Genomic DNA, 174,201 nt, shown 5'->3' with positions numbered 1-174,201 from the left:
CGCCTGCCCTGCGATACGCAGGGCAGGCGGGGTTTCTTGCATTCTTGGCTGGTTCCTCACAGGCCAGTGCGTGAATAATGCTCTCCATGACCAGCAAGGACACCGGCGGGGCGGACGCCGCCTTTGAGCTGCCGGAGGCCATGACCGGCCGTGCAAGCCCCGCGAAGGCGGCCGTCGGTGACACGCCGGTCTTCGCCTACATCGCCGGCCTTCCGCAGCCGCAGCGCGGCATCGCCGAAGCCATTGATGCCCTCGCGGCCAGGACGCTGCCCGGACTCCAGCGCTCGGTGAAGTGGGGCATGGCGTACTACGGCGTCGGCGACGGGTGGTGCTTCAGCTGCGGCGGCTTCGCCGGCCACGTCAAGCTCATGTTCATCAACGGCGTCGCTCTTGACCCGGTACCTCCGGTGACGCCGGTAGGGATGGGAAAGGCAACGCGAGGCGTTGAGCTCGAATCCCTGGACGACATCGACGAACAACAGATCGCGGACTGGATGAAGCAGGTCACGTCCGTGCCCGGGGTTGGCGGCAGGAAGCGCTGAACCAAGGGGCTAGCCTTCGGGGCAGGTTCAGTTCCCCGGCTCCTAGTTCTCCGGCTTCAGGCCCTCCCGCAGGCCCCGCAGTTCCGCGATCTCGCGCCGCAGCGCGGAGACCTCGTCCAGCAGTTCCGCCAATTCGCTGCGCATGGGCTCCTCGGAGGCCGTCACCGCGGCCTCGGTGTTCTCTTCGACGCGCTGCACCAGCCACGAGGCGGTCGACGCGGTGACCACACCGATCACGGCGATGCCGCTCATCATCAGGGCAGCGGCGACCAACCGGCCCAGGGGAGTCACCGGATACAGGTCGCCGTAGCCCACCGTGGTGATGGTGGTGATGGCCCACCAGGCGGCGTCGCCCAGGCTGACGATCTTCGCGTCCGGGGCATGCTGTTCCACGTCCAGCACCGCCAGCGCACCGACCAGGACCAGCAGCGCCGCCGAACCTGCCACATAGGTGGCCACCCGTCCCCGCAGCGTGTCACCCACGGTCCGGTGCAGCACGGACAGCACGGTCACGAGCCGGAGCAGGCGCAGCGGCCGGAAGAAGGGCAGGGCCACGATCAGCAGTTCGTGGAGATTCCAGATGAACCAGCGCCAGCGCTCGGGCGCGAGCCAGAGGTTGATGAAGTAGTCCACCACGAAAACCGCCCAGGTGGTCCACATGACCGCCTCGAACGGCGCGGCCGCGTCTCCCGCCAGGCGGCCGACCACCTGCCAGGCGTAGGCCGTCAGGAAAACCACGGCGGTGGCCATCAGCGGCCACTCGGCCAGTTCCCGGTAGCGTGCTTGCGTCATACCGGAATCCTAGGACCACTCCGGTAGCCAGGGTTCCCGCGATACGGACTGGCCCGCCAATGTTACCGACGAGTAGCATTGTGGCATGCACCTGCTTCTGCGAACCCTCCTGCTGCTGTTCACGTCCCGGCGGCGGAGCCGCCTGAGCGTGTGGGACGACGCCTCCCTCCGCCTGCGGGTCCTGCCCACCGACATCGACATCGCGCTGCACGTCAACAACGGCATGTACTTCTCGCTGATGGACCTGGGCCGCTTCGACCTCATGGTGCGCGCGGGCATTTGGGACAGGATGCGGAGCCGCGGCTGGACCCCCGTGGTTTCAGGCGAGACCATCGCCTTCCGCAAGTCCCTCCAGCTGTGGCAGCGCTACACCATCGAGACCCGGATCATCGGCCTCGATTCCAAGGCAATCTATTTCGAGCAGCGGATGGTGGCCGGCGGCGAAATCTACGCCCGCGCACACATCGCCACCCGGCTGGTCTGCAAGGGCACACCCGTCAGCCAGGAGGACATCCTGGCCGAGTTCGGCGCACCGCCGGCGTCGCTGGACCTGCCGGAGTGGATCCACGAGTGGCGGGAGAATAACGCCCTCCCAGGCGCCCGCAAGCCCGCCCCGCACGTCTGGAACTAACCTCCCAAAACGAACTCCCGACGTCGGGAACTGCTTTCAGCTGCCGACGTCCCGCCGCTGCAGCGCGAGCGAGCTGAGCAGCACCAGCGCGGCGGAGATGCCCCACAGCCAGCCGGCCGCGGCCCAGTCGGCACCGTTCGCCACCGGGGAGTTCCCATAGGCCCAGTGGTAGGGCGAGAGGTCGAGGAGCCAGTCCAGGTCGGGGCTCTGCCGTCCCACCGCGTTGAAGACGTACCCCAGGACCCCGACGGCGGCACCGGCCGCCAGCCCATAGGACTTGCGTCCGCTCAACGCACCGACGAACAGGGCCGCCGTCCCGCTCAGCAAGGCGAGGCCGGCGAACTCGACGGCGGCGCCGAACAGGTGCGTGGACTCGATCTGCAGCTGCGCCGAATCATTCAGGGCGAGAATCAGGACGAAGACCAGGACGGCCAGCAGCACCACGCGCAGCACCATCGCCAGCGCCCGCTCCAACACCAGCTGGACGCGGGTGACGCCGTGGGCGAGGGTGAGCTCGAGCTGGCCGGACTCCTCGTCGCCGCCCACCGCGGCTGCGCCCCAGGACACGGTGGCGATGGTCATGAGCAGGAATCCGATCAGCCCGAATACCGTGGCCTGGGTGTAGCCGGACCCGGAGGCGATCTGGTCGTAGTTCAGGGCCTTGGTCATCTCCGGCGGCAGGGCGTTGATCATCTGCTGCATCTCGGCACTTCCGCCGATGGACGGGTAGATGGGCAGGTAGAGCATGATCGCGGCACTGAGCCCGGCCGCCCAGCCCAGGGTGGATCGCCAGGAGTCGACGAACGCCCGCCTGAACAGCGGCATGGGACTACGCATGGCTGCTTCCTTCCTCCTGCGGCTCGCGCCGGCGGGACCCGTTGCCCCGCCGGCCGTTGCCGTTGTTGCCGTACAGCCTGAGCACCGATTCCTCCAGGTCCGGTTCCTCTAGGACGAGGTCGGTCAGCTGCAACCCGGCGAGCGCCTGCACCAGCGGTCCGATGCTGCCTTCCAGCACCGCCGTCAGTTCGACGCCGTCGCCCGCCGTGAGCACCTCAACACCGCCGACGCCGGGCACCCGTCCCAGCCGCGCACCGGCGTCGTCCGCTGTGATGCCGCTCGCCGCGAACCGCAGGTGCCGCACGGCACTTTCGCGCAGGGCGTCGACCGTGGCGATGGTGACGATCCGGCCGTCCCGCAGGATGGCCACCTCGTCCGCGGCCTGTTGCACTTCGCTGAGCACGTGGGAGCTGAGGAACACCGTTTGGCCGCGGTCCTTTGCCTCCCGCACCATGGCCAGGAACTCCTGTTGGACCAGCGGATCGAGGCCGCTGGTGGGTTCGTCCAGGACCAGGAGTTCGGGATCGTGCATGAACGCCTGAAGGAGGCCTAGCTTCTGCTTGTTGCCCTTGGACAGCTTGCGCGTGTGCCGGTCGAGGTCCAGGTTGAGGCGTTCGGCGAGTTCGTCGATCCGGCCGCGCTTCACCGGCCCGCTGACCGCTTCGTAGTGGTCCAGGAGTCGGCGTCCGGTGACCCGGGCCTCGAGGCTGAGCTCGCCGGGCAGGTAGCCGATGCGCCGGCGCAGGCCCGGTCCGCCGTGGCGGGGGTCCTGGCCTAGTACCCGCAGCGTTCCCGCGCTGGGCCGGATGATGTCCAGCAGGCAGCGCATGGTGGTGGTCTTGCCGGCCCCGTTCGGGCCGATGACGCCGAACACCGTCCCGGCCTGTACCTGGAAGTCGATCCCGTGCAGCACCTCGCGGGACCCGAAGCTCTTCCGCAGGCCCTCGACCGTGATTGCCGATTCCATGGTTTTCCCCTTTCCTTCAACCAGAGGTTCCGGTGCCGCCCGCGGACGCGTGCAGGGCCGTGCGGGCAGCATCGAGGAAGCTTGTGTCCGTGTAGAAGCCGTGGGTGTACAGGTCCAGGGCCGGAATGGTGAGCGAACGCAGCATGTCCGGGCCGAGTTCGCTGGTGCCGAGGACGCGGGCGGCGTGCTTGCCAAGGACCAGCATGGCGAGGCTGTTGCTGGCCACTACCACGGCGGTGGCGTCCACGTCGTCGAAGGCGCGGATGGTGCCGGCGTCGATCCCCGTCTCGATGATCGCCTTGGTCTGTTGCACGATCGCGGCGAAGAAAGCGTGGCCGGCTTCCGACTCGTCGCCGAGGGATTGCCGGATGTAGGCGATTTCGGTGGCGTACTGGCCGGGATCCGCAAGATAGTCCTGGATCTGCCGGCCGGCGGATTCGGGGTGCGCCTTGCGCAGCCCTTGTTCGCCGGTCTCGGCGATGACATGCCGGTCGCAGGCTTCGCGGAGCCCGTCCTTGCTGCCGAAATGGTGGATCACCAGGCCGGGGCTTACGCCTGATTCGGCGGCGACCCCACGGATGGTGGTGCGCGCGAACCCGTCCCTGCCGAACAGGCCGATGGCCGCGTCCCGGATGCGGGCGCGGGTGCTGAGATCCTCAGCAGCTGAACGCATGTTTAATATGCTAAACAGGCGTTCAATGAACGGCAAGAGGCCGCCGTCGGGCTTATTCCCGCTTCGCCGGGGAGCGAACAGGGGCGACGCGGGCGACCGTCTCGCGTACGGTGGAAGCATGGCTACAGTTGACATCACCGGTGAACAGTTCGCAGCAACCATCGAGGGCAACGATATTGTCCTGGTCGATTTCTGGGCGGAGTGGTGCGGCCCCTGCCGCCAGTTTGCGCCCACGTTCAAGGCCGCCTCGGAGAAGCACGAGGATGTCTTCTTCGCCAAGGTGGACACCGAAGCCGAGCAGCAGCTTGCCGCCGAGGCCGGAATCTCCTCGATCCCCACGCTCATGGCATTCCGCGAAAAGGTGCTGGTGTTCTCCCAGCCCGGCGCCCTGAACGGGCCGCAGCTTGAACAGGTCATCGAGGCCGTCAAGGGCCTGGACATGGAAGAGGTCCACGCGCACGTAGCGAAGATGCGCGCCGAAAACTCCTAGTTAAACCAATCGACTGCTCCGTTGTGGTCGTTTAGAGGGCCCTAAACGACCACAACGGAGCAGTCGATTGCGTTAAGGGGTCCTAGAGTCGCTCGATCTTGACTGGCTCGGCCAGGAGGGCGCTGAGGGACTCGTTGAGGTCCTGCACTGCGATGCCCTTGGAGTGCTTGTCCAGGTCTTCCTCGGACGCCCACTGTTCGGTGAGGACGAGTTTCTCCTCGGTGGCTTCCGTCAGCTCGTAGCGGATGCAGCCCGGTTCGTTGACGACCTCGTCGATCGCGATGTCCAGCGCGAGCTTCACGCGGAAGAATTCGCCGTCGTTGGGGATGAAGGTTGCCTGCAGGTCAATAGGGGAAGTCATGGCCTTCACTCTACCGGCGGTCACCAACGCGGGGTCACTTACGACCAGTTGACTTTGAGGCGCGAACATGGGACGTAAGCGACCCCGCGTTGGTGTGGAAAGGTCAGTGACCGCGGTGGTCCTGGATGGTCATCCGCGGGCCGAACGCCGGCTTCCGGAATCCGCTGAGCCCCAGCATCCGGACCACCCTTTGCCGGTGCCCGCGCCACGGCTCCATGAGGGCGAGCATGCCGGCGTCGTCGGTTTTCTTTCCCGTGAGCGCGTAGCCCACATAGGACGCCAGATGGTAGTCGCCCACGGCGATCGAGTCCGGGCAGCCGTGGGTGCGCTGCAGCACCTCGGCCGCCGTCCAGATCCCGATGCCCGGGATGGACTGCAGTTTCGCGCCGGCCTCCGCCGCGTCCAACAACGCCAGGCGTTCCAGCCCCGACGCCGAGCGTAGCGCCCGCATGACCGTCGCCGAGCGCTGCGGGCCGACGCCCGCCTTGTGCCATTCCCAGGACGGGATGCCCAGCCACTGCGCCGCGGTGGGGGCGACCAGTAGGCCCGACGGCGGTGAGGAACCAAAGGGGCGGCCCGCACCCGGAGCCGGGCTTCCGTAGCGGTACATGAGGTATCGGTAGCCGCGTCGGGCCTCGATGGTGGTGACCTTCTGCTCCAGGATGGTGGGCACGAGGGAGTCGACCACCCGCCCGGTGGCGGGTAGGCGCAGGCCGGGGTTCCGGCGTCGGGCCTCAATGACAAGGCGGGGGAGTCCCGCTTGGAAGGCTGGCTCGTCGAAACCGGACCAGTCGTCGTCCTGTCCCAGCAGTCGCGGCACCCCGGCGATCGCGGATTCCGCGCCGGGACCCCAGGCCTGGGCATCGACGAAACAGTCCGGGCCGGAGACGGCGGTGAGCCGCAGGGTGGCGGGCCCGTCCGGCGTCGTGAACGCCATCCAGAGCCCGTCCGGGCGGTTGGCGAACGACGGATCGCCGTTGCCGCGCATGAGGATTCCCAGGCTCTGCAGGAGGTTGAACGGGCCGCCGGGATGCCAGCGCACGGAGGCGTCCGCCGCGGCCGCGGTGGCGGCAGGAGCGCTGGCGATCGTCATGGTTCCATCGTCCCACGGGGTGCCGACGGTATGTTTCCGGGAACCCTTACGCCGCACGAAACGCGCCGCTAGACTCCCGGTGTGGCGCGGTGCCGCGCCTTCCCGAAACGTATCCAGGAGAGAACGCAATGGGTGGAATAGTACATTTCGAAATTCCCGCAGAAGACTCCGAGCGGGCCAACAACTTCTACCAGGGGGCGTTCGGCTGGACGCTCAACTACATGCCGGAGCTTGACTACACGATCGCCCTGACCACGCCCTCCGACGAACAAACGGGGGTGCCCAACTCGCCGGGCGTCATCAACGGGGCGCTGTTCACCCGCTCGGCCGAACTGCAGACCCCGGTCCTCACCGTGGACGTCGAAGACATCGACGCCGCCCTGGCACAGGTCGAATCCGCGGGCGGATCGGTCCACAAGGGCAAGGACGCCGTCCCGGGCATGGGCTGGTACGCCTACTTCAAGGACACCGAAGGCAACGTCCTCGGCCTCTGGCAGACGGACAATTCCGCGGGCCAGTGACGCCGCTGCAGACAACCACAAGGAAGCCCGGGCAGGTCCACGCCCGGGCTTCCTTGCCGAAGCGGTAACTTTGTATCCATGAAGTACGCCGAGTCCGTTTTGGACCTCATTGGCAATACGCCGCTCATCAAGCTCAACCACGTCACCGAGGGCATCAAGGCCACCGTCCTGGTGAAGCTCGAGTACATCAACCCCGGCGGGTCGATCAAGGACCGGATCGCGGTGAAGATGATCGAAGAAGCCGAGCGCACCGGCAAGCTCAAGCCCGGCGGCACCATCGTGGAGCCCACCTCCGGCAACACCGGCGTCGGCCTGGCCCTGGTGGCGCAGCAGAAGGGCTACAAGTGCATCTTCGTGGTCCCGGACAAGGTGGGCGAGGACAAGCGCGCCGTGCTGCAGGCCTACGGCGCCGAAGTGGTGGTGACCCCCACCTCCGTGGCCCCGGACAGCCCGCAAAGCTACTACGGCGTCTCGGACCGCCTGGTTACGGAGATCCCCGGCGCCTACAAGCCCGACCAGTTCTCCAACCCGGCCGCGCCGGGCAGCCACTATGAGACCACGGGTCCGGAAATCTGGCGGGACACGGACGGTTTGGTCACCCACGTGGTGATCGGCGCCGGCACCGGCGGCACCATCACCGGCACCGGACGCTTCCTCAAGGAAATCTCCGCTGACCGTCCCGAGTCCGACGGCGGCCGGGTCAAGGTGATCGGCGCCGACCCCGAAGGCTCGGTGTACTCGGGCGGAACCGGCCGGCCTTACTTCGTCGAAGGCGTGGGCGAGGACATGTGGCCCGAGAACTACGACAAGACCGTCCCGGACGACGTCATCGCCGTCAGCGACGGCGACTCCTTCGCCATGACCCGCCGCCTGGCCCGCGAGGAAGGTCTGCTGGTCGGCGGTTCCTCCGGCATGGCCGTGGTGGCCGCGCTCAAGGTGGCCAAGGACCTGCCCGAGGACGCCGTCGTCGTCGTGATCCTGCCGGACTCCGGCCGCGGGTACCTGGCCAAGATCTTCAACGACCAGTGGATGCGCTCCTACGGCTTCCTCTCCGGCGGCGAGGAAGTCTCCGTAGGTGAGGTCCTGAAGTCCAAGACCGGCGAACTGCCGGACCTGGTCCACATCCACCCCAATGAGTCCGTGCGCGACGTCATCAACATCATGAACGAGTACGGCGTCTCCCATATCCCGGTGCTGTCGGCCGAACCGCCCGTGGTCATGGGCGAGGTCGTGGGCGCCGTGGACGAGCGCTCGCTGACCTCCAAGCTGTTCCGCGGCGAAGCGAAGCTGACGGACAAGATCTCCGAGCACATGGGGGAGCGGCTGCCCGTGATCGGTTCGCTGGAGACCATCTCCGCGGCCCGCGAACTGCTCTCCGACGTGGACACCGTGATGGTGACCTTCGTCGGCGCCCCCGTGGGCATCCTGACCCGCCACGACCTGCTCGCCTACCTGAGCCACTGATTTCCCCACGCTGCTTTCCCCGAACCAGGAGGAGTACCCATGACTGCCCATGAAGCAGGTTTCAACACCCGTGCCGTCCACGCCGGCCAGGACTTCGAGCCCCGCACCGGCGCCGTGGTGCCGCCGCTGCACTTCAGCTCCACCTACGCCCAGGACGGCATCGGCGGGCTGCGCGACGGCTACGAGTACGGCCGCGGGGGCAACCCCACCCGCGACGCCCTGCAGGAACAGCTCGCCGCGCTCGAGGGCGGCAGCCACGCCTTCAGCTTCGGCTCCGGCCTCGCTGCCGAGGACTCGCTGATCCGGGCGATCGCCCGCCCGGGTGACCACATTGTGCTCGGCAACGACGCCTACGGCGGAAGCTACCGGCTCATCAACCGGGTGCTGGGCGAGTGGGGCATCGGCAACACCCCGGTGGACATGTCCGACCTCGACGGCGTGCGTGACGCGGTTGCCGCGCACCAGACCCGGATCGTGTGGGTGGAGACCCCCTCCAACCCGATGATGCGGATCACCGACATCGAGGCGCTCGCCGCCCTCGCGCACGACGCCGGTGCCCTCCTCGTCGTCGACAACACCTTCGCGTCCCCGTACCTGCAGAACCCGCTCGCCTTGGGTGCCGACGTCGTGGTCCACTCCACCACGAAGTACATCGGCGGGCACTCGGACGTGGTGGGAGGCGCCGTCGTCGTCAATGATGCGGAACTGGCCGAAAAGATCGGCTTCGTGCAGTTCGCCGTCGGCGCGGTGTCCGGACCGATGGACGCGTTCCTGACCACCCGCGGCCTGAAGACCCTCGGCGTGCGGATGGACCGGCACAGCGAGAACGCCCAGGCCGTGGCCGAATGGCTGCTGCAGCGCCCGGAGGTGGAGGCCGTGCTGTACCCGGGCCTGCCCGGCCACCCGGGGCACGAGCTCGCCAAGAAGCAGATGAAGAAGTTCGGCGGCATGGTTTCCGTACAGTTCAAGGGCGGCGAGGCTGCGGCCCGCAAGGTGGCCGAGTCCACGCGCGTGTTTACGCTGGCCGAGTCCCTGGGCGGCATCGAGTCCCTCATGAACTACCCCTCGGAGATGACCCACGCCTCCGTGAAGGGCACCGAACTTGCCGTGCCGGTCAACCTGCTCCGCCTGTCCTGCGGCATCGAGGACGTGGAGGACCTGATCGCGGACCTCGAGCAGGCGTTCGCCGCGATCAACGGCTAGGGATGGGGTCCGCTCCGACTGGCACGCCGTCTCCCGGTACCGCGCCCGAATCCGCACCCGCGCGGGCTGAGCAAGCGGGCCGCGGATGGGTCCTGACCGCCGTCGCCGGGGTGATCCTCGCGGCCGCCGTCTGGTTCCTCTACAAGGACTACGAGCCGTTCCTGAACGACTTCGAGGTGTACTTCTACGGCGGCAACCGTGTCCTGGAGAGCGGCGACAGCCTCTACGCTCCCCGCGACGGCCTGCCGTTCACCTACCCGCCGTTTGCCGCCCTGCTGTTTGCCGGGCTGGCGACGGCGGGCTTCGGGGCCGGCAGCATGGTCTTCATCCTCTCGGCGCTCCTGGGCGCCGCCGTCGTTGCCGGCTGGCTGTCCCGCCACTACTTCGGCATGAAGACCTGGCGTGCGGCGTTCGCCAACTACCGTTTCAGGACCACCGCCGCGCTGGGAACCGGCGCCATCCTGCTCCTCGGGCCCTGGCGCGACACCTTCGTGTTCGGCCAGATCAACATCATCCTGATGGGGGTCATCCTGGCCGACTTCGCTCTCTACGGGAAGGCGCGGGCGGGGGAGGTCCGCTGGCCGGCCGGCCTGCTCATAGGCCTGGCTGCCGGGGTGAAGCTCACCCCCTTGGTGTTCGGCCTGTACTTCCTGGTGCGGCGGGACTTCAAGGCCCTGGCCTGGATGGCCGCGGGATTCTTCGGATCCATCGCCGCCGCCTGGGCGATCCTGCCGCAGGCGTCCCTGGCCTTCTGGACGAAAATCCTCCCGGACACCGGAAGGATCGGGCAGCCGGAATTCGTGGACAACCTTTCAGTCAAAGGCATGCTGCTGCACTTCGGCCTGCCGGATTCCACGTTGACCAGCCTTGCCTGGGCGGGGCTTTCGCTCGCGCTGGTGGTCCTCGCCGCCCTGGTGGTCAAATGGGCCGTCGACGTCGACGAGAACTTCATCGCCGTCTCCGCCACCGCCGTGCTGATGCTGCTGATCAGCCCGGTCTCGTGGTCCCACCACTGGGTTTGGGTGGCCGTTGCCCTGCCCGGCATGGCGTTCGCGATGCACCGCGTGCCGTCGCAGCAAGGAAGGATGCGCCTGGCCGGCTGGGTGATCGTGGCCTGCTCCACCCTCGCCTTCTATCTCACCCCGAAAAACCTCGCGGTGCTGGCCGGTGCCAGGGAGTGGGGCAAGGGCGTGGAGACGCAGTTCCAGCTGGCAGTGTCCAGCCTCGGCGTGCTGTGCGGCATCGCCCTGCTCGTGTACTGGGCCCTCGCCTACCGCCCGGCCCGGGCCGGAATCGGCGCCCGGCCCGCCGACGTCGGCCGCCCTTCCTGACCTTCTTTGCGATGCGGGACGGCCGCGGCACCCCGGAAACCACCGGGATGCCGCGGCCGTGCTGTGCCAGACCGGATCAAACAGGGTCAGGAAGGCTCAGCCGGAGATGCCCGGTTTGCCGTTTTCCTCGCAACCGGTGAGCCGACGCCGGAAGGTAGCGTCCCCGTCCGCGGTGACCTCGATGTCGTACCAGCCCTTGAGGGTTTCCCACCCCAGGACCTTGGAGCCGCCGGGCTTGAGTTTCACCGTGGCGCTGAGCTCCTTGTACTGCAGGGACGCGAGCCGCAGGGTCACCGCAGCGGATCCGCTGTTGCGCAGCTCCAGCACCACCTCGCTGCCCTCGCGCGAGACAACCGAAACGTCGACGCCGGCCGCGGCACCCGCCGTCGAGCCCTTTAGTTCGTACTGGTAGCGGTTGGGTCCGGTGACGATCAGGTCGAAGCTGGCCGACGGCGCCGCGAGCGTCAGCGCCTTGGCGCCCTTCACGTCCGCGTGCAGCGGTTCGGCGAGCTCGCCCGCGTAGCCGTACACTGCGAAATGCGCTGAGCTGGTGCCGCCGTTGCGCAGGGACAGGGCGACGCTGTCGGCGGTCACGGAAGCGGAGGCCGCGGGCCGGTACGGCAGCGGACGTGCCGGGCGGGTGCCGTCTTCCTGGATCGGCGCCACCTGCACGGCCGGCGGGACCGGGCGCCAGCGGCTGATCTTCGCCGGCACGGGGCCCGGGTGGTCCAGCACCGGCGGGGTGCCGGCGGTGGCGAAGTTGAAGACGCCGGTGAGGTCGCCGCAGACTTCGCGGCGCCACGCTGAGATGTTCGGCTCCTGCACGCCGGTCCAGGCTTCCAGGAAGCGGAGCACGGAGGTGTGGTCGAAGACCTCGGAGCTGACGAAGCCGCCGATGGTCCACGGCGACACGACGGTCATGGGCACGCGCGGGCCGAGGCCGATGGGCCTGGCCGTGGTCCAGTCGGTGGATTCGCCGGAGGCCGGGCGGGGCTGCACGGGCGGCGGCACGTGGTCGAAGTAGCCGTCGTTCTCGTCGAAGTTGAGGAAGATCGCGGTGCTGTCCCAGGTGGCCTGGTTGCTGGCCACGATGTCCAGGAGGCGGTAGACGAAGTTGGCGCTGCCCACCGGGGTAGAGGCGCCGGGGTGCTCGGAGTCCGCCGCGGAGGGGACCAGCCAGCTGACCTTCGGCAGGGTGCCGCCATCGATGTCGGCGGCCAGGCGTGTCAGCAGGGTGTCCGGGCGGCCACGGAACATCGCCTTGTCGAAGAGGAGCTTCTCGGCGTCCGTGAGCAAGTCGCGGCCGGCCTCCAGCTGGGCAAGGAGCCGGTCCTGCTCCGCCGGGGCTTTGCTGTGGAGGGAGTCGTAGAATTCCTCGGTGGTGCGCAGGTCACCGTCGACGGCGGCCAGCATCTTGTGGCCGATCTCCTTGAAGGTATCGAAGTACTCCACCGCGTTGTCCGTGAAGTTGTCCCAGTCCTGGTAGATCTGCCAGGACACGCCGGCCTGCTCCAGGCGTTCCGGGTAGGTGGTCCAGTCGTAGCCGGCGTGGTCGTAGTTGTAGGCGGCGTTGGTGACGGCCCGCTTGCCGGTGGCCTTCTCGGTGCCGGTGGTGCCGCTCCACAGGTAGTTGCGGTTCGGGTTGGTGGAGCCGTTGACCGAGCAGTGGTAGGCGTCGCAGATGGTGAAGGTGTCCGCGAGTTCGTACTGCAGCGGAATATCGGAGCGCTCGTAGAAGGTCATGGTGGAGGCGCTCTTGGCGGGAATCCACTTGTCGCACCAGCCGTTGTTCCAGGCCGCGGTGGTGCCGTTGAAGGAATGGTCCAGGTCGCCGAGGTATTGGATGTCCGAGTCCGGCCGGCCGGCGAGCTCCGCGGCTTTGCGGAGCGAGAACGGCAGCACGGTTTCGCCGGTGGCGCGCGGCTGTTCAAACATGGATTTGCCGTTGGGCAGCCGGGTGATGGACTTGTCGCCGTAGCCGCGGACGCCGCGAAGGGAGCCGAAGTAGTGGTCGAAGGAGCGGTTCTCCTGCATCAGGATGATGACGTGCTTGATGGATTGCAGGTTCCCCGGCGGCACCGGCTTGGCCATGGCGGCCTGCACGGAAGGCGGCAGCAGCGAGCCGGCGGCGGCGAGCGCCGTCGCTGCTGCCGTGGCGCCGAGGAAGCCGCGGCGGGAGAAGCCCTTGGCGGCGGTGTCAGCAGAGGTGTCCGCTTCGGAGGTTGAACGTTTCATCATTTCAGGGTCATGCGTTGCCATAGTCGGGATTGCCTTTCGTCGATAGGGTCCGGCCCCACCAAGGTAGACGCTCCGGGTGAATCCTTGGTGTATTTCGCGTACATCGGCCGGCCACCCTGCGGTCACTGGAGGGTCGCGCGCCCTCCGGGCGTGCTGGCTTTCTTGAAGAAAGCCAGTTACGATCGGGCCATGCCTCTTCGTTCCGACTGGTCAGCGCGCACGTGCAGCCTTGCCCGCGGCCTGGATGTGCTCGGCGATCCGTGGGGGAGCCTGGTCCTCCGGGAGATCTTCTTCGGCAACGGCCGCTTCGATGCCATCAAGCAACGGCTCGGCTGCGCGGACACCGTCCTCAGCAAGCGCCTCGGCTGGTTGCTGGAGGCCGGGCTGCTGGCCCAGCGGCCCTACCAGGACGGCAGCCGCACCCGGCAGGAGTACGTCCTCACGCCCAAGGGCGAGGATTCCCTGCCCGTGCTCAACGCGATCATCATCTGGGCCGAGAAGCACCTGGACGCGCCGGACCAGGTCTCCCACATGCGGGTCATCCATACGGTCTGCGGGCGGCCGACGTCTTCCGCCGACACCTGTAGCCATTGCGGGGTCCCGCTGACGGCCGCCAACACCAGCTGGCACAGCCTCAAGCGCGGCACGCCGACGCCGCTCGCCGTCGCCCCCGTGGAGGCAGCCCCTGCAGCAACGCCCGCCGAACCCGCACCCGACAACAGCTCGACCAACGAAACGGAGATCCCCGCATGACTGCTCCCGACGTCACCGAGGCAACCAGCCAAACGCGCAAGCGCCGCCGCCTGCACCCCGCGTGGTTCGTGGCCGCCGTCGCGTTCCTCGCCCTCGTGGGAGCTGCAGGATTCCGGGCCGCTCCCGGCGTGCTCATGGTCCCGCTGCAGGCCGAGTTTGGCTGGTCCACCACGGTGCTGTCGCTGGCGGTCAGCATCAACCTGGTGCTGTTCGGGCTCACGGCGCCCTTCGCGGCCGCCCTCATGGAACGCTTCGGCATCCGCACCGTGACCTCGATTGCCCTGTGCCTGATCGGCCTCGGCTCGGCGTTGACCGTCTTCGTCAACCAGTCCTGGCAGATCCTGCTCACCTGGGGACTCCTGATCGGTCTCGGCACCGGATCCATGGCCCTCGTCTTCGCCGCCACCATCGCCAACACCTGGTTCGCCAAGCGCCGCGGCCTCGTGATCGGCATCCTCACGGCGGGCAGCGCGGCGGGGCAGTTGGTGTTCCTGCCGTTCATCGCGGCCCTGGCCCAGAGCCCCGGCTGGCGCGGGGCTTCGCTGCTGATTGCGGCCGGCGCGCTCGCCGTCGTCCCGCTCGTGCTGCGCTGGCTGCGGAACTCTCCTGCCGACGTCGGCGTCCGCCCCTACGGCGCCGAAGAAGCCGAAGCCGAACAGCCGGCGACGACGGCGGCACCCGGCGATTCCCCGAACGCTGCGGTCCGCGCGCTGCAGGTCCTGAAGCGGGCCAGCAAGGTGCGCACCTTCTGGGGCCTCGCCGCCGGTTTCGCGATCTGCGGGGCGACGACGAACGGACTGATCGGCACCCACTTCATCCCCTCCGCGCACGACCACGGCATGCCGGAGACGACGGCGGCCGGCCTGCTCGCCGTCGTCGGGATCTTCGACATCGTGGGCACCATCGCCTCGGGCTGGCTGACCGACCGCTTCAACCCCAAGATCCTGCTGGCCGTGTACTACCAGTTCCGCGGGATCGGGCTGCTGGTGCTGCCGCTGCTGCTGGGCTCCACGGTGGAACCGAGCATGATCGTGTTCGTGGTGGTCTACGGTCTGGACTGGGTGGCGACGGTGCCGCCCACCGCCGCGATCTGCCGCCGGGTGTTCGGCGCGGACGGTTCCGTGGTGTTCGGCTGGGTGTTCGCCGCCCACCAGCTGGGCGCGGCTGCTGCCGCGGTGCTGGCCGGCTTCGTCCGCGACGCCACCGGGCACTACACGTATGCGTGGATCGGTGCCGCCGCCATGTGCACCGTGGCCGCCGTCATCAGCGCCACGATCCGCAAGGACGCCGTGCACAAGGAAGCGTCGCCGGTGGCCGCCTGACTGCTTCTTCGCCTCGCCCTACTTCGCCGGGACTGTTTTAGCCGTGCCCTGATACTTCGCGGTGAAGTAGGCCCGGGTGGAAGGCAGGAAGCGGCACACGACGGCCAGCACCACGCCCAGGAGCAGCAGCACCACCCCGCTGACGAAGGCGCCGCCCACTCCGAAGATCCGGGTGTCGCCGTACTCCGGGTCCCACATCTGCACGGCCGAGATGAAGAACGCAGCGGCCAGCATCACGGCGCCCAGCAGCGGCAGGATCCCGCGGAACCACAGGTTCCGGGCGGAATCGCGCAACGTGCCGCGGAAGTACCAGACGCAGGCGAAGCCACTGAGGGCGTAGTAGAAGGCGATGAACAGGCTGATCGAACTGATGGAATCGGCCAGCAGGTTCTCGCTGAGGAACGTCATGGCGATGTAATAGGCGGCGGCCGCGGCGCCCATGAGCTGGGTGGAGAAGCCGGGTGTCTGGTAGCGCGGGTGGACTTTCCCGAAGCGCGGCGGCAGGGCGCCGTGCACACCCATCGAGAGGGTGCCGCGGGCCGTGGGCAGGATGGTGGTCTGGGTGGAGGACAGCACCGAGGCGAGGACCGCGACGACGATCAGCCAGCCCCAGGGACCCAGCGCCACGTCCTTCATGGCCAGGAACACGTCGGATTCGTTCTCGCTGTTGCCCAGGCCGATCCCCTCGGCGCCGGAGCCTGCGTACATCATCACCAAAAGGGCCACCGAGACGTAGATGGCCACGAGCACGAAGGCCGAGATCACCGCGCCGCGGCCAGGGGTCTTCGCGGGGTTTTCCGTTTCCTCGTTCAGGGCCAGGCAGGTGTCCCAGCCCCAGTAGATGAAGAGCGCAAGCAGGGCACCGTGCACCACGGCGCCGGGGTCCGTGAAGGCACCGGCGGGGTTGAACCATTCGAAGGTGAACGGCGTGGCGTTGCCGGCCCCGCCGTTGGCGATTCCGACCATGAGCGCCACGGCGAAGATGCCCAGGGAGATGTACTGCACGTAGGTCAGGGTGCGCTGGACATGTTCGCCCAGCCGGATGCCGCGGTGGTTCACGAAGGTCATCAGCGCTATGAACGCCACGCCGGTGCCGGTCACAAGCCAGGTGTTTCCGGCCTGGGACCCGTCGCCTACCAACAGCCACAGGTACTGCCCGGCCACCTGGGCCAGGTTCGCCAGGACCACCGTGCCGGCCAGGGCCACGCCCCAGCCGCCCAGCCAGCCCGCCCACGGCCCGAAGGTCTTCCGGGCCCACACGAACGTGGTGCCGCAGTCCGGCATGGCGCTGTTCAGCTCGCGGAACGCGTAGGCGATGAATAGGACCGGGATGAAGCCGAGGACCAGGATCAGGGGAGTGTAGTCCCCGTTGACGGCGACGATCAGTCCCAGGGTCGCGGCGAGCGAGTAGACCGGCGCCGTCGACGCCAGGCCAAGCATCACCGAATCGCCGAGATCCAGGATTCCGGCGCGCAGTCCCTTGCCCGGGACGGTGCCGCCGGGCAGCGGCTGGCCTGACGACGTCGAGGTTTCCATGCTCACAGGGCGGCTCCGTTCGCTGAGGTGGCGGACGCGATGGTCGGCGCCGGCGCGTCGATGGTGTTGGGCACAAAGCGGCAGAAGTAGTCGGTGACGGGGCCGTCCGATTCGCGGATGCCGCAGCCCACCGATTCCCCGTCAACCACCCACAGGCCCAGGACGGGATGGTTGCCGTCGAAGTCCGGCAGCTGCTGGTACTGCTGGAAGCACCAGCCTTCGCGGCCGTACTTGCCGGGCTGGTCGATCTCGATGCCGGGGGCGTGGATGCGGATGTTGTCGCCTTCGCGTCCGTGCAGGGGCTTTGCCACCCACTCCTTGAGCGGCCCGGGGTCACCCAGGTAGGCAGGCAGGAGGTTCGGGTGGTCCGGGTACAGGTGCCACAGCGCAGCCAGAAGCGCCTTGTTCGAGAGCAGCATCTTCCAGGCCGGTTCCACCCAGCGCGGGTTGTGGGCGCGCTGCAGCAGGCGGTGGCCGAAGGGCTCCTTCATCATCAGCTCCCACGGGTACAGCTTGAACATGGTGCTGATCATGAAGTTGTCCAGGTCCACGAAACGGTTCAGGTTCGGGTCCCAGCCAATGTCCGACATGTTGATGCCGATCGTGGTCCAGCCGCCCTGGCTGGCCACGTCCCGCATGTAGGCCGCCGTCATCCAGTCCTCGCCGGACTCCTCGGCCTCCGAATGGGCCACGTGCAGGGTGCTCATGCCGGTGCGGTACTGCAGCTTCTTCCACTGCCGGATGAGGGCCTCGTGGATGCCGTTCCACTGGTCCTTCTCCGGGAAGACGTCCTGCAGCCAGAACCACTGCGCCACGGCCGCCTCGATCAGCCCGGTGGGGGTGTCGGCGTTGTACTCGAGCATCTTCGCCGGCCCGCCGGCGCCGTTGTAGATGAAGTCGAAGCGGCCGTAGATGTCCATGTCACCGGCCTGCAGCGATTCGGCCGCGAGTTCCAGGGCCTGCTGGCCGATGCCGATCCCGCCCATCGCACCGGTGGCCAGGAACTTCGCCGCCTCCAGGCACATGAGGTGCATGTCCTCGGCGGTCTTTTCGAGCGTTTCCACCTCGTCCATGGTGAATTCGTAGTACGCCGATTCGTTCCAGTACTCGATCTTCCGGCCGTCGGGCATGGTGGTGGTGGAAAACACCAGGCCCTGTTCCTCGATCTTCTGCTTCCAGTCCGGGCGCGGTGCCACTGCCAGTCTCTTCATCCTCAGCCGCCCGTGCTTCCGCCGCCCTTGGAGCTTCCGCCGAAGCCGCCGCGGCTCACCGTTCCGCCCTTGGTGCTGTACCCGGTGGAGGCCTTCGCGCCGCTGGGCATGGTCCGGGTGTAGTTCGGGTACGTGCTGCGGTTTTGGCCAACAGCCGGGACGCTCGAGCCGCGCGAATAGAAGTACCAGGCATAGAAGCCCGAGCCCCGGCCCTCGGAACTGCCGCAGTTGACGTCCTCGACGCGCTCGCCGGTCTCATCGTTGAAGCACACCTGCGCGTAGTCCGCGTCGTTCTCCTGGCTGGCCACGATCGCCGTGATCGTTCCGGCGAGCAACGCGGTGACGCCCAGGCCCACCACCAGGGTGCGCCGCTGCGAGCGCTTCTTCCGGTGTTGGGCATCCGCGGCCCGTTTCGCGTGTTCGCGGGCAAAGGGATCGACGACGGCGGGCGGCTCCTGCGCGGATCCGTCCGGCGCCGCGCCGGGCTGGTGCAGCTCCGGCCGCAGTTCGGGTTGTGGAACCTGCCAGGGCGGCGGCTTGGGCGTGCCGCCGTCGGCGTCTTTGCCGGAATCCCTGTCCGGGCCGCCGGCGCCGGCCTGATTGCTGTTCGGGTCCATACTTCTTTATCCCCCCGGATTCCTTGACGGCGCGGAAAACCCGGCCCGATTGCTGAGGAAAGCCTAGCGCTTGCCCCGGCCGAACAGGCAGCACCCGCAGGAGTGCCAGAATTGGGGCATGGCCGCAGCTGACGCAATGAACGGAGCCGACGGAGGGAAGGGCGCCTTCCCCGGACAGCCCGCCGTCCCGGGCATCGGGCGCGGCCGGATCGTCGCCGGCCTCGCGCTCGCGGTGGTTCTGCCGCCCGCCGTCGAGCTCCTCGTGACGGCGGTGGGCTACCGCAACTTCGCCATGATCATGCTCTTGCAGCTCGCGGTGGCCGCTGCCGTGGCCGCCGTCGGCGGCCTCTGGCCCGCCGTCGTCGCGGCCATCCTGGGCAGCTCGCTGCTCAACTATTTCTCGGCCGAACCCGTGGGCTCCTTCTCGATCGCCGATCCCTCCACCCTGTTCATCCTCGTCGTCTTCCTCGCGGTGGCCAGCGGCATCGGCCTGGCGGTGGGCACGGCCACCCGGCGGGCGCAGGAAGCAGCGCACGCCGGGGCAGAGGCACGGGCGCTGAACGAACTTGCCCTCAGGATCCTCCGCTCGGACGGCAGCCTGGAATCGTTCCTCGACAAGATCCGCTCCAAGCTTGGCATGGAGGCCGTCACACTGCTGGAGGCCGCACCGCCCGAGGACCCGGCCAGCACTCCTGCCACCGCCCGGCGGGCGGAACCGCGCTGGCACGTGTTGGCCACCTCGGGCCCGCAGCCGCCGGTGGGCCACGCCGCGGCCGACCATGCCGCCGTCGTCGACGCCAATTACACCCTCCTGCTGCGCGGCGGGCCGCTGTCCGGCCAGCACAAACGCATGCTGGCGGCCTTCGGCGCCTACGTGGTGGCGGTGCGCGAGCGGCAGCAACTGGTGCGGAGCAGGCAGGACAACATCCGCCTCACAGAGGGCAACACCATGCGCACTTCCATCCTGCGCGCGGTGTCCCACGACCTGCGCACGCCGCTGGCCGGGATCAAGCTGGCCGTCAGCAGCCTCCGCCAGGAAGAGGTCAGCTTCAGCCCGGAGGACGAACGCGAACTGTTGGCCACCATCGAGGACTACACGGACCGGCTGGGCCACCTCGTGGACAACCTGCTGGACATGTCCCGCATCACTGCCGACGCCGTGACCCCGCACCTGCGCGGACTGGCCTGGGAGCAGGTCCTGCCGGACGCCTTGCGCGGGGTGCCGGAGGGCCGCATCCGCAACGAAATCGCCCCCAACCTGCCTGCCGTCGAGGCCGACGCCGGGATGCTGGAACGCGTCGTGGCCAACCTCGTGGAGAACGCGGTGAAGTACGCACCCGGGTCCGACATCGTGCTGCGGGCCCGCACCGCGGGGGTGGCCGTCGGCGGGCGTCCCGGTAGCGAACTGCGGGTGACGGACCACGGCGGGGGAGTGCCGCCGTCGGACGTCCTGGCGCTGTTCCTGCCGTTCCAGCGGTTCGACGACGCAGGCTCCACAAAGGACGGCCGTACCGGAATCGGCCTGGGACTCGCCGTCGCGAAGGGCTTCACCGAGGCGATGGGCGGCACCCTGACCGCGGAGCCGACGCCGGGCGGCGGCCTGACCATGGTGGTCACCCTGCCGCTGTGGGAAGGGGAGCAGCTGTGAACCTGGTGCTGATTGTCGAGGACGAGGCGCAGATCGCGCGGGCCATGCAGATCAACCTGCACGCCCACGGCTACCAGGCGCTCACCGTTTCCAACGGCTCCGACGCCCTCAAGGCCGCCGCCAGCCAGCCCGTGGACATCGTGGTGCTGGACCTCGGGCTGCCGGACATGGACGGCGTGGACGTGATCCGCGGAATCCGCGGCTGGAGCACCATGCCCATCATCGTGTTGTCCGCCCGGCACGGCTCCGAAGACAAAGTCGAAGCGCTCGACGCCGGCGCGGACGACTATGTGACCAAACCGTTCGGCCTCGACGAGCTGCTCGCGCGGCTGCGGGCCGCCTCCCGCCGGGCCGGGCCGCGGGACGAGGCGCCCACCCTGGAAACCGCCGACTTCGTGGTGGACCTGGCCGGCAAAAAGATCGTCAAGGACGGCGGCGAGGTGCGGCTGACCCCCACGGAATGGAGCATCCTCGAACTGCTGGTCCGCAACGCCGGAAAACTGGTCAGCCAGCAGCAGATCCTCACCCAGGTGTGGGGCCAGGCCTATGCCAAGGAAACCCAGTACCTGCGCGTCTACATCGCCCAGCTCCGCCGCAAGCTCGAAAGCGACCCCTCCGCGCCCAGGCACCTGCACACCGAGGCGGGCATGGGCTACCGCTTTGATCCGTAGACTGGTCCCATGGACACCGCATCGTTGATCGCAGTCTGCCGGGTACACCAGCTCCTGGCCGATCCTGAAGGCAGCGTTGGCGTCACCGCCATCGACAAACGCCCCGTCGAAGGACCAGTCAAGGTCCACAAGCTCGGTGTGCACGGCGACGTCCAGGCCAGCCGCGTGCACCACGGCGGGGAGGACCAGGCCCTCTACGCCTATTCGCAGGAGGACGCCGACTTCTGGGTCGCGCGGCTTGAGCGCGAGCTGCCGCCGGGCATCTTCGGTGAGAACCTGCGCGTGCGCGGCATCGACACCACGGGCGCGGTGATCGGCGAACGCTGGAAGATCGGCCTGGACCTGGAGGTCGAAGTGACCTCGCCGCGCGTTCCCTGCGCCACGTTCCAGCGCGTCATGGACGAGCCGCAGTGGGTCAAGCGCTTCACCGAGGCCGGCAGGGTCGGCTGCTACCTGCGTGTGGTGAAGACGGGCAGCATCTCCGCCGGCGATCACATCCACCGGATCTTCGTGCCCAAGCACGGCATCACGGTGGGAAAGTGGTTCAGCGATCCCACCGTGGAGGACGTCCAGACACTGCTCGACGCCGAAGCCGACGGCGAGATCCGCCTCCAGCCGGAGTACCACGACGAGTTCGAAAAGGTCATGCGCCGGGCCGGCGTCACCAGCTGACACCGCGCTCCCGACCGGGGCTTTTGTGCGCAAGCTCACCGCCGCCGTCGGGCCCTGTGTCACGGGCCCGCCGCGCCGTACCCTACAATGGATGTATCCCCCACTCCGGAAATCCCTTTTTCCTGCCCAATTTTTGAGGCAGGACTGGTCAGTGTTGGGGCCCGCGGAATTGAAGCGGGCATTTTCATAGGGAGAGCCGGGCGAAGAAAACGCTGTACAGACTGCCGGGATGGCAGCCAAGAGATGCAGCGCGAAGTCCTGCCATGGGATTGCGACAGCGCCGGACTTCTTTGCGTACGGCCGGGCCCAGGTTCAGCCGTGTGCGACGAGTACTGCGGCCAAGCCCAACCGGGCCGCGCCGACTGGCCACCTATGGATGAGGAAATCTTCCCCTATGCCCGAAAACCCGAACGAAACGCTCGACGCCGACACCACCGAGACCGTCGACACCGCGCCTGAGGCTCCCGCAGCGGAAGCCGCCGAGGCTCCCGCCGAAGCCGCCGCTCCCGCCCCCGCCCCCGCGGAAGCCGCCGCCCCCGCTTCCGCCCCGGCGGAGGACGAAGACGAAGGCGTCCGCTTCACCGACCTCGGCCTCGACGGCCGTGTGCTCGCCGCCCTGCAGGACGTCGGCTACGAGAAGCCGTCCCCCATCCAGGCCGCCACCATTCCGCTGCTCCTTGAGGGCCGCGATGTCGTGGGCCTGGCCCAGACCGGTACCGGCAAGACCGCCGCGTTCGCCGTCCCGGCCCTGTCCCGCCTGGCCGAGCTGCACGACCTCAACGGCCCCTCCCGCAAGACCCAGGCCCTTGTCCTGGCTCCGACCCGCGAACTGGCCCTCCAGGTTGCCGAGGCCTTCACCTCCTACGCCAAGCACATGGAGGACTTCACCGTCCTCCCGGTCTACGGCGGTTCCGCCTACGGCCCGCAGTTGGCCGGCCTGCGCCGCGGCGCCCAGGTGGTTGTGGGTACCCCCGGCCGCGTGATCGACCACATCGCCAAGGGCTCCCTGGACCTCTCCGAACTCCAGTATCTGGTGCTGGACGAAGCCGACGAGATGCTGCGCATGGGCTTCGCGGACGACGTCGAGCAGATCTTCCAGGAAACCCCGGAGTCCCGCCAGGTGGCCTTGTTCTCCGCCACCATGCCGGGCCAGATCCGCCGCATGTCCAAGCAGTACCTGAACAACCCGGCCGAGGTCTCCGTCAAGTCCAAGACCTCCACGGGCTCCAACATCCGCCAGCGCTACGTGCAGGTCATGGGCCCGCACAAGCTGGACGCGATGACCCGCATCCTCGAGGTCGAAGAGTTCGACGGCGTCATCGCCTTCGTGCGCACCAAGATGGCCACCGAGGACCTCGCCGACAAATTGAAGGCCCGCGGTTTCCAGGCCGCCGCCATCAACGGCGACATCCCGCAGCAGCAGCGTGAGCGCACTGTGGATGCCCTGAAGGAAGGCCGCATCGACATCCTGGTGGCCACCGACGTCGCCGCCCGCGGCCTCGACGTCGAGCGCATCAGCCACGTGGTCAACTACGACATCCCGCATGACACCGAGTCCTACGTGCACCGCATCGGCCGTACCGGCCGTGCGGGCCGCGCCGGTGACGCGATCCTGTTCATGACCCCGCGCGAGAAGTACCTGCTGCGCGCCATCGAGAAGGCCACCCGCCAGAGCGTGGAGCAGATGCACCTGCCCACCGCGGAGACCGTCAACTCGCTGCGCCTGGGCAAGTTCGCCGAGCGCATCACGGAGACCCTCGAGTCCGAGGACGTGGCACTGTTCCGCGACCTGATTGCCTCCTACGAGGAAGAGCACAACGTTCCCGCGGCCGAGATCGCCGCGGCCCTGGCCGTCATGGCCCAGGGCGGCCAGCCGCTGCTGGTCAAGGAACTGCCGGCTGCTCCGGAATTCCAGAAGCGCGAACGCGGCAAGGACGGCTTCGGCTCCCGTGGCCCGACCCGCCCGCTGACCGAGGGCAACGCCACGTACCGGATCGCCGTCGGACGCCGCCAGCGCGTCATGCCGGGCTCCATCGTGGGTGCCATCGCCAACGAGGGCGGCATCTCGTCCTCGCAGATCGGCGGCATCGACATCCGCTCGGACCACTCCCTGGTGGAGCTCCCGGCGGACCTGAGCCCCGAGCAGCTGCGCGCCCTGTCCCGCACCCGGATCGGCGGCGAGCTGATCCACCTGGAGCTGGACTCCGGCCGCAAGCCCAACCGCGACCGCGGCGGCTACGGCGACCGCGAGAACCGTGGCAACTTCAAGGGCAACGGCGGCTTCAAGAAGGACTTCCGCCGCAATGACGGCGAGCGTTCTTCCGCTGACCGCGGCGGCCGTTCCTACAGCGAGCGGTCCGAGCGCAGCTTCGGCGACCGCGACCGCGGCCAGGCCAGCGACTCCCGCTTTGGCGGCCACGGCAACGGCGCCCGCAAGCCCCGCCACGGCGGCGAGGGTGGACACCGTGATTTCAACCGCAAGGGCAAGTGGTAAAGACTGCTGCTGAAGGCTCCGTCCCCTCCGGGACGGAGCCTTCTTTGTCGATCCTCCGGAATCTTCCTCCGCTCGAGCCGTAGCTTCGGAAATCCGTGACGCTTGTCCGGTGTTGACGGGCAATCTCAAGGGCGGGCCGTATCGTGATGCTGTGGAACGATTGCTGCTTGACCAAATTGTCGAGACCGACTACGGACAGTTCGACCTCGTCTGGAGCGAGAGCGGCGGTTTTGATGGAAACTTTGACCGCTTCTTTGCTGGTCAGGTCATCGGCTTGGTCGGCGCTTCCGATCCCCATGGCGTGTACATCAACCTTGCCCGCCGGTCAGGCGGGTCGCCCGTAAGCATCGTCTTGATGGACGCTCCACCCGCGGACGATGAGGCCTCCTGGGAGGACGTCGTCGAGGTTTCCTTCATCTTCCCGCGAGGACATGAGTTGCGGTGGATCACCTGGGCCGGGGAGAACCGGGGAATGCTCGGCGCAATCCCACCGGGCGGCTACCGCTTGCGGGTCAGCGCCAGGGGACGGGATCAGGGGCACGCCGGTGAGTTCTCCGAGCATCCAGTCGATGCCTATCTCCTACAGATGTGGCCGGCGCATTCGCAGCCAGACACTGTCTTGCGCACCGGGAGCGAGGACGGGCGATACTGGCACGGCGAGGTCGGGAATCGGCGATAACCGCCGCAGCCCTTTAGCGCCCAACGGTGAAGGACACGCCGCAAGTAGGTGCGTTCCGCCTCCAAAGAGGGTCACGACGGCGGCGCTTCCGCCCCCGAATTTGAGGCCCCTGGAACACCGTTCCGGGTGCTTCGCAAATTGTGTCGGGGCCGGTATTTGCCCCCTTCGGCGCCGATTTGGTGTCAGGGGCGAACCTCCGGTAGAGTACTTACTCGTTGCCCCCTTAGCTCAGTGGTAGAGCGCGTTCTTGGTAAGAACGAGGTCGCCGGATCGATTCCGGCAGGGGGCTCTGAATGAGAGCCTGTGTCAAGGCGGTTTTGACCGGCTTGGCACAGGTTTTCCTCATTCGTGGCGGTGTAGCTCAGTTGGTTAGAGCGCACGACTCATAATCGTGAGGTCGGGAGATCGAGCCTCCCCACCGCTACCAATGAATGACCCCGCGGATTACGGTCCGCGGGGTCTTTTGTTTTCCCACCTGCTTGAATGGGTAAATGCCTCGGATCACGATCATCGGCGGCCACGGAAAAGTGGCTCTGCAGCTTGCCCGCATCCTCAGTGACGAAGGCCATACCGTCACGTCCCTCATCCGGAACCCCGGCCACGCCGCCGACGTCACCGCGAGCGGAGCCTCCCCGGTGATCCTCGACGTCGAGCATTCCACGACGGCGGAGATCGCCGCCGCGCTGGGCGGCAGCGACGCCGTGGTCTGGTCTGCCGGTGCCGGCGGCGGCAATCCGGCACGCACTTACGCCGTGGACCGCGACGCTGCCATCCGCTCGATGGACGCCGCGGCGCAGGCCGGCGTCAAGCGCTATGTGATGGTGTCCTACTTCGGCGCCGGTCCGGGTCACGGCATCCCCGAGAACCACAGCTTCTTCCCCTACGCCGAGGCCAAGGCCGCGGCGGACGAGTACCTGCGCGGCAGCAAGCTTGACTGGACCGTCCTCGGTCCCGGCACCCTGAACAACGATCCCGCCACCGGCCTGATCGACGTCAACCCGGCGGACCCCTCCACCGGCACCGGGACGTCGCGGTCAAACGTCGCGCTGGTGGCCGCTGCCGTGCTGGAACTGCCCGAAACCATCGGCCGGACCATCGAGTTCCGGGACGGAGCCACGGACGTCGTGGAGGCTTTGACGGGGGACTCCTGACGCATGGACCAGCTCGCACTCATCATCGGGCTGCTGCTCGCGACAGTGGCGGCCGTGGGCCTGGGGGACAGGCTGCGCCTGCCGTACCCTGTCCTGATGCTGCTGATAGCAGTGGCCCTGACCTTCATCCCGGGCTTCCCGGAGCTGGAGATCGACCCCGAACTGATCCTGCCGATCTTCCTCCCGCCCTTGCTGTTCGCGACGGCCCAGAAGAGTTCCTGGGCGGTCTTCAGGGTGCGCTGGCGGACGCTGCTGCTGATGGCGGTGGCCCTAGTAGTGGTCTCGACGGCGGTCGTCGCCGGGGCTGCCTGGCTCATGATCCCGGGCATCGGCATTCCCGCCGCGATCGCCCTGGGCGCCATGGTGGCGCCCCCGGACCCGGTGGCGGTGGAGTCCGTGGCTGGACGGGTGCACATGCCCCGCCGGCTCATCACGGTGCTGCAGAGCGAAGGCCTCTTCAACGACGCCGCGGCCATCGTGATCTTCCAGGCCGCGGTGGCCGCCACCGTCGCCGGAACGCACCTCGGTCCCAACATCGCGTGGGAGTTCATCCTTGGTGCCGCGCTGGCGGTACTGGTGGGCATCGCCATGGGCTGGTTCGGAAGGCTCATCAACAAGCTCGTCACCTCGATGGTGGCGCGTAGCGCCGTCACTCTGGTGATTCCGTTTGCTGCGTACATCCTGGCGGAAGAGGTGCACGCCTCCGGGGTGATCGCCGTCGTCGTGACCGCCCTGGAAACCCAGCGCCACGCCCGCCCGCAGGACGCCGCCGAACGGGTCACCCGTACGGCCTTCTGGGACGTCGTGGAGCTGCTGGCCACGGGCCTGGCGTTCGGCCTGGTGGGCCTGGAGATCCGGCACGTGATCCGGGACGAGGGGACGGCGGTGTTCGGGATGGTCGGCATGGCCGCGGTGGTCTGTGTCCTCGTGTTCGCGGTGCGCTTCGGCTGGCTTGGCCTGCTGGCGTTGTCCGCCCGGCGCAAGAGAGCGCTCCAGCCCACGTCCTTCAAGGAAGTGCTGATCCTCACCTGGTGCGGCATGCGCGGCCTGGCCACCCTGGCCCTCGCCCTCGCGCTCCCGCTGACCACCTCGGACGGCGCCGACTTCCCAGCCCGGCACGAAATCCTCGTGATCGCCTGCGCGGTGCTGCTGGCCACCCTGGTGTTCCCGGGCCTGACCCTGCCATGGCTCATGCGCGTGCTGAAGGCGGCCGAGGACGGTTCCCACGAGGCGAATGCCGCCAAGCTGTTGGCTGGCCGCGCCCAGAGGGCCGCCATTGCCGCCCTCAAGGACCACGAGCTCATGAAGGAGCTTCCGGCGGACAAGGTGGCGCTCGTGAAGCAGAAGATGGCCCGGCTGCACGCCGAACTGCTGGACGGCACGCTCAAGAACGAGAGCCAGGAGGAGAAGCGCCGGCGGGGACGGGAGCTCGCCATCACAGTCCAGACGATCGCACTCGACGCCGCCCGCCAGGAAGTGGTCACGGCGCGCGGCGAGCCGGGCACCGATCCGGAGGTCGCCGACCGCGTGCTGCGGCAACTGGACCTGCGAACCATGGCGATGCCGGAGTAGGGGCGGGTCTTCTCACAAACGCCTGGCGCTGCGGGGGCTAGTAATGTCCGACCCCCTTGCTTGAATGGGTTCATGGAGACCACCGCTGGGTTGAGGGAAGGGACGCCGCAGCCTGATGCGGTGTTCGATCCTGTGGTGGTGCTGGACGGTCTGGTTTCGACCTTGCAGGCTGTGGAGTCGGCGATCGCCGGTTTGCAGGCGCTACGGGAGTACACGCTCGCTCTGGCGTCCAAGGTTGCGGAGGTGATGGACGACGACGGCGGTCCCGGGCAGGGTGTTTCGGCGTGGGGTTTGCGGTCGGCTGAGCTGGCGCAGCGCGCGGTGGCGGCGGAGATCGCCACAGCGATCCGCGCGAGTGACCGGACGATCCAGCGGCAGATGGGCCAGGCAGTGGAGTTGTTGGACCGTTTCCCGGCCACCTTCGGTGCCCTGGCGGACGGGCGGATCAGCCTGGCGCATGTCCGGGTCATCCAGGACGCCGGAACCTCCCTGGACGGACCCGAGGCGTTGGCCGGGTTTGAGGCCGCGGTCCTGCCGTGTGCTGAGCAGCAGGCGCCGGGCCGGTTGCGTCGCCTGGCTGGCCGGGAGGCAGAGAAAGCCCGGCCCGAAGCCTTGGCTGCCCGGCATGAGCGGGCTGTCGCTGACCGCTGTGTGCGGGTGAGCCGCCGGGGGATCCCGGTGCATGGATCAGCTCCGTGCCGATCTCTTCGCGGACCTGTTGCTGCGCGGTGTCCCCACCGGGCATGACACCCCGGACGGTCTGCTCGCCGCCATCACCGCGCGGGTGGAGGTCACCGTCCCGGTGCTGACCCTGATCGGCCGCGAATGTCCCACGGCAAATGAAGGCCCCTGCGCGGACAATCCCGGCGCCGGCAGGACGACGGAGGCGGGCGGCACCGTTCTCGGCAGCGCCGCTTTCGACAACCCCGCCCACGTCCCGGCGGAACTGGACGGGCGCCACCCCATCGACCTCGCCACGGCACGAATCCTCGCCGGGCAGGCCGCCGCGTGGAACAGGGTCCTGACCAATCCGATCACCGGTGCAGTGCTGGCGGTGGACAGGTACCGCCCTGGTGAAGACCTCAAAAGCCTCCTGACCGCCCGGGACGCCAGATGCCGCTTCCCGGGCTGCGGGATCAAGGCCCGGGACTTGGATCTGGACCACACTCACGACGCAGCTCTTGGCGGAACCACCGAAACCGGCAATCTCGCTGGGTTGTGCCGGCGCCACCACTTGCTCAAACATCACTCACGATGGAAGCTCCGGCAGGCCAGTGGCGGCGTCCTGGAATGGGCCAGCCCCGCCGGCCGAAGCTACGCAGACCACCCGCCCATACCGCCAACCCATACAACCAGCGGTATCAACGCAGGAGGACAGGCCCGCGGTGCCGCCACCCCGGAGCCGGTGCCGGGCAATGCCTCAAACCCGCCACCGTTCTGAACCGCCATGCTGAATCGCGCACCCGGTCGCCCTGTGCTGAGTTGCCCTGCTCTGCTCTGCCCTGCCTTGCCCTGAAGGCGAGGCGGGTGTTCGATCGTTAGCCGTTCAGGAGGCATCCTCTTGCTTCGGCAGTGACGCCGGATAGACGTCAAGGGCGTTTTCCTCCACGTAGTCCAGGGCGTGCCGGACGGCGCCGATCGAGACGATCCCATCGCCCAGGGCTGAGGCTTCAATCCGCGGGGGAGTGTGGGTGAACTGCGGGAGATGCTTGTCGATGGCGGGGATAAGGGCAGCGGCCGAGGCTGCGACGGCGCCCGCGAGGACGACGAGTTCGGGGTTGACCAGGGTGCTCAGGGAGCCGACCACCCGGGCCATCCGGTGCGCAAGGCGTTCGAGGACTTCCTTCGCAGCCTTGTCGCCGTCCGCGGCCGCCGCGAAAACCATCTCGGGCGTGAGCGCGGAAGGATCGCCGTCGCAGAGCGTGCGGAGCCGGGACCGCGGATGAGCCGCGAGGGCCTCCTGCCCCCAGACGGCCGCGTAGTGGGCAATGCCGCGGGTGTCGCCGACGCCGTCCACGTTCTCGAGATACCCGAGCTCGCCGAAACCGCCGAGCTGGCCGTGGAGCAGACGGCCCGATTCAAGCACCCCGGAACCGAGACGGTCACCGGCCAACATGACCACGAGGTTGTCGACGCCCCTGGCCGTGCCCTGCCAGCGTTCGGCGAGCGTGGCAAGGTTAGCGTCGTTCTCCAGGAGCACGTGCCAGCCATGGCGCTCGGAGACAATCCCCCGGACATCGAAGGACCGCCAGAATTCCTGGGCGGTGAGGACCTCGCCGTCGCGGCTGACCGGGGCGGCGACTCCCACGGACACAGCAAGGACCGAGTCCGCTGAAACGCTCGCTTGTTCCAGGGCCTCCGCCGCGATCTGTTCCAGGGCATCGGCCCGCTCAGCGGCGGGCACGATGTACGCGCGGAAAGGCATGGTGATCTGGGACAGGGCTGTTCCGGCCATGTCGGCAACGATGGCGGTGACCTTGTTGGCGCCGATGTCGATGCCCAACACGCTGGCAGCGCGGTCGTCGAACCTGAACCTGCGCGCCGGCCGGCCCTTGACGTAGCCGCCGGCGCCCCGCTGGTTTTCCAGCTCCTGCAGCCAGCCGAGCCGGACGAGCTCATCGCAGATGGAAATGACGGTAGCGCGGGAAAGTCCGGTGGCAGCCATGAGGTCAGTGCCGGTCACAATGCCGGCCCCGCGCATCGCCTTGAGCATGGCACTCGCATTCACCCTGCGCACGATCTGCGTGGACGGTGCAGTCTCAACCATCCCAACCTCCCCATCTTGTACCCACCGCTAAGCGGCAGCTCACTCTCTCTAAATTTAGTCCATAAATTTACCTTTCCTTCCATCTTCCAATCTTCTTGACTCCGTGGCGAGCCTCACTCCATACTTGCGATAGGTAGTAAATTTACCTCCTAATTAAAATTGAGTGAACGGGCCGACGTTGGCCCAGCCGCTCTGATGAAAGGACCGACGCAGATGTCTGACTCCCTCCTCTCACGCACCGTCGACCGCCGCGCCCTCCTGCGCACGGGCATGCTGGGTGCCCTGGGCCTCGCTGCGGCGCCGGCACTGGCCGCATGTGGTGGCGGTTCTACCCCTGGCAGCTCCGGTGCCGGCGGCAGTGTCTCCTGGGCGGCATGGGCAAACCCCGGTGAGGGGGAGCGCTACAAGAAGTTCGCCGAGGAACTGTCCAAGAAGATCAACGCCAAGGTCAGCTTCCAGGCAGTCGTGGGGGACTACGAGGCGAAGCTCCTTTCCCAACTGGCCGGCGGGGCCGCGCCGGACGCTTTCTACGTCGGTGACGGGCAGATGGCCAAGTTCATCGCTTCGAAGCAGGTCTCGGATCTGAGCGACTATCTTTCACACGGGAAATCCCCGGTGAAGCTGGACGAATTCCCGGAAGGTCTGTACCAATGGTGCAAGGCTGCCGACGGCACCGGTCTCTATGGCCTTCCGGTCGACTGCAACCCCTCGGTTTTGTGGTTCAACAAAGACGTCCTCTCCGCTGCGGGCGTCAGCTCGGACCCCGCCCAGCTGTTCGACGGCGGCACGTGGAACTTTGACGCCTTCACCGATGCCTTGGACAAGGTCCGCGGCTCGGGCAAGAAGGGACTGATCCTGTCCAACTGGTGGTTCAACTGGGTCTGGGCCGTCACGGCCTTCGGCGGCAAACTCCAGGATGAGTCCGGCAGGATTGTCTTCGCCGACGACGCCAAGGCGCAGGAAGGCCTGTCCTGGCTGCTGGAGCAGTTCAAGTCAGGCAACATCACCTACGCGGGTTCGTTGCCGAAGGGCCAGAGCGGCGACGCCCTTTTCCTGGCCGGCCAGCTTGCCTTCAACAACGTGGGCCGCTGGGCTCTGCCCACTTTGAAGACCGCCAAGTTTGGCTATGACATTGCACCGCTGCCTTCGCCCACCGGCAAGGACATCATGCCGGTTCCCGTTGCCACCGCAGCGATTGCCCTGAACGCGAAGGCCAAGAACCGGGAAAAGGCACTCGAACTGATCGGCAACTACGTGTCCAAGGAGGGCCAGCAGTTCCGCCTTTCCGGAGGTGGCAACGCCGTGGCGTCGGTCAGGGGCCTGGATGGACTCGCCACCGAAGGCGGGGTTCCTGCCCACGGCAAACTGTTCAATGACGTTGTTGCGAAGGGCTTCGCGATGCCGAACGCCTTCGTGTCCAACGCCAAGACCGCCACGGAACTGCCGACGCTTGTTGACAAGCTTTTCAAGAACCCGTCGACCACCGCCGCCTCCTTCTCCGAAGCGGTCAGCAAGCTGGTGAACGGCTAAGCAAGATGTCACTGGACACACAGATCCGGGCCAGCGCAGATGCCGTACCCGCCCCGCCACGCCGCAAGGTGTCCCGGCGGCACCGTAAGGACACCATCGCGGCCCTCGTCTTTCTTTCGCCCCAGCTTGTGGGCCTGATCGTCTTCATGGTCGGCCCCTTGGGTTTTGCCCTCTATCTGGCCTTCAGCCACTGGGACGGGTTCGGCGCAGCTACCTTCGCGGGTCTCTCCAACTTCACCGAACTCTTCGAGAATCCCCGCATCCAGCGTTCGGCGATCAATACCGTGTGGTTCACCGTCTTGCAGGTCCCCGGTGTGATGATCACTGCTTTCCTCTTCGCGTTGTTCATGCAGAAGGCAGGGAAGATGACCAACGTCTACCGCCTTGGCTTCGTTGCCCCGGTGGTCACTTCCTCGGTGGCTGTCGCCACCATCTGGCTCTACCTGTTCAACCCTGAGATCAGTCCCATCAACAGCGCCTTGCGTTCCATCGGGATCCCGGCCCCCAACTGGCTGCAGGATCCGGCGTTCATCATTCCGTCCTTCGCCGTCGTGGCGATCTGGCAGGGCCTGGGCTACCAATTGGTGATGTTCATGGCCGGCCTGCAAAGCATCGGTGCCTCCTACCTTGAAGCCGCCGAACTGGACGGTTGCTCGGCGTGGCAGAAGCTGTGGCACGTCACGGTGCCGCTGATCTCACCGACCATCCTGTTCCTCTCGATCACCTCGATCATCGGCTCCTTCCAGGTCTTCGACTACATCTACGTCTTCATGGACTCAAGCGCGCCGGACGAGGCCCGCACCATCGTCTACGAGATTGTCCAAATGGCCTTCCGCGAGTTTAACTTCGGAGCCGCTTCAGCCCTGGCGTTCCTGCTGTTCCTGGTCCTGCTCGGCGTCACCGGGCTGCAGATGGCCGCCCAGAAGAGATGGGTTCACTACGCAGAATGAGCACCCTCACCCGAAACATTGCCCGCTCCCAGGAACCGCGGACGCGCCGCCGGCCGGTCCGCCCGGGAAAGATCATCCTGCACCTCGCGCTGGCCACCTGCGCCGCGCTCATGGCGCTGCCGTTCCTGTGGATGATGTTCTCCTCGTTCAAACCGTTGGATGAGATCTTCCGCCAGCCGCCCACCTTCCTGCCGGAGGCGTGGACCACCGGCGGCTATGAGACCGCCTTTGCCGGCGCTGACTTCGTCCGGGGTTTCTGGAACAGCACGTACATCGCCGTGACCGTCACCGTCGTTTCGCTGTTGACCAGCACCATGGCCGCCTACGCCTTTGCCAGGATCGACTTCCGAGGAAGCAAGCCCCTCTTCATGGTGTTCCTGGCCACCATGATGGTCCCGGCCCAGCTGACCATCATCCCGCTTTACATCATCATGGGATGGCTTGGTTGGATCGATACGCCGCTGTCACTGATCATGCCGGCTTCCCTGTTCAGCGCTTTCGGGGTCTTCCTTATGCGCCAGTACATCAAGGGCATTCCCCTGGAACTTGAAGAAGCCGCGGAACTGGACGGCGCCAGCCGCTTCAGGGTCTTCACCACCATGATCCTGCCGCTGCTGCGCACTCCGCTTACCGCATTGGGGATCTTCACCTTCCTCGGCCAGTGGAACAACTTCTTCGGCCCGCTGATCTTCCTCAACAGCGACGCCAACTTCACCCTCCCGTTGCTGGTGAACCAGTTCAAGGGCCAGTACGGCGCCGACTGGACCTCCCTGATGTCGGCCACAACGCTCGTGGCTGCACCGCTGCTGATCATCTTTGCCGTCGCCCAGCGGCAGATCGTGGATGGCATCGCGCTCTCCGGCTCCAAGTCCTGAGGCGCCCCGCCAAAAAGCAGGAACGACGACGGCGGGAACCCGCCGTCGTCGTTCCTCCCACCGCTTCTTACTACCTGAAAAGGATTCCCGGTTTGTCTACGCCCCCCTTTGCCGCATCTTCCGCTTCCGTTCCCGCCGGTGCGGACCCTGACTGGTGGCGGCAGGCCGCCGTCTACCAGATCTATCCGCGGAGCTTTGCCGATTCGAACGGAGACGGCATCGGGGACCTGAAGGGTGTTTCGGCCAAGGTGCCGTACCTGAAGGCGCTGGGGGTCGACGCCGTCTGGCTGAGTCCCTTCTATCCTTCGGCTTTGGCGGACGGCGGCTATGACGTGGATGACTACCGCGATGTGGATCCGAAGATCGGTACGCTGGCGGACTTCGACGAAATGGTTGCTGCCCTTCATGCTGCGGGCATCAAGGTGATTGTGGACATCGTGCCGAACCATTCGTCCAACCGGCACGCCTGGTTCCGGGAAGCACTTGCCGCCCCGAAGGGTTCGCCCGCCCGGGAGCGGTACCACTTCCGCGACGGACTGGGAGAGCACGGGGAACTGCCGCCCTCGGATTGGACCGCCTCGTTCGGCGGCCCGCGCTGGACCCGCGTTGACGACGGACAGTGGTACCTCAACACCTTCACGCCGGAACAGCCCGATCTTAACTGGGACAACCCCGAAGTCCGGGAGGACTTCCTGACGACCCTGCGTTTCTGGTCCGACCGCGGAGTGGACGGCTTCCGGGTGGATGTCGCCAACCTCCTGGTCAAGGACCTACCGGCCACGCTGCCCGGCAAGGCCGAACTGGCTGAGATGGACCGGAACTCCGGAACCCACCCCCTGATGGACCGCGACGAAGTCCACGAAATCTACGCAGAATGGCGCAAGGTCTTCAACGAGTACAACCCGCCCCGCTTCGCCGTGGCCGAGGCCTGGGTGGAGACCCCGGAGCGGCGGGCAAAGTACGCGTCCCCTGAAGGGCTGGGCCAGGCGTTCAGCTTCGACCTGCTGATGGCGGACTTCGACGCCGGACAGTTCCGGACCGTTATTACTGACAACCTGGAACAGAGCCGCCTGACCGGTTCCACCTCCACCTGGGTGTTCTCCAACCACGACGTCACCCGCCACGCCACCCGCTACGGGCTGCCCCCGCTGAACGGCCGCGCCGTCAAGGGCGGCGTGGAATGGGTCCGCGAGGGCGGACCGAAGGACGCCCTCGACATCGCCGGCGGCATCCGCCGCGCCAAGGCAGCCACCCAGCTCATGCTGGCCCTGCCGGGATCGGCGTACCTGTACCAGGGCGAGGAACTCGGCCTGCACGAAGTCGCGGACATCCCCGCGGACCAACGCCAGGACCCGTCCTTCTTCCGCGGCGCCGAGTGGGACGGGCTGGGCCGGGACGGCTGCCGCGTTCCGCTGCCGTGGGAGCCGGACGGCCCCTCGTTCGGCTTCGGCGCGAACGGGGCCCACCTTCCCCAGCCGGCTTGGTTCGCCGGGTATGCGGCCAGCGCCCAGGCGGCCGACGGCGGATCCACCCTCGCCTTCTACCGCACCGCCCTCGCGCTCCGGCGCGGCCTGCAGGCCGAGGAGAGCCTCGAGTGGATCGAGACGGGCAACGCAGACGTCCTGCACTTCGTCCGCCCGGGCGGCTGGCACGTTATCGCGAACTTCGGAACCGCCGCCGTCGAACTGCCCGAAGGTGAGCTCCTCCTGGCCAGCGTTCCCGTTGACGGCGGAAAGCTTCCGGGCGAGGCAAGCGCCTGGCTGCGTGCTTGACCCCACATCCGAAAGATCAACAGAGAGGTTGATGGTTCATGAAAAACCGCTGGAGTTTGAGCAGTATCGCCGGCGTGGCCGTACTCATCGGGGCCCTGCTGGCTCCCATCGCTCCCGCCACCGCAACGGATCCTGGCCCTGCCGCAGTGCCCGCAGCCCCGGCAGCTGTGGCTCCGCCCGCCTCGACTCCGACGCTGACCACTTGGGGTCACGACAACGCGGTTGCCACAACCGGGCCCGTGCCGGCGGACAAAGTCCGCGCCTCAGAGTTCTATGAGGCGTCCGTTGCGACGGCGGCACGCCCGGACACCGCTTATGGTTCCTTCGTCTATGCGAGCGTGCCCCGCAGCGGCAACGGCAAGATCGGCTACACGGAACAGGACGGTGCGGAGTTTTCGTCCGAAGCGGGACTGACCATGAGCTGGTCGAGCTTCGAATACGGCGAGGACGTCTGGGTCAATGTGCGCCTGAAAACCGGGCAGCAAATCACCTCGGCTGACCAGGTCACGATCAGGCCGACGGACCTCGGCCTGGAGAAGCAGCTGGTGGACAGTTCCACCATCCGTGTGAAGGTGCCTTTCAGCCCGGACGGGCTTCGCTTCTCGGTGGAATTCGAGCCGCAGCTGGTCACGGCGTACAACGACATGTCGGGCACCTCCGGTACCCTCACCACGAGTGCGGCAGCAGGCAACAGGCCGGTCCACACCGAACCGCGGAATTCGATGCTGGTCTTTGCGAACCCGGTCCTCTCCGCTACTGACACCGAGCGGTTCGTTCCCGGTGCGGACGCTGGGTCCATTCATTACCCGCAGCCGGGGCTGGTCAACAACCTGGGGGCGATCACCGAGGACATTGTCTACTTCCGGCCCGGTACCTACTACATGGGTTCGGACCACCACGCGGTGTTGCCCGCCAACGTGAAATGGGTCTATTTGGCCCCGGGAGCCTACGTCAAAGGCGCCTTCCGCTTCCTGCACAAGACCCAAAGCCACTACAAGGTGACCGGGCTCGGCGTCCTCTCCGGGGAACAGTATGTATACGAGCCGGACACCAGAAACGGTTACGCGCACAGCGTGGGCGAGAACTGCCATGCGAGCTGCGTGAAGATGCTTCAATTCGAATCGTCGAACACGGGCCAGGCACTGGACCTGCAGGGCGTCACCGTCGCCGACCCGCCGTACCACTCCTTTGTCGTGTACGCGCATGAAGGCGAGGGGGTTGACGAAGTTGAGGTCGGCGTCGAGAACTTCCGCATGGACGTGCAGGACTACAAACAGGTAGGAGGCTGGTACTGGCAGACGGACGGCATCGAGCTGTACGACGGAAGCAGCATGAAGAACACCTTCTTCCACTCCAACGATGACGTCTTGAAGCTGTACCACAGCAACGTCGACATCAAGAACACCGTGATCTGGAAAAACGAGAACGGCCCGGTCATGCAATGGGGCTGGGTTCCGCGGCAAATTGATGCAGTGTCCGTGGCCAATACGGACGTGATCCACAACCGGATGTACTGGAAGGACGTCAAATACAACACCTGCGTGTTCAACTCCTCCAGCCATTGGGAAGACATGGGCGCCACCGACCGCGCCGATGCCGCCACCACGGTCAGGAACATGCGGTTCACCGATACGCGGGTGGAAGGCATGGTCAACTGCGGCGTCCGGGTTTTTGCCCTGTCGAACACCGAGAACATCGAGATCGACGGGTTTTCCGTTGACGCCTGGAACGGCCTTGACTACACCTCGCAGGTGAGCCTGCTGAAGCGGTACCACGACAGTGCCGGCCGGAAGGTGGCCATCGGCAACGAAATGTCTCAGGGCAACGGAATCCTGCTGCACAACTACACCGTGGGCGGGGCCGCCATCATCAAAGCCGGCGACAACTGGTGGGACACCGAGCCCGGACGCTTGAACTTCGACGCCGACACCTGGGACGGCTGGAATGCCACCGCCGAAGGCCAGGCCGCCGGCCCGGCCCCGGAACTCGCCGTCGATGGTCCCGCGGACGGTTCCATCGCGGACTCCCGGCAGTTGACCGTGTCCGGTACCACGAACGCGCCCAGCGTGGCAGTAACCGTGAACGGGGAACGCCAGGATGCACCGGTCACGGATGGCAAGTTCGTGGTGGAAGTCGCCCTGGCCGGCATCACCAACCGGCTTGTGGTTACCGCCACCGGCGAAAACGGGGTCATGACTGTCGACCGGCGTACCGTGACCGCACTCGGCACCAGGGTCGGATCGCTCTCCGACCCCGCCGGGGACGACAAGGGCCCGGGCAGCTACACCTACCCCACTGATTCCGCTTTCAATCCCGGAAGCCTCGACCTGACCGGCATGGACGTCTACCAGGACGGTGACATGGTCCGCTTCCTGACGTCCACGGCCGGCCCCATCAACAACCCGTGGGGCGGTGCTGGAATGAGCACGCAGCGGCTGAACATCTACCTGCGGGACGGCAGCTCGACGCAGGCCACCGCCTTGTTGCCCGGCACCAACACCTCGGCCGCCGGGGCCTGGAAGTATGCGGTGGTTGCTGACGGCCGGTACGCAGAATCCCGCTTCGGCGGAGGTGTCTACGACGCGGGGCTGCAGCGCGTGGGGGACGTGAGTCTCGACGTCGACCCGTCCGGCAAGATCGTCGCCTCGGTCCCCGCCGCCGTCCTGGAGGGCGTTGACCTGCGGAACGCCGGCTACCAGGTGGCCATGTTCAGCGACGCCGAAGAAGGCGAAGGCATCGGCAACGTGCGTCCCGTGTACAGCGCGGAGTGCTCCAACGGCATCGGCTGCCCCTCCTTCGTCGGCCCGTACAGGGTGGGCGGCGGCGCCGGCTCCTGGACGGATGCGGACGCCTCGCATGACACGGACACGCGCGATTCCAACGCACTGGACATCATCTCCGGTGGTACCTCGCAGGCCGAAGTGATGGATTGGACCCGCGGCCCGGTGGTTGCGCCCTATGTCCGCCTGGATGCCGCGCAGACCGTCATCGATGCGGAATTCGTGGTCGGCAGCAAGAAGGTCAAGGGCACCCAAGTGCTGACGATCGACGCGGAAAACCACGGCGAAAGTTCCCTCGAGCTGAGGGTTGAGACTGTCTTCGGCGCCACGGAGCTCGGGTCGCTGCCGGCCGGCGGCTCCCGGGTGTATTCGATCGATACGCCCAGTCCGCAGCTGCCTGCAATGTCCGTGAAGGTCATTGCGACCGCCCCGGACGGCACCTCGAGGAGCTACGCCATTCCCTACGCCGGATCGAAACGGAACCAGGGCTGAGCCCCCTGTTGACCTTCCCGGGCTAGCGTCAGATACTAGTCCGGGAGATAAATTTAGATTCTAAATAAAAAGGAGTTTCGTGAGCACCATCGCCACCAAGGCAAACCGTACCGACGCCGAGCGCATGGCAGACCCCAACTGGTGGCGCCAGGCGTCCGTCTACCAGATCTACCCCCGGAGCTTCTCCGACTTCAACGGTGACGGCCTCGGCGACATCAAGGGCATCACGAGCAAGGTGCCGTACCTGAAGGCCCTGGGCATCGAGGCCGTCTGGCTGAGCCCGTTCTACCCCTCAGCCCTCGCCGACGGCGGCTACGACGTGGACGACTACCGCAACGTGGACCCCCGGCTGGGCACCCTCGAGGACTTCGACGCCATGGCCGCTGCCCTGCACGATGCCGGCATCAAGCTAATCGTGGACATCGTGCCGAACCACTCCTCGGACCGGCACGAATGGTTCAAGGAAGCGCTGGCGTCCCCGAAGGGCTCTGCCGCCCGCGAACGCTACATCTTCCGCGACGGCCTCGGCGAAAACGGCGAGCTGCCGCCGTCGGACTGGGACTCCGTGTTCGGCGGCCCGGCCTGGGAACGGATCACCGAACCGGACGGCACCCCCGGCCAGTGGTACATGCACATCTTCGCCAAGGAACAGCCGGACTTTAACTGGGACAACCCCGAGGTCCGCGAGGACTTCCTGAAGACCCTGCGCTTCTGGTCCGACCGCGGCGTGGACGGCTTCCGCATCGACGTGGCCCATGCCCTCACCAAGAACCTTGAGGGAACCCTGCCCACCAAGGCCGACCTCAAGGCCCTCGCCCACGGCAGCGACGGCTTCGTCGACGGCTCGCACCCATACTGGGACCGCGACGAGGTGCATGAGATCTACGCCGAGTGGCGCAAGGTCTTCAACGAGTACAACCCGCCGCGCACCGCCGTCGCCGAGGCCTGGGTGCACGCGGACCGCCGCGCCCGCTACGCCAGCCCGGAAGGACTGGGCCAGGCCTTCAACTTCGACCTCCTGCAGGCCGACTTCGACGCCGCCCAGTTCCGGAAGATCGTCACCAAGAACCTGGCCGAGGCGGCTGCCTCCGGTGCGTCCTCCACCTGGGTCTTCTCCAACCACGACGTGGTCCGCCACGCCACCCGCTACGGTCTTCCGGCCTCGGTGCCTGCCGAGGACGAGGAATCCGAGATCATGGCGGGCCAGGCCGGCAAGAAGTGGCTGCTCGAGGGCGGCCGCAAGGAGGACGTGGACGCGGAACTCGGCCTGCGCCGCGCCCGCGCGGCGTCGCTGCTGATGTTCGCCCTGCCCGGTTCGGCGTACCTGTACCAGGGCGAGGAGCTCGGCCTGCAGGAAGTGGGCAGCGAGATCCCCGATTCCGAACGCCAGGACCCCTCCTTCTTCCGCAACAAGGGTGTGGAGATCGGCCGCGACGGCTGCCGCGTGCCGCTGCCCTGGACCGCCGAGGGCTCGTCCTTCGGTTTCGGCGAGGCCGGTTCCCACTTGCCCCAGCCCGAGTGGTTCGCCGCGTTCGCCGCGGACGTCCAGGACGGCGTCGAGGGTTCCACCCTGGAGCTGTACCGCAAGGCACTCGCCCTGCGCACCGAACTGCGGTCCGGCGAAAGCCTCGAATGGATCCCGAACGCCAACCCGGAGGTGCTGCACTTCAGCCGCCCCAACGGCTGGCAGTCGGTGACCAACTTCGGCACGGAAGCTGCGGAACTCCCGGAGGGGACCGTCGTCGTCAGCAGCTCGGCGCTGGAAGGCGGCAAGCTGCCGGGCGCCACCACCGCGTGGCTGTTCGGCTAGCCTCCCCGTATTGATCACGACGGCGCCCCGCACCTTTGCGTGCGGGGCGCCGTTGCCGCGTGAAGAGTTCCAGCGTGAAAGGGTTGCAGAATGACTGCACAGAGTAATAGCCGGCTGAACGGTGCCAGCCGCCTCATCTATGGCTGCATGGGCCTGGGCGGGGACTGGGACCGCCCGGACTACAGCCCGGCGGACGTGGACAAGGCCGCCGCGGCCATCGAGGCCGCCCGCGGCATCGGCATCACCTTGTTCGACCACGCCGACATCTACACCCGCGGGAAGGCCGAATCCGTCTTCGGGGAGGTGCTCGCGGCGAGCCCCGGGCTGCGGGAGCAGATCCAGCTGCAGGGCAAGTGCGGCATCAGCCTGGCCGAAGGCGGGGTGCCAGGGTACTACGACCTCGGCCGCGAAGCCATCCGGGAACGGGTCACCGCCAGCCTGCGGCGGCTGCGCACCGACTACCTGGACATCCTGCTCCTGCACCGCCCCGACCCGCTGCTGGAACCGTCAGAGGTGGCGGCCGCCGTCGGGCAGCTCATGGCCGAAGGCAAAGTGCGGGCGCTGGGCGTGTCCAACATGTCAGCGGCGCAGATCGACTACCTGCAGGACGCGCTGGAGACCCCGATCATGGCCAACCAGCTGGAAATGAGCCTGCACAAGGCCGCCTGGGTCGAGAGCTCGGTGCTGGTCAACCGGCAGGAAGGCTTCGACGCGGGCTTCCCGCACGGCACCATCGAGCACTGCATCCGCAAGGGCATCGAGCTGCAGGCCTACGGCTCCCTCGCCCAGGGCCGGTACAGCGGTGCGCCGTCCGCGGCTGCCTCCCCGGAGGAAACCGCGACGGCGGAACTGCTGTCCCGCTTGGCCGAAGAGAAGGGCAGCACGCCCGAAGCCGTGCTCCTGGGCTGGCTCATGAAGCACCCGGCACGGATCTCGCCGGTGGTGGGCAGCTCCCGGCCGGAGCGGATCGCCGCCTGCGCCGGAGCCGCGGACGTGGCGGCCTCGATGACCCGGATCGAGTGGTACACGCTCTGGTCCACCGCCCGCGGTGCCGCGATGCCCTAACCCCTGTTGCAAAGCGGCCAGCTGTGCCACCCTCGTGCTTGGGGGCTCCAGCTGAGCGGCAATCCGAGGGAGGCGCGGGCCATGCGCAAGGTGATTGTTTCCGAATTCGTTTCGCTTGACGGCGTGGTCGAAGGCCCCGGCGGAGGGGAGCCCGACTACAAGCACGAGGGCTGGACCTTCGACATCGACCCGGACCCCGCCATGTACGAGTACAAACTCGAGGAACTCATGGAATCCGGCGCGCTGCTGCTCGGCCGGGTGACCTATGAGGGTTTCGCAGCGGCCTGGCCGGAGCGGGACGACGAGGCAGGCTTCGCGAAGAAGTTCAACAGCATGCCCAAGTACGTCGTTTCCACCACCCTGACGGATCCGGCGTGGAACAACAGCCACGTGCTGCAAGGGGACGCGGCCGGCGCCGTGGCCGCGTTGAAGGAGCAGGACGGCGGGCCGCTGCTGGTCAACGGCAGCCCCACCCTGCTCCGGGCCCTGTACGACGCGGACCTCGTGGACGAATACCGGCTCATGGTCTTCCCGGTGATCCTCGGCTCCGGGAAGCGGCTGTTCCCGGACGACGCCGCGGACAAGCAGAAGCTCAGGCTCACGGACAGCCGGTCCTATTCGAACGGCATCGTGCTGAACGTGCTGCAACGGATCAGGGACTGATTGCCCCCGTTAACCCAACTAGCTCGCAGTTGTTGTCGTTATGAGCGCTCAAAACGACGTCAACTGCGAGCTAGTTGGGTTGCGGGGCCTGCTACAGCTACAACAACCGGTACAGCTACAACAACACATGCGGGCTACTTAGAGCGGGGCCACGACGGAATAGGTCGAAGAATCACCCTGGATCGACTGGCTGGCCTTGCCGTCGATGCCCACCGGGACCTCGCCGGCGATCGTCACGCGGTTGAGCTTGCGGAGCTGGCCGTCGTAGTTGTCCGGGGCGTAGTGCTGGGTGATGCGGTTGTCGAAGAGCACCAGCTGGTTCGGCTCCCAGTTCACTCGCACGATGTTCTCCGGACGGGTCACGTAGGCCTGGAGCAGGCGCAGGATGTCACGGGACTCCGTGTTGGACAGGCCCACGATCCGCAGCCGCTGCGCGAAACCGCCGATGAAGAGGCCGCGCTCGCCGGTCAGCGGGTGGACGCGCACCACCGGGTGTGCCGTCTCGAACTTGATCCGGGTGAACTCCTTGCGGCGTTCCTCGGCGTTCTCGTGCTCGAGGTTCTTGGGCACCGAGTAGTCGTAGTCGTTGGTGTGGATCGCCCAGAGGGTGTCCGCGAAGTTCCGCAGCTCCTCCGGAAGGTCGGCGTAGGCGCCGGCTGAGGACGCGATCAGCGTCTCGCCGCCGTAGGCCGGCAGGTCGATGCTGCGCAGGGTGGAGGCCTGCGGCGGGTTCACCACGAAGGTCACGTCCGTGTGCCAGTTGTTGGCCGAGCCGTTCTCGCTGTCAACAGGTAGCACGTTGGCTTCGCCTTCCACGGAGGCCACCGTGGGGTGGGCCGTGGTGAGCGGGCCGAAGTGGCTGGCAAACTTCACCTGGGCTTCGTCCGTGAGGATGTTGGCCTCGCGGAACACCAGTGCCTTGTGCTCGTTGAGGGCCGCGCGGATCTGCGCCACAGTCTCGTCGCTGAGGTCCCCGCTGATGTCCAGGCCCCGGATCTCGGCGCCGATGCGGGAGCCCAGTTTGGCGAACTGGAGCTTGGTTTCAGTAATGGCGGTCATTTCTTTTTTCCTATCTGTTGTATTTCTGTTGTGTTTGCGGTGGAAGGGAAGTAGTCAGGCCCCGACGGCGGTGCGCCAGCGGGAGAAGTGCCGCTCCAGGGCGACGAGCAGGAAGTTGACGCCCAGGCCCAGCAAGGAGACGGTGAGGATGCCGGCGTACATGTCCGGGATGAGGAAGCTGCTCTGGGCGTTGACGATCAGGTAGCCCAGGCCGGCCTTGGCGCCCACCATTTCCGCGGCGATCAGCACCAGGATCGACGCCGTGCCGGCCATCCGGATCCCGGTGAAGATGGTCGGCACCGCCGAGGGCAGGATCACCTTCTGGAAGAGGCGGAAGCTGTTCAGGCCCAGCGACTTCGCCGCCCGGACGAGCAGCGGGTCCACGGTCTTCACGCCGGCGATCGTGTTCAGCAGCACCGGGAAGAACGCGGCGTAGGCCACGATGGTCACCTTGGATTCCTCGCCGATGCCAAGGAGCAGGGTGAACACCGGGAGCAGCGCCAGGGCCGCCGTGTTGCGGAACAGTTCGAGCAGCGGGTTCAGCACCGAATTGAGCCGGCCGTACCAGGCGATCAGCAGGCCGAGGGATACGCCGGCCACCACGGCGATGCCGAAGCCGGCCACGGAGCGGCTCAGGCTCGCCGCGAGGTGGCCCTGGATGGAACCGGCCTCGAAGAGCTTTCCCCAGGCCAGCAGCACCTCGTGCAGCGGCGGCAGGAACACCCGGGTGGACGGAGCCGCGAGGTAGAGCGGACCGAACTCCCAGAGCGCCAGGAACGCGAGGATGCCGGTGGCCTTCCACAGCCAGGACCCGGCGCGGAACGCCGCGCCCTTGGCGGCGTCCGCCACAGCGCCGGTCACGGAGGCGAGGGCCGCCGTCGCCGGCTTTTCCGCGGATGTAACCTCCCCGACGGCGGTCTCTAGGGCAGCGGTTTCCCCGCCTGCGGGGCGGGCTGTCTTGGTGAGTGTCGCGCTCATCAGGCAGCGCTCCTTTCGGGGGTTTGGTGCGTTGCCGGCTCGTCCGGGGCGCTGCCGTCCGGGAGGATCTTGCGGTGGCCCGCGTCCTGCGCGAGGCGGACCTCGTCGTGCAGCAGGGTCCACACCTTGTGCCGCTGCTCCACGAAGGCGGGCGTGGAGCGGATGTCCTCGGCGCCGTCGCGGTCCGGGATTTCCACCTCCACGATCGCCTTCAAACGGCCCGGCCGGGCACTGAGCACGGCCACGCGCTGGCCCAGGTACACGGCCTCGTTGATGCCGTGGGTGATGAACACGATCGTCTTGCCGGTGGCCCGCCAGATCCGCAGGAGCTCCTCCTGGAGCTGTTCGCGGGTTTGGGCGTCCAGGGCGGCGAAGGGTTCATCCATGAGCAGCACGTCTGGCTCGTAGGCCAGGCTGCGGGCGATCGCGACGCGCTGCTTCATGCCGCCGGAGAGTTCATGCGGGAACCGGTCCTCGAAGCAGGCCAGGCCCACCAGCTTGAGGTACTCGCTGGCCTTCGCCGCGCGCTCGCGGCGGCTGAGCTTCCGGCCGTCCGGTCCCTTGCCCTCGAGCCCGATGGAGACGTTGGCCGAGGCGGTGCGCCAGGGGAAGAGGGCGTATTGCTGGAAGACCACGGCACGGTCCTTACCCGGTCCCGTCACCGGCTGGCCGTCCACCAATACCTCGCCGGAGGTGGGCGTGGACAGGCCAGCCAGGAGGTCCAGCAAGGTGGTTTTGCCGGAGCCGCTGGGCCCCACCAAGGTGAGGAATTCGCCGTCGCGCACATCCAGGTTCAGGGAATCGATGGCGGTGAGGGTGGTGGCGGTCCCGCCGGACTTCTTGCCGGGCCGCACCGTGAACTGCTTGCTGACGTTGCGCAGGCTGATCTTGGCTGTCATCACTTCCCCTTTGCGAGGTCGTTGAACTCGTTGGTGTAGTAGTTGGCGGGGGTGAGGTCCTTGGTGACGATGCCCGAAGTCTTCAGCCATTCGGCCCAGCGGGTGAAGTCCTCGTCCTTGATCCGGCCGGCGTCCGGGACGCCGACGCTCTTCCAGTACTGCAGCGCCTCGGTGCTTTCGTTGCGGCCGCGTTCCTTGATGATCTTGGTGAAGCGGGCAATGACGTCCTTGCGGGGCGTGGTACGTTCCCACTCGATCGCCTTGGCAACGCCCGTGGCGAAGGTCTTGGTGGTGGTCGGGTTCTTCTCGATGAAGTCGGTCCGCAGCACGTAGGGGCCGCCCGCGAAGCTGCCGAAGAACTGGACATCGCTGAAGACGGAGCGGAGCCCGCCGGCCGCGATGGCCTTTTCCTGCAGCACACCGCCCAGGGCACCGGCATCCACCTGTCCGCGGCGGATCGCCTCTTCCGTGTCGTTCGGCGGCAGCGGGACCAGCTGGACCTGCTTGGCCTCTTCGGCGCTCAGGCCGCTCTTGCGCAGGTAGGTGTTGATCACGGCGTCGGCATGGGCGCCCAGGGTGTTCACGGCGATTTTCTTGCCGATGAAGTCCCTGGCGGAATGGATGGGGCTGTCTTCCTTGACGTAGAAGCCGTTGAAGGTCTTCTCGTCCTCGCCGTAGTAGTTGACCACGGCCTTGACGGGTGCGCCGGCCTCGATGAGCTTCACCACGGCACCGGCGAAGGCGCCGCCGAAGTCGGTCTGCCCGGTGGCCGCGGACTGGATGTCCTGCGGGCCGCTGGTGGTGTTGCCCACCCACTTGAGCTTGACGTCGCCCAGGTAGCCGAGGTCCTGCGCGAGCTCGGGCAGGGTGACCGAGTTCGCCCAGCCCTGGTAGCGCAGTTCCTTCACCTCGCTGCCGCCCTGGGGCTGTGCTGATCCGCCGGGGCCCGCCTCCGCGTTGCCGCCGCAGCCGCTCACCGTCAGCGCAAGTACGACGGCGGCCGCGACGCTCAACAGGGGCTGGTGCAGTTTCATGGGAGCTACTTTCCGGTTAGGGGTTTGGGGAGCCGGCCCGTGTTCGAAGGACCGGTGGGAACGATGTAAGCGCATCCGGGAAGGGGCTGGGAAGCCCGCGGGTAACGCTCGGAAACCCCGGGAAACCGGGGGAAATCCGGCGCAACGGCAGGCAACCACAGGCAATCCCGCGTCGCATTTCGGCGTACGTCGCGGGGTTAAGGTCCGTGACGCCATGGGTCCGGGCGGCCGGTCCCAACGGTGCGGAAATACGGGTTCGTACAGTCGATTGACATGGGGCTGGGCCGCGCGCATGATTCAGTCACGCGCCCGCGGTCTCCCCAGGGGCGAAGGACGAGGCACCCGGCTGGGGGTTGTCATGACGGCTCTACCCACACCTCCGCGTTTGACGCGCTGGCTCACGGCGACGCTCATTGTCTCGGCGGTGACCCTGTGGATCGCGATGGCCGAAATCGACCGGCTCGTGGCGGGGATCGTGACCCCGGACGGCCGGAACAGCAGCGTGACCATCCTCAGTGGCTTCGGGACGTGGGGCGTCCGGGACACGTGGTCCATCTGGGCCGGGCTGGATCCGGAGAAGCACGGGCAACTGGCGGCCCTCGTCACCCTGCACGCGTCCATCGACTTCGGCTTCGCGCTCCTTTACGGAGTCCTGCTTTTCCGCTTGGCGAAGGGGACGGTCCTCCCCAAGGTCATCGCGGTGACCGCGGCAGCCCTGGACGCCACCGAAGGCGTCCTCCTGCTGTTCGCGGTCCACGATCCAGGCTCCGTTCCCGCAGCGGCGGCCGTGATGGGCGTGGTGACCAACCTGAAATGGCTGATCCTCGCACTGTTCGTCCTCGGCATCGTTGCCATGCCGAAGCTGCGGAAACGCGTCTGGGGCCGCTTGATCCGGCTCGCAAGGACAATGCAGTTCCACCGGCTGACGGTCACCGCCGTCGCCCTGGTCGCCGTCCTTGCCCTGCTGCCGATCCCGGGGATCAACGACCAGATGCCGGACTCCCAGCGGCTGTGGACCGAAGGCACGCCGGTGCCCTTCATTGCCAGCTCGCTGGTGGTTCCCCTCATCGCCGCGGGGCTGCAGTACGTCGGGCGCCTGCGCTCCGTCCTTGCCTGGGAGCTGTGGACGAGGCGCTACACGCCGGACCAGCCGCCCAGGTGGCGGCTGTGGCTGGTGGGTCCCGCGCTGCTGCTTGCCGCACTGGCCATCCCGGCAGTCTTCGGATTCCCTGTGGTGGTGGGCAACTGGTGGCAATACTGGATCTTCCTCGCCGTTCCGCTGGTGCTGCTGGGGATCTCCTTCGTCATGAAGTTCCTTTCGGTGCTGGGCTCGCCCCTCGGTTTCCGCCGCACATGGGAGATGCGCGCTCACCGGCCGGACCGCCGTCGGGCCATGGACGCCTGGTGCGGCGGCGACAACCTGGCGGTACTGCTGATCGCCGTGGCCGGGATGTCGCTGGTGCGCAGCTTCATCGGACCGGCCGCCATGATCCTCGTCGACGGCGACCTGGCGGAGTCGATGCCTGAGGGCTGGCCCCTGAGGGTGGGAGGCCTGCTCCTGTTCGGCGTGGTGCTGGCCGGGGGCGCCTACCTGTTCCGCAGCATCCTGCTCCGCTGGATTCCCCGCCTGTTCGGGCCGGATCCGCGTTCGGGTTTCGAACAAGGGCAGTATTTGAAGTACGTCGTGCTCGCCATCGGAACCGTGCCGTTGCTGCTCCTGCTGTTCGCGCCGGCGTACTTCACCACGATCCTGGGCGTCTCGGCGACGGCGGTGCTCGGCATCGGCTGCTGGGCCCTGTTCTTCGGCGCGGTGGTCGTCTGGGCCCAGCAACGCCAGCCGCTGGAGATCTTCCACAGGGTGGGACTGCGCGCGAATCCTTTCCTGTCCCTCATGGCCGCGGCGCTCGCCCTCGGCCAGGTCAACGGCGGCGGCGACGCGATGCACGTGCCGCGCACGGACAAACCGTCGGCAGCCTCGGAGCGGAAGGCGGCCGACGTCGAATTCCGTGAGTGGCTCAAGGCATCGACGGCGTGCGACAGGACTGCAGGGAACGGCAAGACCGTGCGCCCCATGCTGCTGGTCGCGGCCGAAGGAGGCGGAATCCGCGCCGCCAGCTGGACCACCAGGGTCTTCGGGGCGCTGGCCGGCTCCACCTGCGGCAAGGCCGCCACCCTGCTGTCCAGCGGCGTCAGTGGCGGATCGCTCGGGCTGGCGCTCGTGACGCAGTACGCTCCGCGGGGCGGCGGCGCAGGGACGGACCTGGCCACCGCGGCGGGTGCGGTGGCGGCCCCGGACGCGCTCTCCGTCAGCGTCGGAGGCGCCCTCGTCCCGGACCTCGTCGCCGGAGGCACCGGCCTGCTGCTCCCCAACCGGAGCCGCGGCGATTTCGGCTGGCACGACCGCGCCGCCCTCATGGAACACGAATGGGAGCGCCAGGCGCCGCTCCTGAACGGGCCCTTCGACCCCGGAGCCCGGGGGTCCGCCGGCGCTGTCCTGCTCAATTCCACGGTCACCGGCTCCGGGTGCAAGCTGGTCATCAGCCAGTTGAAGCTTGCAGCCTCCGGGGGAGCGCAGCCGGGGTCGGCCCCGGAGTGCCTTTCGGAGGACGGACCGCCGGTGTCCATCGACTTCCTCGACGAGGCGAACGGCTTCTGCGACACCGCCCTCCGCTGGTCCACCGCGGCGATGATCTCAGCCAGGTTCCCCGTCATCTCCCCGGCGGGACGGATGCGCTACGGCTCCGGAAAGGACGGCTGCACCCCGGCCGGTGCCTTCCAGGCCATCGACGGCGGGTACGCCGAGGGCTCCGGCCTCGGAACGGTCGCCGATGTCTGGGGCGGCCTGCGGGAGGTGGTCCAGGAACACAACAACGGGTCCGGCGCCGGCACGCCCGGGCACCCCTACGTGGTTCCTGTGTTCGTCTACATCCGCAATTCGCCGGGCGTGGACATCGCAGCCAAGGTGCCGGCGCCGGTCGCGGAGCTTGCCGTTCCCCTGGCCGGACTCCAGGCGAAGGCGAACCAGGTCGAAGCCGGGGCCTGGCTGCAGCGGCTGGGCCAGTCGGCCGACGTCTGCCTCAGCACGGAGTGCGATGTGGCAAGCAGGGTGGTCTTGGACGCCTTGGGCGGCGCCCACACTGTGGTGGTCGCCGCGAAAAGCAAGCCCGCCGTCGATCCGCCGCTCGGCTGGACCCTTTCGATGCTCTCGCAGAACCTGCTGGAGCAGGCCCTCAAGGACGACCTGGCCCGGACGGAAAGCAGCCCCGGAGAAGAACCCGGCCTCGGAAAGCTCAACGCCGTCCTGTCCGCGGCGCAAGGTGAAGGCTCCAACTGAGGAACCGGCCGCCGTCGGGGGTCATATTCATTTTGTTCATAGTGAAGATCACATAGACGGCCGTTTCTTGGCCATTGCCCCCGCCGGGCGGATACGGTAGATGCATGACGTCCAGCATCACCACCGAATCCGTGCGCCCCACGCGCAGCATTCCCGCCGACATTGCCCGCTCCTGGCTCCTCGTGAACGCCATGAAGACGGAGCTTTTCGACCAGTCGGCCAGCTCGCGCGCTGACGCCATCATCCTGGACATCGAAGACGCCGTTGACCCCTCCCAGAAGGACCACGCACGCGAGAACGTGGTGAACTGGCTGTCCGGCGGCGGCCAGGCATGGGTCCGCATCAACGATGCAACCAGCCCCTTCTGGGCGGACGACCTCGCGGGCCTCCGCGGCACCCCGGGCCTGCTCGGCGTGATGCTGGCCAAGACCGAGTCCGCGGACCAGGTCACAGAGTCCTTCCACCGCATGGACGGCAAGACCCCCGTGATCGCCCTGGTGGAATCCGCCGTCGGCATCGAGGAAGCAAACCACATCGCCAAGGGCCAGGGCTGCTTCCGCCTCGCTTTCGGATCGGGCGACTTCCGCCGCGACACCGGCATGGCAGCCACCCCGGAAGCCATGGCGTACCCGCGCGCCAAGCTCGTCGTCGCCAGCCGCGTGGGCAACCTGCCGGGCCCTATCGACGGCCCCACGGTCGGCACCAACCACCCCATCCTGCGCGAGCAGACGGGCATCACGGTAACCATGGGCATGACCGGCAAGCTGTGCCTGGCCATTGACCAGACCGCCGTCATCAACGAAGTCATCAGCCCCACGCCGTCGGACGTCGCCTGGGCCACCGACTTCATGAACGACTTCGAAGCCAACGGGCGCGTCATCCGTGACGGCTCCGACCTGCCGCGCCTTGGCCGTGCGGAGAAGATCATGAAGCTGGCCGTGGCGTTCGGGGTCCAGCCTTCCCTGTAGCCATGCTGGTGCACGGCGTCGCCTGGGATGGTCCGGTGACACAGGACGCGTCGTCGGCGGGAATGCCCGACGGCGGGTCCCCGGCGCTGCGCCTGCGCGCACCGTCCGGAGAGGCGGGCGATGTTCCCCTGGCCGCCGGCGGCGGCCTGGGCTTCCGCGTGCTCGCAGGGCTCTGGTGCCTGGGCCACAGCAAGGTCCACGGACCGCAGGATCGCCGCCACGTGCCCTGCCCGGACGCGGCGCCCGCCGAACGGGGCAAGCAGTGCGGACCATGCTTTGCCCGCGACGACTTCCGGCTGATGCATGACTTCCACCGGGGCGGCTCCGTGCCGGCGGGACTGCGTTCCTACCTGATGCAGCCGCACTGGCTCTACCTGGCCACCTTCGCCGGCGGCGCCACGAAAGTGGGCACGGCCTCGGCCGTGCGCAAATGGCAGCGGCTCGCCGAGCAGGGCGCCGTGCGGGCCACCTACGTGGCCCATGCCGAGGACGGCCGCGTGGTGCGCATCCTCGAAGACCTCGTCACGCAGGAACTCGGGACGGTCCAGCTCGTCAGGTCCACCGCGAAGGCGGCGTCCCTGCTCGAGCCGCTGGCCGACGTCGAACTTTCCGCCATCAACAAACGGGCCGCCGCCCGCACGCGCGAGCTTCTGGACGGGCTCGCCCTGGGCGGTTTCTCCACCGTGGAGGAAGAGTGGCAGCGGCCCGCCTTCGCGGCCGAAGCCTGCGGGCTTTCCGGCTCCGGGAGGCGGCATCCTTATCCCGAGGCCTTCGACGGCGGCGCCCACGGCTTCACGGTCCGCTCCCTGAGCGGCGCCACCGCGCTGGTGTCCCTGCCGGGCGAAGAGTCAGGATTCATCGCCGGCCTGGGAGCGCTCAAGGGCCGCCGGATCGAATTCGGGGACTACCGCACGGACGTCCCGGCGCTCCAGGACTCCCTGTTCTGATCGCTAAACTGGCTGCGTGAACGAATTCTGGGCCACCGCCTCCACCACCTACAAGACGCTGGTCTTCAGCGCGATGGGCCTGATCGCCGTCGGGATCATCCTCACCATCGTTGGCAACACCACCCACAACAAAGGCATGGCCTTCGCCTCCCTCGGCGTGATCGGCCTGGGCCTGGTGCTGCACGTCGTGGGCCTCGTGGTGCGCGGGCAGCAGATCCGCAAGACGCTCAGGAAGTAGTTTCCGGGAACGCTCAGGAGGCAGCGGCCCGCGCTTCGGCGTTCCGGCGGACATGGCTCCGGGCATGCTCGATCGCCGGTTCCAGTTCGGTGAACAGGTGCTTGTGGTGCCGCAGCGAGCGGATCACCCCGACGTTCGTCACCAAGGACAGGTGCTCGGGCTGCACCCCCTTGATGAGTACGGTGACGCCACGCAGTTCGAGCGCGGAGACCACATCCACCAGCGCGTGCGCCCCGGTGGCGTCCAGCATCTTCAACTGCGACAGCCGGATGACGGCAACCTCGATGTCCCGTACCTGGCTGATGTCCTGCAGCACGCGTTCGGCGGCACCGAAGAACATGGCACCGTCCAGGGTGAACACGGCGATGTGTTCGTCGCCGTCGTGCGCGGTGCCCGGGATCTTCTCGCGCCGCACGCCCGTCAGTGACGCGACCTTCCGCAAGGTCAGGACCGCGGTGACGGCCAGGCCGATCTGGATGGCGACGATCAGGTCGAAGGCGACGGTGATGACGGCCGTGACGGCGAACGCCGCGGCATCCGAGCGCGTGGACCGCAGGATTGCAGAGACCGTCCGGCGCGACACCATCCGTGTGGCGGTGACCATCAGGATCCCGCCCAGCGCCGCCAGCGGGATGCGGCCCACGAAGCCGGCGGCGAAATAGATGGTAGCCAGCAGCACCAGCGCATGGACGACGGCCGCCGCCCGGGTGCGGGCCCCGGACCTGACGTTCACGGCAGTCCGGGCGATCGCGCCGGTCGCGGGCATGCCGCCGAAGAACCCTGCCGCGATGGAGGCCAGGCCCTGGCCGGCAAGTTCGCGGTCCGGGTTGTAGGGGCCGGTGGGCCTGCCGTCCGGACCCTTCAGGCCGGTCGCCACGCGGGCGGACAGCAGCGACTCGATAGCGGCCAGCACGGCGACGGCGACGGCGGGCATGAGCAAACTGCCCAACGCCGCCGGATCGACGGACGGAACCGCGGGGACAGGAAGCGAGTGCGGCAGTTCGCCAATGCGCGGGATGTCCAGTCGGAGCAATTCCGCGGCGGCGGTTGCCAGGACCACGGCCAGGAGGCTCGCGGGGAGCGAGCGGTGGATCCTCGGTACAAGGAGCATGACGGCGGCAACCGCCGCCACTACGGCTAGCGTCTGCAGGAGAACGGGCAGTTTCGCCGCTCCGGCGGCTTCCACGGCGGCCAGCAGCGTGTTGTGGCCGGGGATGGCGGCGGTGCCGGTGGCGAGCGGAACCTGCTGGAGGAAGATGATCGCCGCGATACCAAGCGTGAAGCCTTCCACCACCGGCCACGGGATGAGTGAAACGGCCCGTCCGAGCCGGCTGATTCCCAGCAGGCAGACAAGGATGCCAGCCAGGACCGAGACCACGGCGACAACCCCTGCGCCATGTGTGGCCACGATCGGCGCAAGCACCACCACCATCGCGCCGGTGGGGCCCGAAACCTGCACGTTGGAACCGCCCATCACCGCCGCCACGAGTCCCGCCACCACGGCGGTGATGAGGCCGGCCTCGGCGCCCACGCCCGAGCTCACCCCGAAGGCCAGGGCAAGGGGGAGCGCCACGATTCCCACGGTGATTCCGGAAAGCAGGTCCGCCCGCCAGGAGGTACGCAGGCCGGCGTAGTCGGAACGTGCGGGGAGCAGCCCACGCAGTTTCATGATGCGGCTTCCCCGGATGCGGCCGCAGCGGCTGCCGCGACGTCCGGCAGTTGCTCGGCGAGCTGCAGTTGCTCCCGCGAACCGGCAAGGGTGTCCAGGAGGAACGTCCGGGCAATGGCCAACAGTTCGGCGATCTTGGGATGTGCGAGCGTGTAATGCACGGCGTTGGCGCTCCGGCTGGACGTCACCACACCGTGCTTGCGGAGCGTAGCCAGGTGCTGGGACAGGTGGGAGGCCTCCAGGCCGGTTTCGGCCAGCAGGTAGCTGACCGGCGCCGTGGAATCGGGCGCAGCGGCGAGCAACTCCAACACCCTGATCCTCGCCGGATGCGCCAGGCCCTTGAACAGGTTGGCCTTGATCTCATACAAGGGCGCCTGCGCGGCTGAATACATGGCCTTGCTGTCCTTCGATTGATGGAATGATGGATTCATCATATCGACCTTGTAAACCCCGGGCCGCCTTCACAACTGCCGTTGCAGTTCCTTTGCCCGTTAAGGTTGATCCCATGACAATCAATCCCGACCTGCAGGGCCGCAGCTACCCTGCCGCTGAGGTGTACGACGTCGGCCGCGAGAAGATCCGGGAGTTCGCCCGGGCGGTCAAGGCCACCCACCCTGCCCACTTCGACGTCGAGGCCGCCAGGGCGCTCGGCCACAGCGACCTCGTGGCGCCGCCCACCTTCGCCATCATCGTGGCCCAGCGCGCCGACGCCCAGCTGATCGAGGACCCGGAGGCCGGCATCGATTTCAGCCGCGTGGTCCACGCCGACCAGCGCTTCACCCACCACCGCGCCATCATTGCCGGAGACGAGCTGCGCGCCGAACTGCATGTCGACGGCGTCCGTGCCATGGGCGGCGGCGCCATGATCACTACCCGCGCCGAAATCTTCACGCTGGGCGATGACCTGCAGCGCAACCCCGTGGCCACCACCACCTCGTCCATCCTGGTCCGCGGAGAGGGACAGTAAGCATGAGCCTGAAATTCGAAGACCTCACTGTCGGCCAGGAAATCGGCAAGCGCAGCATCGACGTCACCCGCCAGGACCTGGTGAAGTACGCGGGCGCCTCCGGTGACTTCAACCCGATCCACTGGAACGAAGCCTTCGCCACCGGCGTGGACCTGCCCGGGGTGATCGCCCACGGCATGTTCACCATGGGTTCGGCCGTGCAGTTGGTGAGCGACTGGGCCGGCGACCCGGCCGCCGTCGTCGATTACCAGACGCGGTTCACCAAGCCCGTCCTGGTCACCGACACCACCGGCACCGGCGAGCCCGGTGCCGTGATCGAGGTGGCCGGCGTGGTGGGAGCCCTCGACGCCGACGCCGGAACCGCGCGCATCGACCTCACCGTTACGTTCGAAGGACAGAAGGTCCTGATGAAGTCCCAAGCAGTTGTGAAGCTCGCTTGAACACCATCCTTGAACGAGGCGAAGGCGCCACCGCGGCAGACATTGCGCGGTGGCGCTTTGCTGTCATGGCTGCGTACGGGGCCAGCGGCATCGCCGCCGCGTCCTGGGTCTCCCGCCTCCCGGCGGTGCGGAACGGGCTGGAACTCACTCCGGCCGCCGTCGGGCTCATCCTGCTCTGCCTGACGGCGGCCTCCTTCACTTCTGTGTCCGTCTCCGGGCTGGTGGTGCTGCGGCTCGGTTCGGCCCGCGCAGCGCGGATCGCCTGCGTGCTGAGCGGCAGCGGCCTGTTCCTGCTGGGCCTGGGCACCTCGGTGCTCTCCAGCCTGGTGGTGGCCGCGTGCGGCCTTGCGCTGCTAGGCCTGGCGAACGGCTGCTACAACACTGCCCTGAACGTCGAGGGTGCGGCAGTGGAGCGGGCGCTGGGCAAGTTCGTGATGCCCTGGCTGCACGGTTCATTCAGCCTGGGCACGGTGGCCGGGGCCGCGTTGGGGGCCTGGGCTGCCGCCGCGAAGCTGTCCGTGGCGTGGCATCTGGGCCTGGTGGGCGCGGTCGCGATCGTCGCGGTGCTGACCGCCAGCCTGTCCTTCCGGGCGGACCGCGAAAGCGCCGGCCGGAGCGGAGCGGCCCTGCAACGCAAGCCCGTGCGCCCCCGGAAGACGGATACCTTCGAGGACCCCACCACGGGTCCGCTGCCGATCATCAACCCTGCCCTGGCCTCGGAAGCCGCGTCGCTGCACGGCAAGCGCCTGGTCGCCATGGCCTGGCGGGAACGCCGCACGGTGCTGCTCGGGCTGATGGTGCTTGGCCTGGCGCTGTCGGAAGGCGCGGCGGGCGACTGGGCGGCGCTCGCATTGGCTGACGGCCACGGCCAGAGCGAGGCGGCGGGTGCTGCCGGCTACGGCGTCTTCGTCACCTTCATGACCGTGGGCCGGTTCGCAGGGACCTTCCTGCTGGACCGCTTCGGCCGGGTCGCCGTCATGCGCTGCTGCGCGGCCACGGCCTTTGTAGGGGTGGCGACGTTCGTGTTCGCGCCGGTGCCGGTGATCGCCTTCGTGGGCCTTGGACTATGGGGCCTGGGCACGTCCCTGGGTTTCCCGGTGGGCATGTCCGCCGCGGCCGACGACCCCGTCCACGCGGCGGCCCGGGTCTCGGTGGCCTCGACCATTGCGTACGGCGCCTTCCTCTGCGGCCCGCCCGTGCTGGGCTTCCTCGGCCAGCACTTCGGGATCCTGCAGTCCCTGCTGGTGGTGCTGCTGTTCCAGGCGTTGAGCTTCGTCCTGGCCCCGGTCCTGCGGAAACGGCCGGTACCGGCCGCAGGCTAGACTCGATTGGTGACCCAGACGCTGCTTTCCGAACTGACCACTGCCGCCGTAGGCGGACCTGCCGCCCGCTATCTCGAGGCTCGCAGTGAAGCGGAAATCATCGAAGCCGTCCGTTCCACCGACGCCGCGGGGGAGAAACTGCTCATTGTCGGCGGCGGCTCCAACCTGCTGGTGGCCGACTCCGGGTACCCCGGCACCGTCCTGAAGATCGCCTCCGAGGGCTTCACGGTGAGCGCCGAGGACACGTGCGGCGGTGTGTCGGTGGTGGTCCAGGCCGGACACAACTGGGACGCCTTCGTGGAGCATGCGGTGCTGCACGCCTGGTCCGGCGTCGAGGCGCTCTCCGGGATCCCCGGGGCAACGGGCGCGACGCCGGTGCAGAACGTGGGTGCCTATGGCGCCGATGTCTCCCAGACCATCGCTTCGGTGCGCACCTGGGACCGCGAGAACAATGCCGTGAAGACCTTCAGCAATTCGGAGCTGAAGTTCGCCTACCGGGACTCGATCCTCAAGCAGACCACCACCCAGGGCTCGCCGCGGTACGTGGTGCTCACGGTCGAATTCCAGCTGCCGCTGGGCCGCATGAGCGCCCCCATCCGTTACGCTGAGCTCGCCCGTGCCCTCGGGGTCGAGCCCGGCAAACGCGCCTACGCCAACGACGTGCGGCGCGAGGTCCTGCGCCTGCGCGCCTCCAAGGGAATGGTCTTCGACCCCGCGGACCGCGACACCTACTCCACCGGCTCCTTCTTCACGAACCCGGTGGTCCCGGCCGCGGACGCCACGGCCCTTCCCGAGGGTGCCCCGCAGTATCCGGGCGGTGCCGACGGCCTGGTGAAGCTCTCCGCGGCCTGGCTGATCGAGCACGCCGGTTTCGCCAAGGGTTACGGGCTCGACGCCGGCAGCGTCTCGGGCGGCCGTGCGTCCCTGTCGACCAAGCACACCCTGGCCATCACCAACCGCGGCAACGCCAGCGCCGAAGACATGGCGGCCGTCGCGCGCGAGGTGCGGCGCGGCGTCGTCGAACGCTTCGGCATTGAACTGCACCCCGAACCGCTGCTGATCGGGCTGGAACTCTAGGGCTTTTCCGGTGTCCGGGCCCCTTTGCCTGTCGACTTGTTCAACAGCAGGAAGGTCAGGCCGCAATCCACGGCCCCCAGCAGGAAGACTTGGCTGAACGCGGTGCTTTGCGGCGACGGTCCCGTGGGGGAGACCCAGCCCGCGGCCGCGAAGCCTGCCACCGCCACCAGCATGACGACGGCGGCCAGCAGGAAGGCGCGTGCCTGTTCGTCCGTTCCGCTTCGCGCTGACCGGTCCTGCCGTTCCCTGCCGGGCTGGGTGCAGATGGCGAGGACAAGAAACAGGGCGGAGGCTGCGGTCCCGGCGAGGCCCGCGAGCTGTACGGCCTGCATCGGCGGGCTGAGCCGCACGCCCGAGCCGACGGCGACGGCCAGCCCGCAGACCAGCCCGACGCCGGCCAAAGCCCAGGCGAAGGCCGCCAAACGCCGGCTCAGGGGCCGTAGGAGCGTACCGCTCTCTCCGAAAAGCATGCTTTCACCCTAGGGAAAGCTGCTGTGCGAAGGCTGGAAGCCCGGTGGGCAGCAGCCCCTAGGATGGGGGCATGGTCTCCGCGAAAAGCCGTGTCACCGCCAAGACGATGGGCCGCCTCAGGCTTGCCGGCCAGGGCCTGCTGGCCCGGGCGCCCGGGGAGCCTGCGGGTTTCGCCTCGGTGGAGGAGTGCGTGCGCCACATGACGGCCATGCAGGCCCAGGACCTTGCCTCCGCCCTGTGGGCGGTGGGGCAACGGGTTCCCGGCAGCACGGCATCGGATGTGCGGGCGGCCCTGGACTCGGGCACCGTAGTGCGCTCGTGGCCGTTCCGTGGCACCTTGCACCTGGTCCCGCCACAGGACCTGCGGTGGATGCTGGAGATCACCGGCGGGCGCATGGTCCGGACCATGGCCGGCCGGCACCGCGAACTGGGAATCTCCAGTGAGGACATCGCCCACTGCCGGGACATTGCCGGGGAACTGCTGGCTTCAGGAGACGGAGCCACCCGCGAGCGGCTTTTCGAAGCCTTCGAGGAAAACGGCCAGATCACCAAGGCCCAGCGCGGCGTCCACCTGCTGGGGACCCTGTGCCTGCACGCCTGGCTGGTGCAAGGACCGATGGCGGGCAGCAACGGCAAGGCGGCCGGCCAGCAGCTTTTTATGCCGTTTGGGGAATGGATTCCGAAGTCGCGGGAACTGGACCGCGACGAGGGCATCACCGAGCTGCTGCACCGGTACCTGCGCAGCCACGGCCCGGCCACCGTGGACGACTTCTGCTGGTGGACGCAGATCCCCAAGGCGGAGGCGAAGGCCGCGCTCGGCCGGATCAGCGGGCAGCTGGTGGAGCTGGAGTTCGGGGGCACGTCCTATTGGGTGCCGCCGGAGACGGCTTCCCTGCTCGACGACGGCGTTCCCGGCGCCCGCACGCTACTCGCCTTGCCGGGATTCGACCAGTTCCTGCTCGGCTACAAGGACCGGAGCCTGGTCCTCGCGCCGGAGCACGCCCAGAAAGTTGTTCCCGGCGGCAACGGGGTCTTCAAACGCATGATCGTCGCCGGAGGATCGGTGGTGGGCACCTGGGCGAGGAGCGGCACCGGCCGCAATGCCGCCGTCGTGCCTGAACCCTTCGACGCCGACGGGCTGCCGCCGGCGGCCGTGCGCTCCTTCGAGGTGCAGGCAGCGAAGTACCTGAAGTTCATGGCGGGCTGAGCTGGTCCGGGAAAAGCCAGGTCCCCGTCGGAAGAATCCGCCGGGGACCTGGCTTGCGTGCTTTCGCTGGCAGCCTAGAGCGTGCCGGTGGCGATGTTTAGCATGCGGCGCAGCGGCTCGGCCGCGCCCCACAGGAGCTGGTCGCCCACGGTGAAGGCGCTGATGTACTCCGGTCCCATTTCGAGCTTGCGGATGCGGCCCACCGGGATGTCCAGGGTGCCGGAAGCAGCCACCGGGGTGAGATCCGCCATGGAGGCTTCCTTGGAGTTCGCAACCACCTTGGCCCACTCGTTGTCCTCGGCCAGGAGCTTCTCGATCTCCGCGACGGACAGGTCCTCGCGCAGCTTGAGGGTCAGGGCTTGGGAGTGGGAACGCATGGCACCGATGCGGATGCACAGGCCGTCCATGATGATGCGGTTCTCGTCGGAGGTGCCCAGGATCTTGTTGGTTTCGACCCCGGCCTTCCACTCTTCCTTGGACTGGCCATTGCCGAGGTCGGCGTCAATCCAGGGGATCAGGGAGCCGGCCAGAGGGACGCCGAACTGGGTGGCGTCGATGTCGGTGCGCTGGTGGGCCAGGACCTTGCGGTCGATGTCCAGGATGGCCGACGCCGGGTCGTCCAGTTCGGTGCTTACTTCGGCGTTGAGCGTGCCGAACTGGCTGAGGAGCTCGCGCATGTGGCGGGCGCCGCCGCCGGAGGCCGCCTGGTAGGTCATCGAGGTGCCCCACTCGACGAGGCCGTTCTTGAACAGTCCGCCGAGGCCCATCAGCATGCAGGACACGGTGCAGTTGCCGCCGATGAAGTCCTTGGTGCCGTTGGCGAGGCCCTTGTCGATGACGTCGCGGTTGATCGGGTCCAGCACGATGATCGAGTCGTCGTTCATGCGAAGGGTGGAGGCGGCGTCGATCCAGAGGCCGTCCCAGCCGCGGCTGCGCAGTTCGCCGTGGACCTGCTTGGTGTAGTCGCCGCCCTGGGCGGTGACAATAATCGGCAGCTTCGCCAGCGTCTCAATATCGAACGCGTTCTCGAGCTTGCCGGCCCCATCAGCGAAGGACGGGGAGGCACCTCCTGCGTTCGAGGTGGAGAAGAACACCGGGTTGATGTTGGCGAAGTCGCCCTCGTCCTGCATGCGCTGCATCAGGACGGAGCCGACCATGCCACGCCAACCGACCAGTCCAACGGACGGATTAGCTGCTGTAGTCATTGGACCAGTTTAGACTTCGCGAACGGCAGGGCGCAGTCGGTTACGTCACCCCCTGAACGAACGACGGCGGCGCGCACCTTCGTCGGTCAGGTTCCGTCGCTCGGGCTCGCGTTGTGGCTGGGAGCGTTGCTGTAAACCCGGCCCCTTTCGGACTGGAAGCTGCCGCGATGCCGCGGCGGTCGGATCGCCTTGCGCCTGCGATCCTGCCTGCTTCGGTAGAGGGCAAGGACAGTCATGAGCAGTGCAACGGCCGGGATTCCCAGGAGGAGCTCCATGGCACGAGCCTACGCCTACCGTTTATCCATCGGTTCGCTCTTCGCCCGGAAACGGACGGGCGCTGTTGGGGAAGTTTTCCCTGGTGATGGCCACGGTTCCAGCGCGCTGCTCGAACCAGTTCCGCGCCTGATCGTCCGTGACCGCATACCAGGGCTTTGGCAGTCCGCGTGCCTGCCTGAACTTCCGCGCACGAAATCTCCTCCCGGATGGCTTTCAGCACGAAGAACCATCCGCCTGTGAAGAGGACAGTGCAGAAGAGGCACAAGAGGACGACACCGATATTTAGGCGGAGGGCCCCGATAGCCAGCCAGATCGGGGCAAGAAGAGCCGGCACGGTAATTACGGCTCGATCAGGATGAGAACCACCAGACTGTGTGTGGAGTTGCTCGCGTTGGATGCCACCGATCCACCAAGTCCCCACTCTTCGGGAGTGTAGGCATGAATGGTGTCTCCCTGGCCGAAGCCGTAGAAGTACTTCCGGCGTGGACCTTTGCGGATTGTGGTTTGGAGATCAGGCATGCTTCCCAATTTCAAGTCTCACTCGACCGGTCGCGGGAGGTTGCGGGCTTTGCGCAGCTTCTCGGCCCGGCGTTCCTTAAGATAGCTGGCCCATGCGAAGGTGAAGGGGTATAGGCATGCAGGAAAAACCCACCACACTTCGCCCAGGATGTGCCAAGTACCCTGGACGGCGACCTGAATTACTCCGTAAACGAGACCTCCAAAACACGCCGTGAGTAGTAAAGCGAGGAAGAGCAGCCCTGCGGTAAACAAGCGCCTTGCCGGCACCCGACGACGGCACATAGGCCGCGTCCTGAGGGACCCCGTGACTACGCCTCGTCACGGCCGTCCGCGTTCACGGTCAGCAGAACAAAAGGCGTGGCATGCTCAACGTCGGGGCCGGTCGGTTGGCGCAAGACCTAATCCACCGGTCGCGGGAGGTTGCGGACTTTGCGCAGTTTCTCGGCCCGGCGCTCCTTGAGATAGCCGTACCAGGCTGCCACGGGCACGAAGATTCCCGCAGGCACAACCCACCAAACCTCGCCTAGTATTTCCCACGTGCCGTCGATCGCGATCCGAGTGATGCCGTACACAACTCCACCGGCAAGAAGCGACACAAAGACCGCGAGGAACAGAAGCCCGCCCGAACTATTAACCGGCTTGACCATTCCGCCGCCGTCGTCCTTGCGAACGCCGTACTCGGCTGGCGTGTAGCCCACCAGTTCTCCGTTCTCAGCCCGGCGATAGATCAGTTGGTCCCCGGAACGCTGCGGCGGCACGTAGTTTGGGTCCTGCGGAACTCCTTCACTGTGTCTAGCCACGGGCATCCTCAATTGCAACGAGCAGTCCGGCATTGTCCAGGCCTGGGGTTTCAGCGACCTCATCTTTGTCGAAATCGGGTACACCGGTAATCCAGGACGACTCCCCACGGCGGATCAGTAGGTGTTGCTCGGTAGCCAGGGTCTTGAAGACAAGGTATGCGGTGCCGCCATGGTTCCGCTCGACATGCTGCCGCACCAACCGCAGAGTTGCCTCGGCAGAACTAAGTTGCGGATCCTGCGCAAATGCGAACCAAGTGCCCAACAGTCGCGGCTGCAGCATTATGGAAACTCCTGGTGCCTCCAGAAGTACAACATTGTCAACCGCCTCGCTAGTCAGGAGCGAGATCTCTGTCCACCGGGTTGCCTGCCCCAGCGCCGAAGCGACAGCGGCTGCCACGCCCTTCACGCCGAGATCGCCGTCCGCGTCGATTGCGGCCAAGTCCCGAGCCAATAGAGAAGAGGCACCGGCCGTGGACAGTGTTACATCGTCGATCATCTCCTCAGCCCGGAAAGTGCTGACTGAACGGTCGCGTGCCGGGCCTTCGAATACGTTAAGCAGATAGGCGAACTCACCCACACCGAAGCCGATGACGTCGACGCCCAGGCGGGGTTCCTTTTGGGGCGGGTCCTGAACGGTCATGAATGTCTCCTAATCGCCGAATCCGAGGAACTTGCCTATGGACTTGCCCGCGTCGAACACGGCATCTTTCGTTTCGCTGACGAATTTCCCGGGGTCAGTCACGGCATTGACCACGCCTTCTCCGATATTCTTGCCGACGTTGCTGATGGTCTCCCAATTCTCGTAAATGGCAATACCGACGCTGGCGACTTGGCAGATGGTCCCTGCCGGAGGCGGCATGAAGCAGCCGACGCCAAGAATGGCCTTGCCCGCGCTCCCCAAGCCTGCCTTGATATCGCCGTCTGCGAAGCTCTTGACCGAGTCGTAGGTGCTGAAGCCAATTCCGGCCCACCCGAGTCCCCGTGCCAGGCCCGACTTGCCCAGCCATTCGACCTTGGTGCCGGGCCCAAGCCAAGGTTTTTCCTCCAAGATAGGGCCGAACTTAGACAGTATGCCAACGTGTTGATTCAGGTTCTTCAGCGATGCGATATCGGAGGCTTTGTCGATCAGCCCGAGCCCGCGGTTGGCGGTTCCAGAACCCTTCAGCAGGTCATCGAGGGCAGAGTTCCCAAGGATCCGGTGAGCGGCAAAGCCCGGTCCGCCGATGCGGTGGCGTCCCTGCGCAAACGACTCAATTAAGTCAGCCCGTTGGTTCTTCAGCACCCAGCCATACTGCCCGACGTGCTTAGCGAGGGTGAGCGGGGCCTTGATGAACTTTTGTGCGGTGAGGCCCGCCCTTAACGCGCTGACCCCACCCGCCAGCGCGCCACCGAGGATTGCCGGAGTTGCGTCGCTGGCGGCCCCGAGGGTGGACGGACTACCCCCGGAGCTGTTGCTGGCCTTCTCCTGCTCCTTTGCGTTATCGAGCAGTTTGCGGGATTCGTCCTTAAGGGCACGGGCCGTCCGTTGGATGAGTGCCCGGTGGTTGCCGTTCCAGTCCGAACGAAACCGTGTGGCGTCGCTGCCCTTCCAAGACGGGTTGTTGTTGATTTGATTCGTCAGCAGGGATGAGCTCTGCAACAGCGTGTCGGAAACCTGCCCGAATTGCTGCGCGAGTGTTCGAAGCTGCGCGACGTCCGCGCCCCAGATGTTGCCGGTCAAAGATCCCCCTGCGTCAAGAAGGTGTAAGTCTCGTCTTGACTCTAGGTTTTCCCGGTTTCGGCGTGCGATGGGGACTTCTTCCCCTGTGGATAAGTCCCTACTGTGCGCTGTCGCGGTCCTGCAGCTTTGGTGAGCACGAACAGGGTTCCTTCAGGAGCTACCGAAGCAATTCAGCCTATTCACCGGGGAAAGGGTGCGTACTCTCCGTGAAATTGTCCCTGACAATGGCGATGCTGCCCGGGTTTGCCGTGAACCACTGGCGGGCCTGGTCATCGGTCACAATCACATAGGGTTTGGGAAGCCCACGCTTATGCCGGAGTTTACGCGCGCGCAATTCTCCCCGCAGGGACTGGACGCCCAGCAGCCAGCCGCCGGTGAACAGGAGCGTGCAGACGAGGAACAGAAGTGCCACGCCAGGGTTCAGGCCGACCGCGCCGAGGACAAAAAGGACGGGCGATGCGAGTGCCGGGATGGTCAGGCCGGCTACGACGAGGCTCATAGTCAGCATGTTTCGTGCCGTGTAGTTGCCAAATGGCTGGGCACCGCCCAAGCCCCATTCGGCCTGTGTGTACGCGAATATCCTGCGATCTGAGTCCTGGGCGAAGTAGTACGCGCGATCGGCCCGACAAGCGCCCATTTCAGCAGCCCTGACCGCTGAGGACGGCGTACGTATCATCGCCGGCTACTGCGCGCTGTCGCTGTCCTGCAGCAGCGCCGCCTTGCGTGCCCGCAGCGCAAAGAAAGCGCCGAAGGTGAACACCTGGGTGACCACCACGAGCACAATGATGCCCACGATCTTGTTGCCGCCCAGGATCATGGTGAGCCCCACGATTGCGGACACGAGCGCAAGCAGGGGCAGCAGCATGTAGCCGAGCACGAACAGGGTTTCAGGTTTCTTCAGCATTTCTCAGTCTTCCGTCCGGCGCCATGTGGTGATCCGGTATTTGGTGCCGTTCTTCGACTCCAGCCAGCCTTCGGCGGGCTCCGTGGATTCAACCGCCCAGTGCTTTCCAAGCTCGGGCGCATAGGTGTCCCCGGCCGTCTCGGAATCGATGACGGTGATCACGGCGTGGTCGGCCAGGTCCATGGACTGGCGGTAGATTTCGCCGCCACCCACAATCCAGACCTGCGCGTTGCCGGGCGCGAACTGCGACTCCAGCAGCGCCTCATCCAGCGAGGAGACGACGACGGCGCCCTCCGCCTCGGGCGTGCCGGCCCAGCCTTCCTGCCGGGTCACCACAATGTTCGTCCGGCCGGGCAGCGGCCGGTACTTCTCGGGGAACGATTCCCAGGTCTTGCGGCCCATGATGACCGGATGCCCGGTGGTCAGCGCGCTGAAATGCTTCAGGTCTTCCGGGACGTGCCAGGGCATGGTGCCGTCGCGGCCGATGACGCCCTTGGTGGTCTGCGCCCACACCAGGCCGATCTGTGTGGCCAGCTCCCGGCCGTCCTGGGATTCCGCTTTGTGGGAGGGGTGGTCGCTCATACCGCCACCGGTGCCTTGATGGTGGGGTGATGCCGGTAGCCGTCCACTTCGAAGTCCTCGAAGCGGTAGTCGAAGATGGTCTCCGGCTTGCGGGTGAAGCGCAGCTGCGGGTAGTCGTACGGTTCGCGGCTGAGCTGCTCCGTGACCTGCTCCAGGTGGTTGTCGTAGATGTGCACGTCGCCACCGGTCCAGACGAAGTCGCCCGGCTCCAGGCCGAGCTGCTGTGCCACCATCATCGTGAGCAACGCGTAGGAAGCGATGTTGAAGGGCACGCCCAGGAACATGTCGGCCGAGCGCTGGTAGAGCTGGCAGGAAAGCTTCCCGTCGGCCACGTAGAACTGGAAGAAGGCGTGGCACGGCGGCAGGGCCATGTCCTTGATCTCGGCGACGTTCCAGGCCGAGACGAGGTGCCGGCGGGAATCGGGATTCTCCGCGAGGCCCTTCATGAGTTCGGCGATCTGGTCCACATGCCCGCCGTCGGGGGTGGGCCAGCTGCGCCACTGCGCGCCGTACACGGGGCCGAGTTCGCCCTCCGCGTCCGCCCATTCGTCCCAGATGCTGACGCCCTGCTCCTGCAGCCACTTCACGTTCGACTCCCCGCGGAGGAACCACAGCAGTTCCAGGGCGAGGGACTTGAAGTGCACCCGCTTGGTGGTGATGAGCGGGAAGCCCTGGCTCAGGTCGTAGCGGAGCTGGCGCCCGAAGACACTGCGGGTGCCGGTACCGGTCCGGTCCGACTTGTGGGTTCCGTTGGCCAGGACATCGCGAAGAAGGTCTTCGTAAGGGGTGGGGATGCTCACGGGTCCAGCTTACTTTAGCCGTCCGCGCAGGAGCCCGATCACGGCCTCGGCGTCCAGTCCCGCCTTGCGTGCCGCATCTGCCAAGCGGTCGACGGTGGCTAGCACCTCCGCCGTCGGCGTGTCGCCGGAAGCTCCCACAATGGGCGGCGGGCCGAGCACAATGGTGCCGTTCCGCCGTCGGGATTCAATCAACCCGGCGGCCTCGAGTTCCTTGTACGCGCGCGCCACAGTACCGGCGGCGATGCCGAGGTCCGCGGCGAGGCTGCGGACGGTGGGCAGCCTGCTGCCCGGTGCCAGCGACCCGACGGCGATCAGCGAACTGATCTGCGAACGGATCTGTTCGTAAGGAGGTACCGCCGAACGCAGCTCGAGCGAGATTCCGGCTGTCACGGCGTAGTGCTTTCTAGCCGCGGCCCGGCCTGCCGGGGGAGTGCGCCCAGGAGGGCGCGGACCGGCGTCACCGCGATGGCGACGCCCAGGGTGGCGATGATGGCTCCCGCCGTGATGACGGCGGGTTGATCCTGCGGAACAAAGCTCGTCGGATCTTCCAAAAGCGGAGTGAAGGCGTGGCTGAGCATCATCAGCAAAACACCGGCCTGAACCACGAAGTAAGCGGCGAGGGTACGGGCGATCCGGTAGACAGTGATCGCGCGCAAGGCACCATCCAGGCCGGCGGTTCCTTCGGATACGGGGATGCCCCGCCTGCGGCGCACCGACCACAGGGCCGCTGCTCCGGCAAGCAGGACGCCTGCCGTGAGCACGACGACGGCGGGCCAGGCGGGAGCTTCGTGCAGGATGCCTTGTCCCACGGCGGTGAGGACTAGGACCACGCAGAGCAGCAGGCCGCCGATGATCGCCGTGCCCAGCAGGCCGCGCGACACCGGCTGGCGCGGCCAGTCGACGGCGGTCTCGCGGCTGCCGTAGTTGTTTCCTGTGAGCCATTCTCCTGCGGCTACGGCTAACAGGATGAGTGCTGCGATCACCGCTACCCATGCCGGCAGGCCCCAACCGCCCGCTGCCGACATTGCCTGAATGAGGAACAGGCCGATGAACAGCGGGAGAGCTGCGACGAGGCCGAGCCATACGCCGATCGACGCCGAGAGCCGGGCCGCGGCATGGCCGCTCCTCGTGGGGGACGACGCTTCGCGCTGCTTGTCGATGGCGGCCAGGGAAGGCAGTTCGCCAGGACGCCACCACCACATGGCGAGGAGGACCACGATGTTGACCAGGGCGGGCAGGTTGAACATCGACGACGGAATGACGCCGGGCGGCGGCAACATGGCGAAGTTTCCGGCAATCGCCGCCAAACCGGAAGCAACGGTGGCCACGGTCCGCAGCAGCCGGTTCATGGCGAGCCTGCGCAGCGCGCGGTTGTCCCCGGCGTCGAGCGTTTCAAGCTGCCTGCGCCGGGCGATCAGCCACAGGACCAGCAGGGTTCCGAGCGCCAGCAGCAGCAGGGCGCCGCCCAGCCAGGCGGCCAGTTCGGCGCCGGGAATCCTGCCGGACTGCGCGGCGTGGCTGTAGCTTCCGTCGGGAGCCGTGATTGCCCGCACCGGATCAAAACCCGGAAGCCTGGACACCCACAGGATTGCTCCGGCGGAGAACACGAAGACCCCTGCGACCGTCCAGGCCAAGCCGCGCGGCAGGAAGTCGCGGATGCGGCGAACAGACAGCTCGGCGTGCCGCTGTGATTGCCGGGGCGCCGGGTAGCTCCACTGGCCGATGGCGTGCACGGCCAGGGTGGCGGCGACCGGCCAGCCGAGCGCCGTCAGGAGCTGCTCCGGCGCACTCGGAGCATGTGCGTTCATGAGATCAATCTGGCCTGCACGGATAGCCCCCTGCAGGGAACTGGCCATCCAGCCGATGATGCCAACCCACAGCGCATGCTGGGACACCGTAGCGGCGGTGCTTCCGGTGCGGGGTGCCCACACCACGAAGCGGAGGAACAGATAGACGATGGCCGCGCCGCCGGCCGGTGCCAGGAACGCCAAGGGCGGCAGATTGAATTCCATGATGACAACCCCCAACTTTGTATCAATGTACTAAGTGTTTGATACAAAGATGGGTGCCGTCAAGCGGCCGCGCGGCTGCCGTCAGTCGTCGAACGGTTTAAACTGCTCGACGGCGACAACCCGCCCGCCGTTGCTCCGCGACACGTGGCAGACGATCATTTCGCCCGGGGCGAGGTACGGGTCTTCGCCCGGAAGGAGCGCGCCGAGTTCGGGGCCCATGTGGCGGCCCAGCGTCTTGAGGATTGTCGGCAGCGCCGGCCGGTGCGTGCACACGGCAACGGGCTGCTGCTTGTCGAACAGTGCGGAGACGGTGTCGCCGGTCTTCTTCGGCTTACGCTCGTGGGCGTGCTCGGTCAGGGCTTCCACCAACTTCACTTTCGCACCCGCGGCCTTGGCATAGGGCGCGATGGTGGCTACGCAGCGGGTCCACGGACTGCTGACCACGCGCATCGGCTTCCACACCTCCAGCAAGCGCTGTACGGCGAGGGCCTGCCGCTGTCCGGTCGCGGCGAGCGGACGGCTGCCCTCTGCCTTGGTCCACGAGGACCGCGGCTTGGCCTTGGCATGCCGGACCAGGATCAGTGGCCAGGTCTCCAGTTCGCCGTTGGCGTGGGCCTTGGCGAGTTCCTTGAGCGGCGCCACGTCGCTCGGATTGCTTAGGTACTGGGCCGCCCGCTCGGGACCCGTCCACATCACGGCGTCCACTTCCTTGCCGTCGGGCTTGATCCCGTTGCCGTTGTGCAGCGTTGAGTTCAGGTGGACGGCCCAGTAGTGGACCACCTTCAGGCCGGCGGTGACGTGGTAGTGGATCGGCGGCAGCGGGATGCCCAGTGTCGCCTGGACCCCGATCTCTTCTGAGACCTCGCGGACCGCGCATTCGGGAATGGTCTCCCCGGGATCGATCTTGCCCTTGGGCCAGGACCAGTCGTCGTACTTGGGGCGATGGATCAGCAGCACTTCAAGGGCGCCCTTGTTGAGGCGCCACGGGATGGCCCCTGCCGCGGTGACTGCGACTTCCTCGCCGGGATGGTCCGTCTGGTCCGCGATCGGTGTATCGCTCTTCACTTCCGTTGCCTACCGCCGCGACACTGCCCGCTGGCGGGATCGCGAAGCCAAGAGCCAGGACTGGATGTCCAGCAGTGGCGTTCCGTCTTCGGCAAGGTGGTGCCGGGTCCAGTGGCCATCGTTGTCCAGGTGCCAGCTCGCGGTCTCGGGATCGAGGTAGCGCTGGAGCAGGTCCAGCACCTCCAGGGTGTCTTCACGGCTGGACAGCTGGACCAGGGCCTCCACGCGGCGGTCCAGGTTGCGGTGCATCATGTCCGCCGAGCCGATGTAGACCACGGGGTCGTTCCCGTTGGCGAAGGCGAAGACGCGGGAGTGCTCCAGGAAGCGGCCCAGCACGGAGCGGACCGTGATGTTTTCGCTCAGGCCGGGGACGCCCGGGCGGAGTGAACAGATGCCGCGGACCAGCACGTCCACCTTCACCCCGGCCTGCGACGCCCGGTAAAGGGAATCGATGATGGCCTCGTCCACCATGGAGTTGACCTTGATCTGGACCCGGGCGGGCAGGCCGGCGCGGGCGTTGCTGATCTCGGTGTCGATCCGGTCGATCAGACCGGAACGGACGGACCGCGGCGCCACCAGGAGCCGTTTGAAGGTGGACTTCGGCGCGTAGCCGGAGAGTTGGTTGAACAGCTTGGACAGGTCCTCGCCCACCTGGTCGTTGGAGGTGAGCAGGCCGAGGTCTTCGTAGTAGCGGGCCGTGCGCGGGTGGTAGTTGCCGGTGCCGATGTGGCAGTAGCGGCGCAGCCCGTCCACTTCCTGGCGGACCACGAGCGAAAGCTTGCAGTGCGTCTTGAGGCCCACGATGCCGTACACCACGTGCACGCCTGCCTGTTCCAGCTTGCGTGCCCAGGAGATGTTGGCCTGCTCGTCGAAACGGGCCTTGATTTCGACCAGGGCCAGGACCTGCTTGCCGGCTTCGGCGGCATCGATCAAGGCGTCCACGATCGGGGAGTCGCCGGAGGTGCGGTACAGGGTCTGCTTGATGGCCTGGACCTTCGGGTCCGCGGCGGCCTGCTCCAGGAAGGCCTGGACCGACGTCGAGAAGGAATCGTAGGGGTGGTGCAGCAGGATGTCCCGGCGGCGCATGGCCGCGAAGACGTTGGCCGCCTTGGACGTTTCCGACTCGTTCAGGTAGCGCGAGGTGTGCGGCACGTGCTTGGGGTAATGCAGGTCCGCGCGGTCGATGCCCGCGATCACGGACAGGCCGCGCAGGTCCAGCGGGGCCGGAACCGAGTAGACCTCCGACTCCTCGATGCCGAGTTCGCGGATCAGGAGCGACCGGATGTTCGGGTTGATGTCAGTGGTGACTTCAAGGCGGACGGGCGGGCCGAAACGCCGGCGCAGCAGTTCCTTCTCGAGGGCCTGCAGGAGGTTCTCGGCGTCGTCCTCCTCGACCTCGACGTCCTCGTTGCGGGTGACGCGGAAGCTGTGGTGCTCCACCACTTCCATGCCCGGGAACAGCTTGTCCAGGTGGACGGCGATGACCTCTTCGAGGGCGATGAAGCGGGCTACGCGGCCCGGGACGGCGCCGGCACGGGGGCCGTCGATGGAGATGAGCCGGGGGAGCTGGTCCGGCACCTTGACGCGGGCGAACAGTTCCTTGTCACTCACGGGGTTGCGGACGATCACCGCAAGGTTCAGGGACAGGCCGGAAATGTAGGGGAAGGGGTGGGCCGGGTCCACGGCGAGCGGGGTGAGGATCGGGAAGACCTTCTCGCTGAACATGGTGCTCAGGCGGTGCTGGGCCTCGTCGTCGAGTTCGTTCCAGTGCATGAGGTGGATGTGCTCGTAGGCCAGGGCCGGCCGGATCTGCTCGGCGAACACCCGCGCGTGGCGTTCCTGCAGCTTGTGCGCGGCCTCGCCGATCTGCTCCAGGACTTCGATGGGGCTCAGTCCGGCGGGGGAGGGCACGGCCAGTCCGGTGGCGATGCGGCGCTTCAGGCCGGCCACCCGGACCATGAAGAACTCATCCAGGTTGGAGGCGAAGATCGACAGGAAGCTGACCCGTTCCAAAAGGAAGAGGTCCGGGTCCTCGGCGAGCTCGAGGACGCGGGCGTTGAAGGCAAGCCAGCTCAGTTCCCGGTCCAGGAAACGGTCCGGCGAGATGTCGCCTTCCGGTTCCAGGGACGGGGCGAATTCGGGGATGTCGATGCGGTCCTGGGTTGCCCTGGATGCGGGCACCTCGGAGGAGCCGAAACGGGAAGGCAAAGTGGAGCCCTTGACTTCAGTCTTGGCCGCTCCTGCCGGTTCCGGATTCATCGGATTCTCCTTCATTCTTCAGCGGGTTTGCTTCAACCCTACAAGTATCTCCGCGATGCGGAATTCCGCGTGACCGCCGCATGAAGCGGGAATCCCGCGGCACGTTAATTCTCTGTTAACGGCCCGTACATGACGTCCGCATCCCAGCGGACGAACCCCAGTTTCTGGTATAGCGTCACGGCGGCCGTGTTGTCTGCATCCACGTACAACATGACCGCGTGGAGCTCGTGCTGTTCGAGGTGCCGGATCCCGGCCACCGTCAGCGATTTGCCCAGTCCCAGGCCCTGCGCCGCGGGGGTCACGCCCACCACGTACACCTCGCCGATCGGCGGGTGCCCGCCGTGCCCGGGGTGCACCTTGGTCCAGTGGAAGCCGAGCAGTTCGCCCGTGCTGTTTTCGGCCAGCAGGAACCCGGCGGGATCGAACCAGTCCTCGGCCATGCGGGCCTCAAGGTCGGCCAGGGTCATCGCGCCCTGCTCGGGGTGCTGCGCGAAGGCCGTCTTGTTGGCCGCCAGCCAGGCCGCCTCGTCCTGGCCCGGCACGAAGGCACGGATCGTCACACCGTCCGGAAGGCCGGCGTCGGGCATTTCCGCGGACGAGGCCATGAGCCGCATCCGCCACAGTTCCCGGACGGGACGGTAGGAGAAACGTTCGGCCAGCCGCGCGGCGGCGGCGTGGTCCCCGTGCGACCAGGCGCTCAGGCCATCCAGCCCGCGGGTGTCCTGAAGGTAGGCGAGCAGGCGTCCCGCCACGCCCTGGCTGCGGTAGCTGGGGTGCACGGCCATCTCGAGGACCCCGGTACCGCCTTTGTCTCCGACGACGACGGCTACGCCCGCCAGGTCCTCGCCGCTGGACGGGTCGCTGTCCTCATCCGGGGCGTAGAGGGCCAGGGTGCTGAGCGGATACTCCGATGAGCCTGCGCCGCGCAGGAGCACCAGGGTCTGTTCGGACAACGGGGGGTTGCCGTCCGCCTCTTCGGCGGCTGCGGCCAGGGCCTTGATGTCCCTGAGCAGTTCCGGGTCCGCGGCGCCTTCGACGGCGAGGACCGGCCATTTTTCCGGATGCGCAAGACTCATGCAGCAAGGCTATACGCCCTGCACGGGATTTCACCCGCGGGGCCCGTTTTGCCGGAACAGCCGCGGCCCTGTAGTGTCTATGTTTCGTCCGGCTCTTCGGAGCGGGGCTGCGAGGGGGATCCGCCAGTGGGGCGGCCTCGATACGTTCGACCCGTATGTCCTCCACCACGAAATACAGGGAAGGGCCCGGACTCAGTCCGGGCCTTCCCTGTTGTTGCGTATCGGCCTGGCCCGTTGGCGGCGCTCAGGCGTCCGAAAGCTCGTCGTCCGGAAGCCTGACCAGCGTCAGGCGGTAGCCGACGTTGCGCACCGTGCTGATGAGGTTTTCGTGGTCGGCGCCGAGCTTGGCGCGCAGCCGCCGGATGTGGACGTCCACCGTGCGGGTGCCGCCGTAGTAGTCGTAGCCCCAGACCTCGGTGAGCAGTTGCTGCCGGGTGAAGACCCGGCCCGGGTGCTGGGCCAGGTACTTGAGGAGTTCGAATTCCTTGAAGGTCAGGTTCAGCGGCTGCCCGCCAACGCGTGCGGTGTAGCTCGCCTCATCGATGACGACGCCGGCGGCCCTGATTTCGCTCTGCGTTTCCTCTTCTTCGGGTACTGCGCGGGCCATGGCCAGGCGGATGCGGGCCTCGACTTCCGCGGGGCCGGCCGAGTCGAGCACGATGTCGTCCACGGACCAGGCGGAGGACACGGCGGCCATGCCGCCTTCGGTAAGGATCAGCATGAGGGGTGCGCTGAGTCCGGTGGCCTTCAGGAGCTGGGTCAGCGACCGGGCACCGACAAGGTCCTTGCGCGCGTCGAGGAAGACGACGTCGGTGGGGTCGGTGTCGAGCAGCGCCGTGGGTTCTGCCGGCAGGATGTGCACACGGTGGTTCAACAGTTCCAGTGCCGGCAGGATGTCCACGGACGAGCCGGGGCTGTTCGTCAGGAGCAGGATGTGCGACATAGTTCCTCCAAGGGGCGGGCCGCGCATCATCGGGCGTCTGGACCGGGCTTCCACCGGCATCTGACTGCGTCGTGGAAGCCGGCTACCCCTGAGGGGGGACCTTGGGCAAGGACCCGGCAATGCGATCGCTGTTTGACAACTGAGTATACCCGCCGGGCGAATCCAGGACATGGATCAGGGCCGTCTGGGGCAACTTCGGCGACATATTTCGGCCGCATAGGGCAGGATGGGCGAAGGATATTCAACGCCGGGTCCGCCGCCGAACGCAGGCCGCAATGAAGTCAGGAACGCAGTGAAGTCTTGGAACATCGGGGTGGTCGGCCTCGCCACGCTCGCGGTCATCGTCGCCGGATCGTACGCCCCCGACGGGGTGATGGTCGGCGTCGGGATCGTGGCGGCCGCCGCCACCGGCATCGGCTGGCCGCACTTCCTGGCCGTCCCCGCGAAGAAGACCCTCGCCGCGGTCATCGCACTCAGCGGCATGGGCTCCGCCGTCGCCGCCGCCTACGCCCCGGCACCGGGGTTCCTCGACTATGTCCCCGCGTTCATCGCCGCCGGCGTCATCGCGGTGTTCATCGTGCAGCTGGTCCGCGGGACCGGCCAGGCCCAGCGCCTCGAATCGACACTCGGCAGCTGCGCAGGAGTCCTGCTCAGCTGCCTCGGGGCCGGCTGGATCGCCAGCGTCCGCTTCAACGGCGTGCAGGAGATGGTGCTGGTGGCAGGCCTGAGCGCCGCCGTCGCACTGCTGTCCGGGCTGCTGCGCTGGCCGGACCGGATCGTGGCCCCGCTTGGCATTGCCGCCGCCGGCCTGGTTGCCCCGCTCGCCGGGCTGGTCTTTTCCAACATCTCCGTCGCGGCCGCCGCAGTGGTGGGCGTGGTGATGGGGTCCGTGCTCCTGAGCTTCCGGCGCATGGTCACCCTGCGGCCCGGCCGCCTGAACCTGGCCGCCGTCCTGGGCATGGGGGTCGCACCAGTGTGGGCCGTCGGTTCACTTTGCTACTTCATCGACAAACTACTCATCTACTAACAGTTAGGATGGCATCATGTCTGTTCTTGCCTTTGAAATCTTCTTCCTTGTCCTGCTCGGCCTCGCAAGCATCTCCATGGCCTGGTTCGCCGGCTTCGTCGTTTACCGCCTTTTCAAGGGCCAGAAGTAATAGCCGTTTCCCCGTCGCGCTGAGGTAGAACTGCCGTGCCCATTGAAATTCCCACGGATCTGACACCCGAACTCGTCCCCCTGTCCTGGCTCATCGGTGAGTGGGAAGGCCGCGGACGCCTCGGAAGCGGTGAAGAGGATTCCGAACATTTCATCCAGCACGTCTCCTTTACGCACAACGGACTGCCCTACCTGCAGTACCGTGCCGAAAGCTGGCTCAGCGACGAGCAAGGCACCAAGTTGCGGCCCCTCACCGTGGAAACCGGCTTCTGGGCGCTTGAGCGTGAACTGGTCGAGGCCGACGGCGGCCCCGGGCTGATTCCCGCTGAGATGGTCCCCGTGCTGAAGAACGCCGACGACGTCGAAGCCCGCCGCAACGCCGATGGCGGCTTCGACCTGTCGGTCACCATTACGCACCCGGGCGGGATCACTGAGCTCTACTACGGCCAGATCAAGGGACCGCAGATCCAGCTCAGCACCGACATGGTGATGCGCGGCAGCCACTCGAAGGAGTACACGGCAGCCACCCGGATCTTCGGCCTGGTGGACGGCAACCTGCTCTGGCGCTGGGACGTCTCCGCCGCGGGCAAATCCCTCGAAGCCCACGCGTCGGCGTTCCTTAACAAGGTCTCCTGAAGAAGGCCTTCCAGGCGCCCGTTCCCTGGCGGGCCCTTCCCGGGCACCATGGTTCCATGGATGAACACAGCAAACCGGGCGGCTACGCCGGCCTCAAGGCGGTCTTCTTCAACGGGACCCTGAAACCGTCGCCGCAGCTCAGCCACACCGAGGGCCTGATCGGGCTCAGCCGCCGCATCATGGAGAAGCAGGGCGTCAGCACCCGCCTGATCCGCACGGTGGACCACGACATCGCCCCGGGCGTCTACCCGGACATGCGCGAGCACGGCTGGGCCACCGACGAATGGCCGGAAATCTACCCCGCCGTCCAGGACGCGGACATCGTGGTGCTCGCCGGTCCCATCTGGCTGGGCGACAACTCTTCCCAGACCAAGAAGGTCATCGAGCGCCTCTACGCGCATTCCGGCGAACTCAACGCCAAAGGCCAATGGGTGTACTACCCCAAGGTGGGTGGCTGCCTGATCACCGGCAACGAAGACGGCATCAAGCACTGCGCCATGAATGTGCTCTACAGCCTCCAGCACATCGGCTTCACGATCCCGCCCCAGGCCGACGCCGGCTGGATCGGCGCCGTAGGTCCGGGACCGAGCTACCTGGACGAAGGCTCGGGCGGCCCGGAAAGCGACTTCACCAACCGGAACACCACGTTCATGACCTGGAACCTCCTCCACCTGGCCCGCCTGCTCAAGGACGCCGGCGGCATTCCCGCCTACGGCAACCTCCCGGCAGAATGGAAGGCCGGAACCCGCTTCGACTTTGAAAACCCGGAATACCGCTAGGCCCAAAGGACTTCTACTGGATATGACTTACACAAGCCCCCTGTTGTCGCGCCCCGGCGCCGTCGAAGGCGGGGGCGCCGATGCCGGCGTCGCCGCCCACTACGGTGAGCCGCTGCGCGAGCAGCGCGCCCTGGCCGCCGGGACCGCCGTCGTCGACCTTTCGCACCGCGGCGTCGTCACGGTCACCGGACCGGACCGGCTCAGCTGGCTGAACACGCTGTCCTCCCAGCAGGTGACCAACCTCCCGCCGCGCGTCTCGAGCGAACTGCTCCTGCTGACAGTGCAGGGCCGGATCGAATTCGACGCGAGGATCGTAGACGACGGCGAAACGGCCTGGCTGCTGGTCGAAGCCGCGGAGGCCGCACCCCTCGCGGAGTGGCTGACCAAGATGAAGTTCATGCTGCGCGTCGAGGTGGCGGATGTCTCGGGGGAGTGGGCCACGGTGGGCTCCACCAAGCCGGTCGAGGCCTGGGCGGACCGGATCGCCTGGGAGGACCCTTGGCCGCACGTCGGCGCGGGCGGCTACTCCTACAGCGTGGTCGCAGAAGACCTGCACCCCGGACTGGAACGTCCATGGTTCGAATACCTGATCCCCTCGGGAGAACTCGAAAACGCAGTGGACGGCCTGGCCCTCGCCGGCACCCTCGCCTCGGAAGCGTTGCGGATCGCTGCCTGGCGCCCGCGGCTCGGCGCGGAAACCGACGACCGCGTCATCCCGCACGAACTGGACCTCCTGCGCACCTCGGTGCACCTGGCCAAGGGCTGCTACAAGGGCCAGGAAACCATCGCCCGGGTGCACAACCTGGGCCACCCGCCGCGCCGGCTCGTCTTCCTGCAGCTGGACGGTTCCCTGCACACGCTCCCGGTGGCCGGAAGCGATGTGCTCGCCGGGGACCGCAAGGTGGGCACCCTGACCTCCGTGGCCCAGCATTATGAAATGGGCGCGGTGGGGCTGGCCCTCGTCAAACGGTCGGTGGACCCGGCCGAGGTGCTGGCCGTGCAGGACGGCGACGAACGCTACGCCGCCGCCCAAGAGGTGATTGTCGCGCCCGATGCCGGCCAGGTGGTAGGGCGCCAGAGCGGATTCCTGAAGGGACCACACCGATGAGCGAAACCCCCGAAATCCAAAGCCCCGAGGACGAGGACGCCGCCATGGCGCAGGCCTTGTTCGACGCCGCCCGCGAGGGCGACGACCCCGTGCTGCGAAGCTATCTCGACGCCGGAGCGCCGGCCGGCCTCTGCAACCCCGCCGGTGATTCGCTGCTGATGCTTGCCGCGTACCATGGCCATCCGGAGACCGTCCAGCTCCTGCTGCACCACGGGGCGGACGCCTCCGCCCCCAACAGCCGGGGCCAGACGCCGCTCGCCGGTGCCGTGTTCAAGGGTTATACGGACGTCGCCCGGGTGCTGCTCGACGCCGGGGCGGATCCCGACGCCGGGTCCCCGACTGCACGGGAAGCCGCCCGGATGTTTGCCCGTACGGAGATCCTGCAGCTTCTGGGCTGACGCCCCTTTTCAGCCGGGGCTGTGGTGAAGGTACGGCCGGGCACGCTCTACCACGCGGTGGGGCGCCTGGAGGCGGACGGACTGCTTGAAGCCACCGGGACCGACCGCGACGGCCGGCGCCCCGAACGCACCACTTACCGGACCACCGACGAGGGGAACGCCGCCCTCGCGCAGCGGCTGGCGGGAATGCTCTCCGACGCCGTCAACGAATACCCGGTCTTCCCGCACGCCATCGCCGGGGCACACAACCTGCCCTCCGACGTCGTCCTCGAACTCCTCGACACGCGCCTCGGCGCGCTGGAGGAACAGCTCGCGTTCCTGGCACGGGACCACGAGGCGGCCTTCGCCAAAGGGGTCGAGCGCAGACGCCCGCCCGCACAACCTAAAAGGAACCCATGGAACAAGTAGCCAAACCCTGGCCCGCCCTATGGTCCCTCGTCATCGGTTTCTTCATGATCCTGATCGACTCAACCATCGTTTCCGTGGCGAACCCGCGGATCATGGAGGGACTCAACGCCGACATCAACGCCGTCATCTGGGTGACGAGCGCCTACCTCCTGGCCTACGCCGTGCCGTTGCTCATCACCGGGCGGCTCGGTGACCGCTTCGGTCCCAAGAACCTCTACCTGTCCGGACTGGTGGTCTTCACGCTCGCCTCGCTGTGGTGCGGACTGTCCGGCGACGTCGGCATGCTGATTGCCGCCCGCGCCGTCCAGGGCTTTGGCGCGGCCATGATGACTCCGCAGACCATGGCCGTCATCACCCGGATCTTCCCGCCGGACCGCCGCGGCGCGGCCATGGGCCTGTGGGGCGCCACCGCTGGCATGGCCATCCTGGTCGGCCCGATCCTGGGCGGCGTGCTGGTGGACGGCCTGGGCTGGGAATGGATCTTCTTCGTCAACGTGCCCATTGGCCTGATTGGCTTCCTCGCGGTCACCCGCTTCGTGCCGGCGCTCGGCACGCACAGCCACCGCTTCGACATCCCGGGCGTGCTGCTCTCCGCCGTCGGCATGTTCCTCCTCGTGTTCGGCATCCAGGAAGGCCAGACGTACCACTGGGGAACCGTCGCCGGGCCGGTCACCGTCTGGGGCCTGATCATCGCCGGCGTCGTGGTCCTGGCGCTCTTCGTGGTGTGGCAGTGGATCCTGGAGCGTCGCGGCGGGGAGCCGCTGCTGCCGCTGGGCCTGTTCAAGGAGCGCAACTTCTCCCTGGGCAACACCACCATCATGGCCGTGGGCTTCACCATCACCGCGTTCCCGCTGCCCACCATCTTCTACTACCAGGTGGTACGCGGCCTGACCCCCACCCAGTCGGCCTTGCTGATGATTCCCATGGCGGTGCTCTCCGGCGCCTTGGCTCCCTTCGTGGGCAGGCTGATCGACCGGATCAACCCCCGCTGGTTCGCCGCTTTCGGCCTGCTGTGCCTGTCCGCGGCGCTCTTCTGGACCGGTGCGCTGCTCAAGCCCGGGACTCCCATCTGGATGTTCCTGCTGCCCAGTGCCCTGCAGGGTGTGGCCAACGGTTTCATCTGGGGACCGGTTTCCAACGCGACCACCCGGAACCTGCCGCCGCGCCAGGCCGGTGCCGGATCGGGCGTCTTCAACACCACCCGGCAGATCGGCGCGGTGCTCGGCTCGGCAGCGATCGCCTCGCTGATCCAGGCTCGCCTCGCGGCGGAGTTGCCTGCCGTTCCGGGCGGCGCGTCCGCGGGTGAGGGCGCGGTGGGCGGGCAGTTGCCGGAGGTCCTGCACGCGGGATTCTCGACGGCGATGTCCCAGTCGGTGCTGCTGCCGGCGTTCGCGATCCTGCTGGGCGCCGTGGCGGCCCTGCTGTTCGGCAAGCCGAAGGCGGTCCAGGACTGGGGAGCCCCGGCGGCGCAGGGAGCGGAAACCGCGGGTGCCGCGGCTCCGCAGGCCGGCGCAGAGGAAGACGCTAGCGCAGCAGCACGGAAGTGACCGTGCCCCCGTCGGCGAATCCCAGGCTTCTGGCCAGGCCCAGCGCGCCGCGGTTGTCCAGCGCGGCGCGGCACTGCAGGGTCAGGCCGGACGCCAGGGCCTCATGGGATGCGATCGAGGCGGCGAGCGTGCCCAGGCCCTGGCGGCGCAGTTCAGGCCGGACCAGGACGCCCATGTCCGCCAGGATGCCCTCCCATTCGGCGTAGGCGCCACAGGCCGCGGGGCTGCCCCCGTTGCCCGGGCCATCCATCACCGTGAAGCAATGACTCATGGAAGAGAGCCGGGCTTCGTTGGCGTCGTCGGGCGGGCACATGCCTTCAAGCTCAATGGCCTCCGGGTGCCCATGGGAGACGGTCACCTCGCCGCGGGGCTGGGCGAGGGGCAGGTCGTCGGCGAAAAGCAGGGCGGAGGTGCCCAGGCCGTGACCGCCGTGCCCGCGGCTCAGGCGCATCAGGGTGGCGTGTTCGCTGAGTTCCTCGTCACTGTATTCGCCGGCCGCCTCGGTGGCCCAAGCCGGGCCGACGATCGCCGAGTGCCCGAAAAGCCGGACGAAGGTGATGGAATCCGAGCCGTTGTCCTCCCGGACCAGCCGTTCGTGGCCGGCAGTCGTGCTGGAGAAGCGCACGTGGGCGAAGGCGGCGTCGTCGAATCCCAGATGCCGCGCCCAGGCCAGCAGGACGATGTCGGCAGATCCTTCAGCAAATCCCATGCATCGAGTCTAGGCAAAGCGGGAACCGCAAACCCCTATCCGAACAGCACGGCGGCTTCGTCGTAGCGGTGTTGCGGGACGGTCTTGAGCTTGCCCAACGCGGCATCGAAGCCGACGTGCACGATGTCGGTGCCATTGAGCGAGACCATGGTGCCCCAGCGGCCTTCCACCACGGAGTCGATGGCGGCCATGCCGAGGCGGGTGGCCAGGACCCGGTCGAAGGCCGAGGGGACGCCGCCGCGCTGGATGTGGCCCAGGATGGTGGCGCGGGTTTCGATGCCGGTGCGGGCCTCGATCTCGGGGGCGAGCTGGTCGGCGATGCCGCCCAGGCGGGGCCGGCCGAAGGTGTCCAGGCCGCGTTCGGAGTGCGGTGCTTCCATGTGCTCGGGGACGAAGCCTTCGGCGACCACCACGAGCGGGGCGCGGCCACGGTCGTGGGCTTCCTTGACCCATTCGGTGATCTGGTCGATGGAAGTTTTTTGCTCGGGGATCAGGATGGCGTGGGCGCCGGAGGCCATGCCGGCGTGCAGCGCGATCCAGCCGACGTGGCGGCCCATGACTTCGGCGATCATGCAGCGGTGGTGGGATTCGCCCGTGGTCCGGAGTCGGTCGATGGCTTCGGTGGCGATCTGCACGGCGGTGTCGAAACCGAAGGTGTAGTCCGTGGCGTCGAGGTCGTTGTCCACCGTCTTGGGCACGCCGACAATTTTCAGCCCGGCATCCGTGAGGCGCTTGGCAGCGGCCAGGGTGCCCTCACCGCCGATCGCAATCATCGCGTCGATGCCAAGGCGCTTCATGTGGCCCTTGATGACCTCGGGTCCGCCACCGTTTTCGAAGGGGTTGGTGCGGGAGGTGCCCAGAATGGTGCCGCCCTGCTTGGCGATGCCGCGGACCATGGTGCGGGGGATGTCGATAATGTCGCCCTCGACCACGCCACGCCAGCCGTCGCGGAAACCGACGAATTCGTGGCCGTGGATGGCGATGCCCTTCAGGACTGCACCGCGGATGACGGCGTTGAGTCCGGGGCAATCGCCGCCGCTGGTGAGGATTCCAATTTTCATGAGCGCTCAAATCCTGGCTAGGAGGTATACGTGCCGAGCGCCACGCTGAGCTCCCCTAGATTGTAGGCGGCAATGTGGGGTAGGACACAAACCGCGTCCGCTGGCCGGGATGAGCCTCTGGAAACAATCCCGCAATATTCGCGGATCAGGAGCGGTTTCGGCCGCGTTCCTGGAGGAACGACTCCAGGGCGATGCTTCCGTCCTGTGCCGGGAGCAGCAGCCAGGCCAGCACGTACACCACGATTGCGGGTCCGGGCAGGAGGCAGAAGAGCAGGAATGCCACCCTCACGTATGCGACGTCGACATTCAGCTTTGCGGCGATGCCGCCGCAGACGCCGCCGAGCCAACGCTGAGGTCCTCGCTTCAGGCCGATGCTGCGGATGATGCTGAAGAATTTGGTCATGGTTCGAGCCTTCCTTGTTGGAGGTGTTTTGTCACGCCCCAGCGGACGCCGGAGTGGGCGCCCGCTGGGTGGTTTCGGTCAGCTGGTGTCAGCCGTGGTTGGTTCCGTTCCGGGGCTCCCCGTCGCTTTCCTTTTGCTTGGGGCTATGGGAACGGGCCGAGACGAGGCCTCCGATGATCAGCGCCGCTCCGGCTCCGATCATGAGCCCGATCAGGACATAGTTCGCGTTGAGGGCGATCAAGCCCAGTTTGGAGATGATGATCAGGGCAGCGAGGGCCACGATGACCAGGCCCCACACCACCGTGCCGACCCGTGGCCCGGGTTCTTGTCCGGTGCCGCTCCCGTTGGTGCCGTTCCCGTTGCTTCCGTAGAGCGGTCCGGGTTCCTGCGTTGCCATGTCAGTTCCCTTCCTGGATGGTGATGTTGCTGAAGGTGCCGTCCAGTTGGATGACCATGCTGGCCCCCGGTTTGCCGCTGTTGAAGAACTGCTGCGCCTCGGACTGGCTTGTGTTGTTGCCGGCTCCCTTGAGGTTTCCGAAGGTCATGTCTGCCTTGAGCTCCACGGGCACCGTGTCGGGGATGACCACCCTGATGTTGCTCGCGGTGATGTTGAGCGGCACCACCAGCCCTGATTCCAGGGGTTCGTCAAGTTCCAGCTTCGTGAGGTCCACGGTCCCGTTCGAACCGGTGATGTCGTAGCCGTTGTGCGCCTCCGCGATGGTGAGCGGAGTCCACTGCGCGTTCTGCAGGGCGAAGTGGTCACCACGCGGAATCACATTGAAGATTCCGCCGATCACCAAGGCCACCACGGCAAGGAAGCCGAGGAACCCGGAGGTCCTGCCGCGGAGCCCGGCAACGAGGATGCCCAGCCCGAGCACGGCGGCACCGCTCGCCCAGACCACCGCATTGGCGGCGTCGCCCAGCTGGATGCTGCCGCCGGCGTCGAGCAGTTTGAGGGTGCCGCCCACCAGCAGCGCTGCCCCTGCCGAGACCGCCACAATCGCTGCACCGGGTCCCTGCCGCCGCGGTCCGCGCGGCTGGCCGCCTTTCCAGTGCGGCGCTGTCGGAGCGCCCGGGAATCCGGGTCCGGCCGGAATGCCCGACGGCGGTGCCTCACCCGGGAGTGGGAGGCCCGCGGTGGGGGGAGCGGGGCTGCCGGGTGCGGGGGCGGCGAATGCCTGCGGGCCGCCGTGCATGCCCGGTGCGTCCGTGAAGGTTCCGCCCTGCGGCGCCGCCGGCCCTGAGTAGTACTGGTTTGCCACGGTGTGTCCTTCGTGCCGGTTCTTGTTCCGTTGGACCAGGTAGTAGACCAGGCAGGCAACCGCGCCCACCCAGAAGAGGGTCCAGAAGAGGCCGGGGAGGCCGTTCCAGCCCCAGCCCCAGACGCCCCGGCCGAGGCCGGGAAGGCCGATGATCGTGGTGATCACTGCGCCTGTCATGCCTGCAGTCCAGCGCCCGGCGCCGGCCTCCTGTGCGTGGATGCGCCCGTCCGGTTCCGGCAGCACGGCCCAGGCCACGCCGTAGAGCAGGACGCCGATGCCGGCGAAGAGGGCGAGGACCACGAAGATGCCGCGGACAATCAGCGGGTCGATGCCGAAGCGGTGGGCGATGCCGCTGGCGACGCCGCCGATCCACCGGTCCTGGCCGCGGGAGATTCCCTGGCTTCGGATCCAGTCGAAGAAGTTCTGTGTGGGCCTGGGGCCGGGTTCACCGCTGTGGCCGGTCGCTTCGCCCTGCCCGGGGTTTCCGGGCGTGCTGTTCTGGTTCATACCTCGATCCTGCTGTCCGGGCGGCAGTGTCCTCTACTGGGGGATACCCTGAACCGTCCCTGAGGGACCCCTGGGTTGCCCCGGTTCCAGGGCTCCCGGACCCCTGATCCGTGCTTGGATGGAGGCATGACAAGCCCTGCCCAACGCCCGCCGCTGTTCCGTAGCGGTGACCGCATGATTGCCGGCGTCTGCAGCGGCCTTGCCGCGCACTTGGGGTGGCCGGTGAAGTACCTGCGGATCGGCATGGTCCTGGCAAGCTTCGCGGGCGGTGCCGGCCTCATGTTCTATGCGTGGCTCTGGGTCCTGGTGCCGACGGCGGACGAAGGCGCCCGCCGCGCGGCCCGCAGGCCGGCATCGCCCATAGCCCCGGCGGTGAGTTCGCCCCTTCCCACGCCAAACGGTCCCGCTCCTGCGGGCGCGCCGCCGTCGGCCAGGCCTGCGGTTCCCTGGTTCAGCGGCCGCCGGTTCCAGTACGGCAAGGAGCTGCTGCTCGGTGCCGGCCTGATTTTCGTGGCGGGAATCCTGATCGCCCGCCAGCTGGGCGTGGACGTGCCCCTGGGCACGTTGATTCCGGCGGCCGCCATCCTCGGAGGTGCCGCGATCGCCTGGATGCAGCTGGACGAGACCCGCCGGGCCGGGCTGGTCGACAAGACGAAGGCCGACCAGGCAGGCGGCTGGGTCCGACTCGCCGCGGGCCTGGCCCTGGTGGTGGCCGGGGTGCTGGTCATGGTCTCCGGATCGGGTTCCTGGGAGCAGACCTGGCTGGCCCTGCTGGCGTCTGTGGCCGTGCTCGGCGGCGTGGTCCTGGTGCTCCTGCCGTGGGGCCTGAAGTTCTGGAGGGACCTGGAAACGGAACGCTCGGGCCGGGTCAGGGAAACCGAACGGGCGGAGATCGCCGCCCATCTGCACGACTCCGTGCTGCAGACACTGGCCCTGATCCAGCGCCGGGCAGGCTCCGAACAGGACGTGGTCCGCCTGGCCCGCGCCCAGGAGCGTGAGCTCCGGGGCTGGCTGTACCGGGACCAGGCCGCCGATTCGGGGCAGCTCGCCGACCGCATCAAGGCGGTTGCCGCCGAGGTGGAAGACACCCAGGGGCACGTAGTCGACGTCGTCAGCGTCGGAGACACCGTCATGGGCGAACGGCACGAGGCGCTGGTCCAGGCCGCCCGGGAGGCCATGCTCAACGCCGCCCGGCACGGTGGCGGAACGGTGTCCGTCTACCTGGAGACGTCGGACACGGGAAGCGAGATTTTCGTCAAGGACCGCGGCGCGGGATTCGACCTTGAGGCGGTCCCGAAGGACCGCCTAGGCGTCCGCGAGTCGATCATCGGACGCATGAAACGGCACGGCGGCACGGCGGCGATCAGCAGCGGTCCCTCAGGGACCGAAGTGCGCCTCAGCCTTCCGGCGGCTGGGCCTGACGAACGCAACGGAGAGGGAAGACCATGAATGATGCAGGCGCCGCGGGTGGTGGAGGAAGCCAGCGCAGGGTCCGCGTGGTGGTGGTCGACGACCACGCCATATTCCGCTCCGGCCTGAAGGCCGACCTTGATTCCCGGATCGACATTGTCGGCGAAGCTGGCTCGGTGGACGAAGCCCTCCGTGTGATCGCGGAGCAACGGCCCGAGGTGGTCCTGCTGGACGTGCACCTGCCGGGCGGCCTGGGCGGCGGCGGCCGGGAGGTCATCGCGGGATCCGCGCCGCTGCTTGGCAGCACCCGGTTCCTGGCCCTGAGTGTGTCCGACGCCGCGGAGGACGTGGTGGCCGTGATCCGGGCGGGTGCCCGCGGATACGTTACCAAGACCATTTCCGGGCCCGAGATTTCCGACGCCGTCGTTCGCGTTGCCGACGGCGACGCCGTGTTCTCGCCGCGCCTGGCGGGTTTCGTCCTGGACGCCTTCGGTACCTCGCCGGCGGAGATCGCCGACGACGAACTGGACCGCTTGTCCGCCCGGGAACTCGAGGTCATGCGGCTCATCGCCCGCGGCTACAGCTACAAGGAGGTCGCCAAGGAGCTGTTCATCTCCATCAAGACCGTGGAAACCCACGTGTCAGCCGTGCTGCGAAAGCTCCAGCTCTCCAGCCGGCACGAACTCACCAAGTGGGCGGCAGAACGCCGCCTGCTCTGAGCCTCGAACCGGCCCTGACATGACGAATGCCCCCTCCGTGGAGGGGGCATTCTTCATGCGGTGCTACTTGGCTTTGCCCAGGAAGTCCTGGAGGCGGCGCACGCCTTCGGCGAGGTCCTCGTCGCCCAGCGCGTAGGAGAGGCGCACGTATCCGGAGGGGCCGAAGGCCTCGCCCGGAACGATCGCCACCTCAACCTCGTCCAGGATCAGGGAGGCCAGCTCGGCGGAGGTCGACGGGCGGACCGGGCCGTTCGCCGTCGGGAACTCCTTGCCGAGCAGCGCACGGACGTCGGCGTAGACGTAGAAGGCGCCGGTCGGCGTCGGGCATTCGACACCCTCGATGGCGTTCAGTCCCGCCACGATCGCCTTGCGCCGGCGGTCGAAGGCGACCTTCATTTCGTCGACGGCGGTCAGCGGACCGGAGACCGCGGCGAGGGCGGCGATCTGCATGATGTTGGAGACGTTCGACGTCGCGTGCGACTGCAGGTTGGTGGCCGCCTTGATGACATCGGCCGGGCCGATCATCCAGCCGACGCGCCAGCCGGTCATGGCGTAGGTCTTGGCAACGCCGTTAAGGATGACCACCTTGTCGCCGAGCTCCGGAGCGGCGGTGGCGATCGACGTGAACGGCACGCCGTCGTAGGTCAGGTGCTCGTAGATCTCGTCGGTGACCACCCACAGGCCCTTGGCAGCGGCCCACTTGCCGATCTCGGCGACCTGCTCCGGGCTGTAAACGGCACCGGTGGGGTTGGACGGGGAGACGAACAGGAGGATCTTCGTCCGCTCCGTGAGGGCCGCTTCGAGCTGGTCCACGGTGACCAGGTAGCCCTGCTCCGGGCCGGCGAAGACCTCCACCGGAACGCCGCCGGCGAGGCGGATGGCCTCGGGGTAGGTGGTCCAGAAGGGGGTGGGGATGATGACTTCGTCGCCTGGATCGAGCAGGGTGGCGAAGGCGTTGTAGACGGCCTGCTTGCCGCCGTTGGTCACCAGGACCTGGGACGGGTCCACCTTGTAGCCGGAATCGCGGAGGGTCTTCTCCGCGATGCCCTTCTTCAGTTCGGGAAGCCCGGCTGCGGGGGAGTAGCGGTGGTTCTTGGGGTCGCCGGCGGCCTCGATTGCGGCCTTGACGATGTAGTCCGGCGTGGGGAAATCCGGTTCCCCTGCGCCAAAGCCAATCACGGGACGGCCGGCGGCCTTGAGCGCCTTCGCCTTGGCATCAACGGCAAGGGTGGCGGATTCGGCAATGGCGGAAATTCTCTGTGAAACGCGGGCGGGAGCTGTTCCGGCAGGCATGTGAGACCGTTCTTCGCTGGCAGCGTGAGCTGGATGATGGGAAACGACGTGATCTACTCTATGCTGTTCTGCGGACGCCCTGCGGGCCGGTCAACGAAAGTGACGGCTGCGGCGGGCAACCAGGATCTCCGGACACACCGGAATCGTCCTGGTTCGACTATCGCGGAGTTCTTGCGTAGACTGGTTCACCGGTGTTGGAAAACATCACAATGGCTTGCGCCTCTGGCGTGGCCAAATACATGGATTCGTTCCATAGGGTAGTGGCGCAATTGGTAGCGCAGCGGTCTCCAAAACCGCAGGTTGCAGGTTCGAGTCCTGTCTGCCCTGCGCAGGCTGTTCCGGTTTTCAGTCCGGGGCAGACGCGGCAACGGTTCTGATCAGAACCGGGTCAACAACGTTGCATGGATGAGTGAGGACCGGGTGACCGAAACAGCTGCAAGCAGCTCGAAGGGCCGACCTGCCAGGAAAGCCGACGCCGGCTTCCTCGCTCGAATCACCCTCTTTGTCCGCCAGGTAATCGGCGAACTCAAGAAGGTGGTCGCACCGACCCGCAAGGAACTGATCAACTACACCCTTGTGGTACTGGTTTTCGTGGCCGTCATGATGCTCATCGTCACCCTGCTGGACCTGGCCTTCGGAACCGGAGTCAGCTGGGTGTTCGGCGGGTCAGGCGCTGCGGACCGCTAAACGGATCACTCCGCAAGCCGTGCGGAAATCCCCGGAAATTCAAGGGATTTTGCAGGGTTTGCGGAATTGAGCCATTTAAATAGGCAAGTTAGGCAATGAGGAAGCAGGAGACCAAGTGTCTGAGCAGGAGCTCGAGGTAAACGAGACTGAGCTGGATGGAAGCACGGACGCGGCGGCGGAGGCCACCGAAACGTCCGAGGCTGAGTCTGCTGCGCCTGAAACCGCCGGAGAAGAGTCCGGCGACGACGCCCTTGCCGCCGCTGCTGCAGCCGCACCGGCTGATCCGGCCGAGGAATTCAAGGCCAAGCTGCGCCGCCAGGAAGGTGACTGGTACGTCATCCACTCCTACGCCGGTTACGAAAACCGCGTGAAGGCAAACCTCGAGACCCGCATCCAGACCCTGGACATGGAAGATTACATCTTCGAAATCCAGGTGCCCATGGAAGAAGTCGTTGAGATCAAGAACGCCCAGCGCAAGGTCATCAACCGCGTCCGCATCCCCGGCTACGTCCTGGTCCGCATGGACCTGACGGATGCCTCCTGGGGCGCCGTCCGCCACACCCCGGGCGTCACCGGCTTCGTGGGCAACGCCCACAACCCCGTGCCGCTGCGCCTCGACGAGGTCTTCTCCATGCTCGCCCCGGTCTTCGAAGAAGAGCAGGCCGAGAAGGGCAAGCCGGTCAAGCAGAGCGCCGCTCCGGTTGCCGTGGACTTCGAGGTCGGCGAGTCGGTCATCGTCAAGGAAGGCCCCTTCGAGACCCTCCCGGCCACGATCTCCGAGATCAAGCCCGAATCCCAGACCCTCGTGGTGCTGGTTTCGATCTTCGAGCGCGAAACCCCGGTCACCCTGGCGTTCAACCAGGTCACCAAGATCTGATAGACCCAAAGATTTCGCCCTGCCTCCGCCTGCTTAGCGGTGGCGGGACGGCCGGCCGCCTCGCCATGGCGGCCAACAACCTGAGGCACGCTCCTGTGTCCCAGGACGCTATTTAGAGAAGGACCCTACATTGGCTCCCAAGAAGAAGGTCACCGGCCTCATCAAGCTGCAGATCCAGGCAGGTGCCGCCAACCCGGCCCCGCCGATCGGTCCTGCGCTTGGCCAGCACGGTGTCAACATCATGGAATTCTGCAAGGCGTACAACGCCGCAACGGAAGCCCAGCGCGGAAACGTCATCCCGGTTGAAATCACGGTCTACGAAGACCGTTCCTTCACCTTCATCACCAAGACCCCGCCGGCTGCAGAACTCATCAAGAAGGCTGCAGGCGTTGCCAAGGGCTCGTCGACCCCGCACACCGTGAAGGTCGCCAAGCTCACCCAGGCACAGGTCGAGGAAATCGCTTCCACCAAGATGGAAGACCTCAACGCCAACGACATCGCGGCTGCTGCCAAGATCATCGCCGGCACCGCCCGCTCCATGGGCATCACCGTCGAAGGCTAAGCACAAGCCTTCAACCGCCGGGAAACCGGCAACTGAAATCATTGAAATGTTGGATATCCGGCACAAACGGCGGACTTCCAACCGTGGCAGGGCCCCGCGCGGTCCGCAGACCACAACTGCACAAGGAGAAACAAGCAGCATGGCAAAGCGCAGCAAAGCATATGAGGCAGCCGTAGCCAAGATCGAGGCTGGCAAGGTCTACGCCCCGTTCGAGGCCATCGCCCTGGCGAAGGAAATCAACCCGTCCAAGTTCGACGCAACGGTTGAGGTCGCTTTCCGCCTCGGCGTTGACCCCCGTAAGGCTGACCAGATGGTCCGCGGCACGGTCAACCTTCCCCACGGCACGGGCAAGACCGCCCGCGTCCTGGTCTTCGCGACCGGTGACAAGGCTGAGGCGGCAATCGCCGCCGGTGCCGACTTCGTTGGTTCCGACGACCTGATCGAAAAGATCGCAGGCGGCTGGACCGACTTCGACGCAGCCGTTGCCACCCCCGACCTCATGGGCAAGGTCGGCCGCCTCGGTAAGGTCCTCGGCCCGCGTAACCTCATGCCGAACCCGAAGACCGGCACGGTTACCCCGGACGTCGCCAAGGCTGTCAACGACATCAAGGGCGGCAAGATCGACTTCCGCGTCGACAAGCACTCGAACCTGCACTTCATCATCGGCAAGGCATCCTTCGACGCCATCAAGCTGGCCGAGAACTACGCCGCAGCCCTCGAAGAGGTCCTCCGCCTGAAGCCGTCCGCTTCCAAGGGCCGCTACATCCAGAAGGCTACCGTCACCACCACGTTCGGCCCGGGCATCTCCGTGGACCCGAACGTCACCAAGGTCCTGACCGAGGCCTAAGCTTCACCGGTTCCATTCAAGAAAGCCGCCCGGCCTGTGCCGGGCGGCTTTCTTGCACCCTCGGCCGGGGACCCCGCGCGGGTTAAGCTGGGGCCATGGTCGAAGCTGCGGACGCCACCATCCATGAACTTCATCTGCCGTCCAGCCTCAAGGGCCCGGAGGCCGCTGAGTTCCGCGAGTACTGCGAGGCGCTGGACGGAATCCTGCTGGAGCACTGGGGCAACCTGGACCTCGCGGCTTCCCTGCCCGCACGGCTCACGGGTTGGGCAGACAACGACTACCGCAAGCTCCGCAACTTCTACCTCCGTGCAGACGGGAGGGTCGTCGGCCGGGGATTCGTCGAACTCTCCCTGAAGGACAACCTGGGCAGCGCCTGGCTGCGCGTCGACATCTCAGCCCCGTACCGCCGTCGGGGACTCGGCAGCATGCTGCTCCGGCACCTCGAGGCCGTCGCCCGGGACGAAGGCAGGGCGGTCCTCATGGCGAGCTCGGGGGACCCGGAGCGGCCGGAATACGGGGCCGACGTCCTGCCATCCCCGGTAGGCGCGGGAACCGTGCCCAGGAACGCCCCCGGCACGGCGTTCGCGCTCCGTCACGGCTATTCCCTCGCCCAGGCGACGCGCTACAGCACTCTCCGGCTTGACGGCGCCCCCGATTGGTCCGGGCTCATGGCCGAAGCGGAAGCGGCCTCCGCCGAGTACGAACTGCTCAGCTGGACGAACAGCTGTCCCGAGGACCTGGTGGACGAATTCGCCGTCCTCATGGGCCGCATGAGCACCGACGCCCCAGTGGGCGGCCTGGACTACGAAGCCGAGGCCTGGGACCGGGAGCGCGTGCGTACCCTGGAGCAGGAGACGGCGGAGGAAGGCCAGGACTGCCTCGTGGCTGCCGCCCGGCACCGGGCCAGCGGGGTACTCGGCGGGTACACCGCACTTTATGTCGACCCCCTGAAGCCGTGGCTGGGCGAACAGGACGATACGCTTGTGGCAGCAGGGCACCGTGGCCATCGGCTCGGCATGAGGTTGAAGATCGCCAACCTGCGACGCTTGAAACTGGAATATCCCCGCGTTGAACGTGTGACCACCATGAACGCGGAGGAGAACCGCTACATGTTGGCAATCAACGTGGCGCTTGGCTTCGCACCCTCGGGTACTTACGGCGAATGGCAGAAGAGGACTGGATGACGGACAACGTGGAGATCGGACAGCTGTGGATTCCGGATTCGCTGGAGGCGGCCGACGCCAAGGACTTCCTCGAAGCCGTTGAGGTGAGCAGGAAGGTCCGCATGCAGCTGTGGGGAACCGACGACCTTGCCTACACCCCGTTGGAAAAGCTCCTCGAGCTGGGGGACCCGTACGAACGCCAGGTCATCCTGGTGGCGCGGATCGACGGCCGGATCGTCGGCACCGTGGACATTGCCCTGCCCCTGGCCGACAACCTCGACCTGGCCGAATTCACCCTCGACATCCTTCCCGAATACCAGGGGCGCGGCGCCGGCCGCCGGCTCCTCGAAGCCGCGGAGCAGCTTGCCCGGGCCGAAGGCCGCACCATGGCGATGGTGGACACCAACCACCCCGCGGCGTCCCTGCAGGGCGACGCCGGCGGGCAGCTGGTTCCGGGCAGCGGGCTGGGCTTCGTTCCCCAGGACAGCCGCGAAGTCGACTTCGCCCAGCGGGCCGGCTACACCCTGCAGCACATCGAGCAGTTCAGCTCCTGCGCGCTTCCGCTCGATACGAAGCTCGTGTCCGAGCTCGAAGCGGAGGCGGATGCCGCCAATGGTGGCAGGTACCGCATCCACCACTGGACGGACCGCTGCCCGGACGAGTGGCTGGACGCCGTCGCCGCCCTGGAGAACGCCGCCGGGGAAGCGGTCGACGACGACGCGGCGGCCGGTTTGGAAGAACAGTTGGTGTTCGACGCCGGGATGTTGCGTGAGGCGGAGGACGCCGCCATCGCGCAGGGCCGGCGGACTGTTGTCACCGCCGTCGAGCACGTCGCCAGCGGCCGCATTGTCGGCCTGACCACCATCGGGGTGCTCGCCCAGCGCCAGGACGTCGTGTTCCAGGACGACACCACCGTGCTGCAGGAACACCGCGGGAACAAGCTCGGCCTGCTCATCAAGGTGGCCAACATGCAGCGCCTGAGCGAACAGTTCCCCGACGCCCGGGTGATCTACACGTGGAACGCGCCGGAGAACCGCTACCTGCTCACCGTCAACAAGCAGCTCGGATTCACGACGGCGGGAGTCACCGGACTCTGGCAGAAGGAACTTCCGGCCCGGGCCGGCACCACGTCCTCGGAGTAGGCCTCCTCGGAGTAAGCCGGGATCCGGAGCCGGGCCGGTTCGGAATTGGCCTGATTTGGAGTTGTGCCGTGCCGTCCCGTAACCTTGAACTACCAAAGACCGTCGGTTGATGGGAATCCACTTTCCAAGGCAAAGCTCAACAATGCAGCTGCGCCCGGAAGGATCCGCGGATTCCCGGACGAAGGACCCTGACAAGGGCGGCCGGCGCAGGTGAACGAAGCAAGTCTCCGTGGTCATGGACCGCGTCGAGCCAAGCCCCGTGCATCTGCGCGGGGCGTTTTTCGTTGCAGCTCGTCTTGAGCGGGGACCCGGAAGACCGGCACTATTCCCCGGAAGGAGGGTTATGGCAACGCCCAACAAGATCTCCGCAGTAGCTGAGATCACGAACGATTTCAAGGAATCGACCGCCGCTGTCCTGACCGAATACCGCGGGCTCTCTGTTGCACAGCTCAAGCAGCTGCGTGTTTCTCTCGGCCAGGACACCAAGTTCTCGGTCGTCAAGAACACCCTGACCGCCATTGCAGCCAAGGAAGCCGGTGTCGAAGCATTCGACGGCCAGCTTGCAGGCCCCACCGCAATTGCGTTTATCAAGGGTGACGCGGTTGCCGCCGCCAAGAGCCTGACGGACTTTGCCAAGGCCAACAAGCAGCTGATCATCAAGACCGGCTACTTCGAGGGCAAGGCTCTGAACGCAAGCGAAGTTGCCGCCCTGGCAGCTCTCGAGTCCCGTGAGCTGCAGCTCGCCAAGGTTGCCGGTGTCCTCAAGGCTCCTGCTGCCGCTGCTGCACGCATCATCGACGCTCTGCGCATCAAGCTTGAAGAAGAGGGCGGCGCTCCGGCACCGGCCGCTGAAGAAGCTCCGGCTGCTGAAGAAGCACCGGCCGCAGAAGAAGCTGCTGCTCCGGCCGAAGCCGCCGAAGCTGCAAGCGAAGAGAACTAAGTTCTCCCCCCAATCAAAACTCCGGTGCGGTAGCGGGCATGGCCCGCGCAGGCACCACCTAAAGGAAGGACGCCAACCATGGCGAAGCTCAGCAACGAAGAGCTCATCGAAGCTTTCAAGGAACTGACCATCATCGAGCTCTCCGAGTTCGTCAAGCTCTTCGAAGAGACCTTCGAAGTTACCGCTGCTGCTGTTGCAGTTGCCGGCCCGGCCGGCGGCGCTGCCGCTGAAGAAGCCGAAGAGAAGACCGAATTCGACGTCATCCTCGAATCCGCTGGCGACAAGAAGATCGCAGTGATCAAGGAAGTCCGCGCCATCACCTCCCTCGGCCTCAAGGAAGCCAAGGACCTGGTTGACGGTGCTCCGAAGGCTGTCCTCGAAGGCGCCAACAAGGAAGCTGCCGAGAAGGCCAAGGCTCAGCTCGAAGAAGCCGGCGCTACCGTTACCCTCAAGTAACTCGCGTTTGCTCAAGGAAGCCCCGTCCGGTTCGCCGGGCGGGGCTTCCTGCGTTTAAGCCCTCGTTGCTAGGCAGGCTCGCTGATGTCCGCCACCACCGCATCCAGCGCGGCCGTCAGCGCGTCCGCTTCAACGAACGCACTGTAGCCGTGGGCGCCGGCGCCCATCGAGATCCGCCGGCCGGCAATGCTGGCGTCCGCGTAGACGGGCCACGCGGTGGTGCTGCCCAGCGGCGTGATGGTGCCGCGCTCGTAGCCGGTGGCTTCGAGCGCGACGTCGGCGTGCGGCAGGGAGAGCTTGTTGACTCCCAGCAGGGCCCGCAGCTTCGGCCAGGAGATCTGCCGGTCCCCGGGAATCAGGGCGAACAGGAAGCTGCCGTCCCGGTGCTTGACTACCAACGACTTCACGATGTCCGCGGGCGTTATCCCCAGGATTCCGGCGGCCTCCTCGAGGCTCCGCGCAGCCCGGCGTTCAACTATCTGGACCTCCAGCCCGCGGGCCAGGGCGTCGGCGAGGAACCGGTCGGTACCGTTCACGCGTCCTTCCTTCAGTCGCGGTAGAGCAGCAGAGCTTCACCCTGTCCGCCGCCGCCGCAGAGCGACACCGCGGCCTTGCCGGACCCGCGGCGCTTCAGCTCGTGGGCCGCGTGCAGTGCCAGCCGGGCGCCGGAAGCCCCGATCGGGTGGCCCAGCGCGATCGCGCCGCCGTGGATGTTGCACTTTTCCAGCGGGTAGGACAGGTCCTTCAGGGACTGCACGGCCACCGAACCGAAGGCTTCGTTGATCTCGATGAAGTCCAGCTCGTCGGCCTCCCAGCCCGCATTCGCCAGGGCCCGCTTGATGGCATTCGACGGCTGCGAGTGCAGCGAGTTGTCGGGCCCGGCCACCTGGCCGGGCTTGCCGACGACCGCGAGGTACTCGAGCCCCTTCGCCTCCGCATAGGCGCGTCTGCACAGCACAAGTGCGGAAGCACCGTCGGACAGGGGAGAGGAGTTGCCCGCGGTGATGGTGCCGTCGCTGGCGAACGCCGGCCGGAGCGGTGCCAGGGTGTCCAGCGTCGTGTCCGGGCGGATGCCTTCGTCCTCGGTCACCACCACCGGTTCGCCCTTGCGCTGCTTCACGCTGATCGGGGCGATCTCGCCGTCGAACACGCCCTCCTTGACCGCGACGCCGGCGCGCCGGTGCGAGGCAGCCGCCACCTCGTCCTGGGACTTGCGGTCGATGCCGAGCGTGACGTTCCGGGTTTCGGTGGACAGTCCCATCGACTGGCCGTCGAAGGCGTCGGTGAGCCCGTCGTGGGCGGCAACGTCCAGCGCCTGGATGGCCCCGTAGGTCCAGCCCTGGCGGGAACCGGGCAGCAGGTGCGGGGCCCGGCTCATCGATTCCTGGCCTCCGGCGACCACCACGGCGGCGTCGCCGCTGCGGATCAGGCGGGCGGCGTCGATCACTGCCGTGAGGCCCGAGAGGCAGACCTTGTTGATGGTGACGGCCGGGATGTTCCAGCCGACTCCGGCCGCGATGGCGCTTTGCCGGGCGGGGTTCTGGCCGGCGCCGGCCTGCAGGACCTGACCCATGATGACGGCATCGACCTCGCCTGCGGCAACCCCGCTGGCCGCGATGGCCGCCGAGATCGCGTGGGCTCCGAGTTCGACGGCGGTGAACCCTGCCAGCTGCCCGTTCAGCCGCCCCTGTGGGGTGCGTGCCGCGGCCAGGATGACAACGTCATTGTTGTCGTTTGCGTTGCTCATTTTCTCTCTTCCGTTCAGGAAACCAGTGAGCCAAGGCTACAACGCATGGTGTGCCTCACAATGTCAACGCTGGGAACCTGTGGTCCATTCCGGCAACCCGCCGGGGGCGCTTGGTAGGTGCCTGCGGCAACCTTGCTTGCAATCGGCGGGGAAGTGGGGTAGACACGTAGGGCGATTTGCCGTATTGTGGATATTTGCGTCTTCCCTGTTAACCTTCAGCCTTCATATAGCGGTGGGCTTTACCTCTCAGCTGCGCCATTGACGTGCCTTTGACCAGGCAAATCACGGCCGGCGGAGGCCCGGGTCATATAGCGGAACCGGATTGGTGCCCTGCGGACTTTTGCCCGTGGGAAACAAACGGGGGAGATCTGAAAACGCCTGAAGGTCTGTGGAAGGATCCCTCTTGGTCGCCTCGAGCACCTCTAATGTAAATAACGCAGGAACCGCTATCAATGCCGACAGCACCGACGGTGCTACTCGCCGGCTCTCATTCGCAAAGATTCACGAACCGCTTGATGTTCCGAATCTCCTCGCGCTGCAGACGGACAGCTTTGACTGGCTCGTCGGAAACGAACGCTGGCAGGCGCGGGTTGCGAAGGCCGTCGAGGAAGGCGACCTGAGCGTCGCCACCACGTCCGGACTCGCCGACATCTTCGAAGAGATCTCCCCGATCGAAGATTTCCAGGGCACCATGTCCCTGAGCTTCTCCGAACCGGAGTTCGCTGACCCCAAGTACACCATGGCCGAGTGCAAGGACCGCGACGCCACCTACTCGGCGCCGCTGTACGTCAAGGCCGAGTTCATGAACAACAACACGGGCGAAATCAAGCAGCAGACCGTGTTCATGGGCGACTTCCCCCTCATGACGGAGAAGGGCACCTTCGTCGTCAACGGCACCGAGCGTGTCGTCGTCTCCCAGCTGGTCCGTTCCCCGGGCGCCTACTTCGAGCGCGCCGCGGACAAGACCAGCGACAAGGACATCTTCACCGCGCGCATCATCCCGTCCCGCGGTGCATGGTTCGAGCTCGAAATCGACAAGCGCGACCAGGTCGGCGTCCGCCTCGACCGCAAGCGCAAGCAGTCCGTCACCGTGCTGCTGAAGGCCCTCGGCTGGACCGACGGCCAGATCCTCGAAGAGTTCGGCCAGTACGACTCCATGCGCGCCACGCTGGAGAAGGACACCACCGAAACCCGCGAAGACGCGCTCCTGGACATCTACCGCAAGCTGCGTCCGGGCGAGCCGCCCACCGTCGAAGCTGCCGAGGCCCTGCTGCGCAACCTCTACTTCGAGCCCAAGCGCTACGACCTGGCCAAGGTCGGCCGGTACAAGATCAACCGCAAGCTCGGCATCGACCGTTCCCTTGGCGACAAGGAAGCTTCGGTCCTGCACGTTGAAGACATCGTTGCCATGATCAAGTTCCTCGTCGCGCTGCACGCCGGCGAGAAGACGATCACCGGCAAGCGCGATGGCGAAGACCACGAGATCCGCGTCGAGATCGACGACATCGACCACTTCGGCAACCGCCGCATCCGCGCCGTCGGCGAACTGATCGAGAACCAGGTCCGCACCGGCCTGTCCCGCATGGAGCGCGTCGTCCGCGAACGCATGACCACGCAGGACGTCGAGGCAATCACGCCGCAGACCCTGATCAACATCCGCCCCGTGGTGGCAGCGATCAAGGAGTTCTTCGGAACCTCCCAGCTGTCCCAGTTCATGGACCAGAACAACCCGCTGTCGGGCCTGACCCACAAGCGCCGCCTCTCGGCCCTTGGCCCGGGCGGTCTGTCCCGTGACCGCGCCGGCATGGAAGTCCGAGACGTCCACCCGTCGCACTACGGACGTATGTGCCCCATCGAAACCCCTGAAGGCCCGAACATCGGTCTGATCGGTTCGCTGGCGTCCTACGGCCGCATCAACCCGTTCGGCTTCATCGAGACCCCGTACCGCAAGGTCGCCGGCGGTGTCGTGTCCGACGACGTCGAGTACCTGACGGCCGACGACGAAGCCGAGGTGCTGATCGCCCAGGCAAACGCACCGCTGGATGCGAACAACAAGTTCTCCGAAGAGACCGTGCTTGTCCGTGCCCGCGGTGGTGGCGGCGAGCCCGTGCTCGTTCCGGCGGACGACGTCCAGTTCATGGACGTTTCCCCGCGCCAGATGGTGTCCGTGGCTACCGCCCTGATCCCGTTCCTCGAGCACGACGACGCCAACCGCGCCCTCATGGGTGCGAACATGCAGCGCCAGGCCGTGCCGCTGGTCCGTTCCGAGGCCCCGTTCGTGGGCACCGGCATGGAGCGCGCCGCAGCCGTTGACGCCGGCGACGTCGTCATCGCCAAGAAGGCCGGTGTGGTCAGCGAAGTTTCCGCCGACCTCGTGGTCATGCTGAACGACGACGGCACCGAGTCCAGCTACCGGATCAGCAAGTTCGCCCGCTCCAACCAGGGCAACTGCTACAACCACCGGGTCCTGGTCAGCGAAGGCCAGCGCCTGGAAGTCGGCGGCATCATCGCCGACGGCCCGGCAACGGACCAGGGTGAACTCGCCCTCGGCAAGAACCTCCTCGTGGCATTCATGTCGTGGGAAGGCCACAACTTCGAAGACGCCATCATCCTGTCCCAGCGCATCGTGGCCGAGGACGTCCTGTCCTCCATCCACATCGAGGAACACGAGATCGATGCCCGCGACACCAAGCTTGGTGCCGAGGAAATCACCCGTGACATCCCCAACGTGTCCGAGGAAGTCCTGGCAGGCTTGGACGAGCGCGGCATCATCCACATCGGTGCCGAGGTCGAGGCCGGCGACATCCTGGTCGGAAAGGTCACCCCGAAGGGTGAAACCGAACTGACCCCGGAAGAGCGCCTGCTGCGCGCCATCTTCGGCGAGAAGTCCCGCGAAGTCCGCGACACCTCCCTGAAGGTGCCGCACGGCGAGTCCGGTACCGTCATCGGCGTCCGCGTCTTCGACCGCGACAACGACGACGAGCTGCCCCCGGGCGTGAACCAGCTGGTCCGCGTCTACGTCGCCGCCAAGCGCAAGATCACCGACGGCGACAAGCTCGCCGGCCGCCACGGCAACAAGGGTGTCATCTCCAAGATCCTGCCGGTCGAGGACATGCCGTTCCTCGCCGACGGCACCCCGGTGGACATCGTCCTGAACCCGCTGGGTGTTCCGGGCCGTATGAACGTCGGCCAGGTCCTGGAAACCCACCTCGGCTGGGTTGCCAAGACCGGTTGGAAGATCGAAGGCGAGCCGGAGTGGGTCAAGAACCTGCCGAACCTGCCGCGCGAGACCTCTGCCAACCAGACCCTCGCCACCCCGGTGTTCGATGGTGCCCGCGAAGAGGAAATCACCGGCCTGCTGGACTCGACCAACGTGACCCGCGACGGGGACCGCCTGATCGACTCCTCCGGCAAGACCCGTCTGTTCGACGGCCGCTCCGGCGAGCCGTTCCCGGACCCGATCTCCGTCGGCTACATGTACATCCTGAAGCTCCACCACCTGGTGGACGACAAGATCCACGCCCGCTCCACCGGCCCGTACTCCATGATCACCCAGCAGCCGCTCGGTGGTAAGGCGCAGTTCGGTGGCCAGCGCTTCGGTGAAATGGAAGTGTGGGCCCTCGAGGCCTATGGCGCTGCCTACACGCTCCAGGAACTGCTCACGATCAAGTCGGATGACATCCACGGCCGCGTGAAGGTCTACGAAGCCATCGTCAAGGGCGAGAACATCCCCGAGCCTGGCGTTCCGGAATCCTTCAAGGTCTTGATCAAGGAAATGCAGTCGCTGTGCCTGAACGTGGAGGTCCTCTCCACCGACGGTACGACGATCGAAATGCGTGACTCTGATGACGCAGTCTTTACGGCTGCGGAAGAACTGGGCATCGATCTGTCTCGTGCAGAGCCCAGCTCCGTAGAAGAGGTCTAGTGAGCCGGCGACGGCGGCCTCCCGCCGCCGTCGCGCTCCTCCTCTTTCCGTAGAACAAGACTTCAGAACTTAGAGAACAAGAGAGAACAGGGACCACATGTCCAGCGAATCCTCCTTCGGCCTCATGCAGATCGGCCTCGCCACCGCGGAAGACATCCGTGGCTGGTCTTACGGTGAGGTCAAGAAGCCGGAAACCATCAACTACCGCACGCTCAAGCCTGAGAAGGACGGCCTCTTCTGCGAGAAGATCTTCGGCCCGTCCCGCGACTGGGAATGCTACTGCGGCAAGTACAAGCGCGTGCGCTTCAAGGGCATCATCTGTGAGCGCTGTGGCGTCGAAGTCACCCGCGCCAAGGTGCGCCGTGAGCGCATGGGCCACATCGAACTGGCCGCCCCCGTCACCCACATCTGGTACTTCAAGGGTGTTCCCTCCCGCCTGGGCTACCTCCTTGACCTCGCGCCGAAGGACCTGGAAAAGGTCATCTACTTCGCCGCGTACATGATCACCAGCGTCGACGCCGAAAGCCGCCACGCGGAACTGCCGAACCTCCAGGTGGAGCACGACCTCGAGAAGAAGCAGCTCGTCGACAACCGCGACAGCGACATCGCCGCGATCGCCCGGGACCTTGAGGACGAGCTTGCCCGCCTCGAGGGCGAAGGCGCCAAGGCTGCCGACAAGAAGAAGGCCCGCGACTCCGCCGACCGCCAGATGGCGAACGTGCGCAAGCGTGCCGACGCCGAGATCGAGCGCCTTGAGCAGGTCTGGGACCGCTTCAAGAACCTGAAGGTCGCCGACCTCGAAGGCGACGAGGCACTGTACCGCGAACTGCGTGACCGCTACGGCATGTACTTCGAAGGCTCCATGGGTGCCGAAGCCATCAAGAAGCGCCTTGAGAACTTCGACATGCAGGCCGAGGCCGAGGCACTGCGCGACACCATCCAGAACGGCAAGGGCCAGCGCAAGACCCGCGCCCTGAAGCGCCTGAAGGTCGTCAACGCGTTCCTCACCACCAACAACAGCCCGCTCGGCATGGTGCTGGACGCCGTCCCGGTGATCCCGCCGGAACTGCGCCCGATGGTCCAGCTGGACGGTGGCCGCTTCGCGACCTCCGACCTCAACGACCTGTACCGCCGCGTGATCAACCGCAACAACCGACTCAAGCGACTGCTCGACCTCGGTGCCCCGGAGATCATCGTCAACAACGAGAAGCGCATGCTTCAGGAAGCTGTTGACAGCCTCTTCGACAACGGCCGCCGCGGCCGTCCGGTCACCGGTCCGGGCAACCGTCCGCTGAAGTCCCTGAGCGACATGCTCAAGGGCAAGCAGGGCCGTTTCCGCCAGAACCTGCTCGGCAAGCGCGTCGACTACTCCGGCCGTTCGGTCATCGTCGTCGGCCCGCAGCTGAAGCTGCACCAGTGCGGCCTGCCCAAGCAGATGGCCCTGGAGCTCTTCAAGCCGTTCGTGATGAAGCGCCTGGTTGACCTCAACCACGCCCAGAACATCAAGTCGGCCAAGCGCATGGTCGAGCGTTACCGTCCGCAGGTCTGGGACGTGCTGGAAGAGATCATCACCGAACACCCGGTGCTGCTCAACCGTGCACCTACCCTGCACCGCCTCGGTATCCAGGCGTTCGAGCCCCAGCTTGTTGAAGGCAAGGCCATCCAGCTGCACCCGCTGGTTTGTGGCGCCTTCAACGCCGACTTCGACGGCGACCAGATGGCAGTGCACCTGCCGCTGAGCCCCGAAGCCCAGGCTGAGGCCCGCATCCTGATGCTGTCCTCGAACAACATCCTGAAGCCGTCCGACGGCCGCCCGGTGACCCTGCCTTCGCAGGACATGATCATCGGCCTGTACCACCTGACCACCAAGCGGGTTGGTTCGGCCGGTGAAGGCCGCGTGTTCTCCTCGGTCGCGGAAGCCATCATGGCCTACGACGCCCGCGAGCTGCACCTGAACTCCCAGGTGAAGATCCGCCTGGAGAACTTCGTGCCGTACGCCGGCTGGGAAGCTCCGGAAGACTGGGAGCCCGGCCAGTCCGCGCTCGTCCAGACCTCCCTGGGCCAGGTCATCTTCAACCAGACCCTGCCCGAGGACTACCCGTGGGTTGAGGCTGTTGCGGACAAGGGCGAGCTCTCCCGCATCGTCAACGACCTTGCAGAGCGCTACCCGAAGGTCGTCACGGCTGCCACCCTGGACAACCTGAAGGATGCCGGTTTCTACTGGGCAACCCGCTCGGGCGTCACCGTGGCCATCTCCGACATCGAGGTTCCGGACGCCAAGCCGGGCATCCTCGCCGGTTACGAGACCATGGCCGCCAAGATCCAGGGCCAGTACGACAAGGGCCTGATCGACGACGACGAGCGTCGCCAGGAACTGATCGAGATCTGGAACAAGGCAACCAACGAGATCGCACAGGTCATGCGTGACAGCCTGTCGCCGATGAACACCATCAACCGCATGGTGTCCTCCGGTGCACGTGGTAACTGGATGCAGGTCCGCCAGATCGCGGGTATCCGTGGTCTTGTGGCCAACCCGAAGGGTGAGATCATCCCGCGTCCGATCAAGTCCTCCTACCGCGAGGGCCTGTCAGTGCTGGAATACTTCATCGCCACGCACGGTGCCCGTAAGGGTCTGGCCGACACCGCCCTCCGTACGGCCAACTCGGGTTACCTGACCCGTCGTCTGGTGGACGTTTCGCAGGACGTCATCGTCCGCGAAGAGGACTGCGGTACCGAGCGCGGCCTGAACGTCGCGATCGCAGTGCCGGACGCAAACGGTGAGCTGATGCTGGACGAGAACGTCGAGAACAGCGCGTACGCACGCACCCTGGCCGTCGACGTCGTCGACGCCAACGGCACGGTGCTGGCCCCGGCCGGCACCGACTGCGGCGACGTGGTCATCGGCGAACTGCTGGCCGCCGGCATCACCCAGGTCAAGGTCCGCTCGGTGCTCACATGTGAGTCCAAGGTCGGTACCTGTGCGCTCTGCTACGGCCGTTCGCTGGCCACCGGCAAGACCGTGGACATCGGCGAGGCCGTGGGCATCATCGCCGCACAGTCCATCGGTGAACCGGGTACCCAGCTGACCATGCGTACCTTCCACACCGGTGGTGCCGTCTCCGCCAGCGGCGGCGACGACATCACCCAGGGTCTGCCCCGTATCCAGGAGCTCTTCGAAGCCCGTACTCCGAAGGGTGTTGCGCCGATCGCCGAAGCGGCCGGCCGCATCGCCATCGAAGAGTCCGAGCGCCAGATGCGCCTGATCATCACCCCGGACGACGGTTCCGAGGAGATCGCCTACCCGGTGCTGCGCCGTTCCCGCCTCCTCATCGAGGACGGCGAGCACGTCAGCGTCGGCCAGAAGCTGATCAACGGTCCGGTGGACCCGAAGCAGGTTCTGCGCATCATGGGTCCGCGTGCCGCCCAGAAGTTCCTGGTGGACGAGGTCCAGGGCGTTTACCGCAGCCAGGGCATTGGCATCCACGACAAGCACGTGGAAGTCATCGTCCGCCAGATGCTGCGCCGCGTGACCGTCATCGAATCCGGCGACTCCGAGCTGCTCCCGGGCGAGCTCGCAGAGCGCGCCCGCTTCGAAGACGAGAACCGCCGCGTGGTGTCCGAGGGCCTTACCCCGGCTTCCGGCCGTCCGGAACTCATGGGTATCACCAAGGCGTCTCTGGCAACCGAGTCCTGGCTGTCGGCCGCTTCCTTCCAGGAGACCACCCGCGTCCTGACGCAGGCGGCCATGGAAGGCAAGAGCGACCCGCTGCTCGGCCTCAAGGAGAACGTCATCATCGGTAAGCTCATCCCGGCCGGTACGGGCCTGCCCCGTTACACCGAGGTCACCGTGGAGCCGACTGAAGAAGCAAAGGCAAGCCTGTTCACGGGCCCCAGCGCCTTCACCGACTTCTCGTACGACGCCCTGGGCGGCGACGGAGCTCCCGAGTTCCACGCCATCCCGCTGGACGACTACGACCTGGGCAACGACTTCCGCTGAGCGGAAGCCTGAACCACGCCTGTTGGGCAAGTAAGGAGGCCCCCGCATCCACCGGATGCGGGGGCCTCCCTGCGTCCGCCGCGCGGTACGTGTACGACGGCGGCAGCCTCCCGCCGCCGTCGTACACCGTTTTAAGGCGGCTCGGCAAGCCATGCTAGACTTTTCGTAATTGTTCTGTGTGGCAGTGGATGAAGGCCGCCGCGGCATCATTTTGGTTTTGTTCTCATGATGTCCGGGTGGAGCCTGTTTCCGGGTTGCGGGCAACTTGCGCAACGAATGCCGCACTTTTGCACGCCCATCGGACCTTCGGGGCCGGAAGCTGCATGAGCAACGCCAAAGCTTCCGCACCCCAGGCTGGCGCCTGGCGCGGAGGCAGAGATCAAATTACGGAGAACACGAAAGTGCCTACGATTAACCAGCTGGTCCGCAAGGGCCGCACGCCGAAGGTCTCCAAGACCAAGGCTCCCGCGCTGAAGGGCAGCCCGATGCGCCGCGGTGTTTGCACCCGCGTTTACACCACCACCCCGAAGAAGCCGAACTCGGCCCTTCGTAAGGTCGCACGTGTGCGCCTGAACGGTGGCGTGGAAGTTACCGCCTACATCCCCGGTGTTGGCCACAACCTGCAGGAGCACTCCATCGTGCTCGTCCGCGGTGGTCGTGTTAAGGACCTCCCGGGTGTCCGCTACAAGATCGTCCGTGGTGCACTCGACACCCAGGGTGTGAAGAACCGCAAGCAGGCCCGCAGCCGCTACGGCGCAAAGATGGAGAAGAAGTAATATGCCTCGCAAGGGTCCGGCCCCCAAGCGGCCGCTCGTTTCCGATCCCGTCTACGGCTCCCCGTTGGTCACCCAGCTGATCAACAAGGTCCTGATCGACGGCAAGAAGTCCACTGCAGAGCGCATCGTCTACGGTGCTCTTGAGGGCGCCCGCGCCAAGACCGGCGGCGACCCCGTTGCCGCTCTGAAGAAGGCCATGGACAACGTCAAGCCTTCCCTCGAGGTCCGCTCCCGCCGCGTCGGTGGCGCCACCTACCAGGTTCCCGTCGAGGTCAAGCCGGGCCGCTCCACCGCCCTGGCTCTGCGTTGGCTGGTGGGTTACTCCAAGGCCCGCCGCGAGAAGACCATGACCGAGCGCCTCCAGAACGAAATCCTGGATGCCTCCAACGGTCTCGGTGCCGCTGTGAAGCGTCGCGAAGACACCCACAAGATGGCCGAGTCCAACAAGGCCTTCGCCCACTACCGCTGGTAATACTTCCGTTCGCCGCCGGCTCTCACCGAGCCGGCGGCGCACGCGTAGTCCATCCGAAAGGGAGACCCCGTGGCACAGGACGTGCTTACCGACCTTAACAAGGTCCGCAACATCGGCATCATGGCGCACATCGATGCCGGTAAAACCACCACTACCGAGCGCATCCTGTTCTACACGGGTGTGAACCACAAGATCGGCGAAACGCACGACGGCGCTTCGACGACCGACTGGATGGAACAGGAAAAGGAACGCGGCATCACCATCACGTCTGCCGCCGTGACCTGTTTCTGGAACAAGAACCAGATCAACATCATCGACACCCCCGGCCACGTTGACTTCACCGTTGAGGTTGAGCGCTCCCTGCGCGTCCTCGACGGTGCTGTTGCCGTCTTCGATGGCAAGGAAGGTGTGGAGCCGCAGTCCGAGACCGTGTGGCGCCAGGCTGACAAGTACAACGTTCCGCGTATCTGCTTCGTCAACAAGATGGACAAGCTCGGTGCGGACTTCTACTTCACCGTGGACACCATCATCTCCCGCCTCGGTGCCAAGCCGCTGGTCATGCAGCTGCCGATCGGTTCCGAGAACGACTTCATCGGCGTCGTCGACCTGCTCGAAATGCGCGCCCTGGTGTGGCCCGGCGATGCCAAGGGTGACGTGACCATGGGTGCCTCCTACGAGGTCCAGGAAATCCCCGCCGACCTGAAGGAAAAGGCCGAGGAATACCGCGCACAGCTCGTTGAGGCTGTTGCCGAGTCTTCCGAGGAACTCATGGAGAAGTACCTCGAGGGCGAAGAAATCAGTCTCGAGGAACTCAAGGCCGGCATCCGCAAGATGACCGTCAACTCCGAGATCTACCCGGTCTTCTGTGGTTCCGCCTTCAAGAACCGCGGTGTGCAGCCCATGCTCGACGCCGTTGTGGACTTCCTGCCGAACCCGCTTGACGTTCCGGCAATGATCGGCCACAACCCGCGCAACGAGGAAGAGGAACTGGTCCGTAAGCCCAGCGCTGACGAGCCGTTCTCCGCCCTGGCGTTCAAGATTGCCGCGCACCCGTTCTTCGGCCAGCTGACCTTCGTCCGCGTGTACTCCGGTCACGTCGAAGCCGGCGCCCAGGTGGTCAACTCCACCAAGGGCAAGAAGGAACGCATCGGCAAGCTGTTCCAGATGCACGCCAACAAGGAAATGCCTGTTGAGGGCGCTACCGCCGGCCACATCTACGCAGCGATCGGCCTGAAGGACACCACCACCGGTGACACCCTGTGCGATCCGCAGAACCAGATCGTCCTCGAGTCCATGAGCTTCCCGGAGCCCGTGATCTCGGTGGCAATCGAGCCGAACTCGAAGGGTGACCAGGAGAAGCTCTCCACGGCCATCCAGAAGCTCTCCGCTGAGGACCCGACCTTCCAGGTCTCCCTCAACGAAGAGACCGGCCAGACCGTCATCGCCGGCATGGGCGAGCTCCACCTGGACATCCTGGTGGACCGCATGCGCCGCGAATTCAAGGTCGAGGCAAACGTCGGCAAGCCGCAGGTTGCGTACCGCGAAACCATCAAGAAGGCTGTCGAGAAGGTCGACTACACCCACAAGAAGCAGACCGGTGGTTCCGGTCAGTTCGCAAAGGTGCAGGTTTCCTTCGAGCCGATGGACACCACCGACGGCGAGTTCTACGAGTTCAAGAATGCCGTCACCGGTGGCCGTATTCCGCGCGAATACATTCCTTCGGTCGACGCCGGTATCCAGGACGCCATGCAGTTCGGTATCCTCGCCGGCTACCCGATGGTGGGCGTGCGTGCAACCCTGATCGACGGCGCTTACCACGACGTCGACTCCTCGGAAATGGCGTTCAAGATCGCCGGTTCCCAGGTGTTCAAGGAAGGTGCCCGCAAGGCCAACCCGGTGCTCCTCGAGCCGCTCATGTCCGTCGAGGTCCGTACTCCCGAGGAGTACATGGGCGATGTCATCGGTGACCTCAACTCCCGTCGTGGCATGATCCAGTCCATGGAAGATGCTGCGGGCGTGAAGGTTGTCCGTGCCAACGTTCCGCTGTCCGAGATGTTCGGTTACATCGGCGACCTGCGTTCCAAGACCCAGGGCCGTGCCGTGTACTCGATGACCTTCGACAGCTACGCGGAGGTCCCGAAGGCTGTTGCCGACGAGATCATCCAGAAGACCCGCGGCGAGTAATCAGCTTCGGAAAAACCAAGGGTGCCTGCCGCCAGGCAACGCATCCGATGCAGCGGCCGGGCCGTGGTCCAGGCTCCGGACCGGCCCTGCATCATTGGGTCCGGGGACCGATTTCGGTCCGCGGATCTGAAAATTTCACCAAAACCAAAGCCCCCAAGTAGACTTGCTGAAGTTCTGCCGCGAAAAGCGCGGTTGAGGAGCACGTCACTTGAAATCGTTCTAGGAGGAACCTGTGGCAAAGGCAAAGTTCGAGCGGACTAAGCCGCACGTCAACATCGGCACCATCGGTCACGTTGACCACGGTAAGACGACGCTGACTGCCGCCATTTCCAAGGTGCTGTACGACAAGTACCCGACTCTCAACGAGCAGCGCGACTTCGCGTCGATCGACTCTGCTCCGGAAGAGCGCCAGCGTGGTATCACCATCAACATCTCCCACGTTGAGTACCAGACCGAAAAGCGCCACTACGCACACGTGGACGCCCCGGGTCACGCTGACTACATCAAGAACATGATCACCGGTGCTGCCCAGATGGACGGCGCAATCCTCGTGGTTGCCGCTACCGACGGCCCGATGGCTCAGACCCGCGAGCACGTCCTGCTCGCCCGCCAGGTTGGTGTTCCCTACCTGCTGGTCGCGCTGAACAAGTCCGACATGGTTGAGGACGAGGAACTCCTCGACCTCGTGGAAATGGAAGTTCGCGAGCTGCTCAGCTCCCAGGGCTTCGACGGCGACGACGCTCCCGTCATCCGCGTTTCCGGCCTGAAGGCCCTCGAAGGCGACCCGGTTTGGGTCAAGTCCGTTGAGGACCTGATGGAAGCTGTCGACGAGTCCGTTCCGGACCCGGTTCGTGACCGCGACAAGCCGTTCCTGATGCCGATCGAAGACGTCTTCACCATCACCGGCCGTGGCACCGTTGTTACGGGCCGCGCCGAGCGTGGCACCCTCGCCATCAACTCCGAAGTTGAGATCGTCGGTATCCGCCCGATCCAGAAGACCACCGTTACCGGTATCGAGATGTTCCACAAGCAGCTCGACGAAGCATGGGCCGGCGAAAACTGTGGCCTCCTGCTCCGTGGTCTGAAGCGCGACGATGTCGAGCGCGGCCAGGTTGTCGTCAAGCCGGGTTCCATCACCCCGCACACCGACTTCGAGGCAAACGTCTACATCCTTTCCAAGGACGAAGGCGGACGCCACAACCCGTTCTACTCGAACTACCGCCCGCAGTTCTACTTCCGCACCACCGACGTGACCGGCGTCATCACCCTCCCCGAGGGCACCGAAATGGTCATGCCGGGCGACAACACTGAGATGACCGTTGAGCTCATCCAGCCCATCGCCATGGAAGAGGGCCTCGGCTTCGCAATCCGCGAAGGTGGCCGCACCGTTGGTTCGGGACGTGTTACCAAGATCATCAAGTAGTTTCTGCTTGTAGATCGGTAGGAGGCCCGGCGCACGCCGCTTGGCCAAGAACCTGAAGAGAACCCCGTCGCTTACGCGGCGGGGTTCTCTTTTGCTACGATTATTCAATCGAATGGATTAAAGCGGTGCCGGAAGAGTGCGCCGCGGACAGAGGGGCGTAGCGATGTCCGGTGTTCTGGCCAATGCATGGTTCGGGGTCTTCATACTGCTGGTGATCGCGGGCGCCGCCGGGTACTCCAGCGGCTTCGCCAAGGGAAAGCGGAAGGGAGCGCCGTCCCCGCATGCGGGGGAGGAGCGCTACCGTGCCGGGTACCTGGCAGGGCACTACGCGGGGTGGCAGGATGCCGCGTCCCGCTTCGGCCACACCGGGGCGGCCGCCGGGTCCACTCCGCAGGCCCGGCCGCAGGCCGCCATGTCCGGTCCTTCCGCTGCCGTCCCTGCAGCGCAGCCCCCGCTCCGTCCGGCTGCTCCGCCTGCCACACGAACGGTTCCCGGCCCGGTGCGTCCGCCCTCGCAGCGGACGCCGCCGCAGCAGACGCAGCCGCGCAGGCCGGCGCCACTGACCGCAGCGGAACGGGCTGCAGCAGCTGCCCGCAAGGAGAAACGCGACCGGCAGAACATCAACATCACCCTGTACGTCGCCAGCCTCCTGCTGCTCGCGTCCGCGGCCTTGTTCATCGGCTCCGGCCTGCCCGCAGCCCTTCGCTTCGCAGGCGTTTGGGCCATTACGGTGCTGTTGTATGCCGGCGGTTTCGTCCTCGAAGCAAGGATTCCCCGGCTCCGGCCCGCCGCACTTGCCTTCACCGGAACCGGTTTGGCACTCCTTCCCGTCACCGGTCTCGCCATGTACAACTTCGTGCTCCACCACGGGCCCTCGGCGTGGTTGGTGACGTCCCTCGCCGGGACTGTGGCCTATGTTTTCGCGGCCGTGCGGCTCGATAGCCGTGTGCTGGCCTACCTCTCGCTGACCTTCGTGGTCTCGTCCGCATGGTCGGGCGTCTCCATGCTCGGAGGTGCCCTGGTCTGGTACTTCGTCTGCCTGATCGGACTGGCGGTTCTCCTGGGCATCACCACCATGACCGGGCTGCGGGGCGTGCCGTCCGTATACCTCAAGCCCCTGCAGGTGCTGCACCCTGCCGTCGTTCCTTTGGTCGCGCTGTCCGTGACATGCGTGCCGCACCTGCTGGGGCGCGGAGAATACGCCCTGGTCATGGCGATCTGCGGGCTCTACCTGGCACTGGCCTCGGCTGTCCGGAAGACACCGCTCCGGCTGCAGCACTTCTACGGCGCCCGGGCCTGCCTGACGGTTGCGGCGGGCGCCGCCGCTTCCGATGCCGGAGCGGGACTGGCCGCCGCGCTGTTCGTGGCGTCGCTGGTGGTGGCCGTCCAGGCCCTCGGGGTGGCCTTCGGGCCGGTTACGCTGTCCCGGTGGTTCCCGTCCCGGCCGCACTGGGAACATGATGCCATGTGCACCTTCGGGCTACAGCTTGCGCTTGCGTTGTTGGCGACACTCGCGCTGTTGTTCGATCCCGGGATCCCGTTCGGCGTTCCGTTCGGTGCGGCGCTTGCGTGCGCCGTTGCTTTGGCATGGAAGCTGCGGGGGCCCGCCGAGTTCCTTCCGCCGGCGGTGCTGCTTGCCGTGGCTCCGTTCGTTCCGGCTCTCGGGGGATTCCCGACGTCGGCCCTGCTTGCCGGGGCTGCGGCGGCCTGGCTGCTGCGCGCCTTCCTTCCCGGTGCCGCGGAGTTCCGCGGCCGTTTTGTCCTTGCGGCCCGGATTGCCCTGACGCTGGCGGTTCCCGCCTTCGCAGCAGGAATCCTTCCGGCGTCGAGGGAGAAGGCAGCATATGTCCTACTGGCCTTCATCGGTGCGTGCCTGGCGCAGCTGTTGCTTGATGCCGCCGCGGTCCGGACCCGGTTGGCATTGTTGGCACCGGACGCCAGCCTGGCGGGGTTCGCGGCAGCGGCGCTGGGATTGCTCCCTGTCCTGCGGCTGTTCGATCCATCCGCGGACCAGCAGGTGAGCGCTGTCGCCGTCCTGGGGATCGCAGGCTCGGCGGCGGTCGCCGGCTTCCTGCTCGTGGGTCCCGCGCAGTCCGGCCACCTCGTGGGTTCCGGTCCCGGCGGCGGAGCGGCATCTGCCTGGCGTCCCGGCATCCGTGAAATCCTGCCGCCGGCCGTGATGACCATCTCGTACCTGTTCTCCTTCGCGGCACTGCCGCTGGCCTGGGGTAACCTCGCCTTTGCCCTCGGCCTTGCCTACTTCGTGGGCCAGGCGCTCCGGCTGGGAAGGGCATGGCAACGGCAGGCGTACGTGTGGTGCGCCCGTGTGCTCCTTACCCTCCTGTTGTGCACCGGCTACCAGCAATACCGGGCTGCCGGGGGCAGCTTCCACCTGGCCGGTGAACCGCTGCAGTTGTCCAGCATCGCGTTTGTCGCGTGCGGCATCCAGCTGCTTCCGGCGTTGGCAAAATCCGGGAGGCAGCTGACGGTCGCCGTGGCGGAGGCTGGGGCGGTGCTGCTGTTCATGGCGGGCGCCTGGGTTGCCCTGGCCGTTGCCGGACCTGAGGGTTGGCAGCCCGGCGCCTTCGGCCTCGCCTTGGCGCTGGCGGGTGCGGCTGCGGGGTTCGTTCTTCGGCGGCACGCCGGCGCCGCGGTGTTCGCCCCGGCCGCACTCGTGCTGCTCTTGTCGCTCCGCGGAAGCAGGATCCACGAGCTCGAACTGATCCTGGCGGTCTTCGCCGTCTTCAGTGCCGTCATGGTTCCGGCGTCGGTTCAGCGTGCCGCCAAGGGCGTCCATTTCGCCGCCGCCAGGGTGCTCACCGCGGTCCTGGCCGGCGTGCTTGCGCACGACATCTCCGCCTCGGCTACCGTGGTGTCGCTGACCTTCGCGGCCGTGTTCCTGCTTCAGCACGCGATCCGGTACGGCATGCGCAAGCGCCTTGATGCCTTCCCCTTCCAACAGGCCGCCGTCTGGATCACCCTTGCCGCGCAGGCGCTGCTTCCCTTGGGCTACGCCGCCCAGCAGCCCGACGACGGCGGACGCTCGGTCCTGCTGCTGGAGTTCCTGCTGCTGGGGTGCAGCGCGCTGGCCGCCAGCCGGTGGCTAGCCGCGCGCGGAGCGGAGTACATCGCGGTTCCGGCGGCAATCGCTGCCGTCTGGGCCGCAGGCGTGGACCATCCGTTGAACGGCTGGGAATGGCTTGGCGCGCCGTTCCTGACGGAGGAAGGCATGCTCCTCACCCTGTTTGCCCTTGCCCTTGCGGCCATGGGCGCCAGGCTGTGGTTCGCGCCGGGCCCGTCGCCGCGTGAACGGTGGTTCTGGTTGGCCGCGGCGGCCGGGTTCACTGGCGCTGCCATCGTTGTGTCGCCGGGGATGTCGTGGACGGCCTTCGGTCTTGCGGTCCTGCTCGCCGCGTTCCTGTGCTTTGAAGCTTCGCACGTCGAAGGCGTTCCGGCAGCCTATGCCGCGGCGGTTCCGCTCACCCTTGCCGGAGCTACGGCACTGGCTGCAGGCATGCTGGGCGTTGGGCTGCCAGATGGGGACGACGGAGCCTGGGCCGGGTTCCAGCCCTGGCTGTACGGCTGCGCAGGTGCTGCGTTCCTGCTTTACACGCTCTGCCGCGCAGGGTTGCCCGCGATCCGCTGGCAGCCCTGGCGGCGGGTTTCCCTTGCGGCCGGTGCCACTGCGGGCCTGGGACTGGCTGCACTGGACGGCCTGCTCCGCGACGAAACCGCGCTCACCGGGGCGTGCCTGCTGGCCGCGGCCGTGGCCGCCGCCGTCGCGGAGGTTCCCCGGAAGCTTGCCTGGAACTGCGCCGAGGCGGGCTCGGTCCTGGTGGTGGCCGCAGTGCAGCGCTCGCTCCTCTTTGTGCACGGGCGCGTGCCGGACTTCTTCTGGGTGGTGCAGTGGTACGTCGTCCTCGGAGCCGTTATAGCCATGCTGTGCTACATCCGCTCGGCGAGGACGAGCGGGCGGGCCTGGCTGATCGCTGGTTCCGTCCTGCTGACGTTGTCCGCGGCGGCGAGCCTGCTGTCAGGCACACCTGCCCGGCAACTGTGGATCCTGGCCGGGTACGCCCTGCTGCTGCTTGCCGGGCTGCTGCTGAGCTCACGGACTTTCACCTGGTGGGGTGCACTGGGGGTCGCCCTGTGCGTTTTGTGGGCGCTTCGTTCCTACGCCTTCGCCATGCTCGCCTTGACGGCCCTGGCGCTCATCGGGTTCGCAGTCTGGCGCTTGAACCGGACCAAGGACGTCGCCGGCAGCCAGCTCAAGGACTGAACGCCCCGGCGGTGCGGACCGGGCCGGCCCTTGATACGGTTACTGCTGGAGAGAGGAGTCATCCGTGGAGTTCCTGATTGTGCTTGCCGTCCTGGCCGTGGTTGCCGTCGGTTTCCTGTGGGGCCGCAAGTATTTCCGGCATGAGATCGACCGGGCGAAGAGGATCCGCCAGGCAAACAGGCGGCAGTAGGTGGGTTTCAGCAGGGTTGTGCCAAAACGGCCGCTGCCCTAGGCAGTCTGCCCTCGCAGTCGGCTGCGGCGTGCCCGGCTGAGTGACCTGTACCAGTAGAAGGATTCCTTGGGTGTCCTTTGCAGGGTTTCGAAGTCCACATGGACCAGGCCGAAGCGCTGTGAGAATCCGGCAGCCCATTCGAAATTGTCCAGGAGCGTCCAGACGTAGTAGCCGAGCAGTTCGACGTCGTGGGCAATGCCGCCCGGACCGGTCGCAGCCAGCACGTGGCCCAGGTGGCCGGCGAGGTATTCGATCCGGTCCTGGTCCCGCAGCGTTCCGGTAACGCGCGCGGGTTCCGGGAAGCTCGCGCCGCTCTCGGTGATCATCACCGGCGGCAGGGCCTGGCCATAGCGGTCCTTGAGGGAGCGGAGCAGGGTCCCGAGGTGATCGGGAGCCACCGGCCACCCGAAGCCCGTGACCCCGTACTCAGGGAACGGCACCAGGTGGAAGGGCAACTTGGCCATCATCTCGCTGTCGCCCGCCGGGGTGCTGTGGGTGCCTCCGCCGGCCGCGATCCTGACAGGATAGTAGTAGTTGACCCCGTAGAAGTCCAGGGGCTGGTGGATGACCCGCATGTCGTCGTCGGAGGCGTTGCCGAGCACCTTGAACCACGGGCGCACCAACAGCGGCGGTGTCGGATAGCTTCCGGTCAGGAGCGGGTCGGCGAAGATGCGGTTAACCAGCAGGTCGAAAGTGGTTGCCATCAGCCCGTCCTTGAAGCCCGCACCTGCGGGGCTGACGGGCGCGTGCATGTTGGCCACGCCGATGCGGCCGATTGCTCGGGCCGCACGAATGGCCTGGACCGCCAGGCCGTGGCCCAGCAACTGGTGGTGGACTGCCGGGAGCGCGTCGAACAGGAGCCGGCGGCCCGGCGCGTGGACCCCGAGGCCGTAGCCCTGAAGCGCCACGGACACCGGTTCATTCAGGGTGACCCACTGGGCAATCCGGTCGCCCAGGCGGGCAGCGACCAGGGCGACATAGTCGGCGAACCTTCCGGCCGTCGCGCGGCTGAGCCACCCGCCGTCGTGCTCCAATGCCAGGGGAGTATCCCAATGGAAGAGGGTCGCCATGGGGGAGATGCCGGCAGCAAGCAGCTTGTCGGTCAGGCGGTCATAGAAGTCCAGCCCCTGCTCGTTCGCCGGACCCCTGCCGTCCGGCTGGATCCGGGACCAGGACAGGGAGAAACGGTAGGAATCGACGCCGAGCTCCCGCATCAGGGCGATGTCTTCGCCGCTGCGGTTATAGTGGTCGCAGGCGACGGCGGCTGACGCGCCGTCGGTGATCGTCCCGGGCTTCTCTGCGAACGCGTCCCAGCTGGACGGTCCCCGGCCGTCCACGTCCAGGGAGCCCTCGATCTGGAACGCCGCGGTGGCGACTCCGAGGATGAATCCGGCAGGGAACAGGCCTGCAAGATGCTCTACGGTGGGTCCTGCCTGGACGGTCATGCCCCCATCATGATCACCGCCGCGGACGATGGCAACGGGTTCCGGCAGCCCGATTCGCATCTGCCGGCGAATTCCGGCATACTAGATGAGTTGTTCAAGCGCTCCTTCGCGTCCCGATCCGGATAATGCCGGGTGCAGGGTCCAGGCTGGAGCCCAAACATAACCCTGATCCCCCAAGGAATGACGGATCGTTTTGCGTGAAAAGCGCGACACGCCCGACCGCGGGGGTCGGAGCATCGGCGGTTTGAGGAACCCGGAATTTCCGGATTCAAGCCGTGCGGTGGGTGGTGGTAAAGCCTCAATTGCTTCGGCAGCCACGGAACGCAAGTAAACAGGGCAGCCCTAACCCAGGGAAGCACAGACTGAAAGAGAGTCAGGCGACATGGCGGGACAAAAAATCCGCATCCGGCTGAAGTCATATGACCACGAGGTCATTGATGTTTCAGCACGGAAGATCGTTGAGACGGTCACGCGCGCAGGCGCAACGGTAGTAGGCCCGGTGCCGCTTCCGACGGAGAAGAACGTGTACTGCGTTATCCGCTCTCCCCACAAGTACAAGGACAGCCGTGAGCACTTCGAAATGCGTACTCACAAGCGTCTGATCGACATCATCGACCCCACGCCGAAGGCTGTTGACTCGCTCATGCGTCTCGACCTGCCGGCTGACGTGAACATCGAAATCAAGCTGTAGGGAGGTGCTGAGAGACTATGACCGCAACCCGTAACGTAAAGGGCCTGCTGGGCACGAAGCTCGGCATGACCCAGGTCTGGGACGAGAACAACAAGCTCATCCCGGTAACTGTCGTCCAGGCTGACTCCAACGTCGTCACCCAGCTGCGCAACGCAGAAGCCGACGGCTACGTCGCCGTTCAGATCGGCTACGGCCAGATCGATCCCCGCAAGGTCACCAAGCCGCTGGCTGGTCACTTTGAGAAGGCCGGCGTGACCCCCCGCCGCCACGTCGTCGAACTGCGCACTGCAGACGCCGCGTCTTACGAGCTGGGCCAGGAGCTCTCTGTTGAGCTCTTCGAAGCCGGCCAGAAGATCGACGTCGTCGGCACCAGCAAGGGTAAGGGCTTCGCCGGTGTTATGAAGCGTCACGGCTTCTCCGGTGTCGGTGCTTCCCATGGTGCGCACAAGAACCACCGTAAGCCTGGTTCCATCGGTGGCGCATCCACCCCGAGCCGCGTCTTCAAGGGCCTGAAAATGGCCGGCCGCATGGGCGCCGTACGTCACACCACGCTGAACCTCACCGTTCACGCCGTTGACGTTGAGAAGTCGCTGCTCCTTATCAAGGGTGCCGTCCCCGGTGCCCGCGGCCAGGTCGTACTCGTACGTTCCGCCGTGAAGGGAGCCTAGTTCAATGACTAGCACTGTGAAGGTAGACCTGCCTGCAGAGATCTTCGACGTCCAGACCAACGTGCCGCTGCTGCACCAGGTCGTCGTCGCCCAGCTCGCTGCCGCACGCCAGGGTACCCACAAGACCAAGACCCGCGCTGAAGTTTCCGGTGCAGGCCGCAAGCCGTTCAAGCAGAAGGGTACCGGCCGCGCCCGCCAGGGTTCGATCCGTGCTCCGCACATGACCGGTGGTGGCATCGTCCACGGCCCGACCCCGCGTGACTACTCCCAGCGCACCCCCAAGAAGATGAAGGCCGCTGCTCTCCGTGGCGCCCTGTCGGACCGCGCCCGTAACGGCCGCATCCACGTCGTCGCTGAGCTGGTTGCCGGCACCAAGCCGTCCACCAAGGACGCCCTGGCGACGCTGAAGGCTGTTACCGAGCGCAAGAACCTGCTCGTCGTGATCGAACGCGCCAACGATGTTGCTGCACTGTCCGTGCGCAACCTCGCCGACGTCCACACCCTCTACGTGGACCAGCTGAACACCTACGACGTCCTGGTTTCCGACGATGTGGTCTTCACCAAGGCTGCTTTCGAAGCGTTCGTCGCTGACAAGGCAAAGAACGAGGAGGCCGCCAAGTGAGCGTCACCACCATCAAGGACCCGCGCGACGTCGTCATCGCACCCGTCGTTTCGGAAAAGAGCTACGGCCTGATCGACGAGGGCAAGTACACCTTCCTGGTGGACCCCCGTTCGAACAAGACCGAGATCAAGCTGGCGGTGGAGAAGATCTTCTCCGTCAAGGTCGAATCGATCAACACCATCAACCGTGCCGGTAAGCGCAAGCGGACCAAGTTCGGATGGGGACAGCGCAAGAGCACCAAGCGTGCGATTGTCACCCTGAAGGAAGGCACTATCGACATCTTCGGCGGTCCGCTCGCGTAGCGGAGACCACTTTAACGAGGAAATAAATTATGGGAATCCGTAAATACAAGCCGACTACCCCGGGCCGCCGTGGCTCGAGCGTAGCCGACTTCGCTGAAATCACGCGATCGACTCCGGAAAAGTCGCTGCTGCGTCCGCTGCACAAGACCGGCGGCCGTAACAACACCGGTAAGATCACCACCCGTCACAAGGGTGGTGGACACAAGCGGCAGTACCGTCTGATCGACTTCCGTCGTCACGACAAGGACGGCGTCAACGCCCGCGTTGCCGAAATCGAGTACGATCCGAACCGTACGGCCCGCATCGCGCTCCTGCACTACGTTGATGGCACCAAGCGTTACATCATCGCCCCCAACAAGCTGTCCCAGGGTGACTTCGTTGAGGCCGGTCCGGACGCTGACATCAAGCCGGGCAACAACCTGCCCCTGCGCAACATCCCCGTCGGTACCGTGATCCACGCAGTCGAACTGCGTCCGGGTGGCGGCGCCAAGATGGCCCGCTCCGCCGGTGCTTCGGTGCAGCTCGTTGCCAAGGAAGGCCGTTTCGCCCAGCTGCGCCTGCCCTCCGGCGAAATCCGCAACGTCGACGTGCGCTGCCGCGCAACCGTCGGCGAGGTCGGCAACGCCGAGCAGTCGAACATCAACTGGGGCAAGGCCGGCCGTATGCGCTGGAAGGGCGTCCGCCCGACCGTCCGTGGTGTCGCCATGAACCCGGTTGACCACCCGCACGGTGGTGGTGAAGGTAAGACCTCCGGTGGTCGTCACCCGGTCAACCCCAACGGCAAGCCCGAGGGCCGTACCCGCCGCCCCAACAAAGAGAGCGACAAGCTTATTGTTCGTCGCCGCCGTACTGGCAAGAACAAGCGATAGGAGCCTGGACACATGCCACGCAGCCTGAAAAAAGGTCCTTTCGTTGACCAGCACCTCTTTGTGAAGGTCGCGAAGGAAAACGAAAAGGGCACCAAGAACGTCATCAAGACCTGGTCCCGCCGTTCGATGATCATCCCGGACATGCTGGGTCACACGATCGCCGTTCACGACGGACGCAAGCACATCCCGGTGTTTGTCACTGAGTCGATGGTCGGGCACAAGCTCGGCGAATTCGCTCCCACGCGGACTTTCCGCGGCCATGTCAAGGACGACCGTAAGGGCAAGCGCCGCTAAGGCGCTCGCTCTACGGCTAAGACGAGAGAAGGAAAGCAATGGAAGCCAAGGCTATTGCGCGTCACATCCGCGTAACGCCTATGAAGGCCCGGCGCGTCGTCAACCTTGTTCGTGGCAAGCAAGCGAACGAGGCTCTGGCAATTCTGAAGTTTGCCCAGCAGGCAGCTTCGGAGCCGGTATTCAAGGTAGTTCAGTCGGCAATGGCAAACGCCCGTGTCCTCGCGGACCGCGACGGCGTTGCCTTTGACGAGGGCGACCTCTACATCAGCGAAGCGTTTGTTGACGAGGGCCCGACCATGAAGCGGTTCCAGCCGCGTGCACAGGGTCGCGCCTACCAGATCAAGAAGCGCACGAGCCACATCACCGTGGTAGTCGCTACCCCGGAGAAAGAGGAGGCTCGCTAAGTGGGACAGAAAGTAAACCCGCACGGGTTCCGACTCGGTATCACCACCGATCACGTTTCGCACTGGTTCGCTGACAGCACCAAGAACGGCCAGCGGTACAAGGACTTCGTCCGCGAAGACATCCGCATCCGCCAGCTCATGTCCACGGGCATGGAGCGCGCCGGCATCGCCAAGGTCGAGATCGAGCGCACCCGCGACCGCGTCCGCGTGGACATCCACACGGCACGTCCGGGCATCGTCATCGGCCGCCGCGGCGCCGAAGCCGACCGCATCCGCGGCGAGCTCGAAAAGCTGACCGGCAAGCAGGTCCAGCTGAACATCCTCGAGGTCAAGAACCCGGAGATCGAAGCACAGCTGGTTGCCCAGGGCGTTGCTGAGCAGCTGACTTCCCGCGTGGCTTTCCGCCGTGCGATGAAGAAGGCCATGCAGTCCGCACAGCGTGCGGGCGCCAAGGGTATCCGTATCGCCTGCTCGGGTCGACTGGGCGGCGCGGAAATGTCCCGCTCCGAGTTCTACCGCGAAGGCCGTGTGCCGCTGCACACCCTGCGCGCGAACATCGACTACGGCTTCTACGAGGCCAAGACCACCTTCGGCCGCATCGGCGTGAAGGTCTGGATCTACAAGGGCGACGTCACCGCCAAGGAACTGGCTCAGCAGGCAGCTGCTGCTCCGTCCCGCGGCCGCGCCGGTGACCGCCCGGGCCGCCCGGGTGGCGACCGCCGTCGTCGTAACGACCGTCCGGCAGCTGAGGCAGCACCCGCTGCCGCTGAAGCTCCGGCAGCTGAAGCTGCTGCTCCGGCAGCAGAAGGAGGACAGGCTTAAATGCTTATCCCACGTCGAGTCAAGCACCGTAAGCAGCACCACCCGGGTCGTTCCGGCGCTGCAACGGGTGGCACCAAGGTCAACTTCGGTGAGTTCGGTATCCAGGCCCTGAGCCCGGCATACGTGACCAACCGTCAGATCGAGTCCGCCCGTATCGCGATGACCCGCCACATCAAGCGTGGCGGTAAGGTCTGGATCAACATCTACCCGGACCGTCCGCTGACCAAGAAGCCGGCCGAAACCCGCATGGGTTCCGGTAAGGGTTCTCCGGAATGGTGGGTCGCAAACGTCAAGCCGGGCCGGGTTCTCTTCGAACTCTCCGGCGTCAATGAAGAGGTAGCTCGCGAGGCACTGCGCCTGGCAATCCACAAGCTGCCGTTGAAGGCACGCATTGTGCGTCGCGAAGGTGGTGAATAGAAATGGCAGTAGGGTCGAAGGATCTCGCACCCGCACAGCTGGACGGTTTCGACAACGAGCGTCTCGTTGAGGAACTCCGCAAGTCCAAGGAAGAGCTGTTCAACCTGCGTTTCCAGTCCGCCACCGGCCAGCTGGAGAACCACGGTCGTCTGCGCGCGGTAAAGAAGGACATCGCACGCATCTACACCGTTCTCCGTGAGCGCGAGCTGGGCATTCGTGCCGAGGTTGCCGCACCGGTTGTGGAAGCCAAGGAAGAAAAGAAGTCCAAGAAGGCTGCCAAGGCTGAAAAGGCCGAGGTTGAAGCTGGAGAGGACGCCAAGTGAGCGAGAAGGAAACTGTGACGGAAGCAGCAGCCAGCGCTGAACAGCGCGGTTACCGTAAGACGCGTCGCGGCTACGTTGTCTCGGACAAGATGGAAAAGACCATCGTTGTCCAGGTTGAAGACCGCGTGAAGCACGCTCTGTACGGCAAGGTTATTCGCCGCACCTCGAAGATCAAGGCTCACGACGAAGAGAACACCGCCGGCATCGGCGACCTCGTCCTCATCGCCGAGACCCGCCCGCTGTCCGCCACCAAGCGGTGGCGCCTCGTGGAGATCCTCGAAAAGGCCAAGTAAATCCGACGCCGGCCTACCGGCAGGGATTCACTGGAAGGGCCCGCATTCCGCAAGGGATGCGGGCCCTTCCGCGTTTCGGTCCGTTTCGGTCGTAGGGCCGAAGCATGCTAGGATATTGAGTTTGTATGGCGCCATTTGTGCGTCTGCAACCACCTCGTAAACAATCGTGCCATGGCATACTGCCCCCGCGCCGGTTTTCCCGGCAAGGGAAGCTGATGCTTCTGGCATGGGCGTTTAGGCCTGCTCTGGCAAAATCCAGGCAGGTCCAGAGACACCCCGATCAACCGTTCCGCAAGGCTCATTCCGTATGCACGATTTCGGCTTGAGAACCGGCGCGACGCAAGGAGTAGAAATTGATTCAGCAGGAGTCGCGACTGAAGGTCGCCGACAACACGGGTGCTAAGGAAATCCTTACCATTCGCGTTCTCGGTGGTTCCGGCCGTCGCTACGCAGGCATTGGCGACGTCATCGTCGCAACCGTCAAGGACGCTATCCCGGGCGGCAACGTAAAGAAGGGCGACGTCGTCAAGGCCGTCGTCGTTCGCACCAAGAAGGAACGCCGCCGCGCGGACGGTTCCTACATCAAGTTTGACGAGAACGCAGCTGTGATCCTGAAGAACGACGGTGACCCCCGCGGTACCCGTATCTTCGGCCCGGTTGGCCGCGAGCTTCGCGACAAGAAGTTCATGAAGATCGTCTCCCTGGCTCCGGAGGTGCTGTAACCCATGGGTGCAAAGATCAAGAAGGGTGACCTCGTTCAGGTCATCACCGGTGCCAAGCAGGACCGCGGCGGCGACCGTGGCAAGCAGGGCAAGGTTCTTCGCGTATTCCCTGAGGCTAACCGCGTCCTCGTGGAAGGCATCAACCGCGTGACCAAGCACACCAAGGTCGGACAGTCGCAGCGCGGCACCAAGACCGGCGGCATCGAGATCGTCGAGGCTCCGATCCACATCTCGAACGTGGCTCTGGTTGACCCCTCGACCAAGAAGCCGACCCGCGTCGGTTTCCGTGTCGAGACCGTTGAGAAGGACGGCAAGAAGAAGACCGTTCGCATCCGCGTGTCCAAGGCCACCGGGAAGGACATCTAATGACTGAGACTCTCGAGACTCCGGTAAAGATCGTTCCGCGTCTGAAGACCAAGTACGCCGAATCCATCAAGCAGTCCCTGCTTGAGGAATTCAAGTACGAGAACGTGAACCAGGTTCCCCGCCTCGTGAAGGTCGTTGTGAACATGGGTGTTGGAGATGCCGCCAAGGACTCCAAGCTGATCGACGGCGCTGTCCGCGACCTGACCCTGATCACCGGCCAGAAGCCGCAGGTCACCAAGGCCCGCAAGTCCATCGCCCAGTTCAAGCTGCGCGAAGGCATGCCGATCGGTGCACACGCCACCCTCCGTGGCGACCGCATGTGGGAATTCGTGGACCGTCTGGTCACCCTCGCCCTGCCCCGTATCCGCGACTTCCGCGGCCTCAACGGCAAGCAGTTCGACGGCAACGGCAACTACACCTTCGGTCTGACCGAGCAGGTTATGTTCCACGAGATCGACCAGGACTCCATCGACCGCGTCCGCGGCATGGACATCACGGTTGTCACCACCGCCAAGACCGACGACGAAGGCCGTGCACTGCTCAAGGCACTCGGCTTCCCGTTCAAATCCGAAGACTAATCAACTACGTAAGAGGTCCGCTGCCCTGTCTCCCTAGCGAGCAGAACGGCGGAAACCGCTACGAGGAAGGGCAAGAGCCCAAATGACTATGACAGATCCTGTCGCAGACATGCTTACGCGTCTGCGCAACGCCAACTCGGCATACCACGACTCCGTGACCATGCCGTACAGCAAGCTGAAGGCACGCGTTGCCGACATCCTGAAGGCCGAAGGCTACATCGCCGGCTGGAAGGAAGAGGAAGCTGAAGTTGGCAAGAAGCTGACCATCGACCTCAAGTTCGGTCCGAACCGCGAGCGTTCGATTGCCGGTGTCCGCCGTATTTCCAAGCCGGGTCTGCGCGTTTACGCGAAGTCCACCAACCTGCCCCACGTGCTGGGTGGCCTGGGTATCGCAATCCTGTCCACCTCTTCCGGCCTCCTGACTGACAAGCAGGCCGGCAAGAAGGGCGTGGGCGGCGAAGTCCTCGCGTACGTCTGGTAACGGGAAAGGAAGAGAATAATGTCACGTATTGGACGTCTCCCCATCACCGTTCCCGCCGGCGTCGACGTCAAGGTTGATGGCTCCGTCATCAGCGTCAAGGGCGCCAAGGGCGAGCTGAGCCACACAGTTGCCAGCCCGATCGAGGTCTCCCTGGACGAGAACACCCTGACGGTTACCCGCCCGAACGACGAGCGCAACTCCCGCTCGCTGCACGGCCTGACCCGTACCCTCATCGCCAACATGATCGAGGGTGTCACCAAGGGCTACGAGAAGAAGCTTGAGATCGTCGGTACCGGTTACCGCGTCCAGGCCAAGGGCTCCGACCTTGAGTTCGCTCTCGGTTTCAGCCACCCGGTCAACATCTCTGCTCCTGAAGGCATCACCTTCACGGTTGAGGGCCCGACCAAGTTCTCGGTCGCCGGTATCTCCAAGCAGCAGGTCGGCGAGGTTGCTGCCAACATTCGCAAGCTGCGCAAGCCCGACCCCTACAAGGGCAAGGGTGTCCGTTACGCCGGCGAAGTCATCCGCCGCAAGGTCGGAAAGGCTGGTAAGTAAACCATGGCCATCGCAATTAACAAGAAGCGCACGAACAAGAGCAAGGCAGCTGCCCGCAGCCGCCGCCAGCTTCGTATCCGCAAGCGCATCGTCGGTACGGCTGTCCGCCCCCGCCTGGTGGTCAACCGCTCCGCACGCCACGTATTCGTCCAGGTTGTCGACGACAGCAAGGGTGTCACTGTGGCCTACGCTTCCACCCTGGAAGCCGACCTGCGCGCGTTTGACGGTGACAAGACCGCCAAGGCCAAGCGCGTTGGCGAGCTCGTTGCAGAGCGCGCAAAGGCTGCCGGCATCGAAGCGGTTGTGTTCGACCGCGGTGGTAACAAGTACCACGGCCGCATCGCCGCCGTCGCTGACGGTGCACGCGAAGGTGGGCTGGCACTGTGACCGTTGAGAATAACGAAAAGGACATTCAGGTGACTGAAGCTGCAGCTGCTGAGGCAACTGAGACCGCTGCTGCCACCGACGACCGCCGTGGCGGCCGTCGCGGCGGCGAGCGTGGCGACCGTGGCCAGGGCCGCGGCGACCGTGGTGGCCGTGGTGGCCGCGACGGCGGCCGTGAGGCCGAGAAGAGCCAGTTCGTCGAGCGCGTTGTGACCATCAACCGTGTCGCCAAGGTCGTCAAGGGTGGTCGTCGCTTCAGCTTCACCGCCCTCGTCGTCGTCGGTGACGGCAACGGTCTGGTCGGCGTCGGCTATGGCAAGGCCAAGGAAGTTCCCGCAGCCATCGCAAAGGGTGTCGAAGAGGCCAAGAAGTCCTTCTTCCGCGTCCCGCGCGTCGGCAACAGCATCCCGCACCGCGTGCAGGGTGAGGCCGCAGCCGGCGTCGTCATGCTGCGTCCGGCTTCCCCGGGTACCGGTGTTATCGCCGGCGGTCCGGTCCGTGCAGTACTGGAGTGCGTCGGTATCCACGACGTCCTCTCCAAGTCGCTCGGTTCCTCCAACGCCATCAACATCGTTCACGCGACTGTTGACGCCCTGAAGCGCCTGGAAGAGCCCGCTTCCGTGGCAGCCCGCCGTGGCCTGCCGCTGGACGAGGTTGCTCCGGCTGCTCTGGTGCGCGCCATCCAGAACCAGAAGGCAGGTGCCTAGTCATGGCTAAGAACCTGACTCCCTCCGACGCCAAGTTGGAGATCACCCAGATCAAGGGCGTCATCGGCGCCAAGCAGAACCAGCGCGAGACCCTGCGCTCCCTCGGCCTCAAGCGCATCGGACACACCGTTGTCCGTAACGCTGACGCCGTGACCGTGGGCATGCTCAACACGGTTCCGCACCTCGTGAATGTTGAGGAGGCGAAGTAATGGCCGAGAACAAGACCGCAGAGGCTGCCGAGAAGCAGCACGCACTGAAGGTCCACCACCTGCGTCCCGCCCCGGGTGCCAAGACCGCCAAGACCCGTGTTGGTCGTGGTGAAGGCTCCAAGGGTAAGACCGCCGGTCGCGGTACCAAGGGTACGAAGGCCCGCTACCAGGTCAAGGCTGGCTTTGCCGGCGGCCAGCTGCCGCTGCACATGCGCCTGCCGAAGCTGCGCGGCTTCAAGAACCCGTTCCGGGTCGAGTTCCAGGTTGTGAACCTGGACAAGCTCAACGAGCTGTTCCCGGAAGGCGGCGCTGTGACCGTCGAGGCTCTGGTCGAGAAGGGTGCCGTTCGCAAGAACCAGCCCGTGAAGGTGCTGGGCACCGGCGACATCACCGTCAAGGTTGACGTCACCGCCCACGCTTTCTCCGCCAGCGCTGCGGAAAAGATCGCTGCAGCAGGCGGCACCACCACCGCTCTCTAAGGGACCCATCCCGGAGGAGCGGCGGGGGTTCCACCCTGTTGTGAAACAACTCCCGGTGTGCGGGGCTTCGGCCCGGCGCACCGGGAGTTTTTCGTTTTCGGGGCCTCCCGATTGTTCGCATCGCGCATACAACCGCTAGACTCGGGTGTTGGGTTTCATTGGGCCCACAGATACCTTTGGATTTTTCTACTCAGGAGGACGCTTGCTTAGCGCATTCGGCCGGGCGTTTCGGACGCCTGATTTGCGACGCAAGCTGTTGTTCACGCTGGGAATCATCACAATCTTCCGCTTGGGTGCCTTCATTCCCTCGCCTGGTGTGAACTACCAGAATGTGCAGCAGTGTTTGCAGGGCGGTCAGACACAAGGGAGCCTGTACCAGCTCGTGAACCTGTTCAGCGGCGGAGCGCTGCTGCAGGTTTCCATCTTCGCGCTGGGCATCATGCCCTACATCACCGCCAGCATCATTGTGCAGCTGCTCCGCGTGGTGATCCCACGGTTCCAGCAGCTGTACGAAGAAGGCGCTTCGGGGCAGGGCAAGCTGACCCAGTACACGCGCTACCTCACGATCGCCCTGGGCCTCCTGAACGCCACCACGCTGGTGTCGCTGGCCCGCTCCGGCCAGCTCCTGCCGAACTGCCAGCTGCCGATCATCCCGGACACCAGCATCATCACCACCATCCTGGTCATCATCACGCTGACGGCCGGCACCGGCCTCATCATGTGGATGGGTGAACTGGTGACCGAGAAGGGCGTCGGCAACGGCATGTCCCTGCTGATCTTCACCTCGATCGCGGCCACGTTCCCCACCTCCCTCGGCGCCATCTGGTCCTCCAAGGGTCCGGGCACCTTCTTCACCGTGCTCGTCATCGGCCTCGTGACCGTGGCCCTGGTGGTTTTCGTCGAGCAGTCCCAGCGGCGCATCCCGGTGCAGTACGCCAAACGCATGGTCGGCCGCCGGACCGTAGGCGGAACCAGCACCTACATCCCGATCAAGGTGAACATGGCCGGCGTCGTGCCCGTCATCTTCGCTTCCTCCATGCTCTACCTGCCTGGCCTGATTGCGCAGTTCAACCAGCCGAAGGCGGGGGAGCAGATGGCTCCGTGGGTCGAATGGATCAACAACAACCTCACCCGCGGTGACCACCCCATCTACATGGCCCTCTACTTCGCCATGATCGTTTTCTTCACCTACTTCTACGTCGCCATCACCTTCAACCCCGAAGAAGTGTCCGACAACATGAAGAAGTACGGCGGGTTTATTCCGGGCATCCGGGCGGGCAAACCGACCGCGGACTACCTGCAGTACGTGCTTTCCAGGATCACCCTTCCCGGAGCCGTCTACCTCGGCTTCGTGGCGCTGATCCCGCTGATCGCCCTGGTCCTGATCGGCGCCAACCAGAACTTCCCGTTCGGTGGCACCTCGATCCTGATCATGGTGGGCGTCGGCCTGGAAACCGTCAAGCAGATTGATGCGCAGCTACAACAACGTCACTACGAAGGGCTTTTGCGATGACGAGAATGCTGATCATTGGACCTCCGGGTTCGGGCAAGGGTACCCAGGCTGAGCGGATTTCCGAGCGTCTGGGCGTAGTCGCCATCTCCACCGGCGACATCTTCCGTGCCAACGTCAAGGGCGAAACCCCGCTGGGAATCGAAGCCAAGAAGTACATGGATGCCGGCGACTTCGTCCCGGACGCGGTCACCAACAAGATGGTCCGCGACCGCCTGGGCGAGTCCGACGTCGAGAACGGCTTCCTGCTGGACGGCTACCCGCGCACCACGGCGCAGGTCGACTACCTCGACCAGATCCTCGCGGAAGGACAGGAGAAGCTCGACGTAGTGCTTCAGCTGACCGCCGACGACGAGGAACTCGTCAGCCGCTTGCTTGGCCGCGCCAAGGAAACCGGCCGCTCGGACGACAACGAGGCTGTCATCCGCCACCGCCTGGACCTGTACCACGAGCAGACCGAAGCCGTAGTGGCGAAGTATGCCGAGCGCGGCATCCTCACCCAGGTGGACGGCATCGGCGGCATCGACGAGGTCACCAACCGCGTGGTGCTGGCCATCGAAGCCGCCAAGGCTGTCTGAACACGGCGCAACTGACGCTTCCTAAAAGGGTGCGTCCCGTACCATGAGTGCGGGACGCACCCTTTTTGTGTTTCCCGGTCCGGACTGGGATATGGGGGAGCGGATGGCCGCAGCAGCGCCGGGACACAGCCGGATCTCCGGGGTGGAGGTGTACCTGCCGCCCGGACGCCTGGACACCGCCGGCGTCGAGCGGCGCTTGCGGCTGGAGAGCCCCGGCTTCACAGTGCCCCGCGGCCTGATCGCCAGGGTGACAGGAATCCGCAACCGCAGCATCATGTCCGCTACGGAACAGGCCTCGGACCTTGCCGTCAACGCCGCCGCCAAGGTCCTCGCCGAACGCGGCCTGCCGGCCTCCGACATCGACCTGCTGATCTTCGCTTCCGCCAGCCAGGACATGGTGGAACCGGCCACGGCGCACATCGTCGCAGCGAAGCTCGGCCTGCACTGCCCGGTGATGGACGTCAAGAACGCGTGCAACAGCTTCCTCAACGGGCTCGAAGTGGCCGATTCCTTCGTGGCCGCCGGCCGCTACGGGAAGGTCCTCGTGGCGGGCGGGGAGTCGCCGTCGCGGGCGGTGCGCTGGACGGTGCCGGACTTCGGGACGTTTGCGGCGTCCTTCCCGGGATACACCATGAGCGACGGCGGGTACGCGGCCTTGGTGGAACCCGCGGACGGTTCTGCCGCCGGGGTGCTGGGTTTCGGCTTCTCCGCGAAAAGCACCCACTGGTCCGTCGGCACGCTAGCCGGCGGCGGCTCCGCCTACCCGCGGGACCCGGACGCGACGTACTTCTCGATGGACGGGGAGAAACTCAAGGACGCCTTCCTGGACCTCGGCAGCGGCATCCTGCACTCGACCCTGGAGCGGCTGGGGCTGTCCTGGCACGACTTCGCCGTGGTCTGCGTGCACCAGGTCAGCGCGCCCTACCGGGAGGTGTTCGCCCGGGGCGCCGGCGTCCCCGAGGCCAGGCTGGTGCCCACCGTGGAGGACTACGGGAACCTCGCCTCCGTGACGCTGCCCCTGCAACTGAAGCTTGCCTTGGACAGCGGCCGCTGCGAGCCCGGTGACCTCGTGGCACTCGTGGGCCTGGCGGGCGGCGTCAGCCTGGGCGTCGCGGTGGTGCGGCTGTGAGCGGCGGCCCCGCCGGTGCCGCTGGACCTTCGAACGCAGAAGGCCTTTCCAGTACGACGGCGGTCCGGCCCCTCAGCATCGCGGTACCTGTCCTGAACGAGGAAAAGCTGATCCGGCAGACCCTTGAGTCGCTGGCGGCCCAGGAGCACGGGGATTTCACTGTCGTCGTGGTGGACAACGGTTCCACGGACCGCAGTTGCGGGATCGTGGCCGGCTTCGCCGCGGAGCACCCCGGGATGGACATCCGGCTGATCCACGAACGCCGGAAAGGCACCGGCGCCGCGGCCGACACCGGAATGCGCTTCGGCGTCCTGCACGGGGCCACGTGGCTGGCCCGCACGGACGCGGACTGCCTGGCCGCGCCGGACTGGACCGCGCGGATCATGAAGGCGTTCGACGACGGCCTGGAACTGGTGGCCGGACAGCTGATCCCGCGGGAGGACGAAGGGATCACGGCGACTGAACGGCGGACGATGCTGCTCGCCGTCGAGGTGGCCTCCTTCTTCGGCCGGATCCGGCCGGGAAACAAGGGCCAGGACTACCTGGGCCCGTACCTGATGCTGCCCGGCTGCAACATGGCGATCACCGCAGCCATGTACCACCGTTCCGGCGGCTTTCCCCGGACCCGGATCGAGGAGGTCCACGAAGACCGGGCCCTTTCCAACCGGGTCCGCAGGCTCACCCGGGCCTACGGTCTGCGCCGCGACGTGGTGGTGTACGGCTCCTCCCGGCGCGTGAAGGCCTGGGGGCTGAAGAACACCCTCGCCTGGTATGCGGACCATCGGTACAAGCCCGAGGTGGTGGACATCCGGTGAGTTCCGTGCAAAGCGGGGACCTGGAACGCTGGGAGCGGCGGCTCCACCTGGGCGCCCATCCGGTGCTGTATCCGCTGATCCGCGGCCTCGGCTACCGTCGCCGCGTGCAGCGGATTCCCGGGCTCGGGATCCTCGTCAGCGAAGCCGGCCTGCTGCGCGAGGTCCTGATGGACAATGAACGCTTCGTCAAGCAGGGACCGTCCGCGTCCGGCGGGCTGTGGACACCGGTGGTGGGACCCAAGGCGCTGCTCAACATGGACGGCGCCGCGCACCTGGAAATGCGCCGGCGCCTCGGCGGGGCGTTCACGGCCCACTCCGTGGCCGGCATTGTGGAGCCTGCCGCGGCCAGGCTTCGCGAGCAGCTGGCCGGCGAGCTGCCGGCGGGCCGCCGCGTGGACGTCGTGGGGGCGGTCAAGGAATTGTCCGGGGGCGTGATCGCCAGGATCCTGGGCCTTGCCGAAGACGCCCCGGGCCGCCTGCCGGACCGGGAACTGTACGACCTCGGCTCCTCCATCACCTCCCTGGTCCGGCTGGGCCGCCACCAGCTGACACCGGCGCAGACCGCCAAAGCCCGTGCCGCCGTCGAGCGCCTGGCAGGCCCGGCCCGCAAGGCCTACCGCAGCGGTGCACCGGAAACCTTCCCCGGGCGCCTGCGGGCGCTGGGCATGAGCGAGCAGGAAGCGGTGGGCGTGGTCAGCGCGTTCGTGATCGTCGGCACCGAGACGCTGGTGTCGTTCATCCCGCGGATTGTCGCGGTGCTGGCCGACGCCGGTCGCCTGCCCGCGCTGGCGGCGGACCGTGCCGCCCTGCCCGCCGCCGTCAATGAGGGCCTCCGCTTCACGGTGCCCTCGCCGATGATGTTGCGCGACGCCGTCGGCTCCGGGACGCTGGGCGGCGTGCGGTTCCGGGCGGGGGACCGGCTGCTGCTCTCCACGGTCCACGCGGCCAAGAGCCTGGGCGGCTTCGACCCGGAACGCACCGTCCCCCCGCACGCCCGGCAGCTCTGGTTCGGCGCCGGCCCGCACTTCTGCATCGGAATGCCGCTGGCGATGGCGCAGATCAATTCCACGCTCGAGAGCCTGCTGGACCTTTACGCGCAGCAGCCCTGGCAAATCGTGTCCCGGCGCGTCAAACGGCGGGTCCTCATCCCCGGATACGACACCCTGGAGCTGGCCAATGAACGATGATTCCTCCGGCGCCGACCTGATCGCCGGCGTGTACGAATCCGCCCGCCGCTGGCCGGAACGGCCCGCCATCACGGCGCCGGGCAGGAGAACGCCGGGCAGGAAGTTTCCGGTGCCGGGCCGGACGTTTCCGGTGCCGGGCCGGACCATCAGCTACGCAGCCCTGGTGGAAGGGATCGAGTCCACCGCCTTCGCCCTGCGGGCCGAGGGGTTCGGGCCCGGGGAACGGATGCTGTTCTCCGTGCGGCCGGGCCCGGATGCCTTCGTCCTGGCGCTGGGTGCGGTCCGGGCGGGCGGGTCCATTGTCTTCATCGATCCTGGGATCGGCCCGGCGTTGTTCAAGGACCGCGCGGACCTCGCCGCGCCGCGCTGGGCTGCCGCCGAGTCCCTGCTGTACGCATTGAGCGCCAAAGGGCCGCTGCGGCCCCTCGCCCGCCGCCGCGGGCTCCTGCTTCCGGACTACGGCGCCATGGACGTGCGGCACCTCTACTCCGGTCCGTGGCTCCCGGGGGTGCCCCGAGGTGCGCGGCCGGTCAAGGAGCTGGCGGGCGCGGGGCACACGGCCGGGCTGCTGTCCGTGCCCGAAGCCGTGCCCGGGCAGGAGGCGGTGATCATTTTCACCTCGGGCACCACCGGCCATCCGAAAGGCGTGGTCCACACCCGCGGTTCGTTGGCGGCGGGCTTCGGGCAGCTGACCCAGCGCTGCACCTTCGACGCCGGCGACCGGATCCATTCCGAGCAGCTCATGATGGGCCTGCCGGCCCTGATCGCCGGGGCGCACTGGACCATGCCCGCCTACGGCTTCTCCGCGCACATCGATCCGCTGCGTCTCGCCGCCGAGCTGGGTCCCGTTCCCGGAGAGTACGACGGCGTAACCCACCTCTTCCTGGTGCCCTCCCAGCTGGCGCCCATCCTGGACGCCGTGGAAGCCGGGACGGTGGTGCTGCCGCGCACCCTGCGGACCGTGATGCTCGGCGCGGCGCCCGTCCTGGCCCCGTTCCTGGAACGCGCCATGCGCGTGCTGCCCGGCGTCGACTTCAAGCTCATCTACGGCATGACCGAGCTGCTGCCGATCGCCATCTCCGACGGCGCGGAAAAGCTCGCCTTCGCCTCCGGGGCGGAAGCCGAACTGACTGCGCCGGACGGCAGCGGCGCGGGCGATTTCCTGGGCGCGCCCCTCCCGGGGGTGCGCATCAGGGTCGCGGCAGACCACGAACTGCTGGCCAGCGGCCCCAACATGTGCCGCGGCTACCTCGGGCAGCCGGACATGTCCGAGCACGCCACCGGAGACCTCGTCCGGCTGGACCACGGCGGCCCGGACGGGAAGCCCCGGCTGGTGATGATCGGGCGCAAGAAGGACATGATCATCCGCGGCAAGACCAACATCTACCCGGCGCTGTACGAGCCGCTGATCATGAAGGTCCCCGGTGTGGCCCAGGCGGCCATGGTGGGCGTGCCGGACGCCAACGGCGACGAGGCAGTATGGCTCGCCGTCGTTCCCTCAGCAGGGGAGGAACCGGCGAAGGTGAGGGCGCGGCTGGCCCGGGAACTGCCCCGGCTCATCGACGAATCCGCCCTACCGGACCGGATCGAAGTCCTGCAGGAACTCCCGGTGGGCGGCCGGCACCGCAAGACCGACCGGGCGAAGCTGCGGGCGGACTTCGCTGCCGTCGCGGACGCGCCGAAGGCCGCTTCGAAACAGGCAGGAGTCCGGGCATGAGGATCGCCGTCACCGGAGCGGCAGGTTTCGTCGGCGGTGCCATCGCCGATGCCGCCGAAGCCCGCGGCTGGGAGGTGGTCCGCTTCGGCCGTCGGCCGGCGCCCGGAATCCTCGCGTGGGACCTCGCCGGCCCGCCGCCCGCGCGCCCGCCGATGGTGGACGCCGTCGTGCATGCCGGGGCCCTAGTGGCGGACTGGGGACCTGCGCGAGTGTTCCATCGCGTCAACGCCCTGGGCACGCGGGCCGTCGCGGAGGCCTTTCCGGGCACCCGGCTGGTGCACATTTCCAGTTCCAGCGTCTACCCGTGGTGGGAGCCCTGCATCGACCGGGCCGAGGAGGAACCCGCCGCGCGGCACCTGGGCGCCTACGGCCGGAGCAAGGCGCTGGCCGACGTCGAGGCCCGCCGCCATCCCGACGCCCTGGTGCTGCGCCCGCACGCAGTGTACGGGCCGGGGGACCGGACCCTGCTGCCGCGGCTGCTGTCCAACATCCGCCGCGGCACCTTGCTGAGCGTGGGCCATCCCGGTGTCCTGCACCAGCTCACGCACATCGAAAACCTCACGACGGCGGCGCTCGCTGCCTGCACGTCCGAAGTGCGGGGTGCCGTGAATGTGGCCGACGCCGGCCCGGTGCCGCTGGGCGCCGTGCTGCGTTCCGCGCTGAACGCCACCGGCCATGGAGGCGTGGCCGTGAAGTACCTCCCGGGTCCGCTGGCCATGGCCCTGGCCGGTGTATCCGACGGCGTGGCAGCCGCAGTCCGCAGGCCGCCGCGGCTCACCCGTTATGCCGTGAGCCAGCTCGGCATGCAGCGGACTTACTGCCTGGACCGGCTCCGCGGTGAGCTCGGAGTGGATCCGATTTCGACCACGCTCGCCGATGCGGGAAAATGGTTGGCAGAGCCAAGGCACGTGCGCCCTGCATGAGCCGCTGAGAGCAACCCCCGAGGAGACCATGGCGTTCGGCCAGCCCCGTATCGAATACAAGTCCAACCAGCAGATGCGCAAGATGCACGAGGCCGGGCTGGTGCTCAGCCGTGCCCTCGACGCCGCAGTGGCCGCCGCCAAGCCGGGCGTCAGCACCCGCGAACTGGACGCAGTGTTCGCCGCCGTGCTCAACGACGCCGGCGCCAAGTCCAACTTCCTCGGCTACCACGGCTTCCCGGCCACCATCTGCGCCTCAGTCAACGAGGAAGTGGTCCACGGCATCCCGGGCGACCGCGTGTTGCAGGACGGCGACATCATCTCGATCGACGGCGGCGCGATCGTGGACGGCTGGCACTCCGACTCCGCGCGCACCGTGATCGTGGGCACCGTGGACCCGGAGGACCAGCGCCTCTCCGACGTCACCGAGGAAGCCATGTGGCGCGGCATCGCCGCCCTGGCCAAGGGCAAGTTCGTGGGCGACATCGGCAACGCGATCGACGACTACGTCTCCGCCGTCCCCGGCAAGCCGCTGGGCATCTTGGAGGACTACGTGGGCCACGGCATCGGCTCCGAAATGCACATGGCCCCCGACGTGCTGAACTACCGCACCGGCCACCGCGGGCCGAAGATCCGCCCGGGGCTGTGCCTGGCGATCGAGCCGATGCTGGTCCGCGGCGGAATCGAGACCGCTACCCTTGAGGACGACTGGACCGTGGTCACCACCGACGGCCAGCGTTCCTGCCAGTGGGAGCACTCCGTGGCCGTGCACGAGAAGGGCATCTGGGTCCTGTCCGCGCCCGACGGCGGTGCGGAGCGGCTCGCGCAGTTCGGCGTCACCCCGGTGCCGATCCCGGCCTGAGCCCAATCCACCACCGGACATGTCCACTCCTGGCCACCAGGAGTGGACATTTCACTTAAATGCCCATCGTTTGGTTCCAAGGGTGGACATGTCCGGTCGAGCAGCCGGTTATGCCTCGGTGAGGGCCGCTTCCGGATCGTTTAACTCGTCAACGAGCTTCGTGAGGCGGATGGCCACCAGTTTGCGCAGTTCCTCCCTGACCGCGTCGCACTCCGCCTCGGGTGAATTCGCCAAGCGTGCGCGGAGCGCGGCCAGCATCTCATCGTTCGTCAGTCCGGTTGCGCAGATCAGGAAGACGTGGCCGAACTTTGCTTCGTAGGCGTCCTGGGCCTCGTTCAGCGCCTGAAGGGCTTCCTCGTCCCGGTCCATGCGGGCGGATTCCTGCTTGGCCCACCGCAGCCGCCGGCCGGTGAAGCCGTCGTGCGTGGATCCCAGTCGCCTCAAGCCAACGTGGGCAGCGACCACGTTGGCGTCACTCAGGGCTGTGACAGCTGAGCGCGCCTTTGCGATCAGGTCGTCGAAGTCACTGAACGGCCGTTGACGGTCAACGTCGATTGCCCAGTCTTCCACGGGAAGGTGGCACAGTTCGGGCATCACTTTGACGAACTCGTCACGGGGGAGGTCGTTGAGCCGTTTGACTCCTTGCATCTCAAGAGAGGTGTTCAAGACGGTTTCCTTTCAATATCGCGGATGCAGGGTGTCAGCGGAGCGGGAAGCTCGCCGGCAGGAGTTCTTCGGTGGATCGGCGGGCGTGGTCCGAGACACTCAACGAGGCGATGTAGAGGTCCAGGAATTCCTGTGCCCGCTCGCGGTAGCTGTCCGTGTCCACGGTGACGATCTCGCCGCCGTCGACCACTGTGCGGCCGGCAACCACCACGCGGGTGATGTCGCGGCCGTCCGCGTTCATCACCATGGTTCGGATGGGGTCGCCGTGCGGGCCGATGTGCTGGCCGGTCAGGTCCAGCACGAAGTAGTCGGCCTGCGCCCCGGGGGCGAGGCGGCCGAGGTCCGGGCGGCCCAGCGCTTCGGCCGGGTCCAGCGTGGCCGAGCGGAAGAGGTCCGCGGCCTGGGCGCTGGTGCGGTTTCCGGTGGTGGCCTTGGTCATGCCCATGGCGAGGTCCATGGCGCGGATCATGTTCGGCGGGGCGGAGTCCGTGCCCAGCACGATCCGGATGCCGCGCTCGCGGTAGGAATCGTAGTTGTCCAGCATGCCACCGTAGTGGGCCATCGGGATGGGGCAGAGCAGGACGCTCGTGCCGGAGTCCGCGAGCAGCGCGAGGTCGTCGCCGCTGCCGAAGGCTTCGGGCATGAGCGGGTGGCCTGGCACGGTCCATGCATGCGGGATGAAGGTCTTCTCGCCCAGGAAACCGAGGTCGGCGAGGTAGGGCAGGGATCGCTTGCCGGTCCGGGCGATCATGGTCTCGATTTCGAAGAGCCCCTGGGCGGCGTGCAGGCGCACCGGAATGCCCAGGTCGTCGGCGGCCTTGCGGGTCAGGCGCAGCGTCTGCTCAGTCTGGGTCTCGATCCGCGCGGGCACCAGGGCGGTACGGATCAGCCCATTTGCCCGGCCCTCGTAGTCCTGCGCGAACCGGATCGCGTCTTCCAGGCCCTCCAGGCCGCGGCGCTCGTCTTCGTGGAGCAGCACGCGGGCACCGTCTGTATATGGCACGGCTGTGCGGTAGCTCGGGCCGAGGTAGGCACGGACGCCGAGGGCTTCAACGGCCTCGGCGGTGTCCGCCATGTCCTGGTAGTCCTCGCACCATTCGTGGTAACTCTCCGACGCGATGGGCATGAGCGTGGTGATGCCGTTGCGCACCAGCTGGGAGAGCGCGAACTCGCGGCGGAAGCGGGCCTGTTCCCGGGTGAAGACGGCGCCGTGGTCCTTCAGGTAGGCCTCGGACCAGACCAGGCCGAGGCGGGTCGCGGGGCCGTGCCAGGAGTCGAAGATGGCGTGGTCGATGTCGGCCAGGGCGTTGAGGTCGATGAAACCGGGGGAGAGGATCGCCTGCCCCGCGTCGATCTCCACATCCACCGTGCCGGGGTAGTTCCGGCCGACGAAGAGGATGGTCCCGTCCTCGTGGACCAACTCGGCGTCGGGCAGGATGCAATGGTCGCCGTCGGCATAGCCGATCACGAAGGCGGCCTTGATGCGTGTGATCACTTGTTCTCCAAATCGTGTGCCTGGTTGTCCAGGATGGCCCCGGCCACCAGCATGGCGTCCTGCACGGAGCCGTCGCGGATGGCTTCGAAAAGATCGTCGTGGTTGTCATGCCCTGCGTGGGCGGCCCGGTCGAGGCCGGCGGCGGAGGTCCAGGCGCCGTCGATGTTCTCGGCCAGGGACCCGTAGATGCCGGCGAGGAGCTGGTTGTGCGCGGCATCCACCACGGCGCGGTGGAAGTCGATGTCGGCTGCCCGGAATCCCTCGTCATCGCGGGCTTCGGCAGCAGCACGACGGCGGTGGAGTGCGTCCTCGAGCTTGTCCAGGTCGGCCTTGTCCCGCCGCTGTGCGGCGAGGGCCGCCGCGGGCACGTCAAGGCTGCGCCGGACCTCGACCGCCTCGAAGGGATCCGCGTCCTGGAAGCCCTTGCGGAGGGCGATCTCCTGTTCGTCGACGGCGGCCACGAACGTCCCGTCGCCCTGCCGGGTCACCAGGAGCCCCGCGTGCACCAGCGCACGCAAAGCCTCGCGCAAAGGAGCGCGGCTCAGCCCCAACGCCCTGCCCAGTTCGGGTTCGGGCGGGATCCGGTCTCCCAGTCCCCACTCGCCCTGCCGAATCCGCTGGCGGATGTCGTCGATTGCTTCATCGACCACACTGCGCCGTCCGTTCACCGCCATGGTGCCCCCTCAGGTTCTAACGTCCACGAAGCGTCTCACATGGACGTTTGAAAATCCACTCTTTCGTAAGACGTCTTACGAGTGTATCTTAGTCGCTATGACCCAGATCACAGAACAATTTCCTGGCTCGAGGTCGCCCGAAGACAGGGAATTTCCCGCCGTCCGACTCGGCATCCAATTCACCCGCTACCCCGGAATGGAGCAGCTGCCGCTGCTTGATTCGCTCCGCCAGGCCGTCGACGACGGCTTCACGCTCGTCGTCTTGAACAACATCGCTGCGGAACTTTCGGGCGAAACCGAGGACACGCTCGACGAGGTGGCGGCCGAAGCCCGGCGCGCCGGCGTCGAACTCCAACTGGGACTGGGCTGCGCCGGCCCGGCCGGTCATCCGGCCGCCGTCCGGCAGGAACTGCACACCGCCCTGGCGCGGGGCCTGGACCTCGGCATCACGGAATTCTTCGTCTACACCCGTTCCGTGCGGGAAGGCCTGGTGGAGCAAGGGCGCTTCCTGGACCACGCCGCGCAGCTCCGGCTGGTCCGGGCAAACGTTGAATCCCTCGCCGCAAAAGCGCGGGACACTGGGGCCCGGATCAACGTCAAAACCCACGAGGACCTCGCCTCGGGCGAGGTCCTGTCCCTGGTGCAGGGCCTCGATCCCGCCGTCTTCAGCATCGGGCTCGACGTCGCCAACCTCGTGGTCCGCGGCGAAGATCCGCACGCTGTGGCAGCGTCCCTCGGCCCCTCGATCCGCATGACCCACCTGGAGGACCTGGTCCTCTTCGCGGTGCCGCACGGGTATCGGCGCCGGCTGCGCGCCCTCGGCGAAGGCGTCCTCGACTGGGACGTCCTCCTGGGCAGCCTGCTTGCCTCCGGGGTGCGTGACTTCACCCTCGAACAGCACCGCGGAAAGTTCGACACCCCCGTTTTCGACCGCTCATGGTTCCGCTACGAACCCCACCTCGACGCCCCGGAGCTCGGCCAGTTGGCCCGCCTCGGGGCCCTGACTCACGACGGCGTGGCGCGCGGCGACATCCCGCCCCTCGCCGGCTGGGACGACGACCCCGCCCCTGCCGAACGCCGTCGGCAACTGCTCCACAGCGCCGCAACGCTGCGGCGGATCCTCACAACGATCGGCGCCGGCATTGCTGCCCCGGCCACGATCCTCTCCGGAGAGGAAGGACTCTCATGACAGCAATAGCCGCCCCGCAGGCCGTTGTCCCGGCCAGGCGCCGGCCCTTCACCAGCTTCCTCAAACGGGACAGGAGGCTCACGCTCGCCCTGTCCCTGCTGGCCGCCCTGGTGGTGCTGACGCTGCTCGGCCCGCTGTTCTGGCGGATCCAGCCCGAAGCCATCAACCTCGGCTCGGTCCTCCAGGGCCCCAGCTTCGCGCACCCGATGGGCACGGATGACACCGGCCGCGACGTGATGTCCCGCTTCCTCGCCGGAGGGCAGACGTCCATCCTTGCAGGCCTGGCCATTGCCCTCATCGGGGCGATCGTCGGCTGCGTGACCGCCCTGCTTGCGGGCTCCATGCGCGGCTGGGTGGACACCGTCTTCACCTGGCTGACCAACTCGATCCTGTGCTTCCCAGCCCTGCTGCTGGCCATGGCCATCGCAATGGCCCTCAAGCCGGGCGTCACGGCGGCCGTCATTGGCCTGTCCCTGCATTCCTTCCCCTGGTACATGAGGACCCTCCGCGGCGAAGTGATGCGCCTGTACGGCCAGGACTTCATCCGCTCCACCATGGCGATCGGTGCCCACCCCGCCCGGGTCCTGTTCCGGCATGTGCTCCCGCACCTGGTCCCGATCATGATCCTGCAGATGGCGGCCGTGTTCGGCGCAGCCGTGCTGTCCCTGGCCGCCCTGGGATATCTCGGGCTCGGAGCCCAGCCGCCCACCGCCGAATGGGGCGAAATGATCACCGAAGGCCAGCAGTTCTTCCTCACCGGACAGTGGTGGATCGCCGGCTTCCCCGGCCTCGGGCTGCTCACCGCCGTCACCCTGACCACCGTCATCGCGGACCGGGCCCGGGAAGTCCTGGATCCCCGCGGCGAATTCACCCAGGCGAAGTGAGGCTTGCGATGACCAGCACCCTTCTCAAGCGCCTCGGCGTCGCCTTGGCCACCATCTTCGGGGCCTCGATCTTCACCTTCGTCCTGCTGCGCAAGGTCCCCGGCGACCCGGCCAGGGCGATCGCCGGCGACACCGCCACCGAGGAAACCATCGCCGCCCTGCGCAAGTCCATGGGCCTGGACGACAACCTCTTCGTCCAGTACGGCAACTACATGGGCTCCCTGCTCCGCGGCGACTTCGGCTTCTCGTACAGCACCGGCAACAGCGTGGGCACGCTCCTGGGGCAGCGGCTTCCCGCCACCCTCGAACTCGGCCTGCTGTCCGTGATCATCGCGATCGTCGCCGCCGTGCTCGCGGCAAGCTTCGCGGTCTACTCTCGACGGCGGTGGCCGGACCAGGCCGTCCGGGCGGCTTCCTCCCTGGCCATGGGTTCGCCGCCGTTCTGGATCGCGCTGCTGGCCCTGATGGTCTTCTCCATCCAGCTCGGGATTTTCCCGGGACCGGAAGGCCGGCTGTCCCCGGGCATGCTGAAGCCGCCGAACATCACCGGGATGTTCACCGTGGACTCGCTCCTGGCCGGGCAATGGGGAACCTTCGCCAACGCGGCGTGGCACCTGATCCTGCCGGCAGCGATCGTGGCCATGGGCCCCTTCGCCTTCCTCAGCCGGCTCTACCGCAACCAGCTGCGTGGCACCCTCCGGGAAACCTTCGTGGCCGTCTCCCGGAGCCACGGCCTGCGCCGCCTCCCGGTCTACAACCGGCACGTGGCACCGCACGGGCTGCTGTCCCTGCTGCCCGCCGCCTCCCTGCTCTTCGCCGACCTCCTCGCCGGCAGCCTGCTGGTGGAGAAGGTGTTCGGCTGGCCCGGCATCGGCTCCATGACCGCCGACGCCATCATCCAGAAGGACTTCGCGGTGGTCCAGGCCGTGCTCCTGCTGGCGGCCGTCCTCTACGTGGTGGTCAGCCTCCTGGCCGACCTCCTCATGACCGCTGCCGATCCCCGCACCCGAGTAGGAGCACGCTGATGCAAAGCAACGCACTCTCCCTTCCCGTACCCCGGCTGGCGGGCGACGGCGGCCCGGAGCCCGAGCGCAACGACCCCGTCCTCAGCGTCCGCGGCCTGCGGACCGACTTCGTGACCGCCGTCGGAACCGTCCACGCCGTCCGCGACGTCTCCTTCGACCTCCGCAAGGGGCAGCGCCTGGCGATCGTGGGCGAATCCGGCTCCGGCAAGTCCGCGATGGCCATGTCCCTCATGGGCCTCGTGCCCCCGCCCGGCCGGGTGGTCGGCGGCAGCGTCAGGCTCAACGGCAAGGAGATCGTGGGCCTGGACGACGCCGGGATCTCCAGGGTCCGCGGCAAGGACATCGGCCTGGTCTTCCAGGACCCCATGGCCGCCCTGGATCCGCTGAAGACCATCGGCAGCCAGTTTGTCGAAACCATCCGGGTGCACCAGGACGTCCCGGTTAAGGCTGCCCGCAAGATGGCCGCCGACCTCCTTGGCGAAGTGGGTGTCAACGATGCAGCCCGACGGCTCTCCGACTACCCGCACCAGTACTCCGGCGGCATGCGCCAGCGCGTCCTGATCGCCATGGCCATCGCCAACGATCCCTCCGTGGTGGTCGCGGACGAACCCACCACCGCCCTGGACGTCACCACCCAGGCGCAGGTGCTGGACCTGCTGGCCAAGATCTGCGATGAACGCGGCAATGCGCTGGTGATGATCACCCACAACCTGGGCATCGTGGAGGAACTCTGCGACAGCGTCAACGTCATGTACGCCGGCCGCTTCGTCGAATGCACCAGCACCGAGGCGTTGTTCGCCTCGCCGGGCCACCCGTATTCGAAGGCCCTGCTGGACTGCGTCATCGACCCCGCCAATGCCCGGCGCGGTGCGCTCCCTGCCATCCCGGGATCGCCGCCGGACCTCTCGGTGGACGAACCCGGATGCCCTTTCGCCCCGCGCTGCCCGATCGGCCGGGACCAGGAACGCTGCGCGATCGAAAGGCCGCAGCCGCGCACCCTGTCCAACGGCGCCGTCGTCCGCTGCCACTTCGCTTACGACCCCCAGGGAGAGACAGCATGAATAACGCAAGCGCCACCCCGCTCCTGCGGGTGGAGAAGCTGAACAAGTCCTATGCCAAAGGCATCGGCGGCCGCCACCGCACCCAGATCCTGCGCGATGTCTCCTTCGAACTGCGCCGCGGCCAGACCCTGGGCCTGGTGGGGGAGTCCGGCAGCGGAAAGTCCACCACCGCGGCCTGCGTCATGGGCCTCACGGCGGCGGACAGCGGGCTGATCGAGTTCGACGGCGTGGACCTCACCACCTTGTCCAAGGCCGGGATGCGCAAGATGCGCCGGCGGATCCAGATGGTCTTCCAGGACCCGAACGGCTCCCTGGACCCGCGCTTCACCGTGGCGGACCTCGTGGAGGAACCGCTCATCGTGCACGGCGTCACCGACTCAGCCGAACGCTCGCGCCGGGTCTCCGAAGTCCTGGACCGCGTGGGAATCAGCGTCAAGCAGGCCCAGCGCTACCCCTTCGCGTTCTCCGGCGGCCAGCGCCAGCGCATCGCGATCGCCCGGGCCCTCGTCCTGAACCCGGACCTGGTGGTCCTGGACGAACCCGTCAGCGCACTGGACGTCTCCATCCAGGCCCAGGTCCTTAACCTCCTCAGCGACCTGCAGGACGAACTCGGCCTGACCTACCTCTTCATCGTCCACGACCTCGCGGTTGCCAGGCTCATGAGCCACCACATCGCCGTCATGAACGCCGGAGAGATCGTGGAGGCTGGCACCTCCGCCGACGTCTTCGACAACACCACCCACCCGTACACCCGTGCCCTGCTGGATGCCGTGCCGGGTGCCCGACGCCGGGCAGCCCAGCAGCGGACAGCAGCCCAGCAGCGGGCAGCAGCCCAGCAGCGGACGACGGCGGCGCTCGCCACGGCGGGCACGGCCGACGCCATGGAAGGAATGTGACATGTTGACCCTCCCGAAATGGACGGCAGCCGCGAAGGCGGGGCTGATGAAGCGGACGACGGCGGCGCTCGCCGCCGTGGGCCTGCTCGCCCTGTCCGGTGGCCTGGCCGGCTGTGCCCAGCCCGCGGCGTCCTCCGGCACCGGCGAACGGCCCTTCACCGTGAACTGGGCCGCCTCCCTGACCAACATCGACCCCGCGTTCGTATGCGCGGGCAATGAGAACAGCTTCGCCACCAACTTCTACGCCCGCCTGGTCAGGCTCGACGAGGAACCGCAGAAGGACGGCACCCTCGTGGCGGTCAACGAGCCCGAACGGGTCAAGGGCGACCTGGCAACCTCGTGGACCGTGTCCCCGGACGGGAAGTCGTACACCTTCAAACTGCACCCCGGGGCGAAGTTCGCCAACGGCAACCCGCTGGACGCCGAAGCCGTGCGCTACTCGATCATGCGCAACCTCACCATCGGCGGCTGCGGCGCCCTCGGCCTGCAGATCGGCCTGACGGATCCGCCGCTGATCAGCAACGTCGTCGTAGTGGACCCGGAAACGGTGCGCATGGAACTCTCCCGGCCCTATCCGGCAATCCTGGTGACCCTGGCCCAGAGCCGCGGCTCGATCTACGACCCGAAGGTCATCAAGGAGCACGGCGAGGACAAGAAGGGTGTGCCCAACCAATGGCTCGCCTCGCACACGGCGAGCAGCAGCGGCCCCTACGTGCTGGACGAATACGTCGCCAACAACTACGCCGTCCTCACCCGGAACCCGAACTACTACGGCGAACCGGCCAAGGAAGCGGAGGTGCGGGTCAACTTCATCACCTCGATCCCCACGCTGATGCTGCAGGCCCGCCGCGGCGAAGCCGACGTGACCTTGGGCCTTCCGCCCTACGTTGTCCACCAGCTGAGCCAGGAGGACTGCTGCCGCGTGACCACCGCGCCGGCCTTCGCCCCGGTGACGGTGTCCCTGGACAACTCCTCGGGCACCACGGCGAATCCGAAGCTCCGTGAGGCGCTCACTTACGCGGTGCCATATGAGCAGATCAAGGCGAGCGTGGCCTACGGCTACGCGGACATCTTCTACGGCCCCTTCGTCCCCGGCATCCCGGGCTTCGACGCGCAGCGTTCGGCGCCCCGGCCGTTGGACAAGGACAAGGCGCGGGCCCTGGTCAAGGAATCGGGCCTGGTGGATCCGCAGATCGACCTCATGATCAACCCGTCCTCACCCGGCGTGTCCACGCTCGCCACCATCCTCAAGTCCTCCTGGGAGGACATCGGGGTGCGCGTGAACATCGACTCGCAGACGCCCACGGCGTTCGCCACCAGGTTCAACACCGGCAAGTACCAGTCGGCCCTGCTGTTCGAAACCGGGGGTGTGGTGGCCGCGTACGAGCTGCGCAAGAAGATGACCTGCGGCAGCACCTTCAACAACCAGCACATCTGCATCCCCGGCACCCCGGAGCTCATGGACAAGCTCAATGCCGCTTCCGATCTCGATTCGCAGCTGCCGTACATCAATGCGCTGGTGGATTCCTGGCGGGCCAATTCGCCCACCATCATCCTCTACCGCGCACAGTTCACGGCCGTGCTGTCGCCCTCGGTCAAGGACTTCGCGTACTCGCCCACGTTCTCCTTCTACAACTGGGGCCGCTAGCGGCACCCTGCCCGCCGCGGACAACCGGTGCGTCCGGTCCCGCGGCGGGCACCACACGACTTCAAGAACCAACTAAGGACAAGAAAAATGCGTATTGGTGTTGATGGCAGCAAGATCCCCCACGAGGCCGAGGACTCCGCGGTCCGGATCCTCGAGCGCGCCCACGCGATGGGCATGGAGGGGGTCTACTTCCGCTCCGTGATGGATGTTTCGCCCACCCTGGACCGCGGCCTGCTCGCCGAGGTGCGCTCCTGCGCCGACGACCTTGGCCTCTACCTCCAGATGGGCCTGGCCAAGGTCAACCCCTATGCGGCCGCCGAGGCGCCCCAGGTCCGCCGGTTGGGCGACGGCGACTACACCCGCGGCATGGTCAGGATGATCGAGGCTGCACACGAGGCCGCCGGGGTCACGGACCTGTGGGTGGCCTGCGCCAACTACCAGCGCGGCATGCCCGGCTACTACGTCTTCGACCGCTTCCGCACCGACGCCCCGTGGCCGGACCAGCTGGTGGCGATCGAGAAGTTCCTGCGCCTGCTCGCCCCGGTGGCCCGCGACCATGGGGTACACCTGAACATCGAGACCCACGAGGAGATCACCAGCTACGAGGTGGTGCGGCTCGTGGAGTCCGTGGGCCCCGACGTCCTGGGCGTCACGTTCGACACCGCCAACGTGGTGGTGCGCGGCGAGGACCCCGTGGCGGCGGCCCGGCGAGTGGCGCCGTACACCCGCGCCACGCACCTGAGGGACTTCGTACTGGGGGAGCAGGAAGGGGTGTTCGGCCGGGTCTTCGCGCCCATCGGCCAGGGCTCCATCGACTGGGACGCCGTGCTGGGCATCCTGCACGCGGCCAACCCGGAACTGCCGCTCTCCATCGAGAACGCCGGCCCCACCCTGCACCTGCCTATCGGCCTGGACGACCCCGAATGGCTGGCCGTGCACCCGGACCTCGCTCCGGCCGAGGTGGCCCGCATCCGCGAAATGGCCGCCGAATACCAGGCGCGCGTCGACCGTGGCGAGGCTCCCTCCCTGACGGATTTGCGCGCGATTCCGTACGACGGCGAACGCTTCATCCAGGAATCGGCCCAGGCCCTGCGTGCCTCCCTCGCCCGGCTCGGCATCGCGGAGGGCGTCACCACCCGCTAAAACCCATGAGCGCGAACGTACAGTTGCGGCCCTAATCGCCGGAAAAGGGGCCTCAACTGTACGTTCGCGCCCACTCTAAGGCCGGCGTGGAGCACAATGGCCCCATGGCATCCAAAACCACCGCATCCAAGATCACCGATGTTCCGGGAATCCGCGTGGGGCACGTCCAGAAGATCGGCGGCGGCTGGTTGTCCGGGGTCACGGTGGTGCTGCCGCCGCCGGGAACCGTGGGCTCGGTGGACGTCCGTGGCGGCGGGCCCGGCACCCACGAGACCGATGCCCTCGATCCCACCACACTTGTCCCCACGGTAGACGCGGTGGTGCTGACCGGCGGGAGTGCCTACGGACTGGCCGCGGCGCATGGTGCCCAGCGCTGGTGCGAGGAGCAGGGCCGTGGCTTCCCGGTGCCCGGCGGCGTGGTGCCGATCGTCCCGGCCGCGGCTATCTTCGACCTGGGGCGCGGCGGCGACTTTGCCGCCCGGCCCGGCGCGGACATGGGCTACGAAGCGGCAGCCGCCGCGGCAGCATCCGGTGAGCAGGCCGACGTCGTCCGCGGGAACACCGGTGCCGGCACCGGGGCGGTGCTCGGCAGGGGCGCGTTCAAAGGCGGGGTGGGCACGTCGTCCCTCACCCTCGACGCCATTTCCCCGGACGGGCCCGTGGTGGTGGGTGCCATCGCGGTGGTGAACGCACTCGGCCTGCCGGCCGGGGCGGAGGCGCCGGAAGCGCCAGGAAACCCGCAACCGAACACCACGCTCGTCGTCGTCGCCACCAACGCGATCCTGGACCCGGCGGATTGCAAGCGGACCGCCGCGGCGGCCCATGCCGGCCTCGCCCGGGCCCTGAACCCCTCCCACACCCTCGCCGATGGTGACACCGTTTTCGCGCTGGCGACGGGCGCCGTCGCCCTCGACCGGAGCAGCGAGCAGGCGCGCCAGGTTTCCCTGATCACCCTGCAAAGCGCGGCCGCCGAGGCGGTGCGGCTCGCCATCCTGGACGGCATTGCCGCGGCGGAAACCATCACGACGCCGGCAGGTGAGTTCCGCGCGTTCGCCACCCGAACGGACGGCCGGCAGGCGTGACAGTACGATGCGTCTGCGCTAGCATGAGCCGATTTAACATTCGGCCCGCTTTGGCGTAGTGTTGTCTGTTGGTTGTCTGCACAGCCACGCCCATTTACAGAACCGGAATTCCGGGCCTGCCGGTGGGCAGGCGGGGGCAACCGAAAACCCAAAAACGTCCGCGGGGATTCCCTTGGGAAGGACTGCGGCAAACAACAGTTAGCGGAGGATATGGCCAAGAAGGACGGGGTCATTGAGATCGAGGGCGTTGTGACCGAGGCTCTGCCCAACGCGATGTTTCGCGTTGAGCTGACCAACAAGCACATCGTTCTCGCACACATCTCGGGGAAGATGCGCCAGCACTACATCAGGATTCTCCCTGAGGACCGCGTAGTGGTGGAGCTGAGCCCTTACGACCTCACACGTGGTCGCATCGTCTACCGCTACAAGTAAATTGCTGGGCGGCAGGGCATAGCCCGAGCCGTTCCAGCCGACCACCTGCAACACGCAAAGGAACGCCATGAAGGTCAAGCCGAGCGTTAAGCAGATCTGCGACAAGTGCAAAGTGATCCGCCGTAATGGCCGGGTCATGGTGATCTGCGAGAACCCGCGCCACAAGCAGCGCCAGGGCTAATTCCCGCCAGGGAATCAGCGCCCGCAAGGGCAAACCTGGGCTGTGCCCACGCAAGTAAATAAAGGCAGCACAAGCTGCGCTGGGACATTGAGCAACACAGAGCCCGGACAGCGAACCCCCGGTCGGAGGCTGGGGCCACACTGAAAGTGTGGGTGTACTGCCTACGACCTCCGGTTTATTCAAGGAGTACCGCCACTATGGCTCGTCTCGCTGGCGTAGACATTCCCCGCGAAAAGCGGTTGGAAATTGCGCTTACTTACATCTACGGCGTGGGCAAGACCCGTGCAAAGGAAACCCTGGCTGCCACCGGCATCAGCGCTGACGTTCGCGTCAAGGACCTGACTGACGCCGAACTGGTTCAGCTGCGTGACTACATCGAGGGCAACTACAAGGTTGAGGGTGACCTTCGCCGCGAGGTGGCCGCCGACATCCGCCGCAAGGTCGAGATCGGCAGCTACGAAGGCCTGCGTCACCGCAAGGGCCTGCCCGTACGCGGTCAGCGTACGAAGACCAACGCTCGTACCCGCAAGGGCCCGAAGCGTACCGTCGCCGGCAAGAAGAAGGCCGGTCGCTAGAAATAGCGGTCGTCTTCACCCGATAACTTTTCTGTAGGAGAAAACATGCCCCCCAAGACTCGTGGAGCGGTCCGTAAGCCGCGTCGCAAGGATAAGAAGAATATTGCGCTCGGCCAGGCGCACATCAAGAGCACCTTCAACAACACCATCGTGTCCATCACGGACCCGACCGGTGCTGTGATCTCCTGGGCTTCCGCCGGTGAGGTTGGCTTCAAGGGCTCCCGTAAGTCCACCCCGTTCGCTGCCCAGATGGCTGCCGAGGCCGCTGCGAAGCGCGCCCAGGAGCACGGCCTGCGCAAGGTCGACGTTTTCGTCAAGGGCCCGGGATCCGGACGCGAGACCGCAATCCGTTCGCTGCAGGCCGCTGGCCTTGAGGTCGGCTCCATCCAGGACGTCACCCCCAGCGCCCACAACGGTTGCCGCCCGCCGAAGCGCCGCCGCGTCTAATTGACTCTGCTGCGGCCGGCCGTGCCGCCGTCGGACAGTTTTCCTGTCCGGCGGGCACGGCCGGCAGCTTCGGAAAACAAGCCGATTTCCACCACCTGTGTTGCGTCATATAGCGGATGCTCGCCGAAAGGAAACCTAAGTGCTTATTGCACAGCGCCCCACTCTGTCTGAAGAAGTAGTCTCCGAGAACCGCTCGCGTTTCATCATTGAACCGCTGGAACCGGGCTTCGGCTACACCCTCGGCAACTCCCTCCGCCGTACCCTGCTCTCCTCCATCCCCGGTGCCGCTGTTACCAGCATCCGGATCGATGGCGTGCTGCACGAGTTCACGACGGTTCCGGGTGTCAAGGAAGATGTCACCGAGATCATCCTGAACATCAAGAACCTCTCCGTGTCCTCCGAGCACGATGAGCCGGTTGTCGCGTACCTGCGCAAGCAGGGTCCCGGAGTCGTCACCGCCGCGGACATCGCTCCGCCGGCCGGAGTCGAATTCCACAACCCGGATCTGCACATCGCCACGCTGAACTCGAAGGGCAAGTTCGAACTCGAACTGACCATCGAACGCGGACGCGGCTACGTTTCGGCAGCTCAGAACAAGTCCGGCGACTCCGAGATCGGCCGTATCCCGGTCGACTCGATCTACTCGCCGGTCCTGAAGGTGACTTTCCGCGTCGAAGCCACCCGTGTTGAGCAGCGCACCGACTTCGACAAGCTGATTGTCGACGTCGAGACCAAGCAGGCCATCGCCCCGCGCGATGCCGTCGCTTCCGCAGGCACCACCCTGGTGGAACTGTTCGGTCTGGCCCGCGAGCTGAACACCGCAGCTGAAGGTATTGAGATCGGCCCGTCGCCCACCGACGCAGCCCTGGCTGCCGACATGGCACTGCCGATCGAGGATCTGGACCTCACGGTCCGTTCCTACAACTGCCTCAAGCGTGAGGGCATCCACACCGTGGGTGAACTCGTTGCCCGCTCCGAGGCTGACCTGATGGACATCCGCAACTTCGGTGCCAAGTCCATCGACGAGGTCAAGGCAAAGCTGGTGGAACTGGGCCTGTCCCTGAAGGACTCGCCGCCCGGTTTCGACCTTGCAGCCCGCGCCGCAGCCATCGAAGAGGACGACGCCGCGTTCAGCGACGACGAGCTCTAACACAGATCTTGGCCATCGGGTCCCGGACGGACCAGTACGGCCTTCATTACAGGAGAAATTACTATGCCTACCCCCACTAAGGGTCCGCGCCTCGGAGGCGGTCCGGCTCACGAGCGCCTGATGCTCGCGAACCTGGCAGCATCGCTGTTCGAACACAAGCGCATCACCACCACGGTCACCAAGGCCAAGCGCCTGAAGCCGTACGCAGAGCGCCTGGTCACCTTCGCCAAGCGTGGCGACCTCGCTTCCCGCCGCCGGGTCCTCGGCCTGATCAGCAACAAGGGCGTTGTCCACGAGCTGTTCACCGACATTGCCCAGGCAGTGGAGAACCGCGATGGCGGCTACACCCGCATCACCAAGATCGGCAACCGCAAGGGCGACAACGCTCCCATGGCTGTCATCGAGCTGGTTCTCGAGCCGCTCTCCCCGAAGCAGGCTGTTGTAGCCGAAGCCACCCAGGCTGCCGAGAAGGCTGCCCCGGTTGCTGAGGAAGCTCCGGCTGAAGAGGTCGTCGAGACCGAAGAGGCTCCCGAAGCTGCTGCCGAAGAGGCTCCGGCTGCTGAGGAAGCTGCCGAAGCTCCGGCCGAAGAGGCCGCCAAGGACGAGAAGTAATTCGCTGAATTCTTCCCGATAGACTTGGGTCTATGAACGAACAGGAACCCGCTGCCCCCGTTTCCGGAGGCGGCGGGTTCTTGCGTATCCGGATGGATTTGTCGTATGACGGCGGGCCGTTCAGCGGGTGGGCAGTGCAGCCCGGACTCCGGACCGTGCAGGGCTGCCTTGAGTCTGCGCTGGAGCTGGTCATCCGCCGTCCGGTCCGGGTCACCGTGGCGGGCCGTACCGACGCCGGCGTGCACGCCCGCGGCCAAGTGGTTCATGTGGACCTCTCGCCGGAGGAGTGGTCACGCCTTTCGCGCGGTGGACTGTACGAGCCGGCCGTTGCCCTGCAGCGCAAGTTGCGCGGGGCGCTCAGCAGGGTCCTGGAGGGGCACTACGGCGCTGGTGGTATTCGCGGAGCCATTGAGATTCACGACGCCGGCCTGGCGCCGTCGGGCTTCGACGCCCGGTTTTCGGCGCTGTGGCGCCGCTACAGCTACCGGATCGCCGACGGCCCGGAACGCTGGGACCCGCTGTTGCGGGGATTGACCCTCTGGCACAAGGCCCCGCTTGACGAGGCCCTGATGAACCGCGGAGCGGCCGAACTGCTGGGCCTCCAGGACTTCCGGGCCTATTGCCGGCCCCGGGAGGGAGCGACCACCATCCGGGAACTCCAGGCCTTTGAGTTCGTGCGCGGGGAGGACGGCGTCATTGTCGCCACCGTCCAGGCTGATGCCTTCTGCCACAACATGGTCAGGTCCCTGGTGGGCGGTGCCCTTCGCGTGGGGGAGGGGCTGGAGACTCCGCAGTGGATGCACGACCGCCTGCTCGCCGGTGTCCGCGACGCGAAGTCGGTCCTGGCCGCGCCGCATCCCCTGGTCCTTGAACATGTCGCCTATCCTGCCGACGGCGAGCTGCTTGCCCGCGCTGAGCTGACCCGGGCGAAGAGGGAGTAACCGTTTCACGTCCCATGGGAAGTCCTGCCCATGGGACCGTGCACGGCATTGCAGGCCAATGCCGACGAGCAGGAGAAGGCCAGCCAGAGTGCGGGCGGCCAGGGCGGTGACCGCAGGGACTAATCGCGGGGCTCTGCCGGTTCGCGGACCGGATTTGGGGAAGAAGGAAATGATCCGGGCGGCCATACCGCGGGAGAGGACGCCTACCCTGGAGGGCTCGGTGAACCCGGTCCCCGCAGAGGACGTTCCAATCAGGTCGGCACCGACGTCGAGAACCTCGCCAGGAAAGCGCTGGAAGACGCCGCACTTCCGGTGTCACGGGGCCGGTCGCCTATCCAGTGAGCACCGATTGAAAGGGCTACTGCATCGGCAAAGATGAGCTGACTGGTTCTACGCAAAGCGGCGGTATTAGCCACAGCACCCAGGGGCCAGGTGACCGTATACCCGCCGAGCAGTCCGGGCGGCGAATGGACGTACACGTCGGAGACGAGCGTGAGCTTTTCTGACTGGTACAACTGGGACGGCGGCAAGGCCACGGACATCGGGCCGTTGAACGTCTCCGATGAACAACTGGGAAGGCTCAACAAAGTGGGAATCGCCCAAAACTACAACATGCCGACCAAGCCTGGTCGAACGGAAGCGTGAAAGCCCGGTCCCGCCGGGGACCGGGCCTTCATGCCAAGGTGCGGCGCTGGCCGAACCTGTTTTCCTCCGTGGGAGGGATTCTCCCCGATCAGCTCGTCGGAGGTCCTGCGACGCAGCCGTTGGCGATGAAGTCCTCCGCTCCGGGTCCCCAGTTCAGGCCATCGAAGTGCCCGCTCGTGTTGGGCAGCGCCCAGTCGAAGGGCGGAATGACATCTTCGAAGTCCTGGTGGTTCTGATGTCCCGCTACCACGGCGATCTCATCGGTGGTGATGACCACGAACGGGTTCTTCTCGCTGTGTGTTGCGTGGCAGTAGGTGACTTGGTGGTCCGGCGGCGGGGAAGCCATCGCCGAAGGTGCAACACCCAGCAGGACGAGTCCGGCCACAGCGCCGGCAGCCCATAGTTTCTTCATGTTCCTTGTTCCTTTGTCCAGGTTCTGAACCATGTTTCGCTATTCGCAAGCCGTGGCCGCCCGATCACGGACCGTACGGCCTGCATGTACTGGCCGGCACGTTCAGCAAAGAATCCCGTTCTTGGATACGTGGAGCAACTAGCACCCCCGCTTCACCGTCTCCACCGCCCAGCCTTTCGAGACGCGACATTCCGTGGAATGCCAGCGCGCCGCCTGCGCGCTTGCTTGAAGGGTAAGCGCGAGTTACTTCGCGGCACCCGAGTAGTCGGTACCTGTCTTTCACGGCGGAGGCGGGGCATGTGTACTCAATTGATGTTCCCTAGACCGTCGGTGCCACGTAGCATCGTGTCACCGCGAAGATTCTCCCGGTTGACGGCGCCTGTAGAGCCCATTCCTCGGAGGACCCAGGCGGACGCCCAGTCCCCTGCCATGGAGATGGGGCGGGCGATTCGTGGCTCCCACCCGTCTTAGGGTGGGGGCCACCCCTCCCGGCGTGCGCACTTACCGTCTGAGCGCCGTAGGTTGCCCGGATCTGAAGTGCAGCCAGGCGGGCAGCTCTGTGGTGAAGCCCTCGCGGACCGCCGGTGTGGTGGCTGCCGTCCAGTCGACCCTTGGAACAAACCTCGTTCTCCACCTTGTCCCATTCGAACCAGTTGATTATCTTCGGTGGGGAAGGCTTGGGCCGTGTCTGGTCCGAGGACCTGCCGCCACCATGCCTGCTGTCCCGGTGGTGTTGAACAGGGCAGTGGTCTTTGGGATCGCAACCGATTTGCCGTGGTCCTTGCCGCGGGTGGGGTAGAAGTCGGGAACGACGAGGTCGTTACCGCTGGAAGCCGGGAACTGGTACCCATCTGCGAAGCAGGGTACGACCGTCAAGGACCGTCTGCTTTGGGTGCCCTCCCTCCCTGTTGCCTCAAAGCAATACCTCCGGGAAGAGTAATACGTTGCCTCATTTGAAAACCTCCGGATGAGTGGTGTTGTTGCCTCGTTGAATCGGGCTTTCGGGATGCCTAGTTGTTCCAGGCGCGGTTGACGGGTTTGAGGGGTGCTGGTTTCTTGGCCAGGGCCAGTGTTTCCAGCTGTCCGGTCAGTGCCAGGATCTGGCGTGAGAGGGCTCCTGGCTTGATGCGTTTGAAGGCCGCGTTCATCTGGATGACCGGGCGTTTGTGCATCCGTTCATGCCGGATCGCGCGTTGGTGGGGTGTGGCTGGCGCGTCGTGTTTCTTGGTGACTTTCGCGCCGTGCCGCTGTTTGGAGAGTAGCTTCTGCTGTGGCAGGAGGTAGTTGGTGAACACGCGGTCCAGCTCCCAGATTTCGTTGAGTTTGGCCAGTTCCGCGGCGGTGTCGTAGCGCAGGTAGCCGACCAGTTCCCGGACCCTGGCCCAGTTCTTCTGCTCCACGTGGGCTCCGTCGTTCTTGTTGCCGGGCCGGGACCGGGTGAACGTGATCTGATGTGCATGGCAGTAGGCCAACAGATGCTCGTTGATGAACTCGGAACCGTTGTCCGAATCGATGCGAGCTTGTCAAGATTTTTGTGTAAGTGACCGGCCGGTGGGTCAGCCCAGGTAGGGTTCGATGCGTTCGGGGTAGGTCAGGGCGAGGATGCCGAGTGCTTCGTTCCAGCCCTGGCCTTGGGATCCTTCAATGAGCGTGTGCACGGATTTGCCTCTGTTCTCGCGAGCCTGGCCGTGGATTTTCGCGCGTTCGCTGGCGCGTTTGTCTTCGATGTTGCAGATGGCCAGCCAGAGCAGTTTGACCGCGGCAGTGTCATTCGGAAAATGGCCGCGGTTCTTGATGATTTTGCGTAGCTGGTAGTTCAGCGATTCGATGGCGTTGGTTGTGTAAATCACCCGCCGCAGTGGCGGAGGGAAGGCCAGGAAGGGGACGAACTTTTCCCAGCTGTTGCGCCAGGTGTTGATCGTGGCGCGGTACTTTTTGCCCAGCTCGGAGGAGGCGAATGCCTCCAGTTCCGTTTCCGCCGCTTCGGCCGACGATGCCGTGTAGATGGGTTTGAGGGCGGCTGCAACCCGTTTCCGATCGTTGTAGCCGATGAACCGCATCGAGGCCCGGATCAGGTGCACCACGCAGGTCTGGACCGTAGCCAGGGGCCACGTCGCGGCGATCGCTTCGGGAAAGCCCGTCAACCCGTCGCAGCAGACAATGAGCACGTCCCGGACTCCGCGGTTGGCCAGCTCCGCGCAGACCCCTGCCCAGAACTTGGCCCCCTCGGTGGCCTCGACCCAGATCCCGAGCACGTGCTTGATGCCGTCCATATCCACTCCCACGGCAATGTGCGCGGATTTGTTGCGTACCTGGGCCCCGTCGCGGATTTTCACGACGATGGCGTCCAGATACAGGATCGGGTAGATCGGATCCAGCGGGCGGCGCTGCCAGATCATCACCTCATCGAGGACATCGTCGGTAATTTTGGAAATCGTTTCGTGGGACAGTTCGGTTCCGATGGTCGATTCCAGATGGTGCTGGATGTCCCGCACGGTCATCCCGCCGGCGTAAAGGCTGACAATGATTTCATCCAAACCACCCGTGCGGCGGGAGCCTTTGGGCACCAGCCGCGGAACGAAGGATCCGTTCCGGTCCCGCGGAATGGCCAGTTCAACCTCCCCGGCCTGGCTGGCCAGGGTCTTTGGATAGAAGCCGTTGCGTGAGTTTGGCAGCGCCCGTGCCGCGGGATCGCCCTTTTCATAGCCCAGATGGCCGGAAAGCTCGGACTTGAGTCCGCGCTCAAGAACGGCCTTGATCATCTGGTTCAGGAAACCGTTCTTGCCATCGATCTGCAGCTCACCGGAATCGATCTGCGCCATCAACTCCTCAAACGCACCAGACTCCCGCAACTGCTCCATCCCGCCGGCAGCAGCCACCTTCGCCGCAAGCTCCGCGCCGAGCTCTTCACTTGAACCAGCCATGGTCACAGTTTTCTCCAAACAACAAAGGACCGGAACTCCTACACAAACCATCTGACACCCCCATCGATGCCGATGATCGGGAACGGGAACACCTCGGTGACGTGTTCGAGGGCCTCGAACACCCATTTGGCGGCCTTGTTCCGCACCGACCGGTTCACGGTCCAGCCCGTGGCGATGTCCGTCACCGTCAGGGTGCAGCAGAACTCGCCGAAGTTGTTGCCTCCCTCGTGGCCCACCAGGTCGATCTCCACAAACCCCGGGACGGCGTCATCCCACTGGGCCCAGGTGCGGACCGGGATCTGGGATTTGAGCAGCGTGCCCGGCTTGGTATGGGACCGCCCGCGCGGTAAAAGTTTTGCCCGTTCGCCGGCGAGTTTCCGGTCGATGGTCGCTGCACTCATCCGCATCAGCAGTCCGGCCTGTTCATCGGTCAGCTCAAGCTCCCGGTCCCGGCGCAGCAGCGGCACCAGGACAGGCAGCATTGGGGCAAGCAGCCTGCCGGCAGGGGCGCGCAGCACGGCCCAGCACTTGATGAGGGCAGGCAGCAAATCAGGCCCGTATACCGGGGTCCTGCCTGGCCTGGGTCTTACGATCTTCAACACCAAGGCATCGCGCAACGCCGCCCGGGCGTAGTCCCGGTGCCAACCGGTCAGCTCGACCAGTTCATTCAGGATCCGGGACTTCCCTGCACGATCAGCACCCTTATAGGCGAGGGCCTTTTTCTTCGTCACAGCTTGCCGCTGGGCCATCGTTAGCTCCATGAAAACGGGCATAGCCCCCAAACACCGCCACACTTGCCAACCACGCCGCTACGCGGAGGTTTTCAAATGAGGCAACGTATCCAGCTACGCGGAGGTTTTCTATGAGTCAACGCGCCCTCTTGCTTGCCAGACTGTGCGGGCATAACCTGAAGCAGCCTCATGGGGAGGGGGCGGCACAAGGCCTCTGCGTCACCGACAGCGCAGAGGCCTTACCGTGTTTACCGGCCGGCTGATTGGTCAGTGGCCGCGCTCCTTGCCCGGCCTGGTGTTGTTGCGAGCGAAGCGGTCGAGTTTCCGGACGTTCGGCACGGACGGACAGACCATCGATTCCTTCCGCCTCATAGTGGCCTTTGGCGCCGGCACGTCAGCGGCGAAACCGGTCCGCGCGACGACGGAGAACGTCGGGGAGCCCGTGCTGCGTCTTTCCGCGTGGAGGACCAGCCCGGGCTCCCCGGTCGCCGCAGGTGTCTGGCTGGTCCTCTCCGGGGTGGTTCTCGTCCTGGGAACCCTGCGGATCCGGGTGGCCGAATTCGCCACCTCACGAAGGAGCGCACACCGGGTCCCCGTCACCGTGGCCGGGGTCCCCGGCCGGCTGCTGGTTATCTCGATGGGCGGCGCCGCCGTCCAGGTCGAGGCCGCGCGCTCCCCGACGCCGGGGCCGTCGCCTTCGAACTGCCCGGCGCCGACCCGGTTCCCCTGAACATCGTCCGCGTCTGGAAGAGCTCCAAGACCACGTTCACCGCATCCCTGCGGGTCCGCGACTGGGACTGAACACCTATCGCAGGCTCGCCCTCTCGCTGTTCCACACCCCCCGACCGCGCCCTGCCCCGGTTCCCCCAGGCGTCCCCGCCATCGCAACCCGGGGAAAAGGCTGAGCTGTAGGCCTGCCGGCGCTCCATCGTTGGCATGTGTCCGTGTCAACGGCGTCGATTCGGGGGCTGGGCTGCTGTAGCCATCGGTCTTTTCTTCCTGATGCTGATTATCACTGGCTTCATGAGGCCGACGGGGGCGGTGCGCGCTTTTCCCGAACGTGAGAGACCCCCTTCCGGCTCTGGGTACCGGAAGGGGGTCGGGATGACCACTGCGGCTCTGGGTACCGGGTGGTCGGTATGGTGGCGCCCCCTCGCAAAGGGTGCCAAATCGGGTACCTCCCTCCGGCAGGCCCAGTAGTTGCCGGCGGTGGCGTCGAGGTACTCCAGTGCCTGCCCAGACAGGCTGGTTTTGGATGGTTGGTGGGTTAGGGGAGGCCGAGGGCGGTTTTCAATGTGGCGTTGAGGTAGTCGTAGTGCTCACTCAGCGCTAAACCGAATGCGGTGACGCCTACTATGACCAGCGTGATCATGAAGGCCATCAGGACCGAATACTCGGTGGCCATGCTCCCGCGTTCGTTGTCCCGGGGGTCAGGATCTGCGGGGACGCTGTCGTCCTGTTCCAGGCTGGACATTGTGTTCACCCCTGGAACATCTTGACGATCGACAGTACCGCCGGGCCCAGGATGATTACGAGCAAAGCCGGGAAAATGCAGGTGATCAGCGGGAAGAGGATCTTGACCGGGATCTTCATGGCATGTTCTTCGGCACGCTGCCGGCGCTTGAGCCGCATTTCACCAGCTTGCGCCTTGAGTACCTTTGCAATGGCGATGCCGTAGGCGTCAGCTTGGACGACTGCCCTGACGAAGCTACGTACGTCCCTCACGTCCACGCGGTCGGCAAGATCCAAGTATGCTTCCTTTCGGCTCCGACCAACTTGGATATCTTGAAGGGTCCGGATGAACTCGTCGGCGAGGGGTCCTTTTCCGTTTTCCGCGGCTCGTGCCATGGCGGCTTCGAAACCGAGACCGGCCTGGACCGAGATGAGCATCTGGTCCAGGGCATTGGGAAGGGCCATCTTCATCGCTTCCCGTCGCTTCTGGGCATTGGAACGGATGAGGATGTCCGGTACGAAGTAGGCTATGCCCGTTGCCGCGAAACCCAGCAGTACTTTGCCTGCAGACGGATCGCCAACGAACAGCAGAACGCCGAGGACTGCACCGCCCAAGGCGAGGAGTGGCTTGAGCATGAGCACCCGGCCGAGCGGCCAGTCTTTGGGCCGCCCGGCTCCGGCCAATTGCTTGTCAAGCCAGGCCACGTACCCGCCTGGTGCAATCTGTCGGGAAATGTCTGACAACCATTGGGCGGCATTTGCCGGCTTGACGGCGACGGCTGTTTTCTGTCCGAGGTTCCTCCGAATGTTCCGCATTGCGGCGCGGTCTCCGGTTAGAGCGAGCCACACCATCCAGGACACTGGAGCAACTATTGCCAGCATGGCGGCATACGCGTAGATCTGCATGACTGACTCCTAGTATTTCGGCTTGATGAGGCGGTTGAGCCAGAGAGAACCCAGGGTGAGCATGACTACCGTGGCGGCAATCATGACGAATCCGGCGAACGTAGACGTGAACGTCTGCGCGTACAAGGGATTCATGAAGCAGAGCACCACAAACATGACCACCGGAAGCGCGACGAGGACCAACGCCGAGACCCTTCCTTCTGCGCTGAGGGCCCTCACCTGCCTGCGGATCTGGTTCCTGTCGCGAATTGTTTCGCCCACATGGTCCAGGACTTCCGCCAGATCGCCGCCGACTTCGCGATGGATTTCGATTGCCTGTGTAATCCACGTGAAGTCCTCGTTCGAGGTCCTGGCGGCGACTTCGTTCATCGACTCGCCGAGATCCCGGCCGATCCTGGTTTCGTTCACAATCCGCGTGAGTTCCTCGGACATCGGGGATTCGCTTTCCTTGGCCGCCGCGTCGACGGCACGCAGCAAGCTGTGGCCGGCTCGCATACCACCTGTCAGCATCTGGAGAGTATCCGGGACCTGTTCATCGAATCGTGACTGGCGCCGGTACGTCAGCAGCTTCAAAGTCAGGAACAGACCCAACACCGCGACAAGGCACATCAGGATAGCGAACAGCACGCCTGCGAGGAGAAAGCCAACGACGCCGGCGAGAAGCACTGTGACGCTCGAGATCAGAATGTAGTCCGATGCCTGCTTTTTCAGGCCTGCCGCATCCAGTCGGGCTTGAGAGAGCAGTCCGCCCGATCCATTATGGATCCTCGAGTCGATGGCCCCTTTTGCATTGTCGGTGAGTACCGTCAAAGCGGATTGTCGGGCCTGGATTCCAGGCTGGCGCCGTTGGAGGTCGAGGGTCCGGCTGGGCTTGAGCACCAACAGCACCACGAGCAGCAACGCCAGGTATACGCCGACCAGCCCGGCTACCAGCATGATGGACTGGCCAGCGGCGGCGTTCATCGCCGCACTCCTGGAGCAAAGGCGCCAAACACCGCCGGTGAAACCGGAATCCCGAGCTCCGAGAAGCGGTCGGTGAACCGGGGGCGTACACCCGTGGGCATCGGCTTGCCGAGGAACCGGCCGTTGGCATCAACCCCTGCCGAGTAGTCGAAAACGAAGGCATCCTGGAGGGTCACGATATCGCCTTCCATGCCTTGGACTTCAGTCAAGTGCGTGATGCGGCGGGTGCCGTCGCGCAGTCGCGTGATGTGCACGATCAGGTTCACGGCTGAAGCGACCTGCTCCCGGATTGCACGCAGCGGTAGGTCCATGCCCGCCATCAGCACCAGGGTTTCCAGGCGCGCGATGGCGTCGCGTGGCGAGTTTGCGTGGACCGTGGAAATCGATCCGTCATGGCCGGTGTTCATGGCCTGCAGCATGTCCAGGGACTCACCGCCACGGACTTCGCCGACCACGATGCGGTCGGGACGCATGCGAAGGGAGTTCCGCACCAGGTCACGGATGGTGACTTCGCCGCGGCCCTCGATGTTGGCTGGCCTGCTTTCCAAACGCACCACATGTTCCTGCTGGAGCTGGAGTTCGACCGCGTCCTCGATGGTGACGATCCTGTCGTCCGGAGGGATGAAGGAAGAGAGAACGTTCAGCAAGGTTGTCTTGCCGGTACCGGTTCCGCCGGAAACGATGATGTTCATCCGGGCCAGGACGCAAGCCCTCAGGAGCTCGGCCATTTCCGGAGTCAGGCTACCGAACTCGATGAGCTTGTTGACAGTGAGGGCCTCGCGGCCGAACTTTCGGATGGTGAGCGATGGGCCGTTAACTGCCAGGGGTGGAATGATGGCGTTGACACGGGAACCGTCGGCAAGACGGGCATCTACCAGGGGCGACGATTCGTCGATCCGGCGACCCACCCGCGAGACAATGCGTTCGATGACTTTCCGGAGGGCTTCGTCCGAGGTGAACTTCGCTTCCGTTTTGAAAAGCCGGCCGTACCGTTCGACATAGACACTGTCGTAGCGATTGACCATCACCTCGGTGATTTCGGGATCGTCGAGGAAACGCTGGATCGGTCCGTGCCCCAGGACGTCGTCGATGATCTCGGAAGTCAGCCGATGACGCTCGGCGGCTGTGAGCGGGACCTGCTCGGCATCGACAACGAGCTTCAACTCGTCGCGGACATATTGATGCAGTTCCGCCTCATCCAGGCTGGAGTCCGTCAGCCGCGAGCCCATGCGTTCGTACAGGGCCGCAGTGGCGCGCTCCTTGAGGCTGCCAAGCGCCTCGCTGGCGAGGGCAGCAGATTGGGTTCCAACTTCACGTTGCGAAACGGCTTGAGCCGCCTCGGCCGCACGGACTTCCTGGAAACGGCTGAGAGTGGGCGACTCGGTTGACGCCGCGTAGACCCCATCCTCTGTAGTAGCGGCTCCGCCGCCGGAGGGTTCGTCACCGTGAAGGCTTTCGAGCCTGCGTGAGAGGTTCACCGGACTACCGCCCTTCTGTGGAGTTGCTTGTGGGTTCGTTCGTCCCAATTGGGCTTGAAGCGTTCAACCAGGGAACGGAGTCCCTTGGTTGCGGAATCCCGCCTGTTGTCCTGCAGCAGGGGGACGCCCTTGTTAGTGGAGAATGGCAGGGTTTTTGAACGCGGAATGGCGACATCCACCGGAACGCCGATGGTCGCCTCCACATCCGGGAGCCTCAGTCCACTCTTCGGATCGGCCATGTTCAAGACGACATGGCGGTGCTGCGGTAGCAACTGCAGTTCGTCGAGAACGCCAAGGCCGGTGCGAAGACCGCGAATACTGGGGATGTCCATGCCGCAGACCCACACTGCGTCGGTGGCCTGTTCCAGGGCCGCCAAGACATGTTCGCCGAGTCCGGGGGCCGTGTCGATCACGATGTACTGGAATTCGTGCCGTAGCTGTTCCAGGAGGTTTGTGACGTGCTCGGCCTTTATACGATCCATCTCCACCGGGTTGCGGGGGGCGCAGAGGGCGTAGATGCTTGCTGGGTGGACGCTCAAGTAGGTCTTGAGCACCATCGAGTCCTGGCTCGCCGGCCCGAGAACGGCATCAGTGATTGTATGGTCCGGCTCCAGGAGCAGGCCGCTTGCGACGTCCCCGAACTGCAGGTCCAGGTCGACGATGACGACGCCCATGGGGGCAAGGCTGCCCAGACCCACGGCGAGGTTCGTGGCCACGGTGGTCTTGCCGACCCCACCCTTGGGCGACATCACGGCGATGATCCGCCCGCCGGAGGCCTGATCCGGAGACTCGGCCGCGCTCGGCGCAAGCCCGCGACGGCGGCCGGCCGCCGCAAGGCTGGCACGTTCGACCATGACGCGGATACCGTCAGCTTCAGCCGCCGGGGACAGGATGTCCCTGACACCGGCCCGCATGGCTGCGAGCACCAGTTCCGGGGTCTGCTCGGCCGCGAGGACCACGCTGATCTCAGGAAATTGCAGGTCGAGCAACGACGCGTGCTTGAGGGAGTCGGTGACGTCCAGGCCGGGGCCCAGGATGAGGACCTCCGGGGCTTCCCCAAGGAGCTGGTTGAGGATGTCCTGGGGACCTTCCGGGAGGTAGTCCGCCTGGAACCATTGCAGGCTGCCGCTCATACCGGCTGTAGCGGAGCGAACCCTGCGTTCGAAGTCAGTGTCTGGGGTGATCAGAATGAAGCGGCTCATCGTATTACCTTGCCGAGGGTCATCACACCGGAGTTGCCTTGAGTGGCATCTACCGGTTCCTTGCTCAGGTAGACGGAGCCGAACTCGACCGCGAAGACGATCTTTTCGACATCGGTTGCCGGGCGGGCAAGGGTCACCAAATACGTACCCCGCGCAGAAGACTTCTTGTTGGCGTTGAGCGAGCTGCTGTTGTCGGACTGGGACGTTTCGGTGGCGGTTTCCGAGATAGTCCCGGTGCCGTCCTGGACGGCGGTGACAAGGACCTTGTGGAGTGCCAGTTGCGTCATGTCCGGGGCTTTCGCGGAGTCTTCCGGCTTGAAAGACATGAGCACTCCCACCGTGTCGCCGGCCTGAAGATTGCCGCCGACAACCCGCTCGATGTCGAGCTTGACGGTCACTTCCTGGAGCCCGGTCGGTACTTCCACGCGGCCGCGGCCAAGGAGCGATCCCGGGTCCACCATGCGGGAAGTGAGTACTTGTTCACCGGGCAGGAATTCGATGGATGACACCTTGTTTCCCAAATCGTCGAGGCTCTTGACGCTGTCCGCCACGACGGCGGACCGCGGGACGGCTTTCTTGGCCACGCTGTCGCCGAACTTGGCGACGGCCGTTCCGGCCGGGATTTCCTTTTGCACGACATAGACCTCTTCGGTCTCGGTGTTGGCCAAGGCGCGCCTGTCAGCGCCCTGGACGTAGATGAGGAGCATCACGGTCCCGATAACGGCTACGACAAGCGCAGCGATGCCTCCCAGTAGGCGTGTTTTCACTTTTCCTTCTCCTTGTCACTGCGCGAATCGGGCGGTGCCGGCCCGCTATTTGATGAGTTTGACGACGACAGTGCCGAGATTTTCACCAGACCCGGCCCCACCGCCTTCGGCGTCTTCGAGGGTTACGTACTTGACGAATTGGCCGATGATGCAGCGGGCGTTGCCCGCTGAGCACGCAAGGTTGGAGTTGCCCAGAGCTGCAGTGGTGTTGTGGTACTCGTAGACGCTGCCGTTGCCGAACTTCCAACCGACGATGCTGAAGGTCGCATAGCCGATGATGTGGAAGATGGCCCCACTGCCCGTTCCAGACTTGGAATCGAAGACCGGGAAGGTCACCTCAACCGTTTCCCCGGAATCGAGGGCCGTGATCCAGCCCTGCAGGATCGTGGCACATTGGGCGGGTTTATCGCTGCCCGGATCGGACCCGACCACATTGCCAGTTGTGGTTACGGCGTAGCAGTCGTTGTCCGGGTCTTCCAGCCAGCCCCAACCTCCCGGTACGGTATGGCCCGAGGGATTGGTGCAGGTAGTACCTGGCTTCCAGGAGATCTTCTGGAGTTCGCCGGTGTCCACGGCCTCGCTAAGGTCCCAACACTCGTCCGAGAAGGCGAGTGGAAACGCCCCACCCCCTCCCGGGAACGTCAGGCCCGCCGTCGCCTGTGCGCCGACGGTCACCGGAGGCGCATTCAGTGCGCTGGCGAACATCTTGCTGAGGAAGCCGGCGTTGGTAGTGCCACTCAGGGTCGAGGTAACGACCGTTACTTGATTGGCGACGCTGAGGTCCACCGATTGAACGGTTGAGGCGTTGTCCCTGGCGTTTCCGTTAGCTAAGTTGGCTGCGGCCGCTTCGGCTTCGAGCTGGGTGCAGCCATCGGCTTCGGCACAGAGCTGCGCAGCCGCCATTGCTCCTGCGTCAGCCCCGTTCTGCAATTCGCCCCGTTCGACGTAGATCTGGCCTACGTCGACTGCCATGGCCCCGGCACCAACAAGTACCATTAGCAACAGTGCCACCGTTACGCCTGCGGCGCCGCGTTCCCTATTTACTGCGTTGCTTTTCTCCGCCCGGTGGCGTGGTTTTGAATTCCTGACTAGCCGCCGCATCGCATTGCTCCCACTCCGCTACTTGTGAATGATCCCGCAAAGGAAACAAGGTTTCCGGATACGTTTAGAGCGAATCCAGTGAGCGAATTCGCCGTATATTCCGCGGTTACGTTGACGGTGTTTCCGGGCTCGCAATCAACGTCATGACTGAAGGAAATTGGGCCGCTGAGGCTTGGTGCGCCCGCCGTGCCGGCTGCAGTTGCCTTGCCCCAGTCGTTCGTGATCGCGTAAGTCCGGGCCGCTTCCCTCGCGGCCTGGGTGACCGAGATCTGCACGCCCAGAGCGTGAGAGAACTCGATGATCCCGGCCACCAGGAGGAGCAGGAAGGGAACAACAAGGGCGAATTCAACGGCGACAGCGCCCCGGGATTCTTCCCTGGCGCGGTCCTTTTGGTGTTTCATGTGACCCCCAGATGGCCGTTTTTGTGTGGTACTACCCAGAAATGGACCCAGAAAATGGCGGTGCCGCGCCCGCGTTGCGCGGACGCGGCACCATGGATTGAGCCGAGGTGGCCTGCTAGTTGGCCCAGTTGCTCACTGTCGTGCCGAGGTCGTTGAACCAGAGGCTCAGCTGCTGGCCGAAGAAGGTGACGCCGATGATGATGGCGAAGGCGATGAATGCGACGAGCAGCGAGTATTCAGTCGCCGTCGCGCCCTTTTCGGAGGTGAGTCGGTCCTTGAGGCCGGCGATGTAAGAGACAACGGAGAGCATGAGAGATGACATTGGAAAATCCTTCCCAGATAAGGTGAATTTGGTTTGGACGAATTCCGGGCCGCCCCCATATCCAGCGGTTCGGATTTCGATAGCAAAAGAATTCACCCGGGGGTGGGAAGGTGGCAAGAGATGGCTGTACTCGACTTTTTCCGGGTCATCTTGACGGTTTTTGTGTGAGTACTCAGTTTCTATTCCGAGTACTACTTGGAAGCGGGCATGGCCCGTTCGTCAAGTACGCAGGCCTCTTGACCAGGAGCTACGGCAGGAGCAGTAGTACGCTGATGGCCGCAGCGAACATCGGAGGGCCGTGCGGCGTCTCTTTCGGCGTATTTCCGCGGCCCAGACGCACCATCAGCACCGTTAGCAAGCCGCCCATCACAAAGCCCAGCAGCCCCCCATAGAACACCTGTTTCCAACCTAAGTAGCCCAAGTACATGCCGAGGGGTGCGGCGAGCTTCACATCGCCCATTCCGAGGCTCCGCGGGGAAATTAATCCGAGAATCAGGTACCCGGCGAACAGCACGGCACCCCCGGCAGCTGCCCGGAGCAGTCCACCCCACTCAGATCCGAGTGCCGCGGAGGCCGCGAAGAGGGCCAAACCAGCCCCGAGGAGTCCAAGAACCAAGGGGTTTGGAAGCAAATGCAGGGCGATATCAATGCGCGAAAGTTGGACGGCCAGCACCGCCAGGGCAAGAAAAGCCGGCAATTCGGGAGAAATTCCGAAACGCCATGCAAAGAGGACGAACAAAAGTCCGGTGACGGCCGCCGTCGTAAGCCTCGTCCAAAGGGGTGGCATGCCGCCGAGCCGCGGCAGCCAGAGCTTGATCGCGAGATCCGCCAGCAGGCTCAAACCGGCGCCGGCGATCCCGGCAAGGACAAGCAGTTCAGGCGCGACGGTCACCGGCACCTCCTCGGACGGCAGCTGGGCAGTTCCCCTCATTCTGACGCCGCGCGTCCCTCAGATCCGTCATTTTGACCCTGCAAGTCTCTTGGCGCTATTGTTGATAGTCGTTGTGCGTGTCCTTTCTCGATGACACATGCCCGCTTGGGGATCCAGTTGCAGGATCACACACCCGGGAGGCATTTCGAGGCCTTGGGATGACTGGTTACATAGAGCCCTCACCTCTGTTCCGGTAGCGCATACCTAGTAGGTCCACGCTTGCGCGTGTGGCCTAAAACATGAACGCCAGAACAAGAACGAGGCAAAACCGTGCGTACGTACACCCCGAAGCCCGGCGATATCAACCGCCAGTGGCACGTCATTGACGCCACCGATGTTGTCCTTGGTCGTCTTGCCAGCCAGACCGCAACACTGCTGCGCGGAAAGCACAAGCCGACCTATGCGTCCCACATGGACATGGGCGACTTCGTCATCATCATCAACGCCGAGAAGGTCGCACTGACCGGCGCCAAGCTGGAGCAGAAGCGCGCTTACCGCCACTCCGGTTACCCGGGCGGCCTGACCTCCGTCAACTACGCGGAACTGCTTGAGTCCAACCCGGTTCGCGCCGTGGAAAAGGCCGTCAAGGGCATGCTCCCCAAGAACTCCCTCGCCGCTCAGCAGCTGAGCAAGCTCAAGGTCTACCGTGGCGCTGAGCACCCGCACGCTGCCCAGCAGCCGAAGACTTTCGAAATCACCCAGGTCGCCCAGTAGTCCTGGCCACCAAACAACTTTTTATACAAGGAGAATCGTGGCTCAGAACGAAGAACTGACCAACGAAGCCGTTGAGGCTGAGGAACTGACCAGCTACACCTCTGAAAGCGCACCGGCTGACGCTGCGCCGAAGAAGGAGCGCCCCGCGCTGACCGTTTCCGGTGCAGCTGTTGGCCGCCGCAAGGAAGCCGTTGCACGCGTTCGCGTTGTGCCGGGCTCCGGCAAGTGGACCATCAACGGCCGCGAGCTGGCCAACTACTTCCCGAACAAGCTGCACCAGCAGGAAGTCAACGAACCCTTCAAGATCCTCGAACTTGAAGGCGCCTACGACGTCATCGCCCGCATCCACGGTGGTGGCCCCTCCGGCCAGGCTGGTGCCCTGCGCCTCGGTGTTGCCCGTTCGCTGAACGAGATCGACGTAGAGAATAACCGCCCGACCCTCAAGAAGGCCGGCTTCCTGACTCGTGACGCCCGCGTCATCGAGCGTAAGAAGGCCGGTCTCAAGAAGGCACGTCGCGCCCCGCAGTACTCCAAGCGCTAAATTTGCGCCTACCCAAAGGCCCGGTCGCTTGGCGACCGGGCCTTTGGGCTCCCTCGGCGCAATTTACCGCTTGGCTCCACAAGCGTTAATTCGCTTGTCCGGCCTTGGCCGGAGCCTGGAAGCCCGTTCCGCCTTTTCGGCGGGGCGGGCTTCCGTCGTTAACGCCTATGACGGCCCCAGGGACCCCTGAGCGGGTCGGGTCCGGTGGAGGCCTGCCCTTCCACTAGACTGGGCAGCGATGTCTAGATTATTTGGAACAGACGGCGTGCGCGGTCTCGCGAACGGAACCCTCACCGCCGAGCTGGCTCTGCAGCTCGCCCAGGCCGCCGCCGTCGTACTTGGCCATGACCGCACCCCCGACGGAAAGCGGCCGCGCGCCGTCGTCGCCCGTGACCCGCGGGCGAGCGGCGAGTTCATCGCAGCGTCCGTCGAAGCTGGCCTCGCCAGCTCCGGAATCGACGTGTTCGACGCCGGCGTGCTGCCCACCCCGGCGGCCGCCTACCTGGTGGCGGACCTCGACGCCGATTTCGGCGTCATGATCTCCGCTTCCCACAACCCCGCTCCGGACAACGGGATCAAGTTCTTCGCCCGCGGCGGGCAGAAGCTGCCCGACGACGTCGAGAACGCCATCGAGGCACAGCTCGGCAAGGAGCCCTCCCGCCCGCTGGGCGGCGACGTCGGACGCATCCAGCGCTTCTCCGACGCCGAGGACCGTTACATCGTCCACCTGCTCACCACCCTGCCGCACCGCCTCGACGGCCTCCGCGTGGTCCTCGACTGCGCCCACGGCGCCGCGAGCGGCTGCTCCCCGCAGGTCTTCAAGGACGCAGGCGCCGACGTCATTGTCATCGGCGCCGAGCCGGACGGCCTGAACATCAATGACGGCGTCGGCTCCACGCACCTGGGCCCGCTGAAGGAAGCCGTGCTGAAGTACGGTGCCGACCTCGGCGTTGCCCACGACGGCGACGCCGACCGCTGCCTGGCCGTGGACCACGAAGGCACCGAGGTGGACGGCGACCAGATCATGGCCATCCTCGCCCTGGCCCTCAAGGAATCCGGGAAGCTCAAGGACGACGTCCTCGTGGCAACCGTGATGAGCAACCTCGGCCTCAAGATCGCCCTCCGCAAGGCCGGAATCTCGATCCGCGAAACCGCCGTCGGCGACCGCTACGTGCTCGAGGAAATGCGCGCGGGCAGCTACAGCTTGGGCGGCGAGCAGTCCGGCCACGTGATCTTCTCGGACTACGCCACTACCGGCGACGGCGTGCTCACCGGGCTCCAGCTGGCAGCCCAGGTGGCGCGCACGGGGCGGTCCCTGAAGGACCTGGCCACGAGCATGACCAAGCTCCCGCAGCTGATGATCAACGTGAAGGGCGTGGACAAGACCCGCGCCGCTACGGATGAGGGAGTGGCTGCTGCCGTCGCCGCGGCGGAACTGGAACTCGGCGAAACGGGCCGCGTCCTGCTGCGCCCCTCCGGAACGGAAGCGCTGGTCCGCGTCATGGTGGAAGCCGCCGACATGGAAACGGCCAAACGGATCTGCACCGAACTCGCCGGCGTCGTGGAAGACCGCCTCGGAATTCCGCGCGAACTACCGGTCTGAGCTTAAGGCAATTACGGCTGTGGCCCGACTCCCAAGGAGGCGGGCCACAGCCGTTTCTTGTTGCTTTCCGGAGTCGGAGTGGCTAGTTGCGGGCAGCCAGGCTGTCCCGGATTTCGGTGAGCAGTGCGATCTGCGGATCGACTTCCGCTTCCGGTTCCTTGATGCCGAGTTTTGCGTTGCGGCGCTCGATCAGGTGGTTCATGGGTACGACCACCACGAAGTAGATTGCGCCCGCAACGAGCACGAAATTGATGATGGCTGCAAGGACACTGCCGTAGGCAAAGCCTTCCCAGGTCATGCCGGCAAGGTCCTTGGCGTTGAAAATACGGGCAATCAGTGGGGTCAGGAGACCCTTGACGATCGAATCGACCACCGCGTTGAAGGCGGTACCGATGACGACAGCCACGGCAAGGTCAATGACGTTGCCCTGCATGAGAAACTTCTTGAATCCGCTCAACATGGCTCCAAAATAGCGCAGGAGCCGCGAAGGATCCGGGAACTCAGCGGTACCCGGGCGCCGCTTCCAGCCCGAAGTACTCCTCAACGGTGGTGATGCCGCGCTTGGCCATGTCCCCGGCCGCCTCGGGCCCGAGGTACCGCAGGTGCCAGGGTTCGTAGTAGTAGCCGGTGGTCCCGTGGAGCATCCACGGGTAGCGGACCACGAAGCCGTATTTGTGCGCGTTGGCCTTCACCCAGACGGCTGCCGGCTGCTCGGCGAAACAGGGCTGGAAGCTGCAGGCCCCGCCGCCGTCGCCGATGTCGAAGGCCCACCCCGTCTGGTGTTCCGAGAACCCCGGGCGCGCCGAGGCTGTGTCCGCCGATGCCCGCCCGCGGGTGTTGACGTAGCCGTTGTACGTGGCCGTCTGGGTCTGGAAGGAACGGTAGCCGGACGCCAGCGTCAGGGTGACGCCTTCCGCTGCGGCCGCCGCGAAGAGCTTCCCGGCCGCGGCCGCCGTCGTGCTGTTGAGCAGTGCCGATTCGCCGCTGGTGGCGAGCTGAACGGCAGGCTGCACCAGATCCGGCGGCGCGAACTGCAGCGGCGTGAGCGGGCGGTGCTTGTTGACCACCACCCAGGGGCTGCGCGGATCAGTGAGCGAATGCTGTTTCGCGAGGGACGCCGACGGCGGCAGCGCGCCTTTGGCAGGTGAAGGAGCCGGCTGCCTGGCCGCGGCGGTCGGGCTGCTTGATACGGTCGGGCTGCTTGATACAGTCGGGCTGCCCGTCATGGAAGCGCTGCCCGTTGCGGCACCGGTCACCTTGGGATCGTCCGGGGTGCAGGCGGTGAGCGCCGCCAACCCCAAACCCGCGGCGAGCAGCGCCGTGACCGTCCTGCGGTCCGGCCCGCTGTTGTGGCACATGCGTGCTAGACCTTTCGCAGGAGCATCCTGCGGATGGTGTGGTCGGCCTCCTTGGTGAGCACCAGTTGGGCGCGGCCGCGGGTGGGCAGGACGTTCTCTTCGAGGTTCGGTTCGTTGATGCGCTTCCAGATGCCGCGGGCTGTCGCTTCGGCCTCGGCATCGGACAGCGTGGCGTAGCGGTGGAAGTACGATTCCGGCTGCGCGAAGGCCGTGCCGCGGAGCTTCCTGAACCGGTCCACGTACCATTCCTCGATGTAAGAGGTCTTGGCATCCACGTAGATGGAGAAGTCGAAGAAGTCGCTCAGGGCAAGGCCTTGGCGCCCGTCGTGGCGGGGACGGGCCGGGGCCAGGACGTTCAGGCCTTCGACGATGAGGACGTCCGGGCGGCGGACCACCACTTCCTTGTCCGGCACGATGTCGTAGGTGACGTGCGAGTACCAGGGAGCGCGGACTTCCTCGGCGCCGCCCTTGATCTCGCTGACGAAACGCAGGAGCGCGCGGCGGTCGTAGGATTCCGGGAAGCCCTTGCGTTCGAGCAGGTGCCTGCGCTTCAGTTCCGCGAGGGGATAGAGGAAGCCGTCGGTGGTGATGAGCTCGACGTTCGGGGTGCCCGGCCAGCGGCGCAGCATCTCGCGCAGCACGCGGGCGATGGTGGACTTCCCGACGGCGACCGAACCCGCCACGCCGATCACGAAGGGCGTGCGCTGGGTCTGTTCGCCCAGGAAGGTGGTGGTGGCTGCGTGCAGCTGGTGGGACGCCTCCACATAGAGGTGCAGGAGCCGCGACAAGGGCAGGTAGACCTCGCGCACTTCGTTCATGTCGAGGGGGTCGCCAAGGCCCCGCAGCCGGATGATGTCCTCTTCGTTGAGAGGCTGCTCCATCTGCGCGGCCAGTCGGGACCAGGTCTGCCTGTCCAGCTCCACGAACGGCGATGAGGTGTCGCCGTTCGCCTCGTTGCGTTGCAATGTCACCTAAGTGATTCTGCCCTTCCCTGACCCCAACGCGAAATGCGGCTAGCGCGAGGCCGGTCAGGAACGGGGGATTGAACAGCGGATGAACGGGTAGCCCGCAAGCAGCACGGAGCGGGCTACCCGGCCGTGTTTGGCTACCCGGCGTCGTGGTCGGTTTCGAGGACCTGGACGAGGTAATCGAGGGCCTGGTCCGCGCCCTCGCCTTCGGCCCGGAGCACCACCACATCGCCCTGGGCGGCACCGAGTGTCATGAGCGACAGGATGCTGGCGGCGTCGAGGGCGTCATCGGCGGGATCGCCCTGCATGGCGATGGTGACGTCCACGGGCTGCTCGCCCGCGGCCTCGGCGAACAATGCGGCGGGGCGGGCGTGCAGGCCGGAGCGGCTGGCGATGGTGGCTGTGCGTTCGGGCATGGGTATCTCCTTGGGGTAGCTGGTCGAAAGGATCTAGAGGCCGAGCTCTTCGAGCACGGGAAGCTTGGCGCGGACCCACTCGCGGGCCTCGGTGGCGCCGGGCGCCGAGAGGGCCAGCCGGGCCAGTTCCTGTGCCTGCTCCAGGGTGACCGTCTTCAGGACGGTCCCGACGGCGGCGAGCGAGCGGGCGGTCATGGACAGCGTGGAGACGCCAAGGCCGGCGAGGACGACGGCGAGGGCCGGGTCCGCGGCCGCCTCGCCGCAGACGCCGATCGGCTTGTTGTTGCCCTCCAGGGCGGAGCCTTCCACGGTGAGCTGGACCAGCCGGAGCACGGCGGGCTGCCAGGGCGTGTTGAGTTCGGCGAGGGGGCCGAGCTGGCGGTCCGCGGCCATGGCGTACTGGGTGAGGTCGTTGGTGCCGAGCGAGGCGAAGCCGACTTCGCGCAGCACCGAGGCTGCGGTCAGCGCCGCGGAGGGGACCTCCACCATGACGCCGGGGGTCTTCAGTCCCGCTGCCGCGCACAGGGAAGCGAAACGTGCGGCTTCGGCGGCCGTGGAAATCATGGGCGCCATGACCCATACGTCGGCCTCGGATTCGGATGCGGCCCGGGCAATCGCAGAGAGCTGGCGTTCCAGGACTCCCGGAGTGGTGAAGTCAGTGCGGTAGCCGCGGACGCCGAGGGCCGGGTTGGGTTCGGTAGCGTCCGTGAGGAACGGCAGGGGCTTGTCCGCGCCTGCGTCGAGGGTGCGCAGGACCACCTTCTTGCCGGGGAAGGCGTCGAACACGGCCTTGTACGCGGCGGCCTGCTCGTCCACGGACGGCTCGGTGTCGCGTTCCAGGAAGCAGAATTCGGTGCGGAACAGGCCGACGCCCTGGGCGCCGAGCCCGGCGGCGGCCACGGCGTCCTTGGCTCCGCCCACGTTGGCGAGGAGCGGCACCAGGTGGCCGTCCGCCGTCGTGCCGTTTCCATCGAAGCCGGCCAGCGTTGCCGAAGTTTCAGCCCATGCGGCGGCTGCCGCGCGCTGTTCCTCGGAGGGGGCGACCGCAACGAAGCCGGCCGCGCCGTCCACGTACACTTCGGAGCCGTCCGCCACTTCGTCCACACCGTGGGCGGCAACCACGGCGGGCAGCCCGAGGGAGCGGGCGATGATGGCGGTGTGCGACTGCGGCCCGCCACCGGAGGTCACCAGCGCCAGGACCTTGGCTGGGTCCAACGTGGCGGTGTCGGCCGGGGCGAGGTCCTCGGCCACCAGGATGAAAGGCGTCTCCGATGAGGGGATGCCGGGCGCGGGGACGCCGCGGAGTTCGGCGACGATGCGCGAGCGGACATCCAGGACGTCGGTGGCGCGTTCGGCCATGTACCCGCCGAGGTTGTGCAGCATCTCGGCCACGGACGCCGCGGCTTCCCAGATGGCGCGTTCCGCCGAAGTGCCAGCGTTGATGAGCTTGGCGGCCTGCTTCAGCAGCATCGTGTCCTTGGCCATGAGCGCGGTGGCTTCCAGCACGGCTTTTCCGTCGCCGGTGGCGATGTCCGCGCGGGCCTTGAGGCCGTCATGCACGGACTGCGCCGCGGTCTTCAGGCCCGCGACGGCGGCCTCCGCGGTGATGGCCGCGTCCAGGCGCTCGCCCGACGGCGGTTCGGTCACCGCCTTCGGCATCCGGCGGACGGGGCCGACGATGCGGCCCGGGCTGACTCCTACCCCTTGGAAATTCTGCACTGAATCCTCTGCTTCTCTTCGTTACACGGGATCCGGCGGCGACGGCACCGCGGATCTGCGAAAAATTGCTTGTGAGCCACTTCATATAGCAGCGCTATAGATGCTAGGGTAGCGGCTATGAGTTTCGATGACCAGCTTCCGCCCAAAGTCCGGCTGCTCCGCGCGGCTGCCGAATTGCTGGCGAATTCAGAAGGGTCAGCGATCTCTACCCGCCAGATCACCAAGCTGGCGGGGGTCACGGCACCCACGCTCTACCACCACTTCGGTGACAAGGAAGGCCTGTTCGACGCCGTCGTTTCGGCCGGCTTTGAGGAGTACGTGGCGGGTGAGCGTGACTTCGCACCATCAGGGGAACCCCTGGAGGACATCCGGCGCATGTGGGACAACCACGTGGCGTTCGGACTAGCCCAGCCCCACCTGTACCTGGTGATGTTCGGCAACATCAGGCCGGAAAGCCGCCCGGCGGTCGTCGCAGACGCCGAGGCGCTCCTGGAGGAAATGCTGAACAAGGCCGCGATCGCCGGCCAGCTCAACGTGCCGCCCCGCGAAGCGGCACGAAGCATTCTCGCGGCCAACGTGGGTGTCACGCTCATGCTCATCTCCGAACCGGTGGAAGACCGGAACCTCGAGCTCTCAACGATGACCCGGGATTCCATGATCTTCGCCGTCTCCACGGAAACCGCCCGTGGCGCCGCAGCGGAGGACTCCGGTAAGTCCTCCGTGGTTGTTGCGGCAATCGCCCTGAATGCGGCACTGCAGGCCTCGCATTCGGATCAACTGTCCAGCTCTGAACTGAAGCTCTTCCTTGAGTGGCTTCACCGTATTTCCAGCAGCTCCTGAAGCTGCCCTCGATCTAACAATCGACTAGCCCGCGCCGTAGCGGGATACCGTTAGGAATTCACATGGCAACAGAGACCGTTGCAAAGCCCCGGACCAGCCTGCGCGTTCGCGTCCAAAAATTCGGAACATTCCTGTCCGGCATGATCATGCCCAACATCGGGGCGTTTATTGCCTGGGGCATCATCACCGCCCTGTTCATCGAAAAGGGCTGGATCCCCGTGCCCGCGCTCGGTGGCTTCGGCACCAACGCCGAAGGAGTTCCCAACGTGGGCCTGGTTGGCCCGATGATCACGTACCTCCTCCCGCTGCTCATCGGGTACACGGGCGGCAAGATCGTCTATGACGTCCGCGGCGGCGTCGTGGGCGCCATCGCCACCATGGGCGTCATCGTCGGCGCCGGCATCCCGATGTTCATCGGCGCCATGATCATGGGCCCGCTGGGTGGCTGGACCATCAAGAAACTCGACTCCCTGTGGGAGGGCAAGATCCGCCCCGGCTTCGAGATGTTGGTGAACAACTTCTCCGCCGGCATCTGGGGCGCATTGCTGGCCCTGCTCGGCTTCTATGGCATCTCGCCGGCAGTCGCCTGGTTCAGCCAGAGTGCCGGAAACGTGGTCCAGTTCCTGGTCAGCAACAACGTGCTGCCGCTGACCAGCATCTTCATCGAACCGGCCAAGGTCCTCTTCCTGAACAACGCCATCAACCACGGCGTGCTCACCCCGCTGGGCATCCAGCAGTCCCTGGAGCAGGGAAAGTCCATCCTGTTCCTGCTTGAGGCAAACCCCGGCCCGGGCCTGGGCCTCCTGCTGGCCTACATGTTCTTCGGGCGCGGCGCAGCCAAAGCGTCGGCTCCGGGCGCCGCGATCATCCACTTCCTCGGCGGTATCCACGAGATCTACTTCCCTTACGTGCTGATGAAGCCCATCCTGATCCTCGCCACTATCGGCGGCGGCATGACCGGCATCGCCACCCTGGCCATCACCAACTCCGGCCTGGTGGCACCGTCCGCCCCGGGATCGATCTTCGCGGTCCTTTTCCAGACCTCCCGTGACAGCTACGTCGGCGTGATCCTCGCCGTGGTGCTCGCCGCCACGGTTTCCTTCCTGATCGCCTCCCTGATCCTCCGCACCTCGAAGGACAAGGGCGAAGACGACCTGGCCGCGGCCACGTCCCGCATGGAAGCGATGAAGGGCAAGAAGAGCTCCGTGTCCTCGGCACTGGTTGGCGGCCGAAGCGACGTCGCCGTCCTGACCCGCCCGGTCCAGAACATCGTGTTCGCCTGCGACGCCGGCATGGGCTCCAGCGCCATGGGAGCCACGGTCCTGCGCAACAAGATCAAGGCGGCAGGCTTCCCCGACGTCAAGGTCACCAACTCGGCAATCGCCAACCTGACTGACACCTACGATGTGGTGGTCACGCACCAGGACCTCACGGAGCGTGCCCAGCCGAAGACCTCCAGCGCCGTGCACTATTCCGTGGACAACTTCATGGGCAGCCCCAAGTACGACGAAATCGTGGAGCTCGTGAAGACCAGCAACACCGAAGGTCCTGCTGCTGCCCACCCGGACAGTGCGGTCGAAGCAGAAGCAGCCCCGGCACAGGGCGCGCATGTCGCGGAGCCGGGTGCCGCCGTCGGGACCAAGGGCGTGCTGCTTCCCGAAAGCGTGGTCCTGGACGGCACCGCCCGGGACCGCGACGCCGCGATCGACGAGGCCGGCAAGCTGCTGCTGGACCGCGGCGCCGTGGACACCACATATGTCCAGGCGATGCACGAACGCGAGGAATCCGTGTCCACCTACATGGGCAGCTTCCTGGCGATCCCGCACGGAACCAACGACGCCAAGGAGCACATCAAGCACTCGGCGGTGTCAATCGTCCGCTACCCCGAGGGCATCGACTGGGGCGGCAAGCAAGTGAAGTTCGTGGTCGGCGTGGCCGGCCTCAACAATGAACACCTCCACATCCTCGCCTCCATCGCCAAGATCTTCACCAACAAGGCACAGGTGGCCCAGTTGGAGGAAGCCAGCACGGTTGAGGAAATCCTGGAGCTGTTCGGAAAGGTCAACGCATAGTGAAGGCAGTCCATTTCGGGGCAGGCAACATCGGGCGCGGATTCGTGGGGCTGCTGCTGCACGAGGCCGGTTATGAGGTGGTGTTCGCGGATGTTGCGGACGCGCTGATCAGCCAGCTGGCATCCGCGGACAGCTACGAGGTGCACGAGGTCGGGGAGAACCCGGCGGCGAAGACCGTCGACGGGTTCCGGGCACTGAACTCGGGCACCCAGGAAGCCGCCGTCGTCGAGGAAATCTCGACGGCGGACGTGGTCACCACGGCGGTCGGCCCGCACATCCTGAAGTTTGTGGCACCGGTGATCGCACGGGGGCTTGCCGCCCGGAACGCCTCGCTGCCGGCGTTGCAGGTGATGGCGTGCGAGAACGCCATCAACGCCACGGACCTCCTCCGCGAGGAGGTCCGTGCGGCCTGGGACGACTCCGCGGGCGGGCTGGACGCCGTCGCGGTTTTCGCGAACACGGCGGTAGACCGCATCGTCCCCAACCAGGCGCCGGGCCAGGGCCTGGACGTCACGGTGGAGACCTTCCACGAGTGGGTCATCGACCGCACGCCGTTTGGCGCAAACGCCCCGGTGATCCCGGGGGCGACATTCGTGGACGAGCTGGGACCGTACATCGAGCGCAAGCTGTTCACGGTGAACACCGGACACGCCTCGGCGGCCTACTTCGGTTACCAGGCAGGGCTGGAGAAGATCTCGGACGCCATGGCCGATCCGGCCGTGGCGGCGAAGGTCCGCGCCGTGCTCGACGAAACCAAGGAACTGCTGGTCGCCAAGCACGGTTTCGCCGAGGCCGAGCAGGAAGCATACGTACAGAAGATCCTGTCCCGCTTCACCAACCCGCACTTGCCGGACACGGTGGTGCGTGTAGGCCGTGCACCCATGCGGAAGCTCAGCCGGCACGAGCGATTCGTCGGACCCGCCGCGGAGCTCGCCGAGCGCGGGACGACGCCGGTGGCCCTGCTGGACGCCATGTCCGCCGCCCTTCGTTTCGACGACGGCTCGGACGACGAAGCAAGGGAACTGGCTGAGACCTTGGCCACGCTGGACGCCGCCGAAGCCACCCGGAAGATCACCGGCATCGGCACCGAACACCCGCTGTTCGGCGAGCTGCTTCGCCTTGTCAGCGAACGCAAGGCAGAGCTCTAGGTGTACTCGGCCATGACGTTGGTGACAGAAGTCTTGAAGTGAGGAGGACCTCCGGGGCTTAGTGGAGGTATCTGACATCTTCACGGCC

General features: G+C 66.2%; 175 protein-coding genes and 3 tRNA genes. 114 read left to right on the top strand and 64 right to left on the bottom strand.

Annotated elements, in window-relative coordinates; all coding sequences use genetic code 11:
• Positions 1-86 precede the first annotated feature (86 nt).
• Positions 87-542 carry a DUF1801 domain-containing protein gene (locus tag D3654_RS20330; protein ID WP_245413351.1) on the top strand — a complete coding sequence of 152 codons (456 nt, stop codon included), beginning with the start codon at positions 87-89 and terminating at the stop codon, positions 540-542.
• A 42-nt stretch (positions 543-584) separates the two neighbouring features.
• On the opposite strand, the gene D3654_RS20325 is transcribed toward D3654_RS20330, so the two are convergent.
• Complete coding sequence (locus tag D3654_RS20325; RefSeq protein WP_120523237.1) at positions 585-1,334, bottom strand: potassium channel family protein; 750 nt, start codon at positions 1,332-1,334, stop codon at positions 585-587.
• An 85-nt stretch (positions 1,335-1,419) separates the two neighbouring features.
• Here D3654_RS20325 and D3654_RS20320 point away from each other — a divergent pair, with 85 nt between their 5' ends.
• Positions 1,420-1,965, top strand: coding sequence for an acyl-CoA thioesterase (locus tag D3654_RS20320; RefSeq protein WP_120523236.1), 546 nt, complete (start codon positions 1,420-1,422; stop codon positions 1,963-1,965).
• Between the two features lie 36 nt (positions 1,966-2,001).
• On the opposite strand, the gene D3654_RS20315 is transcribed toward D3654_RS20320, so the two are convergent.
• From D3654_RS20315 to D3654_RS20305, 3 genes are read right to left on the bottom strand one after another with little or no spacing between them, the layout of a single operon-like run.
• Positions 2,002-2,802 (bottom strand): ABC transporter permease subunit, encoded by an 801-nt coding sequence (locus tag D3654_RS20315; protein WP_120523235.1) that lies wholly within the window; start codon positions 2,800-2,802, stop codon positions 2,002-2,004.
• Positions 2,795-3,769, bottom strand: a complete 975-nt coding sequence (locus D3654_RS20310) for an ABC transporter ATP-binding protein (RefSeq protein ID WP_120523234.1) — start codon at positions 3,767-3,769, stop codon at positions 2,795-2,797. Before D3654_RS20310 ends, D3654_RS20315 begins: the two co-directional genes overlap by 8 nt.
• A 16-nt stretch (positions 3,770-3,785) precedes the next feature.
• A complete protein-coding gene (locus tag D3654_RS20305; protein ID WP_120523233.1) occupies positions 3,786-4,442 on the bottom strand; it encodes a TetR/AcrR family transcriptional regulator in 657 nt (218 codons plus the stop codon).
• A 118-nt stretch (positions 4,443-4,560) separates the two neighbouring features.
• Between D3654_RS20305 and trxA the strand changes: the two genes are divergently transcribed.
• Complete coding sequence (gene trxA / locus D3654_RS20300; protein ID WP_120523232.1) at positions 4,561-4,932, top strand: thioredoxin; 372 nt, start codon at positions 4,561-4,563, stop codon at positions 4,930-4,932.
• An 82-nt stretch (positions 4,933-5,014) separates the two neighbouring features.
• Here the strand turns inward: trxA and D3654_RS20295 are convergent, their stop codons facing one another.
• Together D3654_RS20295 and D3654_RS20290 are read right to left on the bottom strand one after the other, a co-directional pair.
• Positions 5,015-5,293, bottom strand: a complete 279-nt coding sequence (locus tag D3654_RS20295; RefSeq protein WP_120523231.1) for a putative quinol monooxygenase — start codon at positions 5,291-5,293, stop codon at positions 5,015-5,017.
• A gap of 103 nt (positions 5,294-5,396) precedes the next feature.
• Positions 5,397-6,386 (bottom strand): DNA-3-methyladenine glycosylase family protein, encoded by a 990-nt coding sequence (locus D3654_RS20290; protein WP_120523230.1) that lies wholly within the window; start codon positions 6,384-6,386, stop codon positions 5,397-5,399.
• A gap of 128 nt (positions 6,387-6,514) precedes the next feature.
• Here D3654_RS20290 and D3654_RS20285 point away from each other — a divergent pair, with 128 nt between their 5' ends.
• The 4 genes from D3654_RS20285 (at position 6,515) to D3654_RS20270 (ending at position 10,905) form a co-directional block, all read left to right on the top strand.
• Entirely contained in the window at positions 6,515-6,907 is a 393-nt protein-coding gene (locus D3654_RS20285) for a VOC family protein (RefSeq protein ID WP_120523229.1), read from the top strand.
• 78 nt (positions 6,908-6,985) lie between these two features.
• Positions 6,986-8,371, top strand: a complete 1,386-nt coding sequence (locus tag D3654_RS20280; RefSeq protein ID WP_120523228.1) for a cystathionine beta-synthase — start codon at positions 6,986-6,988, stop codon at positions 8,369-8,371.
• Between the two features lie 39 nt (positions 8,372-8,410).
• Positions 8,411-9,574, top strand: coding sequence for a cystathionine gamma-synthase (locus D3654_RS20275; RefSeq protein WP_120523227.1), 1,164 nt, complete (start codon positions 8,411-8,413; stop codon positions 9,572-9,574).
• A 2-nt stretch (positions 9,575-9,576) separates the two neighbouring features.
• The gene (locus D3654_RS20270) at positions 9,577-10,905 is read left to right on the top strand and encodes a glycosyltransferase 87 family protein (protein WP_120523226.1); all 1,329 of its coding nucleotides are present in this window, start codon (positions 9,577-9,579) and stop codon (positions 10,903-10,905) included.
• 96 nt (positions 10,906-11,001) lie between these two features.
• On the opposite strand, the gene D3654_RS20265 is transcribed toward D3654_RS20270, so the two are convergent.
• Positions 11,002-13,140 (bottom strand): phosphocholine-specific phospholipase C, encoded by a 2,139-nt coding sequence (locus tag D3654_RS20265; RefSeq protein ID WP_245413350.1) that lies wholly within the window; start codon positions 13,138-13,140, stop codon positions 11,002-11,004.
• Between the two features lie 192 nt (positions 13,141-13,332).
• On the opposite strand from D3654_RS20265, the gene D3654_RS20260 reads away from it, so the two are divergent.
• Both D3654_RS20260 and D3654_RS20255 read left to right on the top strand, forming a co-directional pair.
• Positions 13,333-13,896 carry a winged helix-turn-helix transcriptional regulator gene (locus D3654_RS20260; protein ID WP_245413349.1) on the top strand — a complete coding sequence of 188 codons (564 nt, stop codon included), beginning with the start codon at positions 13,333-13,335 and terminating at the stop codon, positions 13,894-13,896.
• Positions 13,893-15,218 (top strand): MFS transporter, encoded by a 1,326-nt coding sequence (locus D3654_RS20255; protein ID WP_120523224.1) that lies wholly within the window; start codon positions 13,893-13,895, stop codon positions 15,216-15,218. Before D3654_RS20260 ends, D3654_RS20255 begins: the two co-directional genes overlap by 4 nt.
• An 18-nt stretch (positions 15,219-15,236) precedes the next feature.
• Here D3654_RS20255 and D3654_RS20250 read toward each other — a convergent pair whose 3' ends face one another.
• The 3 genes from D3654_RS20250 to D3654_RS20240 are packed head-to-tail and all read right to left on the bottom strand — an operon-like array spanning position 15,237 to position 18,582.
• Positions 15,237-16,760: an APC family permease gene (locus tag D3654_RS20250; RefSeq protein WP_425359437.1), complete on the bottom strand. Its 1,524-nt coding sequence runs from the start codon at positions 16,758-16,760 to the stop codon at positions 15,237-15,239.
• Positions 16,757-17,965, bottom strand: a complete 1,209-nt coding sequence (locus tag D3654_RS20245) for a glutathionylspermidine synthase family protein (RefSeq protein ID WP_120523222.1) — start codon at positions 17,963-17,965, stop codon at positions 16,757-16,759. Before D3654_RS20245 ends, D3654_RS20250 begins: the two co-directional genes overlap by 4 nt.
• A 2-nt stretch (positions 17,966-17,967) precedes the next feature.
• Positions 17,968-18,582 carry a Tat pathway signal protein gene (locus D3654_RS20240; protein ID WP_245413348.1) on the bottom strand — a complete coding sequence of 205 codons (615 nt, stop codon included), beginning with the start codon at positions 18,580-18,582 and terminating at the stop codon, positions 17,968-17,970.
• Positions 18,583-18,700: 118 nt separating this feature from the next.
• Between D3654_RS20240 and D3654_RS20235 the strand changes: the two genes are divergently transcribed.
• The 11 genes from D3654_RS20235 (at position 18,701) to D3654_RS20185 (ending at position 28,910) form a co-directional block, all read left to right on the top strand.
• Positions 18,701-20,230 carry a sensor histidine kinase gene (locus tag D3654_RS20235; RefSeq protein ID WP_120523221.1) on the top strand — a complete coding sequence of 510 codons (1,530 nt, stop codon included), beginning with the start codon at positions 18,701-18,703 and terminating at the stop codon, positions 20,228-20,230.
• Positions 20,227-20,901 (top strand): response regulator, encoded by a 675-nt coding sequence (locus D3654_RS20230; protein WP_120523220.1) that lies wholly within the window; start codon positions 20,227-20,229, stop codon positions 20,899-20,901. The genes D3654_RS20235 and D3654_RS20230 overlap by 4 nt, the downstream gene beginning before the upstream one ends.
• A gap of 9 nt (positions 20,902-20,910) precedes the next feature.
• The gene (locus D3654_RS20225; protein ID WP_120523219.1) at positions 20,911-21,573 is read left to right on the top strand and encodes an MOSC domain-containing protein; all 663 of its coding nucleotides are present in this window, start codon (positions 20,911-20,913) and stop codon (positions 21,571-21,573) included.
• Positions 21,574-21,967: 394 nt separating this feature from the next.
• Positions 21,968-24,067 carry a DEAD/DEAH box helicase gene (locus D3654_RS20220; protein ID WP_120523218.1) on the top strand — a complete coding sequence of 700 codons (2,100 nt, stop codon included), beginning with the start codon at positions 21,968-21,970 and terminating at the stop codon, positions 24,065-24,067.
• Between the two features lie 151 nt (positions 24,068-24,218).
• A complete protein-coding gene (locus D3654_RS20215) occupies positions 24,219-24,746 on the top strand; it encodes a hypothetical protein (RefSeq protein WP_162943814.1) in 528 nt (175 codons plus the stop codon).
• A 217-nt stretch (positions 24,747-24,963) separates the two neighbouring features.
• Positions 24,964-25,035, top strand: a tRNA-Thr gene (locus D3654_RS20210).
• A gap of 61 nt (positions 25,036-25,096) precedes the next feature.
• Positions 25,097-25,173: transfer RNA gene (locus D3654_RS20205), tRNA-Met, on the top strand.
• A 64-nt stretch (positions 25,174-25,237) separates the two neighbouring features.
• Complete coding sequence (locus D3654_RS20200) at positions 25,238-25,897, top strand: SDR family oxidoreductase (RefSeq protein WP_120523216.1); 660 nt, start codon at positions 25,238-25,240, stop codon at positions 25,895-25,897.
• A 3-nt stretch (positions 25,898-25,900) separates the two neighbouring features.
• Entirely contained in the window at positions 25,901-27,469 is a 1,569-nt protein-coding gene (locus D3654_RS20195) for a Na+/H+ antiporter (protein ID WP_120523215.1), read from the top strand.
• Between the two features lie 72 nt (positions 27,470-27,541).
• Complete coding sequence (locus tag D3654_RS20190) at positions 27,542-28,216, top strand: DUF222 domain-containing protein (protein WP_120523214.1); 675 nt, start codon at positions 27,542-27,544, stop codon at positions 28,214-28,216.
• Complete coding sequence (locus D3654_RS20185; protein WP_162943813.1) at positions 28,152-28,910, top strand: HNH endonuclease signature motif containing protein; 759 nt, start codon at positions 28,152-28,154, stop codon at positions 28,908-28,910. Before D3654_RS20190 ends, D3654_RS20185 begins: the two co-directional genes overlap by 65 nt.
• A 105-nt stretch (positions 28,911-29,015) precedes the next feature.
• Here the strand turns inward: D3654_RS20185 and D3654_RS20180 are convergent, their stop codons facing one another.
• Positions 29,016-30,236, bottom strand: a complete 1,221-nt coding sequence (locus tag D3654_RS20180; RefSeq protein WP_120523212.1) for an ROK family protein — start codon at positions 30,234-30,236, stop codon at positions 29,016-29,018.
• A 213-nt stretch (positions 30,237-30,449) separates the two neighbouring features.
• On the opposite strand from D3654_RS20180, the gene D3654_RS20175 reads away from it, so the two are divergent.
• The 8 genes from D3654_RS20175 to D3654_RS20140 all read left to right on the top strand — a co-directional run bounded on the left by D3654_RS20175 (position 30,450) and on the right by D3654_RS20140 (position 42,173).
• A complete protein-coding gene (locus D3654_RS20175; protein ID WP_120523211.1) occupies positions 30,450-31,766 on the top strand; it encodes an extracellular solute-binding protein in 1,317 nt (438 codons plus the stop codon).
• Positions 31,767-31,771: 5 nt separating this feature from the next.
• Complete coding sequence (locus D3654_RS20170; protein WP_120523210.1) at positions 31,772-32,716, top strand: carbohydrate ABC transporter permease; 945 nt, start codon at positions 31,772-31,774, stop codon at positions 32,714-32,716.
• Entirely contained in the window at positions 32,713-33,591 is an 879-nt protein-coding gene (locus D3654_RS20165) for a carbohydrate ABC transporter permease (RefSeq protein WP_120523209.1), read from the top strand. The genes D3654_RS20170 and D3654_RS20165 overlap by 4 nt, the downstream gene beginning before the upstream one ends.
• 92 nt (positions 33,592-33,683) lie before the next feature.
• Positions 33,684-35,363 (top strand): glycoside hydrolase family 13 protein, encoded by a 1,680-nt coding sequence (locus D3654_RS20160; RefSeq protein WP_120523208.1) that lies wholly within the window; start codon positions 33,684-33,686, stop codon positions 35,361-35,363.
• A 74-nt stretch (positions 35,364-35,437) separates the two neighbouring features.
• On the top strand, positions 35,438-38,635 hold the full coding sequence (locus tag D3654_RS20155; RefSeq protein ID WP_245413347.1) for a family 49 glycosyl hydrolase: 3,198 nt from the start codon (positions 35,438-35,440) through the stop codon (positions 38,633-38,635).
• 79 nt (positions 38,636-38,714) lie between these two features.
• The gene (locus tag D3654_RS20150; protein WP_120523206.1) at positions 38,715-40,445 is read left to right on the top strand and encodes a glycoside hydrolase family 13 protein; all 1,731 of its coding nucleotides are present in this window, start codon (positions 38,715-38,717) and stop codon (positions 40,443-40,445) included.
• 90 nt (positions 40,446-40,535) lie between these two features.
• Entirely contained in the window at positions 40,536-41,510 is a 975-nt protein-coding gene (locus D3654_RS20145; protein ID WP_120523205.1) for an aldo/keto reductase, read from the top strand.
• 81 nt (positions 41,511-41,591) lie between these two features.
• Positions 41,592-42,173, top strand: a complete 582-nt coding sequence (locus D3654_RS20140; RefSeq protein ID WP_120523204.1) for a dihydrofolate reductase family protein — start codon at positions 41,592-41,594, stop codon at positions 42,171-42,173.
• 138 nt (positions 42,174-42,311) lie between these two features.
• Here D3654_RS20140 and D3654_RS20135 read toward each other — a convergent pair whose 3' ends face one another.
• Genes D3654_RS20135 through D3654_RS20120 form a run of 4 tightly spaced genes read right to left on the bottom strand, consistent with a single transcriptional unit; the run spans position 42,312 to position 46,143 of the window.
• Positions 42,312-43,232, bottom strand: a complete 921-nt coding sequence (locus D3654_RS20135) for a TauD/TfdA dioxygenase family protein (protein WP_120523203.1) — start codon at positions 43,230-43,232, stop codon at positions 42,312-42,314.
• Positions 43,233-43,286: 54 nt separating this feature from the next.
• Positions 43,287-44,210 (bottom strand): ABC transporter permease, encoded by a 924-nt coding sequence (locus tag D3654_RS20130; RefSeq protein ID WP_120523202.1) that lies wholly within the window; start codon positions 44,208-44,210, stop codon positions 43,287-43,289.
• Entirely contained in the window at positions 44,210-45,109 is a 900-nt protein-coding gene (locus D3654_RS20125; protein WP_120523201.1) for an ABC transporter ATP-binding protein, read from the bottom strand. Before D3654_RS20125 ends, D3654_RS20130 begins: the two co-directional genes overlap by 1 nt.
• Positions 45,109-46,143: an ABC transporter substrate-binding protein gene (locus tag D3654_RS20120; protein ID WP_120523200.1), complete on the bottom strand. Its 1,035-nt coding sequence runs from the start codon at positions 46,141-46,143 to the stop codon at positions 45,109-45,111. The genes D3654_RS20125 and D3654_RS20120 overlap by 1 nt, the downstream gene beginning before the upstream one ends.
• A 385-nt stretch (positions 46,144-46,528) precedes the next feature.
• On the opposite strand from D3654_RS20120, the gene D3654_RS20115 reads away from it, so the two are divergent.
• The 4 genes from D3654_RS20115 to D3654_RS20100 all read left to right on the top strand — a co-directional run bounded on the left by D3654_RS20115 (position 46,529) and on the right by D3654_RS20100 (position 51,630).
• Positions 46,529-49,477: a hypothetical protein gene (locus D3654_RS20115; RefSeq protein ID WP_120523199.1), complete on the top strand. Its 2,949-nt coding sequence runs from the start codon at positions 46,529-46,531 to the stop codon at positions 49,475-49,477.
• 104 nt (positions 49,478-49,581) lie between these two features.
• Positions 49,582-50,445 (top strand): HpcH/HpaI aldolase/citrate lyase family protein, encoded by an 864-nt coding sequence (locus D3654_RS20110; RefSeq protein ID WP_120523198.1) that lies wholly within the window; start codon positions 49,582-49,584, stop codon positions 50,443-50,445.
• 2 nt (positions 50,446-50,447) lie between these two features.
• Positions 50,448-51,392: a DUF2797 domain-containing protein gene (locus D3654_RS20105; RefSeq protein WP_425359436.1), complete on the top strand. Its 945-nt coding sequence runs from the start codon at positions 50,448-50,450 to the stop codon at positions 51,390-51,392.
• Between the two features lie 73 nt (positions 51,393-51,465).
• Positions 51,466-51,630 carry a DUF3188 domain-containing protein gene (locus D3654_RS20100; RefSeq protein ID WP_120523249.1) on the top strand — a complete coding sequence of 55 codons (165 nt, stop codon included), beginning with the start codon at positions 51,466-51,468 and terminating at the stop codon, positions 51,628-51,630.
• Between the two features lie 13 nt (positions 51,631-51,643).
• Here the strand turns inward: D3654_RS20100 and D3654_RS20095 are convergent, their stop codons facing one another.
• Together D3654_RS20095 and D3654_RS20090 are read right to left on the bottom strand one after the other, a co-directional pair.
• Positions 51,644-53,299, bottom strand: coding sequence for a SulP family inorganic anion transporter (locus D3654_RS20095; protein ID WP_120523197.1), 1,656 nt, complete (start codon positions 53,297-53,299; stop codon positions 51,644-51,646).
• Entirely contained in the window at positions 53,296-53,691 is a 396-nt protein-coding gene (locus D3654_RS20090) for an ArsR/SmtB family transcription factor (RefSeq protein WP_120523196.1), read from the bottom strand. The genes D3654_RS20095 and D3654_RS20090 overlap by 4 nt, the downstream gene beginning before the upstream one ends.
• A gap of 113 nt (positions 53,692-53,804) precedes the next feature.
• Here D3654_RS20090 and D3654_RS20085 point away from each other — a divergent pair, with 113 nt between their 5' ends.
• The 4 genes from D3654_RS20085 (at position 53,805) to D3654_RS20070 (ending at position 57,105) form a co-directional block, all read left to right on the top strand.
• Positions 53,805-54,266, top strand: coding sequence for an FAS1-like dehydratase domain-containing protein (locus D3654_RS20085; protein ID WP_120523195.1), 462 nt, complete (start codon positions 53,805-53,807; stop codon positions 54,264-54,266).
• A 2-nt stretch (positions 54,267-54,268) separates the two neighbouring features.
• Positions 54,269-54,706, top strand: coding sequence for a MaoC family dehydratase (locus D3654_RS20080; protein ID WP_120523194.1), 438 nt, complete (start codon positions 54,269-54,271; stop codon positions 54,704-54,706).
• A gap of 65 nt (positions 54,707-54,771) precedes the next feature.
• Entirely contained in the window at positions 54,772-56,028 is a 1,257-nt protein-coding gene (locus tag D3654_RS20075; protein ID WP_120523248.1) for an MFS transporter, read from the top strand.
• 9 nt (positions 56,029-56,037) lie between these two features.
• Positions 56,038-57,105 (top strand): UDP-N-acetylmuramate dehydrogenase, encoded by a 1,068-nt coding sequence (locus tag D3654_RS20070; RefSeq protein WP_120523247.1) that lies wholly within the window; start codon positions 56,038-56,040, stop codon positions 57,103-57,105.
• Here D3654_RS20070 and D3654_RS20065 read toward each other — a convergent pair.
• Positions 57,102-57,575 (bottom strand): hypothetical protein, encoded by a 474-nt coding sequence (locus tag D3654_RS20065; protein ID WP_120523193.1) that lies wholly within the window; start codon positions 57,573-57,575, stop codon positions 57,102-57,104. The genes D3654_RS20070 and D3654_RS20065 overlap by 4 nt on opposite strands.
• Before the next feature lie 71 nt (positions 57,576-57,646).
• Between D3654_RS20065 and D3654_RS20060 the strand changes: the two genes are divergently transcribed.
• A complete protein-coding gene (locus D3654_RS20060) occupies positions 57,647-58,783 on the top strand; it encodes a winged helix DNA-binding domain-containing protein (RefSeq protein WP_120523192.1) in 1,137 nt (378 codons plus the stop codon).
• A 74-nt stretch (positions 58,784-58,857) separates the two neighbouring features.
• Here the strand turns inward: D3654_RS20060 and asd are convergent, their stop codons facing one another.
• The 15 genes from asd to D3654_RS19985 all read right to left on the bottom strand — a co-directional run bounded on the left by asd (position 58,858) and on the right by D3654_RS19985 (position 72,944).
• On the bottom strand, positions 58,858-59,988 hold the full coding sequence (gene asd / locus D3654_RS20055) for an aspartate-semialdehyde dehydrogenase (RefSeq protein ID WP_120523191.1): 1,131 nt from the start codon (positions 59,986-59,988) through the stop codon (positions 58,858-58,860).
• A 615-nt stretch (positions 59,989-60,603) separates the two neighbouring features.
• Entirely contained in the window at positions 60,604-60,783 is a 180-nt protein-coding gene (locus D3654_RS20605) for a hypothetical protein (RefSeq protein ID WP_162943812.1), read from the bottom strand.
• A gap of 398 nt (positions 60,784-61,181) precedes the next feature.
• On the bottom strand, positions 61,182-61,541 hold the full coding sequence (locus D3654_RS20045; RefSeq protein WP_120523189.1) for a hypothetical protein: 360 nt from the start codon (positions 61,539-61,541) through the stop codon (positions 61,182-61,184).
• A gap of 34 nt (positions 61,542-61,575) precedes the next feature.
• Positions 61,576-62,223 (bottom strand): hypothetical protein, encoded by a 648-nt coding sequence (locus D3654_RS20040; RefSeq protein WP_120523188.1) that lies wholly within the window; start codon positions 62,221-62,223, stop codon positions 61,576-61,578.
• A 9-nt stretch (positions 62,224-62,232) separates the two neighbouring features.
• Positions 62,233-63,303 carry a WXG100 family type VII secretion target gene (locus tag D3654_RS20035; RefSeq protein ID WP_120523187.1) on the bottom strand — a complete coding sequence of 357 codons (1,071 nt, stop codon included), beginning with the start codon at positions 63,301-63,303 and terminating at the stop codon, positions 62,233-62,235.
• Between the two features lie 175 nt (positions 63,304-63,478).
• Positions 63,479-63,802, bottom strand: a complete 324-nt coding sequence (locus tag D3654_RS20030; protein WP_162943811.1) for a hypothetical protein — start codon at positions 63,800-63,802, stop codon at positions 63,479-63,481.
• Between the two features lie 183 nt (positions 63,803-63,985).
• Positions 63,986-64,207, bottom strand: a complete 222-nt coding sequence (locus D3654_RS20025; RefSeq protein ID WP_120523185.1) for an NF038396 family protein — start codon at positions 64,205-64,207, stop codon at positions 63,986-63,988.
• Between the two features lie 3 nt (positions 64,208-64,210).
• Positions 64,211-64,789: a dihydrofolate reductase gene (locus D3654_RS20020; RefSeq protein ID WP_120523184.1), complete on the bottom strand. Its 579-nt coding sequence runs from the start codon at positions 64,787-64,789 to the stop codon at positions 64,211-64,213.
• Positions 64,786-65,589 (bottom strand): thymidylate synthase, encoded by an 804-nt coding sequence (locus D3654_RS20015; RefSeq protein ID WP_120523183.1) that lies wholly within the window; start codon positions 65,587-65,589, stop codon positions 64,786-64,788. The genes D3654_RS20020 and D3654_RS20015 overlap by 4 nt, the downstream gene beginning before the upstream one ends.
• Positions 65,590-65,598: 9 nt before the next feature.
• Positions 65,599-65,979 (bottom strand): GntR family transcriptional regulator, encoded by a 381-nt coding sequence (locus D3654_RS20010; RefSeq protein WP_120523182.1) that lies wholly within the window; start codon positions 65,977-65,979, stop codon positions 65,599-65,601.
• Positions 65,976-67,601: a hypothetical protein gene (locus D3654_RS20005; RefSeq protein ID WP_120523246.1), complete on the bottom strand. Its 1,626-nt coding sequence runs from the start codon at positions 67,599-67,601 to the stop codon at positions 65,976-65,978. Before D3654_RS20005 ends, D3654_RS20010 begins: the two co-directional genes overlap by 4 nt.
• A gap of 81 nt (positions 67,602-67,682) precedes the next feature.
• Positions 67,683-68,666: an NUDIX hydrolase gene (locus tag D3654_RS20000; RefSeq protein ID WP_120523181.1), complete on the bottom strand. Its 984-nt coding sequence runs from the start codon at positions 68,664-68,666 to the stop codon at positions 67,683-67,685.
• Between the two features lie 9 nt (positions 68,667-68,675).
• Positions 68,676-70,925: an RNA degradosome polyphosphate kinase gene (locus D3654_RS19995; RefSeq protein ID WP_120523180.1), complete on the bottom strand. Its 2,250-nt coding sequence runs from the start codon at positions 70,923-70,925 to the stop codon at positions 68,676-68,678.
• A gap of 104 nt (positions 70,926-71,029) precedes the next feature.
• Positions 71,030-72,001: a mycothiol synthase gene (mshD, locus tag D3654_RS19990; protein ID WP_120523179.1), complete on the bottom strand. Its 972-nt coding sequence runs from the start codon at positions 71,999-72,001 to the stop codon at positions 71,030-71,032.
• A gap of 244 nt (positions 72,002-72,245) precedes the next feature.
• Complete coding sequence (locus tag D3654_RS19985; RefSeq protein WP_120523178.1) at positions 72,246-72,944, bottom strand: winged helix-turn-helix transcriptional regulator; 699 nt, start codon at positions 72,942-72,944, stop codon at positions 72,246-72,248.
• A 292-nt stretch (positions 72,945-73,236) separates the two neighbouring features.
• Between D3654_RS19985 and D3654_RS19980 the strand changes: the two genes are divergently transcribed.
• The 7 genes from D3654_RS19980 to D3654_RS19950 all read left to right on the top strand — a co-directional run bounded on the left by D3654_RS19980 (position 73,237) and on the right by D3654_RS19950 (position 78,976).
• On the top strand, positions 73,237-73,971 hold the full coding sequence (locus D3654_RS19980; RefSeq protein WP_120523177.1) for a permease: 735 nt from the start codon (positions 73,237-73,239) through the stop codon (positions 73,969-73,971).
• Positions 73,972-74,136: 165 nt separating this feature from the next.
• Positions 74,137-74,736 (top strand): nitrobindin family protein, encoded by a 600-nt coding sequence (locus tag D3654_RS19975; protein ID WP_120523176.1) that lies wholly within the window; start codon positions 74,137-74,139, stop codon positions 74,734-74,736.
• A gap of 56 nt (positions 74,737-74,792) precedes the next feature.
• On the top strand, positions 74,793-75,515 hold the full coding sequence (locus D3654_RS19970) for a flavodoxin family protein (RefSeq protein ID WP_120523175.1): 723 nt from the start codon (positions 74,793-74,795) through the stop codon (positions 75,513-75,515).
• A 22-nt stretch (positions 75,516-75,537) separates the two neighbouring features.
• Complete coding sequence (gene ygfZ, locus D3654_RS19965) at positions 75,538-76,623, top strand: CAF17-like 4Fe-4S cluster assembly/insertion protein YgfZ (protein ID WP_120523174.1); 1,086 nt, start codon at positions 75,538-75,540, stop codon at positions 76,621-76,623.
• Positions 76,620-77,021 carry an ankyrin repeat domain-containing protein gene (locus D3654_RS19960; protein WP_120523173.1) on the top strand — a complete coding sequence of 134 codons (402 nt, stop codon included), beginning with the start codon at positions 76,620-76,622 and terminating at the stop codon, positions 77,019-77,021. Before ygfZ ends, D3654_RS19960 begins: the two co-directional genes overlap by 4 nt.
• Before the next feature lie 24 nt (positions 77,022-77,045).
• Positions 77,046-77,429 (top strand): PadR family transcriptional regulator, encoded by a 384-nt coding sequence (locus tag D3654_RS19955; RefSeq protein ID WP_245413346.1) that lies wholly within the window; start codon positions 77,046-77,048, stop codon positions 77,427-77,429.
• Positions 77,417-78,976, top strand: coding sequence for a DHA2 family efflux MFS transporter permease subunit (locus tag D3654_RS19950; RefSeq protein WP_120523171.1), 1,560 nt, complete (start codon positions 77,417-77,419; stop codon positions 78,974-78,976). Before D3654_RS19955 ends, D3654_RS19950 begins: the two co-directional genes overlap by 13 nt.
• On the opposite strand, the gene D3654_RS19945 is transcribed toward D3654_RS19950, so the two are convergent.
• The 5 genes from D3654_RS19945 to D3654_RS20965 form a co-directional block, all read right to left on the bottom strand.
• Entirely contained in the window at positions 78,954-79,685 is a 732-nt protein-coding gene (locus D3654_RS19945; protein ID WP_120523170.1) for a GNAT family N-acetyltransferase, read from the bottom strand. The genes D3654_RS19950 and D3654_RS19945 overlap by 23 nt on opposite strands.
• Before the next feature lie 35 nt (positions 79,686-79,720).
• On the bottom strand, positions 79,721-80,746 hold the full coding sequence (locus tag D3654_RS19940; protein WP_120523169.1) for a 6-phosphofructokinase: 1,026 nt from the start codon (positions 80,744-80,746) through the stop codon (positions 79,721-79,723).
• Positions 80,747-80,891: 145 nt separating this feature from the next.
• Positions 80,892-81,149: a PspC domain-containing protein gene (locus D3654_RS19935; protein ID WP_120523168.1), complete on the bottom strand. Its 258-nt coding sequence runs from the start codon at positions 81,147-81,149 to the stop codon at positions 80,892-80,894.
• A gap of 88 nt (positions 81,150-81,237) precedes the next feature.
• Positions 81,238-81,546, bottom strand: coding sequence for a hypothetical protein (locus D3654_RS19930; RefSeq protein WP_245413345.1), 309 nt, complete (start codon positions 81,544-81,546; stop codon positions 81,238-81,240).
• A gap of 1 nt (position 81,547) precedes the next feature.
• On the bottom strand, positions 81,548-82,918 hold the full coding sequence (locus D3654_RS20965; RefSeq protein WP_120523167.1) for a PspC domain-containing protein: 1,371 nt from the start codon (positions 82,916-82,918) through the stop codon (positions 81,548-81,550).
• Between the two features lie 126 nt (positions 82,919-83,044).
• Here D3654_RS20965 and D3654_RS19920 point away from each other — a divergent pair, with 126 nt between their 5' ends.
• Both D3654_RS19920 and D3654_RS19915 read left to right on the top strand, forming a co-directional pair.
• The gene (locus tag D3654_RS19920) at positions 83,045-84,367 is read left to right on the top strand and encodes an ATP-binding protein (RefSeq protein ID WP_120523166.1); all 1,323 of its coding nucleotides are present in this window, start codon (positions 83,045-83,047) and stop codon (positions 84,365-84,367) included.
• The gene (locus D3654_RS19915) at positions 84,364-85,047 is read left to right on the top strand and encodes a LuxR C-terminal-related transcriptional regulator (protein WP_120523165.1); all 684 of its coding nucleotides are present in this window, start codon (positions 84,364-84,366) and stop codon (positions 85,045-85,047) included. The genes D3654_RS19920 and D3654_RS19915 overlap by 4 nt, the downstream gene beginning before the upstream one ends.
• Before the next feature lie 63 nt (positions 85,048-85,110).
• Here the strand turns inward: D3654_RS19915 and D3654_RS19910 are convergent, their stop codons facing one another.
• Positions 85,111-86,340, bottom strand: a complete 1,230-nt coding sequence (locus tag D3654_RS19910) for a pyridoxal phosphate-dependent aminotransferase (protein ID WP_120523164.1) — start codon at positions 86,338-86,340, stop codon at positions 85,111-85,113.
• A gap of 254 nt (positions 86,341-86,594) precedes the next feature.
• Here D3654_RS19910 and D3654_RS19905 point away from each other — a divergent pair.
• The 9 genes from D3654_RS19905 (at position 86,595) to rplL (ending at position 93,014) form a co-directional block, all read left to right on the top strand.
• Positions 86,595-86,667 (top strand) — tRNA-Trp (locus D3654_RS19905).
• Between the two features lie 78 nt (positions 86,668-86,745).
• A complete protein-coding gene (gene secE, locus D3654_RS19900; RefSeq protein WP_120523163.1) occupies positions 86,746-87,027 on the top strand; it encodes a preprotein translocase subunit SecE in 282 nt (93 codons plus the stop codon).
• A 115-nt stretch (positions 87,028-87,142) separates the two neighbouring features.
• Positions 87,143-87,904, top strand: coding sequence for a transcription termination/antitermination protein NusG (nusG, locus tag D3654_RS19895; protein WP_120523162.1), 762 nt, complete (start codon positions 87,143-87,145; stop codon positions 87,902-87,904).
• Positions 87,905-88,034: 130 nt separating this feature from the next.
• Positions 88,035-88,466 (top strand): 50S ribosomal protein L11, encoded by a 432-nt coding sequence (rplK, locus tag D3654_RS19890; RefSeq protein WP_070350345.1) that lies wholly within the window; start codon positions 88,035-88,037, stop codon positions 88,464-88,466.
• 139 nt (positions 88,467-88,605) lie between these two features.
• Complete coding sequence (gene rplA, locus D3654_RS19885) at positions 88,606-89,313, top strand: 50S ribosomal protein L1 (RefSeq protein WP_120523161.1); 708 nt, start codon at positions 88,606-88,608, stop codon at positions 89,311-89,313.
• Positions 89,314-89,408: 95 nt separating this feature from the next.
• Entirely contained in the window at positions 89,409-90,497 is a 1,089-nt protein-coding gene (locus D3654_RS20960) for a GNAT family N-acetyltransferase (protein WP_120523160.1), read from the top strand.
• Positions 90,476-91,618, top strand: a complete 1,143-nt coding sequence (locus D3654_RS19875; protein ID WP_425359435.1) for a GNAT family N-acetyltransferase — start codon at positions 90,476-90,478, stop codon at positions 91,616-91,618. The genes D3654_RS20960 and D3654_RS19875 overlap by 22 nt, the downstream gene beginning before the upstream one ends.
• Before the next feature lie 343 nt (positions 91,619-91,961).
• A complete protein-coding gene (gene rplJ, locus D3654_RS19870; protein ID WP_120523158.1) occupies positions 91,962-92,558 on the top strand; it encodes a 50S ribosomal protein L10 in 597 nt (198 codons plus the stop codon).
• 78 nt (positions 92,559-92,636) lie between these two features.
• Complete coding sequence (rplL, locus tag D3654_RS19865) at positions 92,637-93,014, top strand: 50S ribosomal protein L7/L12 (RefSeq protein ID WP_120523157.1); 378 nt, start codon at positions 92,637-92,639, stop codon at positions 93,012-93,014.
• A gap of 68 nt (positions 93,015-93,082) precedes the next feature.
• Here the strand turns inward: rplL and D3654_RS19860 are convergent, their stop codons facing one another.
• Positions 93,083-93,550, bottom strand: coding sequence for an aminoacyl-tRNA deacylase (locus D3654_RS19860; RefSeq protein WP_245413344.1), 468 nt, complete (start codon positions 93,548-93,550; stop codon positions 93,083-93,085).
• 11 nt (positions 93,551-93,561) lie between these two features.
• The gene (locus D3654_RS19855; RefSeq protein ID WP_120523155.1) at positions 93,562-94,761 is read right to left on the bottom strand and encodes an acetyl-CoA C-acetyltransferase; all 1,200 of its coding nucleotides are present in this window, start codon (positions 94,759-94,761) and stop codon (positions 93,562-93,564) included.
• A 403-nt stretch (positions 94,762-95,164) separates the two neighbouring features.
• Here D3654_RS19855 and rpoB point away from each other — a divergent pair, with 403 nt between their 5' ends.
• The 8 genes from rpoB (at position 95,165) to D3654_RS20955 (ending at position 112,007) form a co-directional block, all read left to right on the top strand.
• Positions 95,165-98,686 (top strand): DNA-directed RNA polymerase subunit beta, encoded by a 3,522-nt coding sequence (rpoB, locus tag D3654_RS19850; RefSeq protein ID WP_120523154.1) that lies wholly within the window; start codon positions 95,165-95,167, stop codon positions 98,684-98,686.
• A gap of 97 nt (positions 98,687-98,783) precedes the next feature.
• Entirely contained in the window at positions 98,784-102,683 is a 3,900-nt protein-coding gene (locus D3654_RS19845) for a DNA-directed RNA polymerase subunit beta' (RefSeq protein WP_120523153.1), read from the top strand.
• A gap of 401 nt (positions 102,684-103,084) precedes the next feature.
• Positions 103,085-103,459, top strand: a complete 375-nt coding sequence (rpsL, locus tag D3654_RS19840) for a 30S ribosomal protein S12 (protein WP_009358312.1) — start codon at positions 103,085-103,087, stop codon at positions 103,457-103,459.
• Position 103,460: 1 nt separating this feature from the next.
• Positions 103,461-103,931 (top strand): 30S ribosomal protein S7, encoded by a 471-nt coding sequence (gene rpsG / locus D3654_RS19835; RefSeq protein ID WP_021472399.1) that lies wholly within the window; start codon positions 103,461-103,463, stop codon positions 103,929-103,931.
• 69 nt (positions 103,932-104,000) lie between these two features.
• Positions 104,001-106,115, top strand: a complete 2,115-nt coding sequence (fusA, locus tag D3654_RS19830; RefSeq protein WP_120523152.1) for an elongation factor G — start codon at positions 104,001-104,003, stop codon at positions 106,113-106,115.
• 232 nt (positions 106,116-106,347) lie between these two features.
• Positions 106,348-107,538, top strand: coding sequence for an elongation factor Tu (gene tuf / locus D3654_RS19825; RefSeq protein WP_070350356.1), 1,191 nt, complete (start codon positions 106,348-106,350; stop codon positions 107,536-107,538).
• Positions 107,539-107,701: 163 nt separating this feature from the next.
• A complete protein-coding gene (locus D3654_RS19820; protein WP_120523151.1) occupies positions 107,702-111,817 on the top strand; it encodes a hypothetical protein in 4,116 nt (1,371 codons plus the stop codon).
• A gap of 64 nt (positions 111,818-111,881) precedes the next feature.
• Positions 111,882-112,007: a hypothetical protein gene (locus D3654_RS20955; protein ID WP_280960133.1), complete on the top strand. Its 126-nt coding sequence runs from the start codon at positions 111,882-111,884 to the stop codon at positions 112,005-112,007.
• A gap of 38 nt (positions 112,008-112,045) precedes the next feature.
• Here D3654_RS20955 and D3654_RS19815 read toward each other — a convergent pair whose 3' ends face one another.
• Positions 112,046-113,494 (bottom strand): GH1 family beta-glucosidase, encoded by a 1,449-nt coding sequence (locus D3654_RS19815; protein WP_120523244.1) that lies wholly within the window; start codon positions 113,492-113,494, stop codon positions 112,046-112,048.
• A 382-nt stretch (positions 113,495-113,876) separates the two neighbouring features.
• Between D3654_RS19815 and rpsJ the strand changes: the two genes are divergently transcribed.
• From rpsJ to map, 28 genes are all read left to right on the top strand, one after another.
• Positions 113,877-114,185: a 30S ribosomal protein S10 gene (rpsJ, locus tag D3654_RS19810; RefSeq protein WP_003803825.1), complete on the top strand. Its 309-nt coding sequence runs from the start codon at positions 113,877-113,879 to the stop codon at positions 114,183-114,185.
• Between the two features lie 17 nt (positions 114,186-114,202).
• Positions 114,203-114,853: a 50S ribosomal protein L3 gene (gene rplC, locus D3654_RS19805; RefSeq protein WP_074587815.1), complete on the top strand. Its 651-nt coding sequence runs from the start codon at positions 114,203-114,205 to the stop codon at positions 114,851-114,853.
• A 4-nt stretch (positions 114,854-114,857) separates the two neighbouring features.
• A complete protein-coding gene (rplD, locus tag D3654_RS19800; RefSeq protein ID WP_120523150.1) occupies positions 114,858-115,475 on the top strand; it encodes a 50S ribosomal protein L4 in 618 nt (205 codons plus the stop codon).
• Positions 115,472-115,777, top strand: coding sequence for a 50S ribosomal protein L23 (gene rplW / locus D3654_RS19795; RefSeq protein WP_070350360.1), 306 nt, complete (start codon positions 115,472-115,474; stop codon positions 115,775-115,777). The genes rplD and rplW overlap by 4 nt, the downstream gene beginning before the upstream one ends.
• 29 nt (positions 115,778-115,806) lie before the next feature.
• On the top strand, positions 115,807-116,646 hold the full coding sequence (rplB, locus tag D3654_RS19790) for a 50S ribosomal protein L2 (RefSeq protein ID WP_074587812.1): 840 nt from the start codon (positions 115,807-115,809) through the stop codon (positions 116,644-116,646).
• Between the two features lie 12 nt (positions 116,647-116,658).
• Positions 116,659-116,940, top strand: a complete 282-nt coding sequence (rpsS, locus tag D3654_RS19785) for a 30S ribosomal protein S19 (protein ID WP_070350362.1) — start codon at positions 116,659-116,661, stop codon at positions 116,938-116,940.
• A 38-nt stretch (positions 116,941-116,978) separates the two neighbouring features.
• Positions 116,979-117,344, top strand: a complete 366-nt coding sequence (rplV, locus tag D3654_RS19780; RefSeq protein WP_074587810.1) for a 50S ribosomal protein L22 — start codon at positions 116,979-116,981, stop codon at positions 117,342-117,344.
• On the top strand, positions 117,345-118,166 hold the full coding sequence (gene rpsC / locus D3654_RS19775; protein WP_070350364.1) for a 30S ribosomal protein S3: 822 nt from the start codon (positions 117,345-117,347) through the stop codon (positions 118,164-118,166).
• Positions 118,167-118,583 (top strand): 50S ribosomal protein L16, encoded by a 417-nt coding sequence (rplP, locus tag D3654_RS19770; RefSeq protein ID WP_070350365.1) that lies wholly within the window; start codon positions 118,167-118,169, stop codon positions 118,581-118,583. It abuts the gene before it with no gap.
• Between the two features lie 2 nt (positions 118,584-118,585).
• On the top strand, positions 118,586-118,906 hold the full coding sequence (gene rpmC, locus D3654_RS20950) for a 50S ribosomal protein L29 (RefSeq protein ID WP_014922387.1): 321 nt from the start codon (positions 118,586-118,588) through the stop codon (positions 118,904-118,906).
• Positions 118,903-119,199 (top strand): 30S ribosomal protein S17, encoded by a 297-nt coding sequence (gene rpsQ, locus D3654_RS19760; RefSeq protein WP_070350367.1) that lies wholly within the window; start codon positions 118,903-118,905, stop codon positions 119,197-119,199. The genes rpmC and rpsQ overlap by 4 nt, the downstream gene beginning before the upstream one ends.
• Before the next feature lie 353 nt (positions 119,200-119,552).
• Entirely contained in the window at positions 119,553-119,921 is a 369-nt protein-coding gene (rplN, locus tag D3654_RS19755) for a 50S ribosomal protein L14 (RefSeq protein WP_043119386.1), read from the top strand.
• 3 nt (positions 119,922-119,924) lie between these two features.
• Positions 119,925-120,287, top strand: coding sequence for a 50S ribosomal protein L24 (rplX, locus tag D3654_RS19750; RefSeq protein WP_074587804.1), 363 nt, complete (start codon positions 119,925-119,927; stop codon positions 120,285-120,287).
• Positions 120,287-120,865: a 50S ribosomal protein L5 gene (gene rplE, locus D3654_RS19745; protein ID WP_070350370.1), complete on the top strand. Its 579-nt coding sequence runs from the start codon at positions 120,287-120,289 to the stop codon at positions 120,863-120,865. Before rplX ends, rplE begins: the two co-directional genes overlap by 1 nt.
• A gap of 82 nt (positions 120,866-120,947) precedes the next feature.
• Entirely contained in the window at positions 120,948-121,346 is a 399-nt protein-coding gene (gene rpsH / locus D3654_RS19740; RefSeq protein ID WP_115790330.1) for a 30S ribosomal protein S8, read from the top strand.
• Positions 121,347-121,364: 18 nt separating this feature from the next.
• Positions 121,365-121,901 (top strand): 50S ribosomal protein L6, encoded by a 537-nt coding sequence (gene rplF / locus D3654_RS19735; RefSeq protein ID WP_120523149.1) that lies wholly within the window; start codon positions 121,365-121,367, stop codon positions 121,899-121,901.
• Between the two features lie 3 nt (positions 121,902-121,904).
• On the top strand, positions 121,905-122,288 hold the full coding sequence (rplR, locus tag D3654_RS19730; protein ID WP_074587797.1) for a 50S ribosomal protein L18: 384 nt from the start codon (positions 121,905-121,907) through the stop codon (positions 122,286-122,288).
• Between the two features lie 29 nt (positions 122,289-122,317).
• Complete coding sequence (gene rpsE, locus D3654_RS19725; protein WP_205571870.1) at positions 122,318-122,992, top strand: 30S ribosomal protein S5; 675 nt, start codon at positions 122,318-122,320, stop codon at positions 122,990-122,992.
• 2 nt (positions 122,993-122,994) lie between these two features.
• Positions 122,995-123,201, top strand: coding sequence for a 50S ribosomal protein L30 (gene rpmD, locus D3654_RS19720; RefSeq protein ID WP_070350375.1), 207 nt, complete (start codon positions 122,995-122,997; stop codon positions 123,199-123,201).
• Positions 123,201-123,680 (top strand): 50S ribosomal protein L15, encoded by a 480-nt coding sequence (gene rplO, locus D3654_RS19715; protein WP_070350376.1) that lies wholly within the window; start codon positions 123,201-123,203, stop codon positions 123,678-123,680. Before rpmD ends, rplO begins: the two co-directional genes overlap by 1 nt.
• A 202-nt stretch (positions 123,681-123,882) precedes the next feature.
• A complete protein-coding gene (secY, locus tag D3654_RS19710; protein WP_120523147.1) occupies positions 123,883-125,193 on the top strand; it encodes a preprotein translocase subunit SecY in 1,311 nt (436 codons plus the stop codon).
• A gap of 5 nt (positions 125,194-125,198) precedes the next feature.
• Positions 125,199-125,768 (top strand): adenylate kinase, encoded by a 570-nt coding sequence (locus D3654_RS19705; RefSeq protein ID WP_205571871.1) that lies wholly within the window; start codon positions 125,199-125,201, stop codon positions 125,766-125,768.
• 103 nt (positions 125,769-125,871) lie between these two features.
• A complete protein-coding gene (locus D3654_RS19700) occupies positions 125,872-126,897 on the top strand; it encodes a 3-oxoacyl-ACP synthase III family protein (protein WP_120523243.1) in 1,026 nt (341 codons plus the stop codon).
• The gene (locus D3654_RS19695; protein WP_245413343.1) at positions 126,894-127,712 is read left to right on the top strand and encodes a glycosyltransferase family 2 protein; all 819 of its coding nucleotides are present in this window, start codon (positions 126,894-126,896) and stop codon (positions 127,710-127,712) included. The genes D3654_RS19700 and D3654_RS19695 overlap by 4 nt, the downstream gene beginning before the upstream one ends.
• Positions 127,709-128,899 (top strand): cytochrome P450, encoded by a 1,191-nt coding sequence (locus D3654_RS19690; RefSeq protein WP_120523145.1) that lies wholly within the window; start codon positions 127,709-127,711, stop codon positions 128,897-128,899. The genes D3654_RS19695 and D3654_RS19690 overlap by 4 nt, the downstream gene beginning before the upstream one ends.
• The gene (locus D3654_RS19685; RefSeq protein WP_120523144.1) at positions 128,889-130,616 is read left to right on the top strand and encodes a class I adenylate-forming enzyme family protein; all 1,728 of its coding nucleotides are present in this window, start codon (positions 128,889-128,891) and stop codon (positions 130,614-130,616) included. Before D3654_RS19690 ends, D3654_RS19685 begins: the two co-directional genes overlap by 11 nt.
• Entirely contained in the window at positions 130,613-131,539 is a 927-nt protein-coding gene (locus tag D3654_RS19680) for an NAD-dependent epimerase/dehydratase family protein (protein WP_120523143.1), read from the top strand. Before D3654_RS19685 ends, D3654_RS19680 begins: the two co-directional genes overlap by 4 nt.
• A gap of 28 nt (positions 131,540-131,567) precedes the next feature.
• The gene (map, locus tag D3654_RS19675) at positions 131,568-132,398 is read left to right on the top strand and encodes a type I methionyl aminopeptidase (protein ID WP_120523142.1); all 831 of its coding nucleotides are present in this window, start codon (positions 131,568-131,570) and stop codon (positions 132,396-132,398) included.
• A 108-nt stretch (positions 132,399-132,506) separates the two neighbouring features.
• Here the strand turns inward: map and D3654_RS19670 are convergent, their stop codons facing one another.
• The 3 genes from D3654_RS19670 to D3654_RS19660 are packed head-to-tail and all read right to left on the bottom strand — an operon-like array spanning position 132,507 to position 135,233.
• Positions 132,507-133,064, bottom strand: a complete 558-nt coding sequence (locus D3654_RS19670) for a 2-oxo-4-hydroxy-4-carboxy-5-ureidoimidazoline decarboxylase (protein ID WP_205571869.1) — start codon at positions 133,062-133,064, stop codon at positions 132,507-132,509.
• A gap of 34 nt (positions 133,065-133,098) precedes the next feature.
• Positions 133,099-134,559 (bottom strand): chlorohydrolase family protein, encoded by a 1,461-nt coding sequence (locus D3654_RS19665; protein WP_120523140.1) that lies wholly within the window; start codon positions 134,557-134,559, stop codon positions 133,099-133,101.
• On the bottom strand, positions 134,556-135,233 hold the full coding sequence (locus D3654_RS19660; RefSeq protein WP_120523139.1) for a FadR/GntR family transcriptional regulator: 678 nt from the start codon (positions 135,231-135,233) through the stop codon (positions 134,556-134,558). Before D3654_RS19660 ends, D3654_RS19665 begins: the two co-directional genes overlap by 4 nt.
• A gap of 97 nt (positions 135,234-135,330) precedes the next feature.
• Here D3654_RS19660 and D3654_RS19655 point away from each other — a divergent pair, with 97 nt between their 5' ends.
• The 16 genes from D3654_RS19655 to D3654_RS20600 all read left to right on the top strand — a co-directional run bounded on the left by D3654_RS19655 (position 135,331) and on the right by D3654_RS20600 (position 149,144).
• Positions 135,331-136,422, top strand: a complete 1,092-nt coding sequence (locus D3654_RS19655; protein WP_162943810.1) for a sugar phosphate isomerase/epimerase family protein — start codon at positions 135,331-135,333, stop codon at positions 136,420-136,422.
• Positions 136,419-137,306, top strand: a complete 888-nt coding sequence (locus D3654_RS19650; RefSeq protein WP_162943809.1) for an ABC transporter permease — start codon at positions 136,419-136,421, stop codon at positions 137,304-137,306. The genes D3654_RS19655 and D3654_RS19650 overlap by 4 nt, the downstream gene beginning before the upstream one ends.
• A gap of 8 nt (positions 137,307-137,314) precedes the next feature.
• Positions 137,315-138,331 carry an ABC transporter permease gene (locus D3654_RS19645; RefSeq protein WP_120523136.1) on the top strand — a complete coding sequence of 339 codons (1,017 nt, stop codon included), beginning with the start codon at positions 137,315-137,317 and terminating at the stop codon, positions 138,329-138,331.
• Positions 138,331-139,392, top strand: coding sequence for an ABC transporter ATP-binding protein (locus D3654_RS19640; protein WP_120523135.1), 1,062 nt, complete (start codon positions 138,331-138,333; stop codon positions 139,390-139,392). Before D3654_RS19645 ends, D3654_RS19640 begins: the two co-directional genes overlap by 1 nt.
• Complete coding sequence (locus tag D3654_RS19635) at positions 139,389-140,288, top strand: ATP-binding cassette domain-containing protein (RefSeq protein ID WP_120523134.1); 900 nt, start codon at positions 139,389-139,391, stop codon at positions 140,286-140,288. The genes D3654_RS19640 and D3654_RS19635 overlap by 4 nt, the downstream gene beginning before the upstream one ends.
• 1 nt (position 140,289) lies before the next feature.
• The gene (locus D3654_RS19630) at positions 140,290-141,936 is read left to right on the top strand and encodes an ABC transporter substrate-binding protein (protein WP_162943808.1); all 1,647 of its coding nucleotides are present in this window, start codon (positions 140,290-140,292) and stop codon (positions 141,934-141,936) included.
• Positions 141,937-142,023: 87 nt separating this feature from the next.
• Positions 142,024-143,079 (top strand): sugar phosphate isomerase/epimerase family protein, encoded by a 1,056-nt coding sequence (locus tag D3654_RS19625; protein ID WP_120523132.1) that lies wholly within the window; start codon positions 142,024-142,026, stop codon positions 143,077-143,079.
• Between the two features lie 104 nt (positions 143,080-143,183).
• Complete coding sequence (locus tag D3654_RS19620) at positions 143,184-144,161, top strand: P1 family peptidase (protein WP_120523131.1); 978 nt, start codon at positions 143,184-143,186, stop codon at positions 144,159-144,161.
• Positions 144,162-144,371: 210 nt separating this feature from the next.
• A complete protein-coding gene (gene infA, locus D3654_RS19615) occupies positions 144,372-144,593 on the top strand; it encodes a translation initiation factor IF-1 (protein WP_009358723.1) in 222 nt (73 codons plus the stop codon).
• A 67-nt stretch (positions 144,594-144,660) separates the two neighbouring features.
• On the top strand, positions 144,661-144,774 hold the full coding sequence (gene rpmJ / locus D3654_RS19610; RefSeq protein WP_011775570.1) for a 50S ribosomal protein L36: 114 nt from the start codon (positions 144,661-144,663) through the stop codon (positions 144,772-144,774).
• Positions 144,775-144,971: 197 nt separating this feature from the next.
• Positions 144,972-145,349, top strand: a complete 378-nt coding sequence (gene rpsM / locus D3654_RS19605) for a 30S ribosomal protein S13 (RefSeq protein WP_074587766.1) — start codon at positions 144,972-144,974, stop codon at positions 145,347-145,349.
• A gap of 45 nt (positions 145,350-145,394) precedes the next feature.
• The gene (gene rpsK, locus D3654_RS19600; protein ID WP_021472435.1) at positions 145,395-145,796 is read left to right on the top strand and encodes a 30S ribosomal protein S11; all 402 of its coding nucleotides are present in this window, start codon (positions 145,395-145,397) and stop codon (positions 145,794-145,796) included.
• Between the two features lie 139 nt (positions 145,797-145,935).
• Positions 145,936-146,946, top strand: a complete 1,011-nt coding sequence (locus D3654_RS19595; RefSeq protein WP_011692778.1) for a DNA-directed RNA polymerase subunit alpha — start codon at positions 145,936-145,938, stop codon at positions 146,944-146,946.
• A 63-nt stretch (positions 146,947-147,009) separates the two neighbouring features.
• Positions 147,010-147,558, top strand: coding sequence for a 50S ribosomal protein L17 (gene rplQ / locus D3654_RS19590; protein ID WP_120523130.1), 549 nt, complete (start codon positions 147,010-147,012; stop codon positions 147,556-147,558).
• A 32-nt stretch (positions 147,559-147,590) separates the two neighbouring features.
• A complete protein-coding gene (locus tag D3654_RS19585; RefSeq protein WP_120523129.1) occupies positions 147,591-148,499 on the top strand; it encodes a tRNA pseudouridine synthase A in 909 nt (302 codons plus the stop codon).
• A 492-nt stretch (positions 148,500-148,991) separates the two neighbouring features.
• Positions 148,992-149,144: a hypothetical protein gene (locus D3654_RS20600; protein WP_162943807.1), complete on the top strand. Its 153-nt coding sequence runs from the start codon at positions 148,992-148,994 to the stop codon at positions 149,142-149,144.
• Positions 149,145-149,232: 88 nt separating this feature from the next.
• Here D3654_RS20600 and D3654_RS19580 read toward each other — a convergent pair whose 3' ends face one another.
• The 4 genes from D3654_RS19580 to D3654_RS19565 all read right to left on the bottom strand — a co-directional run bounded on the left by D3654_RS19580 (position 149,233) and on the right by D3654_RS19565 (position 153,229).
• Positions 149,233-149,556 carry a hypothetical protein gene (locus D3654_RS19580; RefSeq protein WP_120523128.1) on the bottom strand — a complete coding sequence of 108 codons (324 nt, stop codon included), beginning with the start codon at positions 149,554-149,556 and terminating at the stop codon, positions 149,233-149,235.
• A gap of 1,010 nt (positions 149,557-150,566) precedes the next feature.
• Positions 150,567-150,956: a hypothetical protein gene (locus tag D3654_RS19575; RefSeq protein ID WP_205571868.1), complete on the bottom strand. Its 390-nt coding sequence runs from the start codon at positions 150,954-150,956 to the stop codon at positions 150,567-150,569.
• Between the two features lie 156 nt (positions 150,957-151,112).
• A complete protein-coding gene (locus tag D3654_RS19570) occupies positions 151,113-152,480 on the bottom strand; it encodes an IS256 family transposase (RefSeq protein ID WP_120523241.1) in 1,368 nt (455 codons plus the stop codon).
• A gap of 38 nt (positions 152,481-152,518) precedes the next feature.
• Entirely contained in the window at positions 152,519-153,229 is a 711-nt protein-coding gene (locus tag D3654_RS19565; RefSeq protein WP_205571867.1) for a hypothetical protein, read from the bottom strand.
• A gap of 277 nt (positions 153,230-153,506) precedes the next feature.
• On the opposite strand from D3654_RS19565, the gene D3654_RS19560 reads away from it, so the two are divergent.
• Positions 153,507-153,941, top strand: coding sequence for a hypothetical protein (locus D3654_RS19560; protein WP_162943806.1), 435 nt, complete (start codon positions 153,507-153,509; stop codon positions 153,939-153,941).
• 537 nt (positions 153,942-154,478) lie between these two features.
• Here the strand turns inward: D3654_RS19560 and D3654_RS19555 are convergent.
• From D3654_RS19555 to D3654_RS19510, 10 genes are all read right to left on the bottom strand, one after another.
• Complete coding sequence (locus D3654_RS19555) at positions 154,479-154,694, bottom strand: Flp family type IVb pilin (protein WP_425359434.1); 216 nt, start codon at positions 154,692-154,694, stop codon at positions 154,479-154,481.
• Positions 154,691-155,569 carry a type II secretion system F family protein gene (locus D3654_RS19550; RefSeq protein ID WP_120523126.1) on the bottom strand — a complete coding sequence of 293 codons (879 nt, stop codon included), beginning with the start codon at positions 155,567-155,569 and terminating at the stop codon, positions 154,691-154,693. Before D3654_RS19550 ends, D3654_RS19555 begins: the two co-directional genes overlap by 4 nt.
• A gap of 9 nt (positions 155,570-155,578) precedes the next feature.
• Positions 155,579-156,532, bottom strand: a complete 954-nt coding sequence (locus D3654_RS19545; protein WP_245413342.1) for a type II secretion system F family protein — start codon at positions 156,530-156,532, stop codon at positions 155,579-155,581.
• Positions 156,529-158,010 (bottom strand): TadA family conjugal transfer-associated ATPase, encoded by a 1,482-nt coding sequence (locus D3654_RS19540; protein WP_120523125.1) that lies wholly within the window; start codon positions 158,008-158,010, stop codon positions 156,529-156,531. The genes D3654_RS19545 and D3654_RS19540 overlap by 4 nt, the downstream gene beginning before the upstream one ends.
• Entirely contained in the window at positions 158,007-159,212 is a 1,206-nt protein-coding gene (locus tag D3654_RS19535) for a CpaE/TadZ family protein (RefSeq protein WP_120523124.1), read from the bottom strand. The genes D3654_RS19540 and D3654_RS19535 overlap by 4 nt, the downstream gene beginning before the upstream one ends.
• The gene (gene cpaB / locus D3654_RS19530; RefSeq protein ID WP_245413341.1) at positions 159,209-159,979 is read right to left on the bottom strand and encodes a Flp pilus assembly protein CpaB; all 771 of its coding nucleotides are present in this window, start codon (positions 159,977-159,979) and stop codon (positions 159,209-159,211) included. The genes D3654_RS19535 and cpaB overlap by 4 nt, the downstream gene beginning before the upstream one ends.
• A 45-nt stretch (positions 159,980-160,024) precedes the next feature.
• Entirely contained in the window at positions 160,025-161,080 is a 1,056-nt protein-coding gene (locus tag D3654_RS19525; protein WP_120523123.1) for a TadE/TadG family type IV pilus assembly protein, read from the bottom strand.
• Entirely contained in the window at positions 161,068-161,481 is a 414-nt protein-coding gene (locus tag D3654_RS19520; protein WP_120523122.1) for a TadE family protein, read from the bottom strand. The genes D3654_RS19525 and D3654_RS19520 overlap by 13 nt, the downstream gene beginning before the upstream one ends.
• Positions 161,482-161,596: 115 nt before the next feature.
• Positions 161,597-161,803: a Flp family type IVb pilin gene (locus D3654_RS19515; protein ID WP_120523121.1), complete on the bottom strand. Its 207-nt coding sequence runs from the start codon at positions 161,801-161,803 to the stop codon at positions 161,597-161,599.
• A 247-nt stretch (positions 161,804-162,050) separates the two neighbouring features.
• Positions 162,051-162,695 (bottom strand): prepilin peptidase, encoded by a 645-nt coding sequence (locus tag D3654_RS19510; RefSeq protein ID WP_245413339.1) that lies wholly within the window; start codon positions 162,693-162,695, stop codon positions 162,051-162,053.
• A gap of 309 nt (positions 162,696-163,004) precedes the next feature.
• On the opposite strand from D3654_RS19510, the gene rplM reads away from it, so the two are divergent.
• The 3 genes from rplM (at position 163,005) to glmM (ending at position 165,592) form a co-directional block, all read left to right on the top strand.
• Positions 163,005-163,448, top strand: a complete 444-nt coding sequence (rplM, locus tag D3654_RS19505) for a 50S ribosomal protein L13 (RefSeq protein ID WP_070347935.1) — start codon at positions 163,005-163,007, stop codon at positions 163,446-163,448.
• A 37-nt stretch (positions 163,449-163,485) separates the two neighbouring features.
• Positions 163,486-163,989 carry a 30S ribosomal protein S9 gene (rpsI, locus tag D3654_RS19500; protein WP_070347934.1) on the top strand — a complete coding sequence of 168 codons (504 nt, stop codon included), beginning with the start codon at positions 163,486-163,488 and terminating at the stop codon, positions 163,987-163,989.
• A 238-nt stretch (positions 163,990-164,227) separates the two neighbouring features.
• On the top strand, positions 164,228-165,592 hold the full coding sequence (gene glmM / locus D3654_RS19495) for a phosphoglucosamine mutase (protein ID WP_120523119.1): 1,365 nt from the start codon (positions 164,228-164,230) through the stop codon (positions 165,590-165,592).
• Positions 165,593-165,674: 82 nt separating this feature from the next.
• Here the strand turns inward: glmM and mscL are convergent, their stop codons facing one another.
• The 5 genes from mscL to ptsP all read right to left on the bottom strand — a co-directional run bounded on the left by mscL (position 165,675) and on the right by ptsP (position 170,053).
• Positions 165,675-166,052, bottom strand: coding sequence for a large conductance mechanosensitive channel protein MscL (gene mscL / locus D3654_RS19490; RefSeq protein WP_120523118.1), 378 nt, complete (start codon positions 166,050-166,052; stop codon positions 165,675-165,677).
• Between the two features lie 40 nt (positions 166,053-166,092).
• Positions 166,093-166,950 carry a M15 family metallopeptidase gene (locus tag D3654_RS19485; protein ID WP_120523117.1) on the bottom strand — a complete coding sequence of 286 codons (858 nt, stop codon included), beginning with the start codon at positions 166,948-166,950 and terminating at the stop codon, positions 166,093-166,095.
• Between the two features lie 5 nt (positions 166,951-166,955).
• Positions 166,956-167,921 (bottom strand): type I pantothenate kinase, encoded by a 966-nt coding sequence (gene coaA / locus D3654_RS19480; protein ID WP_074587740.1) that lies wholly within the window; start codon positions 167,919-167,921, stop codon positions 166,956-166,958.
• Between the two features lie 134 nt (positions 167,922-168,055).
• Positions 168,056-168,334 carry an HPr family phosphocarrier protein gene (locus D3654_RS19475; protein ID WP_120523116.1) on the bottom strand — a complete coding sequence of 93 codons (279 nt, stop codon included), beginning with the start codon at positions 168,332-168,334 and terminating at the stop codon, positions 168,056-168,058.
• A 33-nt stretch (positions 168,335-168,367) separates the two neighbouring features.
• On the bottom strand, positions 168,368-170,053 hold the full coding sequence (ptsP, locus tag D3654_RS19470) for a phosphoenolpyruvate--protein phosphotransferase (protein ID WP_120523115.1): 1,686 nt from the start codon (positions 170,051-170,053) through the stop codon (positions 168,368-168,370).
• A gap of 117 nt (positions 170,054-170,170) precedes the next feature.
• Here ptsP and D3654_RS19465 point away from each other — a divergent pair, with 117 nt between their 5' ends.
• The 3 genes from D3654_RS19465 to D3654_RS19455 all read left to right on the top strand — a co-directional run bounded on the left by D3654_RS19465 (position 170,171) and on the right by D3654_RS19455 (position 174,113).
• Positions 170,171-170,893 carry a TetR/AcrR family transcriptional regulator gene (locus D3654_RS19465; protein ID WP_120523114.1) on the top strand — a complete coding sequence of 241 codons (723 nt, stop codon included), beginning with the start codon at positions 170,171-170,173 and terminating at the stop codon, positions 170,891-170,893.
• A gap of 62 nt (positions 170,894-170,955) precedes the next feature.
• Positions 170,956-172,965 (top strand): PTS mannitol transporter subunit IICBA, encoded by a 2,010-nt coding sequence (locus tag D3654_RS19460; RefSeq protein ID WP_120523113.1) that lies wholly within the window; start codon positions 170,956-170,958, stop codon positions 172,963-172,965.
• The gene (locus D3654_RS19455) at positions 172,965-174,113 is read left to right on the top strand and encodes a mannitol-1-phosphate 5-dehydrogenase (protein WP_120523112.1); all 1,149 of its coding nucleotides are present in this window, start codon (positions 172,965-172,967) and stop codon (positions 174,111-174,113) included. The genes D3654_RS19460 and D3654_RS19455 overlap by 1 nt, the downstream gene beginning before the upstream one ends.
• Positions 174,114-174,201: the final 88 nt, after the last annotated feature.

This window comes from Arthrobacter celericrescens (assembly GCF_003614925.1).
GTDB classification, from domain to species: Bacteria; Actinomycetota; Actinomycetes; order Actinomycetales; family Micrococcaceae; genus Arthrobacter; species Arthrobacter celericrescens.
This window is presented reverse-complemented; position numbering and strand designations above follow the sequence as displayed.

Coding starts and splice junctions, on each gene's coding strand:
- D3654_RS20330 (WP_245413351.1), top strand. CDS start 87: ATGACCAGCAAGGACACCGGCGGGGCGGACGCCGCCTTTGAGCTGCCG.
- D3654_RS20325 (WP_120523237.1), bottom strand. CDS start 1,334: ATGACGCAAGCACGCTACCGGGAACTGGCCGAGTGGCCGCTGATGGCC.
- D3654_RS20320 (WP_120523236.1), top strand. CDS start 1,420: ATGCACCTGCTTCTGCGAACCCTCCTGCTGCTGTTCACGTCCCGGCGG.
- D3654_RS20315 (WP_120523235.1), bottom strand. CDS start 2,802: ATGCGTAGTCCCATGCCGCTGTTCAGGCGGGCGTTCGTCGACTCCTGG.
- D3654_RS20310 (WP_120523234.1), bottom strand. CDS start 3,769: ATGGAATCGGCAATCACGGTCGAGGGCCTGCGGAAGAGCTTCGGGTCC.
- D3654_RS20305 (WP_120523233.1), bottom strand. CDS start 4,442: ATGCGTTCAGCTGCTGAGGATCTCAGCACCCGCGCCCGCATCCGGGAC.
- trxA (WP_120523232.1), top strand. CDS start 4,561: ATGGCTACAGTTGACATCACCGGTGAACAGTTCGCAGCAACCATCGAG.
- D3654_RS20295 (WP_120523231.1), bottom strand. CDS start 5,293: ATGACTTCCCCTATTGACCTGCAGGCAACCTTCATCCCCAACGACGGC.
- D3654_RS20290 (WP_120523230.1), bottom strand. CDS start 6,386: ATGACGATCGCCAGCGCTCCTGCCGCCACCGCGGCCGCGGCGGACGCC.
- D3654_RS20285 (WP_120523229.1), top strand. CDS start 6,515: ATGGGTGGAATAGTACATTTCGAAATTCCCGCAGAAGACTCCGAGCGG.
- D3654_RS20280 (WP_120523228.1), top strand. CDS start 6,986: ATGAAGTACGCCGAGTCCGTTTTGGACCTCATTGGCAATACGCCGCTC.
- D3654_RS20275 (WP_120523227.1), top strand. CDS start 8,411: ATGACTGCCCATGAAGCAGGTTTCAACACCCGTGCCGTCCACGCCGGC.
- D3654_RS20270 (WP_120523226.1), top strand. CDS start 9,577: ATGGGGTCCGCTCCGACTGGCACGCCGTCTCCCGGTACCGCGCCCGAA.
- D3654_RS20265 (WP_245413350.1), bottom strand. CDS start 13,140: ATGAAACGTTCAACCTCCGAAGCGGACACCTCTGCTGACACCGCCGCC.
- D3654_RS20260 (WP_245413349.1), top strand. CDS start 13,333: ATGCCTCTTCGTTCCGACTGGTCAGCGCGCACGTGCAGCCTTGCCCGC.
- D3654_RS20255 (WP_120523224.1), top strand. CDS start 13,893: ATGACTGCTCCCGACGTCACCGAGGCAACCAGCCAAACGCGCAAGCGC.
- D3654_RS20245 (WP_120523222.1), bottom strand. CDS start 17,965: ATGAAGAGACTGGCAGTGGCACCGCGCCCGGACTGGAAGCAGAAGATC.
- D3654_RS20240 (WP_245413348.1), bottom strand. CDS start 18,582: ATGGACCCGAACAGCAATCAGGCCGGCGCCGGCGGCCCGGACAGGGAT.
- D3654_RS20235 (WP_120523221.1), top strand. CDS start 18,701: ATGGCCGCAGCTGACGCAATGAACGGAGCCGACGGAGGGAAGGGCGCC.
- D3654_RS20225 (WP_120523219.1), top strand. CDS start 20,911: ATGGACACCGCATCGTTGATCGCAGTCTGCCGGGTACACCAGCTCCTG.
- D3654_RS20220 (WP_120523218.1), top strand. CDS start 21,968: ATGCCCGAAAACCCGAACGAAACGCTCGACGCCGACACCACCGAGACC.
- D3654_RS20200 (WP_120523216.1), top strand. CDS start 25,238: ATGCCTCGGATCACGATCATCGGCGGCCACGGAAAAGTGGCTCTGCAG.
- D3654_RS20195 (WP_120523215.1), top strand. CDS start 25,901: ATGGACCAGCTCGCACTCATCATCGGGCTGCTGCTCGCGACAGTGGCG.
- D3654_RS20190 (WP_120523214.1), top strand. CDS start 27,542: ATGGAGACCACCGCTGGGTTGAGGGAAGGGACGCCGCAGCCTGATGCG.
- D3654_RS20185 (WP_162943813.1), top strand. CDS start 28,152: ATGGATCAGCTCCGTGCCGATCTCTTCGCGGACCTGTTGCTGCGCGGT.
- D3654_RS20180 (WP_120523212.1), bottom strand. CDS start 30,236: ATGGTTGAGACTGCACCGTCCACGCAGATCGTGCGCAGGGTGAATGCG.
- D3654_RS20175 (WP_120523211.1), top strand. CDS start 30,450: ATGTCTGACTCCCTCCTCTCACGCACCGTCGACCGCCGCGCCCTCCTG.
- D3654_RS20170 (WP_120523210.1), top strand. CDS start 31,772: ATGTCACTGGACACACAGATCCGGGCCAGCGCAGATGCCGTACCCGCC.
- D3654_RS20165 (WP_120523209.1), top strand. CDS start 32,713: ATGAGCACCCTCACCCGAAACATTGCCCGCTCCCAGGAACCGCGGACG.
- D3654_RS20145 (WP_120523205.1), top strand. CDS start 40,536: ATGACTGCACAGAGTAATAGCCGGCTGAACGGTGCCAGCCGCCTCATC.
- D3654_RS20140 (WP_120523204.1), top strand. CDS start 41,592: ATGCGCAAGGTGATTGTTTCCGAATTCGTTTCGCTTGACGGCGTGGTC.
- D3654_RS20135 (WP_120523203.1), bottom strand. CDS start 43,232: ATGACCGCCATTACTGAAACCAAGCTCCAGTTCGCCAAACTGGGCTCC.
- D3654_RS20130 (WP_120523202.1), bottom strand. CDS start 44,210: ATGAGCGCGACACTCACCAAGACAGCCCGCCCCGCAGGCGGGGAAACC.
- D3654_RS20125 (WP_120523201.1), bottom strand. CDS start 45,109: ATGACAGCCAAGATCAGCCTGCGCAACGTCAGCAAGCAGTTCACGGTG.
- D3654_RS20120 (WP_120523200.1), bottom strand. CDS start 46,143: ATGAAACTGCACCAGCCCCTGTTGAGCGTCGCGGCCGCCGTCGTACTT.
- D3654_RS20110 (WP_120523198.1), top strand. CDS start 49,582: ATGACGTCCAGCATCACCACCGAATCCGTGCGCCCCACGCGCAGCATT.
- D3654_RS20105 (WP_425359436.1), top strand. CDS start 50,448: ATGCTGGTGCACGGCGTCGCCTGGGATGGTCCGGTGACACAGGACGCG.
- D3654_RS20100 (WP_120523249.1), top strand. CDS start 51,466: ATGGGCCTGATCGCCGTCGGGATCATCCTCACCATCGTTGGCAACACC.
- D3654_RS20095 (WP_120523197.1), bottom strand. CDS start 53,299: ATGAAACTGCGTGGGCTGCTCCCCGCACGTTCCGACTACGCCGGCCTG.
- D3654_RS20090 (WP_120523196.1), bottom strand. CDS start 53,691: ATGTATTCAGCCGCGCAGGCGCCCTTGTATGAGATCAAGGCCAACCTG.
- D3654_RS20085 (WP_120523195.1), top strand. CDS start 53,805: ATGACAATCAATCCCGACCTGCAGGGCCGCAGCTACCCTGCCGCTGAG.
- D3654_RS20080 (WP_120523194.1), top strand. CDS start 54,269: ATGAGCCTGAAATTCGAAGACCTCACTGTCGGCCAGGAAATCGGCAAG.
- D3654_RS20075 (WP_120523248.1), top strand. CDS start 54,772: ATGGCTGCGTACGGGGCCAGCGGCATCGCCGCCGCGTCCTGGGTCTCC.
- D3654_RS20065 (WP_120523193.1), bottom strand. CDS start 57,575: ATGCTTTTCGGAGAGAGCGGTACGCTCCTACGGCCCCTGAGCCGGCGT.
- D3654_RS20060 (WP_120523192.1), top strand. CDS start 57,647: ATGGTCTCCGCGAAAAGCCGTGTCACCGCCAAGACGATGGGCCGCCTC.
- asd (WP_120523191.1), bottom strand. CDS start 59,988: ATGACTACAGCAGCTAATCCGTCCGTTGGACTGGTCGGTTGGCGTGGC.
- D3654_RS20605 (WP_162943812.1), bottom strand. CDS start 60,783: ATGCCTGATCTCCAAACCACAATCCGCAAAGGTCCACGCCGGAAGTAC.
- D3654_RS20040 (WP_120523188.1), bottom strand. CDS start 62,223: ATGACCGTTCAGGACCCGCCCCAAAAGGAACCCCGCCTGGGCGTCGAC.
- D3654_RS20030 (WP_162943811.1), bottom strand. CDS start 63,802: ATGAGCCTCGTCGTAGCCGGCCTGACCATCCCGGCACTCGCATCGCCC.
- D3654_RS20025 (WP_120523185.1), bottom strand. CDS start 64,207: ATGCTGAAGAAACCTGAAACCCTGTTCGTGCTCGGCTACATGCTGCTG.
- D3654_RS20020 (WP_120523184.1), bottom strand. CDS start 64,789: ATGAGCGACCACCCCTCCCACAAAGCGGAATCCCAGGACGGCCGGGAG.
- D3654_RS20005 (WP_120523246.1), bottom strand. CDS start 67,601: ATGGAATTCAATCTGCCGCCCTTGGCGTTCCTGGCACCGGCCGGCGGC.
- D3654_RS19995 (WP_120523180.1), bottom strand. CDS start 70,925: ATGAATCCGGAACCGGCAGGAGCGGCCAAGACTGAAGTCAAGGGCTCC.
- mshD (WP_120523179.1), bottom strand. CDS start 72,001: ATGAGTCTTGCGCATCCGGAAAAATGGCCGGTCCTCGCCGTCGAAGGC.
- D3654_RS19985 (WP_120523178.1), bottom strand. CDS start 72,944: ATGTCGCACATCCTGCTCCTGACGAACAGCCCCGGCTCGTCCGTGGAC.
- D3654_RS19970 (WP_120523175.1), top strand. CDS start 74,793: ATGGATGAACACAGCAAACCGGGCGGCTACGCCGGCCTCAAGGCGGTC.
- ygfZ (WP_120523174.1), top strand. CDS start 75,538: ATGACTTACACAAGCCCCCTGTTGTCGCGCCCCGGCGCCGTCGAAGGC.
- D3654_RS19960 (WP_120523173.1), top strand. CDS start 76,620: ATGAGCGAAACCCCCGAAATCCAAAGCCCCGAGGACGAGGACGCCGCC.
- D3654_RS19950 (WP_120523171.1), top strand. CDS start 77,417: ATGGAACAAGTAGCCAAACCCTGGCCCGCCCTATGGTCCCTCGTCATC.
- D3654_RS19945 (WP_120523170.1), bottom strand. CDS start 79,685: ATGGGATTTGCTGAAGGATCTGCCGACATCGTCCTGCTGGCCTGGGCG.
- D3654_RS19940 (WP_120523169.1), bottom strand. CDS start 80,746: ATGAAAATTGGAATCCTCACCAGCGGCGGCGATTGCCCCGGACTCAAC.
- D3654_RS19935 (WP_120523168.1), bottom strand. CDS start 81,149: ATGACCAAATTCTTCAGCATCATCCGCAGCATCGGCCTGAAGCGAGGA.
- D3654_RS19930 (WP_245413345.1), bottom strand. CDS start 81,546: ATGGCAACGCAGGAACCCGGACCGCTCTACGGAAGCAACGGGAACGGC.
- D3654_RS20965 (WP_120523167.1), bottom strand. CDS start 82,918: ATGAACCAGAACAGCACGCCCGGAAACCCCGGGCAGGGCGAAGCGACC.
- D3654_RS19920 (WP_120523166.1), top strand. CDS start 83,045: ATGACAAGCCCTGCCCAACGCCCGCCGCTGTTCCGTAGCGGTGACCGC.
- D3654_RS19915 (WP_120523165.1), top strand. CDS start 84,364: ATGAATGATGCAGGCGCCGCGGGTGGTGGAGGAAGCCAGCGCAGGGTC.
- D3654_RS19910 (WP_120523164.1), bottom strand. CDS start 86,340: ATGCCTGCCGGAACAGCTCCCGCCCGCGTTTCACAGAGAATTTCCGCC.
- secE (WP_120523163.1), top strand. CDS start 86,746: ATGAGTGAGGACCGGGTGACCGAAACAGCTGCAAGCAGCTCGAAGGGC.
- rplA (WP_120523161.1), top strand. CDS start 88,606: ATGGCAAAGCGCAGCAAAGCATATGAGGCAGCCGTAGCCAAGATCGAG.
- D3654_RS20960 (WP_120523160.1), top strand. CDS start 89,409: ATGGTCGAAGCTGCGGACGCCACCATCCATGAACTTCATCTGCCGTCC.
- D3654_RS19875 (WP_425359435.1), top strand. CDS start 90,476: ATGGCAGAAGAGGACTGGATGACGGACAACGTGGAGATCGGACAGCTG.
- rplJ (WP_120523158.1), top strand. CDS start 91,962: ATGGCAACGCCCAACAAGATCTCCGCAGTAGCTGAGATCACGAACGAT.
- rplL (WP_120523157.1), top strand. CDS start 92,637: ATGGCGAAGCTCAGCAACGAAGAGCTCATCGAAGCTTTCAAGGAACTG.
- D3654_RS19855 (WP_120523155.1), bottom strand. CDS start 94,761: ATGAGCAACGCAAACGACAACAATGACGTTGTCATCCTGGCCGCGGCA.
- D3654_RS19845 (WP_120523153.1), top strand. CDS start 98,784: ATGTCCAGCGAATCCTCCTTCGGCCTCATGCAGATCGGCCTCGCCACC.
- rpsG (WP_021472399.1), top strand. CDS start 103,461: ATGCCTCGCAAGGGTCCGGCCCCCAAGCGGCCGCTCGTTTCCGATCCC.
- D3654_RS19820 (WP_120523151.1), top strand. CDS start 107,702: ATGTCCGGTGTTCTGGCCAATGCATGGTTCGGGGTCTTCATACTGCTG.
- D3654_RS19815 (WP_120523244.1), bottom strand. CDS start 113,494: ATGACCGTCCAGGCAGGACCCACCGTAGAGCATCTTGCAGGCCTGTTC.
- rpsJ (WP_003803825.1), top strand. CDS start 113,877: ATGGCGGGACAAAAAATCCGCATCCGGCTGAAGTCATATGACCACGAG.
- rplC (WP_074587815.1), top strand. CDS start 114,203: ATGACCGCAACCCGTAACGTAAAGGGCCTGCTGGGCACGAAGCTCGGC.
- rplD (WP_120523150.1), top strand. CDS start 114,858: ATGACTAGCACTGTGAAGGTAGACCTGCCTGCAGAGATCTTCGACGTC.
- rplB (WP_074587812.1), top strand. CDS start 115,807: ATGGGAATCCGTAAATACAAGCCGACTACCCCGGGCCGCCGTGGCTCG.
- rpsS (WP_070350362.1), top strand. CDS start 116,659: ATGCCACGCAGCCTGAAAAAAGGTCCTTTCGTTGACCAGCACCTCTTT.
- rplV (WP_074587810.1), top strand. CDS start 116,979: ATGGAAGCCAAGGCTATTGCGCGTCACATCCGCGTAACGCCTATGAAG.
- rplP (WP_070350365.1), top strand. CDS start 118,167: ATGCTTATCCCACGTCGAGTCAAGCACCGTAAGCAGCACCACCCGGGT.
- rpmC (WP_014922387.1), top strand. CDS start 118,586: ATGGCAGTAGGGTCGAAGGATCTCGCACCCGCACAGCTGGACGGTTTC.
- rplX (WP_074587804.1), top strand. CDS start 119,925: ATGGGTGCAAAGATCAAGAAGGGTGACCTCGTTCAGGTCATCACCGGT.
- rplE (WP_070350370.1), top strand. CDS start 120,287: ATGACTGAGACTCTCGAGACTCCGGTAAAGATCGTTCCGCGTCTGAAG.
- rpsH (WP_115790330.1), top strand. CDS start 120,948: ATGACTATGACAGATCCTGTCGCAGACATGCTTACGCGTCTGCGCAAC.
- rplF (WP_120523149.1), top strand. CDS start 121,365: ATGTCACGTATTGGACGTCTCCCCATCACCGTTCCCGCCGGCGTCGAC.
- rplR (WP_074587797.1), top strand. CDS start 121,905: ATGGCCATCGCAATTAACAAGAAGCGCACGAACAAGAGCAAGGCAGCT.
- rpmD (WP_070350375.1), top strand. CDS start 122,995: ATGGCTAAGAACCTGACTCCCTCCGACGCCAAGTTGGAGATCACCCAG.
- rplO (WP_070350376.1), top strand. CDS start 123,201: ATGGCCGAGAACAAGACCGCAGAGGCTGCCGAGAAGCAGCACGCACTG.
- D3654_RS19705 (WP_205571871.1), top strand. CDS start 125,199: ATGCTGATCATTGGACCTCCGGGTTCGGGCAAGGGTACCCAGGCTGAG.
- D3654_RS19700 (WP_120523243.1), top strand. CDS start 125,872: ATGGCCGCAGCAGCGCCGGGACACAGCCGGATCTCCGGGGTGGAGGTG.
- D3654_RS19685 (WP_120523144.1), top strand. CDS start 128,889: ATGAACGATGATTCCTCCGGCGCCGACCTGATCGCCGGCGTGTACGAA.
- D3654_RS19680 (WP_120523143.1), top strand. CDS start 130,613: ATGAGGATCGCCGTCACCGGAGCGGCAGGTTTCGTCGGCGGTGCCATC.
- map (WP_120523142.1), top strand. CDS start 131,568: ATGGCGTTCGGCCAGCCCCGTATCGAATACAAGTCCAACCAGCAGATG.
- D3654_RS19660 (WP_120523139.1), bottom strand. CDS start 135,233: ATGGCGGTGAACGGACGGCGCAGTGTGGTCGATGAAGCAATCGACGAC.
- D3654_RS19655 (WP_162943810.1), top strand. CDS start 135,331: ATGACCCAGATCACAGAACAATTTCCTGGCTCGAGGTCGCCCGAAGAC.
- D3654_RS19650 (WP_162943809.1), top strand. CDS start 136,419: ATGACAGCAATAGCCGCCCCGCAGGCCGTTGTCCCGGCCAGGCGCCGG.
- D3654_RS19645 (WP_120523136.1), top strand. CDS start 137,315: ATGACCAGCACCCTTCTCAAGCGCCTCGGCGTCGCCTTGGCCACCATC.
- D3654_RS19640 (WP_120523135.1), top strand. CDS start 138,331: ATGCAAAGCAACGCACTCTCCCTTCCCGTACCCCGGCTGGCGGGCGAC.
- D3654_RS19635 (WP_120523134.1), top strand. CDS start 139,389: ATGAATAACGCAAGCGCCACCCCGCTCCTGCGGGTGGAGAAGCTGAAC.
- D3654_RS19630 (WP_162943808.1), top strand. CDS start 140,290: ATGTTGACCCTCCCGAAATGGACGGCAGCCGCGAAGGCGGGGCTGATG.
- D3654_RS19625 (WP_120523132.1), top strand. CDS start 142,024: ATGCGTATTGGTGTTGATGGCAGCAAGATCCCCCACGAGGCCGAGGAC.
- D3654_RS19620 (WP_120523131.1), top strand. CDS start 143,184: ATGGCATCCAAAACCACCGCATCCAAGATCACCGATGTTCCGGGAATC.
- infA (WP_009358723.1), top strand. CDS start 144,372: ATGGCCAAGAAGGACGGGGTCATTGAGATCGAGGGCGTTGTGACCGAG.
- rpmJ (WP_011775570.1), top strand. CDS start 144,661: ATGAAGGTCAAGCCGAGCGTTAAGCAGATCTGCGACAAGTGCAAAGTG.
- rpsM (WP_074587766.1), top strand. CDS start 144,972: ATGGCTCGTCTCGCTGGCGTAGACATTCCCCGCGAAAAGCGGTTGGAA.
- rpsK (WP_021472435.1), top strand. CDS start 145,395: ATGCCCCCCAAGACTCGTGGAGCGGTCCGTAAGCCGCGTCGCAAGGAT.
- rplQ (WP_120523130.1), top strand. CDS start 147,010: ATGCCTACCCCCACTAAGGGTCCGCGCCTCGGAGGCGGTCCGGCTCAC.
- D3654_RS19585 (WP_120523129.1), top strand. CDS start 147,591: ATGAACGAACAGGAACCCGCTGCCCCCGTTTCCGGAGGCGGCGGGTTC.
- D3654_RS19580 (WP_120523128.1), bottom strand. CDS start 149,556: ATGAAGAAACTATGGGCTGCCGGCGCTGTGGCCGGACTCGTCCTGCTG.
- D3654_RS19570 (WP_120523241.1), bottom strand. CDS start 152,480: ATGGCTGGTTCAAGTGAAGAGCTCGGCGCGGAGCTTGCGGCGAAGGTG.
- D3654_RS19565 (WP_205571867.1), bottom strand. CDS start 153,229: ATGGCCCAGCGGCAAGCTGTGACGAAGAAAAAGGCCCTCGCCTATAAG.
- D3654_RS19550 (WP_120523126.1), bottom strand. CDS start 155,569: ATGCAGATCTACGCGTATGCCGCCATGCTGGCAATAGTTGCTCCAGTG.
- D3654_RS19545 (WP_245413342.1), bottom strand. CDS start 156,532: ATGAACGCCGCCGCTGGCCAGTCCATCATGCTGGTAGCCGGGCTGGTC.
- D3654_RS19535 (WP_120523124.1), bottom strand. CDS start 159,212: ATGAGCCGCTTCATTCTGATCACCCCAGACACTGACTTCGAACGCAGG.
- D3654_RS19525 (WP_120523123.1), bottom strand. CDS start 161,080: ATGCGGCGGCTAGTCAGGAATTCAAAACCACGCCACCGGGCGGAGAAA.
- D3654_RS19520 (WP_120523122.1), bottom strand. CDS start 161,481: ATGAAACACCAAAAGGACCGCGCCAGGGAAGAATCCCGGGGCGCTGTC.
- D3654_RS19515 (WP_120523121.1), bottom strand. CDS start 161,803: ATGTCATCTCTCATGCTCTCCGTTGTCTCTTACATCGCCGGCCTCAAG.
- glmM (WP_120523119.1), top strand. CDS start 164,228: ATGTCTAGATTATTTGGAACAGACGGCGTGCGCGGTCTCGCGAACGGA.
- mscL (WP_120523118.1), bottom strand. CDS start 166,052: ATGTTGAGCGGATTCAAGAAGTTTCTCATGCAGGGCAACGTCATTGAC.
- D3654_RS19485 (WP_120523117.1), bottom strand. CDS start 166,950: ATGTGCCACAACAGCGGGCCGGACCGCAGGACGGTCACGGCGCTGCTC.
- D3654_RS19475 (WP_120523116.1), bottom strand. CDS start 168,334: ATGCCCGAACGCACAGCCACCATCGCCAGCCGCTCCGGCCTGCACGCC.
- D3654_RS19465 (WP_120523114.1), top strand. CDS start 170,171: ATGAGTTTCGATGACCAGCTTCCGCCCAAAGTCCGGCTGCTCCGCGCG.
- D3654_RS19460 (WP_120523113.1), top strand. CDS start 170,956: ATGGCAACAGAGACCGTTGCAAAGCCCCGGACCAGCCTGCGCGTTCGC.